Consider the following 230,686-nt stretch of genomic DNA (forward strand, 5'->3'; position numbering starts at 1 on the left):
GATGCTTGGCTGCGTTTCAAGAAAAAACACAAAGGTTTGCCGTCAAATCGCATAACTCATTGGTTGTCGGTATTTCTGACTTTTCAAGCCGTGTGTTTTAGTTTCTTGATTTTTTCCGGCTTTTTAGACAAACTGTTTTTCGGCCGCTAATCTAGCAACTATCAGAAAAAAGCCGCCAGCATTATTGAAATATTACTGGAAACACTGTTAGCAATTGGTGCAATCAAATAAAAAAGGAGCAATCATCATGGAAGAGACAATTTTTGACATTTTAGAAGAAATTACAGGGACTGACGAGGTTCGGGAAAATCCTGATGTGAATCTGTTTGACGAAGGGTTGATGGATTCGATGGCAACAGTGCAGCTGTTAGTCGAGATTGACGGCCAATTAGGCGTACAAGTGCCCGTCTCTGAATTTGATCGGACACTGTGGGACACACCGAATAAAATTATTGAACAAGTCAAGAAATTGCAGGCTTAGTTATGAAAAAAAAGCTATTGTCGATTTTCGGGCCCTTGGTGTTGGCTGGCTTGCTGCTTGCGGCATTGTTCTTTTCCCCCTTCAAGATCGATGCCGACAATCCTTCTTTGTGGGCCAAAGCCGCCAGCTCCATGTCTGGGAATGTCTTGCGGGGCAATTCCATCAAAAACAACGCCATCCGTTCAGGAAAATATGTACCGTTTTTTGGATCTTCTGAATTGAGCCGAATCAGTCCATTTCACCCTTCTGTTCTCGCGCAAAAATATCAAAGAAACTATACGCCTTTTCTGTTAGGCGCCCCGGGAACGCAATCTTTGACTCAGTATATGATGATGCAGTCTTTGGGAAGTGATCTGACAAATAAAAAGATCGTCTTTGTTATTTCCCCTCAGTGGTTTGTCAAAGGTGGCGTGACCAGAGCCTACTTTGATGCGTATTTTTCTGAGTTGCAGACTTATATCTGGGCTTCTGAGATTCAACAGGTGACGGGGGAGGACCGTTATTTGGCAAAACGCCTGCTGGCTTATGACAAAGTAACCCACGATACGGGTTTGGAAAGCATGCTGCGCTTGATTGCAGAGGGTACGCCACCTTCTTCACAGCAAAAAGAGTTGGCACAGTTGCATATCAATTTGCTAAACAGAGAAGATGAGCTTTTCAGTGAAGTCGGCTTGACCTCCAAACAACAGAGTATCAACAAAGCGGTTGCCCAACTGCCAAAAAATTATGACCCTGTCACTTTAGATGCATTGGCTAGTCGGATTGGGGCGTCAATGACGAAAAATAATTCTTTTGGGATTTCAGACCAGTTTTATGACAAGCGCTTGAAACACCAACTGGAAAAACTAAATGATTCTCAACGTCAACTGGATTATCGTTATTCGGCAGAGTTTTCGGATTTTCAATTGGTGTTGAATCAGTTGGCAGATGTAAATGCCGATGCGTTGTTCATCATCCCGCCAGTCAACGAAAAATGGTCAGATTTCACAGGATTGTCGCAAAAGATGCTGCAGGAATTTGCGCAAAAGATCAAGTTTCAATTGAATGAGCAAGGATTTCATAACATCGCTGACTTTACTGACCGTGCGGCTGAACCTTATTTTATGGAAGATACGATCCATTTGGGTTGGCGAGGTTGGCTAGCGGCTGACCAAGCCATTGCACCGTTTTTGGCAGACGGGAAGACAAAGAAAACCACGTATCACCTGCAAGATTATTTCTATTCAAAAGAATGGCAGCAACTTTCTCCAGAACAACTTACGGCTAAGAAACGATGAGCCACTGGTTAAATACAACTCTTTTTGTCGCTGACACGTAACAGTCGTCGGGGCCGCGACAATCGTTGAGTCACCGTCCTTTGAACCGTCTTTTGACGCGGACAATACCAAACGTGAGGCCCCAAAGCCGATTATCTTCCATTAAAATCACTGGAAGATAATCGGCTTTTCATTGCTAAAAATTTCAAAAGCTGACTGCCCTTGATTTCATCAAGGGCAGTCAGCCTAATTCACTTTTTCTCTTTATACGTATGGTCATGTTCTTTCTTCGGACTAAGACATCAAGATCGTCACAATTTTTTCTCGTTCATATACTTTTTAATAATTGTGGTTAAACATCCGCTGTTTAGCACTTGAAAATTACTCAGGTCACATTCCCAACGAAAAAAGTATCTGATTTTGCAACGAGGAAAAAACGAGTCTTTCCGGCGCTTTTGAAGATAGCAAACAGGCTACAACTGCCGTAACACGATAGAATTAGCCACAAAGAAGCGCGCTGTATAACCTGCTTTTAAGCAGCTAAATGTGCGAGCTCACGGCAACGGTAAAAGCGGGGGTGTTTTTGTGATGAAAGAAGATAAAAAATAACAAAACGGTTTTTTTCGAAAACGATCTTGTGCATGTTATAATAGCTTTTGATCAAAGGATCGAAGGATTGTCGCTCTTGGTTTTAAAGCCGGAGCATTGAAGGGATGAAAAAAGATTGACACAGACCTTTGGCGATTTTATCGGCTACTGTTGGTAAAGCTGCCCAAAAACGGTAACCCTGTCTATTTTTGCTTTTTCCAACAGCAATCATTCAGTATATTTTTAAAGGAGCAGATAAACAATGCTTGAACAAAAAGACGAACAACTCTTGATCGATCTGACCAGTGCCAGAGGGGTTCCCGGCAATGAAGAAGAAGTGCGAGAAATCTTCAAAGCCTATGCCAAACCTTTTGCCGAAGATATTTTCTTCGACGGCCTGGGCAGTGTGATTGCCAAACATGTGGGAGAAGGCGGCGGTCCGAAGATTTTTATCTCCGGTCATATGGATGAAGTTGGCTTTATGGTCACAAAAATCACTGAAAAAGGGTTTATCGAGTTCCAGACTCTCGGAGGCTGGTGGGGCCAGGTGATGCTAGCTCAACAAGTGGAAATCAAAACACAAGCCGGAAAATTGATTCATGGTGTCATCGGTTCAAAACCACCGCATGTCTTGACGCCTGAAGTCCGCAACAAACCTTACGACATCAAAGATATGTTCATTGATATCGGCGCTTCCTCTGCTGAAGAAGCAAAAGGCTGGGGCATTCGACCTGGAGATATGATTACGCCTTACATCCAATATCAACGTATGAATGACAGTAAATTCTTGCTGGCAAAAGCTTGGGATAATCGTGTCGGCACGGCTGTTTCTTTGCGAGTATTGGAAAATTTGGCTAATGAAGGGCACCCGAACTGCCTGTTTGCTGCAAGTGATGTGATGGAAGAGGTTGGTTTGCGAGGCGCTCGTACCAGTACTCATTTGGTAAATCCAGATATCGCTATCGCATTAGATACCGGAACTGCTGGGGATACGCCAGGTATGAGTCCAAAAGAAGCAGATTCCGTATTAGGGGACGGGCCACAAATTTTGATCTTTGATGCCTCAATGGTTCCTCATAAAAAACTGTTGAATTTTGTAATCAATGTCGCAGAAGAATTGGAAATTCCCTTCCAATACACAGTGATTGCCGGTGGCGGGACAGACGCAGGTCAGATGCATTTGACTCGCGACGGTGTCCCTTCAGTCGCGATTACAGTACCAGTTCGTTACCTGCATTCCCACACCTCTGTAATCCATGAAGATGACTACTTGAACACGGTAAAATTGGTGACAGAAGTTGTCCGTCGCTTGGATGATCAAACAGTCGAAGAATTGCGTAGCTACTAGTTTTAATCTGAATGTAACGATTGACCGGGCCACTGTGCCCGGTCTTTTTTTGTAACTGCTGTGGTTGGACGAATAGCAGGCTTCAATGATAAAGTGGATGGGAGCTAATCACTGAAAATTCGAATACAGAAAGGTGCGATTAGATGAAATTGACAGTCTTGGGATGTCTTGGAGCATATCCTTATAAAGGACAGGGAACCACAGGATACCTGCTACAGTCGGGAGATTTCAATTTGTTATTGGACTGTGGCAGCACGACATTGGTCAGATTGGAAGAAATTTTGGATCCGTTGGCGCTGGATGCGGCGATCATCAGCCATTACCATCACGACCATATCGCAGATCTCGGTGTCTTGCAGTATTATTGGCAACTACATCCAAACCGAGAGCCAAAGAAAGTATTACCGATTTATGGTCATACTTTGGACACGGTTCACTTTGAAGAATTGACCTTGCCAAATGTTACAGAAGGCCGGCCCTATTTCGAGACGGAACAGTTGGAATTGGGTCCGTTTTCTGTTACATTTATGAAGACGATACATCCGGTTGTTTGCTATGCCATGCGCTTTGTAGAAAATAGTACAGGTAAAATATTTGTATTCACCGGTGACTCCGGTTACCTGGCAGAATTCTCGGAATTTGCCGCGGAGGCCGATCTGTTTTTGGCGGATACTTATCTGTTTGCCGGTAATGAACACCACAAAGCCCATTTCACTAGTAAAGAAGCCGGTGAGTTTGCCAAAAAAGCGCAAGTGAAACGTCTGGTTTTGACCCATCTGCCCCAGTTTGGCGATTTGAACCAACTGCGCAACGAGGCGATTCAGGCTGCGGGAGAAGAAATTCCTGTAGACTTAGCCGAAGTCAAAGGGGTCTTTGAAATCTGAGATGTTCAGCTCTTTGGCGTAAAAAAGATTCGACAAACTAGCCGAATCGACCGGCAAGTTGTCGTCAAAAATCGAATGAGGAGACGATCTGAATGATTTTTGTACCGAATGAAAATAACGACCCTCGGGTAAATCTGGCTATTGAGCATTTTTTAGTCCATGAAATGCCTTTGGAAGAACCGATTTTACTGTTTTACATTAACGAACCTTCCATTATTATTGGACGTAATCAAAATACGATTGAAGAGATTAACAAAGATTACGTGGAAGAACACGGCATCCATGTTGTGCGACGTCTTTCAGGCGGCGGGGCAGTTTATCATGATTTGGGAAATTTGAATTTCAGTTTCATCATGCCCGACGACGGCAACTCATTTAGAGATTTTGAAAAGCTCACGAAACCGATCGTGGCAGCACTTCATGAAATGGGTGTCGAAGGGGCACAACTCAAGGGCCGCAACGACTTAGTAATCGATGACATGAAGTTTTCTGGCAATGCGATGTACGCTACCAATGGTCGGATGTTTGCTCACGGAACAATCATGTTTGACTCAGATATCAATGAAGTTGTTAATGCATTGAAGGTCAAAAAAGATAAGATTGAATCAAAAGGCATCAAATCCATCCGTTCTCGGGTAACGAATATCAAACCGTTTTTGCCGCAAGACAAACAAAACATGACTACCAAAGAATTTCGCCAGGATATCTTGTTGAAAATCTTTGGTACGGACACTATTGCTGACGTGAAAACCTATGAACTGACAGCTGCCGACTGGGAAAAGATCAATCGTATTTCTGAAGACTTCTACCGTAATTGGGATTGGAACTACGGCAAATCACCAGAATTCGATATCGAAAAGCAACATCGGTTCCCAATTGGTTCCATCGAAATCCGGTTGAATGTGCAGCAAGGTAAAATTACTGATGCCAAGATCTATGGGGACTTTTTCGGACTAGGAGAAGTCAAAGATGTTGAAGAGGCATTGGTGGGCACAAGATATGATAAAGAAGCGCTAAAAGCTGTTATTGATGAAATTGACGTGAAAAAATATTTTGGTAATATTGAAAAAGCAGATCTGTTAGAATTAATCTATTAACTGCCGTCAAGAGACGGTGACCATCGTCTTATCATCCTCCTGTAAAGGAAATAGTAAACGTAAGCCACAGGGAAGAGGCTGACAGTAGTTGAGTCACCGTCCTGTGAAGGAAACAATACCAAACGTGAGCCCCCAAAAGCCGACGATCTTCCATTAAAATCATTGGAAGATCGTCGGCTTTTCATTGCTAAAAATTTCAAACACAGGCTTTCCTTGATTTCATCAAGCAAGGTCAGCGTCATTCACTTCTCTTGACACGTAGGGTAATGTTCTCTTTTCGGACTAAGACATCAAGATAGTCAAAGTTTTCTTCATCCGTATACTTTTTATGAATTGTGGTTAAACATCCACTGCTTAGCACTTGGAAATTACTTATGTCACATTCCCGTTCCTACGATTAGTCAAGAGAAAACTCACCTTTCACTTGCTTGCACAAGTGAGTTGAGTCACAGACGTTTGTCCGGTAAAGGAATCCGACTATTGTAGATTGTATCGAATTTTAAGCTTGAATGACCTGGAGTGGCTGTCTTTTTCTGGGAAGAGGTATTTTATACGACAAGGGACTTTTGCGTTTGCCCGTCGGAAAGATTCCCGATACAATAGGGAAAAGAAGTTGTCTGTGAAAGTGAGGAAATGGCATGAGAGAAGAACAGTTTCAACAATTGCAGCGCTTGACAAATGAGATTGAAAAGGTGGTCATCGGTAAGCGGGAAGTCATCCAGATGACCTTAACTGCGATGCTGGCAGGTGGACATGTCTTGTTTGAGGATATTCCCGGTGTCGGTAAGACCGTATTGGTTAAAACTTTGGCAAAAGCCATCCAAGGGCAATTTTCCCGCGTGCAGTTTACGCCGGATTTGCAGCCCAGCGATATCTCTGGTGTGTCAATCTACAACGAACAGAGTGGTCAATTTGAGTTTCGCCCAGGACCAATCTTTACGACAATCCTATTGGCAGACGAAATCAATCGGACGGCACCGAGAACCCAAGCGGCTTTACTGGAAGCCATGTCTGAAGGTCATGTCACGATTGACAATCACACCTATGCTCTCGATCAAAACTTTTTTGTTTTGGCTACACAAAATCCGATTGAATATGAAGGCACCTTTGCACTACCGGAAGCACAGCTGGATCGTTTCTTATTTCGTTTGGCGATTGGGTATCCTGTGTTGGAAGATGAGCTGCTGTTGATGAATGGTCAACAGGAACGCGCGTTAGCAGACGTGCGGCCAGTCTTAACCACGACGGAGCTGTCTCAACTGAAACAAGCCGTGGATGACGTTTATACCGATGAGCTGGTGACTCGCTATGCGCTGGATTTGGTACGGGCTAGCCGAGTGTTTCCCGGTGTGCGTTTAGGGGTCAGTCCTCGAGGAGGGATCGCCTTTATGAAAGGAGCACGAGCTTATGCTATGATTCAAGGCAGAGATTACGTCACGCCAGAGGATCTGCAAAAAATTTTGCCGGCAGTGTTCAGTCACCGTTTGATCCTTCAAGGCGGCAGTGTTTCACAAGCTCAGACAGCGGAGGTCTTGAGGGGGATAATCCAGCAGGTAGCTGTTCCCGTCAAGAAGAGAAAATGAGACATTTTAAGCAGGGTTTAAAAATTCTGTTGGTGTTGATTGGATTGGGGCTGGCAGCTGCTTATGCAATCATTTTTAACGATACTTCCGGTTGGCTGTTGCTGCTTTTTTATCTGATTTTTGTTTTGGTGAATCTCGTGACGCTCATTTTTCCATTGAATAGGCTGTTTTTTATTGCAGATTCACCGGTCTGGACGACAGTGGGGCAATCTTTTTCCCTAGTCGTTACAGTCAAAAGTCGGAGTGTGTATTGGGCGCCGGGGCTGAGTCTGCAACTGCCGGATTATTCCACCAAAAAGACTTTTGCCAGTTTTTATCACGGGCAGCCTTGGCAGACGGTGTTCGAATTGACTGCAGCCAAGCGGGGAATTTTTCAGAAAACCAGGGTAACCGCAGAAGCAGTCGACTGGTTTGGCTTGTTCACCAAACAGCGGCAGTTCTCTCTTTCACCAGAAATCATCGTTTTACCTGCAAGGGATTCAACTGCTGAACAATGGGCTCTCGAAATCAGCCAAGCACGACAACGGGCAAGCTTTGGTGAGCGTTCGGCGAACATCAGAAATTTTCGAGAGTATCGTCGTGGCGATTCCTTGAAGCAGATGGACTGGAAACAAAGTGCTCGTCAGCGGGAGTTGATCATTCGCGAGTATGAAGAACACGAGGAGACGCCGACGCTTTTGTTATTCTGGGGAAAGCGTACTAGCACATTTGAACAAAGCTTGAGCCGCTATTACACGTTGCAAAAAGTATTTAAAGGCCAGATGGAGCAATGCTTGGTAACAAAAACGGGGATCGCACCGCTGCAAGACGATCGACAGTTTGCCCTGGCAGCTGGTTTTGAAAAAATACCGGCACTGCCAGCCTTTAAAAATAGACAACTGTTAATCTTTACTACGACGCAAGATCCTGAGTTGAAAGAGCAGGTGCGGAGTTGGCAACGCAACAATCAAGTAGCGGTCTATGATCTTTCCCAAATGACGCCAGTCTTGGTGGAAACTTTTGCAGAAGTACCAGACAAAGGGGGGCAGTTTTCATGATTCAGCGACTCCAAAGAAAAGGTCCTTTTGCTCTTGCGGCGTTTATTGGCTTAACAGCGGTTTTGCAACAATTTTTGACCGTTTATCATTTTGAGGATAAAAGCACTGCCGTCTTGGTAACAGGCGCTGTCTGTTTGTCATTGGCGCTATTGCCCAAGGGCTGGTTACGTCTGTCGGCAGTCTTATTGCTATTTGCATTTGGGGTGTATCGCTATTTTCCGTTAGGTCAATCGGTGGGGCTGGATTGGCTCGCAGCGATTTGGCGGCAATTGCGTCCATTGATAAACCTGGTCCAGTCAGAAGGCTTCGGCCGAACCCCGTCATTGTTGGCGTTTAGTCTGATTATGGCAGCCTTGGTACTCCTGAGTGTACTGATGATCGAGTATGAGCACTTTCTATTTAGCTACCTGACGATGCTGGCTTATTTATTGATTCTCGTTGTTTTCAATCACTTGGAGCCGTTGCTGCAGATCTTTCTTGTGGCCGCTTGCGGCTTGTTTTCTTACGGATTGAAGCAAAATCGTCGCCGGGGACTATCCCATGAAGGCAGTTATATTCTGGTTGCTGTTTTATTGCTCTTTTTGATGGCTGGAATTGCCCAATATCTGCCGGATACTTTTTTGCGAGACCCACTTGCCAAACAGACGGTGGCTGTTCGCAACTATTTTAACGATGTCGGGCTTTACAATTATATTGAGAGCATCGGTGTCGGTAGCAACACCCGCACCGGGTTCAGCGAAGATGACGAAGCGCTGGGAGGAGCTATGGTGGATGATGATACGCTGCTTTTCACCGCTCAACAGCTGCGGCCGCATTATTGGCGAGTAGACAGTAAAGATAACTACACTGGCAAAGGGTGGCAGCGACAGCAGTCGGAAGAAAGCAGTGTCCTTTTGGAAAATCGTTTTACAGTGCAAGCCTCTGATGCGCCATTGTTGAAATATCCCCAACAACAACGAATCAATTTGGAATTTATGACCCGAAATACCTATCTGCCATTGCCTTACGGGAACACTACAATTGGATTGGTTTCCGGATTTCTCGGGTTTGAATACGCCCAGCTCAATCAGCGAGTGGATTTGATTTTAGAAGAGGCAGAAAAGCAGCAGGTCTATTTAGATACGCAGGAGCCGGATTACAGCGTCGATTCTTTACGTGGTGTTTTGCTGGAGCTGCCTCCAACCGAAAGCGACTATCTGCAATTGCCGGAAGAGTTACCGAAGCGAATTCAGTCGTTGGCTGAGCAAGTCACCAGAGAGCAACGAACGCTCTACGAAAAAGTCACTGCGGTAGAAACGTATTTGAGCACCTCAAAAGACTTTCGTTATTCCAAAGTGGATGCAGTAGCCCCTCTGCCGGATCAAGATTACGTCGACCAGTTTTTGTTTGAGACACGGGTGGGTTACTGTGACAATTTTTCTTCGGCGATGGTGGTGATGCTGCGAACACTGGGCATTCCTGCGCGCTGGGCAAAAGGCTTCAGTCAAGGAGAAGCCCGTCCGAGTTTTGAAGAACAAAAGGTCTATGAAATCAAAAACCTCAACGCTCATTCTTGGCCAGAAGTCTATTTTGCAGGCTATGGTTGGGTTCCTTTTGAACCGACCCCTTCATTTATAAACCCAGATCGACCGGGGACAGCTTTGGCTGAGGAAGGTACGCAGACAACCCAAATGACAACAGACAGCTCTCTTACGCCCCAAAGCAGTCAAACGTCAGAGACAGCAGAGAGCACAAGTGCTACGACCACTGAAAGCCAGCAACAGCCAGCGACTTCTGTAGGTGAAAAGGCCGACTCAAAAGAAAACAGCAACAGTTCTTGGGGGTACAAGACCGTGCTGCTAATTGCCGGCGGGTTAGCAGCTGTCGCCTTGATTTTCCTTGTTTGGCATCGGCGTCTAAAGTTTGTACTTTTTGTAATCAGTAAGTGCAGCAAGCAGCCTTTTTCAACTGGGTACTTGTATTTATTGAAGGAATGGGAGAAACTGCTTTCTCGGCAACCTTCAGAAAACCTCAAAGAATATGGCCGCCGATTGACAGAGACCTACCCACAGCAGACAACGAAATTTATTGCTTTAACTGAGGATTACGAAGCCCATCTTTACAACAAACAACAGCCACTAGAAAACAGTGGGTCTCTTTTACAAACAGCCGCACAAGAATTGCGGCAGGCACAAAAAGCGACTGCTGAAAAACAGCGTTCTATACGTAAGAACCGCTAACTGCAAGATACAAAAAAGCTGAATCACAGATTGCATCTCCCAACGATTTTCCTTTAGGCGATCGTTAGATGAAGAAAGCAACTGTTGTTCAGCTTTTTTTCGTATCTTTTTAGATAGTGGACGTCCTTGAGCCATCGAATTTTCGTTTACAAATATTGTAAATTGTGCCAAGATGATAGAAATCACAGAAAGGAATGATGGGACATGATCGAAATCCGTGAAGTTCAGCCGGAAGATGCGGCAGAGCTTTTAGCCATTTATCAGCCGTATGTTTTGGAGACACCAATTACTTTCGAGTACGAGGTGCCAACAGTCCCAGAATTTAGAAAACGTATTGTCACCACGTTGTCCCGCTACCCATATCTTGCGGCGCTGCAAGAAGGCCAAATTATCGGTTATGCCTATGCGGGAGTCTACAAGGGACGGACGGCGTATGACTGGAGCTGTGAAGTGACGATTTATTTGAAGCAAGACCGTGCTGCGAAAGGTGTCGGAACACTGCTGTACCAAAAATTGGAACAGATTCTGCAAAAGCAGGGACTGATAAATTTGACAGCGTGTATTACAGAAGGCAACCAGACTAGCGTGGCTTTTCATGAAAAATTCGGGTACCAAACCGTGGGCTGCTTTCCAAAGATTGGCTATAAGTTTTCCCGTTGGTATGACGTTTTGTGGATGCAAAAAGAGCTGCAGCAGCCTGGCGACGACTTGCAGCCCTTTATTCCTTATCCACAATTGACAGATCTTATTTGGTAAAAAACTTAAATTCCCAACAATGAAGCGCCAGCAATGGCAACGGCAACCGCAATCAGTAAAATGCCTAAGTCAAAAAGTTCGTGGCGGAAGGTCCCTTTTCGCAAGTCGCCGGCTGCCGGTGCGGCTACCCAAATTCCGCTAAGAGTAAAAACGATGCCTATTACTAAGCTGATAAGACCAATCGTATTCATGACTTTCCCTGCTTTCTCTACATTTTTTCTTAGTGTAGCAGTTCTTTTGCAAAAGACGGCATGCTTTAGCTGACAGCTTGCGAACAGTTTTGTAAGGTTCCAAGAGTAAAGCAACCATGACCGCAGCAACAAGAAAGATTTAGGGAAGGTGGATTCCTGCAAGTCGTTTCTTTTTACATTTTAAATAAAAGTGCTATGATAACTATGTTGACCGAGGGAAATCGGCGGACATGACCTGTTAGTCAAGGGGTTAAGACGCCACGTTCTCAGCGTGGAGGCACGGGTTCGAATCCCGTACAGGCTATTGACTTTTATCAGACGATACACTAAGCTATGGGGCTGGTGAATCGTCTTTTTTGTTTTTCTGAACAAGAAATGGTGGTCCCATAAGGTTGGTGTCTTACGTCGACAAAACTCATAGGAAAGTAAATCGCTTTGTTTCTCTTGAAAAAACAGTATAATAGATACAAATGATACACTAGCGCTGACGGTCAGCTCTTTAGGTAGCTTTGGCTGCCCAACCGATGACCGGAAAACGCAGAAAGGAACGGCTTATGAAACGTATCGAGCGGGTCTATCAATTTGTATTTCAACAAGCAGGTGACATGAACTCTTCAGCTTATGGTGTAACAACCCAAGATGTGGCGGAGTGTCTACAGATTCAACGACCAAATGCCAGTAAAGATTTAAATGAGCTGGTTCGCCAAGGTCGGGTTGAAAAGTCAGAAGGGCGGCCAGTTCGCTATCTGCCGGTGACAACTTCCCAAAAGGAACTTGAGGTTTTTGACGAGACTGACGTTTTCTCTGATTTGCCGGCTGAAAAGAAATATGTACCCAGCTACAAAGAATCACCCGACAGCCCCTACATGCGGCCAGTGGGAAGTCAGCGTTATGCGGCGGTACCGGAAGTGCAAGATATTTTTGCCCGCTTGATCGGTACCAGTGGCAGTATGCGCAATGCTATCGAACAGGCAAAAGCGGCAATTCTCTATCCACCGAAAGGCTTGAACTGTTTGATTACCGGTCCCACGGGATCAGGGAAAACCTATTTTGCCCATGCGATGTTTCGCTTTGCTGTAAATAGTGGCGTGATTGCTCGGGAAAAAGAGTTGATTGTGTTTAACTGTGCGGACTATGCCAATAACCCGGAACTGCTTATGAGCCATCTTTTCGGTTATACGAAGGGGGCGTTTACAGGCGCCGATCAAGATAAAAAAGGAATTATCGATCAGGCGGATGGTGGGATGCTCTTTTTGGATGAAATTCATCGCTTGCCGCCAGAAGGCCAGGAAATGGTCTTTTACTTTATGGATCATGGGACCTACAGTCGATTGGGAGAAAGCACTAAGACCCATCAAGCGGATGTGCGAATTATTGGTGCGACGACGGAAGATCCTGGTTCCAGCCTGCTGGCGACATTTGTCCGTCGAATCCCTATCAATATTACACTGCCGGCTTTTAGTCAGCGACCAGCGACAGAACAAGTGGAACTGGTTAAGTTAATGATTGCCCAGGAGGCAGGACGAATCCAACGACGAATCTCAGTCACGGAAGACGTAGTGAAGGCGTTGATTGGCAGTGTCAGTTATGGCAATATCGGGCAACTAAAATCAAATATTCAATTGGTTTGTGCTCGGGGCTTTTTGAACCACATGCAGCACGAAGAAATCGCAATTACTATGGAAGATTTGCCAGAAGGGATTCGCTCCGGGATTGTAGCGTTAACCAATGAGCGGGTCAAAAGTGCCGATTTATCCAAAATATTGGCACCTCGTTTAGTGATTGATCCTCATGAAAGCATGATGGAAATCAAAACTGATTCTTATGAACTGCCTTACAATTTATACGATATTATCGGTGACAAAGCAGCACTTTTAGCCGCGGATGGTTTGGATCAAACAGCCATCAACCAATTTATTTCTACAGATATCAACATTCATCTAAAATCTTTTTATAAAGATCACGGCTTCACTTTCCATGCCGATAATAAGCTGGCGGAGTTCGTGGATGAAAAAATCATTGAGACCACCAATCATATTTACGATATGCTCAAAGAACGGTTGGGCTATGAGCTGCAACAGAATTTTCTGTATGCCATGAGTTTGCATATCAGTTCTTTTCTAAAAAAGTTAGCTACCGGTGAAGAGCGTCATACCAATGACAATATTCGCCAAATGGTGGCAGCTTACCCGGAAGAATTTCGAATTGCCCGCTCCATTCGGGAATATTTGTCACAGGTTTTTCAAGTCCAGATTCCCGATAGTGAAGACTATTATTTGGCGGTGTTGTTGATTTCATTAGCTGCCAACCAAAAAGACGGCAAGATTGGGGTTGTAGTGGCTGCCCACGGGGATACTACGGCTAGCAGCATGGTAAAAGTCGTTACCCAGCTTTTAGGAGCAGATCATGTGCAAGCAGTGGATATGCCACTAGATATGCCACCTCAGATTGCACTGGAAAAAATCAAACAAGCTGTCCAACAAGTCTCAGAAGATAGCGGAGCACTGCTGTTGGTAGATATGGGTTCGTTGGCGACATTTGGTGAAACAATTACCCGAGATACCGGTATCGAGGTTCGAACCATGGATATGGTGACGACAGCCTTAGTCTTAGAAGCGGTGCGAAAAGCTTCCGTGCTAGGCAGTGATCTTGATTCCATCTATGATAGTTTGCGAGCGTTTAACGGTTATGGCAGTGGCGATTTGACGCAAATTGCGCCGCCACCTCATAAACAGCCGGCTATTTTGGCCATCTGTGCTTCCGGAGAGGGGACAGCGATGCGGGTCAAGGAGTTGATTCAGCGAGCATTGGCACCAGAACAGAAAAAAGAATTAACTGTGTTGACGCAGTCTGCTGTTGAGCTGAAGTCGCAACTGCCGGCTCTAAAAGATACCTATCATATTATTGCTTCGACTGGGATCATGGATCCAAAGCTGGCAGCACCGTTTATTCCTTTGGATCAATTCATCGATTCTGATGTCGGTGATTTGGTGAATCGATTGTTATTGGAACAAGCGCAATGTCCAAATGCTCAAGTAGCGCAAGGATCAGATGAGATTCAAAAAAAGGCCATTGCTTTTATGGAAGAAAACTTTACCTTCTTAAATGTTGGTAAACTGTTTCCGGTGATTTGGAGTTTTGTCGAAGAATTGGTGACAGCTTATGGTCTGCCAGGAGAACAACAAGGACTGAAGATCAACTTGGCGATGCACACTGCGGGGATGATTGAACGAGTTTTAGTCAATGAACCACTGACGGTAACTGCTGAACAAGAGGCAGGACTACTTGGGGAAGAATTTTATTCGCGACTACACTTGCATCTGCAATCCTTTGAAAGATTGTTGCGACTGACAGTTCCAGTCAGTGAAGAGTATTATCTGATGGAAATCTTGAAACTCAAAAGTAGTGGCGCGACTGTGAGCGATGATGAGATTGATCTTTTTGAAGAAGATGTCATTTGAAGAGAAATATTAAGTTTAGACACACTATAAAATACACTATCGCTAGTGTGTTTTATAGTGTGTTTTTTATTTAGACCTTCTTAAGGCTGATTTAACAATAGTGTATCGATTTGGAAGTTGGCACGGTCCTTGCTTATATAAGAGTGATACGGAAATACCGTGTCAGTCATCTGTCCGGTTGTGTCACTTTTGTGATGAGGGCCTGTTGTGATAGGAGGGAGTGAGATGGAAGCGGATATTCGTTTAGCACGAATTGATGATCGTTTGATTCATGGTCAAGTAGCTACGGCCTGGTCGAAGCAAACCGGTGTCAACCGAATCATCGTCGTCAGTGACGAGGCGGCCAATGATTCATTGCGAAGCTTCTTATTAAGAGAAGCAGCACCGCCAGGAATCAAGGTCAATGTCATCGATACCGAAAAAATGATTCGTCTGTATTTTTCGGAACTGCTGATTGGCGAAAAGCTGATGCTCTTGTTTACTAACCCGCGGGATGTCCTGCGGCTGGTCGAAGCGGGCGTTGGTTTACAGACAATCAATATCGGCGGCATGCGCTATATCGTCGGAAAACGAATGATTACCAATTTTATCTCGGTGGATACCGAAGACATCCGCTGTTTCAGAATCCTGGCCCAAAGAGGGATCACCTTGGAGGTTCGCAAAGTTCCCAGTGACCGTAAGCTGGATCTAATCGAGCTTTTGGACAAGGATGACGCCAAATCGTCGTTGCAATAGTCACCTGTAAGCTGCAATTATTTTTTTCGGAGGCTGTTGTCAATGAATAGAATCACCGTTGGCCAACAGAAAGCCAAAAGGAACTGTTGTCTGACACAAAAATGAAATAGGAGGTAGAAAAATGGTAGGAATTATCCTAGCGAGTCACGGAGAATTCGCTGAAGGTATCCTGCAATCGGGATCGATGATTTTCGGTGAGCAGGAAAATGTCAAAGCAGTTACATTGATGCCTTCAGAGGGTCCCGATGACATCAAAGCCAAAATGAAAGAAGCAATCGCCTCTTTCGACGACCAGCAAGAAGTTTTGTTCTTAGTGGATCTGTGGGGCGGCACGCCTTTCAACCAAGCCAACAGCTTGTTTGAAGAACACAAGGAGACTTGGGCGATCGTTGCCGGCATGAACTTGCCGATGGTAATCGAAGCCTACGCATCCCGTTTCTCAATGAACAAAGCGCAAGAAATCGCAGCCCATATTCTGGAAACTGCAAAAGAAGGCGTCCGGATTAAACCGGAAGAGCTGGAACCAAAAGAAGCTGCGGCACCAGTTGCAGCTGCCGGTACAGAACCTAAAGGGGCACTGAAACCGGGGACTGTTCTTGGAGACGGTCACATCAAATTTGTATTGGCTCGTATCGACTCTCGTCTGCTTCACGGACAAGTGGCCACAGCATGGACCAAATCAGTACAGCCAAGCCGGATCATCGTTGTTTCCGACGCAGTTGCCAAAGACGATCTGCGAAAGAAACTGATCGAACAAGCTGCTCCTCCTGGGGTTAAAGCCAATGTTATTCCGGTTCAAAAAATGATTGATATCGCTAAAGATCCACGATTCGGTGCAACCAAAGCATTGTTGCTGTTTGAAAATCCGCAAGATGTGGTTCGTGTATTGGACGGCGGCGTAGACATTAAAGAAGTCAACGTGGGTTCCATGGCCCATTCAGTCGGAAAAGTTGTAGTAAGTAAAGTATTGTCAATGGGTCCAGATGATGTCAAAGCCTTTGAAGACATGAAGAGCCGCGGCATCGCATTTGATGTTCGTAAAGTACCAAATGATTCAAAAGACAATATGGATGACATTTTGAAAAAGGCCGAAACTGAGTTGAAAGCTCAAAACGGTTAATCAGAGAAATAGGAGGTTAAGAAATCATGAGTGATTTGAATTTTATTCAGATGATTTTAGTTGTACTCGTGGCTTTCCTGGCTGGGATGGAAGGGATCCTCGATGAATTCCAATTCCACCAACCATTAGTTGCTTGTACATTGATTGGTCTGGTGACCGGTAACTTAGAGGCAGGGATCATGCTCGGTGGTTCATTGCAAATGATCGCTTTGGGTTGGGCTAACATCGGTGCGGCAGTTGCACCAGATGCTGCATTGGCCGCAGTTGCATCCGCAATTATTTTAGTTTTGGGTGGCGAAGGCAAAGCCGGCATTCCGTCAGCAATCGCAATTGCGATTCCTTTGGCAGTAGCTGGTTTGGTATTGACAATGTTTGTACGTACTTTGGCTGTGCCAATCGTTCATATCATGGACGCTGCCGCTGAAGAAGGTAACATTCGTAAAGTTGAGATGTGGCACATCATCGCAATCTTAATGCAAGGTGTTCGGATCGCATTGCCAGCAGCATTGCTGTTGTTCATTCCGGCAGAAAGCGTACAAAACTTGCTGCACGCAATGCCTGCTTGGTTGACTGATGGTATGGCAATCGGCGGCGGGATGGTCGTTGCGGTTGGTTACGCAATGGTTATCAACATGATGGCGACTAAAGAAGTATGGCCTTTCTTCATTATCGGGTTTGCCGTTGCGGCAATCTCTCAATTGACACTGATCGCTTTAGGTGCGATTGCAGTCTCCATGGCACTGATTTACTTGAATTTGTCTAAAATGGGCGGCTCAAGCAATGGTGGTGGCCAAGGCGGTACTGGCGATCCATTGGGCGACATTTTGAACGATTATTAATCTTGAAGGAGGAGAAAGAAAATGGCAGAAAAACTTGAATTAACGAAAAAAGACCGTTTGGCCGTAGCATGGCGCTCTACCTTCATTCAAGGTTCTTGGAACTATGAACGGATGCAAAACGGCGGCTGGTGTTTCGCAATGATTCCAGCTATTCGTAAACTATACAAAACAAAAGAAGAACAATCCGCAGCGTTGAAACGCCACTTGGAGTTCTTCAATACTCACCCGTATATCGCATCTCCAATCATCGGGGTAACTTTGGCACTGGAAGAAGAACGGGCCAATGGTGCACCAGTCGATGACGTAGCGATTCAAGGGGTAAAAGTCGGCATGATGGGTCCTTTGGCCGGTGTCGGCGACCCTGTGTTCTGGTTTACTGTACGTCCAATGTTGGGTGCGCTGGGTGCTTCTTTGGCACTGACTGGCAGCATCTTGGGTCCAATCTTGTTCTTCGTTGCGTGGAACATCATTCGTTGGGCATTCATGTGGTATACACAAGAATTTGGTTACAAAGCCGGTTCTAAGATCACTGACGACTTGTCTGGTGGTTTGTTGCAAGACGTAACTAAAGGCGCTTCGATTTTGGGGATGTTCGTGTTGGGCTCGCTAGTCCAACGTTGGGTAAGTGTTAAATTTACTCCGACTGTTTCAGAAATTGAATTGTCTGATGGTGCCTATATCGAATGGGACAAGCTTCCTGGCGGTGCAGAAGGCATCAAGAAAGCCTTTGAAGAAGTGGCTTCTGGTAAAGCATTGAGCAACATCAAAGTCACTACTTTACAAGATAACTTGGATTCACTGATTCCAGGGCTGGCAGCATTGCTGTTGACTCTGTTGTGCATGTGGTTGTTGAAGAAAAAAGTTTCTCCAATCGTTATCATTTTGGGCTTGTTCGTTGTCGGTATCGTTTTCCACGTTATCGGTTTGATGTAAGCTTAGTTACAAGGGAGACCGAATTTACGGTCTCCTTTTACATAGGAAGTCTGTTTGTAACAGGACAGACAGCTGATTTTTGCGTATACTGGAAGTGTTCAGTGGGTAGTAAGTCGGCAGTGCCATCGAGCATTTGTGAAATCGAGTCAAAGATTTTGATAATCCTGTTCGGCAAAAGGTGGCTTTCAGGTGGCCGACAGTGTTCTTGCTGTCGCTGCAAACCTATCAAAAAGGAGCGTTCAACATGGTAGAATCATTGAATACAAAAGTAGATCTGGCGATTGCCGCCACTTCTTTTATGGGAATCAACGAATATGGACAAGTGATGGTAGGAGACAACGCCTTCGAATTTTACAACGATCGGGACAAGAATAAATTTATTCAGATTCCCTGGGAAGAAGTCGATTATGTGGTGGCTTCCATCATGTTCAAAGGAAAATGGATTCCCCGCTATGCGATTCAAACGAAGAAAAACGGCACCTTTACGTTTTCTTCAAAAGAGCCGAAGAAGGTGTTGCGAGCGATTCGGGAATACGTACCAGAAGAACGGCTTGTACGGTCGCTGAGCTTTTTTGATGTCATCAAGCGGGCCTTTACTTCAAAAGGCAAAAAGCAGGCGTAAATCATGATGGCAACCTCTAAGCAGGGTGTGACAACTGATAAAGTTCACCAATTGTTATCAAACTAATCATAAAATCGATAATCAGCCAAGAACTGTTACAGCAGTTTCTTCAGGTTGGTTATCTTTTTTTGCATTGTCTTTGCCGGTAGTTTGTATTTCAAGGGAGCATTTTGTTGTGGTATGCTGTTGAAGTGATGTGAAAAAGATGCGCAGTTGTTAAAAAGTTACAGTCGCGTGTTTAGGAAGCGGAGGAACAGTGGATGATTTGGACCTTGATAATCGGTGCCGTGATTGGCGCTATCGCCGGCATGATTACCGGTGAGAAACGAGGCTGTCTGTACAATATTGTTGCCGGACTGATCGGCTCTTATATTGGTGAGCGGTTGTTTGGTGAGATGGGGCCGCAACTGGCGGGGATGGCGATTGTACCGGCAGTCTTGGGGGCAGTGATTTTTACAGCGGTTATCACGTTGGTTTTCGGGCGCAGCAACGAGCATTAATGGAAAAAGGTGCAATGTTCCTGGCTCGCAAAAACATCAGTGTTTGTTATAATAGGACATGATGAAAACAGAAAGAAGGAATCGTATCATGATGTTACGTGTTGAAAATCTGCGAAAAGCAATGAAAAAAGAACAGGTAGACGGGTTTTTGGTCACCAGTCCTTATAATCTTCGCTATTTAACTAACTTTACCGGCACTACTGGTCTGGCAGTTATTACCTTGGACAAGGCCTTTTTTGTAACGGATTTCCGCTACACAGAACAAGCAGCAGCGCAGGCACAAGGTTTTGAAATCATCAAAAACGTCGGCCCAATCTTTGATGAAGTCGCTAAGCTTTGTGCCCAAGAAGAGCTGAATGGGTTAGCCTTTGAAGAAAACCATGTTAGTTTTGCTGAGTATTCTGTTTTAGAAGAAATTATTGAAGAAACACCCTTGATCCCAATTTCAGGAATGATTGAGAATCTGCGGGAAGTCAAAGACGAAGAAGAAATCGCAATTACACAAAAGGCTTGTGCCATCGCAGATCAAGGCTTTGATTATGTGCTAAAAACCATCAAACCGGGAATGACAGAAATCGAAGTCGCTAACCAGTTGGACTTTTACATGCGTTCTTTAGGTGCCAGCGGTGTTTCTTTTGACACCATCGTGGCTTCTGGTCTCCGTTCTGCAATGCCTCATGGGGTGGCCTCTGAAAAAGTGATTGAACAAGGAGATCTGATCACCTTGGATTTCGGCTGCTATTACCAAGGCTATGTTTCAGATATGACTCGGACGTTTGCCATTGGCGATCCTGGCGAAAAATTGCGGGAAATTTATCAGGTCGTTTTGGAAGCCCAATTAAAAGTGTTGGAAGCTGCAAAACCAGGGCTGACTGGCATCCAATTAGATGCGGTTGCTCGGGATCATATCACTGCGGCCGGCTATGGAGAAGCATTTGGACATTCAACAGGCCACGGGATTGGCTTGGAAATTCATGAAGGACCAAATGTTTCCTTTAGAGCCGACAAACAATTTGTTCCCGGAAATATCATCACGGATGAACCAGGAATTTATCTGCCGGGAATTGGTGGTGTCCGTATTGAAGACGACCTGCTGATTACACCAGATGGCAACCAGGTCTTGACCCATGCACCAAAAGAATTGATCATTTTGTAAGAAGCATTTTTGGTAATAGGATTGAATGAGGATAAAAAAGCAGCAGCGACTAAAAAGCCGTCTTTTTCCAGTTGGGGTTATTCCCAATCAAAAGAAGATTGGCCAGATCCTGCTGCTTTTGTCTATTGTGTCATCGAAGAAAATTCGAGAGAGCCCGCTTTTAAATCGCGCCTCACTAATACAGGCTGTTTCATCCGCTGTTTAAGAGAGCTTTTGTAAAGAGAAGTTTTAAGGAAGAGAACAAAACAGCTGGTAACCATGAGTTGACTATCTTTCAAAAAAACGATTCCAAGTGGCTTACATCCGCGGCTCACTGATGGTTTTGTATAGCCTAACTGCTGAAAGAATGATAAACTAGGAAAGAAGAATGTCCCTTTAAAAGGTCCATTTGCGAGGAATTTAAAAGGAGGATGGCCATGATTTCAGTAAATGATTTCAAAACCGGCTTGACCATCGAAGTAGATGGCGATATCTGGCGAGTTGTCGATTTTCAGCACGTAAAACCCGGTAAAGGGGCTGCATTTGTTCGCTCCAAACTGAAAAACTTGCGAACTGGCGGTGTACAGGAAAAAACTTTCCGTGCCGGTGAAAAAGTCGGAAAAGCGCAGATTGATAACCGAAAAATGCAGTATTTATATGAAAGTGGCGGCAGTCATGTCTTTATGGATCTGGAAAGTTACGAACAGATCGAGATCCCGGAAGAACAAATCAAAGACGAGTTGAAATTCATGTTGGAAAACATGGAAGTCAACATCATCATGTACGGATCAGAAATCCTGGGAGTCGACTTACCCAATACGGTGACACTGACAGTGGAAACGACGGACCCAAATATCAAAGGGGACACCTCGTCTGGCGGCTCAAAACCGGCTGTGATGGAAACAGGGTTAACCGTCAATGTGCCGTTTTTTGTGAACCAGGGTGATAAACTGATTATCAATACAACCGACGGGACGTATGTTTCTCGGGCTTAGAAACGGAGGAAGTTGTTGTGGCAGATGAAAAAAATCTGGTGTTGAACAGCAATCAGGAATTAGGAGAAATCGTCATTGCGCCGGAAGTAATCGAAGTGATCATCGGGATTGCTGCTTCTAAAGTAGACGGTGTTTACGATATGCAGGGGACTTTTGCTAACAATGTGACTGAATTACTAGGTGGTTCGGCTCACGGAAAAGGGGTTTACCTGAGTATCGATGAAGCAGGTCTTAAAGTGGACCTCTATTGTTATATTAAATATGGCATGTCGGTTCCTAAAGTTGCGATGGCGATTCAAGAACGGGTCAAAGAACAAGTTTTGTTCATGACGGATGTGGCGTTGTCAGAAGTCAATGTCCATGTGGTGGCTGTCGTTCCCGAAAAGATTGATACCCCTGATTTGGAAGAATTATTTGGAAGTGAAGAGGAAGAGAATGAGTAGTAAAGAGATCTCACGGCATATGATCCGGCAAATGGCGCTGCAAGCTCTGTTTCCGTTGGACTTTAACGCCGATTTGTCAAAAAAAGATGCCATCTATCATGCCATCGAATTGGAACACCAAGACATGTTGGATGAGGAGCAGGAAAATTTCGTGCCCGTCTATCTGGATGAGCTGGTGGCAGGTGTTTGCGATCATAAAACCCAATTGGACGATATGATTCAAAAGCATTTGAAAAAAGGCTGGAATTTAAAGCGACTACCGAAGATGGATTTGACAATTTTGCGCATTGCCATCTATGAAATGGTTTATGAAAAGGATGTCCCCAACAAAGTGGCCCTCAATGAAGCCATCGAGTTGGCGAAAACTTTCAGTGATGACCAGTCGCGAAAGTTTGTCAATGGACTCTTGTCAAACATCAATATCGAGCTGGAAAAAGTAGAACAACCAAAAGAAAACGCCTAAGTAAAAAAGCGACACCGCAGAATGAAACTTGCTGCTGGTGCCGCTCTTTTTTCTTCAGAGGCATCGGGGGACATAAGTAGGGGATCAAAAGTTCCGCAAGAGCGTCTTTTCTTCCACTGATTTTTAATGGAAATGACTTGTCTTTTACTTGTGGCTCACATTTCGCGCGGTTCGCTTTGAAAAACCGCGGCAGAAGGATGATTAGAGCCCATTCTTCTGCAGTTAACGGTTATCGTAATGAAAAAGGCAAGCAATCAGTAGGCGCGGGCGATCCAGACTGTGTGTTGTGCCGGTTTTCCACTGACGATATCGACAGTTTTTTCCATTGGTGCTTCAAATGGGATATTGCGGGTGGTAAAGCCGGTCTCTTCTTTGATCTTGGCTTCCGTTTCCTCGCTGCCATCCCAACCAATCAGCACAAAACCAGTAGGGCGGCCGGATTCTTTGCAGGCTTCGATGTGTTCTTTCAATTGCTCTAAGGTATCAATATTGAAGTGTTCGTTTTCTTTGTTGCGGGCTCTGGCTGCTTCCAGCAAACGCTTAGGCATGATTGCCAACTGTTCGCTGACGTAGGCTGCCAACTCTGAAAATGGTACCGCAGTTTTGTCGCTGAGGTCGCGAATTTTCACCATCACATGGCCATTTTCCAAGTCGCGAGGGCCACATTCAATCCGCAAGCAAGCGCCTTTTAGTTCCCATTCGTTAAACTTGTAACCAGGAGAATTGTCGCTGTCATCCATGCGAACCCGGTAGCCGGCTGCTTTGAATTCTTTAAAGAGTTCATCCAATTTTTCCATAATGGCTGGGTTCTTTTTCCAAGGACCTACCGGCATGAGTACAATCTGTGTCGGTGCTACAGTTGGTGGGAAGACCAATCCATTGTCATCCCCGTGGGTCATAATCAGTGAACCCAACAGACGAGTTGAGACTCCCCATGAAGTGGTGTGGACGTGGGTATGCTGATTTTCTTTGGTCAAGTAGGTGATATCAAACGCTTCAGCGAATTTTGTGCCCAAGTAATGGGAGGTACCGGCTTGAACGGCTTTCCCGTCTTTCATCATCGCTTCGATGGAATACGTGTCAACGGCTCCGGCAAAACGCTCAGAGGGCGTTTTTTGGCCCTTGTAAACTGGAATCGCTAAAAATTCTTCTGCCAAACGGGCATATTCGTCCAGAATACTCATGGTCCGACGACGAGCATCTGCTTCATTGGCGTGAGCGGTATGACCTTCTTGCCATAAAAATTCAGAAGTGCGCAAAAAAGGCAGTGTTTTCTTTTCCCAGCGGAAGACGTTGGCCCATTGGTTGATTTCATAAGGCAGGTCGCGGTAAGAATTGATCCAATCAGAAAATGCGGAACCAATCATGGTTTCTGAGGTTGGACGCAATGCCAAAGGTTCTTCCAGTTTATCATTGCCGACTTCTGTCACCCATGGCAGTTCTGGCGCGAAGCCTTCTATGTGATCGGCTTCTTTCATGAAAAAGCTTTTAGGAATCAGCATTGGGAAGTAGGCGTTGCGGATATCTTCTGAACGCAGGAATTTGTTGAATTCTTCTTGGATATGTTCCCACAATTCAAAGCCGTCGGGACGGAAGATGATGGAGCCTTTCACTGGGGAATAGGCCATCAGTTCTGCTTGTTGGATGGTTTGGACATACCATTCGGTAAAGTCGTTGGTTTGCTTTTCAGCCATGTTATTTCCTCCTTGGATTTGGTTGTCAATCGAAGCGCAGGGGAGCCAAACAAAAAACGCACCCCGTCCTATAAAAAGGACGAAATGCGTGTAACATTCGCGGTACCACCTTTGTTGATCGATGTGTGTCATCGACCCCCTCGAAGGAGTGCTAAGGGACTCCGGCCCGATCGTTTCTGGCGATCTATAATGTTGGCAGGTTCTTCTGACCAGTGGGTATCGTTCTTTCAACCGAGGAACGACTCTCTGTGACCTTGTTTAGAATACTAATCCAACTGCCTCTATGCTACCGGCAAACAGTAAAAAATGCAAGTCTAAATTCCGTTGCTGGCTGAATTTGCCAAACCCATCAAACGACCATACGGATTTCGACACTGTCTGTTTTTTCTGTCACGGCTTTTTTCAAGTGACCCGCATATTTTTTAGAGATGGATTCTAAGACCCAAAGATCGAATTCTTCTTTTTCCGGTAACTCGGTATCGATGCCGCGGTCAAAGATATTTTCCTGATAGTTTGCGGTGTGCTCACAAAACAGATACAACTGGTCTTGATCACAAGTCACTTGCAGACGAATCTTTCGCTGTCTGGGATCAGCAATTGCATAGGTTTCTCTAGAGGCATGCTCCAACAAGTGTGCTAAAAGCTTGGTGAGATCATCATCAGAGATATTGATCTCTTCAGGCAGCAGGACTTGAAAATCAATAGCAATGCTGCGTTTTTGTGCTAATTTTTGGTAGCGAGACAAGATCAGATTGGCTAGTGTGTGGTCAGTGTACCTCGGGATGCCGTCCATCAGACGGGTGTCCTTCATGAGCTTATCAAGGTATTCTTTGGTGCCTTCAAGATTGCCGTCCTCTGCTAACAGTTGCATCATCTGCAGATTTTTTTGGAAGGCGGTTTTCATTTGCTCTAATTCGGCCATGTGTTGCTGCATTTCTTGGCGGCTTTCTTCTAATAGGGTCGTTTTGACTTCCAAAAAATTGACTTGTCGTCGGTTTCGTTCCTCACTGGCCATGAAGTCTGTGACAGTGTAGCCAAAGAGAACTAAAAGAATTGCCCCGAAGAACAACCCGCTGAAGTTGATCTGAGTGTACTCAGTTCCTAGCAGACCCATGATATACAAAAAGCAGTGGGCCAACGCCACTAAAACAATCCATGGTGTACAGACAGCATAAAAGTGGTTTTTATAATGACTCTCACGAATAGCGGCAACAGTGGCGGCCAATGTACCAAACATATTCATTGTATCCACCCAAGGTTTGATCTCTGGCAGGTCCGTTTTGGTGAGAATGGCGATAATCAGCATGGCAATGCTAAAGCAGATATGAGGAATTACCCAGAATTTATAGTACTTTTGAACGTGAGTCATTTTTAAACAATAGTAGGAAATCAAAAACAAAGGCGTCATAATCGCCAATAAAGTAGCGAGGGTGGAATTGACTGTGGGGCTAAACAGCAGACTAGAAAAAATATCCCCGGCTGCAGCTTCCAAGCCAATAGTCATGGCAAAACAAGCCAGCAGCAGCATTTCCAGTTCCAAAAACTGTTTTTTCAAAAGTGTCCGTCCCACAAAAAACAAAAGAACGATGCTGATAGAAAGGGCAACAATCATCATCAAAATCTGGGGCATCGACACACTGAAGACATAGGCCATAACTGAGTTGGCCTCACCGACAAAAACACGAGCAGGCAGTCCTGAATAATTTTTATAAGGACTGGAGACTTCTATTTCCAGTGTGCGGCCGACATAATTGCGGGGCAGGTGGATTTCTTGTAGGGAGTTGCCCGGGTTATCCGAAGGTTGCCCCCCAGTCGAAGCAGGACTGTATTCGTAAATCAACTCGTCATCAATCCAGACCTTGATCCATTGATGATTTCCTTGAACCAGCAGCATGGGGTTGTTCACTTTTCTGACCATTTTTCTTTCCATGATCATGGCTTCGCCAGTTTCGATTCCTGGCATCTTTTTTATGTAGCGACTCTTGAAGGTTGTAACCGGATCATCTTTTGGGAAATAGGTCCAAGTATCTTTGATCTCTGAAAACTGGGATTGGGTGAAAGGATGGGTCAGTGCGTGACCAAAAAAAACGATGATCGACAAGAATAAAGCGATGACCATTGTAAAGAGGATCCAACGCCAGCCTTTTTTTGAATTTAACTTATAATAGTTATTTATTGTATCCATAAAATAAAAGCACATCCTTTCCTAGATTCAGTTTATTTTGTTTTTATTTACAAGTCAACCGGGTTAATGAATTAATATAGTTGATGTTTGACGGATTTACACAGAAATCCTAAGATTAAAATATAACTTAAGTTACAATTGAAAAAATTTCTTTTTAATTATAATATAATAAATATTGAAAGCAGCATTCGCCTATCTTCTTAGCGCAAACTTCAGGAGACTTACAAACGAGAAGGATGGGGAGAGCGTGGGTTTTAATCACCAAGGGTTTTATCCAAGAAAGGAAGCCGCCTTATGAAGCGTCTGAAACAACTCAATAGCATCAGCTCATTTGCGCTGATTTTTTTTATGGCTCTGGCGCTGGCAGTGACGTTGTTGCCGCATCTGATGGGTTTGACTGTCGCTGTGATTAGAGACAATAATATGCAAAATGTTTTCCCAAAAGGCAGCTTGATTTTTGTGAAGCATCAAGAAATTGAGGACCTTCATGTGGGAGAGCTTATCACTTTTTATGTTGATCAAGGAGAAGATATCAAGACGCGACGAATCGTGGCAAAAGATTCTTCTAACAACACCTTCTATACAAAAGGAGATAATCAAAAGCAACTGGACTTTGGGTCTGTTTCAAGGCGTAACCTGATTGGACAACCAATTTTTCATCTTCCTTACTTGGGTTTGATAGCTACCAGCAGTTTTGTCAAAACTGCGCAATTGTTGTTTTGGTTAGCAGCCGCGTTTCTGACATTAACCACCATCAGCGCTTTTTTCAAGCAGGTCCGGCCTAAACCAGAAAAGCAGACATTATGGAAAGCAAAAGAAGGGGAAGACGCTCCTTGATTGCACCAGTTAAGTGGATTGATTATAATAAAGCTGTCCTAGTGGGCGGCTTTTTTTGATTGCAAAAGAAGGATAGCATTTCAAATACTGGAAAGTTGCGTTTCTTATTTGAAAAGGTACCTGGTGTCAGTGATGCTAGTGTAAATATCAGCTGTTGTTCGTAAGAAAACAGAAACTTGTTCATCAGTTGAATGATCCCAAAGCCGCAACTTGGAATGGAGCCAAAGAGAGGATTCGAAAAAATGAAAAATGAAATGATGCACCGGCCAGTGGTGAAAAAAGAACTGGTGGATTATATGCGCAGCAAACAAAAGCCTTTGACAGGTAAATTAGGTGAACTGGAACGTGATGCCAATCGCCGAGGGGTTCCGGTAATTCCCCATGAAACTGTGGTCTTCATGCAATTTCTTTTGGGACAACTGCAACCAAAACAAATTTTGGAGATTGGGGCAGCTATTGGTTTTTCTTCCAGCTTGATGGCCCAGTTTGTGGGAACTGACGGCCATGTGACCACCATTGATCGCTACGACGTGATGATCAAAGAAGCCAAAGAAACTTATGTACGTCTGGAATTAGAAGACAAGATTACGTTATTGGAAGGACAGGCGAATGAAATTCTGCCAACGTTGACAGGGCCCTACGATTTTATTTTTATGGACAGTGCAAAGTCTAAATATATCGAGTTTTTACCGGAATGTCTGCGTCTTTTGAAAAAAGGCGGCGTCTTGATGGTAGATGATGTCTTTCAAGGCGGTACGATTTTGGATCCAATCGAAGAGATTCCACGGAAAAATCGTGCCATTCATCGCAAGCTAAATGAATTTTTAGATGTAGTCACGGAGCACCCGCAGCTAACTTCGACACTGCTTCCTCTGGGAGACGGCGTTCTGCTGGTCACCAAAGAGGCAGAGGAAATCCTTTTGTAGAAAGTCATTTAGTTTTTCGAGAGTAAATGTGTTAGAGTGTCTCTCAAACGCAGGTGATCAAAAGAGTGGGAGAAGCGTAAGATGAAAAAGCTGACGGAGCTTTTGGCAGCTGCAAGAGCCAAGTGGAATAAAAAGGAACAGGTGAAAGAAGACTATTCGTTAGCAACGCCTCCGCTTCTTTTGGTGCCCGGAACCGGCGGGAAAATCAGCCGGTTCGACAAACTGATCGCTTTACTGGAAGAAAAGCAACCGGTGGCGGTTTTAAAAATAACTGTACAAGAAGATGATACTCTCCTTGTCAGTGGCAGTCTGGCCATTGACAATACTCGTCCGGTGGTAGTTATTGCCTTTAGTGATGCTTCTGGGGCGGCAGTCCCCAAACAGGCCCATTGGTTTCGCAAGGCACTGATGTATTTGGAAAAACACTATCAGGTGAGAGCATATGATTATTTTGGTCATTCAAACGGTGGATTAGTCATCACCGAATATTTGGAAAACGTCTGCTTGTCCATTGATCCTCAGGTGCGATTTTTGCTGCTGACAGGAACGCCCTTTGACGGTGTGCGTCAGCAGATTGTTTCCCAGGCTGCTAATCAGCTACAGCAAAATCCTTCAGAAAGCTTGAAAAACTATCTTGTTAAACAGTCGCGTCTTCCCAGTAATCTCGATGTGGTCTTGGTAGCAGGAGAGAAAAACGACAGCAACTCTGATGGAATTGTTCCGGTGATAAGTGTTGCAGCGGGTCTTCAGTTGTACGCGGAGGCTAACAGTTGTCGATTTGTCCTCGTGAAAGGAGCTGGCCATAGCCAGTTAGTCACCCACGAGACCGTCGTCCATCTGATTGCAGATGAGCTTTGGCATGAGACAGTAAAATAACGTAAATCTTCATTGGTAAAGCTTAAATGTTCAGCTCAACTCCTTTTAAAAAAAGTTTGACAAGGCTTAGCTCCTTTTCTATAATGAAACATGTTGCCGCTATGTCGCAGTAGCTCAGCTGGATAGAGCATCCGCCTTCTAAGCGGACGGTCGGGGGTTCGAACCCCTCCTGCGATGCTAAAAAACCCCGTGATCCGATGTTGGATCACGGGGTTTTTGATTTTTGCCAGTGAATATTATCTGTCAGCGCCCAGTTTTTTTGATTCGATAGGTTTCAAAATAGGCAAGGTCTTTGCGGCTTTTAACCCCAGCATAAAGGCCCATCAAAAGCGCTCCGGCAGTGTTTGTAAAAAGATCTCCCATCGTATCCATCAAAGCAGCTCGACCGACTAATGGCGCACCGCTGCTGTCCGGAGAGTCTAAATAGCGTTGTAAGTTCATATTGGCAACCGAATCGCAGAGAAATTCCCAAAATTCCCAAAAGACCCCACAAACGCCGGCAAATGCAAAACCGAAGACTAAAAATAGCCAAGGGGAAACCTCTTTTGCGACTGTTTTTTTCAAAAGCATCCCGCAAATCCCATAGCCTAATGCCGTCAACAGCATTGGACTGACAGTGTGGAGCACTTTATCCCAGCCGTTGATGAAGCGAATCAAATGCAGGCAGGTTCCCATAAAGACCGACAGCCATAAGAAGAACCAATAGAAATAAACAATCGGCTGTGGAATCTCAATTTTCAACAATTTACGAGCAATCTGCGGCAGATAAATCAGCGCAATTCCTGCCAAGCATTCCAATAAGATGACCGTCATCTCTGGGCGGGGTAGACGGACAGTAATGTATTCGTAAAGATTGAACAAGAAGACCAACAGTCCAAAAATCGTGAAGGCCCGTTGAATTTTTCGTTGATTAGTCATAGGTACCTCTCCTCTCATAGTATCGATTTTACCATAATTGCCAAAAGGGACTAACTGATAAGGTAATAACTGGTCTGTACAGGTCTGGTGCCAGACTGCCAATCAGCTGCTCAAAGAAATCCGACGCCAGTCTGATTTTTAGTTTTCCGACAATGTGCTATAATAGTTGTCAATGATTAAATTACAGTTGTGAAAGGAATATCCATGATCAGAATCACAATGCTTTCCCGAGCAGATACCGTTAAAGGACAAGGAGTAGGCAGTGCCTATAACGAATTACTGCGCATGTTGCAAGAACGATTTTCAGACGAATTTCATATTGAAATTAATTCTGCAAAAAAAGCAGATATTTCTCATTACCATACGATCAACCCTGAATTTTATCTGTCGGCATTGACACCCAAAAGTCGTGGTGTACGGGTTGGCTACGTTCACTTTCTGCCAGAAACTTTAAAGGGTAGTATTGAATTGTTTTGGCCGATTCAAAAGATCTTTGACTGGTATGTGATGTCTTTTTATAAGCGGATGGATGTTTTGGTGGTGGTCAATCCCAGCTTTATTCCTCAGTTGACGGCAGCGGGAATCCCGGAAGAAAAAGTTTGCTATATCCCGAATTTTGTTTCCACCACAGATTTTTACCCCAAATCAGCTGGCGATAAGCAGATGGACCGTGAGCGATTAGGTTTTTCACAAGATGATTTTGTCGTTTTAGGTGTGGGACAGATTCAAAAACGTAAGGGAGTGGATGATTTCATCCAGCTGGCCAAAGATAACCCACATATCCGATTTGTTTGGGCGGGGGGCTTTTCTTTTGGAAAAATCACCGACGGCTACGATGATTACAAAGAAGTCTATGAAAATCCGCCGGCTAATCTGATGTTTACCGGCATCGTTGACCGTGAGGAGTTAGTGGATTATTACAATGCAGCAGATGTTTTCTTGCTGCCTTCCTACAATGAATTATTTCCCATGAGTATTTTGGAAGCCTTCAGTTGTCAGACACCAGTGATGTTGCGGGAGCTGGACCTTTATGAGTCAGTCATTTCCGGCTATTATATCGGCACCAAAGATCGTAAAGAAATGTCTGAAAAGCTCAATCAACTAGCACAAGATCCCGCTCAGTTAACCCATTTTAGTGAGCTTTCAGCTGAAGCAGCCCAACATTATTCAGAAGACAATGTCGCAAAGATTTGGCATCGTTTCTACACTGAGTTGGCTGCTGGACGCAAGCCGGAGTTAAACCCGGCCAATCGTGAAGTCAGACCCTAATAAAAATGGGTAAAACAGCGACTGACGAGTATCTTTTGGCAAAACGTTTTTGTGTCTGTCTTGTAGTCAATGAAAGCTAAACAACAGCCTACTTTAACGAGCTTGCTATTAAGACTGCGACGAGAAAGCCCCTGTTTTTCTCGTCTGTCTTTTTACAAGGCGCGTTGAAATAGGCTGTTTTTAGTTTTTGAGTGGCTGTTCAAAGCGGAACAAACAAAGACGAAAATTGGCAATTTCGACATATTAAAGGAAAAATTCAGTTGTTTAATAACTGTCCAACCTGTTGCCAGTCTTTTTGAATTACCGGTTCCAATTTGCGATTGTAAAAAACGGCGGCTGGATGAAAGAGAGGAATCACCTGATAATTCTGGGAAGTCCACTGGTAGCCAGTCTCTTTGGCATCCAATTTTTGAATTGGGCCAACCAGCAGCTTGCCGTGCTCGTCTGTGATCAGATGCCCCGATCCCAACAAGCGTTGCAGCCCGATATTGCCTACCGTTGCAATCAGCGTAGGGGCCACCTGAAAAATCTCATAGTCTAAGATTGGAGCGTGAGCCAGGACTTCTTTTTTGGAAGGGGTTCGATTAGGTGTGCTAGTTTCGAGCAGTCCGGTTCGTTTGTTTAAGCGTTCTTTAATACTGAAAGGGCGGCTGCGAACCGCACTTGTAATGTACACGTCTTCGCGGGTGAGTCCAGCTAGCGCTAAGCACTTCATCAATTCCACGCCGGCTTGACCGCTAAAAGGAATATGTGTAGTAATTTCATTTCTACCAGGCGCTTCGCCGACAATCATCAGCTTGGGAAAAAGTGGGCCTTGACCTGCCACAAAACCTTCCAGCTGCATCCCTGTTGAACGCTGTCGCACATGTTCAACTAACTCTTTTGGATAATCCACCAAAATCCCTCCGTTTCTTTCTTCTTCATTATTATAGATAGAATTCTTTCGTTTGAAAAGTTTCACGAAAACAGGCAAAACTTACAGTTGACGGCCAACGTTTTTTTTGATAAAGTATTCTTGTTGTAATTGTGGGCACCACAGCTACAACCGCACAGAACAAGTCATAAGCAACGCTGTTTACTGGCGTTCACTTGGGATGGCGAGTCTAAGTCTAAATAAGGAGGTGCTTTTGAGTATGTACGCAATCATTAAAACTGGTGGCAAACAAGTCAAAGTGGAAGTCGGTCAAGCAATCTACGTTGAAAAATTGAACGTAGAAGCTGGCGAGAAGGTTACTTTTGATGAAGTAATCTTGGTCGGTGGCGAATCTACGAAAGTTGGTGTACCAACTGTCGCAGGTGCAACTGTTGAAGGAACTGTTGAAAAACACGGCAAACAAAAGAAAGTCGTTACTTTCAAATACAAACCTAAAAAACATTCACACCGCAAGCAAGGTCATCGTCAACCTTACACTAAAGTTGTCATCGATGCCATCAACGCATAATTCTTAGAAAAGCAGGTCGAACTATGATCATCGGGACATTCAAACGCAATGACTCTGGTCGGATCATTTCCTTTGAACTGACAGGCCATGCCCAATCAGGTGAATACGGCAAAGATCTCGTATGTGCTGCAGTATCGGCATTAGCCATTAGTGCAGTCAACGGAATTGATGCTTTGGCAGGGAGTACACCTGTCATAGATGCCAATGAGGAAGACGGCGGTTATCTCTATGTGGAGATTCCCCGGGATTCTACTCAGGAGCAGACCAACATCACGCAGATTTTGTTGGAAAACCTTTTGCTCGGTCTGCAAGCTGTTCAGGCGGAATATAGCGAATATCTGCAACTGAAAACCATCACGAAATAAAAAACTATCACAGGAGGTGCTTTTCCATGTTGATGAAAATGAACTTACAATTCTTCGCCCACAAAAAAGGGGGCGGTTCTACTTCCAACGGCCGTGACTCAGAATCCAAACGTTTAGGTGCTAAACGTGCGGACGGTCAAACCGTTACTGGTGGTTCTATCCTTTACCGCCAACGGGGCACTAAGATCTATCCAGGTGCGAACGTTGGTATCGGCGGTGACGATACATTGTTTGCTAAAGTTGACGGCGTCGTACGTTTCGAACGTAAAGGCCGCGACAAAAAACAAGTTTCCGTTTACCCGGTAGCGCAAGAAGCATAATCAACAAACGGCTCTAACCCTTACAAGCTAAGGGTTGGGGCTTTTTTGTTTTCATCAAACTTTTTTGGGCTCTTGTTTGAGCGTGGTTTAAAGCGTAGGGGTAGTGGCTAATAAAAAGAGTCTTTGAGACGGAAAAACGGTTATTTGTTGCAAGCTTTGTTACACTATCAAATGAGGTGAGTTTTGTGGAAGAAGAAAAACATTGTCGAGAGTCACGGGTTATCCAGACCCATCGGATCTTTCCTTTTGATTTAAATCCATTTGGCTTTTTGTTTGGCGGCAAGCTGATGACGATGATTGATGATGCCGCTTCGATTTCAGTGACCCGCCACTGTCGTCGAGGAGCGGTCACGGCTTCTTTGGATAGCTTGAATTTTTTGAAGCCGCTGCATGAAAATCATTCGGTTTGTGTGAAATCTTATGTTTCGGGAGCCCACAACAAGTCGATGGAGGTTTTTGTGAAAATTATCGGGGAAGATTTAGTTACTGGGGAACGCTATTTAGCCGCCACCTGCTTTACCACGTTTGTTGCGATTCCTTCTCACATGAATCCAGAAACGACATTTACAGTTCCAAAGATTATAGCGGATACACCGGAAGAAAAAATGGTATGTGCCGGCTATGAGAAGCGGCGCAAGGACCGTCTGGCAGAACGAGAAGATTACAAAAAATTTGCTGCCACATTATCGACGCGCCTTCCTTGGTCGGATGAGGAAGCTGGCGATTAAGAAGCTGAAAATGTTCAAAATCAAGCTCTGAAAACAATAAGAAAAGTTTCGCAAAGACAAGGCCTGTGCTAGAATATAAAGAAAAATGAAATCGAAAGGGTGTTGGTTGTGGGAGAATTAATCGATGGGAAAAAGCTGGCTGCTTTGATGCAAGAGCAGATGAAAGAAGAAGTGTCGCTTTTAAAAGAAGAAGGACTGACTCCTGGATTGGTCGTTTTATTAGTAGGGGAAAATCAGGCGAGTCAAGTTTATGTGCGTAATAAAGATTTGGCGGCAGAGCGGATTGGGATTCGTTCTACCGTTGAACGCTATCCGGAAAGTATCACTGAAGAAGAACTGCTTGCAGAAATAAATAGATATAACAATGACCCGTTGTTTCACGGGATTTTAGTGCAATTGCCACTGCCGGCCCACATTGATGAAAACAAGGTACTCTTAGCTATCGATCCCAAAAAAGACGTTGATGGGTTTCATCCTTTGAATTTGGGCGCCCTCTTTGCCGGTAATCCAGGAATGATTCCTTGTACACCATTTGGGATCATCAAGATGTTTGAATACTATGGCATCGATTTGGAAGGGAAAAATGCTGTCGTAATCGGTCGCAGCAATATCGTGGGTAAACCGATGGCGCATTTGCTGTTGCAAAAGAACGCTACCGTTACTATTGCTCATTCAAAAACAAAAGAGCTGGCTGCCCTTTGCCGACAAGCAGATATCTTGGTTGTAGCTATTGGACGGGGGCATTTTGTTACAAAGGACTTCATTAAAGAAGGGGCTGTCGTTATTGATGTCGGCATGAACCGCAGTGCTGCCGGCAAATTGATCGGTGATGTAAAATTTGATGAAGTTGCTCCTTTAGCAAGCTATATCACGCCGGTTCCTGGTGGTGTCGGTCCTATGACCATTACGATGCTGATGTATCAAACGATTGAAAGCGCCAAGCGGCATCGGGCGCAATCTTAAAAGAAATCAGGTGAAAGAGTTGTCTCAGCAGTATTTGACTGTAACGGCGTTAACCCGTTACCTCAAACGTAAATTTGATGCAGATCCTTATTTGGAGCGAGTCTTTTTGACCGGTGAAATTTCTAATTTTCGCCTGCGTCCCAATCACCAGTATTTCAGTTTGAAAGATGATGGTGCCAAAATTTCAGCAGTCATGTTTAAAGGCGCATTTGATAAGATCAAATTTCGTCCAGAAGAAGGGATGAAGGTTTTGGTTGTAGGGCGGATTTCGTTGTATGAATCTAGTGGCAACTATCAAATTTATGTCGAGCAGATGCAGCCAGATGGAGTTGGGGCTCTTTACCAAGCCTATGAGCAGTTAAAAGCGCAGCTGACCAAAGAAGGACTTTTTGCCGCACCTAAAAAACAGTTGCCCCGCTTTCCTAAGCGAATCGCCGTTTTGACCAGTCCCTCTGGTGCAGTGATTCGTGACATCATTACCACCGTCAAGCGTCGTTACCCTATTGCACAGCTAGTCTTATTTCCGACAATTGTTCAAGGCGATCGTGGAGCTGATGATGTGGTTCGCAACATTCAGCGAGTCGAGGAAGATGGCGGATTCGACACGATGATCATTGGCCGTGGGGGCGGTTCAATAGAGGATTTATGGCCATTTAATGAAGAGCGGGTGGCTCGGGCAATTTTTGCTGCACAAACACCGGTAATTTCATCAGTCGGTCATGAAACGGATACGACGATTGCCGATTTGGTAGCCGATGTGCGAGCTCCTACACCCACTGCAGCAGCTGAGCTGGCAGTGCCGGTGTTGTCAGATGAAATCCTAAAGCTTAGACAGCAACAGGCCCGCTTGGAGCAAGCCTTCCGTATGCAGCTGCAACAAAAGAATGAACGCTACCAGCGAGCCTTGAGCTCTTATGTCTTCCGGCAACCGGAACGGCTGTATGAAGCGCAGACTCTCAAGGTGGACCAATTAACACAACGGTTGGGGCAAAGCCTACAGCAGCTTCTTTACACTAACGAGCGGGGGTATCAGCAGACAGACCGGCGTTTACGACAGGTTTATCCGTTAGCCAGAGTGCAGGCTGGAAAACAACAAAATGACTTTTTGACAGCTCGTTTGGAGCAGCAAATCCTTCGTTTATTGGAAAATAAACGCAACGCTTTTATAAGTACGGTGCAGTCTTTGGATCTCCTCAGCCCGTTAAAAATCATGGGGCGAGGGTATACCTATACGACAAAAGAGGGACAAGTAGTCAAGTCAATTGAACACCTTCATCCAGAAGAGGTTGTCACCATTCATTTTCCTGATGGTCAGGCTCAGGCAACGATTACAGAAATTCTGGAAGAGTAAGACTGATGCGGAACCGGGACTAAAGCTGCCTGATTTACACGTATCGTCTGAGTAAGAAGATAGCAATCGAGAGAAGACGTAAAGGAGCATAAAAAATGGCACAAGCAACATTTGAAGAATCATTGCAGGAATTAGAACAGATTGTCACCCGCTTGGAAAAAGGGGATGTCCCACTGGAAGAAGCATTGGAAGCCTTCCAAAAGGGCATGGCACTGAGTAAACAATGTCAAGAGACCTTGACCAGTGCCGAAGAGACCTTGACGAAGATGATGCAGGACAATGGCCAGGAAGCGGACTTTGAAGAGCGTGATGCATGATGACACCAAAGGATTTACAAACAACACACCTGCCTCGTGTGGAAAAAGAGATGATCAACTTTTTGACTGGGGTCACTACAGATGAGCGTTTGTTGGCAAGTATGCTATATTCTATCAGAGCCGGTGGCAAACGAATCCGGCCGCAACTGTTGCTGGCAGTGGTTTCTGGATTTGATAAGCCGGTGGAGACAGGCGTTTATCAGACAGCAGCGGCTTTGGAGATGATCCATACTTATTCCTTGATCCATGATGATTTACCGGCGATGGACGATGACCCGTTACGTCGGGGGATGCCGACTAATCATATCGAATACGGAGAAGCAACAGCGATTCTTGCTGGGGACGGCTTGCTGACCGAGGCGTTTCATTTGTTAAGTTCAGCGGTTTTGCCTGCTGAGGAAAAGCTGCTGTTGATCCAGTTGTTGGCTAAAAGAGCTGGCAGTGGTGGTATGGTAGCAGGCCAAGCTGCCGATATTCAAGGAGAAAATCAACGCTTGTCATTGGCAGAACTGCAAAACATTCATCAACGCAAAACTGGGGATTTATTGAGTTATGCACTGGTAGCTGGCGGTATCTTAGCACAACAACCAGTGGAAGTCTTGGCGCAGTTGGAGCAATTGGCAGCCCACGTTGGCCTAGCCTTTCAGATTAGAGACGACTTACTGGATGTCACAGCAACAACGGCGGAATTGGGCAAAGCAGCTCATAAAGATGCCGCCGCCGGTAAAAATACCTATCCGGAATTATTAGGATTAGACAAAGCCAAAGAAGCGTTGAGTGACGAGTTGGCGGCAGCGGAAAAGCTGATTAACGAGTTGACGGCAACACTCCCTTTTTCTGGCGAGTTGTTACAAGAACTTTTGTTGAAATTCCGATTGTGAGGAGAAACCATGAAAAAAGAGCGAGTGGATGTTCTGGCTGTCCAGCAAGGATTGTTTGAAACCCGAGAAAAAGCGAAGCGAGCTGTGATGGCCGGCTTAGTGGTGATGGAAAAAAACAACTTACGCTTAGATAAGCCTGGAGAAAAAATACCGCAAGACACCCCCCTCAGAGTCAAAGGTGAGGTCATGCCATATGTTTCTCGTGGTGGACTGAAATTGGAGAAAGCTTTAAAGCAATTCGACTTCAATGTACAAGACAAGATTTTGCTGGATATCGGCTCTTCTACCGGCGGATTTACAGATGCGGCATTGCAAAATGGGGCTACACTCAGTTATGCACTAGATGTTGGTTACAACCAATTGGCCTGGAAACTGCGCCAAGATCCCCGGGTTGTCGTCATGGAGCGAACCAATTTTCGTTACAGCAAACCGGCTGATTTCTTGGAAGGTCTACCAGATGTAGCGACAATCGATGTTTCTTTCATCTCCTTAAAGTTGATTTTGCCACCGCTGCATGAGATTCTAGTGCCAAATGGGTTGGTGATGGCGTTGGTGAAGCCGCAATTTGAAGCAGGGAAAGAGGCTGTTGGCAAAAACGGAATCGTCCGTGATCCGAAGACCCATGAACGGGTGGTCACTGAAATCTGCGACTTTTCTCGGGAAACTGGCTTTGATGTGTTGGATCTGGCTTTTTCACCGATTACTGGTGGCGAAGGCAATATTGAATTTTTGCTCTTGCTGAAAAAAAGTGCCGATAAAGGTATAATTTCAGAAAAAGTGAATATTTCTAGCGTTGTAAAAAGTGCTCATGAAATACTAACATAAGCTGATAACACGCTGTTAAAGAAAGGTAAAAGAGTTATTTTTCTCTGGGACCTTTCTTTCTTTTTGCATAAAAATAAGGTATGATAGGGAAGTTAAAACGCGGGGACAGCGTGGCTTACGCCGTTGTCTTCTTGCCGATAAAGGCGGGTCTGCCAAGGACTCTTCAAATCAAATCCTACAAATATTGGCAGTGAACGTGTTGAAGGGAGCAAAATATGCGGAAAAAAGATCGTCATCGGTTGATTACCCGATTGTTGAACGAACACAATATCCAAAAACAAGAAGACTTCGTGGGTCTGTTACAAGAACGTGGAATAATGGTGACTCAAGCCACCATCTCACGGGATATCAAAGAGCTGAAATTGATTAAGATCCCTTTTGAAGGTGGTTACCGGTATAGTTTGCCGGCTGAAACAGCAGAAGACATTGGTGAAAAGTTGGCTAAATTATTGCAAGATGCCTTCGTTTCAGTGGATCAGTTGGAAAAGTTTGTAATCTTAAAGACGTTACCAGGAAATGCTTCAGCAATCGCTAATTTGATCGATCGACTTCATAAAGCACGACTATTTGCGATTTTGAACGACGATGACTCTGTATTGATGATTGCCAAAACCGAAGCGGCGGCGGCGGATATGAAGGCCGAGTTTTTAGACTATATCTGATAGCTGGCGAGTTTGCTTTTTGGCAGATGAGTTAGCATTTTGACAGGAGGCATGGGGATGCTGTTGGAATTGGCGATTGAAAATTTTGCCATCATCTCACAACTACGATTAATATTTCACGAAGGTATGACGGCACTAACCGGTGAGACGGGGGCCGGAAAGTCCATTATCATCGATGCGATGGGGCTATTGGCTGGTAGCCGCGGCTCTGCCGACTACATCCGTCAAGGGGCTGATAAATGCCGCTTAGAAGGGGTCTTTGATATGCCGCAACAACCGGGTTTCACCCAACTATTGCAAGAGTTGGGGGTAGAGACTGAAGCGGGGGATCCTTTGATTTTGCAGCGGGACATGACGACAGCTGGAAAAAATGTCTGCCGAGTCAATGGACGAACAATGAATTTAGCCAATTTGAGACGGATTGGCGATTTTTTAGTGGATATTCAAGGACAAAACGAACATCAAGAATTGCTGCAACAAGAGCGACACTTGCACTTGGTAGATGAATTCGGCGACAATAAGTTTCACAAAGAATTAGCGGCTTACAAAGAAGAGTACCAGGCTTATCGTCAGTTGGAAAAGCGGGTACACAAAATCCAGACCAACGAGCAGTCCTTTGTTCAGCGACTGGATATGTTGCGTTTTCAACAAGAAGAAATCAGCCAAGCGGACTTACAACCAGAAGAAGAAGCTCAGTTGACAGAAGAGCGGGAAAAACTGGCCAATTACCAAAAAATTGTGGACGCATTGGGGCAAAGCTACCAAATCTTAACCGCCACGGAAATGAGTCCAGTAGACGGAGTCGGTGCTGTTTTAAGCGAGCTTCAGGAAGTGGCTCATTTGGACAATGAATACAATGCGATTGCTGAAAACTTGCAAAGCGCCTACTATCTTTTGCAAGATGCGGCCGGCGATATTTCTCGGCAATTGGATTTTCTAGAGTTGGATGAAGAACGATTGGAAGAAGTGACGCAGCGTTTGGAACTGATTCGCCAATTAAAGCGAAAGTATGGTGATTCGATTCCAGCGATTTTACATTATTTCGAAGCCATCAGTCGTGAGCTGTCCGCCTATGATGATTCTGATAACCAGTTGGAAGAACTCCAACAAAAATTGAAGCGCGACGAGGCTGCGCTGTGGAATACTGCTGAACAGCTCCATCAACAACGCAAAGCCATCAGTCATCGCTTAGAAAAAGCCATCATGCAGGAACTAAAAGAACTGTATATGGAAAATACTCAGTTTGCAGTAGTTTTTGAAAAAACACGGGTATTAACAGAAACCGGCTTTGATGAGGCCGCATTTTACTTGACTACCAATCCTGGAGAACCGTTAAAACCATTGGTGAAAGTCGCGTCAGGCGGGGAACTTTCACGTATCCTGTTAGCATTGAAGACGATCTTTTCGCAAAATCAAGGGATCACCAGCATCATTTTTGATGAGGTAGATACGGGTGTCAGCGGACGTGTGGCTCAAGCAATCGCTGAAAAGATTGCCAAGATTGCCCGTACTTCTCAAGTGCTGTGTATCACCCATCTGCCACAAGTGGCGGCGGTTGCTGATTATCAATATGGAATCGCCAAAGCAGTCAGTCACGGACGCACGGAAACAACAGTCACTCAGTTGGATACAACCGCCAGAGTCAATGAAATTGCCCGAATGCTTTCAGGCGCCGAGGTCACACCATTGACCTTGGAACATGCCAGAGAGCTTTTGACGATGGCAGGGCACGGCTAATCCAGAGACAGAAAATCAAATGCAACATAATGAATAACTAGAAGAAGACTATAAAAGCAAGATGTAAAACGGCTGTGACAATCGTTGAGTTAGCGTCCTCTGAAGTGAACACTACCAAACGTGAGACCTCAAAAGCCGATGATCTTCCATTAAAAATATTGGAAGATCGTCGGCTTTTCATTGCTAAAAATTTCAAACACGGACTTTCCTTGATGACATCAAGGAAAATCCGCATCATTCACTTCTCTTTACAGGCATGGGATTGTTCTCTCTTCGAACTAAGACATCAAGGTAGCCACAAATTTGTCCTTATCCGTATACTTTTTATTAATCGTGGGTAAGTCTCCGCTGTTTAGCACTTGGAAATTACTTGTGTCACATTCTTATTTGGCAGTGACACTGAATTTTTAAAACTTTGCTGGAACTGTTCTGGCATTTTTTGCGATACCCTGCAGTGCTAATCTAGCACCCCAAGATTTTCTGCGAGTTCGTTTGCCTCAGACAGCTGATAGCCCCAAGATATTAAACTGGTACGCGCATGACAATTTTTCATTAAAGATGAAAAAGGCACCTGTTCCTCAGCTGTGCTGAAAGGAACAAGTGCCTTTTTACTGTCTTTTACATAAAACTCATCAATGCAGTCAAAACGACGCCGCCCACTGTCAGGATCAGCATCATCCAGATCACGATTTTTGTGATCTTAGAGAAGGTACTCGTCTTTTTTTCGTTCATTGTTATCCATCCTTTACCGGTCTTTGCAATGAACAGTGTAACCGCTATTGGCGGAATCTTCAAGGCAGGTCTGTCAAAAATCACAAAAGATTCTTTTTTCTTAAAAATCGGATGGCTAAAACACATAAGAGAATTGTTCCGCCCATGATCAATAAAAAGGCACCATCGTTATCAGCAAAGGGTAGTTTGACATTCATTCCATAAATTCCGCCAATAATGGTAGGGATGGTCAAGACAATAGTCAAAGAGGTCAAAATCTTCATGATGTTGTTGAGGTTATTGGAAACAATCGCCGAAAAAGTATCTGTCATTTGACTGACTAATTTCATGTAGATTTTAGAGGTGGTAACAGACTGTTTAGTTTCTACCAGAATATCATGGAGATGGTTATGATATGCGTGGTGGCTATTGAATTCAGGCGTATTCCACAATTTTTGCAAGGCCTCATAGTTGGCAGAAGTCGCGGCCTCAAAAAAGACGAGGCTCTTTTGGATATCCATAATTTGATACAATCGTTTATTCTCAGTGGAAACCTGAATCTGCGACTCCAAGTGATTTACCTGGCGATCAATTTCTTCCAGATGTTGATTGTAGCTGAGGACCAGCTCCCATAAAATCATCAGCAAGATATTCATACGGGGACTCATATCATTTTGCAGAACTGGACTTTGCAACACTTGATTAAAAAAAGGCGGGCGCTGATTGGCGACGCTGATTAAATGTTTATCAGGTGTAATAATCAATGAAATAGGGTATGTCTGGTACTGTAGATACCCGCTGGGACTAGTGGAGACAAAAGGAAACTCCATTACTAACAAAACGGGGCGTTTAAAAGTCTGTTGGTCCAACCCCTCCGTTCGAGCGTTTTCCATGTTGTCTAAAACCGCTGTCAGATAATCGGCAGGCAGTTGAAATTGCTGACATAGCTGAGTGATCTCAGCTTTTGTAGGGCTGTCTGCATGAAGCCAGGAGACGTCAGAACTATTTTCTCGAACATCTTTAATTTGATTGTCAGCTACTGCGTAATAAGTGAGCATCGTATCTCCATCCTTTTGAACGTTTTATTGAAAAAATGTAAAAGATAACCATCCTTACCTGCAAAAACCTTATGAAGACCGGTCATCGCTATGAATTTTTAAAAGAACTGAAACATTCATGTAATGAAAATAAAGTATAGTTAGCCTGTTATGGCAGGTTTTCTGAAGGGGTTAGTACCTGTTAAAAAATCTGCGGATAAATGAATGCGCCGAACCGAAAGACCAGTCAATCGTTTTTTTAATGCAAGCCGCCAGAAACAGTCTCGTAAAAAAGTGGCTGGCTTTTTGGTAGTTTTCGGTGCCGGAATTTGTTGCAAAGGAGCAATTATGAATACAACTTTTCATCCGATTATGGTCTTATGGTATGTGTTTCCAGTCATCGTCTTGTTGGCTGCAAGCTATCTGACTTCGGCGTTATCTCTTCAAAAAAAATGGCAGATCAAAGGGGCAGATTTAGCCGTTCCGTTTTTGTGGTTGGGATTACACCAGATTTCTGTGAACAGCTTTTCAGTCTCTATTTTACCTTATTTTGTGATTGCCGTATTGTTTTTAGGTATCCTGCTGGTAATCTTTCAAGCCTATTATTATGGAGAAATCGCTTATAAGCGTTACTTTAAGATGTTGTGGCGCTTGATTTTTCTCTTCACTTTATTGTCTTATCTGCTGCTGATTATAGTAGATATTGTACATTATTTGTAGTTTTGAAGAGACTTTTAGAAGTCTTAAAATGCATGAAAAACGCTTGTTTCCGCTTTGGTTAAAAAAAGTCAGACAACTTTTCCAGCACTTTTGTATAAAAAGTGGTAGGAAGTGGGGGATTGTGGTAGACTGTGTATATCGAGTGGAGACAGGGGGTTATTTGTCGATGTTTATGGGCGAATTTCAGCATACGATAGATACCAAAGGCCGCCTGATTGTCCCTTCAAAACTGCGGGAGCAACTAGGCGAAAAGTTCGTTGTGACCCGAGGGTTGGATGGCTGTTTATTTGGCTATCCTTTAAATGAATGGGAAAAGTTGGAAGAGAAGCTCAACGAAATGCCGTTGGCGAAAAAGGATGCTCGTACCTTCGTTCGCTTCTTTTATTCTGCTGCCACCGAATGTGAAATCGATAAGCAAGGGCGCATCAACATCCCGCAAACATTGCGAAATCACGCCGGTTTGACGAAAAATTGTGTGATTACCGGGGTAGCCAATCGCATCGAAATCTGGGATGAAGAAAAATGGCAAGCTTTCTCTGAAGAGGCGGAAGCAAGCTTTGATGAGATCGCCGAAACGATGATCGATTTCGGACTGTAAAACAGAAAGAGGCACACCATGAGTGAGGATTTTCAACATTATACTGTCATGAAAAAAGAAACCGTGGACGGATTGAACATCAAACCTGACGGCGTGTATGTCGATTGTACGTTAGGCGGAGCCGGACACAGTGAGTACCTCCTCAGTCAACTAGGCCCGGGCGGACATCTTTATTGTTTTGATCAGGACCAAAAAGCCTTGGATCACGCCAAGCTGCGATTAGCTAAATATGTGGAAAACGGCCAAGTGACCTTTATAAAGAGTAACTTTCGCTATTTAAAAGAAGCCTTGTTGAACCATGATGTTTTTAAGGTTGACGGCATTTTGTATGATTTAGGTGTTTCGTCACCGCAATTAGATGAAGCCCAACGAGGGTTTAGCTACCATCAAGATGCACCGTTAGACATGCGTATGGATCAGAGTGCTGATTTTTCAGCTTACAATGTAATCAACGAATACGATTATCATCAATTAGTTAAAATCTTTTTCCGCTACGGTGAAGAAAAGTTTTCAAAGCAAATTGCGCGTAAAATCGAAGAAGCCCAAAAACATGGGACAATCGAAACCACCGGTGAACTGGTGGAGTTGATCAAAGAAGCGATTCCCGCGCCGGCCCGCAGAAAAGGCGGACATCCTGCCAAACGGGTCTTTCAAGCTGTACGAATCGCTGTCAACGATGAATTAGGTGCGGTGGAAGAGTCCCTGGAAGAAGCGATCGATTTGTTGAAAAAAGATGGACGGATTTCTGTAATCACCTTCCATTCTTTAGAAGATCGCATCGTAAAAACGATTTTTAAAGAACACAGTACACCAAAGGATCTGCCGCCGGGTCTGCCAATGGTGCCGGAAGAATACCAACCGGAGCTAAAGGTCATCACCCGCAAGCCACTAGTGGCAGGCGTAGAAGAATTAGCAGAAAATAATCGGTCTCGCAGCGCCAAGTTGCGGATCGCCGAGAAGATTAAAGACTGAGAATCGAAATTTGCTGTTTGCTTTTTTCGATTATGGAACAACTACAATGCTTAAACTGGAAAGGAGTGTCGCACATGGCCGAAGTCAAAAAGCTGCCGGAATTTGATTATGAATACTACACCACCAATGAACCGCAGCCGCCTGTGCAAACACCGCCTAAACGACCCGATATTATCAAGATTCCCGCATCACCGGCTCGCCGATTAAAGCGAATCAGTAAAATTGAAAAACTGATTGGAATTTTGTTGCTGTTTTCAGTAATCGGGCTGGCAATCCTGACAGTTTATGTTCGAACCGATATTAGCCAATTGGAACATGAAATTTCTCAAATCGAAGCTCAGACCAGTCTGCAAGGACAGGAAAAGGTACGGCTGGAACAAGAAAAGGCCGAGCTCTCTAAAACAGAGCGGATTAAAGAAGTTGCAGAAGAGGCCGGTTTGAAGATCAACGATGATAATTTGAGGACAGTGAAGTAAATGCGTTTTAAACGAATCAGAAATTTTTTCAAAAAAAAGAATTCAACACCATGGAACAATCGCAAAAAAGTAGGTATCCTGTTGTTTGCTACGAGTATTGGGTTGTTCTTTTTGTTTGCCGCTCGCTTGACCTATGTAGTTGTAGTGGGTGACGTGGCAGGACACTCATTAAAAAAGATGACGGCCAACCTCTATCAGGGTTCTCGTGTCGTCAAAGCCAAACGAGGGACCATCTATGATCGCAACGGTGTCGTGATTGCGGAGGATGCGACCTCGTATTCGATTTATATCGTCTTGAGCGATACCTATGTTTCCGGCAAAACAAAATTATACGCAGAAGAAAAAAACTTCGAGAAGATTGCCGATGTGCTCCATGACCAGTTGGGCTCGAAAAAAGAAACGGTGCTCAAAACACTGGAAAATGGTAAGAAAAACAAGGCTTATCAGATTGAGTTGGGCAATGAAACGAAAAATTTGACCTTGGAAAAGAAGAAGAAGATTGAAGAGCTGCTTCAAGGAGACAAAGACGATGACAAAGATGATATCGCGGGAGTCTATTTTAAAGACCATCCTAATCGAATCTATCCAAATGGGACGTTTGCTTCTCACTTGATTGGCTATACTGACACAGAGACAAAAGACAACCAGGAAAGTGTTGTCGGCCGTATGGGAATCGAACAGGCCTATGACGATATCTTGAAGGGAACTGACGGCAAGATCGTCTATCAACAAGACAACTATCAAAACCCATTGCCAGGAACGGTTGCAGAAGAAAAACCGGCCAAAGACGGGCAAGATATCTATACGACCTTGGATAGTCGGTTGCAGATTTATTTGGAAAGTCTCATGGATGAGACTTTTGCTGAGTACAAGCCTGAAAATATGACAGCTATGTTAGTGGAAGCCAAAACCGGACAAATCGTCTCAATGGCCCAGCGACCGACTTTCAATCCTGAGACTCGGAAAGGCATTGAAGACAATTGGATGAATATTTTAGTGGAAGATCACTATGAACCGGGTTCTACTATGAAGCTGATGACTGTAGCCACCGCCATTGACCAGGGCGTGTTCAATGAAAATGAGACCTTCCTTTCCGGCGAAATCAAAGTGGCGGATACTACAATCCGCGACCACGACTTAGGGGCTAAGGGAATCCTGACCATGCGCCAGGCGCTTTCTTGGTCGTCAAACGTGGGGATGGTCACATTAGAAGAACGAATGAGTGACGAACTACAGCAGCATCTGAAATACTTTGGCTTTGGAACGAGTACCTATTCTGGTTTAGCCTCGGAAAATGCGGGAACTTTGCCGAATGACAACGTCGTGGATAAAGCCATGAGTTCATTTGGACAAGCAATTAACGTTACCAACTTCCAAATGATGCGGGCGTTTACTGCAATCGCCAATAACGGTAAGATGTTGAAGCCGCAATACATCTCGAAAATCATCAACCCTGAAAGCAACAAAGAAAAAGTGTTCCAAACGGAAGTCGTCGGCAATCCGGTGTCGGCAGAAGCTACTAAAAAAGTACGGGAATACATGGTAGATGTGACACAAAGTGCTAATTACGGCTCTGCGTACGGGGTTTATGATGTGCCAGGCTATAACATCGGCGGGAAAACCGGGACAGCTCAGATCTACAACCCGGAGACCGGAACTTATTATGATACCGGCAGCAATTACTTGTATTCCATCGTTGAAATGATACCGGCTGAAGAACCGGAATACATCTTGTACATGACCATCAAAAAGCCTGAAAAATGGTCTCAAAAAGCTTTCGGCAGTATCGGAAATCCCCTGCTGAAACGGGCAATGGATTTCAAAGAAAGCGAAGAACCGTTGCCTTCTGAAAAAGAAGAGGAAAAAATTGATGTTGCTGATTATCGTAAGCTGGGAACGGATGCGGCAGCAACGGATGTCAGCCGCTCTGGTTTGGTTCCAGTAGTCATTGGGACCGGAAAAGAAGTGGCCGCACAATCCACACCCCACGGGACGGAATTGTTACCTTCGGAAAAACTGATTTTAAAAACGGATGGCAGTGATTTTTATATGCCGGATACTACCGGCTGGTCAAAGGCGGACTTGATGAAGATTGGTAAGCTTTTTGATATTGAAGTGAAGTTTGAAGGAGAAGGGTATTGTGTTGCACAAAGTATCAAGCCGTATGAACGTATCGAAGGCAAGACATTGACCTTTACCCTGAAATAAAATGAGTAGTAAAATTGAGGAGTAGTTAAATCATGGAATGGACCCAAATGATCATCCCAATCGTCAGTAGCTTTGCAATGACATTTTCAGTGATGCCACTGTTTATTGGTTATTTTCAAATGAAACGCTATGGCCAAGAAATCCGTAAAGAAGGCCCCAATTGGCATCAAGCCAAATCTGGTACCCCAACGATGGGGGGCTTTGTCTTTTTGATTGGTATCTTATTGACGGCAGTCTGGGTGGCCGCATGGCAAAATGAATTGACACCGACACTGTTTATCCTACTGTTCATCATGGTGCTTTACGGCCTTTTGGGTTTCCTAGATGATTTCATCAAGATTTTTAAAAAACGTAATGAAGGTCTGACTTCGAAACAAAAACTTTTTGGTCAGATTGCCGGCGCAGTGGTTTTTTATGTCGTCTATCTTCTGGATGGAAATAGCAATGTGCTAAATGTCTTCGGGTTTGACCTGAATTTATCCTATGTTTACGGGCTGTTTGTTTTGTTCTGGCTGGTGGGTTTCTCCAATGCCACGAACTTAACGGATGGAATTGATGGCCTTTTAAGTGGCCTCGGCGTGGTTTCCTTTGCGACCTATGGAATTATTGCTTTTCATCAACAGCAAATTGACGTATTATTGATTTGCTTGAGTGTGATTGGCGGACTGGTGGGCTTTATTCCCTACAACCACAAACCGGCAAAAATTTTCATGGGTGATGTAGGTTCTTTGGCTCTGGGCGGACTCTTAGCAGCAATTTCCATTTTGCTTCATCAAGAGTGGACGTTGTTGCTGATTGGACTGATCTATGTCGTAGAAACTGCCAGTGTGATGCTGCAGGTCACTTACTTCAAAAAGACTCGTAAACGTCTCTTCAAGATGGCTCCTTACCATCATCATCTCGAGATGAGCGGCTGGAGCGAGTGGAAGATCGATATCATCTTTTGGGGGATTGCAGTAGTTATGTCTGCAATCACACTCTTAATCGTCTTGTAGGAGCTGAATGGAAATGAAACAAATTACAGACTATCAAAATAAAAAAGTTCTTGTGCTGGGTTTAGCCAAGAGTGGATTCAGTGCGGCCAAATTGCTTCATGATTTGGGCGCACTTGTTACCGTTAACGACGGAAAGCCATTTGATGAAAACCCTGAAGCGCAAGATCTTTTGGCATTAGGGATCAAAGTTATCACTGGCAGCCATCCCATTGAATTGTTAGATGAAGATTTTTCTTTGATGGTGAAAAATCCAGGAATTCCCTATGATCAACCATTGGTACAACGCGCAATCGAAAAGAAAATCCCTGTGATTACCGAAGTCGAGTTGGCTTATGAAATTAGCGAGTGTCCCATCATCGGAATTACCGGTACAAATGGGAAGACCACGACCACGACCATGATTGCTGATATCCTCAATCAAGGTATGGATGTTGGGACAGCTCGTTTGTCCGGAAATATCGGTTTTCCAGCTAGCAGCGTGGCACAAATTGCGACAAAAGATGATGTATTGGTAATGGAGCTTTCCAGCTTTCAACTAATGGGCATCACTGCATTTCATCCGGAGATTGCGGTTATCACCAATCTCTTTTCAGCACATCTGGATTATCATGGCAGCCGCGAAGAATATATTAAAGCCAAGTGGCATATCCAACAGAATATGACGGCTGCTGACACGCTGATTCTTAACTGGAAACAGCCGGAACTTCGTCAGTTGGCTGCAGGAACCAAAGCGGTTGTTTTGCCGTTTTCTTCTGAGGAAAAAGTCGAAGGAGCTTATTTGTCTGAAGGTGTTCTTTATTTCAAAGATGAAGCCATCATGGCAGCCAAGCAACTGGGTGTACCTGGCAATCACAATATTGAAAATGCGCTGGCTGCGATTTGTGTAGCTAAAACTCGAGGTATCGCAAACGAAGCAATTATAAGAGCTTTAACCAGCTTTACTGGTGTGCCGCACCGGACCCAATTTGTGATGCGCATCAACGAGCGGACTTTTTTTAATGATTCCAAAGCTACCAATATTTTAGCTACAGAAATGGCGTTGGGCGGATTTGATCACAGCAAGCTGATCTTATTAGCCGGTGGGTTGGATCGCGGCAATGGATTTGAAGAATTAATTCCTTCTTTAAAAGATCTGAAAGCTGTCGTCTTGTTCGGAGAGACCAAAGACAAGCTGGCTGAAGCGGCGACCCAAGCGGGTATCGAAACCATTCTTTTTGCCGAGAATGCTGAAGTTGCTGTACCCCTTGCTTATGAGTTGAGCGCTGTTGGCGACACCATCTTGTTGTCACCGGCGAATGCTTCTTGGGATCAATACAAGAATTTTGAAATCAGAGGCGACAAATATATGGCGGCAGTCCATGAACTGGCACAAGCCCTGCAGTGAGTAAAACTGCGACATTTTAATGCAGAAATGAGCGAAGAATAAGTGAAAATTTTAGTGACCGGTGGCGGAACAGGTGGACATATCTATCCTGCTTTGGCCTACGTAGAATACGTCAAAAAAAATGATCCGACGGCTGAGTTTATGTATGTCGGTGCCAAACGTGGATTGGAAAATAAAATTTTGCCGAAAACCGGTATTCCTTTCAAGACATTAGAGATTCAAGGGTTTAAGCGCAGTTTGAGTCCGTCGAATTTCAAAACGATTCAGCTTTTTTTGAAAAGTATCAAAGAAGCTAAAAAAATCGTCAGTGATTTTGCGCCAGATGTTGTGATTGGGACAGGGGGGTATGCTTCCGGTGCGGTGGTTTATGCTGCCGCAAAATTGAAGGTCCCTACGATCATTCACGAGCAAAACAGCGTTCCCGGAGTTACCAACAAGTTTTTAAGCCGCTATGTCGATAAGATTGCTGTGGCCTTTCCTGATGCAGCCGGCTTTTTTCCGAAAGAGAAAACCGTGTTAGTGGGAAATCCTCGAGCGACTGAGGTTGCTGACGTGTCACCTTCAGCAATTTTAGCCGAATATGGTCTAGAACCGGAACAACCAACGGTCTTGATTTTTGGTGGGAGTCAAGGGGCGTATAAGTTAAATCAAGCCATGGCAGAAGCAATCCCACTGTTTGCTAAAAAGAGCTACCAAGTGCTGTATGCTTCCGGTGATCGCTATTATCAAGAAATCCAAGAAAACCCTAAAATTGACTGGCAACAATTGACAAATGTCAGTCTCCGCCCCTATATTGATAAAATGGCTGAAGTCATGGTCAACTGTCACTTATTAATCGGACGTGCTGGTGCGACATCCATTGCCGAGTTTACGGCACTGGGGTTGCCAGCCATCTTGATTCCCAGCCCTCATGTAACCAATGATCAGCAAACGAAAAATGCTGTCAGTCTGGTGAAAGCCGGCGCTGTTAAAATGTTGACTGATGATGAGCTGACCGGCAAGTTGCTGGTCCAAACCATAGATGAAATTATGTCCAACGAAACGCTCCGACAACAGATGGCAGAAGCCTCCAAAAAAGAAGGCCTTCCTGATGCAGCTGAGCGGCTGCAACAACTAGTAAGGGAAATCGTCAAATAAATAATAGATATACGTTCAAGAAAAGGTGGTGATGACGATCAGTAAGAAACCCAATGACCCAAAAAATAAAGAAGATGTAAATCCGGAGTCGCCACAAGATCTCAGCCACCTGACTCCTTGGCAACAAGCGAATTTAGAGTACAAAAAGCAAAAAGGGGAAGATACCAACTGGTCGCCTACAATCATCGAAGGTAAGCAAGAGGCAGAAGAAACTGAAGAAAAAATGACTGAAACAAAAGCAGAGCTGGAACTTGGAACTCGTCCAAAGACAAGTACCTCGGAGTCTTTTGCTGATCGGTTGCCCAAGGTTAAGTATCAGCGACATACAGTCTTGTATCGGCGGATGGCCATTATCATTTTGTTATTGACAATCCCCTTGGCTGGGGTCATTTATTATGTCTCTCCCTTAGCTAAGTTGGCAGGTGTCACAGTGACCGGTACGCAAAAGGTCGCTGCTGCTACCGTGGAAAAAGAGGCGGATTTTGTTACCGACAGTGACATCTGGCCGCAATTTATCAAGCGTAGTGAACACATCGCCGCCGTTAAAAAAGCGGAGCCTCGTGTCAAATCGGTGTCAGTTGAGATTAATTCTTTCAATCATTTTGTGATTCATGTGAAAGAATACCAGGAGGTTGCTGTTTTGGCGCATGCCAATTCCTATTCGCCGATTTTAGAAAATGGCGTAGTCTTGAAGGAAAATATGAAAAATCCAACCGAGAAGATGCCGATTTTAGAAAATTTCAAAGAACAAAAAATGATTTTGCGAGTGTTGAAGGCTTACCATGGGTTATCGCAAGAATTGCAAGAGGCAGTTTCACAGATTAAATATGCTCCTACCTCCAGTAATTCAGAATTGTTGCAGTTGTATATGAATGACGGCAATCAGGTAATTGTCAATATTTCTAACTTAGCAGCTCAAATGAAGTATTATCCGCAAGTAGCTAAGGATATGAAGGAAAAAGGCGTCATCGACATGGAAGTGGGTATCTTTTCTTATCCTTACGAAAAGACCACTGACTCCAGTAGCGAGACAACAACGTCTTCAACTGAAGAAAGTTTGACACAACCGCAATCACAACAGTAAAAAAATCAAATAATTTTCAATACGTATTTCTAAATTCCGGTGATTTATGGTATCATTGATAGCAGTGAACAAATATGTAAATGATATAGCGCAAGGGGCTCAGTGCCCTGTTTCGTATATGGATTTATTTTGTAGGAGGGAATCCCATTCATGGCAAAAACGGGAATGTATGTAGGCCTTGATATCGGTACAACGTCGGTTAAAGTCGTTGTTGCCGAGTATGTAGAAAACCAAATGAATATTATTGGTGTCGGGAACGCCAAGTCTGAAGGGATCAACCGCGGGATTATCGTCGATATCGAAAAGACGGTTCAAGCGATTCAACGGGCTGTCCGCCAAGCTGAAGAGAAGGCCGGCATCCAAATTCGCAGCGTGAGTGTAGGAGTTCCTGCTAATCTGCTGGAAGTGGAAAGCTGTCAGGGCATGATTGCTGTCAATAATGATTCTAAAGAGATCACTGATGATGATGTCCGCAACGTTTCTTCTGCGGCATTGGTCCGCTCTGTGCCTCCTGAACGCCAAATCATCGGAATCCTGCCACAGGAATTCACGGTAGACGGATTTGAAGGTATCAAAGATCCTCGCGGGATGATTGGTGTTCGTCTGGAAATGTTCGGTGTTGTCTTTACCGGACCGAAGACCATCTTGCACAATATCCGCAAATGTGTTGAAAAAGCTGGTTTGACCATCAATGAAATGGTGATTACACCACTTGCTTTGACAGAAAGCATTCTCTCAGACGGTGAAAAAGACTTCGGCACTATCGTCATTGATATCGGTGGCGGCCAAACGACCACTGCTGTCATGCATGACAAGCAGCTGAAATTCACCCACGTTAATCAAGAAGGCGGCGAGTACGTCACGAAGGATGTATCAACAGTCTTGAATACTTCCTTCAATAATGCAGAAGCCTTGAAGATTAATTATGGCGATGCCTATCCTGAACGGACTTCTGCTAGTGAAGAGTTTCCGGTAGATGTTATCGGTAAATCCGAACCGGTGAAAATCGACGAACGCTATTTGTCTGAAATCATCGAAGCCCGCATGGAACAAATCTTCAATAAATCAAAAGAAGTTTTGGATGAAATCGATGCCTTGAGTCTTCCGGGAGGCGTGGTCCTTACCGGTGGTGCAGCCAGCCTGCCAGGTGTTGTAGATTTGGCACAAGAAATTTTTGATACAAATGTAAAACTGTATGTGCCAAATCATATGGGATTGCGTAATCCGGTCTTTACCAACGTGATCAGTATCGTAGACTATTCTGCTAATTTGAGTGAGGTTTATCACCTGGCTAAATCAGCCGTTACCGGTGAAAAGTCAACACCACAAGTCAAGCAAGAAGCAGTCGTTCCGCAAGAAGTACGTTATGAAGAATATGACGATGCGGTTGAGGAAGATTACACTGAACCGGAAGAAAAATCCGGCGAAAGCGTAAAAGACAAAGTAAAAGACTTCTTTTCCAATATTTTTGACTAATCTATCCGGGAGGAAACAGACATTATGGAATTCTCAATCGATAATAACATCAATGAAGGCGCCGTGATCAAAGTCATCGGTGTCGGCGGTGGCGGTGGCAATGCCATCAACCGCATGATCGAAGAAAACGTCAAGGGTGTCGAATTCATCGCAGCCAATACTGACGTTCAAGCATTAAAAAACTCAAAAGCAGAAACAGTAATTCAATTAGGACCAAAATATACCCGTGGTTTAGGTGCAGGTTCTCAACCAGAAGTTGGCGAAAAAGCAGCTGAAGAATCAGAAGAAGCAATCCGTGAAGCTTTAGACGGTGCAGATATGATCTTCATCACTGCCGGCATGGGTGGGGGTACCGGTACGGGTGCCGCTCCAATCGTTGCCAAAATTGCTAAAGATTTAGGTGCATTGACAGTTGGTGTCGTAACTAGACCTTTTACTTTTGAAGGACCAAAACGTGGCCGCTTTGCTGCGGAAGGAATCGCAAAATTAAAAGAAAATGTAGATACTTTGCTAATCATTTCCAACAACCGTTTGTTGGAAGTCGTAGACAAGAAGACACCGATGTTGGAAGCTTTCCGTGAAGCGGACAATGTCTTGCGTCAAGGTGTTCAAGGGATTTCCGATTTGATTACAGCACCGGGTTACGTAAACTTGGACTTTGCCGATGTGAAAACCGTTATGGAAAATCAAGGAACGGCCTTGATGGGTATCGGGGTTGCTTCTGGCGAAGACCGCGTAATCGAAGCAACGAAGAAAGCTATTTCTTCACCATTGTTGGAAACTTCAATCGATGGTGCAGAACAAGTGCTGTTGAACATCACAGGTGGTTTGGACATGACTTTATTTGAAGCACAAGATGCATCTGATATCGTGGCAAATGCTGCGACTGGTGATGTAAACATTATCTTGGGTACTTCAATCAATGAAGAACTTGGTGATGAAATTCGCGTGACAGTAATCGCTACCGGAATTGATCCAACAAAAAAAGAAAATAAGACCCGCACGACTCGCCAAAGCCAAATCCACAGCATTCCGCAAAAACCAGTCTTGGATATGGAACAGGCAAAACCGAGTCAACCGGAAGACGACAATGCATTCGGTGACTGGGACATCCGTAAAGAACAAACTGTTCGCCCTAAAGTGGATGACACCCAATTTGAAACCATCGAAAAGAAAGATTTTGAAACATTCAATCGTGATGAAGTAAAATCAAATGACGATGACGAATTGAGCACACCGCCGTTCTTCCGTCGCAAACGATAACATGGAGGCAGAGCACATGATTTCTGAGAACTTGCGGGAGGTCCGACAAGAGATACAGAAGTCCTGTGCTCTTGTTTCACGTTCTGAAGAGGATGTCACATTGGTTGCAGTGACCAAGTCGGTTGATGCTGGTGCAACCAAGTCGATTGTTGCTGCCGGAGTTTTTCATTTAGCAGAGAATCGCGCCGATAAATTCTTATTAAAAAAACAACTTTTTTTAGATTTTCCGGAAATCCAATGGCATTTTATTGGTAATTTGCAGCGGAGAAAGGTAAAATCTATAGTAAATGAAATTGATTTTCTGCATTCTTTAGATAACTTAAATTTGGCTGAAGAGATTCAAAAAAGGGCCAATAAAGTGCTGAAGTGTTTTGTAGAGGTCAATGTTTCGGGAGAAGAGTCCAAACAAGGCATCTCTCCGGAAGAACTTGCGGATTTCATTGCCAAGTTGGCTGCCTATGACAAAATCAAAGTCGTGGGATTAATGACGATGGCCCCGGCTGTGGCAACTGTGCCTGAGCAGCATCAACTGTTTCGACGATTGCGAGAACTGCGGGATGAAATCCACAATCAGAAGCTCTCTTGGGCCCCATGTACAGAACTCAGTATGGGGATGTCCCATGACTACCAAGCAGCGATTCAAGAAGGTGCGACATTTGTACGAATTGGTACCGTACTGTTCAAAGAGTAGCTTCATCTAAAGGTCGGTGTGGTTACCGAACTTTTTTTCAAAACAGTAGCGTGTCGTGTTGGGATACGATGAACTTAAAAGGAGGAAACCAAAGTGAACTTTTTACGTAAAGCCGCTGATTTTTTTGGTCTTTCTGATGAAGAAGCCTTTGAATATGAGGTAGCATCGGCAGCTGTTGAAACAACTGAAAAAGCAGTTGCTGAACCAGTTGCGTCAATGCCGCAAAAGAAAGTCAAAGTTAGTGAGAATCAACAGTACCAAATACCATCAGAAACTGTTGCACCGGTACAGGAAGAAAAAGTTGTGTCGATCCACCAGCCTAGCCGTGTACAAAATGTCAAACGTAACCCCAGCCGCAGCCGTAGTGAAAGTCTAGCTGCTGCCGGAAAAATCACCATTTTGGAACCTCGTAACTACAACGAGATCCAAACAATTGCTAAGCGTTTGTTGAATGGTGAAGCAGTTTTGATTAATTTCCATAAAGTGGAAGAAGACCAGGCACGACGAATCGTTGATTTTCTGACAGGTACAGTCTATGCCCAAGATGGCGATATCAAACGGGTGGGAGACGAAATCTTCCTATGCACACCAAAAGATGTCGAAATCGAGGGTGCCGCTTCTTTGTATGGCGAGGCAGCCGATGTATTTGAAGTCTGATTTAGGAGGAAATGACCATCATATTCAATCTGTTGAACTTATTTATACAGGCTGTTGATCTTTATTCGATGATTTTGGTTATCTATGCACTGTTGTCTTGGATGCCTGGAGGTTATGAATCAGGTATCGGACGGTTTTTGGCCAAAATCTGTGAACCGTTTTTAAACTTATTTCGCAAGTTGCCATTGACTTTTGGTCCGGTGGATTTCAGTATTATGGCCGCGATTTTGGTTTTGAACTTGGGGGGACGGCTGATTTATCAGCTGCTGTGGAATCTGGCTGTTCGTGTTCTTTACGGCGGCTGATCGTGAAAATGAAAGAGAAAGGGGTGATTTTCTTTGAATGCAAATGTGTATCAGCACTTTCGCAATGAAGAACGCCCCTTTATTGATTTGGTGGCAGATTGGGTTGAGCAGGTGCAGATGCAATATGCACCTTATCTAACCGATTTTTTGGATCCTAGACAAGCGTATATCACAGAGACATTGATCCGTCAGGAAAGCGACCTTAAGTTTAGGTTTTACGGCGGCTATCAGTCAGCTGAACGGAGGCGCTGTCTCATTTATCCTGATTATTACGAACCAAATGAAGAGGAATTCGATATTCAGCTGTTTGAGATTAATTATCCTACCAAGTTTGCAACATTAGGCCATGGTCGTGTATTGGGAACATTGATGGGAACCGGCGTCAAGCGGGAATATTTCGGTGATATCATTAGTGACGGGGAAACTTGGCAATTCTTTGTAGCAAAAGAGGTAGCCTCTTATGTTCAGCTGCAGGTAGATAAGATCGGCAAAATTTCGGTGCGTTTAGAAGAACGGCCGTATACAGCGATTATTCGACCTTTGGATGCTTGGACTGCCGAGAAAGAAACCGTCAGCTCACTTCGTTTGGATACCGTGATTTCCAGTGTTTACAATATTTCTCGTCAACGTTCAAAACAGCTTATCGAATCTGGAAAAATCAAGGTCAACTGGACTGAGGAGACTCGCCCAGATTTTATGTTGGATTTGTTGGATATCGTCTCAATCCGAGGATTTGGTCGCATCCAGATTCAAGATATCGAAGGTGTGACTAAGAAAGAAAAGATCCGTCTCTCCCTAGGGGTTTTGCGGAAATAAAGAGCAAACAACTAACTAACGATAAAGGTGGTAATAATTATGGCATTAACTCCATTAGATATCAATAACAAGAGTTTTTCCGTGAAAATGCGGGGCTACAGTCAAGATGAAGTCGATGATTTTCTAGACTTGGTCGGACGGGATTATGAAACAGCCGTTCAAAAAAATCGTGAGATGGAAAAAGCGCTAAAACACGCTGAAGAAAAATTGGAATATTTCAATGAGTTGAAAGATGCATTGAACCAATCCATCATCGTGGCCCAAGATACAGCGGACAAAGTAAAAACATCTGCTAGCAAGGAGTCTGAAGTAATCATCACATCGGCTCAAAATAAAGCGGACGAAATGGTGGCTACTGCTGAAAAACGCGCCCACGAATTGACGACAGCGGCGGAGGCAAAAGCGAAGGAAATCTTGAACGATGCAACAGTCAATGCCCGTCAGTTGGCGACAGAAACCAATGATTTGAAGACCAAGACCCGCGTCTTCCATCAAAATCTATCACTGATGTTGCAATCCCAATTGGAGCAGGTGAAGAGTCCGGAATGGGATGAAATCTTGAAACCATTCTCCAGCTATGTGCAGGACGGCCATGAAGTATTCAAGGAACTGGTGGCAAAAGACCTTGACAATAGCGATGACTCTGAAGTAAACTCGGATTCAGAACCGACTGCAAGTGGCGTTGAAGTTGTAGAAGCTTCTGAAAAAGTGGTTGCTGTTCCTAAACCGGAAGACAAAGAACCTATCAAAGTCAATACTTTGGATGATGCCAAAGAATTGTTGAACAAGATTGAAGAAAAAAACTAGAGTAAAACAGAAAAGTCGCAGGTAACTTTTCAGCGAGCCGGAGAGAGGTGGGAGTCCGGTAAAGCACTGTCTGCGAAAAGATCCTTTACTTTGAGGTGTGGCTGAAATGACAGTAAGCTGCAACGGGTGATGACGTTATCCATCAACGAGAGACTGTTTTTAGCAGTCTGAATTCGGGTGGTACCACGACACGTTCGTCCCTTTTGGGATAAACGTGTCTTTTTTTATCTGCTGTGTCAATAGCAGCTTTTGTTTTGCAACAAGATTTAGTAAGCATCGCTGTTTTAAACAGCAAAAAATAAAAAGGAGCGACCATACATGAAAATGAAGGAAACCCTGCATTTAGGGAAAACTGAATTTCCGATGCGCGGCAATTTGCCGACACGGGAAGCCGATTGGCAGAAAGAATGGGAAGATGCCAAGATTTATGAACGCCGGCAAGAGCTGAATGAAGGGAAACCATCATTTATTCTCCATGACGGCCCTCCTTATGCCAACGGAAATATCCATATCGGTCACGCATTGAATAAGGTTTCAAAGGATATTATCGTTCGTTCAAAATCCATGTCCGGTTTTCGAGCACCTTATGTTCCCGGCTGGGATACTCATGGATTGCCTATCGAACAGGTTTTGACCAATAAAGGCATCAAACGTAAAGAAATGACGATGGCAGAATATCGAGAAAAATGTAAAGAGTACGCCTTGTCACAAGTGGATACGCAACGAAACGATTTCAAACGCTTAGGTGTTGCTGGTGACTGGGACCATCCCTATATCACATTAGAGCCTGAATATGAAGCGGCAGAAATCCGTGTCTTCGGTAAAATGGCAGAAAAAGGCTATATCTATAAAGGGTTAAAACCGATCTATTGGTCACCTTCTTCGGAATCATCTTTGGCGGAAGCTGAGATTGAATACAAAGATGTGAAATCACCTTCTATCTATGTTGCGTTCCAAGTTGTTGACGGAAAAGAACTGTTAGATTCGGACACCTCCTTTGTAATTTGGACAACTACGCCATGGACGCTGCCGGCAAACCTGGGGATTTCAGCAAATCCTGACTTTGTCTATGTTCAGATTCAAGCTGACGGTCGTAAATTTGTCGTGGCGAAAGATTTGTTGGAAACTGTAAAAGCAGCTATTGGCTGGGAAAATGTTGAAGTGCTGCAAGAATTTCCGGGAAGTGCCCTGGAATACATGACAGCAAAACATCCGTTTTATGATCGGACATCACTGGTACTCCTTGGAGACCATGTTACCTTGGACGCTGGTACTGGTTTGGTTCATACTGCTCCAGGACACGGGGAAGACGACTACATTGTCGGTAAAAAATACGGTTTGGACGTCTTGTCTCCAGTAGATTCCCGTGGGGTATTTACAGATGAAGCACCGGGCTTTGAAGGAATTTTCTATGACAAAGCCAATCCAATGGTTACCCAATTGTTGGAAGAAAAAGGTGCCTTGCTGAAGCTGGATTTCTTTACCCACAGTTATCCTCATGACTGGCGGACGAAAAAACCGGTTATTTACCGTGCCACACCGCAATGGTTCGCATCAATTGACAAGTTCCGTCAAGACATCTTGGATGAAGTTGAAAAAGTTGATTGGATTATTCCTTGGGGGAAAACTCGTCTTTATAACATGATCCGCGACCGGGGAGACTGGGTAATTTCTCGTCAACGGGCTTGGGGCGTACCATTACCAATCTTTTATGCTGAAAATGGAGAAGCAATCCTAACACCGGAGACTACTGAACACGTAGCCGCATTGTTTGCAGAACACGGCTCAAATATCTGGTTTGAACGTGAAGCCAAAGAATTGCTGCCGGCTGGATTTACTCATCCGGGTTCACCGAATGGAGAGTTTACGAAAGAAACTGACATCATGGACGTATGGTTTGATTCCGGTTCATCTCATGAGGCTGTTTTACGTCAGCGACCAGAACTCAGCTTCCCGGCTGACATGTATCTGGAAGGTTCTGACCAATACCGAGGCTGGTTTAACTCTTCCATCACAACGAGTGTGGCTATTAACGGCGTTGCTCCTTACAAAGCGGTCTTGTCTCAAGGCTTTACCTTGGATGGAGAAGGACGCAAGATGAGTAAGTCACTGGGGAATACCATTGCCCCAGAGAAAGTCATCAAACAAATGGGAGCTGATATCCTGCGTTTGTGGGTAGCCAGTGTTGATACAGAGGCCGATGTGCGGGTGTCTATGGATATCTTGAACCAAGTATCGGAAGTGTATCGCAAAATCCGTAATACAATGCGCTTTTTGCTGGCTAATACCAATGATTTCGATCCAGCTAAAGACACGGTGGCTTATGAAGAGTTGCGCTCGGTAGACAAATACATGATGGTGCGCTTGAATGAAACCATTAAGGAAATCCGGGAAAATGGTTACGATAAGTATGATTTCTTGACCATTTACAAGACAGTTATGAATTTCATGACCACCGATTTGTCCTCCTTTTATTTGGACTTTGCAAAAGATGTGGTTTATATTGAAGCAGAAAATGACGCCCAACGTCGCTGTATGCAGACAGTCTTTTACCAAACAGCTGTCGCATTAACCAAACTGTTGACCCCAATCATTCCCCATACAGCAGAAGAAATCTGGAAACAGTTGAAAGAAGAAGAAGACTACGTCCAATTGGCCGAATTCCCAGGCTATGAAGAATTTCCGAACCAAGAAGAGTTGCTAGATACTTGGTCAGCCTTTATGGACTTTCGTGACAAGGTACTCAAGGCACTGGAAGAAGCGCGTAATGCCAAATTAATCGGGAAATCGCTGGAAGCTAAGCTGACGGTATATCCTAACGAACAAGCAGCTGTTTTGCTGAAAGCTGTCGATAGTGATCTGGCACAATTGTTGATTGTTTCTCCAGATTACTTGGAAATCAAAGACGCTGGCACACAAGTTCCTGCTGAGGCTCAGGTCTTTGAAGATGTTGCAATCTTGGTAGAAAAAGCAGAAGGCGAAGTTTGTGAACGTTGTCGTCAAGTTCGTGAAGATGTCGGTACCGATGAAAAACTGCCAACATTGTGCGGTCGCTGTGCTCATATCGTCGAAGAAAACTTTCCTGAAGCTGTTACAGAAGGTTTTGAAACTAAATAAGTTTATACCGGTAAACAGTCGCTTTGAAACATGAGAGCTTTTACCAACCCAAACAAGCAGTCCGCCTTTTTAAGAAAAGGGGACTGCTTGTTTTTATGGTTTTCTAAAACGAAATTGTTATATTATTAGTTATAGAATAATGTTTGAAGTGTGAAAATCAGCGCCTTTGATTTTGAGAGTTGCAAATGAGGATTGTTTTCAACAAAAAAGTGTTTCAGAACAAAAATGACTTTTCTAACATGGATTGTTAGTAAACTACCTATATTTGGCGTAAGAATGTCGCGAAATTAGGAAATAAATCCGAACGATGGCGGCAGTTTTACTTTGAAAGCAGCTGAAAACTATTTACATGTTTTGCAAAACAATGTAAACTATTGGAAATTAGAATTTTCAGACTATTACTACAAAGAGGTGTGAGGATGAATCAAAAACTGTCAAAAGAAAACCTGATGTATGATCCTTCTTTTGAAAAGGATGCCTGTGGAATGGGTTTTATCGCGCAAAAGGACGGGATTGCCTCCCACCTTTTAGTAAAGCGGGCACTGACAATGTTAGAGCGGATGAATCATCGTGGGGGCACTGGAGCAGAACCGGATACCGGGGACGGCGCGGGGATCCTGATGGCCTTGTCAGATAACTTCTTCCAGCATAAAGCCAGTGAAGCGGGTGTTTTTTTACCTGAGCAGGGAAATTACGGGGTAGGGATGCTGTTTCTACCTAAAGAGGAAAAGAAGAAAGAACAATTGACTAAAGCCCTGGTGCATGACATTTTCTCAGCGGGGTTTGACGTGCTTTGGACCCGGGATGTTCCTTACAATTTTTACAACTGTGGGCCGGGAGCACAAGCCGTGATGCCAAGTTTTTTGCAGATTTTTGTGGAAAAACCGCTGGACATCAAAAAAGGACGAGAGTTTGAAGATCAGCTTTTCCGGCTGCGTCGCAAATTGGAGAAATCTTACGATGCTGCAGAAGTTTCTATCTGTAGCCTTTCTTCTAAAACAATCGTCTATAAAGGAATGCTCCACGCGTATCAGGTAGGAGAATTTTTCCCGGATTTACAGGATCCTGAGATGACTACCAGTATTGCGCTGACCCATTCACGATTTTCCACCAATACTTTTCCCAGCTGGGACCGCGCGCAGCCCTTTCGCTTTTTGGCACACAACGGTGAAATCAATACTTTGCGGGGTGCCGAAAACTGGATGCACAGCCACAAGATCGAGGTTTACAATGAAGACAATTCAGATTCTGCCAAGCTGGAGAACTGTCTGGAATATCTTTATAGAAATGGGCGAGATATTCCCCATGCCTTGATGATGCTGGTACCAGAAGCTTGGTCAGAAGAAGCCAATTTATCGGCTGAGTTGAAGGCTTTTAATGAGTACAATGCCAGCTTTATGACGCCGTGGGATGGCCCGGCTGCTTTGTGTTTTACAGACGGTGAGATTGTAGGGGCGGCTTTGGATCGTAATGGATTACGACCGTCTCGTTACTCCATTACGAAGGATGGCTTTATCATTGTCGCCTCTGAATCTGGAGTAGTGGATCTGGCACCTTCTCAGGTCATTGAAAAAGGAGTCTTGGGACCAGCTAATATCTTTTTGGTGGACACTCGCAATGGCAAGATTTTTCGTAATGAAGAGATCAAGCATAAATATGCCAAGGCTAAACCTTATCAGAAGTGGTTGAATAAAAATCGTTTGGAACTGCAGGAACTGGTTGAAACGTTTCCGATCAAGCAAGATTTTAATGAGTCAGAACGGAATCGATTGTGGAAGCTAAATGGCTACACCGAGGAAATTTTACGTACGGTAATTGCCCCGATGGCGGAAAAAGGGGAGGAACCGGTGATTTCCATGGGGTATGACTCACCGCTAGCTGTCCTCAGCGACAAACCGCAATCATTGTTTACCTACTTCAAGCAACAGTTTGCCCAAGTCACTAATCCTCCTATTGATGCGATTCGTGAAAAAATGGTAATCGGAACCGAACTATTCCTGGGTCGGGATGGTGATATTCGTAAAGATACTGCAGACAACTGCTGCAAGCTGAAAGTCGCCAATCCGATTTTATCCACGACTGATTTTGAAAAAATGTTGGCAGTGGATCGTGGCAAACAGAAGACCAGCTGTCAGTCCTTGTTGTATCAGATGGATCCAGATAATCCGAATGCATTGCAACAAGCTCTCGAAATGCTATTCAAGGAGGCAGAAGCTAAAGTTGATGCCGGTGCTACAATTTTAGTATTGAGTGACCGTGACCGCAGTGAAGGGCAGTTGGCGATTCCAATCCTTTTGGCAGTCAGTGGGCTGCATAATTACTTGGTGAAGCAAGGCAAAGGGGCGCTGGCTTCTATCGTGGTGGATTCAGCAGAAGTCTGTGAAGTCCATCATTTTGCGATGCTGATTGGTTATGGTGCAAGCGCCATCCATCCGTATTTGGCCTATGCTTCACTGACGGCGTATGGCTTATCCGATAAGGCAGAAAACTATCGGAAGGCTTGTGAAAAAGGGCTCGTAAAAGTGATGAGCCGAATGGGGATTTCGACGGTTGCTGGCTACCATGGGGCGCAGCTGTTTGAAGCAGTCGGCATTTCAGCGACGGTGGTTGATCAATACTTCACCGGAACAGCTTCACGAATTGGTGGACTGAACTTACAGCAAATCGAAGCCGAATATATGGCACGTTATCAGGAAGCATATGGTCCCCACAGCAATGATTATCTGCCTTCTGGTGGCAGCTTCCAATACAAAGCCGACGGTGAACATCATCTGTTCAACCCAAAGACGATTTATAACTTCCAAAAAGCGGTCCGCTCCGGTGATTATGGCCTGTATAAAGAATATGCCGCAGCCATGAATCAAGAAGCCTTGGCAACGCCGACAACTTTACGGGCAATGTGGGAATTCACAGCAGAACGTCCAAGTATTCCGCTAGCAGAAGTCGAGCCAGCTGAGCGCATCGTGAAACGATTCAAAGTAGGTGCCATGTCTTACGGTTCCCTCAGTGAAGAAGCACATAAATGTCTGGCTGAAGCAATGAACTCGATTGGTGCAAAATCCAACTCTGGTGAAGGCGGTGAAAACCGTGATCGCTTTAAACCAACACCTGACGGACGCAATTTCAACAGTAAGATTAAACAGGTGGCTTCCGGACGTTTTGGTGTTAACGCCGAGTACTTGATGAGTGCAGAAGAGCTGCAGATCAAAGTCGCTCAAGGGGCAAAGCCCGGAGAAGGCGGGCAACTTCCCGGCAACAAAGTTTTTCCGTGGGTAGCTGAGATCCGTGGTTCCACACCGGGAGTTCGCTTGATTTCACCACCGCCTCATCATGACATTTATTCTATTGAGGATCTGGCACAGCTGATTTACGATTTAAAGGCGATCAATCCTTATGCTCGCATCAACGTCAAGCTGGTGTCTTCCACTGGTGTGGGTACGATTGCTACCGGTGTTGTTAAAGCCGGTGCCGACGTGGTAGTAATTTCCGGATATGACGGTGGTACTGGGGCTTCACCTCGTAATTCTGTAAGGGATGCCGGCCTGCCTCTTGAAATGGGTCTGGCGGAGGCTCACCAAACCTTGGCGCTGAACGATTTACGTCAGCGTATGACCTTAGAAACTGATGGGAAGCTGATGACCGGTCGGGATATCGCCATAGCGACACTTTTAGGCGCGGAAGAATACAGCTTTGCTTCATTGGCTCTAGTGGCAATTGGCTGTGTTATGATGCGAGTTTGCAGCTTGAATACTTGTCCTGTAGGAGTAGCTACCCAAAATCCAGCCTTGCGGAAATTCTTCGTGGGTAAGCCAGAGCACGTGGTGAATATGATGCTGTTTTTGGCGGAAGATTTGCGGGAAATCATGGCTGAACTGGGTTTCAAAACTATCGATGAAATGGTGGGACATACCGAAGTCTTGACGACCCGCTTTGTAGCTAAAGGCAAGGCGAAGTCATTGGATTTTTCAAAAATGCTGGGAACTACTATTGGAATTCAACGAAAAACAGTGGATCCCTTCTTGGAAAAACGACAGTGGCCGCTATTGGACGACTATGGGCAGGCGGCTATTGAAAATGCTCAGCCGGTGACGGTCACAGAAACAATCAATAACGTAAAACGCTCTGTCGGTGCTCGCATGGGTGGATGGATTGCGGAACGTTTCGGTAATTATTCACTGACTCCGGGGTTACTAAATTACACCTATACAGGAATTGCTGGGCAGAGTTTCGGTGCCTTTACAACACAAGGAATGGAATTGAAGCTGATTGGTGAAGCAAATGATTACGTCGCCAAAGGACTCAGCGGTGGGCGCTTGATTATTATACCTCCAGAAGATGCTGCCTATGATGTGGAACAATCACCAATCGTCGGCAATGTTGCCTGCTTCGGTGCCAACAAAGGTGAAGGGTATTTCCGCGGACTGGCGGGGGAACGATTCTGTGTACGAAACAGTGGGGCCAAGGTGGTTGTTGAAGGCGTTGGCGATAATGGCTGTGAATATATGACCGGTGGCGTCGCCGTGATTCTCGGCAAGACCGGCCGTAATTTTGCTGCCGGTATGAGTGGTGGTGTCGCCTATGTTTACGATCCTGAGGGTGTTTTCCCCAGCAAGTGCAATCTGGAGATGGTGGACCTGTTTTCAGTTGGAGACTGTGGCGATGACAGTATCTTGAAAGAAATGGTGGAGAATCATTTTGCCTTTACCGGCTCATTGAAAGCAAAGCAGCTCTTGCAAGAGTGGGAGAGTACAGTTGACCATTTTGTGAAAGTCTATCCACGAGAATACCATGCGGTGAATGATGCATTGGCTGAGTTTGCTGCCGAAGGAATTGCTGGTGCTGAATTAGTGAATCGCGCCTTTGAAAAAGTCGTTGGGCAACAGGCTGTTCCGGTAGTTGCTGCAATGGGAAAGGAGGGGGTCTAAATGGCTGATCCATTTGGTTTTATGAAATATCCCCGTAAAGATAATCTGTATCGGAACGTAGCAGAGCGTATTACAGATTGGCATGAACTACAAGTCCCATTATCGGCAGAAGAACGACAAAAACAAGCCGCCCGCTGCATGAATTGTGGGATTCCATTTTGTCATGCCGGTACCTTTTACGGCGAGCAGCGGGCCGCATCAGGCTGTCCCAATGACAACCTGATCCCTGAATGGAACGATTTGTTGTACCAGGGATTGGAGCAAGCCGCATTCGAACGTTTGGCTCGAACCAACCCTTTACCTGAGATGACCGGCAGAGTCTGTCCCGCCCCATGTGAAAAGGGCTGTACCGAGTCTTTAAACGGCGATGGAGTTACCATTCATGACAACGAGCGCTACATCATCGACACTGCTTTTGAAAATGGCTGGGTCAAAGCTAGCGGCGAACCAGTGGAACGGACTGGCTTCAAAGTCGCTATTGTTGGTTCAGGCCCGGCTGGACTGTCTGCCGCATGGCGGTTGAATCAGTTAGGACATTTAGTGACAGTTTATGAACGCAGTGACCGCTTTGGTGGCCTATTGATGTATGGTATTCCGAATATGAAGCTGGATAAAGATATCCTGCAGCGGCGGATTGATTTAATGGTCGAGTTGGGCATCACTTTTGTTGCAGATACCGAAGTCGGCGTGGATGTGACCGTCAAAGAGCTTTCCGAAACGTTTGATCGGATTATCTTATGTACTGGAGCTGGTGTTCCACGAGATTTGGCAGTGACCGGTCGCCATTTGCAAGGAATTCAGTTTGCTGTGGACTATCTGACAGAAGCTACCAAAGACGTCTTGAAGCATGGCAAAGATGCCACTTCGAAAAAATTGGCGGGTAAGCACGTGGTTGTCATCGGCGGTGGTGATACCGGCAATGATTGTGTCGGAGCTGCTATTCGACAAGGAGCAAGTTCAGTCAAGCAATTGGAAATCACACCAGCATTACCTGAAGACCGACCGACAACTAATCCTTGGCCAGAGTATCCTTTTGTGGCAAAACTAGGCTATGGACAAGAAGAAGCCGCCTTTGTCACTGGAGAGGCAGTTTCTCGCTACAGTACGTCTACGACCGGATTTATCGGTGCTGAGCGGGGACAGGTGATTGCTGTCGAAACAGTGAGCGTCGGTACTGATTTTCAGCCTATAACAGGAACCGAACAAGTGCTAAAAGCAGATCTGGTCTTGCTGGCGATGGGCTTTACCGGCGCAGAGCAAGCGCTGTTCGATCGGTTTGAAATCAAAGAAATATATGATGATTACACCACCAATAATGAACGGGTGCTGGTGGCAGGCGATGCTAAGCGGGGACCAAGCCTTGTAATCTGGGGAATTCGCGAAGGTCGTAAAGCAGCAGAAAAAGTCGATGCCTCCTTAAGAGCATTGATCTATCAGTAAATAAAAGCGTACTAAGCTATTGGTTCCATGAAGACTGCAGGTCGAGTCAGAAATGACTAGATTCTGCAGTCTTTTTTAGAGGCTTTTGAGTAAAGGAGAAAGTATAGTGCTCAAAGTAAGCCAGTATAGTATTCTTAGTTAAAAAGCAATCATTGCGGTGCAGTCAGGAGCAGGTTATGCCAAAAAAAGTAAGTAGAATTTTTTTCAGTATTTTTCTTTTGATTCTTCTCAGTCTGTTGTTTTTGATAGGAGTCCTGCACTTTACTCCTACTCCTTTGTTTAGATTAATTAATTTAGTCCCTTGGAATACTGTTCAAACAAAGCCTAGAGACTATTCAGCTATAGAAGAAGGGATAAAAGTTGAAAAAAATGTGAGTTATTCTAATGACTATCCAAAAAGCAGATTGGATATCTATTCTCCAAAAGAAATGAAAGAAAAGCTGCCAGTGATCATTTTCATTCACGGGGGTGGTTTTTTTAAAGGAGAAAAAGAAATGGCCCGATTTTTTGGCCCAACTTTAGCCAACAGTCAGTATGTGTTCGTTAGTGTGGATTACAATCTTGCGCCAGATTCGACAATTTTTGATCAGGTGAAACAGATAAATGAGGCCCTTCATTTTATTGTCTATGATGGTGAGAAATATGGGATGGATAGTAAAAAGATCAATTTATCAGGCTCTTCTGCAGGCGGATTTTTAGCATTACAGCTTTTGTCTGCTTATCATGATGAGTCCTACGGGAAAACATTAGGAATCCAGCCAATCAATGACTTGAGACTTCGAAGTCTACTGCTTTACAGTAGTGTTTATGACTTATCGAAATTTCAACAGCCCAATCAAAATAAACTGGTGGACTACTTGATGACAAAGACTGGTTGGGGGATAACCGGGGAAAAGAACTGGCGAGCAGATGCCTCACTTGGACGAAAATTAAACCTAAACAACTTCATCAGAGAAGATTTTCCACCAATCTTTATTACTGATGGAAACTACCAAACCTTTACCACGCAAGCAAAAGAGTATGCTGACAACCTGAAAAAAACCGGAAACAATGTAGAGACACTTTTTTTTGATTCGAATGAGCAAATTGGTCACGGTTATCAACTAAAAATGGACACTGTTGCGTCAGAGCAAGCAATTAAAGCGTCTAGCCTATTTTTGGAAAAATGGAATAAATAAAAGACCGTATCATAAGCAACAGAAAACTTAATTGTTCCTCCCAACTTTAAAAATTGACAGGTTTTACGTAAACCAAAAAGACTCCGACAAAGGCTGACGCATGTCTTAGCCCTTGTCGGAGTCTTTTTCAATGAAATAATTGGAGGAATTAAAGCAGGCCGCGTTCCCGGTACCATTCATCAGGTTCCCAAATCCATTCAAAGCCGTCTTTTTCTACCAGCTCAAAGGCAGCATCCGGGCCCATCGTACCCGCAGCATAGTTGGGAAAATCAGGTTCAATATGGTCCCAGACGTGACGGATAGCGTCCACGATTCGCCAAGATTGAGCAACTTCATCCCAATGTGTGAAGTTGGTAGAATCCCCCTTCAGTGCGTCCAAAATCAAACGCTCATAGGCTTCGGGACTATTTTCTACAGCATCGGCACTGTTACGGTAATCCAACTTCACCGGTTGGGTATCGAAACCTTGGCCGATCTCTTTGCCGTTTAAAGTCAGGCTAAAGCCTTCAGTGGGCTGAATATAAATGGTCAGGATATTCGGTGGCAGCTGGCGTTCTTTGCAGTCGGCATTGATCTCCGCTTTGAATAAGTTCAACGGCACCTGCTTGAAGACGATGTTGATACGAGTTCCTTTTTCAGTTAGGCGCTTACCAGTACGAATATAAAAAGGAACTCCGGACCAGCGGAAATTATCAACAGTAAATTTACCGGCAACAAAGGTTTCTGTCACTGATTCTGGTGCTACGTTTGGTTCGTCACGATAGCCGGCAAAATCACTGCCATTGATGCGGCCAGATTGGTATTGTCCACGAACAAAATTGGCTTTGACTTCTGCTTCGTTGTAGATACGAACCGCATTTAATGCTTTGATTTTCTCAGCCCGGATTTCGCTGTCAGAAAAAGCTGCAGGTGGTTCCATCAACAACAGCGAAAGAATCTGCAGGATATGGTTTTGGACCATGTCTTTTAAAGCACCGCTCTTGTCATAGTAGCCACCGCGGTCTTCTACGCCGAGGCTTTCTGCCAATGTAATCTGGACATTATCAATATAGCGATTGTTCCAGAGTGACTCAAAGATATTGTTGGCAAAACGAATGGCTGAGATATTCTGGATCATTTCTTTACCCAAGTAATGATCAATGCGGTAGATTTCATCTTCTGAAAATACTTCGCCGATTGCACGATTCAGCTGTGTCGCTGACTCTAAATCTGACCCAAAAGGCTTTTCAATGATGACGCGATGGAAGCCACTGGAATTCTTCATTCCATGTTCCTTCAGATGAGTAACAATGGTGCCAAAGAAGTTGGGGGACATTGCTAAATAATACAGTCGATTGCCTGACAGCTGATATTTTTGATCCAATTGGTCAGTCAACAGCTTCAAGGTGTCATAGTGAGCAGCATCCTGAACATCATGGGCTTGATAGTAAAAATGGCTGGCAAAGCTCTGGGCTTCTCCTGATGTTGGTTCAAGATCGGCGATGGCTTTCCGGACGATTTCACGATAATGTTCATCGCTCCATTCGCGGCGGGCAGTTCCGATTACGGCAAAATTTTCCTGCAAGTCACCTTTGCGAAACAAGCGGAAGAGGGAAGGATAAAGTTTACGGAAAGCTAAATCTCCGGTAGCACCAAAGATAGTAAACAAAACGGGTCTGTTTTCAGGCATAACAGGGACATCTCCTTTATAATTGATCGACAAAAATCGTGCTGGCCGCTTTGTAGCTGACTTGGCGGCTACGACCATCTTCACCGACGATAGTAATCGGGCCTTCATAAGCAGCCACTTCCGAGATTTGACAAACATCACCAATCTTGATATCCAATGAAACGAGGTAATCAAGAAGTTCCCGCTCATCCAAAACCCGCGCAATCCGAATGTTGTCGTCTGCTTGGTAGTCTGCCAATGTCTTACGATCTTGTTCGTGGACAGTTTCATTTGCTTCAGGAATCATCCCGCCATGTGGGCAAAAACGGGGCTCGTTTAAATAATCGGAAAGCCGTTCTGCCAGTTTTTCTGAAGTCACATGCTCCAAAACTTCGGCGTCGTCGTGGACTTCATTCCAAGAGTAGCCCAAGTGTTCTACCAGGAAAACTTCCCATAAGCGATGCTTTCTGATCAACGTGCTGGCTGTCTGTAAGCCGGATGCAGTCAACTGAACGCCTTGATAGGCAGTGTGGGAGACCAATTCTTCTTTTACCAGTTTGGACAACATCTCGCTGACGGAAGCCGGCGCTACCGACAAACCTGCCACAATCTGCTTGTTGCTAACTTTTTGGCGGTCGCCTCCCAGTTCCAAGATAAGCTTCAAATAATCTTCACGATTAGGGGTCACAGGTCTCATTCCTTTCGTCGAATGCGTTAAAAATCATCAGTAAATAGGGCAAATACTCAGTGATACAGTAATTGAGAACTGTTCTCGTCAATTCTACCAAAAAATGTCGCCAGTTGCTATTTTTCCTTTTCAACCACTTCTCGAATCAGCCAAATTTTAGGTAGATTCCGAATGTTAGCGGCTCGCTTCTAGGAATATGGAAAAAATAGGTCTTTACTGGAATTTTCTCATGTAAAAAGCCGAGGACACGGTTTAGCTCAGGGAAAGTAACCAGTTGGCGGTCCCCGTGAGTGGTCCGTATTCTTCGGCTAGATAAAGCACTTCTTTGATAAGGTATTGCTAAATTCAATTAACGTCAGGTAGAAAATCGGCTCGCCCGATTATGCCCAGTCACCGTTACGGAAGACTGGAACCAAGGTGCCGTCTGCTTTGATTCCGTCGATATTCATCTGATCAGAACCTACCATAAAGTCTACATGGGTGTGGCTGCGATTCAAACCAGCAGCGTCTAATTCTTCCTCTGTCATTTCGGTGCCGCCTTGCAGGTTGAAAGCATAAGCAGAACCAAAGGCCAAGTGGTTGGAAGCATTTTCGTCAAACAAGGTGTTGAAGAAGATGATGCCAGATTGTGAAATAGGGGAAGGATCAGGAACCAACGCGACTTCGCCTAAGTGTTTTGCTCCCTCATCGGTATCCAACAGTTTTGCCAAGACATCTTGACCTTCTGCAGCAGAAAATTCAACAACTTTTCCGTCTTTAAACGTGAATTTCATTCCAGAAATGATATTGCCGGCGTAACTCAGTGGCTTGGTACTTGAAATGACACCATCTACACGCCGGCTATCGGGAGCAGTGAAGACTTCTTCTGTTGGCATATTGGCCATGAATTTTTCATTGCGGCTGTTAAAACTGCCGGCGCCTTCCCACAAATGGTTTTTTGGCAGACCGATAGTAATGTCCGTTCCCGGTGCCGTGTAGTGCAGTGCCGTGAATTGTTCTTTATTTAATTCGGCTGCTTTTGAAGCTAGTTTTTCATCGTGGGCTTTCCAGGCAGCAACAGGGTCATCGCTGTAGACGCGGGTGGTTTTAAAGATTTCATCCCAGAGTTTAGCTTGGGCATCTTCGGCGGAAAGTTCAGGGAAGACTTTTTGTGCCCAATCTTCGCCAGCTGCAGCTACGACTGTCCAACTGATTTTGTTGGCTTGGGTTGCTTGCCGGATATTTTTCAATGCTTTTCCGGAAGCTGCTTGGTATTTAGCTACCCGGTCGGTATCTGTTCCTGCCAAGGCATCTGGGCTGGATGAAACAACGCTGATTCGACTAGCTCCTTTTGCAATCCAGTCATCGCCGCGATCAACGATGTATTGGGGGATGTCAGTCAAGCGGTCTTCTGCTGCATGCAGGAAAAATTCTTTGTTGATTTTGTCATCTGTCCATTGCAACACAACTTCCGCTGCTCCAAGTTCATAGGCCTTTTTAGTGATTAGGCGAGCCAAAGGAGCTTGGTCTACTGCAATCGATAGCACAATCGTATGCCCTTTTTGCACATTGACGCCGACTTCTACGATCAATTGTGCGTATTTTTCTAAGTTTTTCATAAAGGTAGATTCAGTCATGATATCCCTCCGAAATAAATTATTATAAACAAAATTATGATAACATTGTGGCGCTGTTGGAACAACAATAAAGGACGCTGGCGTATTTTTTGTCAAAAAATTGGTAAGGTCTGTGTTAATAACGAATTATTTAAAGATTAAATGACGAAAATTCGAAACTGGTTTTGAGTTTAAAAAAAAAACATGATACAATAAAGACAGCTGAAATGTAAGCGATGTACATAACTTGTAGGGGAGAAAAAGTATGGCAAGAAAAAAGACAATAACAAGAGAGCAGATTTTGGATGCGGCTTATGCCGTTGTTTCAACTGAGGGATTTTCCCGCTTTACTGCTCGTAATATTGCAGCAAAAATGAACTGTTCTACGCAGCCAATCTACTTGGAGTTCAAGAACATGGAGGATCTGAAACGCGCACTGATCAAAAAGGTCCATGACTATTTGGCAACGGAAGTATTTCCAGTGGAACATACAGGGGAAAAGATTGTCGACTTGGCTTTAAATTACATCGGATTTGCGACTAAAGAACGTCGACTGTACCGGGCGATGTATTTGGAAGAGTACGGTGGCGGTCGTGAGATGCAGGAGTTTTCTTATGCTTTCTATAAGAATTTGGTGCGCTCAGATCCAGATTTTAAAGACTTGACTGAAGACGAGATCGAATCACTCCACACTGGGACTTGGATTATTGCAACTGGGATTGCAGCATTGATGTCTTCGGGAATTATTAATCCTTCTGAGGAGCAAATTATTCGTCTGATGCAAGAAAGCATTCAAGGAATCCTAGATCGAAAAGAAACAATTGAGGTGTCTTGATTTTAAAATGAGCCGGCGACTTGAGGGTTGCCGGTTTTTTGTGGTGTTTTGCTTGCACTATTTGAGTCAAGCTATTTTCAGTTAGATTGGTTTTAATGGAACTGTTAGTAAGAGCTGGCCTCCTTGCCGTGGGGAGTTGTTGAATGGCTCACAGCATTTTAAAAGATGTTTTTAAAAGACAATTTAAAAGAACTGCTAGCCAGCTTGATTATTTTTCCGCAAAATTGGCGCAAAAATCTTTCCTATGATAGAATAAGAACGATTTTATAAGAGGAGTCTGAACAGAATATGATAACATTAAAATCACCACGAGAAATTGAGACAATGAAAGAATCCGGTGCTCTTTTGGCTGATGTCCATAAACAGCTCCGCAGCTTTATCAAACCTGGTATCACCAGCTGGGATATCGAAGTGTTTGTCAGAGAGTATATCGAATCTCACGGAGGCATCGCCGCTCAGATTGGTTTTGAGGGCTACGAGTATGCCACTTGTTGCAGCATCAACACTGAAATCTGCCACGGTTTTCCTCGTAAGAAAGTATTGAAGAATGGCGATCTGATCAAAGTTGACATGTGTATCGACTTGAAAGGCGGCATTTCTGACTCCTGCTGGGCTTATGTAGTGGGGGAAAGTAACCCAGAGTTGGATCACTTAATGGCTGTTACTAAAAAGGCACTGTACCTGGGGATTGAGCAGGCGCAAGTCGGTAAGCGTATCGGGGATATCGGTCATGCTATCCAAACGTATGTAGAAGCCCAAGGACTGTCGGTTGTCCGTGATTTTATCGGCCATGGGGTAGGTCCAACAATTCATGAAGAACCCGCTGTTCCTCATTACGGTGAAGCAGGCAAAGGCTTGCGTTTGAAAGAAGGAATGGTCATCACGATCGAGCCGATGGTCAACACAGGAACCTGGAAAATGAAGCTGGATCCGAATGGTTGGACGGCTTACACATTGGACGGCGGTTTGAGCTGCCAATACGAGCACACCATCGCTATCACTAAAGAGGGGCCAATGATCCTGACTTCCCAAGGTGAAGAAGGAACATATTGAGGGTTCAGCTCCTCGCAAAGCTGTACTGAACTTTGGAGGAGATCAATGAAACTGGTAGAAAAAATCAAAAATAACAAACGATTAATGACGCTTTTGACAATCAGCAAAGAGCGTTTTTCAGAAGCGGAATTGAGCAACAGCGGGGTAGTAGTTTCTTACTATCTGCTGTTGTCGCTGTTTCCGCTTTTGATTGCGGTAGGAAATATCCTGCCGTTTTTACATATCGATCCCAACGATGTGCTTCCCTACATCGAAAACATCATTCCTAAAGAAATCTACAGTTTTTTAGGACCGGCTATCACCAGCTTACTGACGCAAGGTTCCGGCGGGCTTTTGTCGGTTTCGGCCTTGGCTACATTGTGGTCTGCCAGTCAGAGTATCAATGCGTTACAAGGCGCTTTGAACAAGGCCTATGGAGTCGATGGTCGGGATAACTTTATTGTGACTCGGGTGGTTTCGGTGGTCATCATCGTCTTTTTGTTTCTGGGAATCATCGGGGTAACACTAATTCTTGGTGTGGGTAAGAGTATTTTGGATGCCTTGCAGCCGATTTTTGGTTTCTCAGAAGGCATAATTGGTCTTTTTCAGACCCTCAAGTGGCCAGTGACTATTATCGCACTACTAGCGATTATGACGATTATCTACTGGTTGGTGCCCAACGCCAAAGTCACCTTCCGCTCGGCGTTTCCTGGCGCAGTGGTGGCGACAGTGGGTTGGATGCTATTAGGTCAGCTATTTGGCTTGTACACCCGCTTTTTTGCCTCCAAAGTCAGCGGCTATCAGATCATCGGGAGTTTTATTGTCTTGATGCTTTGGCTTAACTTGGCATCTACAATCATCTTGGCAGGTGGCATTTTGAATGCGGTCATCGAAGCTTATCGTTCCGGAGGAGAAGTAGCGGAGCGAAAAGGGCCTGTTTCAAAGCTCACCTCGAAAATCAGCAATAAGTTCAGCGAACATAGCGGCAATGATTCGGACAGCTAATAGTTCTTGCTTCGGCTTACAGGGAACTACTAATTACAGCCAAATCTGGTTGCACTACTGTGTTGTTATATTGTTGAATATTCAGTCGTGAATCTGCGACAGACTATTTATCTACAGAAAGAGAGAAATCGACGTGCCTCATTTTGCCTTTAAATTCATCATTCAAATGTTCATCACGATGATCCTGTCATTGGTTTTAACCCCTTTAGTCAAGCTTCTCGCCTTTAAGATTGGTGCGGTAGATATGCCAAATGCTCGGCGAATCAATAAAAAGCCGATGCCTTCTGCCGGGGGCCTGAGTATCTTTCTGGCTTTTTCGATTTCGATGCTCTTTGGCTTTCAGGACATTCAATTGTACAAAGTCACGGGACCTATCGTATTAGGGGCGGCAATCGTTGTTTTGACAGGGTTAATTGATGATGTACGGGAACTAAAGCCTTGGCAAAAAACGCTGGGGATTACGTTGGCAGCCTTGGAAGCCTATTTCGTAGCTGGTATCCAGATGGACAGTATCAGCTTTCCTTTTTTCGGAAAGTTTGAACTAGGCTGGCTGAGTTTACCGGTAACGATTATTTGGATCCTCGCCTTGACCAACGCTGTCAATCTAATTGACGGCTTGGATGGGCTGGCTTCTGGTGTTTCCATCATCGGCTTGTCAACGATTGGGATTATTTCCTTTTTCTTCTTGTTGCCAGACGCCAGCTTGGTAACGACCATTATTATCTTTACGCTGGTGGCCGCAATTTTGGGCTTTTTCCCTTACAATTTCTATCCGGCAACGATCTATCTGGGGGACACAGGTGCGCTTTTTCTCGGCTATATGATCTCTATTGTCTCCATGTCCGGTTTGAAAAATGCTACTTTTATCTCAATCTTGACGCCGATGCTGATTTTAGGGGTACCGATTACAGATACTGTTTACGCTATGATTCGCCGCAAGTTCAATAAACAGAAAATCTCTTCCGCAGATAAAATGCACCTGCACCACCGTTTAATTTCCTTGGGCTTCACCCATCGCGGGGCAGTTTTAACCATCTATGCGCTGGCGTTGGTCTTTTCGTTTATAGCTTTGTTGATGAATTACGCCAGCACGCAAGCCATGATCTTATTGATTATTTGCACTGTTATTGGACTGGAATTATTTATTGAACTGATTGGACTGGTTGGTGAAAATCGACAGCCTTTGATGAAGGCGCTGAAGTTTTTAGGAAATCGCAGTTATCGCCAACATGTGATGCATCGGGAGGAAACAGCTGAGGACCAAGACCAGACAGAAAACCACGATTCAGAAAAGCTAAAGGATCAGGAGCCTGGGATTTCTAAACCAGGCAGCTCTGATGATAAGGCCCATGAGTCTGACAAGCAATAAAAGGGGCTTCTAAAAGGAGTCATCACCTTAGAAAAGATAGCTTAAAATCGAGGATTGATACACTACTTTCAAAGCTTCCGCTATTTTGCGGAGGCTTTTTTCAATGTAGGGGACGACGGTTATTCATGTTGGTCTTCTAAAAAAGTTCGCTTTGCTTCTCAACTCGATACTACATTCTCCTAGAATTGTGAAGTTCATGGATGAAAGTCCTTTTTTTCGTCCCTTTTTCAGTCTAACAATGATACAATAGCAACTGATTTGACAGAAAAGGCGCTGGCAATTTTGCCCGTTTGAAATTTTTATCTGTCTTGAATGGAGGAATCAGCTTTGGAAGCTGCACAGACTGACCTCAGTTTGAATAATATTAGTTACCGAACCGAAGAGAAGACGATTTTATCAGAGATTTCGCTGGGCCTTGCTTCTGGAGAAATTTATACCTTGATTGGCCCATCTGGAGCTGGCAAGACGACTTTGCTGCGGCTGTTGGCAGGCTTGTTGCAGCCGACAACTGGCAGCTTGGAGTTGGGAGGCAATCCTTATGACCCCCGGCAACACCGTATTGCACTCGTACCCCAGGATTACGGTCTACTGCCGTGGCAGACTGCTTGGCAGGCTGTGACGGAAGCTGCAAAAATCAGTCGCCAGACCAAAAAACTCTCTCTTGCTGAGGAAGAAGATATCCGTCAGCTATTTCGAGACATGGAATTGGAGTCCGAAAGTCGTCGCTATCCTGGACAGTTGAGTGGTGGCCAAAAGCAACGAGTAGCGATTGCTCGGGCTTTTGCCTGCGACAGTCAACTGCTTTTGATGGATGAACCCTTTTCTGCTTTGGATGCTTTAACGCGAGACAAAGCTCAAAATTTGTTTATCAAAAACTGGTTGAAACGGCCCACGCGAACCTTGTTTATTACCCACGATGTCACCGAAGCCCTCCTAGTGGGGCACCGGGTAATCGTTATGGCTAAAGAACCTGGCCGAATCAAAGAAATCATGACTTCTCCTTTGACTGACAAAGAAAATTTGGAGCATGCCCGCCAGTCACAAGAGCTGTTTGCGGCGGCAACCTATCTAAGGGGGCAGCTGTTATGAAAAAGAAAATTATGACTCGTTATCGTACCTCTTTTGGGTTTGTCGCAGCACTTTGTTTTTTATTTGGCATCTGGCTGGTTGCCAGTCTGTTAGTTCAAAAAACGGTCCTGCCATCGCCAATCACGGTTTTGGAAAAGTTGCCGTTGCTGTTCTCCAAAGGAATGCTGCAGCATGTGACTGCCAGTCTGTATCGAATTGCTATAGGAATGGGAGTGGCTGTTTTATTGGGGTTCTTGCTAGGCTTGCTGATGGGGAGCCTTCCGAGATGGCAAAGTTTCTTCTCGCCTTTAATCTATTTGACTTACCCGATTCCCAAAATGGCACTGTTGCCTATTGTAATGCTATTGGGGGGCTTGGGAGATCTTTCGAAGATCATCATGATTGTCTTAATTGTAACTCCTCAGGTACTGGTTGCCGTGCGAGATGCGGTGCTGGAAATTCCGGCACATTATTACGATGTGTATCGGTGTATCGGTGGCAAAAAGAGCAAACTGTTCTACAAGATTACCCTGCCGGCTTGTTTACCGGCAGTCTTTAGTACTTCCCGAGTTTCTCTGGGTACAGCCATTTCGATATTGTTCTTTACAGAAAACTATGGAACTGAATACGGAATGGGCTATTTCATCATGGATGCTTGGATGCGTATGGATTACCCAGCAATGTATGGGGGCATTTTGCTGCTGAGTTTGCTGGGGTTGATTCTGTTTATATTATTGGATGTACTGGCGGATAAAACGATGCGTTGGCGCAATCATTAATTGAAAAAGAGAAAGATATTCTAAGACTGACTGCAGAATTGGCTGTGGGCAGTCTTTTTTAGCGAAATTAGCTAACCTGTGAAAATTTGTAAATACAACAAAAACAGTTTGACATATGAGTCTCTGTTCATTTATAATACAAATGAACAGATATTCATGTATTCGCTTTAAGTGCGAGTGGTTCTCTTGAATGAAGAGAACCTATAGAGAGGGGGAACTATACATGGAAAAGAGTTATTATTTAAAAGGCCTGGACTGTGCCAATTGTGCGGCAAAAATCGAGCGGGCAGTCACTAAAGTAGATGGTGTAAAAACAGCCAATGTCGATTTTATGAGTCAAAAAATGTCGATTACCTGTGAACAAGAGAATCTGCCAACTGTTGAAGCTCAGGCATATAAACTGATAGGGCAGCTTGAACCAGATGTTGCAGTTGTTCCCACAGAAAGTGAAGGTTTGCAAAACGAGCACAGCCACGGGCATACTCATGACCATCAGCATAGCGGCGGTGAAAATGGCAATCTTTGGCGAATAATAGTCACAGGGCTGGCACTGGCACTGCTTTTGTGGCTCAATCCAACCGGTCTGCCACGGGTAATTGCCTATGTTGTCGTTTATGCTTTGATCGGTGGCGATATCGTTAAAAATGCAGTCATGAATATTTTCCACGGGGAAGTTTTTGATGAAAATTTTTTGATGACTGTTGCCACGATTGGTGCATTAGCTATTGGTGAATTTCCTGAAGCGGTTGCGGTCATGTTTTTATATCAAATTGGCGAGTATTTCCAAGACTTCGCTGTGGATCGTTCCCGTAAGAACATTCGGGAATTGATGGATGTCAGACCAGACTTTGCGCGTTTATTAGCCGATGGTGTTGAAAAAGAAGTTTCACCGTCTGCCGTTGAGGTGGGCAGTTTGATTGTGGTTAATCCAGGGGAAAAAATCCCACTAGATGGGCTGATTGAAGAAGGCAGCAGTAGTGTAGATACTTCAGCTTTGACCGGCGAATCAATGCCCCGCCAGTTAGCGACAGGTGATGAAATTTTGAGTGGGATGATCAACCAAGATGGGCGCCTTGTGATAAAAACGAGCCGCAGTTATGGTCAATCAACGGTTTCTAAAATTTTGGAGTTGGTGGAAAACGCCAGCAGCCAAAAAGCACCGGCTGAAAAATTTATTACCAAATTTGCTCGTTACTATACGCCGGCGGTAGTGGGTTTGGCGGTACTCTTAGTCGCAATTCCAACGCTGTTTTTGGGAGGAGATTTTAAAGAATGGCTGTATCGGGCATTGACCTTTCTAGTGATTTCTTGTCCGTGTGCCTTGGTGATTTCCGTGCCTTTGAGCTTTTTTGCAGGAATCGGTGGTGCCGGTAAAGCGGGGATTTTGGTTAAAGGCTCCAATCACTTAGAAACGCTAGCCAATGTCGATACGGTTGTCTTTGACAAGACAGGGACGTTGACTGCCGGTAAATTTGCAGTAGAATCAGTTTCCGGACCACTTCCTACCCAAGAAATTCTATACTATGCGGCAGCATTGGAACAACATTCCAGTCACCCTATTGCACAGTCAGTTATGCAGGCTGCGGCCTCTGAATCAGTGGCTAGCGTGGCTGACCTGAAAGAAGTCGCCGGTCACGGAATCACCGGAGTCGTTGACGGAAAATTAGCTGCTATCGGAAATCAAAAATTGATGCAGATGCTGGGGGTAACTTATCCTGAAAATGATGCTGTGGGAACCGTGTTGTATCTGGCCATCAATGGAAATTATGCCGGCTTGTTAGTAATCAATGATCAGATCAAGTCGGATGCTAAGGAAGCAATCACCGGCTTACAAGCGGCAGGTGTCAAAGAAACAATCATGCTGACCGGTGACAGTCCCAAAGTTGCTGCTGCAGTTTCTCAAAAACTCGGTTTGAGCCGCTTTTTTGCCGGTTTACTACCAGAAGACAAAGTCAGTCATTTGAAAGAAATCATGGCACAGTCTGTAGGAAAAGTCGCTTTTGTAGGGGATGGGATCAATGATGCCCCTGTGTTGGTAACGGCGGATTTGGGTGTAGCTATGGGCGGACTGGGAAGTGATGCTGCAATTGAGGCGGCAGACATCGTCATTATGAACGATCAGCCTTCCAAGTTGACCCAAGGAATCAAGATTTCCCGCAAGACGTTAAAAATCGTCAAAGAAAATATTCTCTTTGCTTTGGGTGTCAAAGCGGTTGTCCTGGTTTTAGGAGCATTGGGGTATACGTCAATGGCGGTTGCCGTCTTTGCTGATGTGGGTGTGACACTTTTAGCAGTCCTAAATGCGATGCGTTGTTTACGAGTGAAGTGATTCAACCAACTGAAAACATTTCTGGTGCTAAAAGCACATGACTGGAGCTGGATAACAAGTACGAAGCTGTGGCAGGGCTCATTTTTGAGTAGTCAGCTGAAATATTTATAAAAAAGACAAGCAACTTCCACTCTTCTTGAAGGAAAGTTGCTTGTCTTTTTTTACTAGTATCTGATAGTTGGCAGTGTTCGCTTCGCCGGGTGGTGACTGGACTGGAGGATTATCACAGCCCCAGAACTGCCACCGCTCCTAATGGTTTATACGAAGGTCTAGTTTACAGAATCAGTCATTTTTTATGCTCGGTTTTTATTGCGTATCAATGGTTTCTAGAGCGCCATTTAATCGTATGTTTTGTGGGACGAGTCTTTTTGACATCGACCCCTTTTTTGTCAATGTTTACGATATAGTCATTGTTTTTCAACATGTAACGAACCCGCTCGGCTGTATCAGCGACAACTTCTTTGATTTTCATATTGCATCCTCCTCGTATAACTCAGTTTTAGCCTCTCTGATAATCGTAGCCCAAGTCGGCTTTTCAGGCAACTGATAAGAAGTCAGCCCTCAATCTCGATGCCAAGGACAGTCAAATGACCATTGCCCACCAATTTGATTACCAGCTTTGCCAAATGATCTGGGGTCATGTCCGAATCAGTGGTCAACCACCAATGCAGTGTGCCAATAAAGATGGAGGTCATGTACTCGATGATGAAATCCATCGGCACTTCAATGTCATTTTCGGTGATTTTCAGACGGTCAAAAATATGGGCGTACTGCTCGTACAAAATATCGGCGATTTTTTTGCGCAAGATTTCCATTGAAGCCCCGTCCATGACAGTCAGGTAAAACTTGCTGTTTTTTTGGATGTTTTGATAGATGTGGGTCATGAGAAATTCAATCTGTTTGACCCGCAGACGATTGCCCTGCAATAAATCGGTAGGGGATAAAACGGAAGTGAAGGCTTCAATCGCCAAGTCAAAGATCCTTTCGTAGAGATCTTGTTTGTCTTTGTAGTGGGCATAAAACGTCGCGCGATTGATCATGGCCTCTTCGGCGATATCCTGTACGGTGACTTGTTCGAAGCCTTTTTCTTCTACTAAGCGAATAAACGCTTCGACGATCATTTTATTCGTACGTTTGACGCGTAAATCGGTTTTCTTCATGAAATTCCTTTCTTTTCCGACAGAATCCGACAATGTGTTGTTTAAATCACAGATTGCTGTTTATTGTGTATTGTCATTTTTTTCACAAGTCTATAAAATATACATGAGTATTATATCAAACATCGCGTAAGATATTCAACACACTGTCAATTAAAAAGTAAGAGGGTATGTAAACATGAAACTACGAGCGGGGATCGATGTGGGCTCTACCACAGTGAAGCTGGTAATTTTGGACGAGCAGAATCAATCAGTATTTGCAAAATATGAACGGCATTTTTCCGATGTGAAAACTGCCACAAAAAAAATCTTGAATGAAGCACGGGACTTGATGGGGGATGTTCCGATTGCTATGAATATCACCGGTTCTGGGGGGATGGGGCTGGCAGACGTCTTGGACATTGACTTTGTTCAAGAAGTAATCGCCTGTACCCGGACAGTAGAAGAGGTGATTCCTCAGACCGATGTCGTGATTGAGCTGGGGGGCGAAGATGCCAAGATTACCTTTTTTGAAGGTGCCTTGGAACAACGAATGAACGGGAGCTGTGCCGGTGGGACCGGTGCCTTTATCGATCAGATGGCGGTTCTTTTGAAGACGGATGCCAATGGTGTTAACGAGCTGGCTAAAAATTATAAGCAGCTGTATCCGATTGCTTCTCGCTGTGGCGTGTTTGCCAAAACGGATGTTCAGCCATTGATCAATGAAGGAGCTGCCAAAGAGGATATTGCGGCGAGTATTTTTCAAGCCGTCGTCAATCAGACGATTGCCGGTTTAGCAGCTGGACGTAAAATCAAAGGCAACGTCGCATTTTTAGGTGGACCGCTATTTTTCATGTCAGAGTTGCGTCAACGCTTTATCGAAACGCTAGCTATTCAACCAGAAAATGTTGTTTTCCCGGAAAATCCTCAGCTGTTTGTAGCTATGGGTGCGGCTTTTTATGCGGAAACTGCCGATGAAAAGACACTTTCTCAACTTTTGGAAGCATTGGATTCCGGCGATCAAAGTCAACTAAAACCCAGTGATACCTTGCAGCCGTTGTTTTCCAGTGAAGAAGAATTGGCGGAGTTTCGTGCCCGCCACGCACAAGCAACGGCTGAAGAAAAAGAGCTGGCTACGCATTCAGGTGCTGCTTATTTGGGGATTGATGCGGGTTCTACCACCACTAAGGTCATCTTGATTGACGATGCTTGTCGGATTTTATTCTCCCATTACGGCAACAATGAAGGCCAGCCGCTGGAAACAACGATGGCGGTTTTGGCAGAAATGTACGGCAAAATGCCAGAAGATGTTTATATCGCCAAGGCAGCGATTACCGGCTACGGGGAACACTTAATCAAAAATGCGCTGAAGGTCGACATCGGGGAAGTCGAGACGATGGCTCACTACAAAGCTGCCAATCACTTCCAGCCGGGGGTTGATTTCATTCTTGATATCGGCGGACAAGACATGAAAGCGATGACCATCAAAGAAGGCGTTTTGTCTTCTATTCAGTTGAATGAAGCTTGCTCTTCTGGTTGCGGGTCTTTTATTGAAACTTTTGCAAAATCGCTAAACTATGATGTCAAAGACTTTGCAGTCGAAGCCTGCAAATCCAAAGCACCAGTGGATTTGGGTTCTCGCTGTACAGTCTTCATGAACTCCAAAGTGAAACAGGTTCAAAAAGAAGGAGCGACTGTTGCTGACATCTCCGCCGGCTTGTCTTATTCTGTAATCAAAAATGCCATCTATAAAGTTATCAAAATTCGCCGTCCGGAAGAATTGGGAGACAAAATTGTCTGCCAAGGGGGGACATTTTATAATGAAGCGGTGCTGCGGGCCTTTGAAGAAATCAGTGGTCGGCAAGTGGTCCGTCCCTCCATTGCCGGTTTGATGGGCGCTTATGGAGCAGCTATCATTGCCTTGGAAAATGCCGAGGTTGGAGATGAAAGTACGATTCTGGACAAAGAACAGCTGCAAAGCTTCACCGCTGAAAAAGAATTTACGCATTGCGGATTGTGCGAAAACAACTGCATGATGACAGTCACCATTTTTTCTGACGGGCGTCAGTTTATTACCGGCAACCGTTGTGAACGAGGGGCTCGAATCAAGATTGACCGCAGCCAGCGTAAAGTCAATCTGGTGGACTACAAGTACAAGCGCTTGTTCAAATACCGCCCGTTGAAGGAAAAAGAGGCCTTTCGTGGAATCGTAGGTATTCCACGAGTCCTGAATATGTATGAAAATTATCCTTTGTGGCACACGTTTTTCAGTGATCTGGGCTTTCGGGTTCAGCTGTCGCCTCGTTCCAATAAAGAGCTGTACGAACAAGGAATGGAGACTATCCCAAGTGATACCGCTTGTTATCCTGCCAAAATTGCACACGGCCATATCCAAGCGTTAATTGATGAAAAGGTTCCAATGATTTTTTATCCTGGTGTGGTTTTTGAAAGACAGGAATCTGCTGAGGCCGACAATCATTTTAATTGTCCTATCGTTCAAAGCTATCCGGATGTGATTCGTAACAACGTGGACGATATTCGTGAGGGGAAAGTTGATTACCGCAATCCCTTCATCAATTTGTCCGATGAAGAGTCTGTCGGTAGTGTATTGGCGAAAAACTTTGCTGATTTGAATATCTCGGAAAATGAGATCCGTCAGGCCTTGCATCATGGTTACGAAGAGTTGGAAAAATTCAAAGCGGACATTCGCCGCAAAGGGGAAGAGACGCTAGCCATGCTGACCGCCAAAAATCAGCGGGGTGTCGTGGTGTCTGGTCGTCCGTATCATTTGGATCCGGAAATCAATCACGGGATTGCAGAAGTTATCACACAAGAAGGCTTCCACGTATTGACTGAGGACAGCATTTCTCATTTGGGCGATGTAGGGAATCTGCGGGTAGTCAATCAGTGGGTCTACCATTCCCGTCTGTATGCGGCTGCTCGAGTAGTAGCAAAATCCAAACAATTGGAATTGGTTCAATTAAATTCTTTTGGCTGCGGGTTGGACGCAGTAACCACTGACCAAGTAGAAGAAATTATGGATCAGTACGGCAAGATTTATACCGTATTGAAGATTGACGAAGGCTCAAACTTAGGGGCCATCCGAATTCGGTTGCGCTCCTTAAAAGCGGCAGTCAACGAGCGGGACAAGATGGATTTCACACCAACCAAGCGCTATGAAGAGCCGGAAAAAATCGTCTTTACCAAAGACATGGCCAAACGCCATACGCTTTTGATGCCAATGCTGTCACCAATTCATCAAGAAGGTTTGGTAGACTTGGCGTTACAAGCTTCCGGTTATGATGTTGTTTGTCTGCCTTCAGAAGACAAAGAAGCAATCAATGTCGGCTTGAAGTATGTTAACAATGATGCTTGTTACCCGGCAATTATCTCTATTGGGCAACTGGTGGAAGCCTTGCAAAGTGGCGAGTACGACCTGAACAACACCAGTGTCATGATGACTCAGACTGGTGGCGGTTGTCGGGCTACCAACTACATTCCGTTGCTGCGAAAAGCTCTGAATGATGCCGGCTTCCCACAAGTTCCTGTGGTTTCAGTCTCCATGGGGAATAAAGGGGTCGAGCAAAATCCTGGCTTTAAATTCACGCTGCCGATGCTTAAACGAATCATCGTGGCCTTTTTATACGGAGATCTTTTTGAACGGTTGGTTTACCGAACCCGTCCTTATGAAATGCAAAAGGGCCAAATCGACCAGCTTCACGAAGCCTGGCTGAAAAAAGTAGCCAAAAATGTTCGCAACGGTTCCTTGACTCAGTTCAATCGCAACATGAAAAAGATCATTCGCGATTTTGACACCGTGCCATTGACGGATGAAGTCAAACCGCGAGTCGGTGTCGTTGGCGAAATCTTGGTGAAATATTCACCAACTGCCAACAATGACATCGTACGCTTGCTGGAAGCAGAAGGTGCCGAAGCGGTGGTACCAGACATTATTGGTTTCATGAACTACTCCCTATACAACCAGATTTGGAAGTATCAAAACCTGGGGATGGCCAAACGTAGTAAAATTTTGGCGGAGCTCGCCATCAAGATTATCGAGGTTGTGGAAAAACCGATGGACAAGGCTTTGCGCGCCTCTGAACGATTCGACGGAATTCATTCCATTTATCAGTTGGCGGATGATGCCAGCAAGATTCTCTCCATTGGCAATCATACAGGGGAAGGCTGGTTTTTGACTGGTGAAATGATTGATCTGTTGAAATCAGGCGTTCACAATATTGTCTGTATGCAACCTTTTGGATGTCTGCCAAACCATGTGGTAGGTAAAGGTGTCATCAAGGAGCTGCGTCATCAGTATCCGAAAGCCAACATTGCGGCTATTGATTACGATCCAGGGGTTTCCTTGGTAAATCAATTGAACCGGATTCGTCTGATGATGGCGACTGCCAATAAGACGCTGAAAGCAGAGCAAGTCAAAGTTTGAGATGTACCAAATGAGGGACTGTTTTTTTCGAAGGTGAGTAAAAGCAGAACTTGCGGAAAAACTAACGGTTAAACCTATCCCGAACCTGAGTTGAAATGTTGTTAGAATTCTAAGGAATGTCTCCGGCATCCCTTGGAATCATTCATTTCAGTCGCTGGGTTCGGGTCTTTTCTATTCTCAAAAAGTGATTGCTATACTGTTGTGTTGTTACGGCTTCTTAAAGATGACACGATAACATTTGCTAATGAGGTATATACCAGTTATAATAAATCCATTATAAAACTCAGGGAGAGTGCAAATGGTGTCAGATAACTTACCAGTATATATTCAGATTCACGACCAGATTAAAAATAAAATCGAAAGCGGATTCTGGAACATCGGTGATCGATTGCCTTCTGAACGGGATTTATCCGTACAGTTTGGTGTCAGCCGCATGACTTTACGTCAAGCCATTCAGACGTTAGCTGATGAAGGAATTTTGGAACGTAAAATCGGTTCAGGAACCTACGTTGCTCGCCAAAAGGTTCAGGAAAAAATGTCCGGAACCACCAGTTTTACCGATATCATGCTTTCACAAGGGCGAGTGCCTTCCAGCAAAGTGGTGTCGTATTTTTATACGGCTCCCAGCTCTTCGGAAATGGAAAAACTCCAACTCCAGGAAAATGAACAGATTTTGCGAATGGAGCGGGTTCGGTATGCCGATGATGTTCCCATTTGTTTTGAAGTAGCTAGTATTCCGGAAAGCTTGATTAAAGATTTCAGTAAAGGCGAAGTGACTTCTTCTTTGTATAAGACCTTGGAAGACAAAGGCGGCCATAAGATTGGTGGTGCCAACCAGACAATTTCAGCGATGTTAGCCGCTGAACAAATTGCTGAGTACCTGCAAATCAAACGAGGAGATGCCATTTTACGCATGCGTCAAGTTTCTTTCTTTGAAGACGGGCAGCCCTTTGAATATGTGCGGACCCAATATGTCGGCAATCGCTTCGAATTTTATTTGGAAAAATAGCCGCCATTTGAAATGAGGAAATTACCTGTATCATGGTGGAATCTGGTGTAGTTGCCAGAGAAATGAATTTTGCTAATAACTGCAAGACAAATGAGGAAATGTGACATACGTAATTTCCAAGTGCTAAACAGCAGATATTTAACCAAAAATAATAAAAAATATACGGATGAGGTAATTTGTGACCCTCTTGATGTCTTAGTTCGAAGAGAGAACATGACCAACCATGTAAATCAAGGAAAGTCTGTATTTGAAATTTTTAGCAATGAAAAGCCGACGATCTTCCAATATTTTTAATGGAAGATCGTCGGCTTTTGGGGTTTCACGTTTAGTATTGTTCACTTCACGGAACGGTGACTTAACTATTGTCACAGCCCTGTTTAATCTTCTAAAAAGAGCTCTTCCTTCGCAGTTTCTAAAGGAAGCTCCTGGTAGCTGGTAGGACCGACGTCAATCGTTACTTGTCCGCTTAATAAGTCGATTACTGCGGCTTCAAAAAGGGCTGTCTTATCCTCGTCAATTAGACAGACAACCGTCACTTTTTCGGCAAAGGATGTGTCTTTTGTGAACCAGTCGTTGTCAAGAAAGTTTTGGAGTTTGCCTAATAAGCTGTAGTCAATCGTCAAGCGAAGCTCCTGTTGCAGTTTACCGATAACTAGGCCAATGTCTTTTAAACCTTGGGACACCGCATGGGAATATGCACGAATCAATCCACCGGCTCCCAGTTTAGTTCCACCAAAATAGCGGGTGACCACAACGCAGACATTGACTAGCTGATTTTTTTTCAAAACTTCCAACATGGGGACGCCGGCAGTTCCGCTGGGTTCTCCGTCATCAGAAGAACGCTGAATCTCACTGTTGTCACCGATGAGATAGGCACTGCAGTTGTGATTAGCTTTCCAGTGCTCCTTCTTCAATCCGGCGATAAACGCTTTGGCTTCCTCTTCAGAATAGACCCGTTTCAAACTAGTAATAAAGCGAGATTTTTTGATCTCAATTTCGGATTGACCGTCACCACGGATTGTTTGATAAGTATCACGCATCACTTTCACCTCTGACCAACTTGTGTATTCTTCAATTTAGTATAGGAAAAAGCAGCTGGCAATGCAAACCCTGATTGGAATGCTTGTCAACTTTTTGAAAAACAGTGATAATGGATGTAAAGACTTACCAATTGGGCAGTTGTTGGTTTTGAGGAAGGGGAATTATATGACATCCCGCAAGAAAAAATACGATATCATCACACATTATTTAAAAACAAATGGTGGATCGCAAGTTACCCTGACCTTTACCCAATTTGATGAATTGTTATTTCCAGCTACCGGCTTGCCAAAAACGGCGCGAACGCAGACTGATTGGTGGGCTAATGACTACAATCATCCGGAAAAAGGCGCTTACGCCTGGCTTAATGCGGGATATGAAGTAGTTCATATCAATTTGGAGAAAGAATACGCCGTTTTCAACAAACTTCTTAAGAGCAGTTGGCTGTTTTAATCTCGGGTTGGCGGCTGTTTTTTGCTGTTACTTGTGAAAACGCCTTGATTTGGTGGGCTTTGTACCAATTAAGATAAATCCGGCTGAATAACTGCCGATTTTGCCAGGCTTACAAAACGTTAGAACGTTGACAAATATAACAGAAAAACTATAATGAGTAATAGGAATGTAAGTGCATTCCTACAAAATCGAAGGGGCGATGATCATGGCTAAAAAAACCATTATGTTAGTATGTTCTGCCGGAATGAGTACCAGCTTGCTGGTAACAAAAATGCAAAAGGCAGCTGAAGCACAAGGAGTAGATGCTGATATCTTTGCAGTTTCCGCATCCGATGCCGATAACAACTTGGAAGCTAAACCGGTAGACGTTTTACTTTTAGGCCCACAAGTTCGTTTTATGAAAGGCGACTTTGAAAAACGTTTGGCAGGCAAAGATATTCCTTTGGATATCATCAATATGGCCGACTACGGGATGATGAATGGCGAAAACGTGTTGAAACAAGCACTGACACTCATCGACAAATAATCAATGCAAGCTTTTCCGACGAATTTGTCGGATTAAAAGCGGTCTTCCTCTTTGGAAGGCCGTTTTTTTTTTTAAAGACAAGTCATCTTATTTTTTTGCGTACCTATTTGTGAGGTGGGGGATGAAAAATGGTGATATATGGCAAACAAGAAGTGTATAAAATAGGCGTGATGATTCAAGCTGCTGCGGATGAGACTGTGCGATATAGAGAGGCTGTGAAGATAACTAAAGGCCAACTCTACTGCAATCGCTGTGGTAGCCATTTTTCTTTACGGGAAGTTCGGCTGCCTGCAGGAAGTTATTACTGCCCGGGGTGTGTGCTATATGGTCGTTTGACTGATCAAGACCAGCTGGTTTCGATTCATCGAAAAGAGGAGGCGGAAGTTCTTCAGACAAAGCCTCAAATCCACTGTCGATGGTTAGGGGAATTAACCAGACAACAAAGCAGAATGGCAGAAGAACTGATTCGCTGTGTGGATAGCCGGGAAAATGTGTTGTTGTGGGCTGTTACCGGTGCCGGCAAGACAGAGATGTTGTACCCTCTAATCGAGAATGCACTTAATGAAGGCAAGCAGATTGCCATCGCGAGTCCCCGCATCGATGTTTGCCGCGAGCTTTATCCTAGACTTGTGGCAGCTTTTCCTGACGTTGCTATTTTGTTGCGCTATGGAAAAGCCTTAGAGCAATGGCAGGAGTTTGAGTTGCTCGTTTGTACGACCCACCAATTATTGCATTTCTATCAGGCTTTTGATCTGTTGGTAGTGGATGAAAGTGATGCCTTTCCTTATGAAGGCGATCCGCTTTTGGCATTTGGGACGACCCAAGCGCTAAAACCGATGGGCGTACGGGTTTGTTTGACAGCGACACCTACGAAGAACCTTTTACAGAAAGCAAAAAGTGAGAACTGGCAAGTTTTGCATCTACCCCAGCGTTACCATCGCCGACCTTTAGTAGTGCCGGAATTATTCTTTTTAGAGGATTGGCGAAATCTTGCCAAATATCCCTTGCGATTAGCGCGGGTTCTGAGAATTTGTGAACAGCTACTCAAAGAAAACCAAGTATTGTTCTTTTGCCCAGATATCGCATTTATGAAGCACATTACAAAAGTTTTGCAAGAAAAGTTGCCGCAAAAAAAGATCACTTTTGTTTCTGCCCAGGATCCGCTGCGGGAAGAAAAGATTTTGCAGCTGCGTAACAAGCAGTGGGATATCCTTTTGTGTACGACAATCTTGGAACGAGGTGTAACTTTTGAAAGGGTTTCGGTAGTTGTGATGGGAGCTGAACACGAGGTCTTTAATAAGTCCGTGTTGGTGCAAATCGCTGGCCGAGTGGATCGTAAAGGAACACAACGAAATGGCCGTGTGCTTTTCTTTTTTCAAGAACAGACACTAGCGATCAGAAAAGCCATAAAGGAAATCATTCAAATGAACCAATTGGCAAAAAAAGAGGCGAAAAGATGATCTGCGGCTATTGTCAAAAAGCGGTGATTCGCAATTTGACGGTCAAAGAGCTTCTTTTTCCTTGGCGACTTTCAGACTTTGAACTCTGCAAGGACTGTAGTGGGCTTTTTTCTCGGATTGATCCGGCTGCAAATTGTTTGTATTGCAGCAAGTCGGGAGTGACAGGTACTTGTCCGGATTGTCAATGGTGGCAAGCACAACGACCGGCCCATTTGTTGCATCATCACGCATTATTTCAATATGATGAAGGATTCTCCGAATGGTTGAGTCGTTATAAGTTTTCTGGGGACTTTCGTTTGCGGCATACCTTCAATCAGCAAGTAAAAAAGCATTTACAAGCTTATCATGGTTATCTAATCTGTCCGATTCCACTGTCAGAAGAGCGTTTTTTTGAGCGGGGGTTCAATCAGACCAGTGCGTTTTTACAAGCTGCCGGTATCCAAACGACTGAATTGCTGGTGCGCAGTCGCCACAGCGCGCCACAATCAAAAAAGAATCGGCAAGAGCGTTTGCAAATGCCGCAGCCCTATGAAGTTTTGCCAACCATCAAGCACATCACGAAACGCAAAATCCTGTTGGTGGATGATGTCTATACTACTGGTCGAACGATCCGTCATGGAGCCGAACTTTTATGGGCATATGAACCAGCTGAGGTTCGCAGCTTTTCACTGGCTCGCTGAGGCAGAAGAGTAGTTAAGAATATACTGAAATTGGTAGCGTTTAAGTTTGCAAAACAGTGAGAGTCCGCTATAATAAAAGTAAGAAGAGGGAGCGAGAGTGGTCCTCGTTCTTTCTTTAGTGGTAGATGAAAGGGGCAATTGTTATGTTTAGATACAATGTACGCGGAGAAAATATCGAGGTTACAGATGCTATTCGTGATTACGTGGAAAAGAAAGTTGGAAAATTGGAACGCTACTTTAATGACGTACCAAATGCAACTGCTCATGTGAATCTGAAAGTATATACCGAAAAAACTGCGAAAGTGGAAGTAACTATCCCACTACCATATCTGGTATTGCGCGCTGAAGAGACATCACCGGATCTGTATGCCAGCATCGACTTGGTGGTCGACAAGTTGGAACGCCAGATTCGCAAGTTCAAAACTAAAATCAATCGGAAATCCCGTGAAACCGGTGTTCCCAATAGCGATGCACAAGTTTTGTTCAACAATGAACCGACTGAAGAAGAAAATGGCACCGATTTGGATATCGTGCGGACTAAACGTTTGTCCTTGAAACCAATGGACAGCGAAGAAGCGGTGCTGCAAATGAATATGTTGGGTCACAATTTCTTCATCTTTGAAGATGCTGAAACTAACGGAACAAGCATCGTTTATCGTCGCAAAGACGGCAAATATGGCTTGATTGAAACTGATTGATCCTAACAGTACCGCGGGGGCGCATAGCGTCCCCGTTTTTTGCGTTTTGAACAGCCATATTGGGGGACAGTGGAGGCTTTCTTCATTGTCAAAAAACCTGTGAAATGATGGTGGAGTCCTCAGAGTTTTAAGAATTTGTACTTTAGAGCTTCCAAGCTTGTTCTAACTGTTTCATTTGTAGAAAAGTAATGATAAAATAGTCTGGAGAGTTTCTGCATTGAAACAATTTGACTTAAAGGAGAATCATCACTACATGGCCAATTTCCTACGTAAGATTATTGAAAATGATAAAAAAGAATTGAAGCGCTTAGACGCTATCGCCAATAAAGTCGAAAGCTATGCCGATCAAATGGCTGCTTTAACAGACGAACAACTGCGCGACAAAGCAGACGAGTTTCGTGGACAACTGAAAAGTGGTAAAACATTGGATGACATCTTGCCAGAAGCTTTCGCTGTCGTTCGTGAAGGTGCTCGTCGTGTCCTAGGTTTATATCCTTACCACGTACAAATCATGGGTGGTATCGTATTGCATGATGGGAATATTTCCGAAATGCGTACCGGTGAAGGGAAAACCTTGACAGCAACGATGCCGGTTTATTTGAATGCATTGAGTGGCGAAGGCGTTCACGTGGTTACTGTCAACGAATACTTGGCAACTCGTGACTCAACGGAAATGGGTGAACTGTACAGCTTCTTAGGTTTGACAGTTGGATTAAATACCAATGCCATGTCCGCAGAAGAAAAGCGTGAGGCTTACGCTTGTGACATCACTTATAGCACCAATAACGAATTGGGCTTTGACTACTTGCGAGACAACATGGTAGTTTATCGCAACCAAATGGTGCAACGGCCGTTGAACTTTGCCTTGGTGGATGAAGTTGACTCCATCTTGGTGGATGAAGCTCGGACCCCGTTGATCATTTCCGGTCAAGCAGAAAAATCCACCGCCCTTTATACCCGTACGGATAATTTTGTGAAACGTCTGAAAAATGAAGAAGACTACAAGATTGATATTCAATCTAAGACTATTGGATTGACCGAAGCTGGGATTGAAAAAGCTGAAGAAACATTTGGTTTGAATAACTTGTACGACATCGAAAATACCGCCTTGACTCACCACATGGATCAAGCATTGCGGGCCAACTTTATCATGCTGCGAGACATTGATTATGTGGTGACAGAGGGTAAAGTCATGATTGTTGACCAATTTACCGGGCGAATCATGGATGGACGTCGTTACTCAGATGGTCTGCACCAAGCAATCGAGGCCAAAGAAGGCGTTGAGATTGAAGACGAAACCAAAACGATGGCTACTATCACTTTCCAGAACTACTTCCGGATGTACAAAAAATTAGCAGGGATGACCGGTACGGCCAAAACTGAAGAAGAAGAGTTCCGTGAAATCTACAACATGCAAGTCATTCAGATTCCAACCAACCGTCCAGTGATTCGTGATGACCGCTCAGATTTGTTATACCCATCTTTAGACAGCAAGTTTAAAGCAGTCGTTCAGGACATCAAGGATCGTCATCGCAAGGGCCAGCCGGTTTTGGTAGGTACCGTGGCAGTGGAAACTTCTGAATTACTCTCTAATTTGTTGGATAAAGAACAAGTGCCTCATGAAGTGTTAAACGCAAAAAATCACTTTAAAGAAGCCGAAATCATTTTGAATGCTGGACAAAAAGGTGCAGTAACCATCGCCACCAATATGGCCGGTCGTGGTACCGATATCAAATTAGGCTTAGGAGTGGCTGAGTTGGGTGGCTTGGCAGTCATTGGTACTGAACGCCATGAATCTCGTCGTATTGATAACCAGTTGCGGGGACGTTCTGGTCGTCAAGGTGATCCAGGGGTTTCCCAATTTTATCTGTCCTTAGAAGATGACTTGATGAAACGGTTTGGTTCTGATCGCATCAAATCCTTCATGGAACGGTTGAATGTGGCTGAAGAAGATCAAGTAATCCAGTCCAAAATGATCACCAAACAAGTCGAAGGTGCTCAAAAACGCGTGGAAGGCAACAACTATGACACTCGTAAAAACGTCTTGCAATATGATGATGTGATGCGTGAACAGCGGGAAGTTATGTATGGTCAGCGCCAAGAAGTCATCATGGAAGAAAAGGATCTGAATCGCACGCTGATGAACATGGTGAAACGCACAATTGAGCGGGCCGTGGATGCTCATACGCAGCTGGAACAGCCTGAATGGAATTTGGAAGCAATCGTGGACTTTGCCGGTAATACGTTGGTCCATGAAGATTCCATCACAGTAAAAGATCTGAAAGACAAAGATGCACAACAGATTAAAGATGAACTTTACAGTCGTGCAGAAGAAATCTTCAATCAGAAAAAAGAACAGTTGAATTCTCCAGAACAGCTACTGGAATTTGAAAAAGTTGTGATCTTGCGAGTGGTTGACTCCAAATGGACCGACCATATCGACGAGATGGACCAATTGCGTCAATCCATTGGTTTGCGTTCTTATGGTCAAAACAATCCATTGGTTGAATATCAGACAGAAGGCTACAACATGTTTGAAAACATGATTGGTGCCATCGAATTTGAAGTAACCCGTCTGTTTATGAAAGCTGAGATCCGTCAAAACGTTCAACGGGAACAAGTAGCACAAGGACAGCCGGAACAGCCAGAAGAAGAACAGGCGCAAAAACAAGCCCCAGTTCATGTGGAAAAGGTTGGTCGAAACGATCCATGTCCTTGCGGCAGCGGCAAGAAGTATAAAAATTGTCACGGCAAAGGCTTGTAAGTTCGTCACCTTTTGACAAATTTCGCCAAAGCTGTCACAATAATCGAAGGATGCAGACAGGCTGGTGCTTTTACCAGCCTGTTTTAATGAAAAAATCTCAACTGCGATTACTTTTTTCGAAGAATCGTTGAGGCAATGGGAGAATAATCAGTTTAGAATAATGAGTTTATAAAGAGGAGCGATCAAGATGGAATTAGCAGAAATCCGCAACACCCTTGACGAAATGCAAACAAAAATCACAAGCTTTAGGGGGTCTCTTTGACTTAGATCAGTTGGAAGAAGACATTGCTGAAGCAGAGCACAAGATGGCTGAACCGGGCTTTTGGGACGATACGGAAGCTGCCCAAGTAGTCATCAACGAAAACAATGCCAACAAAGAGGCTTACGACTCTTTCCAGCATTTGGCCGGAGAAGTCGAGGAGCTGGTTATGATGGAAGAAATGATTACTGAAGAGCCCGACGAGGAGATGCAGCAAGAGCTGGAGGAACGTCTGGGACAAGTTGCCGAACAGATGAATACTTATGAGCTGTCGATGCTGTTAGACGAGCCTTATGATCATAACAATGCCATCGTTGAATTGCATCCAGGAGCCGGCGGGACCGAGTCTCAAGACTGGGGCAGCATGCTGTTGCGTATGTATACCAGATGGGCTGATCAACATGGCTATCAGGTGGAAACGCTGGATTATCAAGCGGGAGATGAAGCCGGTATTAAGAGCGTGACCTTGTTGATTAAAGGGTACAATGCCTATGGCTATCTAAAATCGGAAAAAGGGGTCCATCGTTTGGTTCGTATCTCACCTTTTGACTCGGCAAAACGTCGCCATACCTCTTTTTGCTCTTGCGATGTGATGCCGGAATTGGATGCCAATATTGATATCGAAGTTAACCCAGATGATATCCGTGTAGACGTCTTTCGGGCTAGCGGGGCTGGAGGACAGCACATCAATAAAACCTCCTCCGCCGTCCGTATCACCCATATTCCTACCGGGATCGTAGTTGCCAGCCAAGCACAGCGTTCTCAATTTCAAAACAGAGATACAGCGATGGGAATGTTGAAAGCTAAGCTGTATCAATTGGAGATTGAAAAACAAGAACAAGAGGCAGCCGCCCTGCGAGGGGAACAGTTAGAAATTGGTTGGGGTTCCCAGATTCGTTCCTATGTGTTCCATCCTTATTCAATGGTGAAGGATCATCGGACGAATTTTGAAACTGGGAATGTGCAAGCAGTCATGGATGGGGAACTGGATGGTTTCATCGATGCCTATCTGAAGTTGAAGCTCAATCGGGAATAAATACAAGAGTGATCATCGGATAAAATGGCAGTTGCCGTTTCTTTCGATGATCTTTTGCAAAGTGCCATGCATTAAATAAAGCTATTTGCTATCTTCTTTGGAAATAATTCGTGAGAAGGAGGATTTCAAATGCCGCTTCCCACTGGTTTTTTTGCTGTATGCCAATAATTGACACATAAATGTAACCTAATGAAAGAAAGTTGCAATATTCATGTGCTATACTACGTGAGTATTGAAATCTATCAAGATGGAGAGATAGCCATGATTGAAATGAAGGATGTAATGAAAAAGTACTCCAACGGTACAACTGCCATCCGTAATATCACCATCAACATCGATCAAGGTGAATTCGTGTACGTGGTAGGTCCTTCTGGGGCTGGTAAGTCCACTTTTATCAAGTTGATGTATCGAGAAGAAAAAACAACAAAAGGCACATTGAACGTTGCCGGACACGATTTGGTGGGAATCAAAAATCGTGAAATCCCACTGATGCGTCGTGAAATTGGCGTTGTCTTTCAAGATTATAAGCTGTTGCCGAAAAAAACGGTTTATGAAAACGTAGCTTATGCAATGCAAGTCATTGGACGTAAACCCCGTGAAATAAAAAAACGGGTTATGGAAGTATTGGATCTGGTGGGACTAAAGCATAAGGTTCGGGTGTTTCCAAGTGAACTTTCCGGTGGGGAACAACAGCGGGTATCAATTGCCCGGGCAATCGTTAATACGCCGAAAGTTTTAATCTGTGATGAACCAACGGGGAACCTTGACCCGGAAAATTCGTGGGAAATTATGAAGCTCTTGGATCGTATCAACGCCCAAGGCACGACAATCGTGATGGCGACACACAATTCGACCATCGTAAACACGATTCGTCACCGAGTGATTGCCATTGAAAATGGTCGAATCATTCGAGACCAAGCGGAAGGGGAATACGGATACGATGATTAGAACTTTTTTCCGTCATTTACTTGAGAGTATCAAGAGCCTGAAGCGTAACGGGTGGATGACAGTTGCCTCAGTCAGTGCTGTGGCTATTACTTTATCCTTGGTGGGGATCTTTATGGCGGTTATTATGAATGCCACCAAGTTAGCTGAGGATATCGAAAGCAACGTTGATGTCTCAGTCTTTATCGAGTACGGGACGAAAAAGCCCGAAATCGAAAAATTAGAAACCGAGCTAAAGCAGCTGAGCAATGTAAAAGATGTTAAATTCTCGAGCGCAGATGCTGAGCTGAACAAAATTAAAAAGACAATGGGTCCGGAATGGGATTTGTTTGATGAAGACAGCAACCCGCTATATGATGTTTTCATTGTGAGCACTACTGAGCCGAAGTTGACGAAAAACGTCGCAGAGGATGCCGGGAAATTGGCCAATGTGTACAAGGCAGATTACGGTGGTTTGGAGTCTGAAAAAATCTTTAAGATTGCTGACTTAGTGAAAACTTGGGGACTGGCTGCGGCAGCGTTACTGCTGTTTGTCGCGATGTTCTTGATTTCCAACACGATCCGAATCACGATTATTTCTCGACAACGAGAAATCCAGATTATGCGCTTGGTAGGGGCCAAAAATGGTTATATCCGTTGGCCTTTCTTCCTTGAAGGCGGTTGGATTGGACTGATTGGTGCGATTATTCCTGTTTTGTTGGTAGTCTTCGGTTATGGCAAGGTTTACCAAATTATGAACCCGATTTTGCTGCGTTCAAATTACAGTATGGTAACGCCAGATGCATTGGGGTGGAAAATTTCTCTAATGATGGTACTGGTTGGCTTCTTGATCGGTTCTCTGGGATCTGTTCTATCCATGCGCCGTTTCTTAAAAATCTGATTGTAAAAAGCGATTCGATCATTCGGATCGCTTTTTTTATGTCTGCATCAACCGGAGTCAGCTTGACTCAAAATTCCGGCTAAAGTTGCAATCTGAAAGCTGGAAACAATGGATGGATAAAACTGTAGGCCTGCAGCTTTACAAGCTGCTATTGTTCCGCTATCCTGAAAGAAAAGTGTTCAAGTTGGAGAAAAAGAATGCAGCTTATTACCGAAAATATTTTTACAATCATTGTCATTGCTAATATTTTATTATCTGTTGTAATCGTTTTCCGGGAGCGGCGGCAGACAGCCCAGACTTGGGCTTGGCTATTGGTATTGATGTTCATCCCTATTCTGGGTTTTGTTCTCTACATCTTTTTTGGTCGCGGGATATCAAAAGATAAAATTTTTGATTTGAAAATGCAAAGCAAGCTGGGGATGAATGTAGAGATTGAAGAGCAACGACAAGCGCTGCAGCGAGATCTGTTTCCTCATCCGCCAACAGCTCAAGTGGACGTCCGGCAGTTGGTCTACATGCTGACCGTTTTTGAGCGCTCGTTGTATACCACGACTAATGATGTCAAGCTATATACGGATGGGCGGGAAAAATTTGATGCCCTCATCGCAGATATTGAACAGGCCCAAAATCATATCCATATGCAATATTACATCTATCGCAGCGATTCATTGGGGATAGAAGTCAGAAATGCACTGGTGCGAGCAGCTAAAAGAGGAGTGGCGGTGCGAGTTTTATTGGATGCTTGGGGATCGACGCAAGTTTCCTTGAACTTTTTTGATGAATTGAAGCAAGCCGGGGGTGAGGTGGCGCTGTTTTTCCCACTGTTTGTTCCTTATATCAACCCGCGCATCAATTATCGTAACCACCGCAAGATCGTTGTTATCGATGGTTGTATCGGCTATACTGGCGGCTTTAACGTGGGGGATGAATATTTGGGGTTGGTGAAAAAATTTGGCTATTGGCGGGACAATCATCTGCGAATTAAAGGAGAAGCCATTTATTCTCTACAAAATCGCTTTTTGATGGATTGGAATTCACAGCATACGGATGAAGTGCATTATGCAAAAGAATTTTTTCCTGAGATTGCAGATCAAGGAAAAGTTTCCTTGCAAGTTGTTACCAGTGGCCCAGATTCAGAATTTGAGCAGATCAAAATGACTTATTTGAAGATGATAAGCATGGCAAAAAGTGAGATTTTAATCCAAACCCCTTACTATATTCCTGACGAATCGATCCATGAAGCGTTGAAATTGGCCTTGCTTTCAGGTGTTTCTGTGCAATTACAGATCCCCAATAAGCCAGATCACCCCTTTGTTTATTGGGCAACCTATTCTTTTGCTGCGGAATTACTGGAATATGGGGCGGTGGTGGAGACCTACGAGAAGGGTTTTATGCACGCCAAAACAATGATTGTTGACAACGGCATCGTGTCCGTCGGTTCGGCAAATATTGATGTCCGCTCTTTCAGATTGGACTTTGAGGTGAATTGCATTTTGTATGATGAGCAGATGGCACAAACGGTGCGGGACGCCTTTTTCCAAGATAGTCGAGATTCGAAACCGATGACTATGACAAGTTATCAAAATCGAGGACTGATAATCAAAATCAAAGAAGGGTTAGCTCGGCTGATTTCGCCATTACTTTAAAAAAAGACGATCATAAGCATTGAAGGATGCTCTGATCGTCTTTGTTTCTATGTATTACCGAAAAGAGGAACCGGGGTAGGTCCTCTTTTCGAAATCAGCGGGGACTATGGGGGAGTCACTGCTGATTGAAAACGTCTAGAACAACGGGAGTAAAAGGGTTTTCTCGTTTGGGGAAGCAAGAAAATACGTTCGTTCTTTTTTAGGGACGTTTTTCAATGGACAGTATAGCATATCCCAAGAAAGCAGCCTAGTCTTTTTTTAGAGACGTTGTAAAAATAATACCGGCTACAAGATGGATTTGAGATTTTCAATAATCACTGCTAATGTTAAAATAGATTTATTTGCAGCAACCCTGTTCTTTTTAAAAGAGGGTGCTGGTAAAAATGAAATTATGAGAAATCCTTTACGGTAAGTATGTAGCCTGTTACAATAATGAACAGTTTTAAAAACGGTAATGCTGAATGAGTTGAAGCATAAAAAGGAGATTGCTGAATTATGAAAAAACGAATTTTTCTTACGCTGGCTTTAGGTGCTTGCGTACTTTTGACGGGATGTGCCAAATGGATTGATCGCGGAGAATCCATTACGGCAGTGGGATCTTCGGCACTACAGCCTTTGGTAGAAACTGTAGCAGAGGAATACCAGAACAAATTCCCAGGCAAATTCATCAATGTCCAAGGGGGCGGAAGTGGGACTGGTTTGAGTCAAGTACAGTCTGGGGCTGTTGAAATCGGTAATTCCGATTTATTTGCTGAAGAAAAAAGTGGGATTGACGCTTCTAAGTTAGTTGATCATAAGGTAGCGACTGTTGGAATTACGCCAATCGTCAATAAAAAAGTTGGTGTAACGGATCTAAAGATGACGCAATTGCGGGATATTTTTTTGGGTGAAATCAAGAATTGGAAAGAAGTAGGCGGCGCAGATCAGGAGATTGTCATCTTGAACCGAGCAGCTGGCTCTGGGACTCGGGGAACTTTCGAAAAATGGGTATTGGAAGGAAAAACTGCCATCCGTGCTCAAGAGCAAGATTCCAGTGGGATGGTTCGTCAAATCGTCGCAGACACACCGGGAGCAATCAGTTATGTTGCTTTTTCCTATGTTTCAAAAGATGTCGCAACGTTGAAAGTTGATGGTGTGGAGCCGACAGATGAAAATGTCACCACCAATGATTGGAAGATTTGGGCTTACGAGCATATGTATACAAAGGGAAAACCTGATGCATTGACGCAAGATTTTTTGGATTATATCTTGTCTGCTGAGGTACAAGAAGAAATCGTAGGCAAGTTGGGTTATATTCCGGTCTCCAAGATGAAGGTAGAACGAGACTGGCAAGGAAATCTGATCAACTAGTAGGGATTTTTCAAGGAGCACTGTGAAGACATTGTGATTTTTCGGTCTTTTGATTCTACAAGCTGCCCTTATTTTTGGATCTTTACACAAAATTTACAATAAGTTTATCCAAAATTGATGTTGGTCACCTAAAATAAAACAGTATTCTGTGCAGGAAGACAACACCTGCTTCTCGCTTGTGTAGCGATGGAGTACGGCGGTTGTTTTTTTGTTGAGAGCGGAAAAAATCATGTTGGTAGCCGAAATAGCTTTTCAATCGCGTTGTGCTTGTAGTCCAGATGCCAAAAGGCGCCCAGGGATAGGTCGAAAAGGACAAGCCGGCAGCAACATGGTATTCTGAATTTGACGTAAACTGTTCCAAATCTCAATATCAATGAGCTCAAACCGAGTGTTCAGGAGGAATCATTTTGGAAGAAGATGTTAAAAAAGCGTTGACCACTAAGTCCAAACGGGCACGGATGGAGCAACGGGGAAAGTTCATCAGTTTTCTGTGTATCGCATTGATCGTAGTGGTAGTTGTTTCAATCTTCTATTTTGTTGCCAGCAAGGGATTGGCAACATTCTTCAAAGATAAGATTAGTGTCATGAATTTTTTGTTTGGCACGGATTGGAATCCCAGTCAGCTAGGTCCTGATGGGAAGCCACAAGTTGGTGCACTCCCGATGATTGCCGGCTCATTTATTGTAACTTTCTTATCGGCAATCGTAGCTACCCCCTTTGCAATTGGGGCGGCGGTCTTTATGGTAGAAATCTCGCCAAAACAAGGACAAAAAATTCTCCAGCCGGTTATTGAGCTGTTGGTGGGGATTCCTTCAGTCGTCTATGGTTTTATCGGTTTGTCGGTGATTGTTCCGGCAGTTCGTTCCGTTTTTGGCGGCACCGGTTTTGGTATTCTTGCGGGGACCTTTGTGTTGTTCGTTATGATTTTACCAACGGTGACGACCATGACGGTTGATGCCCTAAAGTCTGTTCCTCGGCATTATCGAGAAGCTTCATTAGCATTGGGAGCCACTCGTTGGCAGACAATTTACAAGGTCGTTTTGCGGGCAGCGGTACCGGGGATTTTAACTGCCGTGGTTTTCGGCATGGCGCGCGCGTTCGGTGAAGCTTTGGCTATCCAGATGGTCATCGGTAATGCTGCTTTGATGCCAACTTCTCTGGTAACACCAGCATCTACGTTAACTTCGATTTTGACCATGGGAATCGGGAACACCATCATGGGAACAGCGGAAAATAATGTGTTGTGGTCGCTGGCATTAATTCTCTTGTTGATGTCATTAATCTTTAATATTATTATCCGTTTGATTGGGAAGAAAGGGGCCTTTAGCAAATGAATGCAAAACGCTCAGACAAGATTGCAACCGGAGTTTTGTACGGCATTTCAGCAACGATTGTTTTGATCTTGGCGGCTTTACTGCTATACATCTTAGCTCGGGGCTTGCCACACATTTCATGGGAATTTTTGACACAGCCTTCCAGAGCCTATCAAGAAGGCGGCGGGATCGGAATCCAGCTGTTCAACTCCTTTTACTTGTTGTTTATCACGATGTTAATCAGTTTTCCAATCTCTTTAGGCGCAGGCATCTATCTTTCAGAATATGCCAAAAAGAACTGGGTGACAGATATCATCCGAACCTCGATTGAAATTTTGAGTTCCTTGCCTTCAGTAGTTGTGGGGTTGTTTGGTTTTCTGGTCTTTGTTATCCAGTTTGGTTACGGTTTTTCCATTATTTCTGGTGCGTTGGCATTGACCTTTTTCAACTTGCCGCTTTTGACCCGGAATGTCGAAGAATCCTTACAGGCTGTTCATTACACCCAACGTGAGGCGGGCTTAGCTCTGGGACTTTCTCGGTGGGAGACGGTTTTACGAATCGTAGTTCCAGAAGCGACACCAGGAATTTTGACAGGTGTCATTTTGAGTTCGGGTCGGATATTCGGGGAAGCGGCGGCATTGATCTACACAGCTGGTCAAAGTGCGCCCGCCTTGGATTTCACGAATTGGAACCCGTTGAGCGTATCCAGCCCTATCAGCATCTTCCGGCAGGCAGAAACATTGGCTGTGCATATCTGGAAGATCAATACTGAAGGTACGATGCCTGACGGCGCAGCGGTTTCTGCCGGTGCTTCGGCAGTGTTGATCATCGCTGTCTTGTTGTTCAACTTCGGCGCCCGAGCTGTCGGTAAGCGTCTGTACAAGAAAATGACTTCCGCATAAGATTGGAGCAAACTCATGAGCTACGATATCAATGAACGCAATATTATCACTTTTGATAAACCCGATGATGTTGCTTTGCATACTGAAGATTTGAAGGTCTGGTATGGTGAAAATGAAGCAATCCACGGGGTTGATTTACAATTTGAAAAAAAATGCATCACCGCTTTAATTGGACCATCGGGATCCGGTAAGTCCACCTACCTTCGTTCACTTAATCGCATGAATGACGGGATCTCAGGAACGAAAGTCACTGGCTCAATTATGTACAAAGGCGTAGATGTGAATCGATCCGATATCGACGTCTACGAGATGCGGAAACGAATTGGAATGGTCTTTCAACGACCTAATCCCTTCAGTAAATCTATTTATGAAAACATTACCTTTGCTTTAAAACGACACGGTGAAAAAGACAAACACAAGCTAGACGAAATTGTAGAGACCAGCTTGAAGCAAGCAGCACTGTGGGACCAGGTGAAAGATAGCCTGAATAAAAGTGCGTTAGCCTTATCCGGTGGACAACAGCAACGCCTGTGCATTGCCCGGGCGATTGCGATGAAACCAGACATCTTATTGCTGGATGAACCTGCGTCGGCACTAGATCCGATTTCTACCGGGACAGTTGAGGAAACACTGGTAAATCTAAAAGAAAACTACACGATCATCATCGTGACCCACAATATGCAACAGGCGGCTCGAATCAGTGATTATACTGCCTTTTTCTATTTAGGTCATGCGTTGGAATATGATGAAACCCGTAAAATCTTTACCCGACCGAAGATTAAAGCCACTGAAGATTATGTCTCAGGGCATTTCGGCTAAGAGCAAAGGCTACGGCGGCCGGTGGCTGTTTGTTTCCGGTGGCTTGCCTTTTCAGGAGGAAAACTATGTCTGAACAGTTGATATCATCACAGGACTTGCATCTGTATTATGGAAAAAAAGAAGCGCTAAAGGGTATTACCATGGGTTTCAACCGTAATGAAATCACCGCTATGATTGGTCCTTCCGGTTGCGGGAAATCGACTTATCTGCGAACGTTGAATCGAATGAATGACTTGATTCCCGGAGTGACTGTCACCGGCAATGTGCAATACAAAGGCCAGGACATTTATAGTCCTCGACAAGACATTGTCGAGTTGCGCAAGGAAATCGGCATGGTCTTTCAACAGCCAAATCCCTTTCCATTTTCCATTTACGAAAACGTCATCTATGGGTTAAAATTAAAAGGTGAAAAAGACAAAGAAAAGCTGGATCAAGTGGTGGAAGAAAGCCTGAAAGCCGCCTCTGTTTGGGAAGATGTTAAAGACAAGCTCCATTCAAGTGCCCTTTCTTTATCCGGGGGACAGCAACAGCGGGTGTGTATTGCACGGGTATTGGCGGTGGATCCAGATATTATTTTGCTGGATGAGCCTACCAGTGCGCTGGATCCCATCTCTTCAGGGAAAATCGAAAACACGCTTTTCCAATTGAAAGAACGGTATACGATGATTATCGTGACTCACAACATGTCACAAGCTTCCCGGATTTCTGACCGAACAGCCTTCTTTCTGGACGGCAATTTGATTGAATTTGATAACACCAAAAAGATTTTCTTGGATCCTAGTAAAAAAGAAACTGAAGATTATATCTCCGGACGCTTCGGCTGATATCAGCGATTTTTCGTGAGACGAAAGTGAGGAATGTACAATATGTTGCGGACACAATTTGAAGAAGAATTATTGAATCTCCACAATCAGTTTTACGAGATGGGGATGATGGTGAGTAATGCGGTCCATAAATCGGTAAGAGCTTATATCAAGCACGACAAGGAGCTTGCCGCTGAAGTTATCGCAAACGATGTTCAAATCAATGATATGGAGGTCAAGCTGGAGAAAAAGAGCTTTGAGATGATTGCTTTGCAACAACCAGTGACAACAGACTTGCGTATGATTATCACAGTTATGAAAGCCAGCTCAGATTTGGAACGGATGGCCGACCATGCGGTATCTATCGCTAAATCAACGATCCGAGTCAAAGGGGAAACACGAATCCCAGATATCGAAAAACAAATTTCAGATATGTCTGACTACGTGAAAAAAATGGTAGACAATGTCTTAGTGGCTTATGTGAAGACCAACGAAGAAGACGCACGTCTGATTGCCGATATGGACCAGCGAATCAATGATTTCTATAGCCAAATCTACTATAAAGCAATCGACGCCATGAAAGAAAACCCTGAGACCGTCATCAGCGGAACTGACTACTTGTCAGTAGCTCAGTACTTGGAGCGTATCGGGGATTACGTGACTAATATCTGCGAATGGATCGTTTACTTGGCTACCGGTAAGATCACAGAACTAAATTCCAATCACGACGAAGAGTTTTAATCAAAGAAGCGGCCTCAATCCTTTACTTTTGGGATTGAGGCCGTTTTTGTCTTATTTTAATTTAAGTAAGGTAAGGTAGTCAGCGACTCTGCTTTTTCAAAAAGATAATCAGGAAAATCATCGAAAAAAAGAGTCCCAAGAGCCGTAAGAATAAAAGCCACGGAGAATCAAAGTGACGATGGTTGAGGACTTGATAAATAAAGAAAAACACGACAAGTGACAATCCGGCTAATGTGATCCGGTCTTTGCTCCAACGCACAAAAAATAGGGCGATTGAAAAAAATAAGACAACTGGTATCCAAAAGAGCAATCCGCTGATTTTTTCCATAACATCTACTCGTTTCAATAAAGGTAAGGTTATTATTGACTAATGCGATTGGAAATAGTTATTAATGAGTGATTTTTAATCGTAATTTGAAGAAATTTATTTTTAGCGGCAAAAAGAGTAAGAGGACGCATGAAACCGGAAGCAATCATTTCTACATCGATAGTTGGGAAAAAGTTCGGTCTTTAGTCCTATGACAAAGGGAAGCATTCTTGGCATAATAGCAATGTAAGGTAATGACAGATACCTGCAAATATGAAACACTCAAGGAGGCTCCTAAGCCATGAATGAAAGAGAACGTGTACTGGACTTAGTGAAAAAAGGTGTGCTTTCAACAGAGGAAGCCTTAGATCTGCTGGAAAGCATGGCCAAGGAAAAAGACGAAAAGCAAATCAAAAAAGCAAACGATGAAGTGACAGCCGAAAAACAGGAAACGGTTGAAACATTACTGGAAGATCCTGAAGAAAAAGATTTCGCTCAAACACTCCAAGAAAAAGAAGACGAAGATCGTAAGCAGTTGGAATCAATCTTGGATGACCTGGCTACAGAAGCTAATCAAGCCTCAGCCGAACTGGACGAGTTGAATGTGGAAATCGCGGGACTGAATACCCAAAAAGAAGAAATCCAAGGGCAACTGATGGAATTGAACACCAAAGAAGAATTAGGTATTCTTTCGGAAGAAGAACTAACTGAACGGCGAGAGTTAGAAGGGGAACTGCAAGCATTGGAAGCAGCTGCTGATGACCTCGAAGTTGAAAAATCAGAGTTGGAAAACCGTTTGAAAGGTCTGAAAAAAGATCAATGGTCCCAAATGAAAGATGATTTTCGTAATAAGTTTAATGATGAATGGAAAGATCAAGCAACTGAAGCTTTCAGCCAGGCCGGCGAAAAAATGGCAGAAGCTGGTAGTCAGTTGGGGCGCTTCTTCAAGCAAACCATCAATTCTGTTTCGCAATCGTTTAACGACAACGTAGAATGGAAAGATATCAGCATCCGCGTACCAGGCGTTGCCAATACTAAATTTGACCATACATTCGAGTTTCCTGCCTCAGAAGCGACAATTCTTGATGTCAAAGCCGCTAACGGAAACGTGACTTTCGATTTTTGGGAAGAAGATCATGTGAAAGTAGACGCGAAAATTACGTTGTATGGGAAGATGGATGCAGCGACACCAATTGATGCCTTCAATGATCGCAGCAAGATTGAAGTTGATGACGATCATATTCTTTTCCATGTGCCTAACAAACGAGTGCGTGCTGATTTGAGCTTCTATTTGCCAAAACGGATGTATGATCATGTGTCAGTCAAACTTTTGAATGGCAATATCCTCGTCAAGGATTTGGAAGCGAAGGATGTCTACACCCAGTCAACTAACGGCAATATTGATTTTGAAAAGATCAGTGCAACTATGCTGGAGGTTGCCGGTGTCAATGGCAATATCAAGATCGCTGATGGCGAAATCATGGACACAATCATCGAAAATGTCAACGGCGGAATTACAGTACAGGCGACCCCACAAACTATCGGCGCCTCACTGGTCAACGGAGATATTAAATTGACCTTTAAGGAGCGTGGCTTGAAAAAAGTGGACGCCAGTTCGGTGAATGGCAATGTGAAAGTTGCGTTACCGGCTGATCTGGGAGTTGAAGGCGTGGCTAAGACTAATCTGGGTAAGATTAATTCCCGAATGAGTGAAGTCGAGATTGTACGGGAAAAAAGAGAAAAACTGAACCAATTGCTGCAGTTCCGTCGCGTAGTGGAAGATAGCTTGGCACAATTGGACCTATCTACAACTACTGGTAATATCTTATTGAAAGATACAGATAAATAAATTTCAGACGTTTTTGTTTCCTACAATTAAAGTAGGAAACAAAAACGAAAAAAATCTGAGGTGAAATCCTCTGGAAAATACGGTAAAATTGAAGGGATAGAGGTGAAAGAATATGAGAAGAAAATTGACTAAATCTACCGACAATGTTGTGTTTACTGGTACCTTGGGTGGTATCGCTGAATTTTTGGGTATTGATGCAACGATCATCCGTGTGATCTACGTCTTCTTGTCTTTGGTGACGGTGGCGTTTCCCGGCATCACGTTGTACATCATCTTGGCGTTGATCATCCCTTCTGGCCGTAATCATACTACTGGCGGAAATGGCCGCAATCCTTATTACCAAAACCGCAATACCCAAACGAACCGGGACTACAAACAGTTTAAGCAAGGACCGCAAAAACGTAAAGAAGCTGAAAAGATCGACGATGACGACTGGAGTGATTTCTAATGACTTATTTCCAGCGTCTGTTGGTCAATACACTGACTTTTATCGGTCTAACGGTGCTCTTCCCCAACATGGTGCATGTGTCAAGTCTTTTGACAGCTCTTTTGGCAGCTCTGATTCTGTCGTTTCTTAACGGCTTTTTAAGACCCATTCTCTTGGTGTTGTCTCTGCCTTTGACCTTGTTGTCTTTGGGCTTGTTCACTTTTGTGATCAATGCTGGGATGCTGGTGATCACTTCAAACTTGGTGGGAGCCAACCATTTCGGTTTTTCATCCTTTGGGTCGGCAATCTTGGTGGCAGTGATTATGTCTGTTGTCAATTTGATCGTAACAGAGCATGCCTTACAAAAATACACCGATGAATAATCGATAAATCAAACGAGATGGTGACTCTCATTTTGCCACTATCCTCAAAAGCGAAGGCTGCTAAAGGTGTGTTATAAGTAAAAAAAGAAGCAACTTCCAATGTGGGAAGTTGCTTCTTTTTTTGTTGAAAGGCTCACTCTGTTAGTAGCATTCAGAAATGATTGAAATCACGCTTTTCGTTTTTCGGCTGCGATTCTTGGAATAAGCAGCAGAAAAAATTTTTCCAGAAATCCGCAGGTAGGAGCAGCTGAATAAAAAACATGTTACAATATATACAAGTCCTACATAAGTTGTAATTTTGATGTCCTGAGGCTGAGATAGATTTTACACACGATGTTTTATTTTGATGCTTTATAGTCGAAAATAGGGTGATTTTGGATGCGCTATCAATCGCAGCGCAAAATTATGATGTTTAGGGATATCAATAACGCAATCTTAGATAGAGCGGTCAAAGACAGGACAATCATTAGTCGATTAGGAAGTGAAGTGGATGGAAACATTGTTGGAAGGCGTGATTGGCATGGGGCAAGAACCCGGTCGAATTATCATGATGCTGATTGGCGGCCTGCTGATGTATTTAGGTATCAAAAAGGAATACGAACCGACGCTTTTAGTGCCAATGGGGTTGGGAACGATCTTGGTAAATTTTCCAAATTCCGGCGTATTGACAGCCGGAGGAGAGCCGGGCCCTTTTCAAGTGCTGTTTGACATGGGAATCAAGACCGAGCTTTTCCCGTTGCTATTGTTTATTGGGATTGGAGCGATGATCGATTTTGGACCATTATTGCAAAATCCTTTTATGCTGATGTTCGGCGCTGCCGCTCAGTTTGGGATTTTCTTTACGGTAATCATGGCAGTTTTGTTAGGCTTTGACATGAATGACGCAGCGTCAATCGGAATTATCGGCGCAGCAGACGGCCCAACTTCGATTTTTGTAGCCAATACTTTAAACTCCAAATATATGGGGGCAATTATGGTAGCGGCGTATTCTTACATGTCGTTGGTACCAATCATTCAGCCTATCGCAATCAAAGCAGTCACTACTAAACAAGAACGCCGGATCCGCATGAATTATCGCGCGGGAGAAGTCTCAAAAACGGCTAAGATTCTATTTCCTGTGGTAATCTGTATCGTGGCGGGGTTGATTGCGCCGGTTTCTTTGCCATTGGTAGGTTTTTTGATGTTCGGGAATCTTTTGCGGGAATGTGGTGTCTTGGATCGACTGTCGATTACAGCACAAAATGAACTGGTGAACATCGTCAGCATCTTGTTAGGTCTTTCCATTTCGGTGAGTATGCACTATGAAGAATTCTTGAAATTAGACACGCTGATGGTAATTTTCCTAGGGTTGATTGCTTTTATCATGGATACAGTGGGCGGTGTTCTTTTTGCGAAGTTTTTAAATCTGTTCCGCAAAGAAAAAATCAATCCGATGATTGGTGCCGCAGGGATTTCGGCATTTCCGATGTCCAGTCGCGTAATCCAAAAGATGGCTACAGAAGAAGACCCGCAAAACTTTATTTTGATGCATGCAGCCGGCGCCAATGTCTCTGGACAGATTGCCTCGGTGATTGCAGGCGGCTTGTTGTTAGCACTGTTGACTTGATGAAAGGGTGAAAGACCATGTCTGTGAATATGGAGGATCTGAAGCAGTCATTTGAACTGTTAGTATTGGGCTGGGGTGGCGTGTTTTTGGTGTTGTTCATCATTTACCTAGCCTCGAAAGCACTGAGTAAATTGTTCCCTGTAAAAAAAGCCAAACAATAAAGGGAATGTGGCATCAGTAATTTCCAATTGCTAAATAGCGGATGTTTAGCCACAATTAATAAAAAGTAGACGGATGGAAAAATTTGTGACAACCTTTATGTCTTAGTCCAAAGAGAGAGAACATGACCATGTGTGTCAAGAGCAGTGAATGAGGCTGACTTCCCTTGATAAAATCAGAGAAAGCCTACATTTGAAATTTTTAGCAATGAAAAGCCGGCGATCTTCCAGTAATTTTAATGGAAGATCGTCGGCTTTTGGGGTCTCACGTTTGGTCCTGTTGGCTTCAGCGGACGGTGACTAAACTATTGGCGCAGCCCCAGCCTTCTTATCGTTGTTTTGCCAGTGCTTTCAATTGTGTCCACTCATCTTTTGAGACTGTCTGTTGATCATAGCGAGCTTTTTCGTAAAGGCGGGCTAACTGATAAGCATAGTCAACTGGAAGCGGCAGAAGAGCCAAGAGTTGACGAGGGGTAGCATCTTTATGAAACTGTTTCCCCACTTCCTTTTTAAATAGGCGACGGACCCGCTGGTTGTAATCTCCTCGAGGTAAAAAAGGCGACGGACGTTTGGTCTTTTTTTTATCTAGCAGGATAAAGTCAGCTTCAGCAGGAGGATCTTCTTCTTGTATCACGGGCTGTTTCATCTTTAGGTAACGCAACATCCGATAGAGGGTAAACAATAAAATAAGAACCACAGCAATCAGTAAAATTAGTTTCATGCCAGTTTCCAAAAATGCCCAAACCTGCAGAAGCAATTGATTAGGTTTGTGTCCGGCAGCCAATTGATCGGTGTCAAATCCTCCTGGTTGTGGCTGAAAGACTTGCCCACTGTTAGAAGCGGCTGTTTGTTCAGGGGGTGTCACTTCTTTTTGACGAGACACAAACGTACCAAAAGGCTGTAGCCAGGCCATAAGACCCAAAAGCAATGACCCTAGTGTTGTGACTGTAGTTACCAAAAGACGTAGTTGCTGCCGACTGATCAGTAAAAAGCTGCCTTGGGAAGTGCCATCCAGTGCTTTGCTTAAATCTAAAGCCGCAGCGGTTTCTTTAAGATAGGCTTGCAGTAATAAAATCACCAGAATGACTACAACCATCAACAAAGCAAGTAAGCGCTGCTGGGTGCTGTTTTGAAAATAGCCCATCGTGTAAAGGGCAAGAGGGCAAAATACCATCAGCCGCGAGTAAGACTCTTGCGGAATGCTCCCTAAAACGCCTATCAAAATCAGGAAACCTGCCAATGAAATTGAAAAACCCGACAATGACCAGATACCAGAAAACAAGAGCAAAAGCGCAAGCAGTTGATAGACAGGTGGCCATTTTCGCTGTAGTCGGTTGATCAGAGGCACCCCCAAGAGACTCCCAAGGACAATCATCAGAGACCACTGAAGTGTCAGCGGTGATTTCATGACAGCCAGCCAGACGATCCAAAACAATTCTAAAACCAAAAGGCTGCGAAAGAGCATGTCCAAACCACTTTTCACGCGTTTGATGGCTGTCATTGAATCACCCACTCTCTGATTATTAGTCGGCCGTCCTGCTGAAGGTTTTGTGGCAATCGTGTGGCGATAACCACCGTTGCCGCTTCTCCGCCAGTTGCTTGTAGCAAAGCTGCTTTTGTGTTGTCCCAAGCAGCATCAGAAGTGAAAATATAGCAGCTTTTATTTGATGCCACGTTGTCTTGAAGATGGTCTGTTGTCGCTGCGGTCTGCTTTAGTACCAACTGACTAGCAGATTGTAAAATGGCAGCACGAGAGAGGAGGGTATCATTGAAAAGCAGCTGGCCTTCTTTGTCACGACCGTTGGAGCGACAGCGGGTCAAGTAGCCCAACTTTTGGCACTCTGCAGCAATGGTGGTAAATAACGAAATTGTGGCTTCTGCCAAGGGATCATTTTTCCAATCAGAGCTTTCCGGTAGATCCAAAATCAGCGTAACTTCTTGATTGGCGGTAGGATCATATTCTCGAATCATCCATTGATTCATTTGGGCGCTTTTCTTATGATCCAGTTGTTTGATCGGATCGCCGGTACGGTATTCTCGAATTCCACGAAAACTCAAAGGATCTGGCAATAGACCTTGTTGTGCGAGTTGTTCGCCTAATGATTGTTGAAAAATTTGGAAAACCTCTTGTGTAGAAACTTGTTTGGGAAACACGATAATCTCTTTGTTTAGCGGATATTTTTGCGTGACTGCTTCTGGGAATAACAGGCTGCGACAGTGGAGCTCAATTTCTGACAGGTGGTAGACCCCGCGCTTGGTTCCCCGGATGCGAAAAACTTTCTCAGAACGGGACCAACTGGCCAACGAAAAGACTTGAAAGAGGTCATTTACCGGTTTTTCTTTCGCAGCAGTCACTAGATAAAAGCTGTCTACAAATGGAATCAGTAAACGCAGAAAAGGCAGTCCGAATGCTTTTTCATTGTATACAATCTGGCGAATCGTGAAGGTTTCACCGGGGAAAACCCGGGCCTGCTTCATCTCAACGGCAACCGACAGCCCTTTTTGCCAATTGGCCAGCCAATAGTGCCGCAATCCGAAGAGTAGCAAAAGCAGCAGGAGCGAAAAGAACAGAATCATGATTTACTGCTCCCAATTTTCTGTGGGGACTGGTATTTTGTGAAGCAGCTCTCGGATCAGCTCTTCTTTGCGGGCACTAGTGGTAAAGGTATTTTGAAAGAAGAGGCGGTGAGCCAACACGGGAACTGCCAGCTCTTGAATATCATCTGGCAGTACAAAATTCCGTTCCTTCAAAAAAGCCAGTGCTTGGCAGGCTTTGGCAAATTGGATCAAACAGCGATGACTGACCCCAGTGACCACTCCTTCTAATGAGGGAATCTGCTCACAAAGGGTAACCAGATAGTCTAGTAAAACTGGATGAAGATAAATGTCGCGAACTTGTTTGCGCAATTCCAGGATCGTCTCGGCCTCAGTCACAGCTGTTAAAGGCTCTGCCAGCAGGCTTTCTTTTAACGCTGCCATAAGCATTTTTTCTTTGTCGGCATGGGTTAATTTTTCTAAAGAAAGCTGAAACATAAAACGGTCCAATTGTGCTTCTGGTAGCGGAAAAGTTCCGGCCGTTTCTAGCGGATTTTGAGTAGCGATAACAAAAAATAATTCAGATAAGGCACGACTTTGCCCGTCAACGGTGACCTGCCGCTCAGCCATGGCCTCCAAAAGAGCAGACTGAGTACGAGGAGTCGCCCGATTGATTTCGTCAACTAAAAGAATTTCAGTGAAGACCGGACCAGGATGAAATTCAAAGGTATTTTGATCCTGACGATAGACACTGATGCCGGTGAGGTCTGAGGGCAAGAGATCAGGGGTGGCTTGGACTCGCTGAAAACGCAAGCCCAAACTTTCAGAGAGTGCGCGGCTCAATGCGGTTTTTCCGCTGCCGGGATCATCTTCTAATAAGACATGTCCTTCTGCCAAAAGGGCAGTGAGCAAGAGCCGCTGTTCCTGTTCATTACCGATAACTTGTCGTTTGATCTCTTGGTGCAGGGTAGAAAAAAAGTGAGTTGTCATATTGCTGCCTCCTGAACTCCTGTAAAGTAAAAAGTAAAAAGAACTTTCCTTATTGCAGGAGAAGATTGGATCGCTCCTATTTGAAATCAATTGTAACCCTTTTCTTTCATTTGTAAAACCGGAAAAAAACTCCGCCGAAATAATCGACGGAGTCATCCATAATCGTCACGTTAAACCTTAAGCTTAATCCAGCTGGGTTTCAGGTACCGCCGCTAGATAATCGGCCACGGCTGCAATTGTATCATCCAAGGCACCTTCTTCAAATGGTGAGCGCAGATGGGCGATTTCCAAGATTTCTAAGAAGGTCTTAGTACCACCGACTTGGCAGATTGCCAAGTAGTCTGACCACGCTGTTTCGTCATGGTCTACTTGGAATCTCTTCCAAAATTGGAAAGCACAGACTTGCGCCAAAGTATAATCAATATAGTAGAAAGGACTTTGGAAAATGTGACCTTGACGGTACCAGAATAGTCCGCGATCTAAGTCAGGAATTTGGCTGTAATCACGTTCTGGACAGTATTGTTTTTCTAGTTCCCGCCAACAAGCTTTCCGCTGTTCTGGTGTCCACTGGGGATGCTGGTAAACTTCTTGTTGGAAATGATCCACTAAGACACCGTAGGGCAGAAATTCCAAGGCATCGCCTAAATGAGCAAATTTATATTTAGCTGTTTGTTCTTTGAAGAAGCGATCCATCCAGGGCCAAGCGATGAATTCCATCGACATGGAGTGTATTTCACAAGATTCGAAATTTGGGAAGACGATTTCCGGTTCTTTTATCCAGCGGGATTCAAAACACTGAAATGCGTGACCAGCTTCGTGGGTCAAGACATCCACATCTCCTGAAGTTCCGTTGAAGTTGGCAAAGATATAAGGGGATTGGAAGTCGGCAATATAAGTGCAGTAGCCGCCAGATTGTTTGCCTTTTTTACTCAGTAAATCCAACAGGTCATGTTCTTTCATAAAGTCAAAGAATTCGCCAGTTTCCGGTGAAAGTTCCCGGTACATTGTTTGGGCCTGATCCACCAGCTCTTCTGGCGTTCCCTGCGGTTTGGCATTGCCGGAAGGATAGACCAGACTGAGATCATAATTGTACATATGATCCAACTGGTTGCGGTCTTTTTGGCGGTTGTAGAGTTTTTGCGCTTCCGGGACGACTTTTTCCAAGATTTCCTTCCGATAGGTTTCAATCATGGAGCGGTCATAATCCCAACGATTCATTTTCACATCGGCAAACTGAACGTAATTATCAAACCCCAGCCCTTTGGCAATCTGATCACGAACCTGGACCATTTCATCATAAATCGCATCGAATTTGGCTTCATTTTCGGTGAAGAAGGCAGTGGTTGCTTGTGCTGCCTTTTTACGGATGTCTCTGTCAGTTGATTGAGCAAAAGGTGTCATTTGGGGCAGATTGCGAATTTCGCCTTCGAAATCAATTTGAGCTGATGCAATTAGCTTGCTGTAATCAGAAGCCAGCTGATTTTCTTTTTGGAAAAGTGGAATCAGCTTTTCATCAAAGAGCTTGACGCGGCTTTCAGCAAAGAGAAAAAGTGTTTCCGGATAAGCGGTTTTCAATTCTGTCATAACAGGTGAGCTTAAAAGGGCTTGGTAAAACTGAAAGTCTAAAGATTCAAAATGAGGCAGGTATTCATTCCACCATTCATCTTCTTTTTCATAAAAGCTGTCGTTGGTGTCGATGGAATAACGGATGCTGGCTAGATTCATCGCAGTATCCACGGCAGAACGGAAAGTGTTCAGCTGATCTACCGCGATTTTTGCTTCGGCTAATGAAGTTGCCTGTTGCAATTGGGCAACGCTTGCCAGATAGTCTTTTTGGTAGCTGTCAAAGTCCGGACGGGTGTATGTGTATTCGGAAAATTTCATTAAAAAACCTCCTTAGATTGTTTGCCGAGACAACAGCTGAGAGCCGACTTTCACTTTTTTGTAGTAAAAGCTTCTCTGGTGCTGTTGTTTCTTTTCAAATGATAGCATAAAGGTGCCTATTTCGATACGATAAACCACAGGGCTTCTCCCCTAATTCCACCTGTTATGGGTGTATTTTCCGTTCACTTAGGGTAAAATAGGCACAGTGATGAAAATTAAATGACAAGAAATGAGGGAAACCAATGGCGGAATTTGTAACAGTGAGCCAAATGGTCCAGAAATTAAATTTGGAGGTTGTTTCCGGATCGGAAACAGCGTTGGAGCGCAGTGTCAGAATTGCGGAAATTTCTCGTCCCGGCTTGGAGCTGACCGGCTATTTCAATTATTATTCCCATGACCGAATCCAATTATTTGGTTCAAAAGAAATTACCTTTGCTCAGCGGATGATGCCGGAAGAACGGTTGATGGTTTTGCGGCGGATGTGCACCGAGGATACACCGGCATTTATTATTTCCCGTGGACTGACAGTGCCAGAAGAGATGATTGAGGCTTGTACAGAGCATGATATCCCAATTTTGCGTTCACCGATCAGCACTTCGCGTTTGCTAGGAGAAATGTCTAGCTATCTTAGTGCACATCTGGCACCCCGCACTAGTGTTCACGGTGTTTTAGTAGATGTTTATGGATTAGGGGTTTTGATTCAAGGGGATAGTGGTATCGGTAAAAGTGAGACTGCTTTGGAATTAATCAAACGAGGGCACCGTTTAATTGCAGATGACCGAGTGGATGTTTACCAACAAGATGAGCTGACCTTGGTAGGGGAACCGCCAGCAATCTTGCAACATCTGATTGAGATCCGCGGCATAGGAATTATTGACGTTATGAACCTTTTTGGCGCCTCAGCAGTCCGGGGAAGCATGCAGGTTCAACTGTGTGTCTATTTGGAAGCTTGGGCCAAAGACAAAAAATACGACCGCTTGGGTTCAGCAGACACCTCGATTCAAATTGCTGAAGTAGACGTGCCTCAAATCAAAATTCCAGTGAAAACTGGGCGCAACGTGGCAATCATCATTGAAGTGGCCGCTATGAATTTCCGGGCTAAAGCGATGGGCTATGATGCGACCAAAACCTTTGAAGAACGGTTGACACAACTGATTGCCCAAAATTCCGATGAACAGAAGTGAATGCTAGTCGGTAAATAAGAAACAAAAAGACAAGGGGATAAAAAAATCAGGCTGGCAATCATTTTGACAGCCTGTACCTTTTGAGGAGGCACATTATGTTTTTGACTGTAGTTGATCGGGTGGCTTTTGAAGTCTTTGGTGTGGCTATCTACTGGTATGCCATCATCATCGTTTCTGCCGTTGTATTGGCGATGTGGCTGGCATCTCGGGAAGCTGTTCGCGTCGGCTTAGGGCCTGACGATGTGACAGACTTTATGTTGGTGGGACTACCACTGGCTTTAATTGGCGCTCGTCTGTACTTTATTTTATTTGATTTGAAACCTTATCTGGAAGATCCAATCCAGATTTTTAATGTTCGTTCCGGCGGATTAGCAATTTACGGCGGTTTGATCGCCGCTGTGATTTGGTTGTATTTCTTTTGTCGCAAAAAGAAAATCAATATGTGGACATTCCTTGATATTGCAGCACCGACAGTTATTTTGGCACAAGGTATCGGTCGTTGGGGCAATTTTATGAACCACGAAGCCTATGGTCCAGTAACAGACCTGACTTTTTTGGAAAAACTCCACCTGCCGAGTTTTATTATCGACAATATGTATATTGATGATGCTTATCGCCAACCGACGTTTTTATATGAATCTGTTTGGAATGTAATTGGTTTTTTGATTCTGATCATTTTGCGAAAGCGAAAGATTTTCAAACAAGGGGAAGTTTTCCTGGCCTATGTTATCTGGTACAGTTTTGGCCGTTTTTGGATTGAAGGGTTGCGCGAAGACAGTCTGTATCTGTTTGGTCCTATCCGTGTTTCGCAAGTCCTGTCGCTGATTTTGTTTTTCGGTGGTCTGGGAATTTTATTCTATCGTCGCAAGACAGAGCCGCAGCTGCCTCGCTATGATCGCAGCCACGGCACAAATGAATACTTGTTGTGATCTTCAAGGATGCAACAAGATTATCAAGGAGGAACTATTTTGAATCAAAAAATTGCAGTTTTAGGCCCTGGTTCTTGGGGAACCGCATTGGCACAAGTTTTAGCTGAAAATGGACACGACGTTCGTATTTGGGGAAATCTGCCCGCACAGATTGATGAAATCAACACCTATCATACCAATCGCCACTATTTGCCGGATGTGAAAATCCCTGAAAGTATCACTGCACATAAAGAGCTCACAGATGCGATTGCAGATTGTGATGCAGTTTTGTTCGTTGTACCGACTAAAGCCATTCGAGTTGTCGCACAAGAATTCGCTCAAAAAGCGAAAAATACGCCAGTTATTATTCACGCCTCAAAGGGCTTGGAGCAAGGCTCTCATAAACGTATTTCTGAGGTTCTGATTGAAGAAATTCCAGCAGATAAACGCAAAGCAGTCGTGGTATTGTCTGGGCCAAGTCATGCCGAAGAAGTGGTAAAACACGACATTACGACAATCACAGCCGCCAGTACAGATGATGCAGCGGCCAAATATGTACAAGATCTGTTCATGAACGATTACTTCCGCATCTACACCAACGATGATGTAATCGGTGTTGAAACCGGTGCTGCATTGAAAAACATCATCGCAATTGGGGCAGGTGCAATCGCTGGTTTGGGCTTTGGTGACGATGCCAAAGCGGCCATCATGACCCGTGGCTTAGCGGAAATCAGCCGCCTAGGTGTCGCGATGGGGGCCAATCCGTTGACTTTTATCGGTCTTTCCGGTGTGGGTGATCTGATTGTAACGTGTACCAGTGTCCATTCTCGTAACTGGCGGGCGGGCAATCTCTTGGGTAAAGGTCACAAGCTGGAAGAAGTTCTGGACAACATGGGGATGATCGTAGAAGGCGTTTCTACCACTAAAGCTGCCATGGAGCTGGCACAACAGTTGAATGTCGAAATGCCGATTACAGAAACAATCTATGGTGTTTTGTACGAAGGCGACGATGTCAAAGATGCCGCGAAGAATATCATGCTAAGAGATGGCAAAGAGGAAAACGAATTTTCTTTGGAATAAATAAGCAGAAGACAAACGGAGGGGTAAAGCTATGAAAGTAAAAAAAGCCGTAATTCCAGCTGCCGGACTGGGGACTCGTTTTTTACCGGCAACTAAAGCGATGGCTAAAGAGATGCTTCCAATTGTCGATAAACCGACAATCCAATTCATCGTTGAAGAAGCGCTGAAATCTGGCATCGAGGACATCTTGATTGTTACCGGGAAGGCCAAACGTCCTATTGAAGATCATTTCGATGCCAACATCGAGTTGGAAACGAACTTGAAGGAAAAAGGCAAGACAGATCTTTTGAAATTAGTGGAAGAAACCACCGATGTCAATCTGCACTTTATTCGCCAGTCTCATCCAAGAGGTCTCGGCCATGCTGTTTTACAAGCCAAAGCCTTTGTAGGTAACGAGCCTTTTGTCGTGATGCTGGGAGACGACTTGATGGAAGATGATATACCGTTGACCAAACAACTAATCAATGACTATGAAAAAACGCATGCGTCCACGATTGCGGTGATGAAGGTTCCTCATGAGGAAACATCGAAATACGGAATCATCGATCCGGAAGCAGAAGTGGAACCGGGCCTTTTTAACGTCCGTAACTTTGTCGAAAAACCTGCGCCAGAAAAGGCACCCAGTGATTTGGCCATCATCGGCCGCTACTTGCTGACACCGGAAATTTTTAACATTTTGGAAAATCAAGCACCAGGCGCCGGTAACGAAATTCAATTAACCGATGCTATCGATACATTGAACAAAACACAGCGAGTATTTGCTCAAGAATTCAAAGGAACGCGTTATGACGTGGGCGACAAATTTGGATTTATGAAAACCAGTATCGAATACGGCTTGAAACATCCTGAAGTCAAAGATGAACTTCGACGTTATATCAAAGACCTGGGCCTTGAGTTGGCAAAAACGGACGGGGACTTAACACCTGTTACTGAGAAAAAAGAAAAATGATTCGTTGTCACAAAGTTTGAAACAATCGTCGTAACCAGAGGCTTAGAAAGTGAGCAGAACCAAAGTAGCAGGCGCAATCTTTCTGATGCCCGGATTCAAAGTAAATCAGACTAAACCAGAGTAACGCAACAGGCGGCTATTTTCCATTGAAAACTAGTGGAAGATAGCCGCTTTTTCGTGACCAATCTCTCAAATGTTTTGGACTGTCTTTTACTTTTGCTTGTTACACGCAGGCAAAAAAGGGGAGGAGAGGCTTTCATAAACAAGGGCGCATACTTTGTCTGTTGGACTTTTCAAATGGGCAGTTAATCGGCAGAAAAGATCCCTGTGAGATAGTCGCTAAAAGAAGCGACGACAAACAGCAGGGAATGTCGCAGAAAAAGTCATTAAAAACCTGATTTACGGGTATTTTATTTGTGATTGATTTACGGTAATGATATTCTTGAACTATGTAGAAGCAGAAGGGAGCCGAAGTTATGAGCGGAGGAGAGATCGCGGCGTTGATCGCCGCTGTGGCATTTGCGGTATTGGTAGTTTTTCTTGTTCGAGTACTGATGCAAGTATCAAAAACAGTGACAAAGGTTACACAAACAGTCGAGGAGGCCAATACGACGATTCGCGTAGTAACCAAAGATGTCGACGTTTTATCAAGTGAAGTAGAAGGACTGTTGGTGAAGACCAATGCGCTATTAAATGATGTCAATGGTAAAGTAGCAACGATTGATCCGTTGTTTACGGCAGTCGCTGATCTTAGTGAAAGTGTCTCCGAGTTAAACAACTCCGGAAAACAGGCAATCTCCAAACTGGGAGCAGTCACTAAAACGACAGCTCAGGCGACGGTTGCCGGAAAAGTTGGTCAGACGGCCATGAAATTTTTCAAAGAGCGCAACAGTAAAAAAGGTTAAGTAAGTATCCGGCGTGGCGATCTACTATTAGATTACCAGCCTTAAAAAAGCAAGTATATGGAGGGATAGGAAATGGGTAAAACAGGTGGATTTTTATTAGGCGCCGTAATCGGTGCCAGTGCAGCAGCAGCGGCAGCATTGTTATTAGCTCCTGAATCAGGAAAAGAATTGCGAGAAAAATTGGCAGCGAGAGCAGATGATTTTTTGGATACTGTCAGTGATTATACCGATGTTGTCAAAGAAAAGAGCGGTGATTTGACAGAAGTTGCCAAAGACACAGCTGTGAAATTTAGCCAACAAGCCGAAGATTTGGCGGGTAATATCAAAGATAAAACGGCAGATTCCTTTGATAATCTCCACGAAGGTTCCGGGGATTTATTGGAAAACCTGAAAAAGCAGACTGGCGACTTGTCCCAACGTTTCAAAAAATCAGCTGATGAGCTGAAAGAAGAAGGTTCCAATCTGGCAGATGAGGTACAAGACAGCATGGAAGACATTGTGATTGATGTTAAAGATGCAACGGGTGATTTTAAGGAAACAGCCGCGGATGCTGTAGACGAGGCGAAACCCGTAGTCGATGACCTGAAAGCCGAAACCCAAGCTGCAGCTGCGGATTTAAAAGATACTGCGACTGAAAACACGATAGAAGCGAAAGAATCATTTGAAGATGCCGCTGCCGATTTAAAAGAAGTCATGGAAGAAAACAATCCTGACCAAGGAGATGCCTAAGAAAAACTTCCATGATAAAAGGAAATAGGTCGGGATAATCGTCCTGTCACCATCCTACAAAGTGAAAAACATCAATATAAGCCTCAAGTAAAAATCCCAGTCATTTCCATTAAACACAATGGAGATGATTGGGATTTTCACTGTTAAAAACTTCAAAGGTACAATGCAAATAAACGATGAAACTATCTTTTTATACTTAGTTATCTTAGAGTCAAAATCAATCCAAGACGATGAGCTGCTTATCAGTTTTAGTGAAAGGAACACAGCCGTCTGAAGTGACATAGACACAGTCTTCGATCCTGACGCCGACTTTACCGGGAATGTAGATGCCTGGTTCCAAAGAAAAGCACATGCCTTCTTCAATCACCAGGTCGTTACCGGCGACTAGCGAAGGAAATTCATGGACAGTGGTGCCAATCCCGTGTCCCAGTCGGTGATTGAAATACTCGCCGTAGCCAGCTTCAGTAATCACATCACGAGCAATCTGATCCAATTGTGCAGCAGTCACGCCAGGACGAACGGCTTTTTCTGCTGTCAGTTGTGCATTTAAAGTCAGTTCGTAGATTTCCCGCTGAAAAGCAGTCGGCTCTTTGAAGGCAACTGTACGGGTGGCATCACTACAATAGCCATTCCAGATAGTACCAAGGTCAAAAAGTACCAATTCATGAGGTTTCACTGTATTTTTACCTGGTTCGCCGTGGGGACTGGCAGCGTTGGTCCCCGCTAAGACCATCGTATCAAAACTCATATGAGAGACACCCCGGCGTTTCAATTGATATTCGATTTCCGCGACGATTTCCGCTTCTTGTGCCCCTTCTTTGACTGCCGCAAATCCGATTTCAAAGGCAACATCTGCCCAGTTACCGGCTTCAAGCATCGTTTGAATTTCTGCCTCGGTTTTGATGAGCATCAATTTTTGCAAAGTAGGGGTCAGATCAAAGGAAAAGTCACATTGGGGGAACATTTTTTGCAGCAACTCAAAGCGATCGACAGTTAAGGCATTTTTCTCCAATGCCATCTTAGCTGGTTTGCCATAGCGGTCATTGATGGCTGACTGAATCATTTGCCACGGATTTTCGCTATCCAGGTAACCAAGGACATCATAAGGCCAGCTGCTGTTTTGAGCATCTTCTACTTCCAAAGCCGGTGTGAACAAAAATGGATCGCCATCGATCGGGATGAACAAGGCAAGGATCCGTTCGTGGGGATCGCTGGCATAGCCGCTCAAATAGGCGATGTGACCAGGATCAGTGACGTAAGCCAAGTCTGCATGGTTTTGCGAGAGGGCACTACGCAGTTGGGAAATTTTTTCTTGATTCATAAAGCATCCTCTTTTCCGATTCATAAATCACCCCCCGCTTGTTAACAAAAACGTAAGCTGGCAAACGAGGTGGCTGTCTTGCAAGTCGTTTCTATTATAGCATGATAAGATCAAAAGAATAATTGAAAGAAACAGTTAGTTTTCATGAAAATGGGAATAAAACGGTTGCATTCTTTGAAATAACATGATATTCTTACCTAGAAATGTAAATCAGATTTTCTGAAAATGAAAAAAAGGAGCATAAATATGGATAAACAAACTATTACAATCTATGATGTTGCACGGGAAGCCAACGTTTCAATGGCAACCGTTTCACGGGTGGTCAATGGGAATCCTAACGTTAAACCAGCCACTCGTAAAAAGGTTCTAGAGGTCATTGATCGTCTGGATTACCGTCCCAATGCCGTGGCTCGTGGGCTGGCCAGCAAAAAGACAACAACTGTCGGGGTGATTATCCCTGATGTCAGCAACATGTTCTTCTCTTCTTTGGCGCGGGGGATTGACGATGTTGCCACCATGTACAAATATAACATCATTTTAGCCAACTCTGACGGCGACAGCCAAAAGGAAGTCAATGTCTTGAACAACTTGTTGGCAAAACAAGTAGATGGCGTTATTTTCATGGGTCATCGAATTACCGATGAAGTACGAGGCGAATTTTCTCGTTCTAAGACACCAGTAGTTTTGGCAGGCTCCATCGATCCCGATGAACAAGTTGGCTCTGTCAATATTGATTACACTGCAGCAACCAAAGATGCAGTTGATTTGTTGGCGAAAAACGGCAACCAGAAGATTGCTTTTGTCAGCGGCGCGCTGATTGATCCAATCAATGGTCAAAACCGCTTGAAAGGGTACAAAGCAGCATTGAAAGAAAATAATTTGGAGTACAATGAAGGACTGATCTTCGAAGCTAAATACAGCTTTAAAGACGGCTTAGGTTTGGTAGAACGCATCCTAAACAGTGGTGCAACTGCAGCTTACGTCACTGATGATGAATTAGCTATCGGAATTTTGGACGGTTTGATTGATGCCGGCAAGAAAATTCCGGAAGACTTTGAAATCATCACCAGCAACAATTCTTTATTGACAGATGTCGCTCGTCCACGGTTGTCATCAATCACACAACCTTTGTATGATTTAGGTGCCGTATCGATGCGCCTGTTGACAAAAATGATGAATAAAGAAGATGTAGAAGAAAAAAGCATCATCTTGCCATATGGTATTGATGAAAAAGGCTCAACTAAATAAGCTGTCGTAGAAAAAGCGTCTCCCGATTATTTGTGGGGGACGCTTTTTTGAAAGGCTTAAGCGCAAAAAGACGGCGACTTTCCAATGATTTTTAGGAAAGATCGCCGTCTTTTTTGGCTCACATTTGGTAGTGCTGGCTTTGTAGCGATCGCTAATGATTGCTACAAAGCCACTACGCAGTCGCTCTATTCAATAGCTCAATTTTTTTGTGTTTCTTTGTTGTCCTCATTTTTTTCAGTGTCTTTTGACGTCTCTGTTTTTTTATCATCTTCTGAGGTGCTGGAGTCTTTGGTTTCTTCTTTGTTGTCAGCAGATTCAGAAGAAGGGGTCGTCTGGTCGGCACCAGCACCTGCTGCCGAACTGGAGCTAGAAGTTCCAGTCTTATTCTTATCTTTTTCTTCCGTCTTTTTCTTTTCTTCTTCTTTGCCGTAAATCGTTTCCCAATAGGCTTGATAGTTGGCTGCCGTGCCACCGATACCAAACTCAAAACTACTTTTAGCTGGTTCGCCTTTTGCATAAAGAGAGCTCACTGTTTCTAAAGGTACAGTTTGTTCTTTCTTATTAACGGTGACCTTCCCCGGCAGTTCGCCAGTCGCTTTGGCAACTTCATAGGATTTGACGCCGTCTGCCAGTTGGAATCGCTGATCGATGCCAAAGACATCTGGATTGGCCATGTAGACGCGATTGACTAGATAGGCCATATAATTGGCAGTTCGGACCGAGGCATTGCGATCGTTTTTGATAGTGTTATTTTCTACCCCCGACCAACTGCTGATGGTAATTGCTGGTGTTGATACGATCAGCCAGGAGTCGCGGTATTCATCAGAAGAACCGGTTTTACCCACCCAATCGCCTTCTCCCAAGTACCAATTTAAGCTGGATACGAAATCTTTAAACCGTGTCGTATAGCCAGCATCCACAATGCCGCGCATCAAGTCATTCATGATAGAGGCGGTTTGTTTGGAATAGACTTGAACGGGATTTTCTTTGTGCTGGTAGATAACATTGCCGGCATTGTCGGTAATGGAGTCAATCATGTAGCCTTCTTGATAAACGCCGCCATTCGCCAGTGTTTGGAAGCCGTTTGTCTCATTTAATGGTGAGACGTCGTTAGGGCCTAAAGCTGCAGATTCATTGAACCAGTCATCACTAGCGGCAAAATTCATTTTTTTCAAGTATTCGTCATAAGCAGCGGTCTCTCCGACTTTTTCCTGGAAATCCCGATAGACATGGGTCGCCGGGATATTGCTGGATTGAACCAGGGCTTCTCTGACGGACTGGAAGGTGTTAGAACCGGTATTGGTGGCATTGACGATGGGTTTTCCTTTGTCTTCGCCATTTTGCCAAGTGGTTTCAAAGTCGGAAAGCTTGGTTTCTGTACCGATTAGGCCTTGGTCAATCGCCGGTCCGTAGACCAATAGCGGTTTGATAGAAGAGCCTGCGGGACGTGTGATATTAAAGGCGTGGTTAAGCTGCGTATCATTGAAGTCCCGACCACCAACAAAGCCCAAGATGCGACCCGTGTGATTATCCATCATGATATTGCCCACTTGCACTGTCCCGGTATTTTCACCGTCTAACATATAACCGTATTCTGCCACCGCATCCTGCATCGCATTATAGATTGTTTTGTCGATGGTGGATTTGACCGTATAGCCACCGGAAACCAATTCTGAAGAGGCTTTTTCAAGATACTCTTTTTTGACTTTTTCCTTTTGATACTCTTTATCGGAAACCTTGTCATCTTTTCGCAGCTTGTCTGCCATCAGTTCCTGTGCCTCACCCAAAACCGTGTAATAAAGATAGCCGTGGTCGTTGGCATCTCGTTCTTGGCGAGGTAGAAAGTCTTTGGTCAGGTCATATTTTTTTGCTTCTTCGTATTCCTTTTTAGTAATACTGTGGTTGCGGTACATACTAAAGAGGACGAAATCTTTACGCTTCAAGCCGGCAGAAAGATTTTCTTTGAGCTGACCGGTATTGTCGTAAGGACTGTACGTGATAGGACTTTGAGGCAAGCCGGCGATAAATGCTGCTTGGGCAAGGTTGACTTCATCTGCATTTTTCCCGAAGATCCCTTTGGCAGCTTCTTGGACACCAGCGATATTTTGGCCCCGATTGTTCCGCCCAAATGGTGAGACATTCAGGTACATAGTGACGATTTCATCTTTGGAGAAATACTTTTCCACTTCCATCGCCAAAAGAATTTCGTTAGCCTTACGCTTAAAGGTCGTTTCATTGCTCAGCACCTGTTGTTTTACCAACTGCTGTGTCAACGTCGAACCACCGCCACCACCGCCAAATCCGGTAGCTTCCGATAAGAGGGCCCGCACGACGGATTTAGGGACGACACCGTTGTGTTCATTGAAATATTCATCTTCGGTATCAATGATGGCTTGCTTCAACAAGTCGGAAATCTTATCTGATTTGACTGCTGTTCGCATTAAGTCAGAGCGAATCGTTGAGATATTGCTGTTGTCCGCATAGACCAACTTCGATGTCTCGGAATACTCTCCCAGAGTTTTCTGCATTTCCTTTTTAGTGGGCGTCTTGGTATCTTCTACCAGGTAAGCAAAGTAACCAGCACCGATACCGGCTGCTAAAGCACCACCGATGATTAAAAAGGAGATGATTACCAAGAGCAGCGCGTGGAGTGTTCGCAGCGTGACATTAAAATAAAACCAACCCTTCGATTTTGCCTCTGGCTCATCGTGGTGTTGGCGTTTTTTTCTTTGGGGCACATTTTTCACCTCAATCATAGAATAAAACTGAGCGGCCTTGCGCCCAGAAGTAAGACAATTACCGTTGTATTATAGCAAAAAAGACTTCAAATGGACAGTGCTCAGAAAATCGCTGCCGCAATACTAATAAAATCGCAAACAATTCCCTTCGTAACCCTTTTATTTACAGGGCAATTCAGTTAAGATGAACAGGTAAAGAAAAGGAAAATCACCGAGATTTGGCAAAGTGCGTTTGCCTTGGTGATCAGAGGATGCTCGGGTTTCACCTGTTACGAGCATCTGACAATGAATAAGGAGGCTACACCATGGGTTCTGCATTTTTTGAAGAACTGAAAGGTCGCGGTCTGGTGCACCAGGTCACCGATGAAGCGGCACTGGAAAAACAATTAAACGAAGAGTCTGTGAAGTTGTATATCGGCTTTGACCCGACGGCGGACAGTCTGCATATCGGTCATTTGCTGCCGATTTTGATGCTGCGACGTTTCCAACAAAACGGTCATGTACCTATCGCTCTTGTGGGCGGCGGTACGGGAATGATTGGGGATCCTTCCTTTAAAGATCAAGAGCGTCAGTTGAATACGCTGGATACGGTCAAAGAGTGGTCCCAAAGCATCAAAAACCAACTTTCTCGCTTTATCGATTTTGACGATGACACCAATCCTGCGATTGTTGCCAATAATTATGATTGGTTGGGGGAAATGAAACTGATCGATTTCTTGCGGGATGTCGGCAAAAATTTCACCATTAATTACATGATGTCAAAAGAAAGTGTTAAACGCCGGATTGAAACTGGTATTTCCTACACCGAGTTTGCTTATCAGTTGCTGCAGGCCTACGACTTTTTGAAATTATACGATACACAAGGCTGTCTGTTGCAATTGGGCGGCTCTGATCAATGGGGCAACATCACGTCTGGAATTGAATTGCTGCGACGTGAGCGAGAAGTTCAAGGATTTGGACTGACTATGCCATTGATCACTAAAGCAGATGGCACTAAATTTGGGAAGACAGAGGGCAACGCTGTTTGGTTGGATCCAGAAAAAACCACGCCTTACGAGTTTTACCAATTCTGGATCAATACAGATGACCGGGATGCTGTTAAATTCCTGAAATACTTCACATTCTTGAGCTTGGATGAAATCGCCGCAATCGAAAAAGAATTCGCGGCTGCTCCAGAATCTCGTGTGGCACAAAAAGCGTTGGCAAAAGAAGTAACCACTTTGGTTCACGGTGAAGCGACGTACCAACAAGCCCTGCACATTTCTGCGGCTTTGTTTTCTGGTGATGTGAAAGATCTTTCAGCAGCAGAAATCAAACAAGGGTTTAAAGGTGTGCCAAGTTACCAAGTCAAGGCTGAGGATGATCTAACTTTGGTAGAATTGCTGATTACAGCAGGTATCGAGCCTTCCAAGCGTCAAGCGAGAGAAGATATTCAAAACGGTGCCATCTATGTGAATGGCGACAGACGTCAAGAATTAGAAGCTGTCTTGACTGACGACGATAAGCTTGAAGGGCATTTTACCGTGATTCGCCGTGGTAAGAAAAAATATTTCTTGCTGGAATTTTGAAGCAGTCTTTAAGAGTCTTTCTTTTCTGTTAACGAGTTCTATCAAATAGTAGGTAACAGCTAGTCCGGCGATTACGCCGGCCTGCTTAATTTATCTTTTGTCTGCTGAATTGTCTGGCTGATAAAGTAAATCTTGCCTTGTAACAATAATTGGCTAGCTTGCCACTCGTTGCAGAAATTCAAAAGGGGCTTCAAAAACTAATCAATAAAGGCCTGACATAATCATTCATTCATGGCTTTGGATCGGTCCGCTCAAGGTCCGATCTTTTTTTACATATTGGAAAAGTGCTTTTCATAGAATTAACGCAGGAGAGTGTAGGATGGGGCATATCATTATCAACGCGCTGACTTTATTTGTTATCATCTTTTTAGGCTGGTTCATCAAACGAATGGGGCTCTTATCAAAAGCCGATGGGAATACCTTGTCACAGATTATTGTCAATGTCACCCTTCCGGCAGTTATCATTGTGAACCTCGCCCGGTTGGAGTTATCCGGCTTTTTACTGCTCTTGATACCAGGGGCTGTCCTGGTGACCTTGGTCCAGATTCTTATCGGGAAACTGTTTGCCGCTAAGCAAGCACCGGCAGACCAATTGTTTTTGCTATACGGGGTTTCGGGTTTCAATATTGGAAATTTCACACTACCCTTTGTCCAGAGCTTTTTTAGTGCCGGTATTCCGGTCTTGTCGATTTTTGACATTGGCAATTCCATCATGCTGGCAGGTGGCACGACGGTGGCGATTGACGCTTTGACAGGGCGCAACGAAAAGGTCAGTATCCGCCGTATTTTACAAAAACTTGTGAGTACACCACCATTTACTTGTTATGTGGTGATGCTGGTAATTCGCCTGTTACAGGTAGAACTCCCCTCACAAATCATCAGCGTATTGAGCCCAGTTGCCGCTGCCAACACGTTTTTATCCATGTTCATGATTGGCCTGTATCTGGAACTCCGTTTACCGCGGCAGTCTTTAGGAATCGTGGTTAAAGCGCTGGGACTGCGGTACAGTATTGGCGGTGGCTTGTTATTGGTCATCTTGTCATTGCCGATTTCGCAAACTGTGAAAATGATTTTGTGTCTTCTGGCAGTCACGCCGGTGCCGCTTTTCAGTGTGATTCATTCGGTTGCGGCCGGAGTCAAAGAAGAAGTTGCTGGTTTTTGTTCATCTGTCAGTTTTTTGTTGAGCTTGGTGTTTATGACCACTATTGTGACGGCTTTTGGAATTTAAAAAGGACCATCAAGTGACGGAGAAATCATTTTCAGATTACTAGAATGTTAACAATTAAAACTATAAAAAGGAGCAAGTAATTATGCTATTATTGGGATCCCATGTTTCTATGAGTGGAAAAAAAATGTTGTTGGGAGCAGCAGAGGAAGCGGCCGGTTATGGCGCTTCGACTTTTATGATTTACACGGGAGCACCACAGAATACCCGCAGGAAACCGATTGAAGAATTGAATATTGCCAGCGGCCAACAATTTATGGAGGAGCACGGGCTTTCCAATATTGTCGTTCACGCTCCTTACATCATCAACTTAGGAAACACGATTAAAACGGAAAACTTTGGCTTTGCTGTCGAGTTTTTACGAGAAGAGATTCGGCGAGCCCAGGCATTAGGGGCAAAACAGATTACTCTGCATCCAGGGGCTCATGTGGGGGCCGGTGCCGAGGCGGGTATCAAGCAAATTATTAAAGGCTTGAATGAAGTGCTGGAAAAAGACCAGATTCCCCAAATTGCGCTGGAGACGATGGCCGGCAAAGGAACTGAAGTGGGTCGAACCTTTGAAGAATTAGCTGCAATCATCGATGGGGTTACATTGAATGAAAAATTGTCGGTTACACTGGATACATGCCACACCAACGATGCCGGCTATAATATTAAAGAGGATTTCGATGGTGTATTGAATACCTTCGATAAAGTGATTGGCTTAGAACGACTGAAAGTGGTCCATGTCAACGATTCTAAAAACCCTCAAGGCGCTCACAAAGACCGTCACGCCAATATCGGTTTTGGCACCATTGGCTTTGAGGCACTGAACAAGGTGGTTCATCATCCACAATTAGAAAAGCTGCCGAAAATCCTGGAAACTCCTTATGTGGGAGAAGACAAAAAGGATAAGAAAGCCCCTTATGGATTTGAAATCGCAATGCTAAAAAAACAAGTCTTTGATCCAGAGCTCTTAGAGAAAATCATGGCTTAGTCATTCGATTCAAAATAGAAAATGCAAGTTCTCAATAGAATTAAATAGAAAAGTAGCAGGTAGTCAAGCAAAGGAGGCTGACTAGCTGCTACTTTTTTGTTTTTTAGAAAAGAACAATAATGTTAGTATGAATGCTTTTACGGAATCAGTTGAAAGGCTAGCGAAAAACCTGTCAGCAAACAGTTTGATTTTTGCTTTGAAATCGCTTTAGGCTACTGGATTCAAGCTTACGCCGAAAAAACGTGCAATCTCTGTTTGGGCAGCCTCTCTGCAGTCAGAAGCGTGAATGACATTTTCATCTTTATTAATCGCAAAGTCGCCGCGAATCGTTCCCGGTGCGGCTTTCAGCCCATCCGTAAAACCAACCATCCCCCGGACTAGTTCTACGGCATTTTCCGCCTCTAACACCATATAGATTACGGGACCAGAAGTCATATAATCTAAAATCTCGTTAAAAAATGGTTTATCTTTCAAGTGATCATAGTGAATTTTGGCCAACTCTCGGTCCATCATGGCTACTTGCAGTCCTTTGATGGTCAGTTGCCGATCTTCGAAACGCTGAATAATACGACCAGCTAATTTTCTCCGGACACCATCCGGCTTGATGATAACTAATGTTTGTTCCATAACACAACACCCTTTCATGTATCCTGTAGGTTTATAATAGCACGTTTATCTTTCGTTGAAAACGTATACAAGATATAAAACTAAATAAAAATTAGGTAAGATAAAAAATAGTTTGATAACGGGAGCACTATTATTCTAATAAGCATAGTCAGCATAAGAAGATTGACAAAATGTATGTACGTGTGTATTATTCAACTAGGACACAGATGCATGTCACATTTAAAACCTGGAAGACTGACGTCAAACGTGGCGTTTTCCTTAAAAGGATAGGAACGGCACATTATTAGTAGAAAAAGGAGGTAGACAGATGGAATTTTCAGATGAGCGGCCCATTTACATCCAAATCATGGACCTGATCATCCAACAAATCGTCTCTAAGGAATTGCTGCCGGGAGAAAAAGTACCTGCCGTCAGAGAAATGGCTATTCAACTGTCCACCAATCCAAATACTGTCCAGCGAGCTTTACAAGAGTTAGAGCGAGAAGAAATCCTCTATACCCAAAGAGGGCGTGGGCGTTTTGTGACCACTGATGAAGAGGTATTGGCGCAGTTGGGTGCAGATCGGACCCGCCAAATCATAGAAGATTTTTTGCAAAAAATGCAGGGGATCGGTATTCCGGCACAAGAAGCGCTGGAAAAAACGGCAGCATTTTTAAAGGAGGAGTACCAATGAGTTTGATTGAGGTAAAGAATGTTTCTTATCGCAAGGGGCAAACGACAATTATTGAAAACCTGGACTTTTCCCTTGAAGGGGGAAAGATTGTGGCGCTATTGGGAGAAAATGGTTCCGGGAAAACCACCATCATGCGTCTTTTAGGAGGCTTGGCGCTGAATTGGAAAGGTTCCATTCACATCGATGGGATTCCAGTAGGTCCCAAGACCAAAGAAACGGTTTCTTATTTGGCAAATCCTGACGATTTTGCGAGCGACTCTCAAATTCAACAGGTACTAAATTTTTATGCCGATTTTTATGATAATTTTGATATCGGTAAGGCCCAGCAATTATTAGGTTTTATGAATTTGGAACCCACCGACAAGCTAAAAGGGTTATCCCGGGGGAATCGTGAAAAGCTGGCATTGGTGGCTACTTTGAGTCGCAAAGCAAAGGTTTATCTACTGGATGAACCGCTCAGCGGGATTGATTTAATGGCGCGGGAAAAAATCATTGAATCAATGCTCCGCTGGTTTGAAGAGGACAGTCTGCTATTAATTACCACCCATCAAATCACTGAAATCGAGAATATTACTGATGAAGTGATGATTTTAAAAGATGGTCAGATTGCTCTGCAAGCAGATTTGGAAACGGTGCGGGAGAAGCAGCAAACCGGCTTAGAAGGTATTTATCGCCGGGTATTGACAAAGTAGGAGGGAACGTGTGATGGGATTTAAAATTTTTCGCCAGCTTTTTCACGAGCACTTGAAACAATATCTGATTGGTTTTCCAATTATCGTGATTGCAGAAACGATTTTGGCGTATCGGTTAGTTGTTTTTCTAGGAGATTCGCAAAAGGAAATCACCGTATCAGCGACAGCTTTTCTAGGCTTTCTATTGGTTTTTATGTTCTTTTTTTCTGTGATGGAGAATATCTCTGCTATGAAGGTTTGGCAAAATCCCCGCTATCGGCTATTGCCGGTCTCTTCGACGAAATTGTACTTTTCTGTGATGGGCTTTGCTGTTTTCAACCAGGTGCTGTATTTTGCATTTTTGGCACTTAGCTGGTTGGGAATTGCCAACTCTGTTTTAACAGAAATAACCTGGCCGGGAATGGGAGATTTCTTTGATATTATTCGGACTGTCTTTGTTTTTTCTGTCTCTTTTTCTGTTATTTGGCAGGCTGCCGGATTGCTTACGATGACGATTGCCCAAAATTTCTTTTCCAAGCTTCGACCATTGATGGGAATCATCATTTTTATTGCGTTGATGTTTGCTGATGCGGGTATCAGTCATTTAGGAGAACTCATGGACGGAGTAATTTTCAAGGATGTTAGCCAGACGTTCTTTTATTCCTTAGTGGGGAGAGGGCCGTTTGCACTGCTGGCAGTGTTAGTGGGATTAGGAGTTGAGATCGCCTTAGGAATCTACGTTTTGAAACACTTTGCTGAGGCAGAAAGAAGGAATGAACATGTCTAACGTATTGGAATTGTCGAATATCTGGAAACGAATCGGTAAGAAGATGATCATCAAAAATGTTGCATTTACAGTCGAAAAAGGACAAATCGTAGGGCTGTTGGGACCAAATGGCGCTGGGAAAACAACTCTGATTCGAGTTATCGTTTCTTTGATGCAGCTGGATCAGGGGAATATCATGATCAACGGTATTTCCTTATCTAAAGACTATAAGAAGGCAATCGCGCAAGTCGGCGCCATCATCGAGAATCCCGAGTTTTACAACTACATGTCTGGATATGATAACCTGATGCAATATGTGCGGATGGCCCGCAAAGAGATTTCTAAAAAAGAGGTTGATGACGTGGTCAAGGCCGTGCATTTAGAAAACAATATTGATCAGAAGGTCAAGACGTATTCATTGGGGATGCGTCAACGCTTAGGTGTGGCTCAAGCGCTGCTGCATAAACCAGCGTTATTAGTCCTTGATGAGCCTATGAACGGTCTCGATCCAAAAGGAATGCGGGAATTTCGGGAGATGATGTTAGCCCTACGAGACCAGGGGATTTCTGTGTTGGTTTCCAGTCATCAGCTGAGTGATATCGAGCAAATCGCCGACCATCTCGTCATCTTGCAAAAAGGTGAAGTTACTCACCGAGTATCCATGGCTGAAATTAAAAACGGTTCTGGTAATGTAATTGAACTGATTACCAGCGATAATGCAGCTGCTGAAAAACTGCTGGCAGCCTCAGGATTTTTGAACCTTCATGCAGAAGGTGACAAAGTTTTTGTGACGACTAGTGAAGATCGTCGTAGCGAAATTGCCGCTTTGTTGGTCAAAAACGAGATTGGCTTATTGCAATTGAATCAAAAGGTCAATTCACTAGAAGATGTCTTCTTGGAATGGACCGAAGAGGGAGGCTTATAAGATGCTAGCACTTGTTAAAAATGAATGGATCAAATTGAGTAAAAAGAATTCGACTTGGATCATGTTGGGAATGCTAGTTCTATTGACTGGTGGGTTAAACTTTTTGACGGGCATGATCTCTTCAGGAGACGCCAGTGCCAACTCGATGTTTGCTTCTCTTTCCCAGATGACTTCATTTCTGAACTTGTTTGTGGTGATTGTTGCCGCGTCTTCCATCGCTGAAGAATTTTCTCGCGGCACCATCAAATTTTTACTGATTCGCCCTTATTCCCGCACACAGATTTTTGCGGCCAAGTTCATCAATTCGTTACTGTTTGCTTTGTTGGGCACGGGCATCTTGTTTGTGACTTGTTTGGGAAGTGCCAACTTGTTTATGAAAGCTGAGTCTCCTTTTTTGAAGGCTGGTGGCTTTGGTGATTGGTCGGCGATGAAAGTGGCTTTAGTGACTGCCGGTGTCAATCTGATTCTAATCCTGTTTTATCTGGCGCTTACGATGTTCATCTCGGCTGCAATGCGTTCTCAGGCAATGTCGGTAGGCTTAGGTATTGGAATGCTGTTTGGTGCACCTCTGCTCAACAGTATGCTGATGATGGGGCAAGAAAAGTATCCTTGGCTGAAATGGAATATTTTTAACACTGCCAATATTAAAGAAACGATTCCCCAGCTGGCCGGTGTCAAACTGGAAGCCTATCTGACCCTTGATTTTTGGCAGTCTTTAGGGGGGATTGGCGTCTATGGTGTGTTACTGTATATTTTTGCGAATTGGATTTTCAGTGCCCGTGATGTGGCGTTAAGCTGATTTTAAATAAAAAGAGTAGGCGCTTTTCGAAATTGTGAGGAATTTCGGGAAACGCCTTTTCTTTTGTTGGGATATCTAGTAAAATATCTCATTGAGAAGACTGCGCAGCTTTTGCCTGGGCAAGATCAAAGAGAAAGGAGGAATTGAGATGCAAACACCGGTAGTCGTTTTATTGGTAGTCATCGCACTGTTGTTAGGTGCTGTGGGTGGTTTCTTTTTGGCCCGTAAATATATGCAAAACTATCTTGAACAAAATCCTCCCATTAATGAGGACATGCTGCGTTCTATGATGATGTCGATGGGGCAAAAGCCTTCTGAGAAAAAGATTCGTCAAATGATGGCGCAAATGAAAGGACAGCAGGCTGCTAATAAGAAAAAGTAAGCAGACAGTGTCTTAGGCAATGTTACCAGCGGGCTGATTTTCGGCTCGCTGTCTTTTTTTGTGGCTTGAAAGAATCACCTCGAAATACAGCCTTAAATCTTGGAGAAAGCAGACTGGAAACAAGGATTCTCCGAGTGTTCAAAAGAGGCAATTGTGATTTAAAAGCAAATTTTTCCCTTGAGTTATTTAAAAACTCTGGTAATAGACAACATTCAAGCTTATCAGAAAACAGAGGGAAGGCACTTATCAGAAAGAAGGTTGAAAATGTCAATTTTCCGCAAGTTGGACTGGTTCTTTAAAAAGGAACGCAAAGCATACTTGATTGGAGTCACTGCTCTGGTGCTGGTGGCTCTGGTTCAATTGATCCCACCAAAAGTAGTGGGGATCATTATTGATGAAATCGCTGATCATAATATTCAAATGAAGTTGATTGTCTTTTGGATTGTGATTTTACTCTTGGCGGCTTTAGGCCAGTATGTTTTTCGCTATGTGTGGCGTATGAATATCTGGGGTGGGGCGGCTCGTTTAGAAAAAGATCTCCGGCGACAACTCTTTGATCACTTTACCAAGATGGATCACGTCTTTTATCAAGAGCATCGTACCGGTGATTTGATGGCTCATGCGACCAATGATTTAAATGCCATTCAAAATGTGGCAGGAGCTGGAATCCTGACTTTTGCCGATTCATTTATTACTGGCGGCGCTACGATTGTTGCCATGATTTTGTTTGTGGATTGGCGCTTGACTTTGATTGCGCTGCTGCCGTTGCCACTTTTGGCGGTGACGTCTCGGGTTCTAGGCTCCAAGCTGCACGATGCTTTTCGTGATTCCCAAGAGGCGTTTTCTGATATCAACGACAAAACGCAAGAAAGTATTACCGGAATCAAAGTCATCAAAACATTTGGACAAGAAAAAGAAGACTTGGAAGATTTTCAGAAGAAGATTGACCAGGCCATCGTAAAAAATCGACGGGTTAACTTTCTAGATGCCTTGTTCGATCCGTTTATTACGGTGATCATCGGAATCAGTTATGTCATCACCATCATTGTGGGTGGCCGTTTCATTATGCAAGGGACAATCACGATTGGTCAGATGGTTTCTTTCATCAGCTATATTGGGATGTTGGTGTGGCCGATGTTTGCCATTGGCCGCTTGTTTAATGTTTTAGAACGAGGAAATGCAAGCTATGACCGGGTGGCAGAACTGCTGCAAAAAAAGACCCACATTGTGGAGAAAGCCGATGCAATCACTACTCCTGCTGAGGGTGATCTGAATGTGGAAATTGCTTCGTTTGCTTATCCGGATGCAGCTGAAAAAAAGGCTCTTGCACAGATTAAATTCGTATTGACCAAAGGAGAAACGTTAGGAATTGTTGGTAAGACTGGCGCCGGCAAAACAACACTCTTGAAACTTTTAATGAGAGAATACGACGATTACAACGGAAAAATCACGTTTGGCGATGTTGACATCAAAGATTATTCGTTGGACGCGCTTTTGCCGGCAATCGGGTATGTGCCACAAGACCATTTTCTCTTTTCTATGACCATTCGTGACAATATTCGCTTTGCTGATCCAAAATTGGCACAAGAAAAAGTTGAAGCGGCGGCTGCCTTGGCTGCCATTGATGAGGACATTAAAGGATTGCCCCAGGGGTACGACACCATGGTAGGTGAGCGGGGTGTTTCCCTTTCAGGTGGACAAAAGCAGCGAATTTCGATTGCGCGAGCATTGGTAGTAGATCCTGAATTACTGATTTTGGATGATGCACTATCAGCGGTGGATGCCAAGACCGAAGAAGCAATCTTATCAGGGCTAAAGAGCTATCGTAAACATAAGACGACCATCATTGCCGCCCATCGGCTAAGCTCTGTTATGCATGCCAAAGAGATTGTTGTTTTGGATGAAGGCCGGATCATTGAAAGAGGAAGTCATGAAGAACTGTTGGCACTAGGCGGTTGGTATCACCGTATGTGGGAACGACAGCAGTTGGAAGCCAAAATCGAAGGAGGGGTTACAGAATAATGGAAGAAAATCAATCAGCTTGGTCTAAATCAATCCCTTTTTCCGAACAAAAGGTGATCATTAAGCGGATGTTCAAATTCGCCAAACCTTTTCGTAAGACCTTCTTTGGGGCCATTGGCTTTGCCCTCTTGTTATCGGTAGTCAATGTGCTTTTGCCGCGTATCATCCAGACCTTTATGGATGATTACCTGACTCCTAAAACAGCAACCACTGAAATTATCTGGTTTTTTGCGGCGCTGTATCTTTTCGGTGTGGTCATGAAGGCAGTCATCTGGTTTTACCAGTGGTTTATGTATTCCATGGCTTCGCTGCGAACCTATCAGTTTGTGCGGACGAAATTGTTTGAAAAGCTCCATACTTTGGGGATGCGTTATTTTGATCAAACACCAGCAGGTTCCATCGTATCTCGAGTCTCCAATGATACAGAAACACTCTATGAATTTTGGTATGTCTTTTTGATGTTACTGACGGGTGTGTTTGCAGTCGCTTCGTCATTTATTGCGATGTTTCAGATTTCTGCTAAGATCGCATTGGCAAACCTCGTATTTTTACCGATTCTCTTGGTAGTCATCTGGTATTATCAAAAATACAGCTCACGGATTTATCGCCGGATGCGGGAAAAGCTCAGTCAATTGAATACCAAGTTGAATGAGTCAATTTCGGGAATGAGAATCATCCAACAATTTCGCCAAGAAGCGCGTTTAAACGAAGAGTTTGAAACTATTAATGACGATTATCTGAAGACTCGCTTTGCCATGATCAAGACTAACTCGTTGTTGTTGTCACCGATTATTAATTTTCTGTATGCTATCGCATTGGCGCTGTCATTGACTCTTTTCGGAATCGATGCGCTGCATTCTCCAGTAGAAGTGGGGTTAATTTATGCATTTACCACTTATGTCCAAGCTTTTTTCAACCCCATGAGTCAGATGATGGATTATCTTTCAGTCTTCACAGATGGCATCGTAGCTTCCAGCCGAATTCTGCGGATTATGGATGAAAAAGAATACACCCCGCAGCAAAATCCTGGAGCTGATCAGGTGATTCAAAAAGGGAAGATTGAATTTCGCAATGTCAGCTTTTCTTATGATGGACAGCAAGACGTTTTGAAGGATATCTCCTTTGTGGCCCATCCCGGTGAAACCGTCGCACTGGTTGGTCATACCGGCAGCGGGAAAAGCTCGATTATCAATGTATTGATGCGCTTTTATGAATTTACGGAAGGCCAGATCCTCATCGATGATCGGGATATCCGTGACTATCCGCTGGAAGAACTTCGGCAAAAGATGGGGTTGGTCTTACAGGATGCCTTCATGTTTTTTGGAGATATTTCTGACAATATCCGTTTGCTAAATCAAACGATTACTGACGAACAAGTTCAAGCTGCCGCCCGTTTTGTTCAAGCCGACAAATTTATTGAAAGTTTACCTGGGGGGTATCATGGGAAAGTAATCGAAAGGGGAGCGGGATATTCTAGTGGCCAGCGCCAACTGATTTCTTTTGCCCGGACGATGGTCACTGATCCCAAGATTCTCGTGTTAGATGAAGCAACGGCTAATATCGATACGGAAACAGAAGGTTTGATCCAAGAAGGGTTAGCCAAGATGCGTCGAGGCCGAACCACGATTGCGATTGCTCACCGTCTGTCCACCATTCGCGACGCCGACACGATTTTGGTTTTGGACAAAGGTCGGGTTGTGGAACAAGGCAACCATGAAGAACTGTTGCAGCAAAACGGTCTGTATGCCGATATGTATAAATTACAATCAGCAGAAAATTAGCAGACTGCAGATTGTAAAGGTCTCACCATCAAACAAGAAATAGGCGACAGGCTCTTATCCAGTCTTACTCCAAGACTGTCGAGATTATTTCTTAAGGGCAAAATAAGATGACCGTCAGTAGCTGATTGTGTGGATCAGTTCCGACGGTCATTATTTGTAGTCGTCTTATTGCCATCGTTCATTTGGTTATTAGTTGAGTCTTTTTCAGCAGTTGGAGAATCAGTTTAGCGGTCAGTCCCCAGATTGGGCCATATTTGGTTTCGAAAACATAGATTTCTTCAAAAGCGTTGCCCCAAGGTTCGTGGTAGCGAGCTGGCAAGAAGAGGGTCTCAGCAGGTAAGAACCATTCTTTTTGCAAGGTATTGCTTTTTTCTTGATAGGGATGAATCAAAATGGGACATAAATAGCGTTGCGGCGGATTTTCAATAAAATAGGTGAGTGGCAGTGTGAAAACTTCTGCGACTTCTGCTGGTTGTGGGGTAAGTCCCGCAAGCTCTGTCACAGGAAATTCTCCTACAAAAGCTGAGATGCGCGTTCCGCTGGCAATTAGCAAAGTATCCAACTGCCCCCAAACATTTTCTGACGGCACCATGACACCGAGTTCTTCAAAAGTTTCTCGTAGAGCACCGCTGCAAGGTGAAGCATCTTTAGCGTCTACTTCTCCGCCAGGAAAGCAGATCTCGCCACCTTGACGAATCGTGGCTGCCCGCTTTTCAAAAAGCAGATGCCACTCACCATCTCCCTGGGTAAGTAATGGTAAGAAGACTGCGGCGTGAAACCATTGTTCAATCCCGTCAATTCCCGGTGTATGCTCAAGTGAAACGCGAATTTTTTCTGAAAGATTTTCTATCATCCTAATCCCTCCGCTCACATCATAACAAAAAGCTAAAGGCAATGAAAAGTGCCTGCTTTGTTTTTACTAATATTAAAAAGACAGAGCCTACTATTAGTGACTTCTATAAAATATCATAGAAAATCTAATTTGATGTCTTTTTGACTTTCTTTCAAAAAAGTGTTGACAGCGTTTTCGTCATTTGTTAGGATATAGATGAATTAAATAGACATCTTAAGTCTGGATAGTGATTGTGAAAAACAAGCTAAACCTGATGAAGCCACTTCTTTGGTGTGCATTCATTGGGTTTTTTTCTATGTTTTCCTTGATTTCACTACTCAAAAAAAGTTAAAAAATAACTTAGTGAAAGCGTTGACACTTTAGATTTGATTGTTTATCATTTAGATGTGATATGAATTAGAAAATTATTATAATAATCGTTCTAAAATGAACAATCGGGGGCTTGAAAATGAAAATCGTCAAGATTCTAAATAACAATGTGGTTTTGACGAAAGATGAAAAAGATAACGAAATCATCGTGTCAGGTCGCGGGCTGGCATTTCAAAAGAAGTGTGGGGATCTCATTGAGGAAGAAAAAATCGATAAGCGTTATCGGTTGAGTGATTCCGGCGCCTCCCAGCGATTTCAAGAATTGCTGATGGATGTTCCCGTTACTTATCTGGAGTTGGCGACTGAAATCATCGATGATGCCAAAAAGCAGTTGTCGGCACCGGTAAATGATTCAGTATATATTTCAATCACTGACCATCTGTATACAGCAATTCAGCGAGTGAAAAAAGGCATTCGTTTGCGCAATCTTTTGCTGTGGGACATTAAACGTTTTTTCCCGGATGAATTTTCTATCGGGCAAAAAGCAGTGACCATGATTAAAACGAAATATCGACTGGATCTGGGGGAAGACGAAGCGGGAAATATTGCACTGCATTTGGTCAACGCCCAAACTGAGACGGAGCATCAAGACGTGTATGAGATGACCGAGCTGATGCAGGAGATTATCCAAATTGCCAGTTATTATTTCAAAACCCAGTTCGATGAAGAGTCGGTTTACTTCTATCGCTTTACGACACATTTGCGCTTTTTTGCTTCTCGTATCATGGGCGGCCGTCAATATCAGGACGAGACCGATGAAGAATTGCTGTTGATCATCCAACGGAAATACCGTAATGCCTATCAATGTGTCTTAAAGATTCAACAGTTCATTACAGAAAAGTACCACTATGTGATGAGCAATGATGAAAAATTATATCTGACAATCCATCTGGCCAGATTGGTGCAGAAGGCGAATCAGTGATAATACTTTTGAAAAAGGAGGGAAGAGGTTCACCCGCATTAAAAAGGTTGTCTGCATTTATTTATTTTCTACATACCAATAAGGAGGGAAAATTGTGGGAAAATATCGTGAGTTATCTGAAAAAATCGTTGCCAATGTCGGGGGTAAGGAGAACATTAATAGCCTGACCCACTGTATCACTCGCTTGCGTTTCAAATTGAAAGATGAAGGAAAAGCCAACGATGAGGTTTTGAAAAATATGGACGGTGTCGTAACCGTAATGAAATCAGGCGGCCAATACCAAGTGGTCATCGGAAACCATGTACCGGCAGTGTATGAAGATGTCATCGATGTAGCCGGTATTTCTGCTGACAGCGGGGGTGAAGCTTCTGGAGGCAATATCTTCAATCGGATTATCGACATTTTGAGTGGCTGTTTCCAACCGTTTTTGGGAGCGCTGTCAGCAGCGGGTATGGTAAAAGGGCTGAATGCGCTGTTAGTATTCTTAGCGACGCAGACAGGTTGGTTTGAATACACCACTACCGGCGGCACGTATATGATGCTTAATGCTATTGGGGATGCTATCTTCTTCTTCATGCCGGTAATTGTTGGGTATACGGCTTCTCGGAAATTCGGCTTGAACACGATGGTAGGGATGGTAATCGGAGCGGCGTTATGTTACCCAGGAATCCAGGCTAGTGCTTTGGCATCCATGTATCCAGATGGGGCAGCTCACAGTTTGTTCGGACTGCCGGCTTACGAAACCTTCTTGGGTATTCCGTGGGTAGCTGGTAACTACACCAGTTCTGTGATGCCAGTCATCTTTATCGTTGCTTTTGCAGCTCAGATTCAAAAAATCGCCAAACGAGTGATTCCAGAACTAGTTCAGACATTCTTTGTGCCATTTTTTGTTTTACTGATTGCTTTGCCAGTAGGTTTCTTGGTTATCGGGCCAATCATCTCTGGTGCGACGGATCTGTTGAGCTTGGGCTTCAACAATTTGATGAGCTTCTCACCAGCATTGTATGGGCTAGTCTTGGGAGCGCTGTGGCAAGTCTTGGTTATCTTTGGTCTTCATTGGGCCGTGGTACCAATGGCCATCATGCAGATTACCGAAACCGGTATGAGTCAAGTTTTGGCAGGTTCTTTTGCAGCCAGCTTCGCACAAACTGCAGTAATCATTGCTATGTTCTTCAAACTGAAAGACAAGAAACTGAAAACATTGGCGATTCCTGCAATCATCTCAGGAATTTGTGGGGTAACTGAACCAGCAATTTACGGGTTGTCATTGCCGAAGAAAAAACCATTTATCATGTCAATGATCGGTGCTGCTATCGGGGGCATGATTATGATGATGAACGGTGCTACTTCTTATCAAATGGGTGGTTTGGGTGTCTTTGGTATTGTAAGCTATATCGCTCCAGACGGCAATGCACAGTATGCTTGGACAGCGATTATCTCCGTTCTGGTTGCTATGGCAATCAGCTTTACGTTGACCTTCTTCTTGTGGAAAGATGATTATGTAGAAGCAGCAGAAACAGAACCTCAAATGCAAGTTCGTAAAGAAATCGTATCTGCACCGGTTCAAGGCGCCATCATGCCACTGTCTACTTCAAAAGACGAAGCTTTTGCACAAGGCGTGCTGGGCAAAGGGGTTGTGATCCATCCTGAAAAAGGGGAAGTTGTTGCACCATTTGATGGAACGGTGATGACATTGTTCCCAACTAAACACGCGATTGGTTTGGTTTCTGATAACGGTCTGGAGTTGTTGATTCACATTGGCTTGGACACGGTACAGTTGAATGGTAAATACTTTACAGCTCATGTGAAACAAGGCGATCATGTGAAACGTGGCCAAAAGCTGGTGAGCTTCGATATCGCTGCTATCCAACAGGCTGGGTACAGTGTAGAAACACCGATAATCGTAACTAACGTTGGGGATTATCTGGACATCATTGAAAGCGACAAAGCCACTGTTACCGGTGAAGACGAGCTGATTACAGCTTTGGCATAAACCGTAAATAGCAAGGCAAAAATTAGAGGACCAGCTGTGCTGGCCTCTAATTTTTCGCCGCTTTTTATTTCAGTTGGGTCGAAAGGAATCTTTGAACTGGACAGTTTTTTCCACAGACTCTTCCGTCATGATGGCAGAAGAAGTCTTGCGTTTGTCAATTCGTTCGCCCATTTCTATGAGATGGTTGAGATTAATGGCGTAATTATCGGCAAAGACACAGCTGTACAAAAGATCCAACAAGTAGCAAACAGATTTGTTGATTGAAAAATTACCGATTTTGGAATACAAACGTTCGCGAGTAGTTAGACGCAGCTGTGAATCTCCACTGCGGGCTAACGTGTTGTCTCCTATACTGGTAATCACGATTAGTGGAATCTGCTGCTGTTTTAAGATTTGGGCAATTTGAACCAATCCCGTATTCTCGCCTGTATAGGAAATTAAGAGGCCACAACTGTTGGCAGGCATATTATAGGCTTCATAAGGGCCTTCTCCGGAAGCAGTATGGGTCACCATTTTTCCGATACGATTCATTTTTAGCGCAAAATCTTGCGAGATCAGTCGATTGGCGTTACTGCCGAATATCTTGATATGTTCGGCTTGCAGCAGTAATTGTTTGGCAGTATTCAATTGATCATGATCCACTAAGGAAAGGGTATCTTCAATGGTAGAAATTTCCAACGCAGCCATCTTTTTGGCGATAGTGGTAATGCCATCGCCAGCCGCAAAGGGAAGATTGGCATCAACTTGTTGAAAGTAACCATTCAAGTAATGATCTTCTCGTAAATAGGCTTCTTTTAACTCTAGCCAGCCGGAATAGCCGAGCTTTTTGGCGACACGAATCAAAGTAGACGGATGGACGTAGTTTTCATCAGCAAGTTGCTGCACAGTCATCGCGGAAAGACGTTGTGCTTCACTTAAGATAAAGTCTACTAGTTGCTGTTCCGCCGGAGAAAAAGCAGTCGTCATCATTTTTTCTCGAATCAACATGAAATCACCTCGATTGTATTTACAATAATTATAGATGAATTGAGAATGTAAAAATAGAAAAAATAAAGAAACAATCCAAAATTTAAGGGATATTCCTGCTTGATTTACGATTATTTACAAAATCCTTGGTGGTTCTCGGAAAAATTGTAAATCTTATTGCATTTTGCGTTTTAAATCTAGAGTGAGTAATTTACATAGGAGATAATGAATATGTAAAAAGAAAGCGATTAAAGAAATAACAATCGCTGATTGGTGCGCTGATGTTTAATGCGTCAGCAACAAATGAAAATAAAAAAGCAAAGGCTTGCACTGACAAGCGGAAAAGGAGAGAAACAGATGGCTAAAGGAGTAAAAATTGCAACAATTGGTGGCGGCTCCAGCTATACGCCAGAATTAATGGAAGGGTTCATCAAGCGCTATGATGAATTGCCAATTCGTGAAATCTGGTTGGTGGATATCGAAGAAGGCCGAGAAAAACTGGAAATCGTCGGCAAAATGGCACAGCGAATGTGGGACGCTTCTCCATATGATGTGAAAATTCATCTGACATTGGATCGTAGAGAAGCGCTGAAAGATGCAGATTTTGTAACGACTCAGTTTCGTGTCGGTCTTTTGGATGCTCGGGTGAAAGACGAACGGATTCCAGCCTATTATGGCATGCTTGGTCAAGAAACAAACGGCGCTGGCGGGATGTTCAAAGCGTTTCGGACAGTACCGGTTATTCTAGAAATTGTGGAAGACATGAAAGAGTTGTGTCCAAATGCTTGGTTGGTAAACTTTGCCAATCCAAGCGGGATGGTGACAGAAGCTGTGGTGCGTCATGGGAAATGGGACAAGGTCATTGGCCTGTGCAATGTGCCAGTCATGGCGACAATGTTAGAACCGGGACTGATTGGCAAAGAAACTGATGAACTGATTTATAAATTTGCCGGCCTGAACCACTTCCACTGGCATAAAGTTGCCGATACCCATGGCAATGATGTCACGATGGCATTGATTGATAAGATGTATCAAGAAGACAACGGTCTGCCAAAAAACATTTATGATATTCCTTTTGAACGGGAACTCTTGGAACAGATGAAAATGATTCCTTGTGCTTACCATCGCTACTATTATCAAGAAGAAGAGATGCTGAATCATGCATTGGAAGAATATCAAACCATCGGTACGCGAGCACAACAGGTGAAAAAGACGGAACAGGAATTGTTTGAGCTGTACAAAAATCCGCAACTGGACCACAAACCCGAACAATTGGCACAACGAGGAGGCGCGTATTATTCCGATGCAGCCTGTGAAACGATTGCATCCATCTACGCAAACAAGCAGACGCAAATCGTGGTATCCACCAAAAACAACGGTGCGGTTCCTGATCTGCCGGCAGACTGTGTCGTTGAAGTGACAGCTTATGTTGGTGGACAAGGCGCCCGCAATGTCGCTTTCGGTGAGCTGCCGACAGCTGAACGAGGCTGGCTGCAAGTGATGAAAGCAATGGAGCTTTTGACAATCGAAGCTGCGGTGACTGGTGATTATGGTACAGCACTTCAAGCCTTCACCTTGAATCCATTGGTCACTTCTGGTGAAACCGGGAAGCGGATCATGGACGAATTGTTTATCGCCCACAAGAAATACTTGCCAAACTTCAAGGAGACAATCGAACGTTTGGAAAAAGAAGGCGTAATGGTTCAAGACGAAGTGGCTCGCAACTTGGATGCGGTGAAGGTGTAAATATATGGCTCAAAAAATCATCTTTTTAGACGTTGACGGCACACTCGTAAACTATGAGAATCACCTGCCCGATTCGGCAGTTCAGGCCATTCACAAGGCGCAGCTAAAAGGAAATTTAGTTTTTACTGTGACTGGTCGGAGCAAAGCCGAGATGTACCCAGAAATTCTCGATATTGGTTTTGATGGTTATATCGGAGGCAACGGGAGTTATATCGAAGCCGGTGAGAAGGTGATCAAAGAGGTCACTCTGTCTTCAGCGGATACCCATAGAATCGTTGACTGGCTGCAAAATCGAGGACTGGAATTTTATCTGGAAGCCAACAGTGGATTGTATGCCAGCCGCGCTTTTGATGAGCGGGGACAGGCGACGATCCAAGAGTATTCAGACCGCAAAGGCAAAGGACGGGAAGTGACTGTTCGCCAAGTTTTTCCTGAAATGATTTTTGACGCTGATTTGTATCGAGACGACATCAATAAAATCAGTTTCATTCTGGACAGCTACCAGGACTTTTTAGATGCACAAGCTGAATTTCCCGGTTACAAACTGGGAACTTGGGGTGGCGCAGGAGAAAAGGCACTGTTTGGTGATATCGCCTTGGGAAATATCAACAAGGCAGTCGCCGTGGATGAACTGCTGACTTATCTGGATATTCCTGTGGCTGATAGTTTTGCCTTTGGTGATGCCAAGGTGGACATTCCCATGTTGGAGCATTGTGGGACTGGGATTGCCATGGGAAATGGCGGGCCGGAGATCAAGAAAATGGCGGACTATATTACTGCGTCAGTAGATGATGACGGTCTAAAAAAAGCATTTGAACATTTTGCATTACTATAGTTTAAAACGGGGGAACCCGAAATCATAAAGAATCAGGAAAGAGGTAACGTAAATGGGATTTCGTAAAGACTTTTTATGGGGTGGGGCAACAGCTGCCAATCAATGTGAAGGTGGCTACAACGAAGGTGGTCGCGGCTTAGCCAATGTGGATGTCGTGCCTATTGGGAAAGATCGTTTTCCGGTGATTTCCGGTGAAATGAAGATGTTTGACTTTGATGATGAACATTTTTATCCAGCTAAAACCGCCATCGACATGTATCACCATTGGAAAGAAGATATCGCGCTATTTGCAGAAATGGGCTTCAAAACGTACCGTCTGTCCATTGCTTGGTCACGAATTTTTCCAAAAGGTGACGAGCAAGAGCCAAATGAAGAAGGTTTGAAATTCTACGAAGATATCTTTAAAGAATGCCACAAATACGGAATAGAACCCTTAGTAACCATCACTCACTTTGATTGTCCGATGCACTTGATTGAAGAATACGGCGCATGGCGCAGCCGTGAACTGGTAGGTTTTTATGAAAATCTTTGCAAGGTGATCTTCAATCGCTACAAAGGCTTGGTAAAATACTGGCTGACTTTCAATGAAATCAATATGATTTTACATGCGCCATTTATGGGAGCAGGCCTGTATTTTGAAGAAGGCGACAATAAAGAGCAGGTGAAATTCCAAGCAGCTCACCATGAGTTGTTAGCTTCGGCATTGGCTACGAAGATTGCCCATGAAGTAGATCCGGAAAATAAGGTGGGCTGTATGTTAGCAGCTGGGGCCTACTATCCATATAGCTGTAAGCCGGAAGATGTTTTTGCTTCTCGTCAAGATGACCGAGAAAATTATTTCTTCATTGATGTGCAATCCCGAGGCGAATACCCGGCATATGCCCTCAAAGAAATGGCGCGAAAAGGAATCGAAATCGAGATGCAAGAGGGTGATTTGGAATTACTAAAAGCACATACGGTTGATTTCATCTCCTTTTCGTATTACTCTTCTCGGGTGTCTACCACAGATCCGGAACTTTTGGATCAAACAGCTGGCAATATTTTTGCATCTGTTAAAAATCCTTATTTGAAAGCCAGTGAGTGGGGGTGGCAGATTGATCCTCTTGGGTTGCGAATCACATTGAATGATATCTATGATCGCTATCAAAAACCATTGTTCATTGTCGAAAACGGATTGGGGGCAGTGGATACGCCAGATGCAGAGGGCTATGTGGAAGATGACTATCGGATCGATTACTTGGCGGCTCACATTGCTGCAATGAAAGATGCTGTTGAATTGGATGGTGTTGACTTGTTGGGCTATACAACTTGGGGCTGTATTGATCTGGTATCAGCGGGAACCGGTGAAATGAAAAAACGTTACGGCTTTATCTATGTGGATCGAGACAATGAAGGCAACGGCACATTGGCTCGCAGTAAGAAAAAATCCTTTGACTGGTACAAACAAGTGATTGCTTCAAACGGCGAAGACTTGAGCAATAAATAGACGGTTAAAAGTTTTTTAAAAGGTGGAAGGCAGCAGTGATTTCTGCTGCCTTTTTGATCCAAAGCCAATCGAGACTATTTAGTAAAAATAGAAGACACGGATTTTGATAAAGGAGAGACGAACAATGGCATTTCCAAAAGACTTTTTATGGGGCGGTGCAACAGCCGCCAATCAATACGAAGGTGGCTATCTTTCAGGTGGCAAAGGACTCAGTACTCTGGATGCAATCACTGGCGGCAGCAAAGACCATCCACGGATGATTACTTTTAAAACAAAAGAGGGGGAAATTAATCGGGTAACAAGAGAACAGCCTCTACCAGAAGGCGCAATCGGCTATGTCGATCCCAATCAGTATTACCCTAGCCATGTTGCCACTGATTTCTATCATCATTGGAAAGAAGATATTGCCTTATTTGCTGAAATGGGCTATAAATGTTTTCGCATGTCCATTTCCTGGGCTCGAATCTGTCCGAAAGGCAACGAAGAGCTCAATGAGGAAGGGCTAGCTTTTTATGATCGAATTTTTGATGAGCTGAATAAATATGGTATTGAACCAGTTGTAACTATTAATCACTTTGATATTCCAATGTATTTAGCAGATGAATATGATGGCTGGATGGATCGGCGAGTCATCGATTATTTCGTCTTTTTCTGTGAAACGGTCTTCAAACGATACAAGGGCAAAGTCAAACACTGGATGACTTTTAATGAAATCAATTTTCTTCGCAGTTGGACTCAGATTGGAATCCATGACAACAGTAAACCGAAAAGGTGGCAGGCCATGCACCATCTGTTTGTTGCCAGTGCAAAAGCCGTTTTGCGTGGGCATGAAATTGATCCGGAGAATAAGATTGGGATGATGGTTGCGTATATTCCCAGCTATCCGATGACGGCTGATCCTAAAGATGTGTTTGCGGCGCTACAATTTAACCGAGATCAAGAGTCCTTTATCGACGTACAAGTAAAAGGGTATTATCCGGCGCATCGTATCAAAGAATTTGAACGAGAAAATATCGTCATTAAAAAAGCAGCTGGGGATGACGAACTGATTGCAAAGGGAACCGTGGATTATATCGGCTTTAGTTACTACATGTCTACAGCATCTACAGCAGATCCCAATAAAGTGAAATATGTCGGCGGCAACCAGATGCCAGCGGTTAAAAATCCGTATTTGACAGAGTCTGACTGGGGCTGGGCGGTGGATCCGCTAGGTCTGCGAATTTCCTTGTGCAGGCTATACGACCGCTACAATGTACCGCTGTTCATCGTTGAAAACGGCTTTGGAGCGGTGGATGTGGTAAAAGCGGATGGCAGCATTGATGATGATTATCGCATTCAATATTTCCACGACCATATTCAAGCCATGAAAGATGCCGTTGAATTGGATGGTGTCGATTTGATGGGCTATACTCCTTGGGGCTGTATTGATTTGGTATCTGCTGGGACGGGTGAAATGAAAAAACGCTATGGCTTCATCTATGTCGATCTGGATGATGAAGGCAATGGTACGTTGGATCGCAGTCGTAAAAAATCCTTCCATTGGTATAAAAAAGTGATTGCCAGCAATGGGGAAGATCTGAGTAACTAACAACTGGCAATTGGAAAAGTACTATTATAAGAAGTGTGTCATCAATCATTTCTAAGTGATAAATGAAAAGCCAAGCCACGGGCACCGTTTTTTATGGCAGTAACTTGGCTTTTGAGATTCACGTTTGGTAATGTTCGCTTCGAAGGCAGTTGCCTAGACGCTGGTCACAGCTCGATACAAATAGATAATAAGAAATAATTCTTCATGACGCTGCTTTCAATTATTGAGCAGCGTTTTTTTGTTTTTTTTAGAGCAGCGGGCAAATGGACAAATGAAGATTGACCAATCTTTGTGAAGAATTCGGTTGAAACCGTAGAGAAACCCTATTCTTTAAGACACGCTCCATCATGCTGCTTCACAAAAAAGTTATAATTCCTTATAAAAAAGTTCTTTAATTTGTTCAAGAAGACCTTTAGTTTGTTTCTTCTTTCCGACTGTTGGAAGCGGTAAACTGTCTATGGATCGAGTGAGAGGGTTTTCATCCAAATCAACTCGACAATCAGAAAGGAGCTGAAATAATGAAAAAGAAGAAAAAAGGCGGTTTTCTGGAGAATGTCTGGCGCTATAAGGCACTGATCCTGATGGCACTGCCCGGCTTTATCTGGTTTATCTTCTTCTTCTACATCCCCGTACTGGCAAACGTGGTGGCCTTTAAAGATTTCCACTATTCGCCAAATGGGTTTATCGATGCCTTGATGACGAGTAAGTGGGTAGGATTTGATAATTTCAAATTCTTATTCTCTTCAAGTGATGCTTGGTTGATCACCCGTAACACACTGTTATACAACGTAGTATTTTTAGCATTCAACTTATTCTTTGCCATTGCCTTTGCAATTGTTATGAGTGAATTGCGGAACAAACGACTGGTGAAGGTGTACCACACCATGTCACTTCTGCCTTACTTCTTATCTTGGGTTGTAATCAGTGCCTTTGTGTATGCTTTCTTGAGTCCGGATAAAGGGATTGTCAATCAATGGTTGACTTCTGGTGGACATGAGCAAATCAACTGGTATGCTGATCCAAAATATTGGCCGTTTATTTTCGTCTTCCTGAATGTTTGGAAGGGCTTAGGCTACAACAGTATTATCTACTATGCTTCAGTAATGGGGATTGACCCGACATACTACGAAGCAGCTATGGTGGATGGTGCCAGCAAGTGGCAACAGATCAAAAACGTTACAATTCCACAGATTTTGCCAATGATGACAGTGCTTTTGATTTTGAACATTGGTGGGATCTTCCGTGCTGACTTTGGTATGTTCTATATCCTGCCACGAAATTCAGGGGCACTTTACCAAGTTACTTCTGTATTGGATACTTACATTTATAACGGCTTGACTGCAACCGGTGATATTGGGATGACAGCAGCTGCCGGTTTGTATCAATCAGCAGTCGGTGCGGCACTCTTGTTGCTCTCTAATTTAGTTGTTCGTAAGATTGAACCGGATTCAGCAATTTTCTAAGGAGGAATTGAACTTGAAAAAGAAAAAAGTTTACAATGTCCAAGTTCGCTCCTTTAGTCCGGGAGTGAATCTGTTCTTCAATATCGTGATTGCAATTTTTGCACTTTCTTGTGTGTTGCCATTCTTCTTTGTCGTAATGATTTCACTGACAAACGAGCAATCCTTGGCAGCAAATGGCTATGCGTTTTGGCCAGAGAAATTCTCATTAGCCGCTTATAAGTACATCTTTGCTGGCGGCATGAGCAAAAAAATCTTCCAATCATTTGGAGTGACTGTCTTCATCACAGTTGTTGGTACTTTCGTTAATGCATCGATGACTTCTCTTTATGCTTATGCGATTTCACGTTCCAACTTTCCTTTCCGCAGATTCTTTACCGTTTTCGCATTGATTACAATGCTGTTCACCCCAGGGATGGTTGCCAATTATTTGGTAGTTACCAACCTGTTGAACATGCAGGACACGATTTTGGCTTTGATTTTGCCGCTCGCCTTGGGGCCTTTCAATATTTTGGTGATGCGAACCTTCTTTAAAAAGACGATTCCAGATAGTATCATCGAGTCAGCCCGCATTGATGGTGCTTCTGAAATGAAGATTTTTATGAGTATCGTTTTGCCGCTAGCAGTGCCAGGTATCGCAACAATCAGTTTGTTTGCTGCTCTGGGTTACTGGAATGACTGGTTTAATGCGTTGCTGTATATTCAAAAAGATGAACTGGTTCCACTGCAATATTTGTTGATGAGAATCATGAACAACTTGGATTACTTGGCAAAAAATGCCGGAGCGAGTGCTCAAATCCAAGGCGGCTTAGCAGCCCTTCCGAGTGAATCTGCTCGAATGGCAATTACTGTCGTAGCTACTTTACCGATTGCATTGACTTATCCATTCTTCCAAAAGTATTTCGTTGGTGGATTGACAATCGGTGGGGTCAAAGAGTAATTTCAGCTTTATTTAACAAAACAGCTGAAGGGATGTGTTAGGACAAAGTTTTTTACCTGATGTAGAGTCATTTCTTTACTTCAATGGTGGTAACTGAGTTCTTTCACAGCACCCTTTTAAGCAAAATAAATTAGGAGGAATTTCAATGAAAACGTGGAAAAAAGCACTAGGGTTTGCAGCAGTCGGCGCCATGACTTTGGGCTTAGCAGCTTGTGGCAATTCAAGCAATGATGCTAAGGATTCCGATAACGGCGGATCCGATAACGGCACTGTGACACTGAAAATGTATCAAGTTGGTGATAAACCAGAAAACTATGACAAATTGATGGAAATCGCTAACAAAAGAATTAAAGAAAAAATCAATGCAACTGTCGATATCCAATACGTAGGTTGGGGCGATTGGGATAAGAAAATGGCAGCAGTTATTGCCTCTGGTGAAGCTTACGACGTATCCTTTGCATTCCAATATGTTCCAAACGCACAAAAAGGTGCTTTTGCTGATTTGAGCGAACTGTCACAGAAATATGCAAAAGAATATATGGAACAACTTCCTGATATGTATATCAAAGGGAATGAAATCAACGGTAAATTGTATGCGATACCAGTATATGGAAATGCTTGGGCACAACAAATGTTGACTTTCAACCAAGAATACTTGGATAAATATGACATCGACATTTCAAAAGTCGACGGTTCATATGAATCTGCAACTGAAGTCTTGAAACAGTTCCACGAAAAAGAACCAAACATTGCAGCTTTCGCAATTGGTCAAAGCTTCAAAGCTTCTTACAACTACGACTACCCATTGGGTAAAGATTATCCGTTTGCAGTAAAACTGGATGATGAAAAAAATCCTAAGATCATCAATCGTTATGAAGATCCAGAATTCATGAAGGTCTTGAAGACTATGCATGAATGGTACAATGCCGGCCTGATTCCAACCGATGCGGCAACAAACACTACTGGTTATCCGTTGGAAGGAAACACTTGGTTCATGCGTGAAGAAACGCAAGGACCTGTTGACTACGGTGATACTATCTTGACAAATGCTGCTGGCCAACCGTTGGTATCTAAACCATTGACTGAACAACTGAAATCTACTGGTCAAGCACAAATGGCAAACTTTGTTGTCGGTAATGCTTCTAAACACAAAGAAAAAGCTGTTGAATTTTTGAACCTGTTGAATACTGACGCTGACCTCTTGAATGGTTTGGTGTATGGTGTTGAAGGGGAACAATGGGAAAAAGTGGGCGACGACAAACTGAAATTGTTGGACGGCTACAAACCAAATACCCACATGGCTGCTTGGAATACTGGGAACAACATGATCTTGTACACCCAAGAATCCATCACTGACGAACAAATCAAAGAACGTGACGAAAGTATCGAAAATGCTAAAACTTCTCCAATCCTTGGTTTCCAATTTGTAACAGACAACGTGAAAACACAGATGACAAACGTAATCAACGTGATGAACCGTTATGCTGCCAGCTTGAATACTGGTACAGTCGATCCTGAAAAGAATGTTCCGGAATTGAACAAGGAACTGGAAAAAGCTGGGATTAAAGATGTTATGGATGAAATGCAAAAGCAATTGGATGAATTTGTAAAATCCAGCAACTAATTTCTAACCTAAGGAGAAGCCGGCCTTTGACAGGTCGGCTTCTCTGCGGTATACATAGTAAAAGAAGGTGTCTTTTTAAAAGACAGAAGGAGAGTATTATGGAGAGTACTGGGATCCAACGTTTATTTTACATCATCTGGGCAATCGTTAAATTGAATTTATATATTCTGGTGTTTACCTTGGCAGGCGCCGTCGTGCTAGGTGCTGGGCCAGCTTTTCAAAGTGCCAACGATATCTTGGTGGAATCGGGAATGGACTATCAGAAAATTACTTTTTCTGGCATGTGGGAACGATTCAAAAGTAATTTTAAACGAGGCAATATTCTTTTTTGGATCTATGCAGTAGTCTTCTTTGTTTTAGGGTATAATTTATATTTAGCTAGTCAGATTAAAGGGCTTTTGTGGTTTGTCTTGTCTTTTGTACTGGCTTTTGCAGTGATTTTACTGATGGTTATTTATTTGTATGTTGTTCAGTACGAAACGGTCTATGACATCAGCATCGGTAACCTGATTAAATTGGCCTTTATCAGTGTCTTTTTGAACTTTGGCACTTTCTTGAAAGTGCTATTCGGGTTGGCCAGCATTTTGGTCGTTACCTGGTTTTTCAAAGGGTTACTGCTGGTGGCAACCTTCAGTCTATTTTTAGTGTGGAGCGGCTATGCCACCAAAGACATTCGTCAAATTGTGGACGGAAAGTTGGAAAACGATGATACAAAAGCTGAAAAAAACCTTTAAAAAAGGGTATTTAATCAATCAATTGATGCAGATTTACAGCCTACTGTTAGCGGGAATTATCCTGTTGACGGTGGCTGCTTTGTGCGTTTACACCAATTTTTCCAATAAGACACAGCTGAATACTCAGACTACGGCTATCGAAAGTCAGATTCGGAGTTTTACTGTTAGTAAAAATGATGCCATGTTAAATATCTATACGGATTTAGCGGGGAATAACTCAAAAGTGGAAAATATGCGGAATTATCTCAGCATGCCGCTGGCGGAATATCTGCAATACACTATCGATTCTTATGCGACGTATCGAACGGATGTCAACTTTGTGTCCACGTTATCTACCTTATTTGGGACGTATCCTGATTTAGAGACCTTGTATATTCAGATGACCGACGTGGATGAAGTCTTGCGAGCGGATCGCTCACACCCTGCTGGTCGTAAGATTCAACGAGTATTAACACAAGACAATGGGTTGGTTTTAAAACGCAGTCTGCAGGACTATTATTCCGGTAAGTCCATCGGGATGATCTGGGCTGTTTTTTCAGAAAGCGACGTGTTGGGGGACTTAGCAGCAGATGCGGATGAGCTGGGAATGGCTACTTTAGTATTTGATAACAATGACGATGCCATCTACGAGCGAAACGGTGAGCTGGCGAAAAAACAGATGCAGGGACTAAAACAAGCAGTTAAGAACCAAAAGCCGTTACCGAGTTTTGCTGAAAAAAAATATTTTGTCTCGCAACAGACTACTATCAGTCAAAATCGAATCTTGCTATTGACCAGTAAAGGGCTTTTTTGGCAGAAGAACTTGGTGATGTTCTGTGTGATTATCTCTATTGGCATAGTGTTGACGGCGGTACTTTTGATTACCTTGCAACGAACATTTAAACGCTATTCCCGTCAAGTTGCCAAAATCGTTAACGTGACGGAAAATGTTTCTCAAGGAAATCTCAAGGATCGAATTGACACCAATCAGGTACAAGATGAGCTGTATGAACTCGCGGGAGCAATCAACTTTATGATTGAAAGCATGGACCACTATGTAGAAGATATCTACACGCTGGAAGTTAAGCAGCGAGACGCCAATATGCGAGCGTTGCAATCTCAAATTAATCCCCACTTTCTTTATAACACCTTGGAATATATTCGTATGTATGCCTTAAGTCGCCAACAAGAAGAACTGGCCGACGTGGTTTACGCTTTTTCTGCTCTTTTAAGAAACAATACTACGCAGGAAAAGACAACTAATATTGAGAAAGAACTTTCTTTTTGTGAAAAATATGTATATCTGTATCAGATGCGCTACCCAGATCAGATTGCTTATCATTTTGAATTGGCAGAAGGGACTCAAAAAATCGAGATTCCTAAATTTACTATTCAGCCGTTGATTGAGAATTACTTTGTTCATGGCATCGACTATACTCGCTATGACAATGCCATTAGTGTAAAAACTCAGATTAAAGCTGATACACTGGTGATTTTGGTGAGAGACAATGGCAAGGGCATGACGCCGCAACGCTTGGCGGAAGTGCGGCAAAAATTGGCGGCTCCGGAAGTCGAGATGAGTACCTCTATCGGACTCAGAAATGTTCACGAACGGCTGAAGAGCTTTTTTGGTGAAGGGTATCAAATGCAGATTGATTCTACGGCGGGGGAAGGCACAGTAATCGAGATTACTGTCAAAAACGAGGGGGGCTTGATGCATGTATAAGGTAATGTTGGTAGATGATGAATACATGATTTTGGAAGGGCTAAAGCAGATTTTGCCCTGGCAGGACTTGGGATTTGAAATCGTCAAGACGGCTCGAAATGCTAAAGAGGCCCTCAGCTTTTTTGAAGACCATGAGATTGATCTGTTGATTACGGATATCAATATGCCGGAAATCAGCGGTATTCAATTGATTGAAACTGCCCAAAATGAAGGACGACATTTTTTAAGTTTAATTTTGTCAGGTTATCAAGAATTCGAGTATGTCAAACGGGGGATTGATCTGGGGGTCAAAAACTATCTGCTGAAGCCGGTGGACAAAGAGGAATTGTTGCGGAGTGTGAAGCAGATCAAGCTTTTATTGGATGAGGAGAAGCAGTTTGATCGCCAACAGCAACTGTTTTTAGAAAACAATCTGGTTCGTTGGCTCAATGATGAGTTAAACGACAGTGAATTCATTGAGATGCTGCAGCATTTTCACTTGGAAGCCCAGCCGCCTTATACGGCTGTCTTACTGGAAGGTGACAGTACCCGCTTGCAAGAGGCCGCTGACTTTTTACGCAGGCAAGGTCAAAAGCTGTTGATTGAGGGCTGGATTCACCAATCGGGTCAATTGCTGTGGTTGTACATGGGCACACGGCAATCCTTGTATGTGCTTTTGCATTATCTGGAACGTTTAACAATTGATCAGCTGCGTTTTGTTGTCGGGGAAACGGTGGCGGAGTGGGAGAATGTCTACGAGAGTTACGAACGAGTGCAGCAGATTCGGCGTCTGCGGGAATTTTATCCAGAATTACTGCCGGAATTATTGAGCAGCTCTGATTTTATTCAAGAACCGGATTATGATATGTCTTTTTTGTCATTCAATAAAGCACTGATGATTGGTGATGAAAAAACGGTGCGAGGAGAACTGGACCGAATTTTTCGAGAGCTTATGGTGAAACACTATTCTCCGGAATACGTCCGTTACGTCGCTTTCTTGCTGTTTGCTGATATTTCTCGGCAGTTTCCCACTGCGACACAAGAAATTTACGATGAGACGGTGGTGGGGATTCGTAAAAGCCATACCATTGATGAGATTAAAAAAATGCTGACGGCTGTTTTGGACAACGTTCGCAATACGGATCGTCCGGCAGTTTATTCCGATGCGGTTAGCCAAGTCATCGCGATGGTGGATGATGATTATCGAGAAGAATTGAACTTAAAAACAATTGCAGAAGCGCTGCACCTGAACGTTGTCTATTTGGGCCAACTGTTCAAAAAAGAAACCAATCGCAGTTTTTCCCAATATTTAAATCAAATTCGGATCAAAAAGGCCCAACAACTGCTTTTGCACTCAACTCAAACAATCAGCGAGATTGCTGACGCGATTGGCTACAACAATACCAACTACTTTTCCAAGATGTTCAAGAAACTCAATGGTATTACGCCAAAAGAATTTCGCGACCAATATGACTCAGGTTACGAAGCCCTGGAAGGAAAAGACAATTGAAAAGTCCCTTCACCGGTGGATGATTCAAGTAGTTAAGGCGACCAGTTAGTCTTTCAAAATACAAAAAACTCCGATAACACCAGTAGTTCTGGCGATTATCGGAGTTTTTTGTACTTCAATGACTTTTAATCTTTAGACAACTGGAAGTTCAGTTTCTTCTGTCTCTGCTGCCGTGCTGATTACGGCTTTACTCCTCCAAATACCTGAATGCCAACGATAAATCATCAATATGCTACGAAGCGCTTCGTCAATAGCGTAAGCAATCCAGACGCCGATTAGACCCAGATGAGCGGGGATTGCCATGGCATATGAAAAAGGCAAGCTGACAACCCAGAGAACCAGAAGGCTGCAGATAAGCGGGAATTTCACATCACCAGAAGCATTCAAGGAACCGACTAAGATGATGTTTACGGCACGGACTGTTTCCAAAACAATCTCCACCAAAAAGACGCCCCGGGCGATGTCGATAACTTCTTGATTGTTAGTAAAGATTCCCATGATTGGTTCAATAAACAAGAAAGTCAAAAGACAGATGGTAACAGAAGCGGCTACCCCAATGACCATGGTTCGCATGCCACGCTTGTAAGCTTTGTCAAACTCTCCGGCCCCCACATGCCGGCCAATCATAATCTGATTGCCTTGCCCCAGTGCGTTAGCCACCAAGTAAACGAACTGTGTGATGGCAGTGATGTATGATTTGGCAATCAAAACACTGGAACCAAGAGAGGCGACAATCATAGTTACCACAACTTGTGCCCCTTGATAGGAAAGGGATTCACCAGAAGATGGCATTCCGTAAGTTAGGATCTTTTTCAGATAATCTTTTGACAAGTTCTTCAAGCGAAAAGTTGTTACAGAAAAACCAACGTACTTTTTCAACAGCACAGTCGCAATCAAAAGCCCGATGGTATTGCCGATGACGCTGGAAATGGCCAGTCCGCTGACACCGAAATTAGGGAGGCCAAAGGGACTATAAAGGGCAAAATAGTTGCCGATAACTGCCAAGATACTGGCTGTCATTGGCACCAACAGCGCTGGCTGAGTAAAGCCGTGACTGCGCATTACAGCGATGATGACAGCTGTTAAAGAAGAGAGAAACAGACTGCCGCCGTAAATTTGTAAATAGCTGCGGCCAATAGCAATCAACTGGTGATCCAAATTCATGAAGTGCAGCAGCGGGTCGGCAAAAAAGATAAAAGTGAGACTGATTAACGCGCCGATTGATAAAGAGCCCAGTAAAGCGGTATTGATGACGGTATTGATTTCACCGCGTTTTTTTGCACCAATCAGTTGAGCAATGATGATCTGAGTGCCGACGGTAATAAACCCGTAAATGAAAACTGTCAGATTCAGCAGTTGGTTGGCTGCTCCTACAGCAGCAACGGCTGGTTCGGAGTAATGACCGATCATCCAGACGTTGATATTACCAATCACCACTCGTAAAAATAGTTCGATGAAGATGGGCCAGCTCAAAAATAACAGTTCTCGATCAGAGAGAGTCAGAGTTTTTTTCTTGGACAATTGTATGTATGCCTTCTTTCTACTATAATAAGTAACGTTGAACGCTTTGTTCCCGCCTCAATGATTCTTACAAATCAGGTGTGAAAAAGCAATCTGTTTTTTGAAATGTTATCAAAAAGTAACACAAGCAAAGTATTCGACAGAAAATGCTTTATCAACTAGGATTGACTTACAATTAATAAGAAACTCGGAAACAGGGGGAAGTAAGATGTATGATGTAATCGTAATTGGTGCCGGACCTGCGGGAATGACCGCTGCGCTTTATGCGTCCCGATCGAATTTATCGGTATTATTGATTGAACGAGGTGCACCCGGGGGGCAGATGAACAATACAGCAGAAATCGAAAACTATCCGGGATTTGATTCTGTTATGGGACCGGAACTGGCGATGAAGATGTATGAAAGCGTGAGCCGTTTTGGTACGAAGAATGAATACGGAATCGTTCAAAATGTTGTGGATCACGGGGAATACAAAGAAGTAATTACCGAAGAAAAAACCTACCAAGGCAAAACAGTAATTGTTGCTACCGGTTGTGTCCATCGCAAGTTGGGCGTTCCTGGAGAAGAAACTTTTGCCGGTCGTGGTGTTAGCTACTGTGCGGTCTGTGACGGAGCATTCTTCCGCAATAAAAAATTACTAGTAGTCGGTGGTGGTGATTCCGCGGTGGAAGAAGCCATCTATCTGACACAATTTGCCTCTGAAGTAGTAATCGTTCACCGTCGAGATGCGCTACGAGCTCAAAAAGTTATTCAAGACCGGGCCTTTGCCAATGACAAAATCACCTTTTTGTGGGATTCGGCGGTCGAAGAAATTACCGGCAATGAGATGGTCGTTACCGGCGCCAAAGTGAAAAATCTCAAGACTGGGGAAACTCATGTTGAAGACTGCAATGGTGTCTTTATCTACGTGGGCTTGGAGCCGTTGTCTGAGCCAGTCAAAGGGCTTGGAATTACTACTGAAGCGGGTTGGATTGTGACAGACGATCAAATGAAGACTGCAGTACCAGGAGTTTTTGCCATCGGGGATGGTCGTGAAAAGACTTTGCGTCAGATTACGACTGCTGTCGGCGAAGGCGGTATCGCCGGCCAACAGGTGTTCCAATATATTGAAGAAAATAAAGTCGTTCCTCAAGGGGAATAAGAGGGCAATGCAAAAAACCTGAAAAAGCAGTTGGCAAATTCCGAAAAATGACGGAGGCCAACTGCTTTTTTCCAGCTTGTTTGTTGGCGGTCTCAAAAGGGAGTGTTATACTGAAATAGGACCACAATCAACTGTGAAAGAGGTGTTATTTCATGTCTTGGGAACAAGTCTATGAACAATGGAAAAACAATACCGATTTGGAAGAAAATCTGAAAAAGCAACTAGCCGATCTAGAAGAAGATCCGGAGAAACTGGAAGATGCCTTCTATGCACCCCTTGAATTCGGAACTGCTGGCATGCGGGGAATCTTAGGCCCGGGAATCAATCGGATGAATATCTACACTGTCCGTCAGGCAACAGAAGGCTTGGCCCGTTTTATGGATGAACAAGATGACGAAACTCGGCGCCGGGGAGTTGCGATTGCTTACGATTCACGGCACATGTCGCCGGAATTTGCTCTAGAGGCAGCTAAAACGCTGGCAAAACATGATATCCCCTCTTATGTGTTTGAAAGTCTGCGTCCGACACCGGAGCTTTCATTTGCTGTCCGTTATTTAAAAACTTTTACTGGGATCATGATTACCGCTTCTCATAACCCAGCAGCCTATAACGGCTACAAGATTTATGGTCAAGATGGCGGACAAATGCCACCAGCGGATGCTGATGCGTTGACTACGTATGTACGGGCTATCGATAATCCATTGGAGATTGACGTGCTGTCTGATGAAGAAGTTGAACACAGCGGTTTAATCAATATCATCGGTGAAGAAGTAGATACACCCTATTTGAAAAACGTTAAAACAGTGACCATTAACCAAGCGCTGGTTGACGAAATGGGCAAAGAGCTAAAGCTGGTTTACACGCCGCTTCATGGAACTGGGAAAATGCTGGGTGAAAAAGCGCTGAAACAAGCCGGTTTCGAAAAATTCATGTTGGTACCGGAACAAGCGGTGGCCGATCCTGACTTTAGTACGGTGAAATCCCCAAATCCAGAAGAGCACTCTGCTTTTGAATATGCCATCCGCTTGGGTGAACAAGAAGATGCCGATTTGTTGATCGCGACGGATCCAGATGCGGATCGCCTAGGGGCAGCCGTTCGTTTACCTGACGGCAGCTATCAAGTACTTTCCGGCAACCAAATCGGCGCCCTTTTGGTACAATACATTTTGGAAGCCCACAAAACGGCAGGCACCTTGCCAGAAAATGCCGCGGTTTTGAAATCTATTGTTTCCAGCGAATTACCGACTGCCATCGCAAAAGCATACGGCGCAACGATGTTCAACGTATTGACGGGTTTTAAATTCATTGCTGAAAAGATTCAACAATTTGAAGAAGACCACAGCCACACCTTTATGTTTGGTTTTGAAGAAAGCTATGGCTACCTGGTGAAACCTTTTGTGCGTGACAAAGATGCGATTCAGGCATTGGTGATGCTTGCTGAAGTAGCCGCTTATTATAAGAAGCAAGGGAAAAACTTGTATGACGCTTTACAGGATATTTTTGCAAAATATGGTTACTACAGCGAAAAGACAATCAGTGTGACTTTGAGTGGCTTGGAAGGCCCGGCTAAGATTAAAGCGATTATGGATAAATTCCGGACGGAAGCACCTTCGACACTGGGTGGGGTCAAGGTTGTTCAAACAGAAGACTTCAAACAATTGACACGGGTTGGCCTGGACGGACAAGTTGAAAAACTGACGACACCGCCATCAGACGTGTTGAAATATGTGATGGAAGATGAAAGCTGGATTGCTGTACGACCTTCTGGGACCGAACCTAAGATCAAATTTTATATCGGTGTCAAAGGGGCAGATCAAGGGACAGCCGATGCCCGCATTGCTGAACTGGAAACGGCAATCAATGAGGTGACCGGCGCTTAAGGTTGATAAGAAGGCTGTTTGTGGTGTAGATAGGTCGTGTGCCTCTTAGTAAAAGTCCACAGACAGCTGTTTTACAAAAGTACTGATTTTGTTTTGCTAGAAAAACCCTCAGTAGGAAGGAGGATATAGCATGTCTCAGATACCAACAGAAATCGAAAAGGTCAGTCAGCTCTTCAAAGTGTTGGGTGATCCTACTCGTTTAAAGATCCTCCTGTCACTGAAAGAAGGGGAACGCAATGTGACTGCCATCGCCCAAGGGGTAGAAATGGAACAATCAGCGGTTTCCCATCAGCTGAAACTGCTACGGGAAAATCGGGTTGTCAAAGCTCGGCGAGAAGGCAAAACCATGTTGTATAGTTTAGATGATGAGCACGTGATTGATATTTTACAAGAAACCTTCGAACATGTGCAGCACCGTTGAAGCTGAATGTAAGAACTTTCCAATTTTTCGGAAAGTTCTTTTTTTTTCAAGCAATTTTTGGTATGCTAAAAGCAATATAGTGGGGAACTCAAACAATAATCAGGGAATTGGTGGGAAATGTATGGAGAAACGATTACAGATCGGCATTTTAGGTCTGGGCGTCGTCGGTACCGGCGTCGTTGAGATCTTGGCCAAAGAACGTCAAAAAATCAAGCAACGGACCGGCGTAGAACTGGTCATCACCAAAGCGCTGATTCGTGAAGCCGAAGATAAGAGCGGGTTAGCAACAGCTCATGGCTTAAAATTGGTCTATGATGTTAAAGAGATTACCGAAGACGACGAGATTGATGTTGTGGTGGAAGTGATGGGTAAAATCCATCCTGCCAAAGAGTTTGTCACGGCGGCACTGTCGGAAAATAAACACGTCGTAACCGCCAATAAAGATCTCTTAGCCCAACACGGCACTGAGCTTTTTCAAATAGCGGAAAAGCACCATGTTTCACTCTATTACGAAGCGAGTGTGGCTGGCGGCATTCCGATTTTACGAACGTTGGCGAATTCTTTTATCGCTGATGAAATCACTGAAGTACTGGGAATCATCAACGGGACCACTAACTACATGCTGACTCAAATGGTGGAAAACGGCATGGCCTATGAGGACGCTTTGAAGCGAGCCCAAGAACTGGGCTTTGCAGAGTCCGATCCGACAAATGATGTGGATGGCATTGACGCGGCCTACAAAACGGTGATTTTGACTCGGTTTGCCTATGGAACAGATATTGCTCTCGAAGATTTTGTTGTTCGTGGAATCCGGGGCATTGAAATCGCGGATATCGAACTGGCTAAAGCTATTGGTTATGAAGTGAAACTGATTGGGATGACTAAAAAAGTTGGTGACGGGGTCTTCGCTGAAGTGGCACCCGCTTTAGTACCAGTCCATCATCCGCTTGCGGCGATTCGCAATGAATTCAACGGTGTCTTTGTCCGTAGTACCGGTATCGGCCAGTCCATGTATTTTGGCCCGGGAGCAGGCTCATTACCGACTGCGACTAGTGTAGTGACGGATTTGGCAGTTATTGCTGAAAATCAAGCGGATAATAAACCAGCGCCTCAGTTTATTCAGTATAAGGCTGAAAAACAATTCGCTGATCCAAAAGCTGTCAGCAACCGCTATTTCATTGCTATGAAGACTATTGACGATGCTCAGTTGTGGCGTGAAATCGAACAAGCAGCTGTCGACTTAGGCGTCTCTTATGAAGATATTGAAAACACGATGGCCGCCGATGGTAAGCGGCGCATTGTTTGGCTGACAGAAGAACTCAACGAAGTCCAAAAACATCAATTCGTTTCTGCTGTCAGCAAGATTGAAGAGACAAAGATCACTCAAATCATGAAAGTAATGGAGGAGTAAGTTATGTACGAAGGTTTGTTGAAGCAATACAAGGAGTATTTACCTATTACTGACAAAACACCGATGATCAGCCTGTGTGAAGGCAATACCCCTTTGATTCCACTGAACAATTTGTCCAAAGAATTGGGGATCACATTGTATGGGAAATATGAAGGACTGAATCCTACTGGCTCTTTCAAAGACCGTGGCATGGTAATGGCGGTTGCCAAAGCTGTAGAAGACGGAGCTAAGGCGATTGTCTGTGCTTCTACCGGTAACACTAGTGCAGCTGCCGCGGCCTATGCGACTCGTGCTGGTGTCAAAGCATACGTGGTAATCCCGGACGGCAAAATTGCGATGGGAAAACTGGCGCAAGCTATCGCCTATGGGGCAGACATCATCTCAATTCCCGGCAATTTTGATGAAGCGCTAAAAGCGGTTCGTGACATTGCCGAAACCGAAGCGGTTGCTCTGGTCAACTCTGTCAATCCTTATCGTTTGGAAGGACAAAAGACAGCTGCTTTTGAAGTCTGTGAGCAATTAGGACAAGCTCCGGATGTTTTGGCGATTCCAGTGGGAAATGCGGGCAATATTTCTGCTTACTGGAAAGGTTTCAAAGAATGGCATGACGTGAAGGGGACAGCTCTGCCACGGATGCATGGCTTTGAAGCAGAAGGGGCCGCGGCTATCGTGCGAGGTGAAGTCATCCAACAGCCGGAAACGATTGCGACTGCGATTCGAATCGGCAATCCGGCGAGCTGGAAATTGGCAGAGGCAGCTCGTGACGAATCTAAGGGACACATTGATGCAGTGACGGACGAAGAAATCCTGAACGCCTATCGTAAAGTTGCCGCAATGGATGGTGTTTTTGTGGAACCAGGATCGGCCGCTTCCTTAGCAGGTGTTATTCAACATGTGAAATCCGGCAAGATTAAACAAGGAGAAACTGTTGTGACTATCTTCACCGGCAATGGCTTGAAAGATCCGGATACTGCAATTCACGAGGCCAAGGCGGATATCCACAAGATGAGTGATGTCGAAGAAATGCGGAAACACTTGCGAGAAGGTGTGGCAAAACTATGAAAATCCGGGTGCCGGCCACCAGCGCGAACTTGGGACCGGGATTTGATTCCTGCGGGGTGGCACTAGATCGTTATTTATTTGTCGAGGTCATTGAAGATAGTGAGACTTGGTTGGTGTCTCATGAGTTGGGTACAGGTATCCCAACTAACGAAGAAAATTTGTTAGTAGCAACTGCTTTACAGCTGGTACCAGATTTGACGCCAAAGCATTTGAAGATGTCTTCGGATATTCCAGTGACTCGTGGTTTGGGCAGCAGCTCTTCGGTAATTGTTGCCGGAATTGAGCTGGCCAATCGATTAGGCAATCTCAATATGTCCGATGCTCAAAAAATTGCTTTTGGAACCAAGTTAGAAGGACATCCTGACAATGTTGCACCGGCAGTTTGCGGAGATTTGGTGATTGCTAGTGCAGTGGAGAATCAAGTTGATTATGTCCGACACTATTTTCCACCTTGTGATATCATTGCCTTCATTCCTGAAGCGCCCCTCAGCACAGAAAAAGCTCGAGGTGCCTTACCGCAAACTTTGGGCTATAAAGAAGCTGTGGCAGCCAGTTCTGTGGCCAATGTGATGGTAGCTGCACTATTGACAGGCAATCTGCCGGTTGCTGGCAGATTGATGGAAAAAGATCGTTTTCATGAAACCTATCGGGGGCCGCTAGTACCTCATCTGCAAGTGATTCGGGATCTGGCTCACGAAGAAGGAGCGTATGGTTGCTTTTTAAGTGGCGCTGGACCAACCGTGTTGATCCTTTCTCCAGAAGATCGCAGCCAAAAGATTGTCCAGTTGTTAAAGGCGTGGGATCAGCCAGCATCAGTTGAGCTGTTGAGCGTTGATCGTGAAGGTGTCCAAGTTTTTTAGTTAATCGAAGTAAGTCATGAGGATGGGACTGATTTTATCTAGTCTCGTCCTTTTTATTAAACACGTCGAGAACCTCTAAGCGTGTGTTAGCGTTATTGGTTATTGATGGCACTTAAAAAAATCAGGAATAATGAAACGGAGGTTTTTTTATGGAATTTGAAACAAAATGTTTGCATGCCGGCTATACCCCGAAAAATGGTGAACCACGGGTACTGCCTATCACTCAAAGTACAACTTTTACCTATGATTCGACAGAAGCGATTGGCAAATTGTTTGATTTGGAAGAAGCTGGTTACTTCTACACTCGCTTGGCTAATCCTACGACTGGAGCTGTCGAAGAAAAAATCGCTGCCCTTGAAGGAGGTATAGGTGCCCTGTGTACCTCATCTGGTCAAGCGGCGACATTTCTGGCGATTATGAATATCTTAGAGAGCGGCGACCATCTGATCGCTTCATCCTACGTCTACGGTGGCACGTATAACTTGTTGGCACACACCATGAAAAAAATGGGAATTGAGGTCACCTTTGTGGATCAATTTGCTCCGTTAGCTGAGTTAGAAAAAGCGATTCGCCCGAATACAAAAGCAGTTTTTGCGGAAACTATCGCAAATCCGGCGATGCATGTGTTGGATATCGAGAAGTTTGCCCAATTGGCTCACACCCATGATTTGCCGTTTTTGATTGATAATACCTTTGCCACACCTTATTTTTGCCGGCCAATCGAATTTGGCGCCGATATCGTCATCCACTCCACGACGAAATATTTGGACGGTCATGCGGTTGCAACTGGCGGCGTAATTGTCGACAGTGGGAAATTTAACTGGGCCAATGGGAAATTTCCGCAATTAGCGACACCAGACGAAACGTATCACGGGATTGTCTACACAGAAATGTTCGGTTCTGCGGCCTACATTACCAAAGCCCGGGTGCAATTGATGCGAGACTTAGGGGCAACACCTTCTCCTCAGAATTCATTTTATTTGAATTTGGGAATGGAAACTCTACCGATACGCATGGAACGGCATTATGAAAATGCGCTGAAAGCGGCGACTTTTATCAAGGATCAATCGGCGGTGACGTCAGTGACGTATCCAGGACTTGTAGGAGATCGCAGTTATCAATTGAAGCAAAAGTACCTGCCTAAAGGATTGTGCGGCGTGATTTCCTTTGAAATCGGTGCTGGACGTGAAGCAGCTGCCCGCTGGCTAGATGCTTTGGAGATGGTTTCCCGCGAAGTCCATGTGGCGGATATTAGAACTTGTGCGCTGCATCCGGCGACCTCAACTCATCGCCAGATGTCTGACGAGGAATTGAGAGCAGCCGGTATTTCGCCAGGATTGATCCGAATCTCCATTGGTATTGAAAACATCGCGGATATCTTGGCTGATTTGCAGCTGGCTTTTGATAAACTGGAGGGATAAACGTGCCCATTAAACTGGTTGAAGACTTTCCGGCAAAAAAAGTGCTCTTGGCCGAAGATATTTTTGCTATCGACAATGAGCGGGCAATCCATCAGGATATTCGTCCTTTGAAGCTGATTATTTTGAATTTGATGCCTGATAAGATTGCAACCGAGACCCAGCTACTTCGTCTGATTAGTCAAAGTCCGCTGCAGATTGATGTGGACTTTCTACAAATTGCCGGTCACCACCATAAGAATACCAGTCTGGCTCACTTGCAAAAGTATTATCTGACATTTCCACAAGTTGCCCAGACCAACTACGATGCCATGATTATTACTGGTGCCCCGGTGGAAACATTGCCTTTTGAAGAGGTGGACTATTGGGAGGAGTTAAAACAAATTATGGACTGGTCTCAGCGGCAGGTTACGAGTGTTGTCCATATCTGTTGGGGCGCTCAAGCAGGTCTGTACTACCATTATGGCGTGGACAAAGTCGCCTATTCTGAAAAGCTGTTTGGTGTGTATCCTCAAACGATGGTCGCCCCCCATCGTTTTTGTCGCGGCTTTGACGATGAATTTTGGGGACCGCAATCTCGCTATACCGGGATTGCGGAAGAACAGATTGCTTCAAAGCCGCTACAAGTGATTGCCCGAGATGAAAAGATAGGGCCAAATATTCTGATTTCAAAAGATGACCACGATATTTTCCTGTTGGGGCATTTTGAATATGATTCGGATACTTTGGCAAAAGAGTACTTGCGGGACAAGGAGCGGGGTGTACTGACAGCGCCGCCGGAAAACTACTATGTCGATGATCTGCCTGAAAAAGGAGTCTTGAATCGCTGGCGGGCCCACGCTCATCTGCTCTATCATAACTGGCTCAATGATGTGTATCAGTTGACCCCTTATGATCTTGAAGAAATCCCAAGATGTCAGGCAAAACGAATCAAGCACTGAAAAAACCTTGTCGCCACTGTTTATGCAGTGATGACAAGGTCTTTTTGCAGCTGAAAGTGTCGGAGACGACAATCCACTTGCTTGGAAAGCTTAGGAATCCTGCAGTTTTCTATCGGTCACAGAGCCGACAAATCAGAATCCAAGGGGTGATTGGATTGGCTGTGGTTGCCGTTGTGTTCGTTAGATTACTGCAAAGAGCAACAATCATTCAGGATTGGAAATAGTGCTGCCAAATTCGCTGATATTCCTCCGCAGTTAGTGAAATAACCGAACCGTGCCGTGGTTTTTCTCCTTTACTGTTTTTAGGAAGCTGCTGTCGCAGTTTTTGCGAAACCGGCTGCCAAGTCCGAGGGTTAGCCAAATCATTGCCGGCAAACCCGATGTAATGGTTCGGTCCGTCATGGTACCCCGGCTGATCGATAAACAAGAACCACTTGAAGCCGTTTGTGTCATCGGGATTTGCCGGAAAGAGGCAAGGGCCTTCTCCCCCGGTAAACTCCCGGCCTTCACCGTTCGGCAGCCCGTTGCCGATCTTGCGTCCTAGTGTTCGCCATTGATCTGCGGGGACCTCTTTGTCAGTAGCGTAATCAATCCCTGCCACGGTTGTCAGCAGATTTGTCGCAGTATCCAAACGAATTGTCATCGTTTCTTCTTCCTTCATGAACCGGTAGTAGCGGCCGTCGACCTTGGCCACCGTTGCATCGATGGTTCCTTTACCCGGGCCGCGATCAACATCCACCCAGATCCGGGGTGGGGTGAAAGTGATAAAATCTGCGGTCAGGGAGCACATCATGCGGTTATACGTGACACTCGTACGTTTTTGAGGGTCCAATTCATCGTAAAGATTTGCTGCCCAATAGACGACGTAAAGCTGCTTTTCGGCATCCCATATGGCCTTGGGAGCCCAGGTGTTGCCGGCATTCACATCAGAGACCTGCACATGGCGCTGCTGGCTCCAATGGATAAGGTCAGTCGATTCGAAAATCTCCAGATAACGTGAGCCGCTCAGTTGGCCGGTATGAAAGCCGCCCGGTCGCTCGTGGACATTCAAATCGGTAGCCAATAGATAAAAACGGCTACCATCATGGCTGCGGAGAATAAAAGGGTCCCGCAACCCTTTTTCACCATACTTTGAAAAAATTACTGGCTGTCCTTTGTTCAAGCTCAGCCAGCGTAAAGCATCATTGCCGTCTGAGAGTGCAAAGCTGACGGCCTCGGCACCTGCCCCTTCACCGGTAAAATAGGCCCATAAATAGCCGGCACCGTCTTTCAATACCGGCGGTTGCTGTATTGTACACATAAGCTTTCCTCCTGAGGTAATTTGTTTTATATAGATTATATAATAAACTAACTATTGGTGGGGAGTTAGTTGTAAAAAAATCGGGCTTTCCGCAAATTTCTGTGGAGCCGGTGGAATCGGGATTTTTATACAACTGCCGGAAAATAAGCAAAATACTGCCTATTTGGTTCATAAGTATGCATTTGCTATGACGTTAGTGAGGAATAGATTTTCAATCGTGGCACCGATATTTTCGGACTTGCTTTTGCTGAAAAGTAAATAAAAACTCCAGTCAGCCGACTGGAGTTTTAGAGCTTGCGGTCTATTCTTCTTCTGTTGCGTAATAGCTATGATCTTCCAGATTCAAAGCGTTCATAATCATCGAGGCGGTTTCTTCGATGGAAAGTGAAGCCACATTGATCACTACACAGCCAAGTTTTTCATACAAGTCAGCCGCAAATTCCAATTCGGCCCGGATCTTGTCGATATCGGAATAGGCGGTGTCCGGATTCAATCCGTAGGCACGCATGCGCTCTTTACGGATGCTATTGAGAACATCCGGGTCATTGGTAAGACCGACGATTTTTTTAGGGTCAACTTCCCACAATTGTTTAGGAATATGGGCTTGCGGAACTAGGGGCAAATTCGCCACCTTCAGATTTTTGTTGGCCAAAAAGAGGCTGAGGGGTGTTTTGGAAGTACGTGAGACCCCTAGTAACACGACATCAGCTTCCAAAAAACCACGGGGGTCTTTGCCATCATCGTATTTTACAGCAAATTCCATCGCTTTGATGCGTTTGAAATAGTTTTTGTTCAAATGGTGCAAGGCTCCTTGTTCGCGGCTGGCTTTGACGCCACTGCGCGCTTCGATTTCGTTGATGGTGGAAGAAAGAACGTCGAAGCTATACAAGCCACTTTCTTCACAGAAGTCTTGTAACAGAGTCGATAGATTTTCGTTGATCATTGTAAAGAGAATCATAGCGTCGTGTTTTTTTGCGTCTGTCAGTGCCTTAATCAAGCTTTCTTTGTCATTGACGAAGGTTTTACGGTACAGGTTGAATTCAACGGTGGGAAATTGTGCCATGGTGGCCTGTGCCAATTTTGTAGCGGTTTCACCAGCGGAATCGGAAATCACAAAAATTGTTAAGATATTGTTTTCATCGTTCATAAAAGCAACAGCCCCTCTTGTCTTTTTATCCACTTTATTATACCATACGATTGTCTAAATATAATTCGGAATCATTTTGATTTACCGCGAAAAACAGCAGGCCGACTTTTCTGAATGAGCGGCAATGAGCTGCAGGGAGGACATAGATGATGCAGACGACACGAATCCAACAGGCCATGAATACACTGAAAGACAATGGCTTTAAAAATACGAAGAAGCGAGAAGCAATGCTGACTTTTTTAGCTAAGCGTAATCGTTATCTCGCAGCTAAAGAGGTTCATCAGTTTATGGACGAACATTTTCCCGGGGTTAGTTATGATACGATCTATCGAAACTTACATGATTTTGCCGAAATCGGCTTGTTGGAGGAAACTGACCTGAATGGCGAGATGAAATTTCGCTTCCATTGCTGTCAAGATGCCCACCATCATCACCATCATTTCATCTGTACGGTTTGTGGCAAGACCAAGGAACTGGATCTTTGTCCAATGGATTACTTCGCTGAACAGCTGCCCGGTTGTGTAATTGAAGGACACCGCTTTGAGATTTTAGGGCGCTGCGAGGACTGCCAATAGTTATTTTATTCTGATAGCAATTAAAAGGGAGCCTAGGAGATATTTATTTTTTCAAGGAACTTCTTGACACCGTTTTAAACCTCCTTTATAATTTTTTAAGGACAGTCTTGTTTTTTGAATTTCGATCCAAAAGACAAAAACGGTTACTTTTTAAGCTCGGAGGGAGGGAATTTACATGTCAAAAACAGTGGTTCGTAAAAATGAATCTCTTGACGATGCTCTTCGTCGCTTCAAACGTTCCGTGTCAAAAGCCGGTACTCTGCAAGAATCTCGCAAGCGTGAATTCTATGAAAAACCAAGCGTGAAACGCAAGAAGAAATCTGAAGCAGCCAGAAAACGCAAGAAATTCTAATTTTGGCTCACAAGGATTGGAGCTGGTAGTGTGACACTACTAAGTACACTGAACGATGATATGAAGACAGCGATGAGAGTCAAAGACAAAGAACGTCTGGCGGTGATCCGTATGTTGAAAGCATCGCTTCAGAACGAAGAGATCAAAGTCGGACACGAATTGAACGCTGACGAAGAACTGACGATTTTGTCCCGGGAGATGAAACAACGTCGCGATTCGTTAACGGAATTCGAAAAAGCCGGTCGTGATGATCTTTCGGAAAAAGTCAAAGTCGAAATCGCAATTGTTGAAGAATATCTTCCTGCACAGTTGACGGACGAAGAGATTCGTGAAATCGTCAAGCAGGCAATCGCTAAAACCGGCGCGACCTCCGCAAAGGAATTCGGCAAGGTGATGAGCGCTGTAATGCCGCAAGTAAAAGGCAAAGCAGACGGGAACCAAGTCAATGCGATCGTCAAAGAATTATTACAATAAGTGCACAAAATCGCGGATATCCTGTCCGCGATTTTTTTATGCTGTTTTGATAGAGTTTCTTGAGGGGATAAGTAATTCAGAAACTGTTCTTGTTATCACTTCTCTGGTGAATTCTTTCTCAACAAAAGAATAAGAAAGCATTTCATAGTTTTTTATTTTGTCAGGCGTTATGGTAAAATAGATAAGAATGAAGGACGAAGGAGATGTACTTTTGACAGAAGAACGCCAATCTTTGCAAATCAAATTAAGTGAATCCGATGATATCGCGATGTTATTGGGCTCCCATGATAAAAATCTGAAGCTGATTGAAGAAAATACTCAAACGGTGATCCGGGCTCGTGGAGAAGTGATCCAAATTGAAGGAGCGCTAGAAGCAATAGCATTGGCTAAAGGGGTCATTGAAGCAATCCAAGAGTTGATTAAACGGGGCATTAACATCAGTACACCAGATGTAGTGTCAGCCTTAAAAATGGCTAAAAGTGACCGTCTGAGCTTTTTTGTAGACATGTATGAAGAAGAAATTGTCAAAGACCGTAATGGTAGCCCTATCAGGGTCAAAAATGCCGGCCAAAAACATTACGTGGAGAGTGTCAAAGCCCACGACGTTGTGTTTGGCATTGGGCCAGCGGGGACTGGGAAAACATTTCTAGCTGTGGTCATGGCGATTGCTGCGTTAAAAAAAGGGCAGGTACAAAAAATTATCTTAACTCGTCCGGCGGTGGAAGCTGGCGAAAATCTTGGTTTTTTGCCGGGAGATTTGAAAGAAAAAGTCGATCCGTACCTGCGTCCGGTTTACGATGCGCTGTATCAGATTTTTGGAACGGATCATACCAATCGGCTGATGGAGCGAGGCGTGATTGAGATCGCGCCGCTGGCCTATATGCGAGGACGAACGTTGGAAGATGCCTTTGTGATTTTAGACGAGGCTCAAAATACGACAATTGCCCAGATGAAGATGTTTTTAACACGCTTGGGTTTCAACTCAAAAATGATTGTCAACGGGGATACCAGCCAAATTGACCTGCCAAAAGGGGTTGTCAGTGGACTGGTTCATGCCGAACGAACATTGAAGAATATTAAGCAGATTGCCTTCGTTAATTTTGAATCCAGCGATGTCGTGCGTCATCCGGTGGTGGCAGAAATCATCGAAGCCTATGACAAAGCCAGTTTGAAAAACGATGCATAAGCAAGTTCTGTAGGCTAGTGCTATCACAAGGTGCTGGTCCAGAAATTTTTCGGAGGTAACAGGATGATTATCCAACCCTTGTACAGGATACGAAAAAAATTAGGGCGTTTTTATACGCCTCTCGTCTTGTGTTTGTTCTTTGTAGCTATTTTTGCGGTGCTGTTTACCAGTGTGCAGCAAAAGCAGACGAATTACAGCGAAGGCCAGGTAGCCGCGGAAAACATTCGCGCCAACAAGACGATTGAAAATACTTTTGCAACGGATCAAAAGCGAAAATTGGCTGCCGAAGCGGTTACTACCGAATACAATTATCAAGAAGAAATCGCCACTACTCAATTTGATCGCGTGAAGCGGTTATTTGATCTGGTAGGGGAAGTTAACGATGATTTGAACAAGCAATATGAAAGCGACAAGGAAAAAGCTAAAAAGGAAAGCGTCCCGGTGCCCACCGTGGATGACCATACGGCTGCGTTGAAAAAGAAATTTGAGAAGATTGATGCTGACGACGTGGATTTTTATCAGAGCTTTTCTGCTGATTTCTACAACGCGTTGTTTGAACTTTCCGCATCTGATCTCGTCGTGGTACGAAACCAGTCGTTGACAATCATCAGCGAAGAAATGGCCCAGCACGTCAGAGAAAGCAATCTGTCGGACATTTTGGACAATGCCAAGGCACAAGCTGAATCATTGAGCGTTAGCCAACAAGCAGTTTCAGTAATCGAAAGTTTGCTGGAAAAAGGAATCGTAGTCAACGAATTTCCAAATGAAAAAGCAACCGAAGAAAATCGGGAAGCTGCCCGTAATGCTGTGCAGCCAGTCATGATCTACCAAGGGGAGATTATTGTTCGTGAAGGCTCCCAAATTGATGCCAACGCCATCGAAAAATTGAAACTTTTAGGACTGACCAGTCAAAGCAGCTCGATTTTTCCAATAGTGGCAATGGTAATGGGAATCTTGTTGCAGATTGCGGTTTTACTATATTTTGGTCGCCAATTTCATTCAAAAGACAATCAGCAGGAGTTTTTTACCTTCTATACAGCCGCGATGGTTTTTAGTGTGCTGTTGATGAAGTTCTTCCAAGTTTTCCAAACTGAACAGACACTCTATATCCCCTTGTTTTATCCAGCGGCCTTTGTTCCCTTAGTATTGAGCCTGTTTATGAATCGCCGGACGGGGATTATCGCGGCGATGTTCCAGGTAGTGGCGGCGATCTTTGTCTATTACGACGCGTTAGGAACCAACCTGCTGACGATTATCTTGATCACCTACCTCTTTTCCGGATTGATGGGAACTATCGTTAAACGTGAACGAATTGGTCGTCAAGGCTGGCCGGCCGTAATGTGGGTTATCGTCTTTCCAACATTGTTGACTTTTGTGTTGATGGTTTTCCAAGGCCTTAGTTTTTCCAGTGGTGCAACTTGGTTGACGATTGTTTGCGGCTTTGCCGGCAGTCTATTGTCTTTCATGCTGACCATGGGATTGCATCAGTACATCGAGCTTTTAGTAACCGATGATTCGGTGATTGTCTTGAATGAGTTGAGCAATCCTAACCATCCGCTATTGAAGCAGTTATTAGAAGAAGCTCCGGGCACCTACCATCATTCCATGATGGTGGCCAATCTCAGTGCCAACGCGGTGGCGGAAATTGGTGGCCGTTCGCTATTGACCCGAGTTGCTTGTTATTACCACGATATTGGTAAGTTGAAGCATGCTAACTTTTTTGTTGAGAACTTGCCGCAAGGGGCAGAAAATCCCCACAATTTCTTGTTGCCGGAAGATAGTAAGCAGATTATCTTCGGTCACGTAACCGATGGCGCAAAAGTCTTAGAAGACTATAAGATGCCACAAATGGTGATTGATATTTGTCGTCAGCACCATGGGACGACTATGATGAAATTTTTCTATGCCAAAGCCAAAGAACGGAATCCTCAAACAACGGAAGCTGATTTTCGCTATCCGGGACCAAAACCACAAACTAGAGAAGCCGGTGTCGTTAGTATCGCTGACAGCTGTGAAGCGGCAGTGCGAGCGATGGATCATCCCGACAACGAGAAAATTCAACAGTTTGTTCACAATCTGATTATCGATCGAATTATCGACGGTCAGTTGGATGATAGCGGCTTGACGATGAAAGAAATTCGTTTGGTAGAAAAATCACTTGTCAACGGCCTGTGCAGTACCTTCCATTCTCGGATCAAGTATCCGAAGATGAAATCTGAAGCTGAAAAGATGAAAGAAGAACAGGAAAGAAGCGAAAAATAATGGAAATCACCTTTATCGATGAAACTCAATCTGTTCCTGAAGATAAGATTCGGGAAATTGACGATTTGTTGCAATTTGCAGCAGATCAATTAAAACTGCCTGACAATGCGGAGATGTCGGTGACTTTTATGGACAACGAAGCAATCCGGGAAATCAATCGGGAGTACCGCGGCAAAGACGCACCAACAGATGTCATCAGCTTTGCCTTGGAAGAAGAAGGCGACGGTGAAGTACCAATCCTTTTTGAAGAGGATGATGAACCCTTACCCCGTGAATTAGGAGATTTGATGATTTCTGTGGAGCGTGCTAAAGAACAAGCAGAAGAATACGGGCATTCATATGATCGGGAACTGGGTTTTTTAGCCTTGCACGGTTTTTTGCATATCAACGGTTACGATCATATGACACCGGAAGATGAAAAAGAGATGTTCTCACTGCAAAAGGAAATTCTGGATGCCTATGGACTCAAAAGATAGAAATGTCAAAAAAAACAAGAACTTCATTACCTCGGTGGAGTTTGCCGTAACTGGCGTCAAAACGGTTTTCAAAGAAGAACGTAACATGCGCAAACATGTTGCCATCGGGATTTTAGCAGTTTTAGCAGGGCTGTTTTTCGGCTTGAACCAGATGGAGTGGCTGTGGCTTTTATTAGCGGTTTTTCTGGTTTGGATTGTGGAAGTCATCAATACGGTTTTTGAAAATGTGGTGGATATGGTTACGGACTGTCACTTTCATCCAATTGGAAAAAAGGTCAAAGACATGGCCGCAGGGGCAGTACTGCTGACTTCCGGCTTTGCTTTGGTGGTAGGATTAATCTTGTTTCTACCAAAAATCTGGTTCTGGTTTTTTTAGACAAAGACAAGGCACCTCGTTAACTGCTACTCGATTATTTTGAATAATACCTAAAGGAGAATTGTATGACAGAACATAAATCCGGATTCGTCGCCATTGTGGGACGACCAAATGTTGGGAAATCAACACTATTAAACCGTATTGTCGGTCAAAAGATTGCTATTATGAGCGACAAAGCCCAAACGACACGGAATAAAATTCAAGGCGTTTATACGACGGATGACGCACAATTGATCTTCATTGATACACCGGGAATCCACAAACCAAAACATCGTTTAGGGGATTTCATGGTGGAAACTGCCTACAGTGCTTTGCGGGAAGTAGATGCCGTCTTATTTATGATTGCCGCTGATGAGAAACGTGGCAAAGGAGACGACTTCATCATTGAGCGCTTGAAAACTGTTGATAGTCCGGTTTATCTGGTGATTAATAAGATTGATAAAGTACATCCTGATGAGCTGTTGGGAATCATTGATGACTATCGCCAACAATTGAGTTTCAAGGAAATCATCCCTATTTCTGCGACAGAAGGGAATAATTTTGAAACACTGATGGGAACACTGGTGGAACAAATGCCAACAGGGCCACAGTATTTTCCAGATGACCAGATTACCGACCACCCTGAATACTTTATCGTTTCAGAGTTGATTCGGGAAAAGGTATTGCTTTTGACGCGTGACGAAGTTCCCCATTCCGTTGCAGTTGTCGTGGATTCTATGAAACGAAACGAAAATGATAAAGTCCATATCCAAGCTACCATTATTGTGGAGCGAGACAGTCAAAAAGGAATTATCATCGGTAAAGGGGGCAAGATGTTGAAAGACATCGGTACCAAAGCCCGTCGTGAGATTGAACTGCTGTTGGGCGATAAAGTCTTCTTGGAACTTTGGGTGAAGGTCCAAAAAGATTGGCGGGATAAACAGACCTATTTGACGGATTACGGTTATAAAAAAGAGGATTATTAATCCTTCATGAGTGATGAGTTCACAGTGAGGGCTGCGACAGAAAAAAACTGCCGGCTAAGCGTCTTTGCTGCCGGAATCTAAACTGGACCGGATAGAAAGGGAAGGTTACGACAACAGTTTTCTTTCTTGTCGCAGTTTTTTTAAGAAGAGGTGATAAAATTGGAAGTTGCAGAAACCAAAGGCATTATTTTGTTTTCCCGAGATTACAAGGAAAAAGACAAGCTGGTCAAGATTTTTACAGAAAGCTATGGCAAGCAGATGTTTTATGTAAAAGGGGCACACCGGAAAAATAATCCCTTGGCAGCGGCATTGCTAAATTTTACTGAAGGTGTTTATTTTGGTACGATTCCTTCTGAAGGCCTATCTTTTTTGAACGGCGCCAAAGAGGTCAAAACTTTTCGTCACATTCAAGAAGACATCTTTGTGACAGCTTATGGAACGTATATCTTGAACCTGGTAGATGCGGCGATTGAAGATCGTCTATACGACCCTCAGCTCTACGGGTTTACTCATCAGTCCTTGATGCAGCTGAACAACGGCGTCGACCCGGAGGTAATTACCAATATTTTTGAGCTGCAAATCTTGCAGCGTTTCGGTGTGACTCCGCAGTTGGACCATTGCGCGGTTTGTGGAGATCGACAAGGACCCTTCGACTATTCTTCCAAGTTTGGCGGCTTATTGTGCCAGCGCCATTTTGATCACGATGTGCACCGTTATCATGCTGATCCTCGGGCAGTCCATTTTGCTCGTCTCTTCATGAATATTTCTTATGACCAAATCAACTCTATTACACTAAAAACTGAAACCAAACAGGGGCTGCGACAGTTTATCGATCAGCTTTATGAAGAGTACGTCGGTCTCCATTTAAAAAGCAAACGGTTCATTGATCAAATGCAAAGTTGGTCTCAACTGATGATAGAGCCTAGAGCTGATGCTGAAAACACCTCAAAAAAAGACACCCCATCGGCGCCTGAATCTTAGGCCTGTTCCGAAATTAGGGTGTCTTTTTTATGGGGAAATTTTGCCGGTTATTCTTCGATTGGTAGACGGAGTTCCTTAATGGTGCGGGCACTCGAAGCTGTTAAGCGAGCAAAATAGCTTTTAGTCTCTTTGAAAACTACGGGTGTTAAAAGGGCCAATGCAATGATATTAGGAAAGGCCATTAAACCGTTGCAGATGTCTGCTAACGTCCAGACAGCTGAGACTGTTAGGTAAGGGCCGATGAAGACAGCACCAACATAGACGAGGCGAAAAATTTTGGCGTAGCGGTCGGTATTCAACAAATAAGCCAGACAGCGCTCTGAATAGTAATTCCAGCCAAGAATCGTGGTGAAAGCGAAAAAGACCAGACAAATCATCAGCAGAAAAGAGGCTGCTTGTGAAGAGATGGGCAGCGCTTTGGAAAAGGCGTGAATCGTGACGGCAGCGCCCTCTTTACCAGTCTGCCAAGCACCAGTCATAATGATTGCCATGCCGGTCATGTTGCAGACGATAATGGTATCGATAAAGGTTCCGGTCATGGAAACCAATCCTTGTCGTACCGGTTCGTTTGTCCGGGCAGCGGCTGCAGCAATAGGCGCACTACCCAAGCCGGACTCGTTGGAGAAAATCCCTCGCGCGATTCCTTTTTGCATCGCGATAATCATTGCCCCTACTGCACCGCCAGAAGCTGCACGTAAGCCAAATGCACCTTGGAAGATCTCTGCGATGACACCGGGTAATTTATTGAGATTCAATAAGATCATCACCAAACATAAAGTGACATACAAAACGACCATTGCCGGAACGATAATTTCCGAGACGCGAGCGATACGCTTTACGCCACCAATAAGGACCACAGCCACAGAAACGGTCACTAAAAGGCCCACGATTACTACCGCCCAGGAATAATTGTTGCCAAAAAGCTGAATACTATGAACTTGATTGGGATCAAAAAACGTTTGGGCTGCCGAAGTGATGCCGTTGATTTGTGTCAAAGTCCCAATACCCAAAAGGCCGGCCATAATCCCAAAAAAGGCAAACAGCTTGCCTAACCAGCGCCACTTTTTACCCAAGCCATTTTCGATATAGTAAAAGGGACCGCCCAATGCACGGCCATTCGCGTCAAACGTTCGGTATTTCACTGCCAGTAGGCCTTCAGCATATTTGGTTGCCATCCCTAAGAGACCCGCCAGCTCCAGCCAGAACAATGCACCAGGTCCACCAGCGACAATAGCAGTTGCAACGCCTACAATATTGCCGGTGCCAATGGTGGCAGACAGTGCGGTACATAAAGCTTGAAAACTGGAAACATCCCCGATACCATCTTCCTCATCTTTCAGCATGTAGCGCAGGGCTAGTGGTAGCCGCCGCACTTGGATTAGGCGCAATCCAGCAGTCAAAATGACACCAATTCCCAAAATCAGCAAGATCATCGGGGCGCCCCAGATTAAGTCATTTAGTTTGGTCAACCATTGGTCCATATTTTGTCCTCCTGAGAATTAATTACTAACAAATCTCGGCTAAGTGACTGACTTCAGTCACTTAACAGAGAGGTAGCGTGATTTTTGCCAGTCTAGCAAAAAATAATCGTTTGTACCAGTGAAAATTGGAAACAAACGCAAATATTCTGATAATTGTTCGTAGTTTTTTCGAAAACCTGACGATTCGAAAAAAGATTTTTGGTTGACAAAGGGTAACAAGAGTCGCTATTATATAAGGTAATTGAAGAGATGCGTTGATCAAATTTGGAAATGTGCCAGACATCAAAGCGATTCCGGGAGGGTGGAAGCCGGATATGGAGACATTTTTCCGCAGGCGTTTGGGAGCATCAGCAAAATGAAGCTGCCGAGAAATCGGAAGCAGGGTGGAACCGCGAATTTTTCGTCCCTGTGTTTGTCTATTGATATACAGACAAACACAGGGCTTTTTGTATCTTCTTGCAAGAAACTCTGCCAAAGAACTTTTGGAAAAAATGCTGCCCACGTCTTCAACAACTCTGCTGCAAATTTGAAAGGAGCGTCACAATGACAAAAATGACCGTTCAAAACATCATCTTGACCTTACAAAAATTCTGGTCAGACAATGGCTGCATGCTGATGCAGGCCTACGACACTGAAAAAGGGGCCGGCACCATGAGCCCGTATACTTTTTTACGGGCGATTGGACCAGAACCCTGGAATGCTGCTTACGTGGAACCTTCTCGCCGACCAGCCGATGGTCGTTATGGAGAAAATCCCAATCGTTTGTATCAACACCATCAATTTCAAGTGGTGATGAAGCCTTCGCCTGCTAATATCCAAGAATTGTATTTGGAAAGTCTGAAACTTTTAGGCATCGAACCATTGGAGCACGATATTCGTTTTGTAGAAGACAACTGGGAAAACCCGTCGATGGGCTGTGCAGGATTAGGTTGGGAAGTTTGGTTAGATGGGATGGAGATTACCCAATTCACTTACTTCCAACAAGTGGGGGGACTACCTTGTAAACCAGTGACCTCAGAGATTACTTATGGCTTGGAACGGCTAGCTTCATATATTCAAGAAGTCGAAAGTGTTTATGATCTGGAATGGACAGAAGGCGTTAAGTACGGCGAGATTTTCAGACAACCGGAGTATGAGCATTCAAAATACTCTTTTGAAATCAGCGACCAAGCCTTGCTCTTAGGCAATTTTGATCGCTTTGAAGCAGAAGCTAAACGGTGTATCGACGAAAGTCTGGTACATCCAGCCTATGACTATATTCTGAAGTGCAGCCATACCTTCAATTTATTGGATGCTCGCGGAGCCGTATCAGTAACGGAACGTGCCGGCTATCTGGCGCGTATCCGTAATCTGGCGCGGGCGGTTGCCAAGATTTTTGTGGCCGAGCGTGCCAAACTGGGATATCCGCTTTTGGATCTCGCACAAGCAGCAGCATTGTTAGAGGAGGAGAAATAATATGGCAAAAGATTTGTTACTGGAAATCGGCTTGGAAGAGATGCCCGCACATGTGGTCACTCCCAGCATGGAGCAGTTGGAAAACAAAGTGACGGCTTTTTTGGATGACAATCGCTTGAGCTTTGAATCAATCAAAGCCTTTTCCACTCCTCGGCGCTTGGCAGTGTTGATTGAGAAAATTGCTGACAAACAAGAAGACATTCAAGAAGAAGTCAAAGGTCCTGCTAAAAAGATTGCATTGGATGGAGAAGGCAACTGGTCCAAGGCAGCCCAAGGGTTTGTTCGGGGACAAGGTGTGTCTACAGATGCCATCACTTTTAGAGAGTTAAAAGGTGTGGAGTACGTCTACGTAACCAAGTATGTCAAAGGAGAATCCGCAGAAGCTGTATTGACTGGATTGAAAGATGTCATTATGAGTTTGACCTTCCCAGTGACCATGCATTGGAGTAATTTTGATTTTGAATACATTCGTCCGATTCATTGGATCGTAGCTTTGTTGGATAATGACGTCTTGCCTTTTGAAATCTTGGATGTCAAAACTGGTCGCCACTCTCGCGGTCATCGTTTTCTGGGAGAGGATCTTACCTTTTCCAATCCTTCTGAATACGAAGAAAAATTGGCGGAACAGTTTGTCATTGCCAATCCTATGAAGCGCAAACAGTTAATTGTGGAACAAATCGCTGAGTTGGCTGCTAAAAATGAATTCAAAGTCGAAATGGACGAGGAGTTGTTAGAAGAGGTCAACAACTTGGTGGAATACCCGACTGCTTTTGTTGGTGACTTTGAAGACAAATACTTGGCTGTGCCAGAAGAGGTTTTAGTTACCTCTATGAAAGAACACCAACGTTACTTTGATGTTCGCAATCAAGATGGCTTGCTTTTGCCACACTTTATCTCAGTTCGCAATGGGAATAATGTGAAGTTGGAAAATGTAGCCAAAGGGAATGAAAAAGTCTTGACCGCTCGGTTAGAAGACGCAGAGTTCTTCTATAACGAGGACAAAAAACTCAACATCGAAGAGTTGGTCAATAAGTTGAAACATGTCACCTTCCACGAAAAAATCGGCAGCATCTATGAAAAAATGCAGCGGGTTGCAGCAGCAGCTCAGATTATCGGTGAAACGGTAGGCTTGACTACCGAGCAATTAGAAGACTTAAAGCGCGCAGCTGAGATTTATAAGTTTGATTTAGTCACCAATATGGTGGGAGAATTTCCAGAGCTGCAAGGAATCATGGGTGAAAAATACGCATTGCTACAAGGTGAAAAACCGGCTGTTGCCCAAGCGATTCGTGAACACTATCTGCCAATCTCAGCTGAGGGGCAACTGCCACAATCAGATATCGGGGCAGTTCTAGCGATTGCAGACAAGCTGGATAGTGTCTTGTCCTTCTTTGCAGTAGGGATGGTGCCTTCTGGTTCCAATGACCCGTATGCGTTGCGTCGTCAGTCTTATGGGATTGTGCGCATCGTTGAAGACAAGGGCTGGTACTTCCCGTTGAAACAGCTGCAAAAAGCTATTGATGAAAAGATCAACAGTGATGAAAAACGCTTCGGAATCAAGCTGTCAAGTGGCCAGCAGGACGTCTTGGACTTTATCAAAGCCCGTCTGCGTCAGCGCTTGACTTCTGAAAATGTTCGCCACGATGTGATTGATGCCGTCATCAATGCCGACCAAGAAGATTTGACCCAACTCTTTGCCGCTGCAACAATTTTACGCAAACATGTGGCCGATGCTGAGTTCAAGCCGTCCGTGGAAGCCCTGACCCGGGCGATCAATCTCGCGAAAAAAGCAGAAGATTCAACAGATCATGTGGATCCTAACTTATTTGAAAACGATGCTGAAAAAGCTTTGTTTGAAGTTGCAGCTGATTTGGAACAAAAATTCCCTCGCCAAACGATGGAAGAAAACTATGCTGGTTTGGTAGCACTGCGCCCGTATATTGAGAAATACTTTGAAGAGACCATGGTAATGGTGGAAGATGAAAAAGTCCGCCATAATCGGTTAGCGCAACTGAAAATTATCTCCAAAATGGCTCTGGCAGTCGCAAGCCTGGACTCATTGATCATCAAATAGATAAGTATACCAAAACAAAAAAACGTCGATCTCTTGTGCGGATCGGCGTTTTTTGTTTTGAAGTCACCAGATTCAGCGACAAGAAAAAAATACTTTGAAGAAAGTGCGTTTATAAGATCAGTTTGAGCAGCAGCGGAATGTAGAGCATATACAATAAGACAGAATAGCCGAGACTAGATGCACCAAACTCTTCGTCGGCATGGTAATTGCGAGCGAGGATCGGTACCGAGTTTTGAACCGGCATGGAGGACTGGATGATAAAAACACTGAGCATCAAAGGCGGTACGGGAAAGACAAAGCCCAAAGCCCAAACAATCAATGGTGAGATCACAAACCTGCCCAACAGCACACCGACAATGTCGCGGTTCATGCGTAGATTCTTTAGGCCGCTGAAATAGACGATAATGCCGATGATAAACATGGAAAGGGGGGTGGTGAGATCTGCCAGATAGCCGCCAAAATTTTGGATAAATGATGGGGTTGGCAAAGTAGTCATGACCCAAGCCAGGCCAATCAAAAAGCCCATTAAAGCCGGAGTAAAAACTTTTTTTAAGAGCACCAGCGGATGAAATGAAACCTGCGCGTGTTGGATATCTGGATTGTCTTGGGCGATTTCATAGATTCCGATTGTCCAAAAAAAGGTGGTGTTGACAATGTAGTACAACAAAACATAAGGGATTGCCTTTTCACCGAAAATCGCTAAGTTGATGGGCAATCCGATAAAGATTGTGTTGGAACACGTAAACATCGTGGAAAATGTCCCTTGCCGACCCGGGGTGACTTTGGCGAGTTTACGGTAAATCAGGCTGATTCCAAAAGTTGCCACTATCGACAATAAGGGGATGATCATTCCAGAAAATAGCGACAAAAATTCAGAGCGGGAAAAGTTAGCGGTGATGTTCAAAAACATGTTGAAAGGCAGCGCCAGGTTCAATACGACTTTTGAAAAAACATCTGCCGTACGATTGGAAAACCATTGCTTGTAGGAAAGATAGTATCCTAAAAACATCAGTGCAAAAATGGCAAAAATATTTAAATAGGCTTGAAGCATAGTCAGCACCTGCTTTACAAAAGATTGAAAAAACATGCGTGAGGAATCAATTCCGTCACGCATGTCAGTTGTGGTTATTTATTTCGTTGCTGTTTGCCGGAATTACGACCTTTTCCTTGGTTATGATTTGATGGTTGGTTGCGATTAGCGCCATCAGAAACTTTTTCAGCTTTTTTCGGTTCTACTTGTTGTTTTGGTGGAGTCACCACCACTTTTGGCGGATTGTTTTTCATTTCAGCTTGAATTTGAGCTTTAATCCGCGGTTTCATGATGACATTGGTGATATAAGTTTGTACGCAGGCGATGAAACCACCTACCACCCAATAAAGGGTAACTCCTGCTGGTGCCCCAAAGGAGAACATAATAATCATCAATGGAGAAACGATAGACATGGTACGCATTTGTTTTTTCTGTTCTTCAGGAATACCGATTAAGCTAATCACACTTTGCAATGCGTAGAAGACACCGGCGACAATTACGAATACCAAATTCGGCTTACTCAAGTCAATACCGAGGAAGACGGCATTTTGCAGATTTTCCGAATAGCGGGCAGTCGTATACAATGCCGAGAAGATCGGCATCTGGATCAAAAGTGGCAGACAGCCCATGCCACCTAACATGCTGACACCATTTTCTTTATAGACAGCGCTCATCTCTTGTTGGGCTTCCATCTGTTCTTGCTGCGTTGTTGCGGCTTTCAATTTCGCTTGAACCGCGTCCAATTGCGGCTTGATGTATTGCATTTTTTCGGATTGGATCATCGTTTGGCGAGATTGATGAATGCCAAGAGGTAAGATGATAAAACGAACAATCAGTGTGACCAAGATGATGGCCCAGCCCCAGCGATTGTCGCCACCTACGAGATTTGCTAACATTTTCAGCAAGGCATCTAGTGGGGCTACCAAGATTCTATACATAAAACTAGAAGTATCCGGGATCGTTTTTCCAGCTGAATCCGTCGTCATTTTGACACACCCGGATAAGAATACGAGGAGCATCAGCATGCCGGAACCCAGCAGCCAATTTTTTATTTTTTTCATTGATTTCTTCCTTTCATCATACACTTTCACCGTGGATCAAAAGCCGATCATCCTCTAAGAAAACCGTTCTTGCAAGCATGAAAGTGGATCGATACAGCTAAATTGCACAAGAATAATCATACTAAAAAAAGCCGTTGATTTCAACGACTTCATGAAAAAGTCTCAATTACAGCGCATATCAAAGCTTTAATATAGCCAACTAATCAGGGCTGTAAGTAACATCAAACTGGCTTCTTTCTTTGATTTTTGCATCGTCACGTACAGTCAAACGAGCAACTCTGCCCGCTGGGGAAGGGGACTTTTTGATGGCAGCAATAAAGGTATCCATCACCGCGTCCTCTGCTACGGCCTCAATACCGACAGAACCGTCCGCCTCATTCCAAACAGCGCCGGTGACTCCCAGGCGATCAGCAAGCATTTTGGTGGTATAACGAAAGCCTACCCCTTGGACGCGCCCAGTCACATTCATATGGACCTTTCTCATAACGCCACCTCCATTCTGATGAAATGATTACTGTCTTTATGATACCGTTTTTTTTGTTGGGCAACAAGAGATGTGCTGACAAGTATGCTATAATTCAGGCAAAGAAACGGAGGACGACACATGAAAGAGATCCAAGCTGTCAAAAATCCCCTCATTAAAGAATTACGTAAGCTGCATCAAAAAAAGCACCGACAAGAGCAGGGGCGCTTTTTGCTGGAGGGGTTTCATCTAGTGGAAGAAGCAGCAGAAAACCAAGCAGCAATTCAAATGATTCTGGTAAATCAACGGGGCTTACAGGAATGGCAGGAATGGCTGCAACGTTACGAGACATTGGAGCAATATCTAGTTTCTGATGAGGTCATGGACAGTCTTTCAGATTTACCGACACCACAAGGAATCATCGCCGTGGTCAGTCAAGCACAACCGATAGCAGACATCAAAAAAGGGCGTTGGTTGCTGTTGGATCGCGTCCAAGATCCTGGAAACGTAGGAACAATGGTACGAACCGCTGACGCTGCCGGCTTTTCAGGTGTGATTTTGGGAGCCGGTTGTGCTGATCCTTTTAGTACCAAAGTGTTACGAAGCATGCAAGGCAGTAATTTCCATTTGCCCATTTTAAACGGAGCGCTGGAAACCATTATTCCAGAACTAAAAGCAGCCGGTATGACTGTCTATGGAACAGAATTAAATGAAGCGGCTCGTCCATTCCAAACAGTGGAAAATGAAGAAAATGTCGCGCTATTGATGGGTAACGAAGGGCAAGGGGTTGCTCGTAATTTATTAGAAATGACAGATTTGAACCTTTATATCCCAATTTATGGAAAAGCAGAGTCCTTAAATGTCGGTGTTGCCGCGGGAATCCTTATGTATCATTTCAGTGGTAATTTTTTTTAAAGATGTATTAAGCTTGGATGATCCTTACACTGCTGTAAGTTGAATGGTGCTATACTGTACCCAGTTACAAAAAGAGTACATTTAACTTAAAGGGGACTGCAAATCTATGACCGAAAAATGGCAAGATGATCCGGAGTACATGAGCTATATTGAGGACTTACTGGCAACCGAAGCGGTCCAAAAACTGGCAAATTACACACAACATGTGAATTCTACCCGCTTGGAACATTCGCTGAGCGTTTCTTATTACAGTTACAAGTTAGCAAAAAAATGGGGCGGAGATGCCCGTGCAACAGCTCGTGCCGGGTTATTGCATGATTTGTTCTACTATGACTGGCGCACAACTAAGTTTGATGAAGGCAGTCATGCATACATGCATCCACGAATTGCTGTCAAAAATGCCGAAAAGATCACAGAGCTTTCTGATTTGGAAAGAGACATTATCTTGAAGCACATGTGGGGAGCAACCATTGCACCACCGAAATACAAAGAAAGCTATATCGTTACGATGGTGGACAAGTATTGCGCCATCAAAGAAGCGTCGGAACCAATGACTGAAAACTTGCGCCACAAATGGCACCAATGGTTTCCTAAAAAACAATCAGTTTGATAAATTAAAACCGCCTTGTCTCTGAATTCAGTGACAAGGCGGTTTTTGTAGTAAAACAGCAATACTTGTAAATATGAAACTGAGTTCTCACCGCCCGAGTATTCGGCTAGTAGTAACAACTTACATAACGAAGAGATTAAGCAGGGCGAATAAAGTAGTCAGAACTAAAATAGTCCCTACCACCAGCAGATGCCGGCGTTTGTTCATCATCAAGATAGCGATATATTCTCGTAAAAAGGCATTTGGTAGATAATACAGTGCTGTTTTCGCGCCGATGCCATCTGCTTTTAGTCCAGCTTGATGGGCAAACATGCCCCCACGAAAAATATGATAGTTATTGGAGCTGAAAATCACTTTATACCCTTCTGGTGAGCGTTCATCCATCACTTTTTTAGAAAAGCGCATATTTTCAAGGGTTGTGGTGGAGTGGTCTTCCAGAATAATATCCTCTTGTGGGATCCCTTGTTCCAATGCATAGGCAGCCATTGCAGCCGCTTCCGAGAGTTTTTCGTCAGCACCTTGCCCACCAGACATAACCAGCTTGGCAGCCTTGTTCTTGGCTTTTTGCTGCAACCGGTAAAACTCGATGGCTTTATCGATTCGACGAGCCAAAAGAGGAGAAACTTTTTCGCCTCTTAATAGGCCGGCTCCCAGAACGATGATGTAGTCTTGATCATAGCGGGGATGGTTGAATTGATACAATACCGAAACGGTCAAAAAATTGTAGAAAACGATGAAAAAGTACATCATAATCAGTGGCAAGCAACTGAGAAAACTACTGAGCCAATTAGGTAGCTGTTGAGCGATAAAATAATCGTAAATCAAAAATACAGTTAAGAACAAGGCCAAAAGTAGCGTCAACAGATTTGCCAGAGAATGGGATTCTTTTTTAATCACGACGGCGGCATTCCAATAGAGAAAAACGACCAAGGTCATAATTCCAAAGGCTGCTACTAGGAGAAGGGCTACCAGCGCAACTGCCAACAAGCCGCCGACAATTAGGCTACCGGTGGAAAATAGATTGTAAACCAGGTAGCCCCCGAAAACGATCAGAAAAAGATTGAAGAGCAGTCCGTTGGCTAGCCGGGCCTTTTCTTTGAAATAAGCCAACAAAAATATGCCAAAAAATAGCAATGGAATCAGAATAAAGAAACTGCCGATAGCAAGTTCTCTGATGGCCAGATAGATAAAAAGGGCTGTTAGGGACCAGATACAGCAGAAGAAAAAAGTGTCCGGATCGTCTTGTCGGCGCCGCCAAACGATCATAGCCAAATTGCCTAAAAGGAAGACCACTGCAAAAGTAATCTCCGGTATAAACGTTGTCATAATAAAATCCTCCCTGAATAAAAACAATAAACCAAAAACCGCTGAAGACCAGTTTGTTTGAAAATAGGCTGGTTGCGTTTTTTTTGAGGCAATAGTTGTCTCAGCTTCTTAAATGTTGCCACCAACACTTGGACATCAGTCGTTCTTTTAATCATAATTAGTATAGCAAATTTTACCTTGATTGCTCGGATAAAGTACCTGAGTTCAGAGTTTTGTGATTTTGGGGTACAATGGGAACAACTACAAATAAAATGGATTGTTTGTTTACCAGTATGAGAATTTGTCACGAAAGCTGCACAGTCGCTGGTGCGCAGATGGAAGTGACTGGTAAAGAATCGGAAAACCTGGAGGAGATAAGGATGGAAATGGGTGAAGTACAAAAAGTACGATTGCCGGCTTTTGCAGTTATTGGCAAACTGGGAGACGGTCTGGCGGAGGATGGTTCTTCTTGGGTTCCGCCACTGTGGGAAACTGCCAATAACCATTTTGAAGAATTAGGAGCGGTGGTTAATCAAAAAGAGCTAACTGAGATTCGAATGTGGGGGCTGATGAGCGATTCAACGGCTTGGTTGACCCCTTGGCAGGCAGTGGGCTGTTACTTGGCAGGCATGGAAGTCCCTGCTGACACACCAACACCACCTGGCTGGATCCGTTGGAATCTGCCAGCGATGGAATATTTAATCGTCAAAACCAATACACAGGATTTAGTGGCGATGACAGAAAAAATGCTGACAGAAATTATTCCACAACAAGGTGAGACGTTAGCTGCTGCAATCCAGGAATACTATGAACCTGATTTTGCTGCAGGGGAAGTTGTTTTATATTTTCCAACCAGAATACTCAATGAGTAATAGTTAGAACTTAAAAGAGAAGACAGTGGCAACAAACCTGTCACGCTTCTGGGAAAATAATGCTGGTCATGAATAATTCCTTGTCTTTTTGAGGATAATTTAAAACGCTGACTACCTTGATTTTAGCGAGGACGGTTAGCGTTCTTTACTTTGTTCTACCAGCCAGCAATTCGAGCATTGACTTTCTTTTACTTGAAAATGATGTGGAGCACAACTATCTATTGCACTGAAACTAAAAAAAACGCAAAAAAGCTCAGACTGGAAATTTCCAGTCTGAGCTTAAGGAGAGTCATTTGGGTTCTACCAGCCGATGTGATAAGAAAACATCTGGTTTAGAACAGATTTGAAAAGAAATTTTTGATATTTCGGCCCAAAAGAACAAAGAAGTTCGCTTTAGCCACACTTTGGTCTACGATGATTTCTGATTCATGGGTCGTATCATCCAAGTAGCCCAAGTCATCTTGTTCAAGAGCTACTTGAGCGGTCCCCAATTTGGCGCCTTTCATGACTGGCGCCTGCAATTCACCGTTGGCAGCATCTTTGTTCAGCTGTGGTGTGATTGTAAGCTTCGTTTTATCCATATCATTGCGTACCCACAAGGATACCGCGCTTTTCAACGATACTTTGGTAGTCAGCTCTTCGCCATCTTTGACTTTGATGGTTGTCATATCTGGTAGGCGACTTCCAGCAGGTAAGACTTCTTCTTTTTTCCAGTTTGCATAAGTATAATCCATCAATTTGGCCGTCTCGATAAAACGAGCGCTGGGGTCTTCTTCATGGTTGGTGGCATTTAGAACCACGGTAATGATTCGTTGGCCGTCTTTGATCATGGTGCCGACAAAACAAGCACCAGCCAGGTCAGTCGTCCCTGTCTTCAAGCCGTCTACGCCTTCTTTGTAGTTCAAAAATCCTGGCAGCATCCAGTTCCAGTTGACCATCTCAACTTGTGAAGTCGTTCCCTCAGCAAAGATTTTGGTAGGGGTCTTGGCGGTTTCCAATGCTTCAGGATAGTCCTTTAGCAAGTGACGAGCAACGATTGCCACGTCTTTAGCCGACATCAGGTTTTCGTCATCTTTGTCGGTACCAGGGTAGATGTTTTCTCCCAGGTAACTATTGTTCAGACCAGAAGCATTGACCAAAGTAGCATCTTTGATTCCCCAAGATTCTACCTTCTCTTTCATCATATCAACGAATTTTGGCTCGCTGCCAGCCACTTTTTCTGCCAATGCCACGATTGCGGCATTCCCAGAAGCGATGAAGCTTGCTTCGAAGAGCTCTTTGACGGAATATTGTTCGCCAGCGTTCAGTGCGACATTGGAGAGATCAGGAGCAACGCTGAGTTTGGAGACATCCTCTGAAATCGTCACGGGATCTTCCCATTTCAACTTGCCTTCTTTTATTTGTTCTTCAATCAGGTACAAGCCGATAATCTTCGTAACAGAGGCAATTCCCATCGGTTTATCCGCGTCCTGATTATAGAAAACTTTGCCGGTCTCAAAATCGACAGACAGCGCAGCTTTGGAGGCAACAGTAAAATCAGTCTCAGCAGCAGCGGCCTGAGGACTACTAAAAGCCGCGATAGTCAAAAAGAGTGCTAAAAAGGGCAGAAATAAGCAACGAATGCGTTTTGTCATAATGAAACTCCTATTCGATAAAAGGTATTTGTCATATCAAGTCCAAATTTTATCAAAGATCTCCTGCACATTCAACGCTTGTCACAAGACTTTAATGTTTTTTCATGACAAGAGACAGCTACCAAAAACAATCAGGCGCCTTGAATGCTCAGCTTTTCGCCGCTAGAATGTATTGTAAAGACACAAAAGGGCGAGGGCAGCTTTTTTTCGCACAAAAAAAACTGCCGCAATTGCAGCAGTTTATTAATCGCTTAAATCGTCAAAAATTAGCGATGGTAGTCATTTTTGACACGGACAGGTACTTTTTCCATCTGGTTTTCTAACGTGATGTATTGGAAAACAGCGTATGCCGACACGCCTAAAACCAAAATCAAAGACAGCAGTGAAAACAATGTAATCAAAGTCATAAACATAGAAAAGACCTCCTTTTCAGTAACATGCGATATTGCTATATTTACAGTAGCTTCAACTTGTTTACAAACCAATTATAGCAGTTATTTATGATTTCAACGAGAAAAACGCTTTATTCCGCTAAAAATTCTAACGGGTAGCTGTGGCCTTCCGTCTCGTCGTAAAACGTCATGTTATCACCGCATTTTTCAAAAATGATATGGTAACCCATTTTGTCTAAAAAGACCAAACGATTCGGAGTTAACTCCACGATAGAAACCATTTCTGGACGATCTTGAAATAAAACCTGATAGTCAGGCGTGACTGAAACAATCACTGCCGGATGATGTCGATCTTTTTGATAACGCCATTTTCCAACGTAATCTTCGTAATAGTTTCGTACGGGAGGCTGCTTGCGTCGAACTGCTAATGACCCGATTATCCCCGTTACAATAGAGATACCTACCAAAATTGGAAAACGTTTCTTCATGTTATCACCTCGGATGTTTTAGACCAGCAACACGGGCCTGTCTTTTGTTATGATATTGGTCAAAGTATAGCATGAGCTGCTCGTGGTTTCCTCGGTCTTAGGTTGGATTTTAACAAGTCTTTAAGATATTTGTGGTACTATTTTGACAGGTGAAAAAAATGAAATATGAAAATACGTTGACAGCTCGTTTCATTGTAAGAGAAAATCGCTTTATTGCGCGCTGCCGCCTGGATGATGGCAGCGAAGTAGTCGTCCACGTTAAAAATACTGGACGGGGCAAAGAAGTTCTCCTGCCCAATGCGCTAGTGGTATTACAATATTGCCCGAGCCCCAAAAGAAAAACCAGTTATGATCTGCTGGCAGTGAAAAAAGGCGATTGTTGGATCAATATTGACAGTCAACTGCCCAATAAATTGGCTGTTGAAGGGCTGCAAAATGGAAAAATCCTACTGCCGGGTGTGAAGGAAAGCCTGAAATTATTGAAACCAGAGGTCACATTCGAACACTCGAAGTTCGATTTGTACTTTGAAACAGTTGGCGAAGAAAAAGGCTTTATTGAAGTCAAAGGGATGACCCTGGAAAATCAGGGCATCGGCGCCTTTCCTGATGCACCAACACTTCGGGGACAAAAACATGTCAGAGAGTTGGCCGATGCGCAAAGAGCCGGCTACCATAGCTATGTCTTGTTTATCGTACAGTTTGAAAAAATTCAGATGGCTACGATTCATACTGCAATGCAGCCGTCTCTATTGGAGGAAATCAAACAGGCAGAGGCTGTCGGTGTACAAGTTTTAGCATACAACTGTCAGGTAACGCCAGCAGAGGTAGCCGTAGAAAAAGCCGTCCCTTTTGATCCCGATTTTCCTTTTGTTGACCCGAATGTATAAAACGCTCATGCACCAGCAATTACAAAGGAGGAAGTGAAATGTTGAAACTTGGAGTGATCGGTACCAATTGGATCAGCGATCAATTTGTACAAGCGGCAATCGAGAGTGGTCAGTATCAGTTGACCGCTGTCTATTCCCGCAAGGAAGCAACTGCACGCAAGTTTGGAGAAAAATATGGGGAGGCGGTTACTTATTGGACGGACTTGGAACAGTTTTTGACGGCAGCCGATTTGACCGTGGTTTATATTGCCTCGCCAAACAGTCTGCACTATCCGCAAGCCAAAGCAGCTATTTTGAAAGGACACCATGTTATTGTCGAGAAGCCGGCATTTTCTAATCCCACCGAAATGGCAGACATTATCACATGCGCCAATGAAAAACGAGTCTTCTATTTTGAAGCAGCGCGCAATCTTCATGAAAAAGCATTTGACACAATTGCTGATTTTCTGCCGGTAAAAGACCATATTTTGGGAGCAAACTTTACTTACATGAAGTACTCTTCTCGCTACGACGCGGTTTTGAATGGGGAAGAGCCCAATATCTTTTCTCCGCATTTTTCCGGCGGGTCGTTGCAGGATTTAGGAATCTATCCTTTGTATGCCGCATTGGGCTGGTTTGGGATGCCCAATGAGGCTCATTACTTTGCTCGGCGCATCGATACCGGTGTCGACGGCTTAGGAACGATTATTTTGCGCTATGACTTGTTTGATGTAACCATTCAGCAAGGAAAAATTGCCGATTCTTTCTTGCCCTCTGAGATTTATTTGGAAGACGGCACTTTGATTTTAAGCGGAATCAACGCTTTTGAGTTTGCTGAATACTACGATCGCGGCAGTGGCTCCCGCAAAGAGCTGCCCATTGTTATACAAGATAATCCGATGGTGGAAGAAGCAGAGGCCTTCGCCAAGATTATTCGCCATCCTTCTGATCGTGAGCTTGGCGTTCAATATGAAGAATGGGTCGAATTGTCCCGAAACGTCAATGAAGTGATTTATCGTCTACGCAAACAAGCCGGGGTCGTATTTGACGCCGATTTAGACCAATCTACAGAAAATGAGGAAAAACATGAGTCAATCTAAACTCCCTGAAGTCTGGCAAAAGCGCTGGCAGCAGGAATTTTCAGAAGCAACAGCCATCCAAAAACAAGTATTTGAACCATTGACAGCCGGAGATAATCTCGTGGGTATCTCACCAACTGGGACGGGAAAAACAATTGCCTACTTATTGCCACTACTGACAAAAGTAGTCGCAGGGCAAGGGACGCAACTGCTAATTGTCACTTCTTCCCAGGAGTTGGCAATGCAAGTCACTGAGGTAGCCCGTATCTGGGGTAGAGATCTTGAATTGTCAGTGGCCTCTGTAATCGGGGGAGCCAATTTGAAACGCCAATTGGAAAAGCTGAAAAATCGACCGGAAATCATTGTAGGGACTCCTGGTCGTTTGGTGGAGTTGATGGACAGTCGGAAGTTAAAGGCCCATCAAATCAAAAGCTGCGTTATGGATGAAGCCGATCAACTGCTCAGCCAAGGGGCAAAGCCGTTATTGTTGCGTTTGTTAAAACATTTGAATCGAGATTGTCAATTAAGCTTTTTTTCTGCTACGGCCGATCAAGCTTTGTCGGAGATTCGGGAAATTTCTCCGGCTGCTCTCAAAGTGATTGATGTCACAGAGACAGATGAAAGCAAGGGCGCCATTGATCACTTTTATTTAATCTGGCCTTCTCGAAAAAAAGTCGATGCCCTGCGAAGAATTCTAAATCAGCCGGATCAGCGCTGTCTAATCTTTTTCAACCAGTTAGCCGATCTGGGAGCAGCTGAAGAGAAGCTGCTGTTTCATGGGTTGCCAGTGGCGTCATTGGCTTCTGATCAAGGAAAAACTCTGCGTAAACAAGCGCTGACTGCCTTTCGTGATGAAAAGCTGGCAGGCCTCCTCAGTACGGATGTTGCTGCCCGTGGTCTGGATATTGAAGGCTTGGATCTTGTGGTGAATGCCGATATTCCTGGTAATGAAGCGGCTTATCTCCATCGTTCCGGGCGAGTAGGGCGTATGGGTCGCAAGGGTAGCGTGGTGACCATCATTGGCGAGCACCAATTAAAAGAGTTGCGGAAAACGGTCAAAGCAGCAGATATTCAGCTCAATGAAATCTACCTTCATGGTGGTCGTTTTCAAACGACACCACCTGAAAAAGACGTAACACAAACTACGACGGTGAGCAAAACCAAAAAAACAGCGAAAGTAACGACAGGTGAGTCATCTGTGTTACACACTGACGCACCTAAGAAGGTTGTCAAACGGGAAAAAGATCGAAAACGCAAACAGAAAAACAAAGGGAAGAGGCGCAGTTAATGCGCCTCTTTTGCTGATGAAACGGGACAAGAAACAAACTTTTGTAAAATTTCAATTGATAGTGTGCGGTCCTTTTTTCAGAAAAAGTAGTAAGAAAAGTGCATCTTCCACACACAGATGATCTGTGTTAGAATTACTGTGTAATATGATGGTTTCATGAGGGAGAGAACGATGAATTCAAGGAAAGAAGAGATCCTCCGCACCCTTGAGATGCGCAAGCAAGGGATGACAGCAGTTCAAATGGCTGAACTATTACATATCGATCGCAGCAATATCAGCCGTTACTTAAATGAACTAGCTAAAGAAAAACGAGTCCGGAAATTGAGCGGGCGTCCGGTGATCTATGAGCCGTTGACTGAAGAAGAGGTCCATGTGGATACTTCGTCAACGGTTTCTTTTGATTCTTTGGTGGGGGTAGAAAATTCACTAAAGGTCGCCGTTCAACAAGCTAAAGCGGCTATACTCTATCCACCGCGAGGATTACACACCATTGTTTTTGGTGAGACGGGTACCGGGAAATCGCTATTTGCCGAGTGCATGTATCAATTTGCGCTGCATTCCCACTCTATTGAAGCAGATGCGCCTTTTGTATCCTTTAACTGTGCGGACTACGCTCAAAATCCGCAATTGCTGTTTGGTCATATTTTTGGGATCAAAAAAGGGGCTTATACTGGTGCAGAAAAGGACAGTCCGGGTTTAATTGCGAAAGCTGATGGTGGCATCTTGTTTCTGGATGAAATCCATCGATTGCCACCAGAAGGACAAGAAATGCTCTTTACTTTTATTGATAAAGGCAGCTATCGACCTTTAGGAGAAAGCGCTCAGACTTATGAGGCCTCTGTGCAGATCATCGGTGCCACTACGGAGTCTTCCGATAATTTTCTAACAACGTTCAATCGCCGAATTCCAGTTTCTATCACGATGCCCAGCTTAACAGAGCGTTCGTTGGATGAACGATATGAAATTATCACATTGTTCATCAAACAAGAAGCCAATCGTCTAATCCAGCGTATCGAGGTAGAGAAAGAGGCAATTTTGGCCTTTATGCTCTATGAGGCAGAAGGCAACATCGGACAGGTCAAGCGGGATTTGAAACTGGTTTGTGCTAAAGCATTCTTGCACTATCGCACCCACAATCAAAAAAGTCTCTTGATTCGAAAAGAAGACTGTTCATTGCAAGTTCAAAAAGGCTTATTGAAAGTCAAAGAACTAGCGGATCGTTTGGATAAATTTCTTGAAGGTAAAGGTGAATATCTGAGTTTTGAACCGGGAGAAACAGAGGTCGTCTGGTCCCAAGATCCGGAACGAAATATGCAGGTTTACAACGCTATCGAAGAAAAAGTATCTGATTTGACTGATACCGGCGTAGCAACAATTGATCTGGAAAAATTGATCATGAAAGATGTGGATGCTTATTTTGAAACCTATGTGGAACAATTAGCAGAGCATTCCATTCACAAGGATTTGCTACCATCGAATTTGTGGCGGCTGACCAATCAGTTATATGACATTGCACAAAAGCGATTGGAGCGACAATTCAATGAAAAGGCTCGCTTTGCATTTGCTTTGCATCTGCAAAGTACCATTGAACGTTTGCATGACGGACACCCAATCGTTCACCCGGACTTGAATAATGTACGTAAACACCTGAAGAAGGAATTTCAGGTCGCTTTGGATCTTTCCTCTATTATAGAAGAGGAATGTCAAGTGGAGATTCCCTTTGATGAAATTGGCTTCATCAGTATGTTTTTATCGATTCAGGTTTGTGACACCGGAAAAACTATCGAGCAAGGAGTCGAAGTTTTAGTATTGATGCACGGAAAAGCAACTGCGACTAGTATGTTGGAAGCTGCGCAGGAGCTTTTAGGGACTAAGACCGGGCATGGTATGAACATGCGTCTGGATATGGAAGTGCAAGACATGTATCGCCAGTTGCTGGAACACGTTACTGAAAATAAAGACCGCTTGAGTAACGGCTTGTTACTTTTGACTGACATGGGGTCGTTGAATTCCTTTGCTGACTTGATTTACAAAGAAACCGGGATTCGCACCAAGGCAATCTCCATGACAAGTACGATGATTGTTGTAGAAGCATTGCGAATGGCAGATATTGGCCGTAGTTTGGAGGATATCTATCAAAATATCATGCAATCCTTCCGCTCCATTATTCGAGAAAACAGTCATTTACCAATCAGCGACTCCAAGTTGAAAAAAGCGGTGGTCGTGACCTGCTTCACTGGGGAAGGTGTTGCCCACAAGCTATATCAACGAATCGAACCAATTGTCGATCAGCAGGCAGTAGAAATCATTCAGATGCAATTTATTGAACGAGAGGTTTTTATTCAACACATCGATTCTCTTTTGGAAGAGTATGAGATTAAAGCAATTTGTGGGACCGTGGAAATTGAGTATCAAAATATCCCGTTCTTTTCTGCATATGAAGTTTTTGATAATGAACGAATCAAAGTTTTGCAACGAGTAATCTCTGATGAAGTTCCAATGAAAAAAATTGTTGCCTCACTGGAAAACACATTAACAGAGATTGGAGATGTCGGGGGCTTAATGAAGAAGCTGCAACGTGCGCTACGATTAATTCAAGAACAGATGCATGCCGTCGTTGAACCCAGTGTTGAAGCAGGAGTCTTGGTTCATGTAGCTTTCTTAATCGACGGCTTGCTGAAAGGTGAACCTACACGACGATTTAAAGATCTTCCAGGCTTTGTAAAAAAATACCGTTTGGAAAACGACTTGGTTACAACTAATCTGATGCCGTTGGAAAAAGAGTTTGATTTTCAAATACCGGAAGACGAGATTGCCTTTTTGACACAGATGCTATTAGAAAATAAATTACAATCCCCATTCACTTTTACACAGAATATCAGTGTGTAAGTGAAAAACACACAGTGTGTAGCAAAATGGTCTAGAGCGAAACCTTGATTTAGTAGGGTTTCGCTCTTTTTTTAAGGAATTCTAAAGTTGGCACGCTTTTTGCATTATAAATAAGTGTAAGTAATCTTAGAAAGGAGTGAGATGAATGGCGAAGAAAACGATTATGTTAGTGTGTTCTGCAGGAATGAGTACCAGTCTTTTGGTAACTAAAATGCAGAAAGCTGCTGAAGCAAAAGGTGTAGATGCAGATATTTTTGCAGTTTCTGCTTCTGATGCGGACAACAGCTTGGAGGAAAAAGACGTTAATGTTCTGCTTTTAGGCCCTCAAGTCCGTTTTATGAAATCACAGTTTGAACAAAAACTGGCGCCGAAAGGAATTCCATTGGATGTTATCAATATGGCCGACTACGGAATGATGAACGGTGAAAAAGTTTTAGAACAAGCTGAAAAGCTGATGGGCGAGTAATCTCATCTATCCAGGTCAAAACTTAATTAACAGCTAATTTGAAACAATTATCTAGGAGGAATTTCACATGGAAGATCAACCAAACTTGGAAGCCATCATGGGATTGATCATGTATGGTGGTAACGCAAAAAGTGACGCGATGGAGGCTATCCAAGCCGCAAAACAAGGAGATTTCGAACTGGCTGACCAAAAAATTGCCGACGCAGAAAAATCTTTGACAGAGGCTCACCATGCCCAAACAGGTATGTTGACGCAAGAAGCACAAGGTGACCATGTGCAAGTGACTCTTTTGACCGTACACAGCCAAGATCACTTGATGACAGCCATTGCCTTTACGGACTTGGCAAAAGAGATTATCGACTTGTACCGTCGCATCGACGCGGAATAAGCAACTATTTCGCACTAGGTGGCTTAGAGCCGCAAATCTTAAAAAGAATATGGCCGTCTCTCTGCTCACCTAATCGGAAGTACGATTGTTGGTTGTCGTATTTTCATAACCTATGATATGAGGAAGAAATTCTTTCATATAAATTTGGTTTTTCATAATTAGGAGGGAAAAAAATGAACGGATTAACAGCTTGGATGGAAAAACACATCCTCCCGGTAGCTGCGAAAATCGGTGCGCAACGCCACTTAGTTGCCCTTCGTGACGCCTTTATCGGAACAATGCCAGCAACTATGGCCGGTGCGGTCGCCGTAATGATCAACGCTATTATTCGAGATTTGCCGACACAGTTTGTCGACGGATATGACGGGAACAGTATTCCGGTTATTCGCGAAATCATCGGTGTCAACGGTTACGTATGGAATGGTACTTTGGCTGTAGCCGGTATTGTCTTTGCCTTTTCATGGGGCTTCAACTTAGCTCGTGCTTACAAGGTTAATGACTTGGCCGGTGGTGTCGTAGCAATCGCTGCTTACTTGCAAGGGGTACAATTCTCTGCTCCTGCAACTGTTCAAGTTGAACAAGGCAAATTGACTGCTGACGCTTTGAAAACATTGGGTGACGCAGGTTCTGTTGTTGGCACTGCCGACGTAACAGACGCCGTTACTGGCAATGTGACTCACTTTGATACCATCACCAACAATGCTTGGGGCTGGTTGAAATTGGATCACTTGAATGCCAATGGCTACTTCACGATCATGATCATGGGTGCCATCGCTGTTATCATCTATGCAAAATTGATGCAAAAGAACATCACTATCAAATTGCCTGATTCAGTACCGCCAGCAGTATCTAACGCATTTGCTGCGATCTTGCCGGCTGCTATCGGGTTGTACACTGTAGCAATCATCAACTTCATCGTTGGTAAAGTAACAAACGGGCAATTGTTGATCGACTTGATCCAAAAATACATTGCGGAACCATTCTTGGGTGCATCTCAAGGTTTCGGTATCTTGGTAGTCGTTCAGTTGCTGATTCAAGTATTGTGGTTCTTCGGTATCCACGGTACAAACGTAATGTCTCCTGTACTGGAAGGTATCTGGGGTGTTGCCCAATTGAAAAACATTAATGTTTTCCAAGAAGGCTACAATGGTAAAAAAGGTGTTGAAGCAGTCCTTGACGCTGTTAAAGACGGCAAAGCATACAACTGGGTACGTGGTTCATTTGACGTTTACACAATGTTCGGTGGTTCCGGTGGTACAATTGTATTGCTGATTGCGATCTTCTTGTTCTCAAAACGTGCCGACTACTTGACAGTTGCTAAACTGTCTATTGGACCTGGTATCTTCAATATCAACGAACCAGTTATGTTTGGTATGCCAATTGTATTGAATGCGATCTTCTTTATCCCATTCATCATTGCGCCAATCGTAACAACTGCAATTGGTTACTTTGCAACAGTTTCTGGATTTGTTGCCCCAGTTTCTCAATCTGTGGTTTGGGTAGTGCCACCAATCTTGATGTCATTCTTGGCAACAATGGACTGGAAAGCACCTATCGTAACACTGGTATGTATGATCGTTGCCTTCCTCATCTGGCTGCCATTTGTTATCGCTGCAAACAAAATGGATCCAGCTTTGGGCGAAGAAAAATAATCTGTGCCAATTATCGGGAACTACCGTCGCTTCCAAAGAGGCGGTGGTGGTTTCCTTTTTAAATAAAAATCCACTGTAATGGAATTCATAAGAAATTTGCTATACACTGTACATAGTAATCAATGGGATCCGACTGAATGTTTTTTGTCGGAGATACTATGATTAAATTTACAAATGAGGAGGAACCCAAATGATCTCAATCGCAAGTGCAATGCAACAAGACGAAATCAAAGAATTGTTGAACAACTATACAGGTGGCGACTTTACCTATACTTTCAAAGAAAAACAAGGAATCAAATTGATTTTTGATGTAACTGGTGATCCTGCAGAAGCAGCAGCTGCCGCTAAAAAATTAATCAAAGCGCAATCATGGGGCTCAGTATTGTATCTACAAGCAGCTGCAGTTTGATGATTTACGCCTGTAGCTATCATGAAAAGAGGTTAAGTCATGGATAAATATGGACTCAGCTTGATCGCCATCGGATTGCTAGTCTTGGTTTACAGCATGAATCCGAACAATGTCAATTGGAACTGGGAATCGATTTCAACCGCAGTTACATTGATTATTGTCGGTCTTCTGCTCTTCAGAAGAGGCATTAAGAATAATAAAGCAAAGGAAGGAGACGCCAAGAGTGATCATCGAAAAAGAACTTAAAATATCTGCCAAAAATTTCTATGATAAGATCATTGACTCGGTAGTCTTCGATATCCGAAAGACAACTGGCAAAGATGTCACCAGAAACCAGTTAAAGAATTTTGAATATATCAAAGAATTCTCTAAAATCAACCGAGCAAAAATTTTGATTGAAGAAGTCGTTCCCAATCGTGTCTACCAGTTCAGAACGTCAACCACCAGAAATGATTTTACAGTACGGTATGAAATTGAGGAGCTGGCTGAAAATCGTTGTAAGATCCATTACGAAGAAACGATGAAGTCCTTTGGGTTCATGCAACAAATGAATGATGCTGTGATGGGGATCCCCATGGGTTTCTTTAAAAAACGCAATTTCAAAAAGATGATGGAAATGATCGAAAAATCTGCATAATCATCAGACCGGAACGCTTAGTGCCCTCGGGCAGTAGGTGTTGCGGTCGACTTTTGTGTTCAATGATAGAAACAAGGAGGAATAGAAACATTGACTGATGTCAAAGAAATGACCAGCGAGCACGTTGAGGACATGCTATCACTGGTCTCGTATGCTTTTCAGTGGGAATTGTCAGAGAACAATCGCAAACGCTTTTCAATGCTGGCGGAAAATTCATGGAATTTCGGTTCCTTTGATGAAAAGGGACGCCTAGCCAGCCAAGTGATGGCGACTCCTTTTAAAATTGATCTCTTTGGTGACCACCATTTGATGGCAGGTATCGGTTTTGTTGCCAGCTACCCTGAATACCGCAGTCAAGGTCGAATTGATCGCATCATGACAGAATTGCTGGCGACTTCCCGGGAAAGAGGCGTTAATCTGTCTTACTTGGCTCCTTTCTCCTACCCATTTTACAGACGCTATGGATATGAGTTGACGTTTGAACGGGCAGTCTATGATGTGCCGGCTTCTCAGTGGCCTGACTCGCCAAAAGTCTCAGGACGGGTTGAACGGCTGTCCTGGACAGAAGCCAAGCCGGTGATTCAGGAGCTTTTTACTGCCGCGAAACGGCACCATCAAGGCGGTGTTGAGCGAGAAGAGTGGTGGTTGTCCTTCAAGTTCCCATTACGCAAAAACTATACCTATGCGGTGTATTATGATGCAAAAGATATCCCTCAAGGTTACTTGGTCTACCTTTTGGAGCCGGGAAAATTGACTATTGCAGAATGGACTTGGCTGACTGGAGAAGCCTTTCGAGGATTGAATCGCTTTGTTGCTTCTCATAATGGTTCAGTGGCCAACATTTTTTATGACGTAGGTTTTGATGGACAGAACCTGCAGTTTCTCACTCAAACACCAATGAGCGGATTTACTGTGCGACCAGAAATGATGGCACGGGTAGTTGACGTTAAGCGTTTTTTAAAAGACACTAAAAAGGTTCAAGAGCTTCCCGAAAGTATCGCACTAATGGTGACGGGTGACTCTTATGCTGCTTGGAACAATGGTATTTTTGAGCTGAGAAAAGGCGATTGTGGAGTAGACACTGTGCAGGTAGAAGAGACCGAACTGCCCCTTGTTAAGCTGTCAATTCAACGGTTTACTCAGTTGTTTATGGGATACCTCTCACCAGAGACCCTTTTGTTTCATGGACTAATCGAAACTGATGAAAGTCTTTTAAAAGTTTTAAAAACAATCCTGCCTAATCAAAAACCAATCTTAGAAGATTACTTCTGATTTTGGATAGCTGCTGCTAATAGTAATTAAAAAGGCCGCTATCCACGAGTATAGTGGATAGCGGCATAAAAGTAGTGGTTAGTTTTTGACATCACTGCGGACAAATTTAAAACGGATAGGTTTCGACGGACGTGTCGTCTCGCGGGAAAGTTCGCCTTGATCTTTTAAAGCGGATTTTACAACTTGTTCCCGAGTTTTTTTGTATTGATTCATGCGTCGTGCCAAAACCTCTTCTTTTCGTTGTTTCATAATTAAGTCCCCCTCATAATTATCAGATAGTTTTGTAACCTTGTTTCAATAAGTGTAGCACTTGAAAGCGGTTAAATCTAAAAGTACGCTTGTGGAATCAGTAACAAGCTTGTTCTTTAAAAGGTCCCGTGAAACTCTGTAAAACAGTGATTCTTTGAATAAAAAATAGGAACGGCAAATTGCCGTTCCTGTAAAGAAGACTGCGAATCAACAGTCAGCTAGCGCGAATATGTTTTAGAACGTTCCCTGCCGGAATCGAACCAGCAACTAATCCTTAGGAGGGATTTGTTATATCCATTTAACTAAGGGAACCTATTATTTTTACGACATTGTTTATTTTAACGTTGTTGACGCAAGGATTCAAGTAGTCAACGACGATTGGAGGAAAGAAAATGGTAAAACGATTAATCAGTGCGACACCAAGTGAAGTCGCACAAATGAATGGGGCAGAATTGAAGCAGTCCATCAAAGCCAGCGAAGGACGCACGATTTGTGTGGAAAATGTTGTTGGTACACTGCCACAAGTCGGTGATCTGACAAACGCAGAAGTGGCAAAAGCTTTTGGAGCGGATTTAATTCTGCTGAATGGTTTTGACTGCTTTCATCCGGTAGTCATGGGGGTACCGGGCTTATCTTTTGAAGCGGTATTGGATCCAACAGCTGAGATTGCCAATCCAATCCCTGTGCTGAAGGAGCTGACTGGACGACCAATCGGGATCAATCTGGAACCAATCCCAGATGATCTTGACTTGATGAGTGAACAAGTAGTGATCTCCAAAGGGCGTACCAGCTCTGCAGAAACGATTCAGCGTGCCGAAGAACTCGGTGTGGATTTTATCTGCTTTACTGGAAATCCTGGTACCGGTGTAACTAATGAAGCCATTGCCGGTGCAGTAAAAATCGCCAAGGAAAACTTTTCTGGGATGATTATCGCGGGTAAGATGCACAGTGCCGGCTCAGATGAACCGGTAGTAACAAAAGAAGCAATCGCGGCTTATGCAGAAGCTGGGGCTGACATCTTACTGTTGCCGGCAGTGGGAACCATTCAGGGCTTTTTGGAACAAGATCTAATCGAAGCCGTGAAGTTTGCCAAAGCACGGAATCTTTTGACAATGACAGCCATCGGAACTAGTCAAGAAAGTGCTCGGCCAGAGACCCTTCGTCAAATCGCCTTGACTTGTAAAACTTGTGGAGTCGATATCCAACATATCGGTGATGCCGGTTACGGCGGTTTAGCACCAGCTGAAAATATCTTTGAAATGTCCATTGCGATTCGCGGAATGCGCCACACATTGTATCGTTGTGCGCAGTCCATTAATCGATGAGGTACATCGCTATTCTAGCCAAGAGGTCCTGTGACAATCATCAGGTCACAATTCTTCAAAGCGAACCCTGCCAAATGAACACATGAGCTGCAAAAAAACAAGCAACTTCCTTAAGAAACATTGGAAGGTGCTTGTTTTTTTTGCTGTTAAACCTCTCAAATGCTGTCTATTTTTTGTTTTGTCAAGGAAAGTTGGTGTTTGGAGTTTTTCTCTCTATGCTGCTTTGAAATGAGCTATCGCAGCCTTTTTACTTATCTAGCTCACAGTCCTCTTAATAAGATTTTCAGACCGCTGCAAGCAGAAAAGCTGTTAATCGTTGTAGCTTGTTTCAGTGGGGGCCCGTTCGGTTTATTGAAATAGAATTTATCGGCCGTTTTCGAGTGTATCAATTTAAAATGTGAATTTTCAATATAGAGTGGTTTTGGTAATGAAATGCTGAAAACTAATCCAGAGCGCTCCATTTTTTAGTCTTATGAAGTGCAACACTGCGGATTTCGTCGTAGTGGATTTTCTCACCGGCAATATAGATACCCAATTCATCATAGCCTTGTATTTTGCCTATTACATCGGGAGGATAGTGACCCTCAGCATCCATTTCTTCTTTTTGCAGTGCGACAGACTGGTCTTTTATACGGGCTTCTGTCAATAGCTGACCAATCTCTTCGGTGGTCATGGTTGGTTTTGCCGGCCAAGTATAGCGGCGTTCCTTTTTTTCAGCGGCTAACTGGCTGGTATGTTCAGATAGGTAAAAGCCGTTCCATTTCAATTTTTTCCGGTCTTGATAAGGGTGAAGTTCATTTGTCATAAGCCATCCAATCCTCCTGCGCCGCCAGCATGACCGCCCACCAAATGACTGCGGGGGATACTGCGGGCGCCTTCTAATTTACTAGTTGCATGTACGATTGCTGTAAAGCCGTACTTTTCTCTAATCTGATCGATGATTTGATCTAAGCGCTGTTCTGCTTCAGCTTTTTCAGGAGATTCGAACAAGCTTAGTTGCCGGCTATTGGTAAACAACAGCTTTGAATACGTGATACCCACATGACGAACGACTTGCCCACGATAATACTTGCGAAACAGCTGTAGGCAATAGCTGGCCAACTGCTTAGTATTATCGGTGGCTGGAATCTTCATCTGATGAGAAAAGCCGCTTTTGCTTTCTCCTTGAGCAGTACCGATGAACAGATGAATGCACTGTGTCAGACAGCCGTGTCGTCGAATTCTAGCGGCAACTTGTTCGGCCATTTCTTTGACGACGATTTCGATCTCCTGTTGTTTTACATAATTTTTAGGTAAGACTTGGCTGTTGCCGTAAGACTTTTCTTTTATCAGCGGTCCTTGTTCAGATAAAAGGGTTCGATCGATACCGTTTGCATGGTAATAATACTGCTGTCCCAAAACGCCGAACCGCTGCCGCAGCAGTTCAGGGTCGGTGTGGGCCAATTGGTAGATGCTATCAATTCCCAATTTGTAAAAATTTTGCTGCATTCGCCGGCCAATTCCCCAAAAATCCCGCATGTTTGAAATTTGCCAAACTGTTTCAGGAATATTCTCATACCGCCATTCAGCGACAAAATCCTGGTTGTGTTTGGCTGCGTTGTCCAATGCCAGTTTAGCCAAAAGTGGGTTATCACCAATACCGACGGTTAGAACTAGTCCCAGCTTATTTTTAACTTCTGCTTGAATTTGTTGGGCAAAGAGCCTGCGCTTTTGGCTGCGGCTAAGCGTTGGATCTGGAAAGAAAAGTTTCATCGAAGCGGTAACGTCTAAAATTGATTCATCGATGGAATAAATCAATAAGTCTTCATCTGCAACATACTCACGAAAAATATTGTTGAATTTGACATTTTCTTTGATGTATAAATTCATCCGCGGAGGAACTTTCACCAGATCAGGGTGGTCTGGTAGATTGTCTGCTCGAGTGACATTGGTGATTCCCAGCTTTGCTTTTGCCATTGGAGAAGAGGCAAGGATCAAGCCATTACCGGTATTGTCGGCTGTGCTCATGACCACCAGCATTTTTGTCAGCGGATCCCAGCCGCGGAGTGCACATTCCACGCTGGCATAAAAGGATTTGACATCGATGAACAAGATATCTCGTAGCGGCTCAGTTCGGTAGTCGAAGCCACGATCCATTTGGTGGCACCTTCTTTCTATTTTTACAAAGGTTGAATGAGGGGAGCTCTCGTCTATTATTATACGAACATACGTTTGCTTTTGTAAAGCGAACAAATATTAAAAAAATAAGTTTTCAGCATCTTTTTGATTTTCATCGGTAACATGAGAAAAATGCCAGAGCCGCTCTAATCGTTTTGCTTTATCGAAAAATGTAAGCGTGTTACACTTTAATTACAGCATAGCAGCTGTATTTAAATTCGGAAATGAGCGAAATCGACTTAGTTTTTTTGGATTTCGGCATCAACCATAGGAGGGAATCATTTATGACAAAAGCAGGCAAGGAATTATTGGCGGAACTGACTGGAACTGGAGCGAAGGGCCCCTTTGTTTCCATCATGCTCAACACCCATGTGGCCCATCAGGATGTTGAAAAAGATCAGATTAAATTCAAAAATTTTGCCAAGGAAGCCAAAAAGCGCTTTGAAAAGAAATATCCCGACGCAAATTGGAGCACATATCAGGAGAAAATCGACGAATTGTTGGCGGATCAGTCGTTTTGGCGCAGTGGTAAAATCAGCGTGGCCGTATTTTTGACTGAAGAGCAAACCTTGATCCACCGTTTGAATATTCCTATTGATGATCAGTATTATGTAGGTGATACGCCTTATCTTTTAGCGGTAATCAAAAATGCCCAATTTAACTACACCTACTACTTGTTGGGGTTGAATCGTGACTCTATCAAATTATATTTTGTTGACAATCAGCAACTGACGACAGTCGAACTGCCAGAGGGCGCGCCAATTGATGTACCTACTGCCTTGGGAGAAGAGCTTACTGGCGGGAATCTGAACTATAGTTCGCAAGGCAGTCAGGCTGGTTCCAAAGAAGGCGTAGCTTATCACGGTGTCAGCGCAAAGGATGAAGAAGTAGCCATTGACTGGAAAAATTACTATCAAGCAGTGGATACCTTCCTGCGGGATAAATTTGACAATCCAGAGAAATACCCGCTGTATCTGTTTGCACTTCCAGAAAATCAAACAATGTTTAAAAAGTATGCCAAAACGTCCTATTTCAGTACCGATGCGAGTATTAGTGCATCTCCGGCAACCTTGAATGAAAAAGAAATTGCTGCTCAGATCAGCGAGATTTCCAAGCAACTGTCTGCAAAAGAAATCGCCGGCTATCAGAAATTGATGGATAAAAAATTCATGGATCAGTTGGTGGATATCGTCCCAGCAGCAAAAGAGGGGCGGATTTCTCATCTGTTCATTGCCACTTCAAATCTAGTGGACGGTTTCGGAGAAGATCCAGATACTGAATACGATCGCCGTCAAGTTCTAAACACGATGGCTGACTATGTGATAGCAAATGGTGGAGAAGTATTTGTCCTGGATCAAAAAGATGCGCCGGATGAAAAGAGTCTTGTTGCTATCTTACGTTATTAAAATTTAATAATTGGATTGGCGTCCTGCCGCTCTTTCAAGCGGTGCGGACGTCTTTTTTTTACCTTTTTCCGAAAAAATTAGGTATTGTTGCGATTGTGTGATACAATACATCTTGTAGTTTTAGTTAAGGGCTTTTATGGTAGTTTGTTTCCATTGTTAAACATCATTCCCATTAACACCCGACACATGAAATTGCAAAACAAATTGTGGGCAAACCCCACACAGGAGGATATTTAACATGCAAACAGGTACTGTAAAATGGTTCAACGCTGATAAAGGTTTTGGTTTCATCACTGCAGAAGACGGCAACGACGTATTCGTTCACTTCTCAGCAATCCAAGGCGACGGCTTCAAAACTTTGGAAGAAGGCCAAGCAGTTTCTTTCGACGTTGAAGACGGCCAACGTGGCCCTCAAGCAACAAACGTTGTTAAAGGCTAATCCATTTAAAGTCAAAATGTCCAGCGGATTTTCCGTTGGGCATTTTTTTATGCTCAAAATTCGGGTTTAACTCTGGTACATAATACTCGAGCAGTTCTTTTAAGATTAGCTTGACGTAGGGGTGTCTCTGGTCTTTACGCAGTTGTAGATTGAAAGAGGCAGACGACTCTTCTGAGAGGATTCAGATACTCTGTTTTCCAGGTGGCTTTGAAGTAGAAAGCCATTTTTTTACAGACGGTCCTCTTTTTTGGACGCCAGTTTACTATATTGATCGTATTAGTTGGAAATTGCGGCTTTTGTAAGTTTTCAGTAAAAAGATAGTAAGGACACGCCCGGAATGATATAATGTTCAAAGAGTTGAAAATAAGCTATACCAACCAAAAAGAAAATGGACGCTTTGATTGTTGTTGACTATCCCAATAGGCAACGATTGTCGAAGTGCGTTTGTCCATCTGCGGTTCATCAGGAAAGGAGCAAAATCTGATGCAGGAAAATTTAAAATTAGTAATCATTACAGGAATGAGTGGTGCCGGTAAAACGGTAGCCATCCAAAGTTTTGAAGATATGGGTTTCTTTTGTATCGACAATATGCCACCCTCTCTGATTCCCAAGTTTTGGGAGCTGATCAAAGAGTCGGGGAAAATCACCAAGATCGCATTGGTAGTAGATCTGCGTTCTCGTTCATTTTTTGAGGAAATCCAAAATATGCTGATTGATATTGAGAATACCAATTTTATCGATACACAAGTGTTGTTTTTGGATGCTTCAGATGAGGAACTGGTATCTCGCTATAAAGAAACCCGCAGGACGCATCCGATGGCAATGGACGGCCTAGTTACTGAAGGAATTCGCAAAGAACGGGCGATTTTAGGGGACTTGAAAACAAAAGCCACCATGGTGATTGATACAACTATGCTAACCCCAAGGCAACTGCGGGAAAAAATCATTGCCGAGTTTAAGACTTCTGAGACACAAGGCTTTCGCATTGAAATGGTTTCCTTTGGCTTTAAATACGGATTGCCTATTGATGCGGATATCGTGATGGACGTTCGCTTTTTGCCTAATCCCCACTATATCCAAGATTTGCGGCCTTTGACTGGAATGGATCAGCCGGTGTACGACTATGTTATGTCTTTTCCGGAGACAGAGGAATTTTACCAGCGCTTTTTAGGTTTGTTGCAGACAATCATGCCCGGCTATGTGAAAGAAGGCAAGAGCAGTTTGACTGTAGCTATCGGCTGTACAGGTGGGCAGCATCGCTCAGTGGCATTGACTGAGCGGGTCGGTCATGCTCTGGCGCAAGACTACAAGGTGAACATCACCCATCGTGACAAAGACAAACGTAAAGAGACGGTGAATCGCTCATGAAAATGAAAACCTATCGGATCAGAAAGCCAAAAGTGGTGGTGATTGGCGGGGGTACCGGCTTGCCGGTCATTTTGAACAGTCTGCGCAGCGAAAGTGTGGAAATTACGGCTGTGGTAACTGTGGCTGATGATGGCGGTTCCAGCGGTGAAATTAGAGAGTCCATCGCAATGGCACCACCGGGAGATCTTCGCAATGTTTTAGTTGCTATGTCCGATATGCCAAAACTGTACTCAGACATTTTCCAATATCGTTTTAAGAAAGAGGACAAGTTTTTAGCAAATCACGCCTTGGGCAATCTGATTATTGCAGCAATTGCTGAAATGCGAGGCAGTACCTACGATGCTGTACAACTTTTGACGAAGATGATGCATGTTGACGGTCATGTCTATCCCAGCAGCGAAAAACCATTGGTGCTCCATGCAGTGTTCAAAGACGGTACAGAAGCCGTAGGAGAGTCTAAGATTGCTCGAGATCGCAAAACCATTGAGCGGGTATTTGTTCGCAACCAGGATGGCGAGCATGAAGCAAAGGCTGCGCGAAAAGTTGTGACATCAATTATGGAGGCCGATATGATCGTCTTGGGCCCAGGCAGTCTCTTTACGAGCATTTTGCCTAACTTGATGATTTCTGAAATCGGTGAAGCCGTGCGCAAAAGCAGTGCGGAGACAGTCTATATCTGCAACATTATGACGCAAAAAGGCGAGACGGAACACTTTACTGATGCCAACCACGTGGAAGTGTTGCATGAACATCTTCAGGACCAATTTATCGATACGGTTTTGGTAAATACGGAAAAAGTGCCTGAAGGATATATGGATTTTGAGATTTATGATGAATATCTAGTACAAGTCAAACACGATTTCAAGGGCTTGCGGGCGCAAAATTGTCGCGTTGTTTCAACGGACTTTTTGAAGCTGCGAGACGGTGGTGTTTTCCATGATGGGGACAAAGTAGTCGAGGAGCTGCTGACGATTTTGTATGGTGCGAAAAATTAAAACAGTTGCCACAGCTAAGAGGAAGGAGGGGAAGAGATGTCATTTGCTGCCGATGTGAAAAAAGAATTGACGACGTTGGAAGTCCATCGAGAACACGCCAAAGCTGAATTAGCGGCGCTGATTCGAATGAACGGGTCTTTGAGTCTGACCAATCATCAATTTGTCTTGAATGTTCAGACCGAAAATGCAGCGATTGCCCGTCGCATCTATACTTTGTTGAAGGATCATTTTGATGTGCGTAGTGAGCTGTTGGTTCGTCGAAAAATGAAATTGAAAAAGAACAATGTCTATATTGTTCGACTAAAACAAGAGACAGAGCGTGTCTTGACGGAATTGGACATTATGGACGGCATGATGTTTCATAGTCACGTATCTAATGAAATCATGGGCAATGCGCAAAAGATGCGTTCTTATCTCCGAGGGGCATTTATGGCTTCTGGTTCCGTGAACAATCCTGAAACCAGTCGTTATCATCTGGAGATTTACTCCATTTATGAAGAGCACAATCAGGATATTTGCGATATGTTGAATTATTACGATTTGAATGCCCGCACGCTGGAACGACGAAATGGCTATATTGCCTATTTGAAAGGCGCTGAAAAGATTGCTGATTTTTTAACACTAATCGGGGCGACCAATTCCATGTTGAAGTTTGAAGATGTTCGAATCGTGAGGGATATGCGCAATTCGGTAAATCGTCTAGTAAACTGTGAGACGGCCAATATGAACAAAACCATTGATGCGGCTTCCAAACAAATTGACAACATACACTTTATCGAAAATCACGTTGGCTTGCAGGCCCTTCCTGAAAAACTACAGGAAATTGCCGAGCTGCGTTTGGAGCATCCAGAAATCAGTTTGAAAGAACTGGGAGAAATGATTCCCTCCGGTGCTATCTCCAAATCGGGCATCAATCATCGGATTCGAAAAATTAATGAATTTGCCGATCAGCTTAGAAATAATCTGATTTAAGGATACAAAAAAACCAGTGCCATTCCGAATTTACAGTCGAGATGACGCTGGTCTTTTCTATTTCTGAAGGGTCAAACAAGAAAATCTGTCAGGGCCTCAGGAGAGATGCTTTCATCAAAAATATGTTCATCTAAAATCACAGTGGGAACGAATTGGATATTGGCTGCAGTCGCTTCTGCTTTGATTGCCGCTGTAGTTGCGGGATCTGCAGCTTCTTGTAAGCCCAGTTGAGTATGGGCGAATTCGGCTGTTTCCTCCAAAGAAAGATCGCCCCATTCTTTTTGTGTGGCAAAAATCGCGTCAATGGCGGCCAATGCGGCAACTGGGTCATTCTTTGGAACAAAACGATGCATGACATTGCCGCGCTGCAGACTCTCTTTGTCTTTGTCATAGAGTTTGATGACCCGGTACACGCGACCGTCTGCAACGGCTTGCTTCAGTATTTCCTCAGACAATTGGTGCCATTTGCGGCAATACGGACAGCGTAGATTGATGAATTCCAGCAGCGTGTGGCGAGCATGGGGATCACCAATTTTAATGCCGTGGCGGGGTGTCGTTTGTTGTGGGTCAATACGTGTGATATCCATAAAAGCCAGCCTCTTTTCTTTAGTAATCTTCTATAAGTCAGTGTAATCAAATTTTTGCTTCTTGGAAAGAAAATTGTTTAAGCGAAAAAATACAAATCCAGTTACCTTAAGGCTTTTTCAATGAAAATACCGTCAAAATTTCAAGGTTATGGTATACTGTTTAAGGAATAAAGAGCGGAAAGGGCGTCTGCCTATGTCTTTTAATCTAACGGAATTCTTAGATTTCAATTATTGGAAACAACTGTTTACCACCGATGTATTTTCTGTCGGCTTTTTGATCAATGTCCTGGATATTCTGGTAGTTTGGTACATTATCTATAAGCTGATTCAATTGGTGCGAGGTACAAAGGCAATCCAGCTATTCAAAGGGGTGGCAATCTTTATTGCAATTCGTTTTGGTGCGGAGCTGATCGGGTTGCATACCTTGTCTTGGTTGATGGATCAAGTTATCACCTATGGGGTCATCGCGGCGATTGTTATTTTTCAGCCGGAGATTCGGCGGGGATTGGAACATTTGGGAAGAAGCACGCTGTTTAGAACCACTAAGCAGGAACAACGGGAAGAAGAAAAACTCATTAAAGCTTTGGACAAAGCTGTGCAATATATGTCGAAACGACGAATTGGTGCTTTGATCACTATCGAGCGCAATACCGGCTTGGAAGAGTATATTGAGACGGGAATCCCGCTAGATGCAGATATTTCCGGTGAGCTGTTTATCAATATCTTTATCCCTAATACGCCACTCCATGATGGAGCTGTAATCGTGCGTCAAGATAAAATCGCAGTAGCCTGTGCATATCTGCCGCTGTCAGAAAGCATGCTGATTCCAAAAGAGTTTGGGACACGGCATCGGGCAGCTGTTGGAGTCAGTGAAGTTAGCGATGCCTTGACTGTCGTGGTTTCGGAAGAGACCGGGGATGTTAGTGTGACTTTGAATAATGAGTTGCGTCCAGGCTTGTCTCAAGAAGAGTTTTTGGAGACGCTCCATCGTGAGTTGATGGATGAAGAAAAAACTGATAATAAACGTAGTATCCTCCAGTCCTTCATTGATGGTGTGACAAAAGGAGGTAAAAAATGATCCAACCGAAAATTCGTAGCAATCTTTTATACGGTTTGATTGCATTGGTCTTTGCCTTGATTTTGTTTTTTAATGCTAACGGAAGAGGATTGGGCTCACCGCTGACTGGTGGTGTTACACCAGAAGCTTACGAGGAGACCGTCAGCAATGTCCGTATCGAGCCTGTTTACGACAATACCAAATATTATATCCACGGATTTAATCCTACTGTTTCAGTGAAGTTGAAAAGTGTCAACCGAATTCAGCTGAATACCGAAGCCAATGCGGATACTCGCGGGTTTCGCGTAATTGCCGATTTGACCGGGTTGGGAGAAGGAAACCATGAAGTCAAACTGCAATTGCAAAATATGAGTTCTGCTGTCGAAGGAACCATTGAACCCACGACGATTACAGTCACCATCGAGAGCCGTGCCTCAGCTAAAATGAAAGTCGAGCCAGGTGTCTCTACAACAAATTTATCAGAAGGCTTTGCTATTGATAAAGTAGCAGTCGATCCTGAAGAGGTTACCGTTACAACAGGAAGTCAAACGCTCTCAGAGATTCATCGTTTAGTTGCAACGGTAGATCCCGCCAAAATCACCGATCACAATACCGAAGAAAAGGCTAGGGTGCAGGCCTTGGACCAAGAAGGCAACGTTTTGAGTGCCGAAATTGATCCAGCGGAAGTTACTGTCAAAGTGACCTTGACTGCTCCACAAAAACAAGTTGGACTTTATACAGAGCAGACAGGAACACCGGCATCCGGGGTTGCAGGCTATCGGATAGAACTGGCTAGTAACTCGGCCATCATTAGCGGAAAACAAAGTGCCTTGGATGAAATGGAGACGCTCTCGGTTCCTGTAGACATTTCGGGGATTAGTCAGAAAACAACACGCAAAGTGCATATTCCGGTTCCGGATGGCCTAGCAGTCGAGCCAACGGAAGTGACAGTGACGATTACACCACAAATGAATACCACAACGACTCAAAACAGCAGTTCGCAACAGAACACGGGAAATACTCAACAGTCCTCTACTTCCGAAGCAGGTACCTCTGAAGAAAAGCCAACCAGTGACGAAAGCAGTTCAACTAGCGATGACACGAGTTCTTCTGATGCTGAAAAAACGACGGAGACCTCCAATGAAGAAAAGCCGACGGAGTCTAAGGAAAAAAATGAAACCGCTGTGGATTCAACAACACTTAGTGAGACAGCTACAGATGCCCAGGTAGCCATGCGGTAAACCAGAAATGAAAAAAGGCTATTCACGAGAAAAAGGCGAGAAAAAGTGAAATCGACAAAACCTCTTGCTTTTTTCGTGTCAAATCTTCAGAATGATACAAAGCGATAAGCAACTATGCAAAAGAGCAGACGGATAATAAGTACGATTACAGGTGCTTATCTGTGTTGTAACACTTTTTTTGAAAAATAAAACGCAAATCTTTATTTTAAAAGAGCGAGGAGTATCAATATGGGAAAATATTTTGGAACTGATGGTGTCAGAGGCGAAGCAAATGTTGAATTGACGCCGGAATTAGCATTTAAACTTGGCCGTTGCGGCGGATATGTCTTAAGTCAACATGAAAGCGGAGATCAACGTCCCCGCGTACTAGTTGGACGAGATACACGGATTTCCGGACAGATGTTGGAAAATGCCTTGATTGCGGGACTGCTTTCAGTTGGAATCGAAGTCTTTCAATTGGGTGTGATCTCTACACCTGGGGTTGCTTACTTGACCCGCGTGCAAAAAGCCAGCGCCGGTGTTATGATTTCAGCTTCTCATAATCCTGCTCAAGACAACGGCATCAAATTCTTTGGCGGCGACGGCTTCAAGCTGGTGGATGATCAAGAGTTGGAAATCGAGGCTCTCTTGGATGCTAAAGAAGATCTGCTGCCACGTCCGTCGGCAGAAGGTCTAGGTTCAGTGGAAGAATTTCCTGAAGGCTTGCTGAAGTACTCCCAATTTTTGGAACAAACGATTCCTGGTGATCTTTCAGGACTTAAAGTTTGTTTGGACGCGGCAAATGGTGCAACGGCGACTTCTGTTAATCGTTTGTTCGCTGATTTGGAGACAGAATTTTATACCATCGGAACAAATCCGAATGGGTTAAACATCAATGCCGGTGTCGGCTCCACCCATCCAGAAAAACTGGCTGAATTTGTTTTGGAGAAAGGCGCCGACGTTGGGTTGGCATTTGATGGTGACGGTGATCGTGTTATTGCAGTTGATGAATTGGGAAATATCGTTGACGGTGATAAAATCATGTACATCTGTGCCAAATACCTGGCGTCTAAAAAACGTTTGAAACAAGATACCATCGTTACGACGGTTATGAGTAATTTGGGCTTTCACAAAGCAGTGGAAAGCATCGGTTTAAAAGATGTGATTACACAAGTCGGTGACCGCTATGTGGTAGAAGAGATGCGTAAAAACGACTATAATTTTGGTGGCGAGCAGTCCGGCCACATGATCTTTTTAGATTTCAACACGACAGGTGACGGTATGCTTTCTGGTATTCAGTTGTTGAATATCATGAAACAGACGGGTAAGAAGTTGTCTGAGTTGGCAGAAGAAGTGACGATTTATCCACAAAAATTGGTTAATATCCGCGTATCTAATAAGGACGGCGCCATGGAAGTTCCGGCTATTAAAGCAGTCATTGATGAAGCCGAAGCGGAAATGAATGGCGAGGGTCGGATCCTCGTGCGACCTTCTGGGACAGAACCGCTCCTGCGAGTGATGGCAGAAGCCCCAACGGATGAAAAAGTTAACTATTATGTAGAAAAAATTGCTAAGATCGTTCGTGATGAAATCGGATTGGATTAAGGCAAGCAGTTTCCAAAAAGGTTTGTGATAAGCAGCTGGTCACACTTCTTTAAAAGAAACACGACCAAATGTGAGCCACAATAAAAAGAAGCCACTTCTGTTAAAGAATCGAAGTGGCTTCTTTTCATTGTTAAAAAAAATTTCAAATACAGACTTTCTCCGGATGGAAATGTTCCCTCTACGGACTCTGACGCAACGATTAGGCAACTATTTTTTGATAGTTTATAAAGTGCAGTCCTTTTTGATGATTTTCAGTGGTGATTAAGGATAAGTAGGGACCGCGGTTGCTCCATGCTAGATGGGTGTAGTATAATTTTTCTCGATGCAGTAGAGAGGATGACAAATATGCCAAGCGAAGACATTTATGCGGTGGTGGATATCGAGACGACCGGAACCGACCCGAAAAAGGACCGAATCATTCAGTTTGGCTGTGTTTTAATTAAAGACGGCCGGATTATCAATCGTTTTGCGACCGATGTCAATCCAGGAAAGAAAATTTCAAAGCAGATCCAAAATTTGACGAAGATTACGAATGCCCGCGTGCAAAAGGCACCATATTTTGAAGACATTGCGTTTACGATTGCTAATTTATTGGCGGATACTGTTTTTGTGGCGCATAATATTTATTTTGATTATCAGTTTTTAAATCATGAGTTTGCTCGTTGCGGTGTACCGGAAATGACGATTCCAGGAATTGATACCGTGGAGCTGGCCCAAATTTTCCTGCCAACAGCGACGAGTTTTCGTTTGAAAGATCTGGCTGATAGTCTAGGTCTCAGCCATGACAATCCTCATCAGGCAGACAGTGATGCCGAGGTGACCGGAGCATTGTTGCTGTATATCCAACAAGTGATGCGCGGGCTGCCGCTAGTTACGATGGAAAAAATTGCACAACTGTCTGGTCAGACGGGTATGCAGACCGGGCAGTTCATTCAAAAAAATGTCGCAGAAATGCGGAGACAAACCCGACCGCTACCAGAAGATTTGGTAGTTGTGTCAGGAATTGCGCTAAAAAATAAGCAGGTACCGTTGTTTGAAGAGCAGCTATATGAAAGCAAGTATCCGAATAAGAAAAAAGGCAAAGAGCAGCTTTTTGACGGACAATTGATTTTTCACAAAGAACAAGCCCGACTAATGAATCTGGTATATCGCCATTTCAGTGGTGAAGAAGCCTTATCAGATGAAACACCTGATCCTAAAAATCTATTCATTGAAGCAGCAACAGGGATGGGGAAAACCATCGGGTACTTGTTTCCAACCGGTTTTTTGGCAACGCCAGAGAGTCCTCTGATTGTGAGCACAGCTTCACTTTTACTACAGGACCAGTTAGTTCAAAAGGATTTGCCATTGGTAAACAAAGTATTGCCACAGCCCTTTGTCGCTACCGTTATTAAAGGACAACGCCACTATCTCGACTTGGCTCGATTTGCCGTTACCTTGCAGCAACCGTCAGCTCAAAAGCAGTATTTACTGTACCAAATGGCGGTTTTAGTTTGGCTGACTAAAACCGAGACCGGTGATTTGGATGAACTGAATCTGATTCGACTCGATCATCCTTTTTTTAGCGAAACTGGCCATCGTGGCACAGCTTTTTTGGATCACGAGAGTCCGTTTTATGCCCATGACTTTCTGCGCTTTTTACACAAGCGTATGACCCAGAGCAATCTTTTGATCGTTAACCATGCGTTTTTAGCCAGAGAATCTTTGCGGGAGGAGTTTCAATTACCGAAAAGTCGTTTTTTACTAATTGATGAAGCCCATCATCTGCCGGATAACTGTGAAAAAGCCGAGCGGCAGCAAGTGGCGACTTTTGCTTTTCGACGGCAAGTCAGCGGACTGAATGGGGAAAACGGACTGTTTTCTCAACTTGAAAATTTGTTTGCCCAGCAGCCAGAAATTCTAGCGACAGTGAGGCTTTATCAGCAGGAGCTGGAAGCAATTGTTGAGATGCAAGAAGTAGTCATCACTCATCTTTATCAGCTAAAAGCTGAAGAGACACGCTCGGAATTGGTGGTGAGCTTTGATGATCTCCAACAGTTACCATTAGCAGCACAAAAGTCTCAAAAAAAGTTGCTTCTATACTATCAAGAAGCAGAACAGGTGGCCGAAAAACTACGACAACAAATAAATGCTGTCAACAGCGCTTTGGTGGTCTCTGAGAAAAAAATGGTGAGAGAATTGTTCGAGCTGTTGCAAGAGGTCACCTTTCAAGGGCAAATCATGACTCGGTGGTTTGAGGAGTGGTCAGGAGAGCTGGTTCATTGGCTAAAACTCAACAGTAATCAAATCACTGGCGATTTTCAACTGACGGACTTTTCCGCACCACTCTTGCCTCGGACCAAGTGGTATGAGCGTTATGAGCGCATCCTGTATATCGGCGGTACTTTAAAAATTGGCGGCAATCGCCATTATTTTCCGGAACGTTTGGGAATTGCGGAGGCACCGGTAAAGATTATTCAAGCACCTTTTGATTATCCAAAACAGACGCGGGTCATTCTGCCGGATAAAGGAATTTCAGTTAAGCAGCTGACCTCTCAAGAATACGGCGACTATCTGGCAAAAGCAGTGGAAGAAATCCTGCGGTCGGTGCAAAAACCAGTACTGGTGCTGTTTACCTCCCATGACAGTTTGCAGCGAGTTTATGAGCGGCTTCATATGAAATTTCTGGCTGAAGGCCGGGAAATTTTAGCGCAAGGTGTAGGCGGTAGTCGGGAGAAACTGTTGCGGCGTTTCAGCCTGTCCAAAGACAGCGTCCTATTGGGAGCGGACAGCTTTTGGGAGGGTGTCGATCTTCCAGGAGAGCGGCTGGAAGTTCTGATTGTCACGCGGCTGCCATTTGCGAATCCGAAACGGCCGTTGACGGCAGCCCGCAATCGGTATTTGCAGTCTCAGGGGATTGATCCGTTTTTTGAAGAAGCGATTCCCCAAGCAGCTTTGAGACTGCGACAAGCTTATGGACGCTTGGTACGAGGGAATGACGATCGAGGGGTAATGGTGATCTTGGATCGACGGCTAGTGACGACAAAATACGGACGCAAGTTGGCAAAAGCATTCCCTCAAAAGGTCCCGCTACAAGAACTTTCTACCGAAGAGACTAAACTCGAATTGGAAGAATTTTTAAAAAATTCGCGAACCGCAGCAAAAGATGATTAAATATGCAAAAAAATCTGTTATAATGAAAAAACCATATAAAAGCGTTTGAAGACGTCATACTCAGTATGGAATGTTCGTCTTCTACCAGCTGGTTTGCAAAGTCAGGAGTGACATTATGGAAACAAGCAGCAAAAAAGGACATCGTTTAGAATGGATTCTGTTGGTAGTAACACTGGTGTTGGTATTTGTAATCATTGGATTTGTTTCGCTGTTTTACCGTAGCAGCCGACCTTTGGCACAGGCAAAAGACGAAGCAACGACGATGGCTAAAAAATATGCTGATCTGGACACAGTGGACGAATTTTACTGGTTCACTCGTGAGAAAACCTATTTCAGTCTCTTAGGAAAAGATAAAAATGGTTCAAAAATTGCGGTTATCATGCCGAAAGACGGCGATAAAATCAAAGTTTTGAATCAAAAAGATGGCATTACCGAGCTGCAGGCACTACAAAAAGCGGCACAAGCATATCCTGATGAACAGGTGATGAAGGCCAGCCTGGGAATGTTTGACGAAAAACCTGTCTGGGAGGTTACGAGTGAATCTGGAGATGGCGCAGTAAACTTTTTATTGCTGTCTTATGAAGAGGGTAAAGAAATCAAAAAAATCAGCAATATTTGATTACGAGTATGTAATCAGTTTTGGACAAATAAAAGGAAGCGGGTATGTATATGAAGTTATCGCAACGGGCACAGAAATTGGAACCATCTGTCACTTTGGCAGCAGCAGCCAAAGCCAAGCAACTAAAGTCTGAAGGCTACGATGTGTTGAGTTTGACTGTTGGAGAACCGGATTTTCCAACACCGGTGAACATCCAGGATGCTGCGATTACTTCGATTCGTAGTGGCGAAGCCAGCTACTATACACAAGCCGCTGGTATTCCTGAGTTGCGCCGGGCAGTCGTTGATTATATGAAAAAATATTATGGAATCGACTATCAGATTGAAGAAACCATCGTAACTGATGGTGCAAAATTTGCGCTTTATGCGTTATTTCAAACAATTTTGGATGCCGGAGATGAAGTCATCATTCCAGTTCCGTATTGGGTGAGCTATGCTGAGCAGATCAAACTGGCAGAAGGAATTCCAGTTTTTGTAGAGGCTGCGATGGAAAATGATTTCAAAGTGACTGTTGCGCAGTTGGAAGCTGCCAGAACGAATAAAACAGTAGCCATGCTGTTGAACTCACCATCTAATCCGACAGGAATGATTTACACAAAAGATGAATTGCGGGCTATTGGAGAATGGGCGGTAGCAAATGGTATTTTGATTATTGCAGACGATATTTACGGACGGCTGGTCTACAACGGCAATCATTTCACGCCAATCGCGTCCATAAGTAAAGAAATCCGCAAAAATACATTGGTAATTAACGGTGTTTCCAAAACTTATTCCATGACCGGCTGGCGCATTGGCTTTGCCATTGGGAACAAGGAAATCATCGCGGCAATGGCGAAGATCACCTCTCAATCCACAAGCAATCCCACCGCAGCCAGTCAGTATGCAGCTTTGGAAGCTCTGACAGGCGAGCAGGATTCTGTGGAAGACATGCGCTTGGCTTTTGAAGAACGACTGAACAAGTTGTATCCCTTGGTTGCGGCGATTCCCGGAGTGAAACTCACCAAACCACAAGGCGCCTTTTATCTCTTCCCTAATGTTAAGGGAACCATGGAACTGTGTGGCTATAGCAAGGTTACTACTTTTGTCAATGACTTGTTAGAAGAAGCTCACGTTGCGACGGTTACCGGGGCAGGGTTTGGTGCACCGGAGAATCTGCGTATCAGCTATGCAGCCGACTGGCAAACTTTAGAAGAAGCAGTCAAACGAATCAATGCATTTGTTGAAGAAAAACGGATTCGTTAAGCTTCTAAGCAACTTTTTTGAAAACCAAGTGGACGTATAAGCTGTCTGACTGTTGGCATCTGATCCAAGTGACCTGCATGAGATGATTCATGTTGGTTACGGATTTGAAATCACCAACAGTTAGACAGCTTTTTTTGATTAACAGCCACCTATTTAAGATGCTTAAAATACAAATAACGGGAGACGATTCTTTTGAAAGCTGATAAATAAACGGTTGGTTGTTGAAAAATCCCTTATAAAAGATTAAAATCAGTTTTGATAACAAAAAGACAGGAGAGACAACTGTGGAACAAATTCAAATTATTGATGCAAAAAACCACGTAGGACAAACCGTTCAGCTCGGTGCCTGGGTTGCCAACAAGCGTTCAAGCGGCAAAATCGCTTTTTTACAGCTGCGGGATGGTACGGCGTATTTTCAAGGAATCGTTGTAAAAAGCGAAGTTCCAGAAGAAGTGTTCCAATTGGCTAAAAACCTGAATCAAGAAACAGCGGTTTTGATTACCGGTGAGATTCGGGAAGATAGTCGTTCCAAATTCGGCTATGAGATTGGAATCAATGGCATTGAAGTGGTGGGAGAAAGTCATGATTACCCTATCACACCGAAAGAACACGGAACGGACTTTTTGATGGATCATCGTCATTTGTGGTTGCGTTCTTCGAAACAACATGCAATCATGCAGATTCGAAACGAGTTAATCCGTGCCACCTATGAATTTTTCAACAACCATGGCTTCATTAAAATTGATCCGCCGATTTTGACAGGGTCAGCACCAGAGGGAACAACTGATTTGTTCGAGACCAACTACTTCGATCAAAAAGCCTATTTGTCACAATCTGGTCAGCTGTACATGGAAGCTGCCGCAATGGCTTTTGGAAAAGTCTTTTCATTCGGACCGACTTTCCGTGCTGAAAAATCCAAGACTCGTCGTCATCTGATTGAATTTTGGATGATTGAACCAGAAATGGCATTTACACATCAAGAAGAAAGTTTGGAAGTGCAAGAACAGTATGTTGCGTATCTGGTTCAAAGCGTACTGGATAACTGTGACTACGCATTACACGTCCTTGGTCGTGACCGAGAAGTTTTGGAAAAATACACCAAGCTGCCTTATCCACGTATTTCATATGATGATGCTGTAGAACTATTGAAGAAAAATGGTTTTGATGATATTGAGTGGGGGGACGACTTCGGCTCTCCTCATGAAACGTTTATTGCCAATTCCTTTGACCAGCCGGTATTCATTTTGAATTATCCAAAAGCAATCAAACCGTTTTACATGAAGCCTCATCCAACTAGAGACGACGTTGTGATCTGCGCCGATATGATTGCCCCTGAAGGCTATGGGGAAATCATCGGTGGCAGTGAACGGGCGACAGATTACGAATACTTATTGGAAGAAATTCAAAAGCACGGCTTAGACGAAAATGAATACTCTTGGTATTTGGATCTGCGGAAATACGGCTCTGTGCCGCATGCAGGTTTTGGCCTTGGGTTGGAGCGGACAGTAACTTGGCTTGCAGGTATTGAACACGTCCGAGAAGCTATTCCCTTCCCACGTCTGTTAAACCGGATCTATCCTTAATAAAATCATAAACTTTGAACAGCAATGAGGGTTTCAGTCTCATTGCTGTTTTTTTATTTAATGAGTCCCGGATAATTGGCGAATTGGCGGAGAAGCGGTCTTCTGGGGATTTTCTGAAAGGGGCACTTGGCACGGGTGTCATCTTTCAAAGGGGACAGATAACATAAAAAGGTTGTGAAAAGTTAAAAGGAAAGCGGATTTTTGAAGCGGAGGGCAGCAGAGTCACAGCAAAAAATAATGTTTTCTCAAACTTGCCGGACAGGGGCAGAGTTTTATTGTATACTAGGTTGTATTGAAAAGACGCGTATTGCAGGAGTGAAGAAGGGTTATGGAAAAAGTCATTCATCGGATCAGCTCATTATTGATTTTGTTTACTATTGGAGTCTCTTACAGTTTCTGGTTATTAGGAATCAATCACAAATTGGTCCAACCTGTTTTCAGCGATTCGGCCTATTGGTTGGGTGGTCTGATGCTGGTGGTGGTTTTGTTAAACGTCCGAAAGCTTCAAAGAGGCGACTGGGCCTTATTGGCATTGGCAGCAGCGAACGTCCTATTGAATCTCTATACGGCTGGATATCGGCATGCGGAGACCTTGGACATGTCAATTATTCCAAGTGTGATAGTGCTGTTTGTAATGGCTTGTAAAATGACACCCTTTGATAAGCTTGATCAAGAGTTGTTGTTGTTTATTTCTGTCAGCATTATGGGGCTGAATCTGTTTCGACTCTTTAAACACTTATACAATGCAGAATTATTGCATAACTTCTTCACGTTAGATAATTCTTTGAAAGAAATCTGGATCAATGTCAATGTTATCGGTGCAGTTCTTTTGTTCTGTACGATAACTTCCGCCATAATGATCAAATCACTAGGTATAAAACACAGCGTCATCTTTACTGGCATCCTATATCTTTTGGGGCTGTTGGGGACTTGGGGCTGCCAATCACGCACTTCATTTCTAATTTTGTTGGCATTTATGATTTTAGACACATTGTTGCCTAAAAAGATGCTGAGTAAGCGACGTTTTTGGCTCTGGGGATTTTCACTGATTTTTATTTTGGCACCGATTATTACGTATTGGATTGCCGATTCTGAGACAATCAATGTCTTTACTGGACGTGAAGATATTTGGCGGGCTTTTTTCAATCAGTGGTTACAAGAACCTCAGGCGATTTTGGCAGGACAGAAGCCGTTTCTTTATGGGCGTCATTTGCTGAGCACCCATAATAGTTATTTATACTTGCTGTGTAATTTCGGAATCCTTGGGTATCTCTTCTTGAATTCCGGACTGAGTTATTATATTTTAAAGTTGAAGAACAAAGCAGTAGCACTTACCGACTGTCAAATCAGCTGTCTAATCGCCTTCTTCCTGGTGTTGGGCTACTGTTTCATGGAAGATAGTCTGATGGTCGTTCAATGGGTGCCGGTCATGTTCAGTTTCTTGGGTTTTGCGGCAGCTTCTGCCAAACAAAAAAATACAATGATCTGACGGCAGTCGCCAATTCAGATGTTTAGGACTGTAGTGATGGATAAAATTATTATTAGTATAGTGACATATAACAGCAAAGATATTTTCTTAACTTTGGATAAGCTGCAAGAAGAACTGATCCCTAGTGGCGCATACGAAGTGGTAATTTATGACAATGGCTCTGAAGCCGACTATCGGAAAAAACTGGCAACTTATCCTTTTGTCAGACTGATTGAGTCTGGCGAAAATCGGGGATTTGGTTATGGTCACAACCGGGTCTTGCTGACCGCTGAAAATCGCTATGGGATTATTTGCAACCCAGATATTTTGGTGGCTGAAAAAGATGTTTCACTGATGGTGGATAAAATCAAAGCACAGGACCTTGCCGCAGTTTGTCCCAAAGTCTTGAATGGGGATGGCAGCACCCAATACCTGGTGCGGCATCGTTTGGCTGTTTTCGATTATTTTCTGCGCTTTGTTTCCATTGGCTTTTTGAATCGACTCTTCAATAAACGCTTGGCAGATTTTGAATGTCGTAGTTTGCCAGACGACCAAGACAGTTATATCAAAATGGGTTCTGGCTGTTTTATGTTGGTGGAACTTGAGAAGTTTAAAGAGATTGGCGGATTTGATGAACGCTTCTTCATGTATTTTGAAGACAATGATTTGTGCCTGCGTTTTGGCAAGAACGGGGACAAAATTTTATATACTCCGGAAGCCAACGTGACTCATTTGTACGGGAAAGGGGCCCACAAGAGTTTTCGGCTGTTCCGAATCTTCATGTCATCCATGGGTAAATTTTTTGGAAAATGGGGATGGAGGTTTTTCTAAATGATGAATCGGCTGTTTATAGTGGTGGTTCTGTACCGGCAACGGTGGCGGGAGTCACCACTTTTACCTGTTTTAGAAGACTTTTGCCAAAAAGGACAGGGCAGTTTGTTACTCTACGACAACAGCCCACTCCCACAAACAGATCCTTTCTTTGCTACAAGAGGTGTGCATTATATTCACGACAAGAAAAATGCTGGCTTGGCTGTCGCCTATAATAAAGCAATCGAATTGGCAGGTTCCAAACATGATCGCTTGTTGCTGTTGGATCAGGATACGCAGTTGACAGCGGCCTATCTGGCGGAAGTACGCTTGTGGCCCTTTGATGAGTCGGTGCCGGTGATTGTCCCAAGACTTTTTGCTGATAAACGGCAACTGTCGCCGCTGTTGGCTTCTGGATATATCGGGCGAAAAACACTTCCAGCAACCCCTGGTGAGCATCGAGAACCAGTGATGGCCGTAAATTCCGGCTGTGGGATTTCATTGGAATATTTGCGAGGCATTGGCGGATTCAATGAGGCGTTTCCACTAGATTTTTTGGATCATTGGTTTTTCTTCCGCCTATCTGAGGAAAAAAAAGGTGTTCAAGTCTCACAGGAAAAAATGGCTCATGCGCTTTCTGTATTGAATTATCAAAATATCACAGAGACACGTTATCAGTCGATTCTTGCCGGAGAAAGTCTGTTTTATGCCAAATATGACAGAGCAAACAGGAGACGGCATCATCGACAGCTTCTTTTGCGGACAATCAAGCAGTTTATTCAAGTCAAGGATCGGCAGATTTGGAAAATGACTTGGCAAGAGTATTGGAAGATGAGGAGGGAGCGCAATTGATATCTGTTTGCATGGCGACGTATAATGGCGCCGCCTATTTGCGTGAACAGCTGGATTCGATTTTAGTTCAACTGGAAGAAACAGATGAGCTCATCGTCTCTGATGACGGTTCAACAGATGAAACGGTGGCGATATTGGCTTCCTATGCTGCCAAAGACCCCCGCATTCAAGTGTTAAAAGGTCCGGGAAAAGGACTGATTAAAAATTTCGAGTATGGCATTCGGCATACGAGGGGAGAACTGGTCTTTTTGGCGGACCAAGATGATGTTTGGTTGCCGGAAAAAGTTGCCAAGATCAAGGCGGTTTTTGCTGAAAATCCGGCTGTCGATGTGGTGGTTTCAGATCTGTCTGTTACAGATGAGCAGCTGAAAGTACAACATGCTTCTTACTTTCAATTAAAAAAGGTCAAGACTGGTTTTTGGCGTAACGTCTGGCGCAATGGGTATATCGGTGCGGGGATGGCCTTTCGCAGTCGGTTAAAAGAAAAAATCTTACCCTTCCCTGATAAAATTCCGATGCATGACATGTGGATTGGCTTATTGGCGGGAAACAAGTTGCGTCTGTTACCGGAGTCGCTGACTTTGTATCGGAGACACGGCAATAATTCAAGTGAATTGGCTAGCAGCACCAGTTTCCGTCAAAAGCTTGTGTGGCGGGGGAATTTATTGATGTCTTTAAGGAGCAGAATCAGAACAAGAAGATAAGAGTACAAGTTTTTGGTTTTTAACTTTGGTCTTTTGTGAGATAATACATGTTGCGGGTTTTTATTTTGCACCGGTAATGTTTGAGGCAATAGAGACTACGCAAAGCAATCTATCACCTAATAGAAATGAGGAATCTGCCATGAAAGGTATTATTTTAGCTGGTGGCTCAGGAACACGTTTGTATCCTTTGACTAAAGCGACTTCTAAACAGCTGATGCCCATCTATGATAAACCGATGATCTATTACCCAATGTCCGTTTTGATGTTGGCGGGAATCCGTGACATCCTAATTATTTCAACGCCGCAGGATACGCCGCGGTTTGAAGATCTGTTTGGCGACGGCAGTGATTTGGGCCTATCCATTGAATACGCAGTACAGCCTAGTCCAGATGGTCTGGCACAGGCATTTCTGATTGGCGAAGAATTTATCGGAAAAGACAGCGTTTGTCTAATTTTAGGTGACAATATCTATTACGGTGGTGGCCTATCTAAGCTGTTGCAGCGCTCTGCGGCTAAAGCAGATGGGGCGACAGTTTTCGGTTATCACGTCAATGATCCAGAACGCTTTGGCGTCGTTGAATTTGACGAGAAGATGCAGGCAGTTTCCATTGAAGAAAAGCCGGAAGAACCGAAGTCAAACTATGCAGTGACTGGTCTGTATTTTTACGATAATGAGGTTGTTGAAATCGCCAAAAATATCAAGCCCTCTGCCAGAGGAGAACTTGAAATCACAGACGTCAATCAAGCCTATTTGGAAAAAGGTAAGTTGGCTGTGGAAGTCATGGGCCGTGGCTTTGCTTGGTTAGATACCGGTACCCATGAATCACTCTTGGAAGCCTCCAGTTTTATCGCAACGATTGAACGGCGTCAAAATTTGAAAGTTGCCTGTTTGGAAGAAATTGCCTATCGCATGGGCTATATCGACCGAGAAAAGTTAATCCAATTGGCGCAACCTCTGAAAAAAAATCAATACGGACAGTATATGCTCCGTTTAGCAGGTGAGTAAAACAAATGGGGAAAATCAAAATAACTAAAACAACTTTACAAGATGCACTGATTGTAGAACCGCAGATCTTTGGAGATCACCGGGGGTTCTTCACAGAGAGTTATTCCGAAGCGGACTTTAAAGCCGCTGGCATCCAGCACGATTTTATACAAGACAATCATTCCCTGTCTACACAAGCAGGTGTGATTCGCGGCCTGCACTTTCAAATGGGTGAGTCGGCTCAAACAAAATTGGTGCGGGTGGTTACTGGCGCTTTGTTGGATGTGATTGTCGATTTGCGTAAGGGCAGCCCAACCTATGGCAAATGGGAAAGTTTTATCCTTTCAGAAGCAAATCAACGACAATTATTAGTGCCACGAGGGTTTGCTCATGGGTTTGTGACGCTGACAACGAATGTCAATTTCTTATATAAATGTGATCGTTACTACGACGCCAAAGCTGACGCAGGCATTGCTTTTGATGATCCTACATTAGCCGTCGACTGGCCGCTGGATATCAGCAAAGCTATCTTATCGGAAAAAGACCAAAATCATCCGAGTTTTAAAGAGTTTGAGAAAGAGAATCCTTTTATTTACGGAGAAATCTGACAGAGGTGGGGTTCTAATCGTTGTCAGATATGCTACTTACTTGAGTCGCAAGTGTCTTTGTGACCAGCATTATGTTTAGGGAGTGTGATCTATGAAGAATATTATTGTAACCGGGGGCGCCGGCTTTATCGGTTCTAATTTTGTCCATTATGTTGTGAAACATCATCCAGAAGTCCACGTCACGGTATTGGATAAGCTAACCTATGCCGGAAATCGGGAAAACTTAGCAGGATTACCAACTGATCGAGTAAAATTAGTGGTGGGAGATATTGCGGATGCACAATTGGTTAATTCTCTAGTAGCTGAAGCCGATGCCGTTGTGCATTATGCGGCTGAGTCTCACAATGACAATTCGTTACAAGACCCATCTCCTTTTATTCAGACGAATCTGGTAGGCACCTTCACTCTTTTAGAAGCTTGTCGACTAAAGGGTGTCCGCTTCCATCACGTTTCAACGGATGAAGTCTACGGTGATCTGCCTTTGCGAGAAGATTTACCGGGGCATGGAGAGGGACCTGGTGAGAAGTTCACCGACCACACACCTTATAATCCTTCTAGCCCATATTCGGCTTCAAAAGCGGGATCAGATCTGTTAGTACGGGCCTGGGTGCGTTCATTCGGTCTGCAAGCGACCATTTCCAACTGTTCAAACAATTATGGTCCTTACCAACATATTGAAAAATTTATTCCCCGCCAGATTACGAATATTTTAAGCGGTGAACGGCCTAAACTGTATGGAGATGGAAAGAATGTTCGCGATTGGATCCATACCGAGGATCATTCAGCAGCGGTTTGGTTGATCTTAACAAAAGGAACCATTGGTGAAACCTATCTGATTGGTGCGGATGGTGAGAAAGACAACAAAACAGTGTTGGAGTTGATCTTACGTCTGATGGGAAAAGATGCTCAAGACTATGATCACGTCAACGATCGTCCCGGACACGATTTGCGCTATGCGATTGATGCCACTAAACTGAAAGAAGAACTCGGGTGGCAACCTCAGTTTACCAACTTTGAGGAAGGTCTGGCAGACACTATTGATTGGTATATGAACAATCGCGAATGGTGGCAAGCAGAAAAAGCAGCGGTTGAAGCAAAATATGCGGAAAACGGGCAATAAATAGCATTGAAGCAATCATAAAAAAGACAGCTAAGGCAGGTGCGTACCTGCCTTTTTCAAAGGGCATAAACTTTGTAGGAAGTTGAAAAGCGCTCTTTGCAAAGGCGGCAAGAACGGAGGAACAAAGATGATT

At 44.0% G+C, this 230,686-nt stretch carries 207 protein-coding genes, 3 tRNA genes and 1 other annotated feature (2 of these 211 only partly in view); of the genes, 172 read left to right on the top strand and 38 right to left on the bottom strand.

Features of this window, described 5'->3' with window-relative positions; all coding sequences use genetic code 11:
* From dltB to BAU14_RS07055, 10 genes are all read left to right on the top strand, one after another.
* Positions 1-150, top strand: the final stretch of a protein-coding gene (dltB, locus tag BAU14_RS07010) for a D-alanyl-lipoteichoic acid biosynthesis protein DltB (RefSeq protein WP_161899381.1). Its footprint begins 1,056 nt before the window's first position; only the last 150 of its 1,206 coding nucleotides appear in the window; its start codon lies beyond the left edge, outside the window; it ends in the stop codon at positions 148-150.
* A gap of 97 nt (positions 151-247) precedes the next feature.
* A complete protein-coding gene (gene dltC / locus BAU14_RS07015) occupies positions 248-481 on the top strand; it encodes a D-alanine--poly(phosphoribitol) ligase subunit DltC (RefSeq protein WP_161899382.1) in 234 nt (77 codons plus the stop codon).
* A gap of 2 nt (positions 482-483) precedes the next feature.
* A complete protein-coding gene (gene dltD, locus BAU14_RS07020; RefSeq protein ID WP_161899383.1) occupies positions 484-1,758 on the top strand; it encodes a D-alanyl-lipoteichoic acid biosynthesis protein DltD in 1,275 nt (424 codons plus the stop codon).
* 829 nt (positions 1,759-2,587) lie between these two features.
* Positions 2,588-3,673 carry a M42 family metallopeptidase gene (locus tag BAU14_RS07025; RefSeq protein ID WP_161899384.1) on the top strand — a complete coding sequence of 362 codons (1,086 nt, stop codon included), beginning with the start codon at positions 2,588-2,590 and terminating at the stop codon, positions 3,671-3,673.
* A gap of 143 nt (positions 3,674-3,816) precedes the next feature.
* Entirely contained in the window at positions 3,817-4,557 is a 741-nt protein-coding gene (locus BAU14_RS07030) for an MBL fold metallo-hydrolase (RefSeq protein ID WP_161899385.1), read from the top strand.
* A gap of 92 nt (positions 4,558-4,649) precedes the next feature.
* Positions 4,650-5,654: a lipoate--protein ligase gene (locus tag BAU14_RS07035; protein ID WP_161899386.1), complete on the top strand. Its 1,005-nt coding sequence runs from the start codon at positions 4,650-4,652 to the stop codon at positions 5,652-5,654.
* 638 nt (positions 5,655-6,292) lie between these two features.
* Positions 6,293-7,237, top strand: coding sequence for an AAA family ATPase (locus tag BAU14_RS07040; protein ID WP_161899387.1), 945 nt, complete (start codon positions 6,293-6,295; stop codon positions 7,235-7,237).
* Positions 7,234-8,274 carry a DUF58 domain-containing protein gene (locus BAU14_RS07045; protein ID WP_161899388.1) on the top strand — a complete coding sequence of 347 codons (1,041 nt, stop codon included), beginning with the start codon at positions 7,234-7,236 and terminating at the stop codon, positions 8,272-8,274. Before BAU14_RS07040 ends, BAU14_RS07045 begins: the two co-directional genes overlap by 4 nt.
* The gene (locus BAU14_RS07050; protein ID WP_161899389.1) at positions 8,271-10,493 is read left to right on the top strand and encodes a transglutaminaseTgpA domain-containing protein; all 2,223 of its coding nucleotides are present in this window, start codon (positions 8,271-8,273) and stop codon (positions 10,491-10,493) included. The genes BAU14_RS07045 and BAU14_RS07050 overlap by 4 nt, the downstream gene beginning before the upstream one ends.
* A 207-nt stretch (positions 10,494-10,700) precedes the next feature.
* Positions 10,701-11,249 (top strand): N-acetyltransferase family protein, encoded by a 549-nt coding sequence (locus BAU14_RS07055; RefSeq protein WP_420022087.1) that lies wholly within the window; start codon positions 10,701-10,703, stop codon positions 11,247-11,249.
* A 5-nt stretch (positions 11,250-11,254) separates the two neighbouring features.
* Here the strand turns inward: BAU14_RS07055 and BAU14_RS07060 are convergent, their stop codons facing one another.
* Positions 11,255-11,440, bottom strand: coding sequence for a hypothetical protein (locus BAU14_RS07060; RefSeq protein ID WP_161899391.1), 186 nt, complete (start codon positions 11,438-11,440; stop codon positions 11,255-11,257).
* 232 nt (positions 11,441-11,672) lie between these two features.
* Between BAU14_RS07060 and BAU14_RS07065 the strand changes: the two genes are divergently transcribed.
* The 12 genes from BAU14_RS07065 (at position 11,673) to nusB (ending at position 22,686) form a co-directional block, all read left to right on the top strand.
* Positions 11,673-11,744: transfer RNA gene (locus BAU14_RS07065), tRNA-Glu, on the top strand.
* Between the two features lie 250 nt (positions 11,745-11,994).
* Positions 11,995-14,901 carry a sigma-54-dependent transcriptional regulator gene (locus tag BAU14_RS07070; RefSeq protein WP_161899392.1) on the top strand — a complete coding sequence of 969 codons (2,907 nt, stop codon included), beginning with the start codon at positions 11,995-11,997 and terminating at the stop codon, positions 14,899-14,901.
* 225 nt (positions 14,902-15,126) lie between these two features.
* Positions 15,127-15,636: a mannose/fructose/sorbose PTS transporter subunit IIB gene (locus BAU14_RS07075; RefSeq protein WP_161899393.1), complete on the top strand. Its 510-nt coding sequence runs from the start codon at positions 15,127-15,129 to the stop codon at positions 15,634-15,636.
* A 121-nt stretch (positions 15,637-15,757) separates the two neighbouring features.
* On the top strand, positions 15,758-16,756 hold the full coding sequence (locus BAU14_RS07080) for a mannose/fructose/sorbose PTS transporter subunit IIA (protein WP_161899394.1): 999 nt from the start codon (positions 15,758-15,760) through the stop codon (positions 16,754-16,756).
* A gap of 35 nt (positions 16,757-16,791) precedes the next feature.
* Positions 16,792-17,595 (top strand): PTS mannose/fructose/sorbose transporter subunit IIC, encoded by an 804-nt coding sequence (locus BAU14_RS07085; RefSeq protein WP_202622193.1) that lies wholly within the window; start codon positions 16,792-16,794, stop codon positions 17,593-17,595.
* 21 nt (positions 17,596-17,616) lie between these two features.
* The gene (locus tag BAU14_RS07090; protein WP_161899396.1) at positions 17,617-18,528 is read left to right on the top strand and encodes a PTS system mannose/fructose/sorbose family transporter subunit IID; all 912 of its coding nucleotides are present in this window, start codon (positions 17,617-17,619) and stop codon (positions 18,526-18,528) included.
* Positions 18,529-18,772: 244 nt separating this feature from the next.
* Complete coding sequence (locus tag BAU14_RS07095) at positions 18,773-19,150, top strand: DUF956 family protein (protein WP_161899397.1); 378 nt, start codon at positions 18,773-18,775, stop codon at positions 19,148-19,150.
* A gap of 260 nt (positions 19,151-19,410) precedes the next feature.
* The gene (locus BAU14_RS07100; protein WP_161899398.1) at positions 19,411-19,650 is read left to right on the top strand and encodes a GlsB/YeaQ/YmgE family stress response membrane protein; all 240 of its coding nucleotides are present in this window, start codon (positions 19,411-19,413) and stop codon (positions 19,648-19,650) included.
* A gap of 88 nt (positions 19,651-19,738) precedes the next feature.
* Positions 19,739-20,806, top strand: a complete 1,068-nt coding sequence (locus tag BAU14_RS07105; protein WP_202622179.1) for a M24 family metallopeptidase — start codon at positions 19,739-19,741, stop codon at positions 20,804-20,806.
* 416 nt (positions 20,807-21,222) lie between these two features.
* Positions 21,223-21,780: an elongation factor P gene (gene efp / locus BAU14_RS07110; RefSeq protein ID WP_161899399.1), complete on the top strand. Its 558-nt coding sequence runs from the start codon at positions 21,223-21,225 to the stop codon at positions 21,778-21,780.
* Positions 21,781-21,797: 17 nt separating this feature from the next.
* Entirely contained in the window at positions 21,798-22,223 is a 426-nt protein-coding gene (locus BAU14_RS07115; RefSeq protein ID WP_161899400.1) for an Asp23/Gls24 family envelope stress response protein, read from the top strand.
* Positions 22,216-22,686: a transcription antitermination factor NusB gene (gene nusB / locus BAU14_RS07120; protein WP_161899401.1), complete on the top strand. Its 471-nt coding sequence runs from the start codon at positions 22,216-22,218 to the stop codon at positions 22,684-22,686. The genes BAU14_RS07115 and nusB overlap by 8 nt, the downstream gene beginning before the upstream one ends.
* Positions 22,687-22,940: 254 nt before the next feature.
* Here nusB and proS read toward each other — a convergent pair whose 3' ends face one another.
* The gene (gene proS, locus BAU14_RS07125; protein WP_161899402.1) at positions 22,941-24,380 is read right to left on the bottom strand and encodes a proline--tRNA ligase; all 1,440 of its coding nucleotides are present in this window, start codon (positions 24,378-24,380) and stop codon (positions 22,941-22,943) included.
* 349 nt (positions 24,381-24,729) lie between these two features.
* Positions 24,730-26,565 (bottom strand): hypothetical protein, encoded by a 1,836-nt coding sequence (locus BAU14_RS07130; protein WP_161899403.1) that lies wholly within the window; start codon positions 26,563-26,565, stop codon positions 24,730-24,732.
* Positions 26,566-26,859: 294 nt separating this feature from the next.
* Here BAU14_RS07130 and BAU14_RS07135 point away from each other — a divergent pair, with 294 nt between their 5' ends.
* From BAU14_RS07135 to BAU14_RS07150, 4 genes are all read left to right on the top strand, one after another.
* Positions 26,860-27,402, top strand: coding sequence for a signal peptidase I (locus BAU14_RS07135; RefSeq protein ID WP_161899404.1), 543 nt, complete (start codon positions 26,860-26,862; stop codon positions 27,400-27,402).
* A gap of 242 nt (positions 27,403-27,644) precedes the next feature.
* Positions 27,645-28,328 carry an O-methyltransferase gene (locus BAU14_RS07140; RefSeq protein WP_161899405.1) on the top strand — a complete coding sequence of 228 codons (684 nt, stop codon included), beginning with the start codon at positions 27,645-27,647 and terminating at the stop codon, positions 28,326-28,328.
* 81 nt (positions 28,329-28,409) lie between these two features.
* Positions 28,410-29,204 carry an alpha/beta hydrolase gene (locus tag BAU14_RS07145; protein WP_161899406.1) on the top strand — a complete coding sequence of 265 codons (795 nt, stop codon included), beginning with the start codon at positions 28,410-28,412 and terminating at the stop codon, positions 29,202-29,204.
* A 103-nt stretch (positions 29,205-29,307) separates the two neighbouring features.
* Positions 29,308-29,381 (top strand) — tRNA-Arg (locus BAU14_RS07150).
* A gap of 66 nt (positions 29,382-29,447) precedes the next feature.
* On the opposite strand, the gene BAU14_RS07155 is transcribed toward BAU14_RS07150, so the two are convergent.
* Complete coding sequence (locus BAU14_RS07155) at positions 29,448-30,122, bottom strand: hypothetical protein (RefSeq protein ID WP_161899407.1); 675 nt, start codon at positions 30,120-30,122, stop codon at positions 29,448-29,450.
* A gap of 204 nt (positions 30,123-30,326) precedes the next feature.
* Here BAU14_RS07155 and BAU14_RS07160 point away from each other — a divergent pair, with 204 nt between their 5' ends.
* The gene (locus BAU14_RS07160; RefSeq protein WP_161899408.1) at positions 30,327-31,391 is read left to right on the top strand and encodes a glycosyltransferase family 4 protein; all 1,065 of its coding nucleotides are present in this window, start codon (positions 30,327-30,329) and stop codon (positions 31,389-31,391) included.
* Between the two features lie 256 nt (positions 31,392-31,647).
* Here BAU14_RS07160 and BAU14_RS07165 read toward each other — a convergent pair whose 3' ends face one another.
* Positions 31,648-32,286: a uracil-DNA glycosylase gene (locus tag BAU14_RS07165; protein WP_161899409.1), complete on the bottom strand. Its 639-nt coding sequence runs from the start codon at positions 32,284-32,286 to the stop codon at positions 31,648-31,650.
* Between the two features lie 138 nt (positions 32,287-32,424).
* Positions 32,425-32,506, top strand: a sequence feature (ribosomal protein L21 leader region).
* Positions 32,507-32,524: 18 nt separating this feature from the next.
* Between BAU14_RS07165 and rplU the strand changes: the two genes are divergently transcribed.
* The 11 genes from rplU to recN all read left to right on the top strand — a co-directional run bounded on the left by rplU (position 32,525) and on the right by recN (position 40,982).
* Positions 32,525-32,833, top strand: a complete 309-nt coding sequence (gene rplU / locus BAU14_RS07170) for a 50S ribosomal protein L21 (RefSeq protein WP_161899410.1) — start codon at positions 32,525-32,527, stop codon at positions 32,831-32,833.
* Positions 32,834-32,856: 23 nt separating this feature from the next.
* Complete coding sequence (locus BAU14_RS07175) at positions 32,857-33,198, top strand: ribosomal-processing cysteine protease Prp (protein ID WP_161899411.1); 342 nt, start codon at positions 32,857-32,859, stop codon at positions 33,196-33,198.
* A gap of 26 nt (positions 33,199-33,224) precedes the next feature.
* On the top strand, positions 33,225-33,518 hold the full coding sequence (gene rpmA / locus BAU14_RS07180) for a 50S ribosomal protein L27 (RefSeq protein ID WP_161899412.1): 294 nt from the start codon (positions 33,225-33,227) through the stop codon (positions 33,516-33,518).
* Between the two features lie 185 nt (positions 33,519-33,703).
* A complete protein-coding gene (locus BAU14_RS07185; protein WP_161899413.1) occupies positions 33,704-34,246 on the top strand; it encodes an acyl-CoA thioesterase in 543 nt (180 codons plus the stop codon).
* A gap of 108 nt (positions 34,247-34,354) precedes the next feature.
* On the top strand, positions 34,355-35,209 hold the full coding sequence (locus BAU14_RS07190; protein ID WP_161899414.1) for a bifunctional methylenetetrahydrofolate dehydrogenase/methenyltetrahydrofolate cyclohydrolase: 855 nt from the start codon (positions 34,355-34,357) through the stop codon (positions 35,207-35,209).
* A 19-nt stretch (positions 35,210-35,228) separates the two neighbouring features.
* Entirely contained in the window at positions 35,229-36,560 is a 1,332-nt protein-coding gene (gene xseA, locus BAU14_RS07195) for an exodeoxyribonuclease VII large subunit (RefSeq protein WP_161899869.1), read from the top strand.
* A gap of 95 nt (positions 36,561-36,655) precedes the next feature.
* On the top strand, positions 36,656-36,877 hold the full coding sequence (locus BAU14_RS07200; RefSeq protein ID WP_161899415.1) for an exodeoxyribonuclease VII small subunit: 222 nt from the start codon (positions 36,656-36,658) through the stop codon (positions 36,875-36,877).
* Positions 36,877-37,758: a polyprenyl synthetase family protein gene (locus tag BAU14_RS07205; protein ID WP_237580439.1), complete on the top strand. Its 882-nt coding sequence runs from the start codon at positions 36,877-36,879 to the stop codon at positions 37,756-37,758. Before BAU14_RS07200 ends, BAU14_RS07205 begins: the two co-directional genes overlap by 1 nt.
* Before the next feature lie 9 nt (positions 37,759-37,767).
* Entirely contained in the window at positions 37,768-38,583 is an 816-nt protein-coding gene (locus BAU14_RS07210; RefSeq protein WP_161899417.1) for a TlyA family RNA methyltransferase, read from the top strand.
* A gap of 215 nt (positions 38,584-38,798) precedes the next feature.
* Positions 38,799-39,245 carry an arginine repressor gene (locus BAU14_RS07215; protein WP_161899418.1) on the top strand — a complete coding sequence of 149 codons (447 nt, stop codon included), beginning with the start codon at positions 38,799-38,801 and terminating at the stop codon, positions 39,243-39,245.
* A gap of 57 nt (positions 39,246-39,302) precedes the next feature.
* Positions 39,303-40,982 (top strand): DNA repair protein RecN, encoded by a 1,680-nt coding sequence (recN, locus tag BAU14_RS07220; RefSeq protein WP_161899419.1) that lies wholly within the window; start codon positions 39,303-39,305, stop codon positions 40,980-40,982.
* Positions 40,983-41,600: 618 nt separating this feature from the next.
* On the opposite strand, the gene BAU14_RS07225 is transcribed toward recN, so the two are convergent.
* Both BAU14_RS07225 and BAU14_RS07230 read right to left on the bottom strand, forming a co-directional pair.
* Positions 41,601-41,714 carry a DUF4044 domain-containing protein gene (locus BAU14_RS07225; protein WP_161899420.1) on the bottom strand — a complete coding sequence of 38 codons (114 nt, stop codon included), beginning with the start codon at positions 41,712-41,714 and terminating at the stop codon, positions 41,601-41,603.
* 80 nt (positions 41,715-41,794) lie between these two features.
* Positions 41,795-42,751: a magnesium transporter CorA family protein gene (locus BAU14_RS07230; protein ID WP_161899421.1), complete on the bottom strand. Its 957-nt coding sequence runs from the start codon at positions 42,749-42,751 to the stop codon at positions 41,795-41,797.
* 327 nt (positions 42,752-43,078) lie between these two features.
* Here BAU14_RS07230 and BAU14_RS07235 point away from each other — a divergent pair, with 327 nt between their 5' ends.
* From BAU14_RS07235 to BAU14_RS07330, 20 genes are all read left to right on the top strand, one after another.
* Positions 43,079-43,450 carry a DUF3397 domain-containing protein gene (locus tag BAU14_RS07235; protein WP_161899422.1) on the top strand — a complete coding sequence of 124 codons (372 nt, stop codon included), beginning with the start codon at positions 43,079-43,081 and terminating at the stop codon, positions 43,448-43,450.
* Between the two features lie 166 nt (positions 43,451-43,616).
* Positions 43,617-44,048 carry a division/cell wall cluster transcriptional repressor MraZ gene (mraZ, locus tag BAU14_RS07240; RefSeq protein ID WP_161899870.1) on the top strand — a complete coding sequence of 144 codons (432 nt, stop codon included), beginning with the start codon at positions 43,617-43,619 and terminating at the stop codon, positions 44,046-44,048.
* Positions 44,049-44,066: 18 nt separating this feature from the next.
* Entirely contained in the window at positions 44,067-45,020 is a 954-nt protein-coding gene (rsmH, locus tag BAU14_RS07245) for a 16S rRNA (cytosine(1402)-N(4))-methyltransferase RsmH (protein WP_161899423.1), read from the top strand.
* 74 nt (positions 45,021-45,094) lie between these two features.
* Positions 45,095-45,496 (top strand): cell division protein FtsL, encoded by a 402-nt coding sequence (ftsL, locus tag BAU14_RS07250; RefSeq protein WP_161899424.1) that lies wholly within the window; start codon positions 45,095-45,097, stop codon positions 45,494-45,496.
* Positions 45,497-47,704: a penicillin-binding transpeptidase domain-containing protein gene (locus BAU14_RS07255; protein WP_161899425.1), complete on the top strand. Its 2,208-nt coding sequence runs from the start codon at positions 45,497-45,499 to the stop codon at positions 47,702-47,704.
* A gap of 32 nt (positions 47,705-47,736) precedes the next feature.
* Positions 47,737-48,699, top strand: a complete 963-nt coding sequence (gene mraY, locus BAU14_RS07260) for a phospho-N-acetylmuramoyl-pentapeptide-transferase (RefSeq protein WP_161899426.1) — start codon at positions 47,737-47,739, stop codon at positions 48,697-48,699.
* Between the two features lie 13 nt (positions 48,700-48,712).
* Entirely contained in the window at positions 48,713-50,083 is a 1,371-nt protein-coding gene (gene murD, locus BAU14_RS07265; RefSeq protein WP_161899427.1) for a UDP-N-acetylmuramoyl-L-alanine--D-glutamate ligase, read from the top strand.
* Positions 50,084-50,125: 42 nt separating this feature from the next.
* A complete protein-coding gene (gene murG / locus BAU14_RS07270; protein WP_161899428.1) occupies positions 50,126-51,220 on the top strand; it encodes an undecaprenyldiphospho-muramoylpentapeptide beta-N-acetylglucosaminyltransferase in 1,095 nt (364 codons plus the stop codon).
* Positions 51,221-51,251: 31 nt separating this feature from the next.
* Entirely contained in the window at positions 51,252-52,304 is a 1,053-nt protein-coding gene (locus tag BAU14_RS07275) for a cell division protein FtsQ/DivIB (RefSeq protein WP_237580429.1), read from the top strand.
* Positions 52,305-52,454: 150 nt separating this feature from the next.
* Positions 52,455-53,780, top strand: coding sequence for a cell division protein FtsA (gene ftsA, locus BAU14_RS07280; RefSeq protein WP_161899429.1), 1,326 nt, complete (start codon positions 52,455-52,457; stop codon positions 53,778-53,780).
* 24 nt (positions 53,781-53,804) lie between these two features.
* Positions 53,805-55,043: a cell division protein FtsZ gene (gene ftsZ, locus BAU14_RS07285; protein ID WP_161899430.1), complete on the top strand. Its 1,239-nt coding sequence runs from the start codon at positions 53,805-53,807 to the stop codon at positions 55,041-55,043.
* 16 nt (positions 55,044-55,059) lie between these two features.
* Complete coding sequence (locus BAU14_RS07290; RefSeq protein WP_161899431.1) at positions 55,060-55,734, top strand: YggS family pyridoxal phosphate-dependent enzyme; 675 nt, start codon at positions 55,060-55,062, stop codon at positions 55,732-55,734.
* A gap of 93 nt (positions 55,735-55,827) precedes the next feature.
* Complete coding sequence (locus tag BAU14_RS07295) at positions 55,828-56,391, top strand: cell division protein SepF (RefSeq protein ID WP_237580430.1); 564 nt, start codon at positions 55,828-55,830, stop codon at positions 56,389-56,391.
* Positions 56,392-56,402: 11 nt separating this feature from the next.
* Entirely contained in the window at positions 56,403-56,696 is a 294-nt protein-coding gene (locus BAU14_RS07300) for a YggT family protein (RefSeq protein WP_161899432.1), read from the top strand.
* A gap of 33 nt (positions 56,697-56,729) precedes the next feature.
* A complete protein-coding gene (locus BAU14_RS07305) occupies positions 56,730-57,512 on the top strand; it encodes an RNA-binding protein (protein WP_161899433.1) in 783 nt (260 codons plus the stop codon).
* 39 nt (positions 57,513-57,551) lie between these two features.
* A complete protein-coding gene (locus tag BAU14_RS07310) occupies positions 57,552-58,319 on the top strand; it encodes a DivIVA domain-containing protein (protein WP_161899434.1) in 768 nt (255 codons plus the stop codon).
* Positions 58,320-58,637: 318 nt separating this feature from the next.
* Positions 58,638-61,436, top strand: a complete 2,799-nt coding sequence (gene ileS / locus BAU14_RS07315; RefSeq protein ID WP_161899435.1) for an isoleucine--tRNA ligase — start codon at positions 58,638-58,640, stop codon at positions 61,434-61,436.
* A gap of 419 nt (positions 61,437-61,855) precedes the next feature.
* Positions 61,856-66,361: a glutamate synthase large subunit gene (gltB, locus tag BAU14_RS07320; protein ID WP_161899436.1), complete on the top strand. Its 4,506-nt coding sequence runs from the start codon at positions 61,856-61,858 to the stop codon at positions 66,359-66,361.
* Positions 66,362-67,801 carry a glutamate synthase subunit beta gene (locus BAU14_RS07325; RefSeq protein WP_161899437.1) on the top strand — a complete coding sequence of 480 codons (1,440 nt, stop codon included), beginning with the start codon at positions 66,362-66,364 and terminating at the stop codon, positions 67,799-67,801. It begins immediately after the preceding gene.
* A 176-nt stretch (positions 67,802-67,977) separates the two neighbouring features.
* Positions 67,978-68,979, top strand: a complete 1,002-nt coding sequence (locus BAU14_RS07330; protein ID WP_161899438.1) for an alpha/beta hydrolase — start codon at positions 67,978-67,980, stop codon at positions 68,977-68,979.
* Between the two features lie 148 nt (positions 68,980-69,127).
* Here BAU14_RS07330 and zwf read toward each other — a convergent pair whose 3' ends face one another.
* The 3 genes from zwf to BAU14_RS07345 all read right to left on the bottom strand — a co-directional run bounded on the left by zwf (position 69,128) and on the right by BAU14_RS07345 (position 72,931).
* On the bottom strand, positions 69,128-70,648 hold the full coding sequence (zwf, locus tag BAU14_RS07335) for a glucose-6-phosphate dehydrogenase (RefSeq protein WP_161899439.1): 1,521 nt from the start codon (positions 70,646-70,648) through the stop codon (positions 69,128-69,130).
* A gap of 16 nt (positions 70,649-70,664) precedes the next feature.
* Positions 70,665-71,315, bottom strand: coding sequence for a metal-dependent transcriptional regulator (locus tag BAU14_RS07340; protein WP_161899440.1), 651 nt, complete (start codon positions 71,313-71,315; stop codon positions 70,665-70,667).
* 380 nt (positions 71,316-71,695) lie between these two features.
* The gene (locus BAU14_RS07345; protein WP_161899441.1) at positions 71,696-72,931 is read right to left on the bottom strand and encodes an aminopeptidase; all 1,236 of its coding nucleotides are present in this window, start codon (positions 72,929-72,931) and stop codon (positions 71,696-71,698) included.
* 244 nt (positions 72,932-73,175) lie between these two features.
* Between BAU14_RS07345 and BAU14_RS07350 the strand changes: the two genes are divergently transcribed.
* The 7 genes from BAU14_RS07350 (at position 73,176) to BAU14_RS07380 (ending at position 81,327) form a co-directional block, all read left to right on the top strand.
* A complete protein-coding gene (locus tag BAU14_RS07350; RefSeq protein ID WP_161899442.1) occupies positions 73,176-73,745 on the top strand; it encodes a TetR/AcrR family transcriptional regulator in 570 nt (189 codons plus the stop codon).
* Positions 73,746-74,033: 288 nt separating this feature from the next.
* Positions 74,034-74,798 carry a type I methionyl aminopeptidase gene (map, locus tag BAU14_RS07355; protein WP_161899443.1) on the top strand — a complete coding sequence of 255 codons (765 nt, stop codon included), beginning with the start codon at positions 74,034-74,036 and terminating at the stop codon, positions 74,796-74,798.
* 45 nt (positions 74,799-74,843) lie between these two features.
* On the top strand, positions 74,844-75,782 hold the full coding sequence (locus BAU14_RS07360) for a YihY/virulence factor BrkB family protein (RefSeq protein WP_161899444.1): 939 nt from the start codon (positions 74,844-74,846) through the stop codon (positions 75,780-75,782).
* A gap of 166 nt (positions 75,783-75,948) precedes the next feature.
* Positions 75,949-77,151, top strand: a complete 1,203-nt coding sequence (locus tag BAU14_RS07365) for a glycosyltransferase family 4 protein (RefSeq protein WP_161899873.1) — start codon at positions 75,949-75,951, stop codon at positions 77,149-77,151.
* A 327-nt stretch (positions 77,152-77,478) separates the two neighbouring features.
* Complete coding sequence (locus tag BAU14_RS07370) at positions 77,479-78,240, top strand: ABC transporter ATP-binding protein (protein ID WP_237580431.1); 762 nt, start codon at positions 77,479-77,481, stop codon at positions 78,238-78,240.
* Positions 78,237-78,998: an ABC transporter permease gene (locus tag BAU14_RS07375; protein ID WP_161899446.1), complete on the top strand. Its 762-nt coding sequence runs from the start codon at positions 78,237-78,239 to the stop codon at positions 78,996-78,998. The genes BAU14_RS07370 and BAU14_RS07375 overlap by 4 nt, the downstream gene beginning before the upstream one ends.
* Positions 78,999-79,221: 223 nt before the next feature.
* Positions 79,222-81,327 (top strand): heavy metal translocating P-type ATPase, encoded by a 2,106-nt coding sequence (locus BAU14_RS07380; RefSeq protein ID WP_161899447.1) that lies wholly within the window; start codon positions 79,222-79,224, stop codon positions 81,325-81,327.
* Between the two features lie 316 nt (positions 81,328-81,643).
* On the opposite strand, the gene BAU14_RS14230 is transcribed toward BAU14_RS07380, so the two are convergent.
* Both BAU14_RS14230 and BAU14_RS07385 read right to left on the bottom strand, forming a co-directional pair.
* Positions 81,644-81,799 (bottom strand): hypothetical protein, encoded by a 156-nt coding sequence (locus tag BAU14_RS14230; protein ID WP_202622180.1) that lies wholly within the window; start codon positions 81,797-81,799, stop codon positions 81,644-81,646.
* 82 nt (positions 81,800-81,881) lie between these two features.
* A complete protein-coding gene (locus BAU14_RS07385) occupies positions 81,882-82,487 on the bottom strand; it encodes a TetR/AcrR family transcriptional regulator (protein WP_161899448.1) in 606 nt (201 codons plus the stop codon).
* 175 nt (positions 82,488-82,662) lie between these two features.
* Here BAU14_RS07385 and BAU14_RS07390 point away from each other — a divergent pair, with 175 nt between their 5' ends.
* Both BAU14_RS07390 and BAU14_RS07395 read left to right on the top strand, forming a co-directional pair.
* Positions 82,663-86,907, top strand: coding sequence for a 2-hydroxyacyl-CoA dehydratase (locus tag BAU14_RS07390; RefSeq protein ID WP_161899449.1), 4,245 nt, complete (start codon positions 82,663-82,665; stop codon positions 86,905-86,907).
* Between the two features lie 301 nt (positions 86,908-87,208).
* Positions 87,209-87,916, top strand: coding sequence for a GntR family transcriptional regulator (locus BAU14_RS07395; protein WP_161899874.1), 708 nt, complete (start codon positions 87,209-87,211; stop codon positions 87,914-87,916).
* Between the two features lie 377 nt (positions 87,917-88,293).
* Here the strand turns inward: BAU14_RS07395 and BAU14_RS07400 are convergent, their stop codons facing one another.
* A complete protein-coding gene (locus BAU14_RS07400) occupies positions 88,294-88,956 on the bottom strand; it encodes a YigZ family protein (protein WP_161899450.1) in 663 nt (220 codons plus the stop codon).
* 166 nt (positions 88,957-89,122) lie between these two features.
* Between BAU14_RS07400 and BAU14_RS07405 the strand changes: the two genes are divergently transcribed.
* The 21 genes from BAU14_RS07405 to BAU14_RS14235 all read left to right on the top strand — a co-directional run bounded on the left by BAU14_RS07405 (position 89,123) and on the right by BAU14_RS14235 (position 110,962).
* Entirely contained in the window at positions 89,123-89,407 is a 285-nt protein-coding gene (locus BAU14_RS07405; RefSeq protein ID WP_161899875.1) for a DUF7662 domain-containing protein, read from the top strand.
* Between the two features lie 205 nt (positions 89,408-89,612).
* On the top strand, positions 89,613-89,933 hold the full coding sequence (locus tag BAU14_RS07410) for a PTS sugar transporter subunit IIB (RefSeq protein ID WP_161899451.1): 321 nt from the start codon (positions 89,613-89,615) through the stop codon (positions 89,931-89,933).
* Between the two features lie 128 nt (positions 89,934-90,061).
* Positions 90,062-91,393 carry a DEAD/DEAH box helicase gene (locus tag BAU14_RS07415; protein WP_161899452.1) on the top strand — a complete coding sequence of 444 codons (1,332 nt, stop codon included), beginning with the start codon at positions 90,062-90,064 and terminating at the stop codon, positions 91,391-91,393.
* A complete protein-coding gene (locus tag BAU14_RS07420) occupies positions 91,390-92,073 on the top strand; it encodes a ComF family protein (protein ID WP_161899453.1) in 684 nt (227 codons plus the stop codon). Before BAU14_RS07415 ends, BAU14_RS07420 begins: the two co-directional genes overlap by 4 nt.
* A gap of 143 nt (positions 92,074-92,216) precedes the next feature.
* Complete coding sequence (gene hpf / locus BAU14_RS07425) at positions 92,217-92,771, top strand: ribosome hibernation-promoting factor, HPF/YfiA family (protein WP_161899454.1); 555 nt, start codon at positions 92,217-92,219, stop codon at positions 92,769-92,771.
* A gap of 253 nt (positions 92,772-93,024) precedes the next feature.
* Positions 93,025-95,535: a preprotein translocase subunit SecA gene (secA, locus tag BAU14_RS07430; RefSeq protein WP_161899455.1), complete on the top strand. Its 2,511-nt coding sequence runs from the start codon at positions 93,025-93,027 to the stop codon at positions 95,533-95,535.
* A 187-nt stretch (positions 95,536-95,722) separates the two neighbouring features.
* Positions 95,723-96,830, top strand: a protein-coding gene (gene prfB, locus BAU14_RS07435) for a peptide chain release factor 2 (protein WP_161899456.1) whose coding sequence is annotated in 2 segments (ribosomal slippage) — positions 95,723-95,794 and positions 95,796-96,830 — 1,107 coding nt in all. Because the reading frame shifts where the segments join, the coding sequence is not laid out codon by codon here.
* 261 nt (positions 96,831-97,091) lie between these two features.
* Complete coding sequence (ftsE, locus tag BAU14_RS07440; RefSeq protein WP_161899457.1) at positions 97,092-97,778, top strand: cell division ATP-binding protein FtsE; 687 nt, start codon at positions 97,092-97,094, stop codon at positions 97,776-97,778.
* Positions 97,771-98,655, top strand: a complete 885-nt coding sequence (gene ftsX / locus BAU14_RS07445) for a permease-like cell division protein FtsX (protein ID WP_161899458.1) — start codon at positions 97,771-97,773, stop codon at positions 98,653-98,655. Before ftsE ends, ftsX begins: the two co-directional genes overlap by 8 nt.
* Positions 98,656-98,852: 197 nt before the next feature.
* Positions 98,853-100,301, top strand: coding sequence for a cardiolipin synthase (gene cls, locus BAU14_RS07450; protein ID WP_161899459.1), 1,449 nt, complete (start codon positions 98,853-98,855; stop codon positions 100,299-100,301).
* A 495-nt stretch (positions 100,302-100,796) separates the two neighbouring features.
* Positions 100,797-101,651 (top strand): phosphate ABC transporter substrate-binding protein PstS, encoded by an 855-nt coding sequence (locus BAU14_RS07455; RefSeq protein ID WP_161899460.1) that lies wholly within the window; start codon positions 100,797-100,799, stop codon positions 101,649-101,651.
* A gap of 458 nt (positions 101,652-102,109) precedes the next feature.
* Complete coding sequence (gene pstC, locus BAU14_RS07460) at positions 102,110-102,985, top strand: phosphate ABC transporter permease subunit PstC (protein ID WP_161899876.1); 876 nt, start codon at positions 102,110-102,112, stop codon at positions 102,983-102,985.
* Positions 102,982-103,866, top strand: a complete 885-nt coding sequence (pstA, locus tag BAU14_RS07465; RefSeq protein WP_161899461.1) for a phosphate ABC transporter permease PstA — start codon at positions 102,982-102,984, stop codon at positions 103,864-103,866. The genes pstC and pstA overlap by 4 nt, the downstream gene beginning before the upstream one ends.
* Positions 103,867-103,881: 15 nt before the next feature.
* On the top strand, positions 103,882-104,685 hold the full coding sequence (pstB, locus tag BAU14_RS07470) for a phosphate ABC transporter ATP-binding protein PstB (RefSeq protein WP_161899462.1): 804 nt from the start codon (positions 103,882-103,884) through the stop codon (positions 104,683-104,685).
* Positions 104,686-104,750: 65 nt separating this feature from the next.
* Complete coding sequence (pstB, locus tag BAU14_RS07475) at positions 104,751-105,509, top strand: phosphate ABC transporter ATP-binding protein PstB (RefSeq protein WP_161899463.1); 759 nt, start codon at positions 104,751-104,753, stop codon at positions 105,507-105,509.
* A gap of 42 nt (positions 105,510-105,551) precedes the next feature.
* A complete protein-coding gene (phoU, locus tag BAU14_RS07480; RefSeq protein WP_161899464.1) occupies positions 105,552-106,229 on the top strand; it encodes a phosphate signaling complex protein PhoU in 678 nt (225 codons plus the stop codon).
* Positions 106,230-106,837: 608 nt separating this feature from the next.
* A complete protein-coding gene (gene liaX / locus BAU14_RS07485; protein WP_161899465.1) occupies positions 106,838-108,385 on the top strand; it encodes a daptomycin-sensing surface protein LiaX in 1,548 nt (515 codons plus the stop codon).
* A gap of 112 nt (positions 108,386-108,497) precedes the next feature.
* Entirely contained in the window at positions 108,498-108,833 is a 336-nt protein-coding gene (locus BAU14_RS07490) for a PspC domain-containing protein (protein WP_161899466.1), read from the top strand.
* A complete protein-coding gene (locus BAU14_RS07495; protein WP_161899467.1) occupies positions 108,833-109,195 on the top strand; it encodes a phage holin family protein in 363 nt (120 codons plus the stop codon). Before BAU14_RS07490 ends, BAU14_RS07495 begins: the two co-directional genes overlap by 1 nt.
* 490 nt (positions 109,196-109,685) lie before the next feature.
* Positions 109,686-110,801, top strand: coding sequence for a sodium ion-translocating decarboxylase subunit beta (locus tag BAU14_RS07500; RefSeq protein WP_161899468.1), 1,116 nt, complete (start codon positions 109,686-109,688; stop codon positions 110,799-110,801).
* A gap of 17 nt (positions 110,802-110,818) precedes the next feature.
* Positions 110,819-110,962 (top strand): OadG family protein, encoded by a 144-nt coding sequence (locus tag BAU14_RS14235; RefSeq protein ID WP_202622181.1) that lies wholly within the window; start codon positions 110,819-110,821, stop codon positions 110,960-110,962.
* Between the two features lie 325 nt (positions 110,963-111,287).
* On the opposite strand, the gene BAU14_RS07505 is transcribed toward BAU14_RS14235, so the two are convergent.
* From BAU14_RS07505 to BAU14_RS07520, 4 genes are all read right to left on the bottom strand, one after another.
* Positions 111,288-112,460 (bottom strand): DUF4129 domain-containing protein, encoded by a 1,173-nt coding sequence (locus BAU14_RS07505; RefSeq protein ID WP_161899469.1) that lies wholly within the window; start codon positions 112,458-112,460, stop codon positions 111,288-111,290.
* Entirely contained in the window at positions 112,457-113,536 is a 1,080-nt protein-coding gene (locus BAU14_RS07510; protein ID WP_161899470.1) for a DUF58 domain-containing protein, read from the bottom strand. The genes BAU14_RS07505 and BAU14_RS07510 overlap by 4 nt, the downstream gene beginning before the upstream one ends.
* A gap of 3 nt (positions 113,537-113,539) precedes the next feature.
* Positions 113,540-114,484 (bottom strand): AAA family ATPase, encoded by a 945-nt coding sequence (locus BAU14_RS07515; protein WP_161899471.1) that lies wholly within the window; start codon positions 114,482-114,484, stop codon positions 113,540-113,542.
* Positions 114,485-114,667: 183 nt separating this feature from the next.
* Entirely contained in the window at positions 114,668-116,368 is a 1,701-nt protein-coding gene (locus tag BAU14_RS07520; RefSeq protein WP_161899472.1) for a M3 family oligoendopeptidase, read from the bottom strand.
* A gap of 242 nt (positions 116,369-116,610) precedes the next feature.
* Here BAU14_RS07520 and hprK point away from each other — a divergent pair, with 242 nt between their 5' ends.
* From hprK to BAU14_RS07550, 6 genes are all read left to right on the top strand, one after another.
* Entirely contained in the window at positions 116,611-117,552 is a 942-nt protein-coding gene (gene hprK / locus BAU14_RS07525) for an HPr(Ser) kinase/phosphatase (RefSeq protein WP_161899473.1), read from the top strand.
* 95 nt (positions 117,553-117,647) lie between these two features.
* The gene (lgt, locus tag BAU14_RS07530; RefSeq protein WP_161899474.1) at positions 117,648-118,481 is read left to right on the top strand and encodes a prolipoprotein diacylglyceryl transferase; all 834 of its coding nucleotides are present in this window, start codon (positions 117,648-117,650) and stop codon (positions 118,479-118,481) included.
* 39 nt (positions 118,482-118,520) lie between these two features.
* Positions 118,521-119,540 carry an NAD(P)H-dependent glycerol-3-phosphate dehydrogenase gene (locus tag BAU14_RS07535; RefSeq protein ID WP_161899475.1) on the top strand — a complete coding sequence of 340 codons (1,020 nt, stop codon included), beginning with the start codon at positions 118,521-118,523 and terminating at the stop codon, positions 119,538-119,540.
* Between the two features lie 31 nt (positions 119,541-119,571).
* A complete protein-coding gene (galU, locus tag BAU14_RS07540; RefSeq protein ID WP_161899476.1) occupies positions 119,572-120,489 on the top strand; it encodes a UTP--glucose-1-phosphate uridylyltransferase GalU in 918 nt (305 codons plus the stop codon).
* A 476-nt stretch (positions 120,490-120,965) separates the two neighbouring features.
* Entirely contained in the window at positions 120,966-121,394 is a 429-nt protein-coding gene (locus tag BAU14_RS07545) for a DUF948 domain-containing protein (protein ID WP_161899477.1), read from the top strand.
* 72 nt (positions 121,395-121,466) lie between these two features.
* Positions 121,467-122,123, top strand: a complete 657-nt coding sequence (locus tag BAU14_RS07550; protein ID WP_161899478.1) for a YtxH domain-containing protein — start codon at positions 121,467-121,469, stop codon at positions 122,121-122,123.
* A 217-nt stretch (positions 122,124-122,340) separates the two neighbouring features.
* On the opposite strand, the gene BAU14_RS07555 is transcribed toward BAU14_RS07550, so the two are convergent.
* Entirely contained in the window at positions 122,341-123,444 is a 1,104-nt protein-coding gene (locus BAU14_RS07555; protein WP_161899479.1) for an aminopeptidase P family protein, read from the bottom strand.
* Between the two features lie 246 nt (positions 123,445-123,690).
* Here BAU14_RS07555 and ccpA point away from each other — a divergent pair, with 246 nt between their 5' ends.
* The gene (ccpA, locus tag BAU14_RS07560) at positions 123,691-124,692 is read left to right on the top strand and encodes a catabolite control protein A (protein ID WP_161899480.1); all 1,002 of its coding nucleotides are present in this window, start codon (positions 123,691-123,693) and stop codon (positions 124,690-124,692) included.
* 197 nt (positions 124,693-124,889) lie between these two features.
* Here the strand turns inward: ccpA and BAU14_RS07565 are convergent, their stop codons facing one another.
* A complete protein-coding gene (locus BAU14_RS07565) occupies positions 124,890-127,448 on the bottom strand; it encodes a transglycosylase domain-containing protein (RefSeq protein ID WP_161899481.1) in 2,559 nt (852 codons plus the stop codon).
* A 287-nt stretch (positions 127,449-127,735) separates the two neighbouring features.
* On the opposite strand from BAU14_RS07565, the gene tyrS reads away from it, so the two are divergent.
* From tyrS to BAU14_RS07580, 3 genes are all read left to right on the top strand, one after another.
* Positions 127,736-128,998 (top strand): tyrosine--tRNA ligase, encoded by a 1,263-nt coding sequence (gene tyrS, locus BAU14_RS07570; protein WP_161899482.1) that lies wholly within the window; start codon positions 127,736-127,738, stop codon positions 128,996-128,998.
* A 319-nt stretch (positions 128,999-129,317) separates the two neighbouring features.
* A complete protein-coding gene (locus BAU14_RS07575) occupies positions 129,318-130,226 on the top strand; it encodes an AEC family transporter (protein ID WP_161899483.1) in 909 nt (302 codons plus the stop codon).
* A gap of 82 nt (positions 130,227-130,308) precedes the next feature.
* Complete coding sequence (locus BAU14_RS07580) at positions 130,309-131,199, top strand: deoxyribonuclease IV (RefSeq protein ID WP_161899484.1); 891 nt, start codon at positions 130,309-130,311, stop codon at positions 131,197-131,199.
* Between the two features lie 207 nt (positions 131,200-131,406).
* Here BAU14_RS07580 and ndk read toward each other — a convergent pair whose 3' ends face one another.
* Positions 131,407-131,826 carry a nucleoside-diphosphate kinase gene (gene ndk, locus BAU14_RS07585; protein WP_161899485.1) on the bottom strand — a complete coding sequence of 140 codons (420 nt, stop codon included), beginning with the start codon at positions 131,824-131,826 and terminating at the stop codon, positions 131,407-131,409.
* A 307-nt stretch (positions 131,827-132,133) separates the two neighbouring features.
* On the opposite strand from ndk, the gene BAU14_RS07590 reads away from it, so the two are divergent.
* The 8 genes from BAU14_RS07590 (at position 132,134) to BAU14_RS07625 (ending at position 139,845) form a co-directional block, all read left to right on the top strand.
* Positions 132,134-132,499: a GntR family transcriptional regulator gene (locus BAU14_RS07590; RefSeq protein WP_161899486.1), complete on the top strand. Its 366-nt coding sequence runs from the start codon at positions 132,134-132,136 to the stop codon at positions 132,497-132,499.
* On the top strand, positions 132,496-133,191 hold the full coding sequence (locus tag BAU14_RS07595) for an ABC transporter ATP-binding protein (protein WP_161899487.1): 696 nt from the start codon (positions 132,496-132,498) through the stop codon (positions 133,189-133,191). Before BAU14_RS07590 ends, BAU14_RS07595 begins: the two co-directional genes overlap by 4 nt.
* 13 nt (positions 133,192-133,204) lie before the next feature.
* Positions 133,205-133,957: a hypothetical protein gene (locus tag BAU14_RS07600; RefSeq protein ID WP_161899488.1), complete on the top strand. Its 753-nt coding sequence runs from the start codon at positions 133,205-133,207 to the stop codon at positions 133,955-133,957.
* Positions 133,950-134,861, top strand: a complete 912-nt coding sequence (locus BAU14_RS07605; RefSeq protein ID WP_161899489.1) for an ABC transporter ATP-binding protein — start codon at positions 133,950-133,952, stop codon at positions 134,859-134,861. Before BAU14_RS07600 ends, BAU14_RS07605 begins: the two co-directional genes overlap by 8 nt.
* Position 134,862: 1 nt before the next feature.
* A complete protein-coding gene (locus BAU14_RS07610; RefSeq protein ID WP_161899490.1) occupies positions 134,863-135,660 on the top strand; it encodes an ABC transporter permease in 798 nt (265 codons plus the stop codon).
* 148 nt (positions 135,661-135,808) lie between these two features.
* The gene (locus tag BAU14_RS07615; protein ID WP_161899491.1) at positions 135,809-136,042 is read left to right on the top strand and encodes a YneF family protein; all 234 of its coding nucleotides are present in this window, start codon (positions 135,809-135,811) and stop codon (positions 136,040-136,042) included.
* 264 nt (positions 136,043-136,306) lie between these two features.
* On the top strand, positions 136,307-138,064 hold the full coding sequence (locus BAU14_RS07620) for an ABC transporter ATP-binding protein (protein WP_161899492.1): 1,758 nt from the start codon (positions 136,307-136,309) through the stop codon (positions 138,062-138,064).
* Entirely contained in the window at positions 138,064-139,845 is a 1,782-nt protein-coding gene (locus BAU14_RS07625; RefSeq protein WP_161899493.1) for an ABC transporter ATP-binding protein, read from the top strand. Before BAU14_RS07620 ends, BAU14_RS07625 begins: the two co-directional genes overlap by 1 nt.
* 178 nt (positions 139,846-140,023) lie before the next feature.
* On the opposite strand, the gene BAU14_RS07630 is transcribed toward BAU14_RS07625, so the two are convergent.
* Entirely contained in the window at positions 140,024-140,698 is a 675-nt protein-coding gene (locus BAU14_RS07630; RefSeq protein WP_161899494.1) for an NUDIX hydrolase, read from the bottom strand.
* A 448-nt stretch (positions 140,699-141,146) separates the two neighbouring features.
* Here BAU14_RS07630 and licT point away from each other — a divergent pair, with 448 nt between their 5' ends.
* Both licT and BAU14_RS07640 read left to right on the top strand, forming a co-directional pair.
* Positions 141,147-141,989, top strand: coding sequence for a BglG family transcription antiterminator LicT (gene licT / locus BAU14_RS07635; protein ID WP_161899495.1), 843 nt, complete (start codon positions 141,147-141,149; stop codon positions 141,987-141,989).
* A gap of 94 nt (positions 141,990-142,083) precedes the next feature.
* A complete protein-coding gene (locus BAU14_RS07640; RefSeq protein WP_161899496.1) occupies positions 142,084-143,982 on the top strand; it encodes a beta-glucoside-specific PTS transporter subunit IIABC in 1,899 nt (632 codons plus the stop codon).
* Between the two features lie 69 nt (positions 143,983-144,051).
* On the opposite strand, the gene BAU14_RS07645 is transcribed toward BAU14_RS07640, so the two are convergent.
* Positions 144,052-144,969 carry a MurR/RpiR family transcriptional regulator gene (locus BAU14_RS07645; protein WP_161899497.1) on the bottom strand — a complete coding sequence of 306 codons (918 nt, stop codon included), beginning with the start codon at positions 144,967-144,969 and terminating at the stop codon, positions 144,052-144,054.
* A 336-nt stretch (positions 144,970-145,305) separates the two neighbouring features.
* Between BAU14_RS07645 and BAU14_RS07650 the strand changes: the two genes are divergently transcribed.
* The 10 genes from BAU14_RS07650 (at position 145,306) to BAU14_RS07695 (ending at position 158,555) form a co-directional block, all read left to right on the top strand.
* On the top strand, positions 145,306-146,694 hold the full coding sequence (locus tag BAU14_RS07650; RefSeq protein WP_161899498.1) for a 6-phospho-beta-glucosidase: 1,389 nt from the start codon (positions 145,306-145,308) through the stop codon (positions 146,692-146,694).
* 4 nt (positions 146,695-146,698) lie between these two features.
* Entirely contained in the window at positions 146,699-147,529 is an 831-nt protein-coding gene (locus BAU14_RS07655) for a Cof-type HAD-IIB family hydrolase (protein ID WP_161899499.1), read from the top strand.
* A gap of 52 nt (positions 147,530-147,581) precedes the next feature.
* The gene (locus tag BAU14_RS07660) at positions 147,582-149,015 is read left to right on the top strand and encodes a 6-phospho-beta-glucosidase (RefSeq protein ID WP_161899500.1); all 1,434 of its coding nucleotides are present in this window, start codon (positions 147,582-147,584) and stop codon (positions 149,013-149,015) included.
* Positions 149,016-149,139: 124 nt separating this feature from the next.
* Complete coding sequence (locus BAU14_RS07665) at positions 149,140-150,603, top strand: glycoside hydrolase family 1 protein (RefSeq protein ID WP_161899501.1); 1,464 nt, start codon at positions 149,140-149,142, stop codon at positions 150,601-150,603.
* Positions 150,604-151,121: 518 nt separating this feature from the next.
* The gene (locus BAU14_RS07670) at positions 151,122-152,066 is read left to right on the top strand and encodes an ABC transporter permease (RefSeq protein WP_161899502.1); all 945 of its coding nucleotides are present in this window, start codon (positions 151,122-151,124) and stop codon (positions 152,064-152,066) included.
* Positions 152,067-152,079: 13 nt separating this feature from the next.
* On the top strand, positions 152,080-153,003 hold the full coding sequence (locus tag BAU14_RS07675; RefSeq protein ID WP_161899503.1) for a carbohydrate ABC transporter permease: 924 nt from the start codon (positions 152,080-152,082) through the stop codon (positions 153,001-153,003).
* A 145-nt stretch (positions 153,004-153,148) separates the two neighbouring features.
* Positions 153,149-154,627: an ABC transporter substrate-binding protein gene (locus BAU14_RS07680; RefSeq protein WP_161899504.1), complete on the top strand. Its 1,479-nt coding sequence runs from the start codon at positions 153,149-153,151 to the stop codon at positions 154,625-154,627.
* 98 nt (positions 154,628-154,725) lie between these two features.
* On the top strand, positions 154,726-155,361 hold the full coding sequence (locus BAU14_RS07685) for a YesL family protein (protein ID WP_161899505.1): 636 nt from the start codon (positions 154,726-154,728) through the stop codon (positions 155,359-155,361).
* Entirely contained in the window at positions 155,333-157,066 is a 1,734-nt protein-coding gene (locus tag BAU14_RS07690; RefSeq protein ID WP_161899506.1) for a sensor histidine kinase, read from the top strand. The genes BAU14_RS07685 and BAU14_RS07690 overlap by 29 nt, the downstream gene beginning before the upstream one ends.
* Positions 157,059-158,555, top strand: coding sequence for a response regulator transcription factor (locus tag BAU14_RS07695; protein WP_161899507.1), 1,497 nt, complete (start codon positions 157,059-157,061; stop codon positions 158,553-158,555). Before BAU14_RS07690 ends, BAU14_RS07695 begins: the two co-directional genes overlap by 8 nt.
* A 132-nt stretch (positions 158,556-158,687) precedes the next feature.
* On the opposite strand, the gene BAU14_RS07700 is transcribed toward BAU14_RS07695, so the two are convergent.
* Positions 158,688-160,076 (bottom strand): MATE family efflux transporter, encoded by a 1,389-nt coding sequence (locus BAU14_RS07700; protein ID WP_202622183.1) that lies wholly within the window; start codon positions 160,074-160,076, stop codon positions 158,688-158,690.
* Between the two features lie 208 nt (positions 160,077-160,284).
* Between BAU14_RS07700 and trxB the strand changes: the two genes are divergently transcribed.
* The 8 genes from trxB (at position 160,285) to BAU14_RS07740 (ending at position 169,210) form a co-directional block, all read left to right on the top strand.
* The gene (trxB, locus tag BAU14_RS07705) at positions 160,285-161,217 is read left to right on the top strand and encodes a thioredoxin-disulfide reductase (RefSeq protein ID WP_161899508.1); all 933 of its coding nucleotides are present in this window, start codon (positions 160,285-160,287) and stop codon (positions 161,215-161,217) included.
* A 152-nt stretch (positions 161,218-161,369) separates the two neighbouring features.
* Entirely contained in the window at positions 161,370-163,097 is a 1,728-nt protein-coding gene (locus BAU14_RS07710; RefSeq protein ID WP_161899509.1) for a phospho-sugar mutase, read from the top strand.
* 130 nt (positions 163,098-163,227) lie between these two features.
* Positions 163,228-163,518 (top strand): ArsR/SmtB family transcription factor, encoded by a 291-nt coding sequence (locus tag BAU14_RS07715; protein ID WP_161899510.1) that lies wholly within the window; start codon positions 163,228-163,230, stop codon positions 163,516-163,518.
* Between the two features lie 121 nt (positions 163,519-163,639).
* Entirely contained in the window at positions 163,640-164,929 is a 1,290-nt protein-coding gene (locus BAU14_RS07720; protein WP_161899511.1) for a homoserine dehydrogenase, read from the top strand.
* A gap of 3 nt (positions 164,930-164,932) precedes the next feature.
* Positions 164,933-165,991: a threonine synthase gene (thrC, locus tag BAU14_RS07725; RefSeq protein ID WP_161899512.1), complete on the top strand. Its 1,059-nt coding sequence runs from the start codon at positions 164,933-164,935 to the stop codon at positions 165,989-165,991.
* Positions 165,988-166,851: a homoserine kinase gene (thrB, locus tag BAU14_RS07730; protein WP_161899513.1), complete on the top strand. Its 864-nt coding sequence runs from the start codon at positions 165,988-165,990 to the stop codon at positions 166,849-166,851. Before thrC ends, thrB begins: the two co-directional genes overlap by 4 nt.
* A 149-nt stretch (positions 166,852-167,000) precedes the next feature.
* Positions 167,001-168,272, top strand: a complete 1,272-nt coding sequence (locus BAU14_RS07735) for an O-acetylhomoserine aminocarboxypropyltransferase/cysteine synthase family protein (protein ID WP_161899514.1) — start codon at positions 167,001-167,003, stop codon at positions 168,270-168,272.
* A gap of 2 nt (positions 168,273-168,274) precedes the next feature.
* On the top strand, positions 168,275-169,210 hold the full coding sequence (locus BAU14_RS07740) for a homoserine O-succinyltransferase (protein WP_161899515.1): 936 nt from the start codon (positions 168,275-168,277) through the stop codon (positions 169,208-169,210).
* A gap of 208 nt (positions 169,211-169,418) precedes the next feature.
* Here BAU14_RS07740 and BAU14_RS07745 read toward each other — a convergent pair whose 3' ends face one another.
* Both BAU14_RS07745 and BAU14_RS07750 read right to left on the bottom strand, forming a co-directional pair.
* Positions 169,419-170,510, bottom strand: coding sequence for a glycoside hydrolase family 43 protein (locus tag BAU14_RS07745; RefSeq protein WP_161899516.1), 1,092 nt, complete (start codon positions 170,508-170,510; stop codon positions 169,419-169,421).
* A gap of 301 nt (positions 170,511-170,811) precedes the next feature.
* The gene (locus tag BAU14_RS07750; protein WP_161899517.1) at positions 170,812-171,657 is read right to left on the bottom strand and encodes a pyruvate, water dikinase regulatory protein; all 846 of its coding nucleotides are present in this window, start codon (positions 171,655-171,657) and stop codon (positions 170,812-170,814) included.
* A gap of 146 nt (positions 171,658-171,803) precedes the next feature.
* Between BAU14_RS07750 and BAU14_RS07755 the strand changes: the two genes are divergently transcribed.
* From BAU14_RS07755 to recO, 9 genes are all read left to right on the top strand, one after another.
* On the top strand, positions 171,804-172,232 hold the full coding sequence (locus BAU14_RS07755) for a Fur family transcriptional regulator (protein ID WP_161899518.1): 429 nt from the start codon (positions 171,804-171,806) through the stop codon (positions 172,230-172,232).
* Between the two features lie 175 nt (positions 172,233-172,407).
* Entirely contained in the window at positions 172,408-172,584 is a 177-nt protein-coding gene (gene rpsU, locus BAU14_RS07760) for a 30S ribosomal protein S21 (RefSeq protein WP_002356740.1), read from the top strand.
* A 30-nt stretch (positions 172,585-172,614) separates the two neighbouring features.
* Positions 172,615-173,058 (top strand): GatB/YqeY domain-containing protein, encoded by a 444-nt coding sequence (locus tag BAU14_RS07765; protein WP_161899519.1) that lies wholly within the window; start codon positions 172,615-172,617, stop codon positions 173,056-173,058.
* 211 nt (positions 173,059-173,269) lie between these two features.
* A complete protein-coding gene (locus BAU14_RS07770; protein ID WP_161899520.1) occupies positions 173,270-174,244 on the top strand; it encodes a PhoH family protein in 975 nt (324 codons plus the stop codon).
* Positions 174,245-174,307: 63 nt separating this feature from the next.
* Positions 174,308-176,506, top strand: coding sequence for an HD family phosphohydrolase (locus tag BAU14_RS07775; protein ID WP_161899521.1), 2,199 nt, complete (start codon positions 174,308-174,310; stop codon positions 176,504-176,506).
* Positions 176,506-176,982, top strand: a complete 477-nt coding sequence (gene ybeY / locus BAU14_RS07780; RefSeq protein ID WP_161899522.1) for an rRNA maturation RNase YbeY — start codon at positions 176,506-176,508, stop codon at positions 176,980-176,982. Before BAU14_RS07775 ends, ybeY begins: the two co-directional genes overlap by 1 nt.
* Positions 176,966-177,358, top strand: a complete 393-nt coding sequence (locus tag BAU14_RS07785) for a diacylglycerol kinase family protein (protein ID WP_202622194.1) — start codon at positions 176,966-176,968, stop codon at positions 177,356-177,358. The genes ybeY and BAU14_RS07785 overlap by 17 nt, the downstream gene beginning before the upstream one ends.
* A gap of 65 nt (positions 177,359-177,423) precedes the next feature.
* Positions 177,424-178,323 (top strand): GTPase Era, encoded by a 900-nt coding sequence (gene era, locus BAU14_RS07790; RefSeq protein WP_161899524.1) that lies wholly within the window; start codon positions 177,424-177,426, stop codon positions 178,321-178,323.
* Positions 178,324-178,482: 159 nt separating this feature from the next.
* Complete coding sequence (recO, locus tag BAU14_RS07795) at positions 178,483-179,304, top strand: DNA repair protein RecO (protein ID WP_161899525.1); 822 nt, start codon at positions 178,483-178,485, stop codon at positions 179,302-179,304.
* A gap of 47 nt (positions 179,305-179,351) precedes the next feature.
* Here recO and BAU14_RS07800 read toward each other — a convergent pair whose 3' ends face one another.
* Positions 179,352-180,785: an alanine/glycine:cation symporter family protein gene (locus BAU14_RS07800; protein ID WP_161899526.1), complete on the bottom strand. Its 1,434-nt coding sequence runs from the start codon at positions 180,783-180,785 to the stop codon at positions 179,352-179,354.
* A gap of 543 nt (positions 180,786-181,328) precedes the next feature.
* Here BAU14_RS07800 and glyQ point away from each other — a divergent pair.
* Positions 181,329-182,240, top strand: coding sequence for a glycine--tRNA ligase subunit alpha (gene glyQ / locus BAU14_RS07805; protein ID WP_161899527.1), 912 nt, complete (start codon positions 181,329-181,331; stop codon positions 182,238-182,240).
* Position 182,241: 1 nt separating this feature from the next.
* The gene (glyS, locus tag BAU14_RS07810; protein WP_161899528.1) at positions 182,242-184,314 is read left to right on the top strand and encodes a glycine--tRNA ligase subunit beta; all 2,073 of its coding nucleotides are present in this window, start codon (positions 182,242-182,244) and stop codon (positions 184,312-184,314) included.
* Positions 184,315-184,423: 109 nt separating this feature from the next.
* Here glyS and BAU14_RS07815 read toward each other — a convergent pair whose 3' ends face one another.
* From BAU14_RS07815 to BAU14_RS07825, 3 genes are all read right to left on the bottom strand, one after another.
* Positions 184,424-185,365, bottom strand: coding sequence for an AEC family transporter (locus BAU14_RS07815; protein WP_161899529.1), 942 nt, complete (start codon positions 185,363-185,365; stop codon positions 184,424-184,426).
* A gap of 74 nt (positions 185,366-185,439) precedes the next feature.
* Positions 185,440-186,405 (bottom strand): membrane protein insertase YidC, encoded by a 966-nt coding sequence (gene yidC, locus BAU14_RS07820; protein ID WP_161899530.1) that lies wholly within the window; start codon positions 186,403-186,405, stop codon positions 185,440-185,442.
* Positions 186,406-186,604: 199 nt separating this feature from the next.
* Positions 186,605-186,889, bottom strand: a complete 285-nt coding sequence (locus tag BAU14_RS07825; RefSeq protein ID WP_161899531.1) for an acylphosphatase — start codon at positions 186,887-186,889, stop codon at positions 186,605-186,607.
* Positions 186,890-187,009: 120 nt separating this feature from the next.
* On the opposite strand from BAU14_RS07825, the gene BAU14_RS07830 reads away from it, so the two are divergent.
* Complete coding sequence (locus BAU14_RS07830) at positions 187,010-187,783, top strand: TrmH family RNA methyltransferase (protein ID WP_161899532.1); 774 nt, start codon at positions 187,010-187,012, stop codon at positions 187,781-187,783.
* Positions 187,784-187,889: 106 nt separating this feature from the next.
* Positions 187,890-188,393, top strand: coding sequence for an HD domain-containing protein (locus tag BAU14_RS07835; RefSeq protein WP_161899533.1), 504 nt, complete (start codon positions 187,890-187,892; stop codon positions 188,391-188,393).
* A 120-nt stretch (positions 188,394-188,513) separates the two neighbouring features.
* Here the strand turns inward: BAU14_RS07835 and BAU14_RS07840 are convergent, their stop codons facing one another.
* Positions 188,514-189,719: a YdcF family protein gene (locus BAU14_RS07840; RefSeq protein ID WP_161899534.1), complete on the bottom strand. Its 1,206-nt coding sequence runs from the start codon at positions 189,717-189,719 to the stop codon at positions 188,514-188,516.
* A gap of 359 nt (positions 189,720-190,078) precedes the next feature.
* Here BAU14_RS07840 and BAU14_RS07845 point away from each other — a divergent pair, with 359 nt between their 5' ends.
* Positions 190,079-190,570 (top strand): GyrI-like domain-containing protein, encoded by a 492-nt coding sequence (locus tag BAU14_RS07845; RefSeq protein WP_161899535.1) that lies wholly within the window; start codon positions 190,079-190,081, stop codon positions 190,568-190,570.
* A 332-nt stretch (positions 190,571-190,902) separates the two neighbouring features.
* Here the strand turns inward: BAU14_RS07845 and BAU14_RS07850 are convergent, their stop codons facing one another.
* The 3 genes from BAU14_RS07850 to BAU14_RS07855 all read right to left on the bottom strand — a co-directional run bounded on the left by BAU14_RS07850 (position 190,903) and on the right by BAU14_RS07855 (position 193,084).
* A complete protein-coding gene (locus BAU14_RS07850; protein ID WP_161899536.1) occupies positions 190,903-192,204 on the bottom strand; it encodes a serine hydrolase in 1,302 nt (433 codons plus the stop codon).
* Between the two features lie 266 nt (positions 192,205-192,470).
* Complete coding sequence (locus tag BAU14_RS14240; RefSeq protein WP_202622184.1) at positions 192,471-192,617, bottom strand: hypothetical protein; 147 nt, start codon at positions 192,615-192,617, stop codon at positions 192,471-192,473.
* 110 nt (positions 192,618-192,727) lie between these two features.
* Positions 192,728-193,084 (bottom strand): DUF4828 domain-containing protein, encoded by a 357-nt coding sequence (locus tag BAU14_RS07855; protein ID WP_161899537.1) that lies wholly within the window; start codon positions 193,082-193,084, stop codon positions 192,728-192,730.
* Between the two features lie 158 nt (positions 193,085-193,242).
* Here BAU14_RS07855 and sfsA point away from each other — a divergent pair, with 158 nt between their 5' ends.
* The 11 genes from sfsA to BAU14_RS07910 all read left to right on the top strand — a co-directional run bounded on the left by sfsA (position 193,243) and on the right by BAU14_RS07910 (position 204,030).
* On the top strand, positions 193,243-193,971 hold the full coding sequence (sfsA, locus tag BAU14_RS07860) for a DNA/RNA nuclease SfsA (RefSeq protein WP_161899538.1): 729 nt from the start codon (positions 193,243-193,245) through the stop codon (positions 193,969-193,971).
* Between the two features lie 38 nt (positions 193,972-194,009).
* Positions 194,010-195,050, top strand: coding sequence for a Gfo/Idh/MocA family protein (locus BAU14_RS07865; RefSeq protein ID WP_161899539.1), 1,041 nt, complete (start codon positions 194,010-194,012; stop codon positions 195,048-195,050).
* Positions 195,037-196,317, top strand: a complete 1,281-nt coding sequence (locus BAU14_RS07870; RefSeq protein WP_161899540.1) for a DEAD/DEAH box helicase — start codon at positions 195,037-195,039, stop codon at positions 196,315-196,317. The genes BAU14_RS07865 and BAU14_RS07870 overlap by 14 nt, the downstream gene beginning before the upstream one ends.
* Positions 196,318-196,488: 171 nt before the next feature.
* Complete coding sequence (locus BAU14_RS07875) at positions 196,489-199,206, top strand: sigma 54-interacting transcriptional regulator (RefSeq protein WP_161899541.1); 2,718 nt, start codon at positions 196,489-196,491, stop codon at positions 199,204-199,206.
* Between the two features lie 145 nt (positions 199,207-199,351).
* Positions 199,352-199,672, top strand: a complete 321-nt coding sequence (locus BAU14_RS07880) for a PTS sugar transporter subunit IIB (RefSeq protein ID WP_161899542.1) — start codon at positions 199,352-199,354, stop codon at positions 199,670-199,672.
* Positions 199,673-199,739: 67 nt separating this feature from the next.
* Positions 199,740-200,060, top strand: coding sequence for a PTS lactose/cellobiose transporter subunit IIA (locus BAU14_RS07885; protein ID WP_161899543.1), 321 nt, complete (start codon positions 199,740-199,742; stop codon positions 200,058-200,060).
* A gap of 173 nt (positions 200,061-200,233) precedes the next feature.
* A complete protein-coding gene (locus BAU14_RS07890; protein ID WP_161899544.1) occupies positions 200,234-201,712 on the top strand; it encodes a PTS sugar transporter subunit IIC in 1,479 nt (492 codons plus the stop codon).
* Positions 201,713-201,902: 190 nt separating this feature from the next.
* Complete coding sequence (locus tag BAU14_RS07895; protein ID WP_161899545.1) at positions 201,903-202,121, top strand: hypothetical protein; 219 nt, start codon at positions 201,903-201,905, stop codon at positions 202,119-202,121.
* A gap of 39 nt (positions 202,122-202,160) precedes the next feature.
* Positions 202,161-202,367 carry a DUF3188 domain-containing protein gene (locus BAU14_RS07900; protein WP_161899546.1) on the top strand — a complete coding sequence of 69 codons (207 nt, stop codon included), beginning with the start codon at positions 202,161-202,163 and terminating at the stop codon, positions 202,365-202,367.
* A complete protein-coding gene (locus BAU14_RS07905; protein ID WP_161899547.1) occupies positions 202,345-202,758 on the top strand; it encodes a DUF3284 domain-containing protein in 414 nt (137 codons plus the stop codon). The genes BAU14_RS07900 and BAU14_RS07905 overlap by 23 nt, the downstream gene beginning before the upstream one ends.
* A 90-nt stretch (positions 202,759-202,848) precedes the next feature.
* The gene (locus BAU14_RS07910; protein ID WP_161899548.1) at positions 202,849-204,030 is read left to right on the top strand and encodes a GNAT family N-acetyltransferase; all 1,182 of its coding nucleotides are present in this window, start codon (positions 202,849-202,851) and stop codon (positions 204,028-204,030) included.
* 78 nt (positions 204,031-204,108) lie between these two features.
* Here the strand turns inward: BAU14_RS07910 and BAU14_RS07915 are convergent, their stop codons facing one another.
* Together BAU14_RS07915 and BAU14_RS07920 are read right to left on the bottom strand one after the other, a co-directional pair.
* Complete coding sequence (locus tag BAU14_RS07915; RefSeq protein WP_161899549.1) at positions 204,109-204,279, bottom strand: hypothetical protein; 171 nt, start codon at positions 204,277-204,279, stop codon at positions 204,109-204,111.
* A 240-nt stretch (positions 204,280-204,519) separates the two neighbouring features.
* Positions 204,520-204,591: transfer RNA gene (locus BAU14_RS07920), tRNA-Arg, on the bottom strand.
* A gap of 80 nt (positions 204,592-204,671) precedes the next feature.
* Here BAU14_RS07920 and BAU14_RS07925 point away from each other — a divergent pair.
* Positions 204,672-205,604, top strand: a complete 933-nt coding sequence (locus BAU14_RS07925; RefSeq protein WP_161899550.1) for a haloacid dehalogenase-like hydrolase — start codon at positions 204,672-204,674, stop codon at positions 205,602-205,604.
* Positions 205,605-206,046: 442 nt separating this feature from the next.
* On the opposite strand, the gene BAU14_RS07930 is transcribed toward BAU14_RS07925, so the two are convergent.
* Together BAU14_RS07930 and BAU14_RS07935 are read right to left on the bottom strand one after the other, a co-directional pair.
* A complete protein-coding gene (locus BAU14_RS07930; RefSeq protein ID WP_161899551.1) occupies positions 206,047-206,409 on the bottom strand; it encodes a hypothetical protein in 363 nt (120 codons plus the stop codon).
* A complete protein-coding gene (locus BAU14_RS07935) occupies positions 206,406-207,740 on the bottom strand; it encodes a Y-family DNA polymerase (protein WP_161899552.1) in 1,335 nt (444 codons plus the stop codon). The genes BAU14_RS07930 and BAU14_RS07935 overlap by 4 nt, the downstream gene beginning before the upstream one ends.
* Positions 207,741-208,045: 305 nt before the next feature.
* On the opposite strand from BAU14_RS07935, the gene BAU14_RS07940 reads away from it, so the two are divergent.
* The 5 genes from BAU14_RS07940 (at position 208,046) to whiA (ending at position 212,941) form a co-directional block, all read left to right on the top strand.
* A complete protein-coding gene (locus BAU14_RS07940; RefSeq protein ID WP_161899553.1) occupies positions 208,046-209,167 on the top strand; it encodes a hypothetical protein in 1,122 nt (373 codons plus the stop codon).
* 238 nt (positions 209,168-209,405) lie between these two features.
* Positions 209,406-209,606 (top strand): cold-shock protein, encoded by a 201-nt coding sequence (locus BAU14_RS07945; RefSeq protein ID WP_161899554.1) that lies wholly within the window; start codon positions 209,406-209,408, stop codon positions 209,604-209,606.
* 483 nt (positions 209,607-210,089) lie between these two features.
* Positions 210,090-210,974, top strand: coding sequence for an RNase adapter RapZ (gene rapZ, locus BAU14_RS07950; RefSeq protein ID WP_161899555.1), 885 nt, complete (start codon positions 210,090-210,092; stop codon positions 210,972-210,974).
* Positions 210,971-211,969, top strand: a complete 999-nt coding sequence (locus BAU14_RS07955; RefSeq protein WP_161899556.1) for a gluconeogenesis factor YvcK family protein — start codon at positions 210,971-210,973, stop codon at positions 211,967-211,969. Before rapZ ends, BAU14_RS07955 begins: the two co-directional genes overlap by 4 nt.
* Before the next feature lie 36 nt (positions 211,970-212,005).
* Positions 212,006-212,941 (top strand): DNA-binding protein WhiA, encoded by a 936-nt coding sequence (gene whiA / locus BAU14_RS07960; RefSeq protein WP_161899557.1) that lies wholly within the window; start codon positions 212,006-212,008, stop codon positions 212,939-212,941.
* 71 nt (positions 212,942-213,012) lie between these two features.
* On the opposite strand, the gene BAU14_RS07965 is transcribed toward whiA, so the two are convergent.
* The gene (locus tag BAU14_RS07965; protein WP_161899558.1) at positions 213,013-213,528 is read right to left on the bottom strand and encodes a thioredoxin domain-containing protein; all 516 of its coding nucleotides are present in this window, start codon (positions 213,526-213,528) and stop codon (positions 213,013-213,015) included.
* 193 nt (positions 213,529-213,721) lie between these two features.
* Between BAU14_RS07965 and cdaA the strand changes: the two genes are divergently transcribed.
* The 15 genes from cdaA to rfbD all read left to right on the top strand — a co-directional run.
* A complete protein-coding gene (gene cdaA, locus BAU14_RS07970; RefSeq protein WP_161899559.1) occupies positions 213,722-214,606 on the top strand; it encodes a diadenylate cyclase CdaA in 885 nt (294 codons plus the stop codon).
* Complete coding sequence (locus BAU14_RS07975; protein ID WP_161899560.1) at positions 214,603-215,826, top strand: YbbR-like domain-containing protein; 1,224 nt, start codon at positions 214,603-214,605, stop codon at positions 215,824-215,826. Before cdaA ends, BAU14_RS07975 begins: the two co-directional genes overlap by 4 nt.
* 228 nt (positions 215,827-216,054) lie before the next feature.
* On the top strand, positions 216,055-217,410 hold the full coding sequence (gene glmM / locus BAU14_RS07980) for a phosphoglucosamine mutase (protein WP_161899561.1): 1,356 nt from the start codon (positions 216,055-216,057) through the stop codon (positions 217,408-217,410).
* Between the two features lie 336 nt (positions 217,411-217,746).
* Positions 217,747-220,563 carry a helicase C-terminal domain-containing protein gene (locus tag BAU14_RS07985; protein ID WP_420022082.1) on the top strand — a complete coding sequence of 939 codons (2,817 nt, stop codon included), beginning with the start codon at positions 217,747-217,749 and terminating at the stop codon, positions 220,561-220,563.
* Positions 220,564-220,678: 115 nt separating this feature from the next.
* Positions 220,679-221,182: a DUF5590 domain-containing protein gene (locus tag BAU14_RS07990; RefSeq protein WP_161899562.1), complete on the top strand. Its 504-nt coding sequence runs from the start codon at positions 220,679-220,681 to the stop codon at positions 221,180-221,182.
* Positions 221,183-221,232: 50 nt separating this feature from the next.
* The gene (locus tag BAU14_RS07995) at positions 221,233-222,423 is read left to right on the top strand and encodes a pyridoxal phosphate-dependent aminotransferase (RefSeq protein WP_161899879.1); all 1,191 of its coding nucleotides are present in this window, start codon (positions 221,233-221,235) and stop codon (positions 222,421-222,423) included.
* A gap of 284 nt (positions 222,424-222,707) precedes the next feature.
* Positions 222,708-224,006 (top strand): asparagine--tRNA ligase, encoded by a 1,299-nt coding sequence (asnS, locus tag BAU14_RS08000; protein WP_161899563.1) that lies wholly within the window; start codon positions 222,708-222,710, stop codon positions 224,004-224,006.
* 328 nt (positions 224,007-224,334) lie between these two features.
* Positions 224,335-225,495 (top strand): EpaQ family protein, encoded by a 1,161-nt coding sequence (locus tag BAU14_RS08005; protein ID WP_161899564.1) that lies wholly within the window; start codon positions 224,335-224,337, stop codon positions 225,493-225,495.
* 36 nt (positions 225,496-225,531) lie between these two features.
* A complete protein-coding gene (locus BAU14_RS08010) occupies positions 225,532-226,305 on the top strand; it encodes a glycosyltransferase family 2 protein (RefSeq protein WP_161899565.1) in 774 nt (257 codons plus the stop codon).
* Positions 226,306-227,136, top strand: a complete 831-nt coding sequence (locus BAU14_RS08015) for a glycosyltransferase (RefSeq protein ID WP_161899566.1) — start codon at positions 226,306-226,308, stop codon at positions 227,134-227,136. It abuts the gene before it with no gap.
* A complete protein-coding gene (locus tag BAU14_RS08020; RefSeq protein WP_161899567.1) occupies positions 227,133-227,840 on the top strand; it encodes a glycosyltransferase family 2 protein in 708 nt (235 codons plus the stop codon). The genes BAU14_RS08015 and BAU14_RS08020 overlap by 4 nt, the downstream gene beginning before the upstream one ends.
* 139 nt (positions 227,841-227,979) lie before the next feature.
* A complete protein-coding gene (rfbA, locus tag BAU14_RS08025) occupies positions 227,980-228,846 on the top strand; it encodes a glucose-1-phosphate thymidylyltransferase RfbA (RefSeq protein WP_161899568.1) in 867 nt (288 codons plus the stop codon).
* Positions 228,847-228,851: 5 nt separating this feature from the next.
* A complete protein-coding gene (rfbC, locus tag BAU14_RS08030; RefSeq protein ID WP_161899569.1) occupies positions 228,852-229,433 on the top strand; it encodes a dTDP-4-dehydrorhamnose 3,5-epimerase in 582 nt (193 codons plus the stop codon).
* A 91-nt stretch (positions 229,434-229,524) separates the two neighbouring features.
* Positions 229,525-230,553, top strand: coding sequence for a dTDP-glucose 4,6-dehydratase (rfbB, locus tag BAU14_RS08035; protein WP_161899570.1), 1,029 nt, complete (start codon positions 229,525-229,527; stop codon positions 230,551-230,553).
* Between the two features lie 127 nt (positions 230,554-230,680).
* Positions 230,681-230,686, top strand: the 5' end (the start) of a protein-coding gene (gene rfbD, locus BAU14_RS08040) for a dTDP-4-dehydrorhamnose reductase (RefSeq protein ID WP_161899571.1). It continues 855 nt past the right edge of the window; the window shows 6 of its 861 coding nt (coding positions 1-6); the start codon lies at positions 230,681-230,683; its stop codon lies beyond the right edge, outside the window.

The organism is Candidatus Enterococcus leclercqii, assembly GCF_009933135.1.
GTDB lineage: Bacteria > Bacillota > Bacilli > Lactobacillales > Enterococcaceae > Enterococcus_C > Enterococcus_C leclercqii.

Bases quoted from the DNA above. Each gene is read 5' to 3' on its own strand.
- dltC (WP_161899382.1), top strand. From the start codon at position 248: ATGGAAGAGACAATTTTTGACATTTTAGAAGAAATTACAGGGACTGAC.
- dltD (WP_161899383.1), top strand. From the start codon at position 484: ATGAAAAAAAAGCTATTGTCGATTTTCGGGCCCTTGGTGTTGGCTGGC.
- BAU14_RS07025 (WP_161899384.1), top strand. From the start codon at position 2,588: ATGCTTGAACAAAAAGACGAACAACTCTTGATCGATCTGACCAGTGCC.
- BAU14_RS07030 (WP_161899385.1), top strand. From the start codon at position 3,817: ATGAAATTGACAGTCTTGGGATGTCTTGGAGCATATCCTTATAAAGGA.
- BAU14_RS07035 (WP_161899386.1), top strand. From the start codon at position 4,650: ATGATTTTTGTACCGAATGAAAATAACGACCCTCGGGTAAATCTGGCT.
- BAU14_RS07040 (WP_161899387.1), top strand. From the start codon at position 6,293: ATGAGAGAAGAACAGTTTCAACAATTGCAGCGCTTGACAAATGAGATT.
- BAU14_RS07045 (WP_161899388.1), top strand. From the start codon at position 7,234: ATGAGACATTTTAAGCAGGGTTTAAAAATTCTGTTGGTGTTGATTGGA.
- BAU14_RS07050 (WP_161899389.1), top strand. From the start codon at position 8,271: ATGATTCAGCGACTCCAAAGAAAAGGTCCTTTTGCTCTTGCGGCGTTT.
- BAU14_RS07060 (WP_161899391.1), bottom strand. From the start codon at position 11,440: ATGAATACGATTGGTCTTATCAGCTTAGTAATAGGCATCGTTTTTACT.
- BAU14_RS07070 (WP_161899392.1), top strand. From the start codon at position 11,995: ATGAAACGTATCGAGCGGGTCTATCAATTTGTATTTCAACAAGCAGGT.
- BAU14_RS07075 (WP_161899393.1), top strand. From the start codon at position 15,127: ATGGAAGCGGATATTCGTTTAGCACGAATTGATGATCGTTTGATTCAT.
- BAU14_RS07080 (WP_161899394.1), top strand. From the start codon at position 15,758: ATGGTAGGAATTATCCTAGCGAGTCACGGAGAATTCGCTGAAGGTATC.
- BAU14_RS07090 (WP_161899396.1), top strand. From the start codon at position 17,617: ATGGCAGAAAAACTTGAATTAACGAAAAAAGACCGTTTGGCCGTAGCA.
- BAU14_RS07095 (WP_161899397.1), top strand. From the start codon at position 18,773: ATGGTAGAATCATTGAATACAAAAGTAGATCTGGCGATTGCCGCCACT.
- BAU14_RS07100 (WP_161899398.1), top strand. From the start codon at position 19,411: ATGATTTGGACCTTGATAATCGGTGCCGTGATTGGCGCTATCGCCGGC.
- BAU14_RS07105 (WP_202622179.1), top strand. From the start codon at position 19,739: ATGATGTTACGTGTTGAAAATCTGCGAAAAGCAATGAAAAAAGAACAG.
- efp (WP_161899399.1), top strand. From the start codon at position 21,223: ATGATTTCAGTAAATGATTTCAAAACCGGCTTGACCATCGAAGTAGAT.
- nusB (WP_161899401.1), top strand. From the start codon at position 22,216: ATGAGTAGTAAAGAGATCTCACGGCATATGATCCGGCAAATGGCGCTG.
- proS (WP_161899402.1), bottom strand. From the start codon at position 24,380: ATGGCTGAAAAGCAAACCAACGACTTTACCGAATGGTATGTCCAAACC.
- BAU14_RS07130 (WP_161899403.1), bottom strand. From the start codon at position 26,565: ATGGATACAATAAATAACTATTATAAGTTAAATTCAAAAAAAGGCTGG.
- BAU14_RS07135 (WP_161899404.1), top strand. From the start codon at position 26,860: ATGAAGCGTCTGAAACAACTCAATAGCATCAGCTCATTTGCGCTGATT.
- BAU14_RS07140 (WP_161899405.1), top strand. From the start codon at position 27,645: ATGAAAAATGAAATGATGCACCGGCCAGTGGTGAAAAAAGAACTGGTG.
- BAU14_RS07145 (WP_161899406.1), top strand. From the start codon at position 28,410: ATGAAAAAGCTGACGGAGCTTTTGGCAGCTGCAAGAGCCAAGTGGAAT.
- BAU14_RS07155 (WP_161899407.1), bottom strand. From the start codon at position 30,122: ATGACTAATCAACGAAAAATTCAACGGGCCTTCACGATTTTTGGACTG.
- BAU14_RS07160 (WP_161899408.1), top strand. From the start codon at position 30,327: ATGATCAGAATCACAATGCTTTCCCGAGCAGATACCGTTAAAGGACAA.
- rplU (WP_161899410.1), top strand. From the start codon at position 32,525: ATGTACGCAATCATTAAAACTGGTGGCAAACAAGTCAAAGTGGAAGTC.
- BAU14_RS07175 (WP_161899411.1), top strand. From the start codon at position 32,857: ATGATCATCGGGACATTCAAACGCAATGACTCTGGTCGGATCATTTCC.
- rpmA (WP_161899412.1), top strand. From the start codon at position 33,225: ATGTTGATGAAAATGAACTTACAATTCTTCGCCCACAAAAAAGGGGGC.
- BAU14_RS07200 (WP_161899415.1), top strand. From the start codon at position 36,656: ATGGCACAAGCAACATTTGAAGAATCATTGCAGGAATTAGAACAGATT.
- BAU14_RS07205 (WP_237580439.1), top strand. From the start codon at position 36,877: ATGACACCAAAGGATTTACAAACAACACACCTGCCTCGTGTGGAAAAA.
- BAU14_RS07210 (WP_161899417.1), top strand. From the start codon at position 37,768: ATGAAAAAAGAGCGAGTGGATGTTCTGGCTGTCCAGCAAGGATTGTTT.
- BAU14_RS07215 (WP_161899418.1), top strand. From the start codon at position 38,799: ATGCGGAAAAAAGATCGTCATCGGTTGATTACCCGATTGTTGAACGAA.
- recN (WP_161899419.1), top strand. From the start codon at position 39,303: ATGCTGTTGGAATTGGCGATTGAAAATTTTGCCATCATCTCACAACTA.
- BAU14_RS07225 (WP_161899420.1), bottom strand. From the start codon at position 41,714: ATGAACGAAAAAAAGACGAGTACCTTCTCTAAGATCACAAAAATCGTG.
- BAU14_RS07230 (WP_161899421.1), bottom strand. From the start codon at position 42,751: ATGCTCACTTATTACGCAGTAGCTGACAATCAAATTAAAGATGTTCGA.
- BAU14_RS07235 (WP_161899422.1), top strand. From the start codon at position 43,079: ATGAATACAACTTTTCATCCGATTATGGTCTTATGGTATGTGTTTCCA.
- mraZ (WP_161899870.1), top strand. From the start codon at position 43,617: ATGTTTATGGGCGAATTTCAGCATACGATAGATACCAAAGGCCGCCTG.
- rsmH (WP_161899423.1), top strand. From the start codon at position 44,067: ATGAGTGAGGATTTTCAACATTATACTGTCATGAAAAAAGAAACCGTG.
- ftsL (WP_161899424.1), top strand. From the start codon at position 45,095: ATGGCCGAAGTCAAAAAGCTGCCGGAATTTGATTATGAATACTACACC.
- BAU14_RS07255 (WP_161899425.1), top strand. From the start codon at position 45,497: ATGCGTTTTAAACGAATCAGAAATTTTTTCAAAAAAAAGAATTCAACA.
- mraY (WP_161899426.1), top strand. From the start codon at position 47,737: ATGGAATGGACCCAAATGATCATCCCAATCGTCAGTAGCTTTGCAATG.
- murD (WP_161899427.1), top strand. From the start codon at position 48,713: ATGAAACAAATTACAGACTATCAAAATAAAAAAGTTCTTGTGCTGGGT.
- BAU14_RS07275 (WP_237580429.1), top strand. From the start codon at position 51,252: ATGACGATCAGTAAGAAACCCAATGACCCAAAAAATAAAGAAGATGTA.
- ftsA (WP_161899429.1), top strand. From the start codon at position 52,455: ATGGCAAAAACGGGAATGTATGTAGGCCTTGATATCGGTACAACGTCG.
- ftsZ (WP_161899430.1), top strand. From the start codon at position 53,805: ATGGAATTCTCAATCGATAATAACATCAATGAAGGCGCCGTGATCAAA.
- BAU14_RS07290 (WP_161899431.1), top strand. From the start codon at position 55,060: ATGATTTCTGAGAACTTGCGGGAGGTCCGACAAGAGATACAGAAGTCC.
- BAU14_RS07300 (WP_161899432.1), top strand. From the start codon at position 56,403: ATGACCATCATATTCAATCTGTTGAACTTATTTATACAGGCTGTTGAT.
- BAU14_RS07310 (WP_161899434.1), top strand. From the start codon at position 57,552: ATGGCATTAACTCCATTAGATATCAATAACAAGAGTTTTTCCGTGAAA.
- ileS (WP_161899435.1), top strand. From the start codon at position 58,638: ATGAAAATGAAGGAAACCCTGCATTTAGGGAAAACTGAATTTCCGATG.
- gltB (WP_161899436.1), top strand. From the start codon at position 61,856: ATGAATCAAAAACTGTCAAAAGAAAACCTGATGTATGATCCTTCTTTT.
- BAU14_RS07325 (WP_161899437.1), top strand. From the start codon at position 66,362: ATGGCTGATCCATTTGGTTTTATGAAATATCCCCGTAAAGATAATCTG.
- BAU14_RS07330 (WP_161899438.1), top strand. From the start codon at position 67,978: ATGCCAAAAAAAGTAAGTAGAATTTTTTTCAGTATTTTTCTTTTGATT.
- zwf (WP_161899439.1), bottom strand. From the start codon at position 70,648: ATGCCTGAAAACAGACCCGTTTTGTTTACTATCTTTGGTGCTACCGGA.
- BAU14_RS07345 (WP_161899441.1), bottom strand. From the start codon at position 72,931: ATGACTGAATCTACCTTTATGAAAAACTTAGAAAAATACGCACAATTG.
- BAU14_RS07350 (WP_161899442.1), top strand. From the start codon at position 73,176: ATGGCAAGAAAAAAGACAATAACAAGAGAGCAGATTTTGGATGCGGCT.
- map (WP_161899443.1), top strand. From the start codon at position 74,034: ATGATAACATTAAAATCACCACGAGAAATTGAGACAATGAAAGAATCC.
- BAU14_RS07360 (WP_161899444.1), top strand. From the start codon at position 74,844: ATGAAACTGGTAGAAAAAATCAAAAATAACAAACGATTAATGACGCTT.
- BAU14_RS07365 (WP_161899873.1), top strand. From the start codon at position 75,949: ATGTTCATCACGATGATCCTGTCATTGGTTTTAACCCCTTTAGTCAAG.
- BAU14_RS07375 (WP_161899446.1), top strand. From the start codon at position 78,237: ATGAAAAAGAAAATTATGACTCGTTATCGTACCTCTTTTGGGTTTGTC.
- BAU14_RS07380 (WP_161899447.1), top strand. From the start codon at position 79,222: ATGGAAAAGAGTTATTATTTAAAAGGCCTGGACTGTGCCAATTGTGCG.
- BAU14_RS14230 (WP_202622180.1), bottom strand. From the start codon at position 81,799: ATGAAAATCAAAGAAGTTGTCGCTGATACAGCCGAGCGGGTTCGTTAC.
- BAU14_RS07385 (WP_161899448.1), bottom strand. From the start codon at position 82,487: ATGAAGAAAACCGATTTACGCGTCAAACGTACGAATAAAATGATCGTC.
- BAU14_RS07390 (WP_161899449.1), top strand. From the start codon at position 82,663: ATGAAACTACGAGCGGGGATCGATGTGGGCTCTACCACAGTGAAGCTG.
- BAU14_RS07400 (WP_161899450.1), bottom strand. From the start codon at position 88,956: ATGCGTGATACTTATCAAACAATCCGTGGTGACGGTCAATCCGAAATT.
- BAU14_RS07405 (WP_161899875.1), top strand. From the start codon at position 89,123: ATGACATCCCGCAAGAAAAAATACGATATCATCACACATTATTTAAAA.
- BAU14_RS07410 (WP_161899451.1), top strand. From the start codon at position 89,613: ATGGCTAAAAAAACCATTATGTTAGTATGTTCTGCCGGAATGAGTACC.
- BAU14_RS07415 (WP_161899452.1), top strand. From the start codon at position 90,062: ATGGTGATATATGGCAAACAAGAAGTGTATAAAATAGGCGTGATGATT.
- BAU14_RS07420 (WP_161899453.1), top strand. From the start codon at position 91,390: ATGATCTGCGGCTATTGTCAAAAAGCGGTGATTCGCAATTTGACGGTC.
- hpf (WP_161899454.1), top strand. From the start codon at position 92,217: ATGTTTAGATACAATGTACGCGGAGAAAATATCGAGGTTACAGATGCT.
- secA (WP_161899455.1), top strand. From the start codon at position 93,025: ATGGCCAATTTCCTACGTAAGATTATTGAAAATGATAAAAAAGAATTG.
- ftsE (WP_161899457.1), top strand. From the start codon at position 97,092: ATGATTGAAATGAAGGATGTAATGAAAAAGTACTCCAACGGTACAACT.
- ftsX (WP_161899458.1), top strand. From the start codon at position 97,771: ATGATTAGAACTTTTTTCCGTCATTTACTTGAGAGTATCAAGAGCCTG.
- cls (WP_161899459.1), top strand. From the start codon at position 98,853: ATGCAGCTTATTACCGAAAATATTTTTACAATCATTGTCATTGCTAAT.
- BAU14_RS07455 (WP_161899460.1), top strand. From the start codon at position 100,797: ATGAAAAAACGAATTTTTCTTACGCTGGCTTTAGGTGCTTGCGTACTT.
- pstC (WP_161899876.1), top strand. From the start codon at position 102,110: ATGGAGCAACGGGGAAAGTTCATCAGTTTTCTGTGTATCGCATTGATC.
- pstA (WP_161899461.1), top strand. From the start codon at position 102,982: ATGAATGCAAAACGCTCAGACAAGATTGCAACCGGAGTTTTGTACGGC.
- pstB (WP_161899462.1), top strand. From the start codon at position 103,882: ATGAGCTACGATATCAATGAACGCAATATTATCACTTTTGATAAACCC.
- pstB (WP_161899463.1), top strand. From the start codon at position 104,751: ATGTCTGAACAGTTGATATCATCACAGGACTTGCATCTGTATTATGGA.
- phoU (WP_161899464.1), top strand. From the start codon at position 105,552: ATGTTGCGGACACAATTTGAAGAAGAATTATTGAATCTCCACAATCAG.
- liaX (WP_161899465.1), top strand. From the start codon at position 106,838: ATGAATGAAAGAGAACGTGTACTGGACTTAGTGAAAAAAGGTGTGCTT.
- BAU14_RS07490 (WP_161899466.1), top strand. From the start codon at position 108,498: ATGAGAAGAAAATTGACTAAATCTACCGACAATGTTGTGTTTACTGGT.
- BAU14_RS07495 (WP_161899467.1), top strand. From the start codon at position 108,833: ATGACTTATTTCCAGCGTCTGTTGGTCAATACACTGACTTTTATCGGT.
- BAU14_RS07500 (WP_161899468.1), top strand. From the start codon at position 109,686: ATGGAAACATTGTTGGAAGGCGTGATTGGCATGGGGCAAGAACCCGGT.
- BAU14_RS14235 (WP_202622181.1), top strand. From the start codon at position 110,819: ATGTCTGTGAATATGGAGGATCTGAAGCAGTCATTTGAACTGTTAGTA.
- BAU14_RS07505 (WP_161899469.1), bottom strand. From the start codon at position 112,460: ATGACAGCCATCAAACGCGTGAAAAGTGGTTTGGACATGCTCTTTCGC.
- BAU14_RS07510 (WP_161899470.1), bottom strand. From the start codon at position 113,536: ATGATTCTGTTCTTTTCGCTCCTGCTGCTTTTGCTACTCTTCGGATTG.
- BAU14_RS07515 (WP_161899471.1), bottom strand. From the start codon at position 114,484: ATGACAACTCACTTTTTTTCTACCCTGCACCAAGAGATCAAACGACAA.
- BAU14_RS07520 (WP_161899472.1), bottom strand. From the start codon at position 116,368: ATGAAATTTTCCGAATACACATACACCCGTCCGGACTTTGACAGCTAC.
- hprK (WP_161899473.1), top strand. From the start codon at position 116,611: ATGGCGGAATTTGTAACAGTGAGCCAAATGGTCCAGAAATTAAATTTG.
- lgt (WP_161899474.1), top strand. From the start codon at position 117,648: ATGTTTTTGACTGTAGTTGATCGGGTGGCTTTTGAAGTCTTTGGTGTG.
- galU (WP_161899476.1), top strand. From the start codon at position 119,572: ATGAAAGTAAAAAAAGCCGTAATTCCAGCTGCCGGACTGGGGACTCGT.
- BAU14_RS07545 (WP_161899477.1), top strand. From the start codon at position 120,966: ATGAGCGGAGGAGAGATCGCGGCGTTGATCGCCGCTGTGGCATTTGCG.
- BAU14_RS07550 (WP_161899478.1), top strand. From the start codon at position 121,467: ATGGGTAAAACAGGTGGATTTTTATTAGGCGCCGTAATCGGTGCCAGT.
- BAU14_RS07555 (WP_161899479.1), bottom strand. From the start codon at position 123,444: ATGAATCAAGAAAAAATTTCCCAACTGCGTAGTGCCCTCTCGCAAAAC.
- ccpA (WP_161899480.1), top strand. From the start codon at position 123,691: ATGGATAAACAAACTATTACAATCTATGATGTTGCACGGGAAGCCAAC.
- BAU14_RS07565 (WP_161899481.1), bottom strand. From the start codon at position 127,448: ATGATTGAGGTGAAAAATGTGCCCCAAAGAAAAAAACGCCAACACCAC.
- tyrS (WP_161899482.1), top strand. From the start codon at position 127,736: ATGGGTTCTGCATTTTTTGAAGAACTGAAAGGTCGCGGTCTGGTGCAC.
- BAU14_RS07575 (WP_161899483.1), top strand. From the start codon at position 129,318: ATGGGGCATATCATTATCAACGCGCTGACTTTATTTGTTATCATCTTT.
- BAU14_RS07580 (WP_161899484.1), top strand. From the start codon at position 130,309: ATGCTATTATTGGGATCCCATGTTTCTATGAGTGGAAAAAAAATGTTG.
- ndk (WP_161899485.1), bottom strand. From the start codon at position 131,826: ATGGAACAAACATTAGTTATCATCAAGCCGGATGGTGTCCGGAGAAAA.
- BAU14_RS07590 (WP_161899486.1), top strand. From the start codon at position 132,134: ATGGAATTTTCAGATGAGCGGCCCATTTACATCCAAATCATGGACCTG.
- BAU14_RS07595 (WP_161899487.1), top strand. From the start codon at position 132,496: ATGAGTTTGATTGAGGTAAAGAATGTTTCTTATCGCAAGGGGCAAACG.
- BAU14_RS07600 (WP_161899488.1), top strand. From the start codon at position 133,205: ATGGGATTTAAAATTTTTCGCCAGCTTTTTCACGAGCACTTGAAACAA.
- BAU14_RS07605 (WP_161899489.1), top strand. From the start codon at position 133,950: ATGTCTAACGTATTGGAATTGTCGAATATCTGGAAACGAATCGGTAAG.
- BAU14_RS07610 (WP_161899490.1), top strand. From the start codon at position 134,863: ATGCTAGCACTTGTTAAAAATGAATGGATCAAATTGAGTAAAAAGAAT.
- BAU14_RS07615 (WP_161899491.1), top strand. From the start codon at position 135,809: ATGCAAACACCGGTAGTCGTTTTATTGGTAGTCATCGCACTGTTGTTA.
- BAU14_RS07620 (WP_161899492.1), top strand. From the start codon at position 136,307: ATGTCAATTTTCCGCAAGTTGGACTGGTTCTTTAAAAAGGAACGCAAA.
- BAU14_RS07625 (WP_161899493.1), top strand. From the start codon at position 138,064: ATGGAAGAAAATCAATCAGCTTGGTCTAAATCAATCCCTTTTTCCGAA.
- BAU14_RS07630 (WP_161899494.1), bottom strand. From the start codon at position 140,698: ATGATAGAAAATCTTTCAGAAAAAATTCGCGTTTCACTTGAGCATACA.
- licT (WP_161899495.1), top strand. From the start codon at position 141,147: ATGAAAATCGTCAAGATTCTAAATAACAATGTGGTTTTGACGAAAGAT.
- BAU14_RS07645 (WP_161899497.1), bottom strand. From the start codon at position 144,969: ATGTTGATTCGAGAAAAAATGATGACGACTGCTTTTTCTCCGGCGGAA.
- BAU14_RS07650 (WP_161899498.1), top strand. From the start codon at position 145,306: ATGGCTAAAGGAGTAAAAATTGCAACAATTGGTGGCGGCTCCAGCTAT.
- BAU14_RS07655 (WP_161899499.1), top strand. From the start codon at position 146,699: ATGGCTCAAAAAATCATCTTTTTAGACGTTGACGGCACACTCGTAAAC.
- BAU14_RS07660 (WP_161899500.1), top strand. From the start codon at position 147,582: ATGGGATTTCGTAAAGACTTTTTATGGGGTGGGGCAACAGCTGCCAAT.
- BAU14_RS07665 (WP_161899501.1), top strand. From the start codon at position 149,140: ATGGCATTTCCAAAAGACTTTTTATGGGGCGGTGCAACAGCCGCCAAT.
- BAU14_RS07670 (WP_161899502.1), top strand. From the start codon at position 151,122: ATGAAAAAGAAGAAAAAAGGCGGTTTTCTGGAGAATGTCTGGCGCTAT.
- BAU14_RS07680 (WP_161899504.1), top strand. From the start codon at position 153,149: ATGAAAACGTGGAAAAAAGCACTAGGGTTTGCAGCAGTCGGCGCCATG.
- BAU14_RS07685 (WP_161899505.1), top strand. From the start codon at position 154,726: ATGGAGAGTACTGGGATCCAACGTTTATTTTACATCATCTGGGCAATC.
- BAU14_RS07690 (WP_161899506.1), top strand. From the start codon at position 155,333: ATGATACAAAAGCTGAAAAAAACCTTTAAAAAAGGGTATTTAATCAAT.
- BAU14_RS07695 (WP_161899507.1), top strand. From the start codon at position 157,059: ATGTATAAGGTAATGTTGGTAGATGATGAATACATGATTTTGGAAGGG.
- trxB (WP_161899508.1), top strand. From the start codon at position 160,285: ATGTATGATGTAATCGTAATTGGTGCCGGACCTGCGGGAATGACCGCT.
- BAU14_RS07710 (WP_161899509.1), top strand. From the start codon at position 161,370: ATGTCTTGGGAACAAGTCTATGAACAATGGAAAAACAATACCGATTTG.
- BAU14_RS07715 (WP_161899510.1), top strand. From the start codon at position 163,228: ATGTCTCAGATACCAACAGAAATCGAAAAGGTCAGTCAGCTCTTCAAA.
- BAU14_RS07720 (WP_161899511.1), top strand. From the start codon at position 163,640: ATGGAGAAACGATTACAGATCGGCATTTTAGGTCTGGGCGTCGTCGGT.
- thrC (WP_161899512.1), top strand. From the start codon at position 164,933: ATGTACGAAGGTTTGTTGAAGCAATACAAGGAGTATTTACCTATTACT.
- thrB (WP_161899513.1), top strand. From the start codon at position 165,988: ATGAAAATCCGGGTGCCGGCCACCAGCGCGAACTTGGGACCGGGATTT.
- BAU14_RS07735 (WP_161899514.1), top strand. From the start codon at position 167,001: ATGGAATTTGAAACAAAATGTTTGCATGCCGGCTATACCCCGAAAAAT.
- BAU14_RS07745 (WP_161899516.1), bottom strand. From the start codon at position 170,510: ATGTGTACAATACAGCAACCGCCGGTATTGAAAGACGGTGCCGGCTAT.
- BAU14_RS07750 (WP_161899517.1), bottom strand. From the start codon at position 171,657: ATGAACGATGAAAACAATATCTTAACAATTTTTGTGATTTCCGATTCC.
- BAU14_RS07755 (WP_161899518.1), top strand. From the start codon at position 171,804: ATGATGCAGACGACACGAATCCAACAGGCCATGAATACACTGAAAGAC.
- rpsU (WP_002356740.1), top strand. From the start codon at position 172,408: ATGTCAAAAACAGTGGTTCGTAAAAATGAATCTCTTGACGATGCTCTT.
- BAU14_RS07775 (WP_161899521.1), top strand. From the start codon at position 174,308: ATGATTATCCAACCCTTGTACAGGATACGAAAAAAATTAGGGCGTTTT.
- ybeY (WP_161899522.1), top strand. From the start codon at position 176,506: ATGGAAATCACCTTTATCGATGAAACTCAATCTGTTCCTGAAGATAAG.
- BAU14_RS07785 (WP_202622194.1), top strand. From the start codon at position 176,966: ATGGACTCAAAAGATAGAAATGTCAAAAAAAACAAGAACTTCATTACC.
- era (WP_161899524.1), top strand. From the start codon at position 177,424: ATGACAGAACATAAATCCGGATTCGTCGCCATTGTGGGACGACCAAAT.
- BAU14_RS07800 (WP_161899526.1), bottom strand. From the start codon at position 180,785: ATGGACCAATGGTTGACCAAACTAAATGACTTAATCTGGGGCGCCCCG.
- glyQ (WP_161899527.1), top strand. From the start codon at position 181,329: ATGACAAAAATGACCGTTCAAAACATCATCTTGACCTTACAAAAATTC.
- glyS (WP_161899528.1), top strand. From the start codon at position 182,242: ATGGCAAAAGATTTGTTACTGGAAATCGGCTTGGAAGAGATGCCCGCA.
- BAU14_RS07815 (WP_161899529.1), bottom strand. From the start codon at position 185,365: ATGCTTCAAGCCTATTTAAATATTTTTGCCATTTTTGCACTGATGTTT.
- yidC (WP_161899530.1), bottom strand. From the start codon at position 186,405: ATGAAAAAAATAAAAAATTGGCTGCTGGGTTCCGGCATGCTGATGCTC.
- BAU14_RS07825 (WP_161899531.1), bottom strand. From the start codon at position 186,889: ATGAGAAAGGTCCATATGAATGTGACTGGGCGCGTCCAAGGGGTAGGC.
- BAU14_RS07830 (WP_161899532.1), top strand. From the start codon at position 187,010: ATGAAAGAGATCCAAGCTGTCAAAAATCCCCTCATTAAAGAATTACGT.
- BAU14_RS07835 (WP_161899533.1), top strand. From the start codon at position 187,890: ATGACCGAAAAATGGCAAGATGATCCGGAGTACATGAGCTATATTGAG.
- BAU14_RS07840 (WP_161899534.1), bottom strand. From the start codon at position 189,719: ATGACAACGTTTATACCGGAGATTACTTTTGCAGTGGTCTTCCTTTTA.
- BAU14_RS07845 (WP_161899535.1), top strand. From the start codon at position 190,079: ATGGAAATGGGTGAAGTACAAAAAGTACGATTGCCGGCTTTTGCAGTT.
- BAU14_RS07850 (WP_161899536.1), bottom strand. From the start codon at position 192,204: ATGACAAAACGCATTCGTTGCTTATTTCTGCCCTTTTTAGCACTCTTT.
- BAU14_RS14240 (WP_202622184.1), bottom strand. From the start codon at position 192,617: ATGTTTATGACTTTGATTACATTGTTTTCACTGCTGTCTTTGATTTTG.
- BAU14_RS07855 (WP_161899537.1), bottom strand. From the start codon at position 193,084: ATGAAGAAACGTTTTCCAATTTTGGTAGGTATCTCTATTGTAACGGGG.
- sfsA (WP_161899538.1), top strand. From the start codon at position 193,243: ATGAAATATGAAAATACGTTGACAGCTCGTTTCATTGTAAGAGAAAAT.
- BAU14_RS07865 (WP_161899539.1), top strand. From the start codon at position 194,010: ATGTTGAAACTTGGAGTGATCGGTACCAATTGGATCAGCGATCAATTT.
- BAU14_RS07870 (WP_161899540.1), top strand. From the start codon at position 195,037: ATGAGTCAATCTAAACTCCCTGAAGTCTGGCAAAAGCGCTGGCAGCAG.
- BAU14_RS07875 (WP_161899541.1), top strand. From the start codon at position 196,489: ATGAATTCAAGGAAAGAAGAGATCCTCCGCACCCTTGAGATGCGCAAG.
- BAU14_RS07880 (WP_161899542.1), top strand. From the start codon at position 199,352: ATGGCGAAGAAAACGATTATGTTAGTGTGTTCTGCAGGAATGAGTACC.
- BAU14_RS07885 (WP_161899543.1), top strand. From the start codon at position 199,740: ATGGAAGATCAACCAAACTTGGAAGCCATCATGGGATTGATCATGTAT.
- BAU14_RS07890 (WP_161899544.1), top strand. From the start codon at position 200,234: ATGAACGGATTAACAGCTTGGATGGAAAAACACATCCTCCCGGTAGCT.
- BAU14_RS07895 (WP_161899545.1), top strand. From the start codon at position 201,903: ATGATCTCAATCGCAAGTGCAATGCAACAAGACGAAATCAAAGAATTG.
- BAU14_RS07900 (WP_161899546.1), top strand. From the start codon at position 202,161: ATGGATAAATATGGACTCAGCTTGATCGCCATCGGATTGCTAGTCTTG.
- BAU14_RS07915 (WP_161899549.1), bottom strand. From the start codon at position 204,279: ATGAAACAACGAAAAGAAGAGGTTTTGGCACGACGCATGAATCAATAC.
- BAU14_RS07925 (WP_161899550.1), top strand. From the start codon at position 204,672: ATGGTAAAACGATTAATCAGTGCGACACCAAGTGAAGTCGCACAAATG.
- BAU14_RS07930 (WP_161899551.1), bottom strand. From the start codon at position 206,409: ATGACAAATGAACTTCACCCTTATCAAGACCGGAAAAAATTGAAATGG.
- BAU14_RS07935 (WP_161899552.1), bottom strand. From the start codon at position 207,740: ATGGATCGTGGCTTCGACTACCGAACTGAGCCGCTACGAGATATCTTG.
- BAU14_RS07940 (WP_161899553.1), top strand. From the start codon at position 208,046: ATGACAAAAGCAGGCAAGGAATTATTGGCGGAACTGACTGGAACTGGA.
- BAU14_RS07945 (WP_161899554.1), top strand. From the start codon at position 209,406: ATGCAAACAGGTACTGTAAAATGGTTCAACGCTGATAAAGGTTTTGGT.
- rapZ (WP_161899555.1), top strand. From the start codon at position 210,090: ATGCAGGAAAATTTAAAATTAGTAATCATTACAGGAATGAGTGGTGCC.
- BAU14_RS07955 (WP_161899556.1), top strand. From the start codon at position 210,971: ATGAAAATGAAAACCTATCGGATCAGAAAGCCAAAAGTGGTGGTGATT.
- whiA (WP_161899557.1), top strand. From the start codon at position 212,006: ATGTCATTTGCTGCCGATGTGAAAAAAGAATTGACGACGTTGGAAGTC.
- BAU14_RS07965 (WP_161899558.1), bottom strand. From the start codon at position 213,528: ATGGATATCACACGTATTGACCCACAACAAACGACACCCCGCCACGGC.
- cdaA (WP_161899559.1), top strand. From the start codon at position 213,722: ATGTCTTTTAATCTAACGGAATTCTTAGATTTCAATTATTGGAAACAA.
- BAU14_RS07975 (WP_161899560.1), top strand. From the start codon at position 214,603: ATGATCCAACCGAAAATTCGTAGCAATCTTTTATACGGTTTGATTGCA.
- glmM (WP_161899561.1), top strand. From the start codon at position 216,055: ATGGGAAAATATTTTGGAACTGATGGTGTCAGAGGCGAAGCAAATGTT.
- BAU14_RS07985 (WP_420022082.1), top strand. From the start codon at position 217,747: ATGACAAATATGCCAAGCGAAGACATTTATGCGGTGGTGGATATCGAG.
- BAU14_RS07990 (WP_161899562.1), top strand. From the start codon at position 220,679: ATGGAAACAAGCAGCAAAAAAGGACATCGTTTAGAATGGATTCTGTTG.
- BAU14_RS07995 (WP_161899879.1), top strand. From the start codon at position 221,233: ATGAAGTTATCGCAACGGGCACAGAAATTGGAACCATCTGTCACTTTG.
- BAU14_RS08005 (WP_161899564.1), top strand. From the start codon at position 224,335: ATGGAAAAAGTCATTCATCGGATCAGCTCATTATTGATTTTGTTTACT.
- BAU14_RS08010 (WP_161899565.1), top strand. From the start codon at position 225,532: ATGGATAAAATTATTATTAGTATAGTGACATATAACAGCAAAGATATT.
- BAU14_RS08015 (WP_161899566.1), top strand. From the start codon at position 226,306: ATGATGAATCGGCTGTTTATAGTGGTGGTTCTGTACCGGCAACGGTGG.
- rfbA (WP_161899568.1), top strand. From the start codon at position 227,980: ATGAAAGGTATTATTTTAGCTGGTGGCTCAGGAACACGTTTGTATCCT.
- rfbC (WP_161899569.1), top strand. From the start codon at position 228,852: ATGGGGAAAATCAAAATAACTAAAACAACTTTACAAGATGCACTGATT.
- rfbB (WP_161899570.1), top strand. From the start codon at position 229,525: ATGAAGAATATTATTGTAACCGGGGGCGCCGGCTTTATCGGTTCTAAT.